This window comes from Salmonella sp. SAL00653 (genome assembly GCF_046552515.1).
Taxonomy (GTDB): domain Bacteria; phylum Pseudomonadota; class Gammaproteobacteria; order Enterobacterales; family Enterobacteriaceae; genus Salmonella; species Salmonella enterica.
In genome coordinates this window covers 1-230,686 of sequence record NZ_JBGDTY010000003.1, presented here as the reverse complement: position 1 = coordinate 230,686, position 230,686 = coordinate 1, and the positions used below count along the sequence as shown (strand labels likewise).

Below are 230,686 nucleotides of genomic sequence, written 5' to 3'. Positions count from 1 at the left end.
GCCAGGCACTACCTGCCAGTCGATACCACGGCGGGTTAACTCTTCGCCTTGCTCACGTACGGAGCCGTACAGCGAGACATCGCCCGTTTGCAAACGCACCACCGTTTTTCCCGCTTTCACGCCCGCGGCCATCAGCTCGATAATCTGCTCAAGATGCAGTTCGGCGCTGTCATAACGTTCTGCCTGCGCGGGGCAGTAATCCAGCAGTTCGGTATTGATCAGCGAACCGGCATAGATAACTACCTGCGCCTGTTGCAGCAGGCGGTAGCCTTTAAGCGTGATCAGCTCGCGATTGCCCGGCCCGGCGCCGACGAACCATACACAGCGTGGATCAAATGTCTCTGACATGGTTTTCTTCCTTCTGACAGGCGATAACAAAAACAGGATTGTTCGGTTTGAAATAGTGTCCCGCCCCCAGCGGCGTTAACGATGAAAGCTGAAGCTGTACACAGTCCATTCGACATGCGCCGATGTGGGCAAGATGCGCCAGCGCGCTATGAAGGTTTTCCTGCAAGATAAAGGTCATCACCAGACGGCCACCGGGATGCAGATGACCCATCGCCCAGTCAATCAGCGCCGTCAGATGCCCGCCGCTGCCGCCCATAAACACCGCATCGGCTTTCCCGGTTATGGTCATTGGCGCTTCGCCGGGGAGAATATCGATATTGCCGCAGGCAAAGCGCTGACGATTCTCATCAAGCAGCCGTAGCGCGGCAGGATTACGCTCGATAGCCGTCACCTGCAACGAAGGAAATTGCAGCGCCGCTTCAATTGAGACGCTTCCCGTTCCCGCCCCGACGTCAATCAGGTGACTGGCGCGGTGGAGCTCAAGTTTCGACAGCGCCAGCGCCCGTACCGCCTCTTTGGTCATTGGCACGTTCTCGCCGCGCAGAAAAAGCTCATCTTTCATCCAGGATCACCACTGCATTCATTTCATAGTCGGCGTTGACCGCACTGACGGGTAGCCAGTGGATCCGCTCATTTTCCATCGCCAGATTTTCACCAATCACCATTAAGCGATGCCCTTTGCCCCGCGCGACCAGTTCCCGCGCGATTTCTCGCGGCCCGCAGCGGGCATCCGTGACCATCGCCACTTTGCGATGGCTCGCCAACTGATCGAAGCTGACGCAACGACCGTGGCTACTGGTCAACCACATGTCATTCATATCAATTCCAGCCTGTGCGCACAGATACTGTACGGCGCTGATGCCAGGGATAATGCGAACCTGTTCGATACCAAAATGCGCCACCAGGCGTGTACCAATGCCATAAAACAGCGGATCGCCGGAGGCCAGCACCACGATCCCTTTATCCCGACGGGTGGCAATCCAAGACAACAACGCGCCAATATCCGCGCCCAGCGTAAATCGTTCGCCGCCAAACGCCGGAAACTGCGCCAAATGCCGTTTACCGCCTGCCAGCGCATCGGCGTGGTCTATCGCTTCCAGCGCCGCAGGGGTCATCAAATGCCGTCCGGCGGGCCCCATTCCCACGACCGTTAGCATTGCAGCTCCTTAGCAATCTCGTCGACGGGACGATTACTGCCGAGAATATGGTTATCAAAAGAAAACAGGATGGCGTCGCAGACAGGCGGCGTTTTGGTAAAACGCAGCATCTGCATGACTCGCAAACAAATACGCCTGGCAAGATGGTTATAGATATGCCCGAAGCCATATGCTTCAATGTGCTCCATTGCCGCTTCAGTGGTATCGCAATCGCCGACCAGGGTGAGTAACTCCAGCGGCGCGCCCAGTAAAGCTAAATGCGCGACCAGCGTTTCCATGCGCGCATCGGCAATATGGCTATGGGTATGAAAGATCCCGGCGGCAATTTTGATCAGTTTTCCAGGATGCCCCACCAGCACTATCTGGCAAAATCCCAGCCGTACCGCCTCTTCAATCATGTAGCCGACAAAATTGCTCATGGTGACGACCGCCTGTGTGTCGACGCCCATTTGTTCGCGAACAAACCGTTCGCCGTGGTTGCCCGGCACGAGTATCACCCGCGTTAATCCTGACGCCCGTTTGATCTCCAGTTCCAGCGATAGCGAGCGTTTCCAGCTTTCTTCCGACATCGGTGTCACAATGCCGGTAGTGCCAATAATGGAAATGCCGCCAAGAATGCCAAGCCGCGAGTTATACGTTTTTTGCGCCCGCGCTTCGCCTTCCGGGGCAAAAATCTCCACATCGGCCCCACGCGCTGGGCCTATCGCTTCGCGCACCGCAGATTCAATGGTATGACGCGGCGTACGATTGATGGCAGCGCTCCCGAGCGGTAGTCCAACCCCTTTACGCGTTACCGTACCAATACCTTCGCCGCCAGTGAGCGTAATCTCACCGCTGTCGTTGAGCGTAACGCGGGCAAAAATCAGCATTCCGTGCGTGGCATCCACATCATCGCCGCCATCTTTACGAATTGCGGCTATCGCCTGCTGGCCTTCAATGTGCGGCGACTCCACGTTCAGGCATAGCGTGACGCCCGACGGCGTGACGATGGAGACCTGATGAATCAGATGTTGACGCAATACCATCAGCGCGGCGACTTTTGCCGCCGCCGTCGCGCAGGAACCGGTGGTATATCCTTTACGTAACGCTTTACCGTGGTGCCAGACCGGCGCGTCAAAAGAAAGCTCGCTCATCAGGCCTCCCGGAGGTGATAGAGCAGCGCATTGACGATAGCGGCAGCCACGTTACTGCCGCCTTTACGCCCTAACGCGGCAACCGCGGGGAAATGGCTATGGGTGAGTGCCTCTTTGGACTCCGCCGCGCCGACAAAGCCTACCGGTACGCCCACCACGCCGCTCACCGTCACGTTATGTTCAAGCAAACGGAACAGGGCCGTCGGCGCATTACCGAAAACAAAGAGCTTGTTTTTCTCCTCCTCGGCGATAGCGATATCGACGGCGGCCATTGAACGGGTAATCCCCTGCGTTTTTGCGGCGCGCACCACGCGCGGCTCGCTGATATAACAGCGACACTCGCCGCCAAACGTCGCCAGTAATCTTTTATTAATGCCGGACAGCGCCATCGTGGTATCGGTATAAATAATGCACGGATGGCGTAACGCATCACAAAGCTGTTCCAGCGCATCGGCAGAGAACCACAAAATGTCCAGCCAGTCGAAATCGGCGGTGGTATGAATAACCCGCTTGATAATGGCCTCATGGAGCGGACTGGCGAAACGGTAATCAGGACGCGTTTCGCGAATAATGTCGCTAATAATGGTGAAACTGTTGGCCTCAATGGTTTGGGGCTGCTGGATATAATGCATACTGTCGTCCTCAGGCCAGGCCAGATAACCCGCACCGCGCCGCAATAAACAGCGCCAGGGTTGAAGCGACCCACATCAATCGAATCGTTCGGGAAATATCGTCCACGGAAATATCGCGCTGCGCGTCGCCTATCCAGGGCTTGTCCACACGCTCGCCAAAGTAGTTATTTGGGCCGCCGAGCTGGATACCTAAGGCGCCGGCCACACACGCTTCCGACCAGGCGCAATTTGGGCTACTGTGGTTATAACGGTCACGCCAGCCAATACGCAGCGCACGCCAACCACTCAGGCGACACAGTCCTGCCGCAATGCCCAGCAACAGCCAGCTCAGTCGGGCAGGAAGATAGTTCGCTACGTCGTCCATACGGGCGCTGACCATACCAATCGCCCGGTATTTTTCATGTTTGTAGCCCACCATTGAATCCAGGGTATTGACGGCTTTGTAGGCCATCGCCAGCGGCGCGCCGCCGAGAAAGAGGAAAAAGAGCGGCGCGATAATGCCGTCAACGGTGTTTTCTGCAACCGTTTCCACCACGGCGCGATTGATCTGCGCTGGCTGAAGTTGCGACGTATCGCGCCCGACGATCCAGGAGAGTTTTATTCGGCTTTCCGCAAGGTCGTTCTCCCGTAACGGTCGTTCAACCTCCTGTGCGGCGCGGGCCAGAGAGCGTCCGGCCAGCGTGGTAAAGATCATCCAGACTTCGACGCTCCAGCCAAACCAGGGGTGAATCCGCTGCGCCAGCGCCAGTACGCCCCATGCCACGCCCCAGGTCGCCCCGACAACCACAACCCACATTACGCCGCCGCCAATCCGCAGCGCTTTATCGCCGGGACAATAGCGACGCACAATACGCTGCACAAACGTGATTAAACGACCTATCCAGCGTACCGGATGGGGCCAGTGTTGAGGGTCGCCGATGATAAAATCCAGCACCCAGGCGATACACCAGGCAAGAATCATCATAATACGCGCCTCGCCGCCGCCAGCCAGTGCTGCAACATTTCCGGACGCTGGGCGAAATGGACGTGCAGATAGGTGGCAAACGTGTTGCCTGTCTGCCAGCCGCCAGTCCATTCCTGTAACACGCGGCCATCGCGAACCTTACGACAGGCCATAACGGCGGGTGTTTCGGGGATAAAATCTGAGTAGTGAAATTCATGGCCGCGCACTATCTCGCCAGGCACCGCCAATAGCGTTGGCTGCATAGCCTGCGCCTCACAGTAACCAAAGCGGGTAAGTCGCTTACCCATTTTGCTGTGACCGGGGATAATATTCGCCATCTGATGAATTTCCCCACCGCTATCCTCCAGAGTGCTCCCCAGATACATCAGACCGCCACACTCCGCGTAAATCGCCACGCCGCGCTGATGCGCCGCCCGCAAATGTTTTAACATCGCCGTATTTGCCGCCAGATCCGCGGCGTATAATTCAGGATATCCACCGCCCAGCCAGATCATCTGACAATCAGGCAATGCGCGGTCATGCAGTGGGCTAAAACGCACAATGTTAACGCCGGCACGCTCCAGCAAATCGATGTTATCGGGATAATAAAAGTTAAAGGCCTCATCATCCGCCAGAGCAAGCGTCAGCCCTGCCCCCGCTGTGTTATCGGGGCGCTCAGGCCACATTCCCGTCGGAAGCGCTGATAACACGCTCAGCGAGAGTAGCGCATCCACATCCACTGTTTGTTCCAGCGAGGCGGCAAAATCATGCCATGATTGCTGATTGACGAGGGATTCTCTGGCGGTAATCAACCCCAGGTGGCGTTCAGGTAATGCGACGCCGTCGCAAGGAGGGACATACCCCAGTACCGGCAGTGAGCAATAATGTTCAATGGCATTTTTGAGGAGCTGATAGTGGGCGTCGCTAGTGACGCGATTCACAATCACGCCCGCGAGGTTGAGGGTCGGGTCGAAGTGCTGAAATCCCATCACGATAGCCGCAAGCGACGTTGAAACAGCCTTGCCGTCCACCAGTAGGATGACCGGGCAACCAAGCTGTTTCGCCATTGCGGCTGTGCTGCAATAATTGGGGTCGACGCCATAGCCGTCATACAGCCCCATGACACCCTCGATGACGGCGATATCCGCCTGCCGCATTTGTTCGCAAAATAAGGCGTTGAGAACAGGAGGAGGAAGCATGAAACTGTCAAGATTACGGGACGCCACGCCACAGATAGCGGTATGCCAGCCGGTATCAAGGTAATCTGGCCCAACTTTAAACGGCTGTACGCGCAGCGCGCGTTTTTGCAGCAGCCTCAACAAACCAAGCGTCACCGTGGTTTTGCCGCAACCGCTTCCTGTGCCTGCAAGAATAAATGCGTGATGCCTTGCCGCCATTACCCTGATCCTGTTCAGGGTGGTAGGGGTATACAGGTACGCGCATGTTCAGTCTTTCGACTGTACGCGTCTTCGCAACCCACTTCCCACCGAAGTTGTTGGTTATCACCAACAGGCAGGTCTTCTGGCTTAGCGTCCTCCTCGCCCGTCCTTCCCAATCTTGCGATCAGTGGTCTTTACGGGGTCGTCAGCATCACAGCAGCGGGGGCTGCGGGGGATTTTCACCCCCTTCCCTACCACAAATGTGGCAAACCTGTTGGTTTACGTTATGGCTGTACTGCACACCCATAACGGCAATTAATAATGTGCTACGTTTTACATTTCTGTGAGCAATAGCCTGAGCGGTTGCTCATCTGACGTTAATCTACTCATCCTTACCGGTATATTGACGATAAAACGTATCGACAAAGCGTAATAAAACTTATCTTTCCTGACACTGTACTTCATCACAAAAATAAAAACTGGTGCAGTTTATGCCCTAAATTTTATTATTTTGTTGCGCTATGACAATTTATTGTTACACCAGATAAATTTTCTTTCTGAAATGATTAAGATACAAAAGACTATCAAAAATCGGCAATAGCAAAATATTGCTATTCATAACGATGGAGGATGAGAATTCTCATTTATCTGCTGGCGATAAGCCTGCGGCGTAACCTGATAGGTCTGGCGGAAGACTTTGCAAAAATAGCTGGTTTGCGAAAAGCCTAAATTACGCGCAATACTGGCAATACTCCAGTCACTATGGCAAAGCAATTCTCTGGCGCTAACCATTCTCTGGCGGTTTACCCACGCATTAAATCCGATTCCCTGATATTTCTTGAATAGCTTACTGAAGTAATAGGGGCTGAGATAGACATGTGAGGCGACATCCTCAAGACGAAGATCGTCGGACAAATGCGCATCAATATAGCGAAGCGCTTTTTTCATTTTACTGTCATGCGGAGTGGGACCACGAGTGGTTTTATTTGCCTCCGATTGCTGCGGATTGTCTTTGATAACCACGAAATTGAGCTGTTTTTTCAGGCAATTCTCAACAATCAGTTTAAGAAGATCGGAGGAAGCGATAACGCGTGAATAGTCCATCTCTGGCACATTCCGAAATTCATTCAAGAGCTCAGGGTCAGCCTGCCAGCGATCGTCAACATTAAGAATGTTTACCAGCTCCACGTCATTACTTAAACGAACCTGCCCGCATAAAACAAAGCCAACTAAATGCCCTGCGATTACCAGCGGAATAGAAAAATCCGTTAGACCGGCATGACAACGATAAATACAGGGTTGATCGGACTTCGATGCCTCCAGTCCCCCGCAGCGATCGCTCATACGACAACGTGTACTATGCTGGGGATGCTGCCGCATCAACTGACAAAACGGCGTGAAATTGAATAGCTCAGATATTTCATCACCATGAATATTGACAACCACAACCGCCAGACCGGTGGCTTGTGCAAAATCCTGTGCGATTTTATTAATGAGTTCTGAGTTCAGAGCGCTCGCAGAAATCATGATAAAACCCCTCAGTTAATTTATTGTTATAAACAAAACACATTATTTACATTCACTTTTTATTACCATTATCCTGGCCCTGATAAAAAGTACAATGACAATATCAAAAGTCTCCCATTGCTGGGAGACGTTTTGATCAGTTCGTGAAAGCAGATCACGAAATTATCTCACCTGTTTTTACGATACATGATTGCTGTGAATCTGGTTCGCATTTCCTTACAGTTCACAGCGGTTACAAGGTAAATTCTTACCAATAAAATAGCGATATATGGCTGCTCCGGCACAGGCGCCGATAACAGGCGCGACAATCGGCACGATAAAATAAGGGATCTCTCGCCCACCGCTCATCGCCATGTTCCCCCACCCCGCTAACCATGTGAACAGTTTGGGACCGAAATCACGCGCCGGGTTCATTGCAAAACCGGTAAGGGGTCCAGTAGACGCGCCGATAACGGCAACCAGTATCCCAATAAGCAAAGGCGCAAGCGGCCCTTTAGGAATGCCATTGCCATCATCCGTCAATGCCATGATCATGCCCATCAGAATCGACGTAATGACCACTTCCACCAACGCAGCCTGCCATACATTTAGCGCTGCGGCCGGATAGGTACTGAAAATGCTGGCTAATTGCAAACTTTCGACGCTACCGCGCACCATATGATGCGCAGTCTCAAATTCAGTAAAAAGGCTACTATAAAGCACATACGCCAGCAGAGCGCCGCCAAAAGCGCCGGCAAACTGGGCAATAATATAAGGCAATACTTTCTGTTTGGGGAAGCAGGCAAACAGCCACAGCGCAATCGTCACCGCAGGGTTAAGATGTCCGCCGGAGATTCCGGCAGTAAGGTAAACGGCCAGTGAAATTCCAAGCCCCCAAATAATGCAAATCTCCCATAATCCGAGGCTGGCGCCTGCGACTTTGAGCGCGCTCAAACAACCGATACCAAAAAACAAAAAGAGTCCGGTGCCTAAAAATTCCGCACCACATTGCGCCTTTAGAGAATCATTCATGTGACACCTTCTGAGCAAAGTTCGTGTCCTGGCCAGCGCAAGTTTCGGCTGGCGGTGGAGTACAGCTAACCTCACTATAAAAAGTGCCGCCTGTAAATTGTTGGCAACCTGCGGGCCTGCCTTCCGGAAAAATCGTGTTGCGATAGCAAAATTTTGCTTTTCCGATATTTTTATCAGCCCATCACACGGGAAATTTGAGCTATAAAATACGCCTGTTGAAATAATAAAATATTGCACAAGCCAACTTATCAATTTCGAATAAACATCACATTTTGCGTCTTTCGCCATATCAAATAAAAATACTCTCGTCACTAACAAAAATGTAAAAATGAAATAATAAAAACAAAATAATCATATAGACAATAATAAATTAAATATTGATTATCAATGAGTTATAAAAATAAAAGGCAATTTAGTCATATTGCTTTCTCATTATTTTCTGATGCTCAACAGCAAGTCAGCCATTCTTTTTCCTCGCATCTTCTTATAGTCCCAACTATCGGAACACTCCATGCGAGGTCTTTATGCAACAAGAAGCACTAGGAATGGTAGAAACCAAAGGCTTAACCGCAGCCATAGAGGCCGCTGATGCAATGGTTAAGTCAGCCAATGTGATGTTAGTGGGCTATGAAAAGATTGGCTCCGGGCTGGTAACCGTCATCGTGCGCGGCGATGTTGGCGCGGTCAAAGCGGCCACCGATGCAGGTGCCGCAGCCGCACGCAACGTGGGTGAAGTGAAAGCCGTACACGTCATCCCACGCCCTCACACCGATGTAGAAAAAATCTTACCGAAGGGAATTAGCCAATGAGCAGCAATGAGCTGGTGGAACAGATCATGGCGCAGGTGATTGCCCGTGTGGCAACGCCGGAACAACAGGCCATCCCTGGTCAACCCCAACCTATACGAGAGACGGCTATGGCAGAAAAAAGCTGCAGTTTAACGGAATTTGTCGGGACCGCCATTGGCGATACCCTGGGCCTGGTTATCGCCAACGTCGATACCGCCCTGCTGGACGCGATGAAGCTTGAGAAGCGCTATCGTTCCATCGGTATTCTCGGCGCCCGCACCGGCGCAGGCCCGCACATTATGGCGGCGGACGAAGCGGTGAAAGCCACCAACACCGAAGTGGTCAGCATTGAGCTGCCGCGCGATACCAAAGGCGGAGCGGGCCACGGTTCGCTGATTATTTTAGGCGGTAACGATGTATCCGACGTCAAGCGCGGTATCGAAGTCGCGCTGAAAGAGCTGGACCGCACCTTCGGTGATGTTTACGGCAACGAAGCCGGACATATCGAGCTGCAGTACACCGCTCGCGCCAGCTATGCGCTGGAAAAAGCGTTCGGCGCGCCGATTGGCCGCGCCTGCGGCATTATCGTCGGCGCTCCGGCTTCCGTCGGCGTACTGATGGCCGATACCGCGCTGAAGTCAGCCAACGTTGAAGTCGTGGCGTACAGCTCTCCGGCGCACGGCACCAGCTTTAGTAACGAATCTATTCTGGTGATTTCCGGCGACTCCGGCGCGGTCCGTCAGGCGGTGACCTCCGCCCGCGAAATCGGCAAAACCGTCCTTGCGACCCTCGGTTCTGAACCGAAAAACGATCGCCCGTCCTACATCTGATACCCACGAGGCTGATTCATGAGATCGAAAAGATTTGAAGCACTGGCGAAACGCCCTGTGAATCAGGACGGCTTTGTTAAGGAGTGGATCGAAGAAGGCTTTATCGCGATGGAAAGCCCGAACGACCCAAAACCGTCGATAAAAATCGTTAACGGCGCGGTAACCGAGCTGGACGGAAAACCGGTTAGCGAATTCGACCTGATCGACCACTTTATCGCCCGCTACGGCATCAACCTGAACCGCGCCGAAGAAGTGATGGCGATGGATTCGATCAAGCTGGCTAACATGCTGTGCGATCCGAACGTCAAGCGCAGCGAAATCGTCCCGCTAACCACCGCGATGACCCCGGCGAAAATTGTTGAAGTGGTTTCGCATATGAACGTGGTTGAGATGATGATGGCGATGCAGAAAATGCGCGCCCGCCGCACGCCATCTCAGCAGGCGCACGTCACCAACGTTAAAGACAACCCGGTGCAAATTGCCGCCGACGCCGCCGAAGGCGCATGGCGCGGGTTTGACGAACAAGAAACCACGGTTGCGGTAGCACGCTACGCGCCGTTCAACGCCATCGCGCTGTTGGTCGGCTCTCAGGTTGGTCGTCCGGGCGTACTGACGCAGTGCTCACTGGAAGAAGCCACCGAGCTGAAGCTCGGCATGCTGGGCCACACCTGCTACGCCGAAACCATCTCCGTTTACGGCACCGAGCCGGTCTTCACCGACGGTGACGATACACCATGGTCGAAGGGCTTCTTAGCCTCCTCCTACGCCTCTCGCGGCCTGAAAATGCGCTTCACCTCCGGCTCCGGCTCCGAAGTGCAGATGGGCTACGCCGAAGGCAAATCCATGCTGTATCTGGAAGCGCGCTGCATCTATATCACCAAAGCCGCGGGCGTTCAGGGGCTGCAAAACGGCTCCGTAAGCTGTATCGGCGTACCGTCTGCCGTGCCGTCAGGTATTCGTGCCGTGCTGGCGGAAAACCTGATCTGCTCGTCACTGGATCTGGAATGCGCCTCCAGTAACGACCAGACCTTCACCCACTCCGATATGCGTCGTACCGCGCGCCTGCTGATGCAGTTCCTGCCGGGTACCGACTTTATCTCCTCCGGTTATTCCGCGGTGCCGAACTACGACAACATGTTCGCCGGTTCCAACGAAGATGCGGAAGACTTTGACGACTACAACGTTATCCAGCGTGACCTGAAAGTGGACGGCGGTCTGCGCCCGGTTCGTGAAGAGGACGTTATCGCCATCCGTAACAAAGCCGCCCGCGCGCTGCAGGCCGTGTTTGCCGGAATGGGACTACCGCCGATTACCGATGAAGAAGTTGAAGCCGCGACCTATGCCCGCGGTTCGAAAGATATGCCGGAGCGTAACATCGTCGAAGACATCAAGTTCGCCCAGGAAATCATCAATAAAAACCGCAACGGTCTGGAAGTCGTTAAAGCGCTGGCGCAGGGCGGGTTTACCGACGTGGCCCAGGACATGCTCAACATCCAGAAAGCCAAGCTAACCGGCGACTATTTGCACACCTCCGCCATTATCGTCGGCGACGGACAAGTGCTCTCTGCGGTTAATGACGTCAATGACTATGCCGGTCCGGCAACAGGTTATCGCCTGCAGGGAGAACGCTGGGAAGAGATTAAAAACATCCCTGGCGCTCTTGATCCCAACGAGATTGATTAAGGGGTGAGAAATGGAAATTAATGAAAAATTGCTGCGCCAGATAATTGAAGACGTGCTCCGCGATATGAAGGGCAGCGATAAACCCGTCTCGTTTAATGCGCCTGCGGCATCCACAGCACCACAGACCGCTGCGCCTGCGGGCGACGGCTTTCTGACCGAAGTGGGCGAAGCTCGCCAGGGTACTCAGCAGGACGAAGTCATTATCGCCGTCGGCCCGGCATTTGGCCTGGCACAGACTGTTAATATCGTCGGCTTACCGCATAAGAGCATCCTGCGCGAAGTCATTGCCGGTATTGAAGAAGAAGGTATCAGGGCGCGCGTGATTCGCTGCTTTAAATCTTCCGACGTGGCGTTCGTCGCCGTTGAAGGTAACCGCCTGAGCGGCTCCGGCATTTCCATCGGCATCCAGTCGAAAGGCACTACGGTTATCCACCAGCAGGGACTACCGCCGCTCTCCAACCTGGAGCTGTTCCCGCAAGCACCGCTGCTGACGCTGGAAACCTACCGTCAGATTGGTAAAAACGCCGCCCGTTATGCGAAACGCGAATCACCGCAGCCGGTCCCTACGCTGAATGACCAGATGGCACGCCCGAAGTACCAGGCAAAGTCGGCCATTTTGCACATTAAAGAGACCAAGTACGTCGTGACGGGCAAAAACCCGCAGGAACTGCGCGTGGCGCTTTGATAAAGGATAACTCCATGAATACCGACGCAATTGAATCGATGGTTCGGGACGTATTGAGCCGCATGAACAGCCTGCAGGGCGATGCGCCAGCCGCGGCTTCGGCGGCAGGCGGCACGTCCCGCAGCGCAAAGGTCAGCGACTACCCGCTGGCGAACAAACACCCGGAATGGGTGAAAACCGCCACCAATAAAACGCTGGACGACTTTACGCTGGAAAACGTGCTGAGCAATAAAGTCACCGCTCAGGATATGCGTATTACCCCGGAAACCCTGCGCTTACAGGCGTCTATCGCCAAAGATGCGGGCCGCGACCGGCTGGCGATGAACTTTGAACGCGCCGCCGAACTGACCGCGGTACCGGACGATCGCATTCTTGAAATCTACAACGCCCTTCGCCCCTATCGCTCGACGAAAGAAGAGCTGATGGCTATCGCCGACGATCTCGAAAACCGCTATCAGGCGAAGATCTGCGCAGCTTTCGTTCGCGAAGCGGCAACGCTGTATGTCGAGCGTAAAAAACTCAAAGGCGACGATTAACTTTAGGGGTAGACAATGCGATATATAGCTGGCATTGACATCGGTAACTCATCAACGGAAGTCGCACTGGCGCGGCAAGATGAGACTGGCGCACTGACGATTACGCACAGCGCGCTGGCGGAAACCACCGGGATCAAAGGCACGTTGCGTAACGTGTTCGGCATTCAGGAAGCGCTCGCCCTCGTCGCAAAGCGCGCGGGGATCAATGTCAGCGATATTTCGCTCATCCGCATTAACGAAGCCACGCCGGTGATTGGCGATGTGGCGATGGAAACCATTACCGAAACCATCATCACCGAATCGACAATGATCGGCCATAACCCAAAAACACCGGGCGGAGTAGGCCTTGGTGTGGGTATCACGATTACGCCGGAGGAGCTGTTAACCCGCCCGGCGGACTCGTCCTATATTCTGGTGGTGTCATCGGCATTCGATTTTGCCGACATCGCCAATGTTATCAACGCCTCAATGCGTGCCGGATACCAGATTACCGGCGTCATTTTGCAGCGCGACGATGGCGTACTGGTCAGCAACCGGCTGGAAAAATCGCTGCCGATCGTTGACGAGGTTCTGTACATCGACCGCATTCCTCTGGGGATGCTGGCGGCGATTGAAGTCGCCGTGCCGGGGAAGGTTATCGAGACCCTCTCCAACCCTTACGGCATCGCCACCGTATTCAACCTCAACGCCGATGAGACGAAAAACATCGTCCCGATGGCGCGCGCGCTGATTGGCAACCGTTCCGCCGTGGTGGTTAAAACGCCATCCGGCGACGTCAAAGCGCGCGCAATACCCGCCGGTAACCTGGAGCTGCAGGCTCAGGGTCGTACCGTGCGCGTGGATGTTGCCGCCGGTGCCGAAGCTATCATGAAAGCGGTGGACGGCTGCGGCAAGCTCGACAACGTCACTGGCGAGGCCGGGACCAATATCGGCGGCATGCTGGAGCACGTACGCCAGACCATGGCCGACCTAACCAATAAGCCCAGCAGCGAGATTTTCATTCAGGATCTTCTGGCCGTTGACACCTCGGTTCCGGTGAGCGTCACCGGCGGTCTGGCCGGGGAGTTCTCACTGGAGCAGGCCGTCGGCATCGCCTCGATGGTGAAATCAGACCGTCTGCAGATGGCGATAATTGCCCGTGAAATTGAGCAGAAGCTTAATATCGACGTGCAGATCGGCGGCGCTGAGGCTGAAGCCGCCATTCTGGGCGCGCTGACCACGCCGGGTACCACCCGACCGCTGGCGATCCTTGACCTCGGCGCGGGCTCCACCGATGCCTCCATCATCAACCCTAAAGGCGAAATCATCGCCACTCACCTCGCCGGTGCAGGCGACATGGTGACGATGATTATTGCCCGCGAGCTGGGGCTGGAAGACCGCTATCTGGCGGAAGAGATCAAAAAATACCCGCTGGCGAAGGTCGAAAGCCTGTTCCACTTACGCCACGAGGACGGCAGCGTCCAGTTCTTCCCGACGCCGCTGCCTCCCGCCGTGTTCGCCCGCGTCTGCGTGGTGAAACCGGACGAACTGGTGCCGCTTCCCGGCGACTTAGCGCTGGAAAAAGTGCGCGCCATTCGCCGCAGCGCTAAAGAACGCGTCTTTGTCACCAACGCCCTGCGCGCGCTGCGTCAGGTCAGTCCAACCGGCAACATTCGCGATATTCCGTTCGTGGTGCTGGTCGGCGGCTCGTCGCTGGATTTCGAAGTTCCGCAGCTGGTCACCGATGCGCTGGCGCACTACCGCCTGGTCGCCGGGCGAGGAAATATTCGCGGCAGCGAAGGCCCAAGAAACGCGGTGGCCACCGGCCTGATTCTCTCCTGGCACAAGGAATTTGCATATGGACAGTAATCACAGCGCCCCGGCCATCGTCATTACCGTTATCAACGACTGCGCCAGCCTCTGGCACGAAGTGCTGCTGGGTATCGAAGAGGAAGGCATCCCTTTCCTGCTTCAGCGTCACCCGGCTGGAGATGTCGTTGACAGCGCCTGGCAGGCGGCGCGCAGCTCGCCGCTGCTGGTCGGCATCGCCTGCGATCGCCATACGCTGGTCGTACATTACAAGAATTTACCCGCATCGGCACCGCTTTTTACGCTGATGCATCATCAGGACAGTCAGGCCCAACGCAACACCGGTAATAACGCGGCACGGCTGGTCAAAGGGATCCCTTTTCGGGATCTCCATGCTTAATCACAGGAGAACGGCAGTATGAATAACGCACAGGGACTGGTTGAAACAAAAGGGCTGGTCGGCGCCATTGAAGCCGCCGACGCAATGGTGAAATCCGCCAACGTACAGCTGGTGGGCTACGAAAAAATTGGTTCTGGCCTGGTTACCGTCATGGTTCGCGGCGACGTCGGCGCGGTTAAAGCAGCCGTAGATGCAGGCAGCGCAGCGGCAAGCGTAGTGGGTGAAGTGAAATCCTGCCACGTTATCCCGCGTCCGCACAGTGATGTTGAGGCCATTTTACCGAAATCAGCCTAATCGATGGCGAATAAGGAGCACCGCGTGAAGCAATCACTGGGATTACTTGAAGTTTGTGGTCTGGCACTGGCTATCAGCTGCGCCGATATCATGGCGAAATCCGCTTCTATCACGCTGCTCGCTCTCGAAAAGACCAATGGTTCAGGCTGGATGGTGATTAAAATTACCGGTGATGTGGCCTCCGTGCAGGCGGCCATCACCACCGGTGCGCAATTTGCCGAACAGCGGAATGGTCTGGTGGCCCACAAGGTTATCGCCAGGCCCGGAGAAGGGATCCTGCTCGCAGAGACACCCTCCCCCTCCCTCATTGAACCTGAGCCTGAAGCGTCAGAGATAGCTGATGTCGTTTCTGAAGCGCCAGCCGAAGAGGCCCCGCAGGAATCAGAACTGGTCAGCTGCAATCTGTGTCTGGATCCAAAATGTCCGCGCCAGAAGGGCGAACCTCGTACGCTTTGCATTCATTCTGGCAAGCGAGGTGAAGCGTAATGGATAAAGAGCTTCTGCAATCAACGGTCAGTAAAGTTCTCGACGAGATGCGCCAGCGGCCTATTCCGCTGGGCGTCTCAAACCGTCATATCCACCTGTCCGCGCAGGATTATGAGCGGCTGTTTCCCGGCCATCCCATCAGCGAAAAAAAAGCGCTGCTGCAGCCGGGACAATACGCCGCGGAGCAAACCGTCACCCTGGTGGGACCGAAAGGGCAGCTCAAAAATGTGCGCCTGCTCGGCCCGCTGCGCTCGGTAAGCCAGGTGGAAATTTCGCGTACCGATGCGAGAACGCTGGGGATTGCCGCGCCGCTGAGAATGTCCGGCAACCTGAAGGGCACACCGGGCATCCGCCTGGTCAGCCCCTTTGCCGAACTGGAGCTACCTTCCGGGGTTATCGTCGCGCAGCGGCATATCCATATGTCGCCGCTTGATGCGCTGATCCTGCGGGTTTCCCACGGCGATAGGGTTTCAGTGGCGATTGAAGGTGACGATCGCGGGCTGATTTTCAACAACGTGGCGATTCGCGTTTCACCGGACATGCGCCTCGAAATGCACATTGATACCGATGAAGCCAACGCCGCTGGTGCCGATAACCCGCAGGCCTTTGCCCGGCTGGTAGGCCCGCGATGAACGGCGAAACCCTGCAGCGCATTGTCGAGGAGATTGTCTCCCGGCTGCAGCGCCGTGCCCAGAGCACGGCGACGCTGAGCGTTACGCAACTTCGCGATGCCGACTGTCCTGCACTGTTCTGTCAGCACGCGTCGCTACGCATCCTGCTCGTCGACCTGCCGCTGCTGGGTCAGCTTGCGGATGCAGAAACCGGCGATGCCGCCGCCCGGAAAATTCACGACGCGCTGGCGTTTGGCATCCGCGTACAGCTCAGCCTGCACAGCCAGCTGCTGCCGGTTATCCCGGTAAAAAAACTGGCTCGTCTGCCGCTGGTATTCACCGATGAGCACGGACTGCCGCTGGTTCTGCATGCGGGTTCGGTGCTGAGCTATCGCGATGTCGCGCTGCTAAGCCGGGGGCGTGTGGTTGTCCACCGCAAATGCATCGTGACCGCCATGGCGCGTGACGCGGCCAATGCGCGGAATATTCAATTAATTAAGCAGGAGTAAATCATGCATCTGGCACGAGTCACGGGCGCGGTTGTCTCCACGCAAAAATCACCTTCTTTGATTGGGAAAAAGCTGCTGCTGGTGCGTCGGGTCAGCGCCGATGGCGAACTCCCCGCCTCGCCTACCTCCGGCGATGAAGTGGCCGTGGACTCCGTCGGCGCAGGCGTCGGCGAACTGGTTTTGCTCAGCGGCGGCTCCAGCGCCAGGCACGTTTTTTCCGGGCCAAATGAGGCCATCGACCTCGCCGTTGTTGGCATTGTAGATACGCTTTCGCGTTAAGGGGCGGTTATGGCGATTTATACCCGAACAGGTGACGCTGGCACCACATCACTGTTTACCGGCCAGCGGGTGAGCAAAACCCACCCGCGGGTTGAAGCCTACGGCACGCTGGATGAGCTGAACGCCGCGCTGAGCCTGTGCGCCTGCGCCGCTGCGGATGAAAATCACCGCACCTTACTCGAGGCCATCCAGCAGCAACTTTTTTGGTTTAGCGCAGAGCTGGCCAGCGACAGCGAGCAGCCGTCGCCCAAACAGCGCTACATCAGCAGCGAAGAGATTTCGGCTCTGGAAGCCGCTATCGATCGGGCAATGGCCCGCGTCGAACCGCTGCACAGCTTTATTTTACCCGAACGCTGCGAAGCCGCGAGCCGCTTACATTTTGCCCGCACGCTGGCGCGCCGCGCCGAACGCCGTCTGGTTGAACTGGCAACTGAAGTCAACGTACGCCAGGTGCTGATGCGCTACATCAACCGCTTATCGGACTGCCTGTACGCCCTGGCCCGCGCGGAAGATAGCGATGCGCACCAGGCCAACATCATCCATGAAGTTAGCAAGCGCTATCTGGCTGCCAGCCAGCCGACCCGCAGCAAGGAGACAACACCCGTGGCCCTCTCATTCCACGATCTGCACCAGCTCACCCGCGCCGCCGTTGAACGCGCGCAGCAACTGCAGGTTCCGGTAGTCGTCAGCATCGTTGACGCGCACGGTACGGAAACTGTGACCTGGCGGATGCCGGACGCCCTGCTGGTCAGCAGCGAACTGGCGCCGAAAAAGGCCTGGACCGCAGTGGCAATGAAAACGGCGACCCATGAGCTGAGCGATGTTGTTCAGCCAGGCGCGGCGCTTTATGGCCTGGAAAGTCATTTACAGGGAAAAGTGGTCACCTTTGGCGGCGGTTACGCCCTGTGGCGCGACGGCATATTAATTGGGGGTCTTGGCATCAGCGGCGGCAGCGTTGAGCAGGACATGGACATAGCACAGACCGCCATCGCGGCTATTAACGTGGGAATTCATCAATGAATACTTCTGAACTCGAAACCCTGATTCGCACCATTCTTAGCGAGCAATTAACCACGCCGGCGCAAACGCCGGCCCAGCCTCAGGGCAAAGGGATTTTCCAGTCCGTGAGCGAGGCCATCGACGCCGCGCACCAGGCGTTCTTACGTTATCAGCAGTGCCCGCTAAAAACCCGCAGCGCCATTATCAGCGCGATACGTCAGGAGCTGACGCCGCTGCTGGCGACCCTGGCGGAAGAGAGCGCCAATGAAACGGGGATGGGCAACAAAGAAGATAAATTCCTCAAAAACAAGGCTGCGCTGGACAACACGCCGGGCGTAGAAGACCTCACCACCACCGCGCTGACCGGTGACGGCGGCATGGTACTCTTTGAATACTCGCCGTTTGGCGTCATCGGTTCAGTCGCCCCAAGCACCAACCCGACGGAAACCATCATCAATAACAGCATCAGCATGTTAGCTGCGGGCAACAGCGTCTACTTTAGCCCGCATCCGGGCGCGAAAAAGGTCTCTCTGAAGCTGATTAGCCTGATTGAAGAGATTGCCTTCCGCTGCTGCGGCATCCGCAATCTGGTGGTGACTGTAGCTGAACCCACCTTCGAAGCGACCCAGCAGATGATGGCCCACCCGCGAATCGCAGTACTGGCCATTACCGGCGGCCCGGGCATTGTGGCAATGGGCATGAAGAGCGGTAAGAAGGTGATTGGCGCTGGCGCGGGTAACCCGCCCTGCATCGTCGATGAAACAGCGGACCTGGTGAAAGCGGCGGAAGATATCATTAACGGCGCGTCATTCGATTACAACCTGCCCTGCATTGCCGAGAAGAGCCTGATCGTAGTGGAGAGCGTCGCCGAGCGTCTGGTGCAGCAAATGCAAACCTTCGGTGCGCTGCTGCTAAGCCCTGCCGATACCGACAAACTCCGCGCCGCCTGCCTGCCAGAAGGCCAGGCGAATAAAAAACTGGTCGGCAAGAGCCCATCGGCCATGCTGGAAGCCGCCGGGATCGCTGTCCCTGCAAAAGCACCGCGTCTGCTGATTGCGCTGGTTAACGCTGACGATCCGTGGGTCACCAGCGAACAGTTGATGCCGATGCTGCCGGTGGTAAAAGTCAGCGATTTCGATAGCGCGCTGGCGCTGGCCCTGAAGGTTGAAGAGGGGCTGCATCACACCGCCATTATGCACTCGCAGAACGTGTCGCGCCTGAACCTCGCGGCCCGCACCCTGCAAACCTCGATATTCGTCAAAAACGGCCCCTCTTATGCCGGGATCGGCGTCGGCGGCGAAGGCTTTACCACCTTTACTATTGCCACACCAACCGGTGAAGGGACCACGTCAGCGCGTACTTTTGCCCGCTCCCGGCGCTGCGTGCTGACCAACGGCTTTTCTATTCGCTAACCGAGGTCGCGATGAATACCTTCTCACTACAAACGCGGTTGTACAGCGGTCAGGGCAGCCTGGCGGTGCTCAAGCGCTTTACCAATAAGCACATCTGGATAATCTGCGATGGTTTTCTGGCGCGCTCTCCGCTGCTGGATACCCTGCGTAACGCGCTGCCCGCAGATAACCGCATCAGCGTATTTAGCGAGATAACGCCGGACCCCACCATCCACACAGTGGTTCAGGGCATTGCGCAAATGCAGGCTCTGCAACCGCAGGTGGTGATCGGTTTTGGCGGCGGCTCGGCAATGGACGCGGCGAAAGCGATTGTCTGGTTTAGCCAGCAAAGCGGCATCAATATCGAAACCTGCGTGGCGATCCCGACCACCAGCGGCACCGGTTCGGAAGTCACCAGCGCCTGCGTAATTAGCGACCCGGATAAAGGCATTAAGTATCCGCTGTTCAACAATGCGCTGTATCCGGATATGGCGATCCTTGACCCGGAGCTGGTGGTCAGCGTTCCGCCGCAGATTACCGCCAACACCGGTATGGACGTGCTGACCCACGCCCTGGAGGCTTGGGTGTCACCGCACGCCAGCGACTTTACCGACGCGCTGGCGGAAAAAGCCGCCAAACTGGTGCTCCAGTATCTGCCCACGGCGGTGGAAAAAGGCGACTGCGTGGCGACGCGCGGGAAAATGCATAACGCCTCAACGCTCGCCGGGATGGCCTTCAGCCAGGCGGGGCTGGGGCTTAACCACGCGATAGCCCACCAGCTCGGCGGACAGTTCCATCTGCCGCACGGGCTGGCCAATGCGCTGCTGCTCACGACGGTGATCCGCTTTAACGCGGGTGACCCGCGCGCCGCCAAACGCTACGCGCGGATGGCCAAAGCCTGCGGTTTTTGCCCGGCAGAAGCCAATGACGTTGCGGCGATCAATGCGCTGATTCAGCAAATCGAACTGCTTAAGCAACGCTGTGCCCTTCCCTCACTGGCCGTTGCGCTTAAAGAAGGAAGATCCGACTTTTCCGCACGTATTCCGGCGATGGTGCAGGCCGCGCTGGCGGATATCACGCTGCGCACCAACCCGCGCCCGGCCAGCGCCGAGGAAATTCGCGAGCTGCTGGAGGAACTGCTATGAGCGCCGCCATCAATAGCGTTGAAATGTCCCATAGCGCCGATGAAATTCGCGAGCGCGTCCGCGCAGCGGGCGTTGTCGGCGCGGGCGGAGCAGGTTTTCTCGCTCACGTCAAACTACAGGCGCAGGTAGAGATTTTTCTGGTGAACGCCGCCGAGTGTGAACCGATGCTCAAAGTTGACCAGCAACTGATGTGGCAGCAGGCCGCGCGTCTTGTTCGCGGCGTGCAGTACGCGATGACGGCAACCGGCGCGCGCGAAGGGGTGATAGCCCTGAAAGAAAAATACCGCCGGGCCATCGACGCGCTCACCCCGCAGCTGCCAGCCGGTATCCGCCTGCATATCCTGCCGGATGTTTATCCTGCGGGCGATGAGGTGCTGACTATCTGGATGGCAACCGGCCGCCGGGTCGCCCCGGCTGCGCTACCGGCCAGCGTCGGCGTGGTCGTCAATAACGTGCAAACGGTGCTGAATATTGCCCGGGCGGTCGAGCAGCAGTTTCCGGTCACTCGTCGCACGTTGACCGTGAACGGCGCGGTCGCCAGACCGTTGACCGTTACCGTTCCTGTCGGCATGTCACTGCATGAAGTGCTGGCGCTGGCGGGCGGCGCGACGGTCGACAACCCCGGTTTTATTAACGGCGGCCCGATGATGGGTGGCCTGATTACCTCTCTTGATAACCCGGTGACGAAAACTACCGGCGGCCTGCTGGTGCTCCCAAAAAGCCATCCGCTTATCCAGCGCAGGATGCAGGACGAGCGCACAGTGCTTTCCGTCGCGCGCACCGTCTGCGAACAGTGCCGACTCTGTACCGATCTCTGCCCACGACATCTGATCGGCCACGAACTCTCTCCGCACCTGCTGGTGCGGGCGGTGAACTTTCATCAGGCTGCCACGCCGCAACTGCTGCTGAGCGCCCTTACCTGCTCGGAATGCAACGTTTGCGAAAGCGTGGCCTGCCCGGTGGGGATCTCGCCGATGCGCATCAACCGCATGTTAAAACGCGAGTTGCGGGCGCAAAACCAGCGCTACGAAGGGCCGCTGAATCCGGCCGACGAAATGGCGAAATATCGCCTGGTGCCGGTGAAGCGGCTGATCGCCAAACTGGGACTAAGCCCCTGGTATCAGGAAGCTCCGCTGGTTGAAGAAGAGCCGTCAGTAAAAAAAGTCACTTTGCAACTGCGCCAGCATATTGGTGCCAGCGCGGTAGCGAACGTTGCGGTGGGAGAACGAGTGACACGCGGGCAATGCGTTGCCGATGTCCCGCCTGGCGCGCTCGGCGCCCCCATTCACGCCAGCATCGACGGCATTGTATCGACCATCAGCGAACAGGCCATCACGGTTGTAAGAGGTTAACCATGTCTCAGGCTATAGGAATTTTAGAACTCACCAGCATCGCCAAAGGCATGGAGCTTGGTGATGCCATGCTGAAAAGCGCCAACGTCGATCTACTGGTCAGCAAGACCATCTGCCCAGGTAAGTTTTTACTGATGCTGGGCGGCGATATCGGCGCTATCCAGCAGGCCATTGAAACCGGTACGTCGCAGGCCGGCGAGATGCTCGTCGACAGCCTGGTGCTGGCCAATATTTATCCCAGCGTACTTCCGGCCATCAGCGGCCTGAACAGCGTCGATTATCGCCTGCGATATCGCCACCAAATCCGGCGCTGTGGAGATTGGTTTTCTTGACCGCTTTACCGGCGCTGTGGTGCTGACCGGCGATGTTTCCGCCGTGGAATATGCCCTTAAGCAGGTGACGCGCACACTGGGCGAGATGATGCAGTTCACCACTTGCTCGATCACCCGGACGTAACGTCATGAAGCGTCTGATGTTTATCGGCCCCAGCCAGTGCGGCAAAACTTCGCTGACCCAAAGCCTGCGCGGCGAAGCGCTCCATTATAAGAAAACTCAGGCCATTGAATGGTCCCCGATGGCTATCGACACGCCGGGCGAGTACCTGGAAAACCGCTGCCTGTATAGCGCCCTGCTAACCAGCGCCTGCGAGGCCGACGTTATCGCCCTGGTGTTAAATGCCGACGCCCAGTGGTCGCCCTTTTCTCCGGGTTTTACCGCCCCGATGAACCGCCCGACGATTGGCCTTGTCACCAAAGCCGATCTCGCCGAGCCTCAGCATATTTCGCTGGTTGCGGAATGGCTTACGCAGGCTGGCGCACAGCAGATTTTTATTACCAGCGCGCTGAATAACTCGGGTCTCGACGCCGTGCTGGATTTTCTGAATTCGAAGGAACCTTTATGTCTTACAAAATAATGGCCATTAACGCCGGCAGCTCATCGTTAAAATTTCAGCTGCTGGAGATGCCGCAGGGCGACATGCTCTGCCAGGGACTGATTGAACGTATCGGTATGGCGGATGCGCAGGTGACAATTAAGACGCACAGCCAAAAATGGCAGGAAACCGTCCCCGTTGCCGATCATCGCGATGCGGTAACGCTGCTTCTGGAAAAGCTGCTGGGTTATCAAATCATTAACAGTCTGCGGGACATTGACGGGGTGGGCCATCGTGTGGCGCACGGCGGTGAGTTTTTTAAAGACTCGACGCTGGTCACGGATGAAACGTTAGCGCAAATCGAACGTCTTGCTGAACTGGCCCCGCTTCACAACCCGGTAAACGCGTTGGGTATTCACGTTTTTCGTCAACTGTTGCCTGATGCCCCTTCCGTAGCCGTGTTTGATACGGCATTTCACCAGACGCTGGATGAACCCACCTATATTTACCCGCTTCCCTGGCGTTATTACGCGGAACTGGGGATTCGCCGTTATGGCTTTCATGGCACCAGCCATAAGTATGTCAGCGGCGTTCTGGCAGAAAAGCTGGGCGTACCACTCAGCGCATTACGGGTGATTTGTTGTCATCTTGGAAACGGTAGCAGCATCTGCGCCATCAAGAACGGGCGTTCGGTCAATACGTCGATGGGCTTTACGCCGAAGTCAGGCGTGATGATGGGCACCCGTAGCGGAGATATTGATCCCTCTATTCTGCCGTGGATAGCCCAGCGCGAAAGCAAAACCCCGCAACAGTTGAATCAGTTATTAAATAATGAGTCAGGCTTGCTGGGCGTTTCTGGCGTGTCGTCTGATTACCGCGATGTCGAACAGGCAGCCAATACCGGTAACCGGCAGGCTAAACTCGCTCTCACTCTATTTGCCGAACGCATTCGCGCCACCATTGGCAGCTATATTATGCAAATGGGAGGACTGGATGCGCTGGTATTCACTGGGGGAATTGGCGAGAACTCAGCGCGAGCCAGATCGGCGGTTTGCCATAATTTGCAATTTTTGGGCTTAGCCGTTGATGAAGAGAAAAATCAACGTAATGCGACATTTATCCAGACGGAGAACGCCCTGGTGAAAGTCGCCGTCATCAACACCAACGAAGAGTTAATGATCGCACAAGACGTTATGCGCATTGCGCTACCGGCCACGGAAGGGCTTTGTGTACCAGCCTGAGAGGGTTATACGACGCATTGCGGCAAGTCATGGTAATAACGCTTTTACCATGACACTATGCGCGCACACTATTCGTACCTGAAAGGTGATAACGTGGCTGTTGCGCAATGCCCCGCCTCATGCGGAGAACTTATCCAGGGATGGATTCTGGGCAGTGAGAAACTGGTCTCCTGCCCCGTTGACTGGTACAGCACCGTAGCAGTCACGGCTGCGCCGCCGTTGGTAAACGAGCGCCCATTGTCGCGGGCGATGGTGGAGCGCGTTCTGGCGCACTGGCAGTATCCTGCGCACTGGAGTAACGAGATTCGCGTCGATGTGCGTTCGTCAATTCCCGTTGCCAAAGGCATGGCCAGCAGCACCGCAGATATTGCCGCTACGGCAGTGGCAACGGCGCATCATCTTGGCCATTCGCTGGATGAAACTACCCTTGCACAGCTTTGCGTCTCAATCGAACCCACTGATAGCACCGTTTTTCATCAGTTAACGCTGTTTGATCATAATAATGCGGCCACGCAAATCGCCTGCGAGCCACCGCCGCCAATCGATTTGCTGGTACTGGAAAGCCCGGTCACACTGCGCACGCAAGATTACCACCGTCTCCCTCGCCAGCAGAAATTAATAGCAAGTTCAGCAACCTTGCAGCAGGCCTGGAATCTGGTGCAGGAAGCCTGTATAACGCAAAATCCGCTCCGACTGGGTGAGGCGGCTACGCTTAGCGCTATCGCCAGCCAGACGCTGTTACCTAAGCCAGGATTTACCGCCCTGTTGTCGCTGGTCGAAGAGTGTGATTTATACGGATTGAACGTGGCACATAGCGGTAGCGTGGTGGGTCTGATGCTGGACCGGAAACGTCATGACATTGCGCGCCTGAAAGGTAAGCTGGCAGAGAAAAAACTTACCCGACACTGGCCAAAACAACATTTACTCAAGATGGTCACAGGCGGGGTCAAACTGCAGTGAGAGCCTGATATACGCTCCCACTGCCGTAGCGCATTATTCGGCTTTTACATCGGCGTGTTTCATTTCGCCCATCGCTTTCAGCTTTTTGGAAATGTCGCGACGCTCTTTGGAGATTTCGGCATTTTTAATGATGTAGTCATCAACGCGATCTTCATAGTCGCTTTTCATACTGGCGATGATACCCTGAATCGCCTCAACGCTCATACCTGGCTTGATGTAGTCGCTCAGGTTGTCCAGCAGCAGCACACGCTTCTGGTTGTCACGGATCTTCTTCTCAATGTCCTGAATTTCACGCTGCAGTTTATTTTTACGACGGAACAGACGAACAAACTCCAGCACGTCCTGGAAAGAAGGCTTGGTTGTTTCCATTTTTACACCCCTGATAATGTGAGATTCGGATTCGTTAAGCAACTGCTAGTGGATAAACATTACGTTTATCCCCGTCATACTTCAAGCCGCCAGAGGAAACACCGTTACGTCGCCGTCTGGGGAAACCTGAAGGTTCGGGGATAAAATCGTTGTCAGTAGCACTCATTTTATCCTTATATTAGTATCATACTCTTAATCTTTGCTGAATCGAAGCAGCAACAAATTCATTCGCCCCATCTGCTTTTTATTTGCGCAAAGCCCGGCAGATCAAGTGTGAAAGCAGTTCCAACTGTCGGGCCGTTTCCATACTTAGCCAAACATAGCCGTGGATGGGGGTTTCAGCCACCGCGTCGCCCTGCTGCTCGTTCATTAGCTGCCGCAACTCGGCAGCAATATCATTCAGTTTACCGGTGTTTGCCAGTACCGGCTGCGGGTTGCCTTCAAACAACGCGTGGGCGATCGTTAGCAAGGTTTGCTGCGTCATCTGCTGGGTTTCACGCAATGTGTGCGCGTTAAGCATCACAAAATGGCTGGCGCGCGTCGCCCAGTGGGCATTGATTTGTAATTCAAGCATACAAACCAGATTACGGTTGATGGTCTGAATGGCCTCGAAAATAGATTTTTGTATCCGGATTTCTTTACTGGCGGGCGTTATCAGCCCGCGCATTTTGACGACATCGTTCAGCAACCGTTGCAAATGTTTATCTAACCGGGGGCGCTCCAGCAAATTCGGCGACAGCGCTGCCTGATACACCCGATTATACGCCGTGACGCAATGCGCCAGTTGGATGCGCCAGTGCAAAAAGGCGCGCTGGGGCCAGATGCCGGTAAACAACATTGCCAGTAGCGACCCCAAAATCACATCCCCGCCACGCCATAATGCCGTATCCATATCACCAGCGGGGGCGCCGACAACAACGGCGAGCGTTATGCCTATCAGTAGCGCCTGATACGGTTTTTTCCCTAAGGCCAGCCAGCCGCACAAAAACATCGCTATCGCACACCACACCAGCATCAGCGGTAAGGAAAAGAGCTCCAGGCGTAGCGCCACCAGCCCTAACGCCGCGCCCAGGATCGTACCGCCTATGCGCTCAAAAGCACGAGGCACTACATTTCCCCAGAATGAGATGGGCCCCATAATCACCACTAACGTGATTAGCGGCCATGTGCCCTCGGGAATAGAAAACAGACGAACCAGCAGAAAGGTAAGAATGAACGCCAGGGCGATACGTATGCCATGCACGATGCGATAATGACGGTACAACCGTATTTCAAAAGGGCTTAATGACTTATCGGCACGCACGCTTGCGCTCCTTACGGGAATGGCAAAAAATGCATTGTACCTGCTTTATAGCAAAAATAGCGCACTGGCGGACGGAACACATTATCCGTCCGCTCTTTTCAGACAGGAAACCAGTCGATCACTTCCGCTGTACCGGAATATACATTTCAATATCCCAGTATCCATCTTCCATGCCGTTATTCAGATAGGTTTCAAAACAGGGCGCAGAGGCTATCTGATAAGCGCTATCCTGCTCGAGGACGTCAAAAAACCGTTCCCACGGCTTCGCAAAGTCACGGTCTTCCACTCGCGCGACAGCAGTGGCATATTCGCCGCCTTCAATGGCGGTCACGATTACGCCTTCGCTATTGTCCGGCAGGATGAAATTCTCTGCCACGGACACCACGGTATCGCAGCGGAGTTTTTCCGCAGGTACGACATCTGGATTGTCGTAATAGACGGCAATCCATTCAACTGGCACGATCCGCTGTCGATCCACCCACGTCATCAGTTGTTCAAAACCCTGCTTCACGGTGTGTTCCCATGGACTGACCATGTGGAAACCGGCTATCTTGCGTTTTTGTTCCTGCCTGATTTCGTAATCCATGCTGCCTCCGTCACTTCACTATACTGTATTAACATACAGTATAATTACAGCCTTTTACGGTCACAAGGACAGCGTGATCATTTTGTGAGCAACCTCGCAATCCCGCCCTTTTGACACCTCAAATGACGGTGAACGGTGTGTGACAACGGCTTACGCTTTATGCTGAAAATAGTCGCTCAGACGAGAGAACATACCGCCTTTACCCACCGATTCCAGAGTGACCAGCGGCCACTGAGCGATCAGTTTATCCCGATCGTAGAGCTCTATTTCACCTACCTGTTGATGAGCAGCGATTGGCGCCTCCAGCTCTTTTCTATCCAGCACATATTTTGCTTTGATATGCGGAATTTCCGCTTTAGGCAGCGCCATCCAGAAATCCTGTTCCGTACCCAGCGCAATCTTTTCTTTGTCTCCATACCAGATTCGCTCGCTGCCCACTTTTTTACCGCTGTGCAAAATCTGCACCGTCGCAAAGTTTTGCTGGCCCCACTGCAACAGTTTTCGCGCCTGTTCCTCACGACCTTTCGAACTTTTCGCTCCCATCACAACGGCAATAAGTCGGCGCTGCCCGTCCACCGCCGATGCGATAAGATTAAATCCCGCCCCCGATGTGTGTCCGGTTTTAAGCCCATCGATATGCATGGTCTTATCCCATAACAAGCCGTTGCGGTTCTGCTGTGTGATGCCGTTCCAGGTCAGGCTTTTCTCGCTGTACATGTGATAAAATTCAGGTTCGCCATGAATAATCGCCCGGGAGAGTACGGCCAGATCATACGCGGAGCTATGTTGTCCCGGCGCATCCAGACCGTGGACGGTTTCAAAATGGGTATCCTGCAAATTGAGTTTTTTCACATAGCTGTTCATCATCGCCACAAACTGCGGCTGCCCGCCCGCGATATAATCCGCCAGCGCCACACAGGCATCGTTACCGGAATCCACAATTAAGCCACGGCTTAAATCGCGTACCGACACGCGATCCCCTTCTTTTAAAAACATCAACGAGGAGCCGACAAACACCGGATTATCCTTCGCCCAGGCGTCGCGCCCAACGGTGACGATATCGTCAGGGCTGATACGATGACTATCGATGGCGCGATCGACGACGTAGCCCGTCATTAGCTTGGTAAGGCTGGCGGGATTACGTTGCTGGTGTTCATTACCGGCGGTAAGAACCTGTCCCGTAGTGTAATCCATCAACACCCAGGCGCCTGCATCAATGGCTGGCGGTTGGGGAGCAAAACTTACGGCATCGGCCGCAAGCGCAGGAGAAAGGTGCATCGCGAATAAAGAAGCGGCAATAAACAAACGGCGTTTCAACAGCATGTCCTCAGGATGGTCTCTATTTGCCGTTCTTTTTACGGAAGTTCAGTTAAACAAACATGGATAAATTGCAAGAAAATGTGACACAAGGCACATTTTCTTGCTGACATTATTTTATGGATACGCTCAGACGGCGGAATTATCCCCGCGCGGCGCGGTACGATGACGATGATAGCCGTCAACCATGCTACGGAAAATTTGTCCCGGCGTGTCGCCAAGAGTACACAGATAGAGATGCGCGCAAATAAACAGTAAGCCGATGATAGCAAGCGCCATATGCAGCACCAGCATCACAGGGCCCAGACCCGCAACCTGCGGATAGAGACACAGCAAACCGGTGATGATTAACAGCGGTACCAGCGCGTACATAATCGCCAGATATGCCAGTTGTTGCAGTGGATTGAACTTATTCTGCTCTGTTGCCGCGAACGGATGCGCTTCCCCTTTCATAATGCCAAAAAGGTAAAAACGCGTCTGGCGTATGCAGCGCGTTACCAGTCCGGAAAAATTTACCCGATAGTGACGCCCGTTACCTGTGGTGAGGTTGATCAGCACAAACCCGACCCAGAAAGCCAGTAAGGCAAAACCACACCAGGTATGCACTTGTACCATTAGCGCTACAGGGCCGAGAGAAAAATGACCAAATAAACCGCTTAACAGTAATAAAACAAACAGTAACGCATTTCCCCAATGCCAACGGCGAATCGCCAGCGAGTAGAGATAGTCACGATGCTCTTCGCCGCCCGCCGTTTTTGGCGCCAGCATCCGGCGCAATAACGCATGGATAACCAGCCCAACAAGCATGAGCAGCACCACGACGCCTGCGTAAATTAACCACAGCGGCCAATAATCTGGCGCATAATGTAGTTCCGCTCCCCAGATAGTATTCATGCTTTACCCTCCTGATGGATTTCTTTACGACGGTACAGACTGACCGCGCCGCTACGCGCTTCCTGCTGGCGATAGACCTCTTTCTGACCGACCCAGCGCTGGATCTCGCTCTCATCCAGTCTGCCGAATTTCAGCGCGTCCGTTGGGCAAACGGATACGCACGCCGGAGACTGGCCAGCCGCCAACCGCGTGTCGGCACAGAAGTTACACTTGTCGGCGACGCCGGTTTGCGGATTCAAATAGCGCACATGGAAAGGACACGCGGCAACACAATAATCGCAGCCAATACAGCGCGATTTATCCACCTGCACGATCCCGTTTTCATCACGATATGACGCTCCGGTAGGACAAACGCTGACACATGGCGCATTTTCACAGTGCTGACAGGAGACGCGGACAAATTGAAAATGGGTTAGTGCGTTGGATGCCTGTTCAGGGGCGCGAATTTGTACCTGTACGCGGCTAAATCCCTCCGGTACGTCATTAAGCACTTTGCAGGCAACGGTACACGCCTGGCAGCCGATACAACGTTTTTCATCATGCAGCATGACGTACTGATTCGTTAAATGATTCATGGTTCCCTCCTCCCTCATGCCCGGCTCAGCGTCACGCCTGCGGTATGCACTACCGTACCGGATACCGGACTCGTCACGTGCGGCAGTAAATTTCCGCAGTGGATACCGTGTGTCGTCGCCGCCGTTTTGGCCCCAGCTTTAGCGCCAAATCCCATATAGACAAAAAGCGTGTCCGGGCGGATACCGGGCGTCACCAGCGCCTTACCTTTCTCTTTACCCGTGGCATTTTCCAGCCAGATCTCATCGCCGGTCTTAATGCCTTTTTCTTGCGCCGTTTGCGGATGAACCCAGACCGCGTTATCCCACATTAGCTCGCTGAGTAAAGGTACGTACTGCGTCGCGCCATTGGTATGCACGGCCACCTTGCCCTGAATGAAGTAAAGCTCATTCTCTTTTTTCAGCGCAAAGTCACGAACGCGCGGAACGCCGTAGCCAGGGAGCAATTCCTCCAGGGTTGCGGAATAAAGTTCGATTTTGCCGGAGGGCGATTTGAAGCGAAGCTGTTCGCCATAGGTGTTGTCACTGTCCGTCGCGATAGCGCCGGGGTAACGCGCCGTAAACTGACGAACGGATTCTGGTTCGCGTAATAGCAGCGGAACGCCCCATTCGAGATACCCTTTCTGTCGCAGTTCCTTCGCTAAGGCATGGTCGCCGTTCAACTGATAGAGTTGGCGCGTCTGCATATCCTGCCACGGATAGTACTGCCCTAATCCCAACTGCTCGCCAAGTTCTTTCCAGATTTGCCAACTCGGACGCGCCTCGCCAATCGGCTCTACGACCTGTTGGCGCAGAGCGTAAGCCGGGTGCAGTCCCGACATATCGGATACCTCTTCGTCCCGTTCGAGATAGGTGCATTCCGGCAGCAGATAGTCGGCATATGCCGCGCTCTCGCTCAAATAGACATCGCAGCTGACCACCAGATCCAGTTGCTCAACGGTTTTTACCAGGTCCGAACGACAGGTGACGGTCTGGAAAGGATTATGCCGCGACATAATCCACGCCTTTATCGGGTAAGGCTTCTGGGTTAACACCGCGTCAATAATGCTTTGCACCACGCCGCCGCCAGCGGCGATATATTTAAACTGCGGTGCGACCAAATCGATGCGTTGCGCCGTCGGTTTCGGCATATTTTTAATGTTGAGTTTCGCCAGCGTTGGCGCGACCTTTTCTCCGGCCAGTTTATTGTAAACAGACGCGTTTTTTTTCTGATATAGCCCGCCTTCGCGCTCAATATTACCGAGCAGCACATTAAGCGTAAAAATCATACGCCGCATATCGATCTCTTCCTGCGAGAACGTCGCGCGATGACCAGGACTGACGATAGCGTGAGGCGCGCAGGCGGCCAGTTCGCGTGTCACCCGGACAATGACGTCGGCTGGGACATCGGCCTGCGCGGCGGCCCATTCCGGCGTCGTCTCTTTTACCGCCTGTACTAACTGTTCAAATCCGCTGGTATAACGCTCAACAAAAGACGCATCGTAGAGTTGTTCATCAATCATGACGTGGCACATCGCCAGCAGAACCGCTAAATCCCCCCGGGACGAATAGAGTGCCACTCATCCGCCTTGCTGGAAAATATCGACAGACGCGGATCGAAGCTCACCATTTTGGCCCCCTTCTCCTGCGCGGTCATTAACTCATGGGTATCGGCAACTTCAATCCCTTCATACAAATTGTGGCCAAACGAAACCAGATAGCGCGTGTTAGCGATATCCATCGCCAGATCGCCGCCCATCATCACTTTTGCCGCAATGGCTTTCCCGGCAGGGCACGTTGAGGCGTGCGTAAAGGTATTAGGCGAACCAAAGGCCGTAGCCAGATGGAAAAGATGGCTGGAAAGCGAGCCCGATTTGGAAGAGAAAGCCACGGTCTCGGGGCCATGCTGCGCTTTGATGGCATTCATTTTCGCCGCGATTTCCTGGTAAGCCTGTTGCCAGCTAATCACCTGCCATTCACCGTCGCCGCGTGGCCCGGTGCGTTTCATAGGTTTTACAATCCGTTGCGGGTCATTGACCAGGCTGACGCCGCTCCCGCCCCTGGCGCATATGCGCGTCCCCTGCTGCGGCGCAGAAGGATTGCCCTGGATGAAAACGGTCTTGTTATTGACTACCTGCGCCTGAATAGGGCAACGAAAGGAACACATTTCGCACAAGCTTGGTGTTAGCGTGGTTTTACCGCTAATGCCGGCAATCGGGTTGCGCGCCAGCGCCCCGGGCGGAAAAGCGCCCAGCGCGCAGGCAGAGCAGCCGATGCCCACCCCCTGCAAAAAAGAACGACGACTAATGCTCATATAACCTCCTGTTATTAGATATAGCTGAAGATTATATTTAATTTGTATTATGAAATGTCGGCTTCAATCACAATTTGAAATAGTTGTTAAAATGAACACGCCAACACGATAAGACCTTTTATTTTATAAATATTTTACATTTCCTGAACACGCACATGGACTGTCATTGAATAATCAGCAGATTACCAAACAACCCGCTGTTAATTATAAAAATGATACAATTCCAATAACACGTAATAATATTTAAAAGAAAACGATTATTTCCTGAAAAGCGATTTCACGCGCTTTACGCAGTTCTTTCTCATACGCGCCGGAACGTCCGCCGACGATATCCCGAATACCGGCGAAAACGTTGGTTGCGCATCGAAGCGGGTTTAGTTTTGCGCGCACACGGGCTTCGTTACCCGACCCGCTCTCTTATGCCTGGATTTTTCCGCAGATACGTCAGCGTCCCATAATATGGTGACATGATGACAGGATGGACACTTTCTGAAAGAAACCTGCCAGATAACATGGTGAATTGTGATCTCCATCGCCATACCGACATATGAAGCTTACTTTTAAGGCGTTAAAAATCCAGACCGTTTTTCCATAATGATGTTGATAAGGAATTCTAATGAAGATATCATCAGGCGCAATTAATTTTTCTACTATTCCTAACCAGGTTAAAAAATTAATTACCTCTATTCGTGAACATACGAAAAACGGGTTCGCCTCAAAAATAACCAGTGTTAAAAACACGCATGCTTCTTTAAATGAAAAAATTAAAACAGGAAAGAGCTCATCGATTGAGTTCGCGTTACCACAAAAAATAAAAGACTTCTTTCAGCCGAAAGATAAAAACACCTTAAACAAAACATTGATTACTGTTAAAAATATTAAAGATACAAATAATGCAGGTAAGATAAATATTTCAGCAGAAGATGTCTCAAAAATGAATGCAGCATTCATGCGTAAGCATATTGCAAATCAATCACGTGATTATAATTACAGAGTGACAGGTGCGGCCCCGCTCCCCGGTGGAGTCTCTGTATCAGCTAATAACAGGCCCACGGTTTCTGAAGGTAGAACACCACCAGTATCACCCTCCCTCTCACTTCAGGCTACGTCTTTCCCGTCATCACCTGCCGACTGGGCTAAGAAACTCACGGATGCAGTTTTACGGCAGAAAGCCGGAGAAACCCTTACGGCCGCAGATCGCGATTTTTCAAACGCAGATTTCCGTAATATTACATTCAGCAAAATATTGCCCCCAGCTTCATGGAGCGAGACGGCGATATTATTAAGGGGTTCAACTTTTCAAATTCAAAATTTACTTATTCTGATATATCTCATTTACATTTTGACGAATGCCGATTCACTTATTCGACACTGAGTGATGTAGTCTGCAGTAATACAAAATTTAGTAATTCAGACATGAATGAAGTGTTTCTACAGTATTCAATTACTACACAACAACAGCCCTCTTTTATTGATACAACATTAAAAAATACGCTTATACGTCACAAAGCCAACCTCTCTGGCGTTATTTTACATGAACCGGATAATTCATCACCTCCGTCAGTATCAAGGGGCGGAAATTTTATTCGTCTAGGTGATATCTGGCTGCAAATGCCACTCCTTTGGACTGAGAACGCTGTGGATGGATTTTTAAATCATGAGCACAATAATGGTAAAAGTATTCTGATGACCATTGACAGCCTGCCCGATAAATACAGTCAGGAAAAAGTCCGGGCAATGGAAGACCTGGTGAAGTCATTGCGGGGCGGCCGTTTAACAGAGGCAGGTATCCGGCCTGTTGAAAGTTCGCTGGTAAGCGTACTGGCCCACCCCCCCTATACGCAAAGCGCGCTTATCAGCGAGTGGATCAGGCCTGTTCAGGAACGTTTTTTTGCCCACCAGTGCCAGACCTATAATGACGTTCCCCTGCCGGCTCCTGACACATATTATCAGCAGCGCATACTGCCTGTGTTGCTGGATTCGTTTGACAGGAACAGCGCCGCCATGACCACTCACAGCGGACTCTTTAATCAGGTGATTTTACACTGTATGACAGGCGTGGACTGCACTGATGGCACCCGCCAGAAAGCTGCAGCGCTTTATGAACAGTATCTTGCGCACCCGGCGGTGTCTCCCCACATCCATAATGGACTCTTCGGCAATTATGACGGCAGCCCGGACTGGACAACCCGCGCCGCAGATAATTTCCTGCTGCTTTCCTCCCAGGATTCAGACACGGCGATGATGCTCTCCACTAACACGCTGTTAACAATGCTAAACCCCACTCCTGACACTGCATGGGACAACTTTTACCTGCTGCGAGCCGGAGAGAACGTTTCCACCGCGCAAATCTCTCCGGTAGAGTTATTCCGTCATGACTTTCCGGTGTTTCTCGCCGCATTTAATCAGCAGGCCACGCAGCGACGCTTTGGGGAGCTGATTGATATCATCCTCAGCACTGAAGAGCACGGGGAGCTGAACCAGCAGTTTATTGCCGCCACGAACCAGAAACATTCCACCGTGAAGTTGATTGATGATGCCTCAGTGTCGCGTCTGAACACCATTTTTGACCCCTTGCTTCCTGAAGGCAAACTCAGCCCGGCACACTACCAGCACATCCTCAGTGCTTATCACCTGACGGATGCCACCCCACAGAAGCAGGCGGAAACCCTGTTCTGTCTCAGTACCGCATTCGCACGCTATTCCTCCAGCGCTATTTTCGGCACTGAGCATGACTCTCCGCCGGCCCTGAGAGGCTATGCGGAGGCGCTGATGCAGAAAGCCTGGGAGCTGTCTCCGGCGATCTTCCCGTCCAGCGAACAGTTTACCGACTGGTCCGACCGTTTTCACGGCCTCCATGGCGCCTTTACCTGTACCAGCGTTGTGGCGGATAGTATGCAACGTCATGCCAGAAAATATTTCCCGAGTGTTCTGTCATCCATCCTGCCACTGGCCTGGGCCTAGTCCAGCCTCAACCCGCATGAAATTAAGGGACACAGCGTTGTGTCCCTCTGTACATAGACCCGTTTTAGTCCATGCATTTTTTGAGATCCCGGCCAGATTGCCCCTGGCCTAAATTCCATACAGTACTAAATCAGAATCAGTAATTTCAGATGGACCGGAATATGGTTTACCATAGAGGGAGCGTAGTTTAGTGTCGCTGATGGTCATTTTAGTATTTTGTACTCAATGATTTTAATGTTTATGTACTCACCATCGCATGTACGAACATTAGCAACAATATCAATTGGTGTACAAATACAATCAATCAACGACAAAATAAAAGAATAAAATATTTCATATACAGATAACATCAGGCGTGTACATCAAGTGACAGTTAAAAACGACAGCATACAGAGCACATTCCTCTTCCACGATTACGAAACCTTCGGTACGCATCCGGCCCTCGACAGACCTGCGCAATTCGCCGCGCTCCGTACGGATAACGACTTCAACGTTATTGGCGAGCCGGAGGTGTTTTATTGCAAACCCGCCGATGATTATCTACCGCAGCCCGGCGCGGTGCTGATTACCGGCATCACGCCGCAGGAAGCGCGTGAGAAAGGAGAAAACGAAGCCGCTTTCGCCAGACGCATTCATGCGCTGTTTACCGTTCCTAAAACCTGCGTTGTGGGCTACAACAATGTGCGCTTTGATGATGAAGTCACGCGCAATATTTTTTATCGCAACTTTTACGATCCCTATGCCTGGAGCTGGCAGCATGATAATTCACGTTGGGATCTATTGGATGTCATGCGCGCCTGTTATGCGCTGCGCCCGGAGGGAATTAACTGGCCGGAAAACGACGACGGCCTGCCCAGCTTTCGTCTGGAACATTTAACCCAGGCGAACGGGATCGAACACAGCAACGCGCATGATGCGATGGCGGATGTCTACGCCACTATTGCGATGGCGCAACTGGTGAAAACACGCCAGCCTCGACTGTTTGATTATCTTTATAGCCACCGCAGTAAACATAAACTGGCGGCGCTGATTGACGTTCCGCAGATGAAGCCGCTGGTGCATGTCTCCGGCATGTTTGGCGCGTGGCGCGGTAATACAAGCTGGGTCGCGCCGCTGGCGTGGCATCCTGAAAACCGTAACGCGGTGATCATGGTCGATTTAGCAGGCGATATTTCTCCTCTTCTTGAGCTGGACAGCGACACCCTTCGCGAGCGGCTTTATACGGCCAAAGCCGATCTTGGCGATCACGTCGCAGTGCCGGTAAAGCTGGTGCATATCAATAAATGTCCGGTACTGGCGCAGGCGAATACCTTGCGCCCGGAGGATGCCGACCGGCTGGGAATTAACCGCCAGCACTGCCTGGATAACCTGAAAGTGTTGCGTGAAAACCCGCAGGTCCGCGACAAAGTGGTGGCGATTTTCGCCGAAGCCGAACCTTTTGCCGCCTCGGATAACGTTGATGCCCAGCTCTATGATGGTTTTTTCAGCGATGCCGATCGCGCAGCCATGAAAATCGTACTCGAAACCGAGCCGCGTAACCTGCCCGCGCTGGACATTACCTTTGTCGATAAGCGCATTGAGAAGCTGCTGTTTAATTACCGCGCACGCAATTTTCCCGGTACGCTGGATGACGCAGAGCAGCAGCGCTGGCTGGAGCATCGCCGTCAGGTGCTGACGCCGGAGTTTTTACAACAGTATGCCAATGAATTGCAGATGCTTTCTCAGCAGTATGCGGAAGATAAAACGAAGCTGGGGCTGCTGAAATCACTGTGGCAGTACGCAACCGAGATTGTGTAATTGACCAATGCCTGACGGGCAGTGTTAATCCAGAGCGGATAAAGAGTGACGCCGCCATCCGGTAAACGTGCTGGATGACAAACAAAAAACCGGAGGCAGTGCCTCCGGTTTTACTATTGCCGATAATACGTGCGATTACGCGACGTCTTCGTACTGTGGAACCGGGTTGCGGAAGCTTTTAGTTACGCACGCCAGATAAATCAGCCCGATACCCGCCCAGATCAGGCCCAGTACCATTGAGCTCTCTTCCAGGTTAACCCACAACGCACCAACCGTGAGCGCGCCGCACATCGGCAGGAACAGATACTGGAAGTGATCTTTCAACGTTTTATTACGCTTCTCACGGATCCAGAACTGCGAAATCACCGACAGGTTAACAAAGGTAAACGCGACCAGCGCACCAAAGTTAATCAGCGCCGTCGCCATCACCAGGTCAAAATTAATCGCCAGCAGCGCGATCGCCCCGACCAGGATGATGTTCATCGCTGGCGTACGCCATTTCGGATGAACGTAACCGAAGAAGCTTTTCGGGAATACGCCGTCGCGCCCCATCACGTACATCAGGCGCGCTACGCCTGCATGCGCCGCCATACCGGAAGCCAGTACGGTGATAGTAGAGAAGATCAGCGCGCCCACCTGGAAGGTTTTACCCGCCACGTACAGCATGATTTCCGGCTGAGACGCATCCGGATCTTTAAAGCGAGAGATATCCGGGAAGTACAATTGCAGGAAATAGGTTGCAAAGATGAAGATCAGGCCGCCAATCAGCGCGGTCAGGAAAATCGCACGCGGGATCACGCGCTCAGCATCTTTGGTCTCTTCCGACAGGTTACTGATGCCGTCAAAGCCGGTAAAGGAGAAGCACAGGATCGTCGCTCCCGTAATCATCGGGATAACGTGCGCATCGCCGGACCAGAACGGACGGGTGCTCGCCAGCGTACCGGCGCCTTCGCCTTCAAATACGCCATAAACCACCATGCCCAGAATGACCGCAATCAGCACCACCTGTAGCACTACAATCACGGTGTTGAAGTTAGCGACCGATTTGAGGCTGCGCAGGTTAAAGGCCGTCATAAAGGCCACCAGCGCCACAACAAACACCCATGACGGAATGGAGGGCACCAGCGCTTCAAAATAAATTTTCGCCAACAGAATGTTGATCATCGGCGCGAACAGATAATCGAGCAGAGAAGACCAACCCACCATAAAGCCAACGGTCGGGCTGATGGATTTCTGGGCATAGGTATACGCCGAACCCGCGGAAGGGTAGCGACGCACCAGTTTCCCGTAGCTCAACGCCGTAAACAGAATCGCGATTAACGCGAATGCATACGCCGTCGGTACGTGACCGTCAGTGAGGCCTGAAACGATACCAAATGTATCGAACAGCGTCATCGGCTGCATATAGGCAAGACCCATCATTACAACCGGAACTAACGTAAGCGTTTTACGTAATTCCACGCGAGAGGTGTTTGGAGTAACGTTATGCGACATGGTCATTCTCCTTTACGGCGAATGCCGTCGCGTAAGCAAAAAATTGCCCCATTTTCTGGATTCCTCAGCGACAACAACTGTCGATTTTTAAGTAAGTATCTATCCGGTACGAAGCCCGGCCTCTTGGTATTGAATGATGTGTTTGAAGCAAAAAAATAACCGACGCGTATTAAAACGTCGGTTAGTGTCATTTTTTGCAAGCGGCGTATTCTGCCCTAAATTGAAGTGAAATGACAAGAGAATGCGAGCGCGTTCAAAAAATTATTTTTCATAAGCGATTGATTTTTAAACCGGCGATTTTGCATACACCCCAGCAATAGCATTATTTGCTAAAATTTCATCCCGCCACCAGCCGCTGGCCAGCCCGGCGGTCTGTTCATTCCAGCCAACCCACACCGGTTCATAGACGATTTGCGCTACAACTTTCTTCTCTATAAGCGCGCCGCTTTCCAAAAATCGCTGCGCCAGATAACGCGGTAAATAGCCGCATCCCAGGCCGCTAATTTGCAGCTCCAGCTTGGTTTTAAAATCAAACACGGTAATCGCTTCCTGAGCGTCGAGCAGTTCAGACCCTATTGATCGCGAGGAATGGACGCTATCGCCAACCACAATCGCGCGAAAACGTTTGATCGTCTGGCGGCTAAGCGGTTCCTCTTCATGAACCAGCGGATGATGCGGAGCGACAGCAAACACCAGTTCAAGATCGCCCAGTCTTGCAAAGCCAAAGCCGGTGTCAGGCGGCGGCGCGCGCATGGCGCCAACAATAATATCCGCCCTTCCCTGCGTCAGCGTCTCCCATGAACCGCCGAGAACGCCATTAACAAATTTAAGGCGCGTTACGCTGTGGCGTTGATAAAAAGCGTCGATAAGCGGGGCCAGAAGAGAAAAGGGAAAGGTATCATCCACACCGATGACCAGTTCGTTCTCCCAGCCTTCATGCAGTTTAATCGCCTGCTTTTCCAGCTCGCGAACGGTGTGCAGCACTTCACGGCCTTTTTCCAGTAGCATCTTACCGGTTCGCGTAAATCGCGCGCGATGCCCGCTACGGTCGAGCAGTTGGATATTAAGATCGTTTTCCAGCTTATGAACGGTATAACTGAGGGCGGACGGCGTTTTAAATAATTTTGCCGACGCCGCCGCGAAGCTGCCTTCTTTTTCTAACGCATCAAGAATAATCAGAACGTCCAGCAGTGGTTTCATACTCGTCCCCTTGCGCTATATGGCGACCACCTGCTGGACAGCGACTCACTCCATCGGCATCACCAGCGGATCGGGATATTGATATTCAAATCCCAGCTCATTACAAATCCGGCTACCGTCGATAATCTTCCCTTTGCCGTTGTCCGGTGCGTCACGAAAATGCGGCGGCGCCATTCCCAGCAAGCGCGTCATTTGCGGATAAAACACGTTGCGGGCTGGATGCGCCGGCGCACATATATTATAGATGTGCCCTCCTTTCGGCGCCTGTAGCAAGAGGGTAATTGCGCCAACCACGTCTTCAAGATGCACCAGATTGACCCCGTGTTGACCATCCGGCGCGGTTTTTCCGGCAAAGAAACGTCCGGGATGGCGTCCAGGCCCGACCAACCCCGCCAGCCGCAGAATATCTACTGACGTGCCCGGCAGATTATGCAGCCAATCTTCCAGTTCCTTCAGGGTACGCCCGCTGGCCGTGACCGGATTACGCGGCGTATTCTCTTTCACCACGCCTTGCGCATCGCCGTAAACAGACGTCGAACTGGTAAAAATAATACGCGGGATACGATAAGCCAGCGCGCTGTCGACCAGCTCCTGCATCGCCTGCAGATAAAAATCCTCTCCTGGACCGCTACGGCGCGCGGGCAGTGTTATCACCAGCGCATCGACATCCAGCAGAGCGTCAAGATCGTCCGCCTCACAGACCAGCTCCGGCTCCAGACGCAGCGGATAGCTTTCAATTCCACTCATACGGGCCGCTTCCACCCCGTCAAGGGTGGTTTTGCTGCCGGTAACCTGCCAGCCTCTCGCTGCCAGCGACATTGCCAGCGGCATGCCTAACCAACCTAAACCGACAATTGCGACCTTTTTCATCCATTTTCTCCTGACTTTAACGCCTTATACATAAGGCTACGCCAGCCCGCCGTGACTGACAATTCATACTATAAATGCGAAATGAAAAAAGCGCTTGCTTTAAGGCGTAAAAGTGGTTTAGGTTAAAAGGTATCAAATGAATAAGCATTCATCGGAATTTTTATGACACGCGTTCAATTTAAACACCACCATCATCCTGACTAGTCTTTCAGGCGATGTGTGCTGGAAGACATTCAGATCTTCCAGTGGTGCATGAACGCATGAGAAAGCCCCCGGAAGATCATCTTCCGGGGGCTTTTTTTTGGCGCGCGATACAGACCGGTTCAGACAGGATAAAGAGGAACGCAGAATGTTAGACAACACCCGCTTACGCATAGCTATTCAGAAATCAGGCCGTTTAAGCGATGATTCACGAGAATTGCTGGCCCGCTGCGGCATAAAAATTAATTTACACACTCAGCGCCTGATTGCGATGGCGGAAAACATGCCGATTGATATCCTGCGCGTGCGTGATGATGACATTCCGGGTCTGGTGATGGATGGCGTGGTCGATCTCGGCATTATCGGCGAGAACGTGCTGGAAGAAGAGCTACTCAACCGCCGCGCACAGGGCGAAGATCCACGCTATTTAACCCTGCGCCGTCTTGACTTCGGCGGCTGCCGTTTATCGCTGGCAACACCGGTTGACGAAGCCTGGGACGGCCCGGCCGCGCTGGACGGTAAACGTATCGCTACCTCATATCCGCACCTCCTCAAACGCTACCTCGACCAGAAAGGCGTCTCTTTTAAATCGTGTCTGTTAAATGGTTCTGTCGAAGTCGCGCCGCGCGCGGGGCTGGCCGACGCTATCTGCGATTTGGTCTCTACCGGCGCGACGCTTGAAGCTAACGGCCTGCGTGAAGTCGAAGTTATCTACCGCTCTAAAGCCTGTCTGATTCAGCGCGACGGTGAGATGGCACAGAGCAAGCAAGAGCTGATCGATAAATTGCTGACCCGTATTCAGGGCGTGATTCAGGCGCGCGAATCGAAATACATCATGATGCACGCGCCAAGTGAACGCCTGGAAGAGGTTATCGCCCTGCTGCCAGGCGCCGAAAGGCCGACAATTCTGCCGCTGGCGGGCGAGCAACAGCGCGTGGCGATGCACATGGTCAGCAGCGAAACGCTGTTCTGGGAAACCATGGAGAAACTGAAAGCGCTTGGCGCCAGCTCGATTCTGGTACTGCCGATCGAGAAGATGATGGAGTGATCTGACGCCTGATGGCGCTGCGCTTATCAGGCCTACGTAATGCGTTGTTATTTTGGGTTCTGTAGGCCGGATAAGGCGGAACCCTGTGATGGAGTATAGACCATGAGCTTCAATACCCTGATTAACTGGAACAGCTGTAGCCCTGAACAGCAGCGTGCGCTGCTGACGCGTCCGGCGATTTCCGCCTCTGACAGTATTACCCGGACGGTCAGCGATATTCTGGATAATGTAAAAACGCGCGGTGACGATGCCCTGCGTGAATACAGCGCTAAATTTGATAAAACAGAAGTGACAGCGCTACGCGTCACCCCTGAAGAGATCGCCGCCGCCGGCGCGCGTCTGAGCGACGAATTAAAACAGGCGATGGCCGCTGCCGTCAAAAATATTGAAACGTTCCATTCCGCGCAGACGCTACCGCCTGTAGATGTGGAAACCCAGCCAGGCGTACGTTGTCAGCAGGTTACGCGTCCCGTCGCGTCTGTCGGTCTTTATATTCCCGGCGGCTCGGCTCCGCTCTTCTCAACGGTGCTGATGCTGGCAACGCCGGCGCGCATTGCGGGATGTCAGAACGTGGTTCTGTGCTCGCCGCCGCCCATCGCTGATGAAATCCTCTATGCGGCACAACTGTGTGGCGTGCAGGAAATCTTTAACGTCGGCGGCGCGCAGGCGATTGCCGCTCTGGCCTTCGGCAGCGAGTCCGTACCGAAAGTGGATAAAATTTTTGGCCCCGGCAACGCCTTTGTAACCGAAGCCAAACGTCAGGTCAGCCAGCGTCTCGACGGCGCGGCTATCGATATGCCAGCCGGGCCGTCTGAAGTACTGGTGATCGCAGACAGCGGCGCAACACCGGATTTCGTCGCTTCTGACCTGCTCTCCCAGGCTGAGCACGGCCCGGATTCCCAGGTGATCCTGCTGACGCCTGATGCTGACATTGCCCGCAAGGTGGCGGAGGCGGTAGAACGTCAACTGGCGGAACTGCCGCGCGCGGACACCGCCCGGCAGGCCCTGAGCGCCAGTCGTCTGATTGTGACCAAAGATTTAGCGCAGTGCGTCGCCATCTCTAATCAGTATGGGCCGGAACACTTAATCATCCAGACGCGCAATGCGCGCGATTTGGTGGATGCGATTACCAGCGCAGGCTCGGTATTTCTCGGCGACTGGTCGCCGGAATCCGCCGGTGATTACGCTTCCGGAACCAACCATGTCTTACCGACCTATGGCTATACTGCTACCTGTTCCAGCCTTGGGTTAGCGGATTTCCAGAAACGGATGACCGTTCAGGAACTGTCGAAAGCGGGCTTTTCCGCTCTGGCATCAACCATTGAAACATTGGCGGCGGCAGAACGTCTGACCGCCCATAAAAATGCCGTGACCCTGCGCGTAAACGCCCTCAAGGAGCAAGCATGAGCACTGAAAACACTCTCAGCGTCGCTGACTTAGCCCGTGAAAATGTCCGCAACCTGGTACCGTATCAGTCCGCCCGCCGTCTGGGCGGTAACGGCGATGTCTGGCTGAACGCGAATGAATTCCCGACAGCGGTGGAGTTTCAGCTCACCCAACAAACGCTTAACCGCTACCCGGAATGCCAGCCAAAGGCCGTGATTGAAAACTACGCGCAATATGCTGGCGTAAAGCCGGAGCAGGTGCTGGTCAGCCGCGGCGCGGATGAAGGGATCGAGCTGGTGATCCGCGCCTTCTGTGAACCGGGGAAAGACGCCATTCTCTACTGTCCGCCCACTTACGGTATGTACAGCGTCAGCGCCGAAACCATTGGCGTAGAGCGCCGGACGGTTCCCGCGCTTGAAAACTGGCAGCTGGATCTACAGGGGATTTCCGACAACCTTGACGGCACAAAAGTGGTATTCGTTTGTAGCCCCAATAACCCCACCGGGCAACTTATCAACCCGCAGGATCTGCGCACGCTGCTGGAGTTGACACGCGGTAAAGCGATAGTCGTCGCCGACGAAGCTTATATTGAGTTTTGCCCACAGGCCACGCTGACAGGCTGGCTGGTTGAATATCCTCATCTGGTTATCCTGCGCACATTGTCGAAAGCTTTTGCGCTGGCGGGTCTGCGCTGCGGCTTTACGCTGGCTAATGAAGAGGTGATCAACCTGCTGTTAAAAGTGATCGCCCCTTATCCGCTTTCTACGCCAGTGGCGGATATCGCCGCCCAGGCGCTGAGCCCGCAGGGAATAAACGCAATGCGCGATCGCGTGGCGCAGACAGTGCAGGAACGTCAGTATCTGGTGAATGCCCTGCAACAGACCGCCTGCGTAGAACACGTCTTTGACTCTGAAACCAACTATATTCTGGCGCGGTTTACCGCCTCCAGCAACGTGTTTAAATCCTTATGGGATCAGGGCATTATCTTACGCGATCAGAATAAACAACCTTCTTTAAGCGGCTGCCTGCGGATTACGGTCGGCACCCGCCAGGAAAACCAGCGCGTCATTGACGCCTTACGTGCGGAGCCAGTATGAGTCAGAAGTATCTTTTCATCGACCGGGACGGAACCTTGATTTCCGAACCGCCAAGCGATTTTCAGGTAGACCGCTTTGATAAACTGGCCTTTGAGCCAGAGGTGATTCCCGTATTGCTGAAGCTGCAAAAAGCCGGTTTTAAGCTGGTGATGATCACTAACCAGGATGGACTTGGCACGCAAAGCTTCCCGCAGGCGGACTTCGACGGACCGCATAACCTGATGATGCAGATTTTCACCTCTCAGGGCGTATGCTTTGATGAGGTGCTGATCTGCCCTCACCTGCCCGCAGACGACTGCGACTGCCGCAAGCCCAAAGTGAAGCTGGTGGAGCGCTATCTTGCGGAACAAGCAATGGATAGCGCCAACAGCTATGTGATTGGCGATCGTGCGACCGATATCCAGCTCGCTGATAACATGGGCATTACTGGTTTACGCTATCACCGTGAAACGCTGAACTGGACGATGATTGGCGAACAGCTAACGAAACGCGATCGCTATGCACATGTGGTCCGCAACACCAAAGAGACACAGATTGATGTCAGCGTCTGTCTGGATCGCGAAGGCAACAGCAAGATTAATACCGGCGTCGGCTTCTTTGACCATATGCTCGATCAAATCGCCACCCACGGCGGCTTTCGCATGGAGATTGCCGTTAAGGGCGATCTCTATATCGACGATCACCACACGGTAGAAGATACCGGACTGGCGCTCGGTGAGGCATTAAAACTGGCACTCGGCGACAAGCGCGGTATCTGCCGTTTTGGCTTTGTACTACCGATGGATGAATGTCTGGCGCGCTGCGCGCTGGATATTTCCGGTCGTCCGCATCTGGAATATAAAGCTGAATTTACCTACCAGCGTGTGGGCGATTTGAGCACAGAGATGATTGAACACTTTTTCCGCTCACTCTCTTACACGATGGGCGTCACTCTGCATCTCAAGACTAAAGGTAAAAACGATCACCACCGTGTCGAAAGTTTGTTTAAAGCCTTTGGTCGGACGCTACGCCAGGCTATTCGCGTGGAGGGCGATACATTACCGTCCTCGAAAGGAGTGCTGTGATGAACGTCGTCATCCTTGACACCGGCTGCGCCAATTTAAGCTCGGTAAAATCCGCCGTGGCGCGCCACGGTTACACCCCAGTGGTCAGCCGCGAAGCGGAAATCGTATTACGCGCTGACAAACTCTTTCTGCCCGGCGTCGGCACGGCGCAGGCCGCTATGGATCAACTGCGCGAACGTGAACTGATCGACTTAATTAAAGCGTGTACTCAGCCGGTACTGGGTATCTGCTTAGGGATGCAACTGCTGGGTCGTCGCAGCGAAGAGACGCGCGGCGTGGATCTGCTGAACATTATCGAACAAGACGTGCCGAAAATGACCGACTTTGGTCTGCCGCTGCCGCACATGGGCTGGAATCGCGTGTATCCGCAGGCGGGCAACCGGCTGTTTCAGGGCATTGAAGATGGCGCCTATTTTTACTTTGTTCACAGCTACGCGATGCCGGTCAACCCGTGGACTATCGCCCAGTGCAATTACGGCGAGCCGTTTACCGCGGCGGTACAGAAAGATAATTTCTTCGGCGTACAGTTCCATCCGGAACGTTCGGGCGCGGCGGGCGCACAGTTGCTGAAAAACTTCCTGGAGATGTAATGATTATTCCGGCATTAGATTTAATTGACGGCACCGTGGTGCGTCTCCACCAGGGCGACTACGCCCGGCAGCGGGAGTACGGTAACGATCCCCTACCCCGTTTGCAGGATTACGCCGCCCAGGGCGCCGGGGTGCTGCATCTGGTAGATCTGACCGGCGCTAAAGATCCGGCTAAGCGACAGATACCGCTGATTAAAACCCTGGTCGCGGGCGTGAACGTGCCTGTTCAGGTCGGCGGCGGCGTGCGTACCGAAGAAGACGTTGCGGCATTACTGAAAGCTGGCGTTGCCCGTGTGGTCATCGGTTCAACGGCGGTGAAATCCCCTGACGTGGTGAAAGGCTGGTTTGAACGTTTTGGCGCGCAGGCGCTGGTACTGGCGCTGGACGTTCGCATAGACGAACACGGCAACAAGCAGGTGGCGGTTAGCGGCTGGCAGGAAAATTCCGGCGTCTCGCTGGAACAACTGGTGGAGACCTATCTCCCCGCCGGTCTGAAACATGTACTGTGTACCGATATTTCTCGCGACGGCACGCTGGCGGGCTCTAACGTGTCGCTGTATGAAGAGGTATGCGCCAGATATCCGCAGATCGCCTTTCAATCCTCCGGCGGTATTGGCAATATCGATGATATTGCCGCCCTGCGCGGCACCGGCGTGCGCGGCGTGATTGTCGGACGCGCGCTGTTGGAAGGGAAATTTACCGTTAAGGAGGCCATCCAATGCTGGCAAAACGTATAATTCCGTGTCTGGATGTTCGTGATGGTCAGGTGGTGAAAGGCGTACAGTTTCGCAACCATGAGATCATTGGCGATATCGTTCCGCTGGCCAAACGCTATGCCGACGAAGGCGCGGACGAACTGGTGTTCTATGACATTACCGCCTCCAGCGATGGTCGCGTAGTCGATAAAAGCTGGGTGGCGCGCGTTGCCGAGGTGATCGACATTCCGTTTTGTGTAGCGGGCGGCATCCGGTCAATTGACGACGCCGCCAAAATTCTTTCTTTCGGGGCGGATAAGATCTCTATCAACTCCCCGGCGCTGGCTGACCCAACGCTGATTACCCGTCTGGCTGACCGTTTTGGCGTACAGTGTATTGTCGTCGGGATTGATACCTGGTTTGACGACGCCACGGGGAAATACCATGTTAACCAGTATACCGGCAATGAAAACCGTACCCGCGTGACGCAGTGGGAGACGCTGGACTGGGTGCAAGAGGTACAACAGCGCGGCGCGGGGGAAATCGTCCTGAATATGATGAACCAGGACGGCGTGCGTAACGGTTACGATCTGACGCAGTTGAAAAAAGTCCGTGACGTTTGCCGCGTGCCGCTGATCGCCTCCGGCGGCGCGGGCACGATGGAACACTTCCTTGAGGCATTCCGTGATGCCGATGTCGACGGCGCGCTTGCCGCCTCCGTTTTTCACAAGCAAATCATCAATATTGGCGAATTAAAAGCGTACCTGGCAGGCCAGGGCGTGGAGATCAGGATATGTTAACAGAGCAACAACGCCGCGAGCTGGACTGGGAAAAAACCGATGGCCTGATGCCAGCCATCGTGCAACATGCGGTATCCGGCGAAGTATTGATGCTGGGCTATATGAACCAACAAGCGCTGGACAAAACCATTGAATCCGGCCATGTTACGTTCTTCTCACGCACGAAACAGCGTTTATGGACCAAAGGCGAAACCTCAGGCCATGTGCTGAATGTCGTCAGCATTGCGCCGGATTGCGACAACGATACACTGCTGGTGCTGGCAAACCCTGTCGGGCCGACCTGCCACAAAGGTACCAGCAGTTGCTTTGGCGACGCCAGCCATCAGTGGTTATTCCTGTATCAACTGGAGCAGCTACTGGCAGAGCGCAAAACCGCCGATCCGGCCAGCTCTTACACGGCGAAACTGTACGCCAGCGGTACCAAACGTATTGCGCAAAAAGTTGGCGAAGAAGGTGTAGAAACCGCGCTGGCGGCCACCGTCAATGATCGTTTTGAATTAACCAATGAAGCGTCTGATTTGATGTACCACCTGCTGGTGCTGTTGCAGGATCAGGATCTCAACCTCACCACCGTGATCGACAATCTTCGTAAGCGCCATCAATAAGCGTAAAAAAACCGGGCAATGCCCGGTTTTTTAATGAGAAATTTTACCTTTCGAAGCCGACCACCATCCGGCAAAGAAGCTTACAAGGCTTTTGGCTTATAGCTATGTAGCGCATTGCGCCCCAGCACAATCCCGGCGCCGATCATCCCGCCCAGCAACACAGCCAGCACGAGGGTAATGGCTGTTTTCGGGCTATCGCGACGGACCGGCAGCGTCGGCTTCATCACATAACGATAGACGTGCACCGTATCGGCAGTCACTTTCAGATTTTTAATGTCCAGCAGTGTCTGCTTCGTCTGGTAATAGGCCGGAGAAAAGACCAGTGGACGCGTCGCTTCGTTCTGTATCATCGATTTTAGCGCATCGCTCCCCAACAGGAACATCGTGTCCTGGGTAACATCCTGGGTTTGCTGAATCTGCGGCTGCGTGATTTTGGCCTCATCCGCATAGCGCAACGCTTCTTCGATTTGCTTAATACGCAGATCTTTTTGTTCCTGCGCCACAACTTCCTGCGTCTCAAGGGACTCCTGCAACGTTTTGGTTTGCAGCGTGATGTTATCTTTCAGGTCAACTTCCAGTTCCTTAGCAACCTCTTCATCCACCTGTTGGATATATTCCGCCAGCCGACGCTGCGCCCCTTCAGCGGTAGTACTCACATAAGAAACCGAGAGCGGCAGCGTCTGCCCCTTTACCGACTGTTCAATGGTGAGCTTTTCCCGCTCTTTCTGATTATCCAGCGCTTCCGATAATGCGGAAAACGCAGAACTAAAGCGGCTTATAAAATTCGCCTGCACTTCAGAGATTTTGGGGGCATTCCCGCCATACAAGACGTTGAGCGCGTTGGTATAGGTGGCAACCTGCGCGGCATCAGGTTGGGTAATAATCGCCGTGGATGTCCATTTTTCTTTGGCTATCATCAGGTAGCCTACGGCCAGCAAAATGGCGATAATAACGGCTACAATAATGGTCATCTTCCCACGCCATAACTGTAGCAATAACTCAATCAAATCAATCTGTTCCGGATCGTTCCCACGCCCGGAAGACGTATTACTATCCACTGTCATAGATACCCTAACTAAAAAAAGGATGAAGCTGGAGACAGTGTAGTCATAAAGCAAATATATGCCATAGGATTAATGATAAAAATCAGACATTATTTCCATATGGTCAATAAATCATCGGGACTCATCAGCCCCGATTGCCTTATTAATCACTACCGAAAAGATCGCGGGTATACACTTTTTCAGCAACATCCAAAAGCTCTGCCGCCATCCTGTTGGAAATAATGACATCCGCCTGCTGTTTAAAGCAGTACAAATCACGTTCAAGACGTGAGTTAAAGAAAGTATCTTCTTCCATTACCGGCTCATAGATGATGACCTCTACGCCTTTCGCTTTAATGCGCTTCATAATCCCCTGAATCGATGAGGCGCGGAAGTTATCGGAGCCACTCTTCATAATCAGGCGATAAATGCCCACCACTTTAGGCTTTCTGGCGAGGATAGCGTCGGCAATAAAATCTTTACGCGTACGGTTTGCTTCAACGATAGCGGAGATAATATTATTAGGCACCGATTGATAATTGGCCAGCAACTGTTTGGTATCTTTTGGCAAACAATATCCGCCATAACCAAAAGAGGGATTATTATAATGATTGCCAATACGCGGGTCGAGGCACACCCCTTCAATAATTTGTCGGGTATTTAATCCTAACGTTTCAGCATAGCTATCTAATTCATTAAAATAAGCGACTCGCATAGCGAGATAAGTATTGGCGAAAAGTTTAATAGCTTCCGCCTCAGTGGAGTCCGTAAACAGCGTTGGAATCTCCTGTTTAATAGCGCCTTCCTGGAGTAATGCGGCAAATTCTCTGGCGCGCTCAGACTGTTCCCCAATCACGATACGGGAGGGATAAAGGTTATCGTAAAGGGCTTTACCTTCACGTAAAAACTCCGGAGAGAAAATGATATTTTCTGTCGCAAACTTCTGACGCATTGCCGCCGTGAAGCCAACCGGCACCGTAGACTTAATAATCATCACTGCTGCGGGGTTGATGCTGATCACATCCTGAATGACCGATTCCACACTGGACGTATTAAAATAGTTAGTTTTGGGATCGTAATCCGTAGGCGTAGCAATGATGACGTAATCTGCATTCTGGTACGCATCAAACTTATCCAGCGTTGCCCTGAATCTGATGTTATCTTCCTTTAAAAATTGCTGAATTTCTTTATCAACAATCGGAGATATCCGATCATTTAACAGTTCAACACGGGAAGGAACAATGTCTAACGCCACCACATCATGATGTTGTGCAATAAGCAAACCATTAGACAAGCCAACATAACCCGTCCCGGATATCGTGATTTTCATTATTCGCTCTCAGAATTAACTTAATTATGAATCATGATGTATTTCGCATCCTGATAAGATATTAAAGTTTTAACGCCTGAGTATATAAAGTGCAACGCAGACGAAAACAATTCAGATTATCTTCATTACGATAAACACAGATTATTAAGTTAATATTAAGCAAAAGCGATAAATCAATAAGAATAGAGATAAAAAAAAGCCCGGTATTAAACCGGGCTTAAACATTTTTGCAGAAGTTATTCCAACCACTCGGTATGGAAAATGCCTTCTTTATCAGTACGTTTATAGGTGTGCGCACCAAAGTAGTCACGCTGCGCCTGAATTAAGTTAGCTGGCAGTACTGCGGCGCGATAGCTGTCATAGTAGGCCACTGCCGCAGAGAATGTCGGCACCGGAATGCCGTTCTGCACCGCGTAAGCCACGACATCTCGCAGCGCCTGCTGGTACTCATCAGCAATTTTCTTGAAGTAAGGCGCTAACAGCAAGTTAGCGATACCAGCGTTTTCTGCGTAAGCATCAGTGATCTTCTGCAGGAACTGAGCGCGAATGATACAGCCCGCACGGAAAATCTTAGCAATCTCGCCGTAGTTAAGATCCCAATGATATTCATCAGACGCGGCGCGTAGCTGCGAGAAGCCCTGCGCATAGGAGACGATCTTGCCAAGATACAGCGCGCGACGCACTTTCTCGATAAATTCCGCTTTGTCGCCTGCCGGTTGCGCTTTCGGCCCGGAGAGCACTTTAGATGCGGCAACACGTTGCGCTTTCAACGAAGAGATGTAACGCGCAAAGACAGATTCGGTAATCAGCGACAGCGGTTCGCCCAGATCCAGCGCGCTCTGGCTGGTCCATTTACCGGTCCCTTTGTTGGCGGCTTCATCAAGAATGACATCCACCAGGTAGTTTCCGTCTTCATCTTTTTTAGTGAAGATGTCTTTAGTGATGTCGATCAGATAACTGCTCAACTCGCCGTTATTCCACTCGGTAAAAGTGTTCGCCAACTCTTCATTGCTGAGGTTCAGGCCGCCTTTCAGCAGGGAGTAAGCTTCAGCGATAAGCTGCATATCGCCATATTCAATACCATTGTGGACCATCTTGACGTAGTGACCAGCACCATCGGCGCCGATATAGGTCACGCACGGTTCGCCATCTTCCGCCACAGCAGCAATCTTCGTCAGGATCGGCGCCACCAGTTCATAGGCATCTTTCTGACCGCCAGGCATGATAGATGGCCCTTTCAGCGCGCCCTCTTCACCACCGGAAACACCGGTACCGATAAAGTTAAAACCTTCCGCAGACAGCTCACGATTGCGACGGATTGTGTCCTGGAAGAAGGTGTTACCGCCATCAATAATGATATCGCCTTTTTCCAGATACGGTTTCAGCGAATCGATAGCTGCATCAGTACCTGCGCCCGCTTTCACCATTAACAGGATACGACGAGGCGTTTCGAGGGATTCAACAAACTCTTTCACCGTGTAATAAGGCACCAGCTTTTTGCCGGGATTCTCGGCAATCACTTCTTCGGTCTTTTCACGGGAGCGGTTGAAAACGGAGATGGTATAACCACGGCTTTCGATGTTGAGCGCGAGGTTGCGCCCCATCACTGCCATACCGACGACGCCGATCTGTTGCTTGGACATTACATACTCCTGTCAGGTGTGGAAGTTACATATATTTCACCATTATGTGCTACAAATTTTACAGCGTAAAGCATATTAAATACTTGTCCATTAATAGCACATTGTGGTTCGGCGGATATTTTCCCGCTTGGTTAACTTAAAATACCACGCGTAAAATTCTTTTAACAAAAGACCTAAAGTTAGCATCTGCATAAAAAACCGCAAAAACTATAATCATACTTACCAGCGATACAATAGTAAGCTTACTTATAAAGTCAAACCAGTTGGAAACTTTAAAGAAAATTATTTGTTCTCTTGTAAAATAAAAAACAGCCAAAATAACAAATGAGAATATTAAAGGTTTCAGTACAAATGACAAGTACTTTTTTAATGCATTAAATCTACCAAACATTTTACCATATAGATATAATGGCTTTGCAATTAATGTAATTAATACATTAGATATAATCGTGCCAATAATAATACCGGGAAGACCAATATAAAAAGCCAGGAGCGCGGAAAAAAATAAATTAACCACTCCCTCAAGCAAAGGATAATATACATCCCCAAAAAAACCAGTTGCGTTTTTAAAAATATCACAAGGAATTCTAATGACACTTATAAATACATTAACAAGCATTAATATAACAATACCATTACCTAGTATGAATTTTTCGCCTATCCAGCTGGTAATAAAGTCATTAACCAAAAAATACATATTCAAAGAAATGAAGGTAGCCAATGCTATAAATACTGTGTTAAATTGCTTTGCAATACTGGTAACTTCATCATCATTTTGATTGATTAAAAAATTACCCACACTAGCTGTAATAGCATTAACAAAACTGGACATAAGCACAGTCACAACCTGGAAGACCATCATATAACTTCCATAAATCGTGACGTAGCTTAAATTAAGAAATTTTGAAACTAGCAAATAATCAGTATTTAAAACTAACACACCACCAATCTTATGAAAAAACATGTTTTTTATTTTTATTTTTAATTCATTTTTTAATGTTGTTTTTTCATCATCGCTAATAGATTGTGGAACTACCTTAAAATGGATGTCGTTATTAATAATATTTTTAAATATAAAATACTGTACTATCACGCCAATAGTTTCAACGAGCAAATAGAGTAAGAAATTATGTGTGGTGACTAATAGCAATATTTGCAGCGCAATAATTAATATTTTCCCGCCACCCTGTATTTTACGGACTACTGAATATTGCTGATTTGCAGTTAATAGAGTTGAATGCTTTGCATAAGAATAAGTTAAAGATGTATTTATTACAAAAAATGCCCAATAAATAAAAACGTGACTTACTGCATTAACAGAATCGATGAAAAAGTAAATACCAAAGCCAATTACTATACCTATCAATAAAACTAAAAACGAGATATATCTATAGATTGTAGACAGCAATAAAGTTAAGTATTTTATTTTTGCATAATCCCCCTCACTCAGCGGCTTGTATAAAAGGCTTGCCGCAGCTACCCCTATGCCAAGCTCGGCGAGATTTAAATAAGCAGTCAGTTGTGTAAATAACAACATCACACCTGTTAAATCAGCGCCCATCTTAGAGACAAATATAGTTCGAAGATAAAATCCTAGCGCAATAAGAAAAAAAGTAATAAATAAATCAACTTTAAAGTTGTTAATCGCTTTTATAGTTCGCATTTTTACTTTCCGGATGTAAACTTAAAGTAAATAAATATTCGTGGGAAGTTACAGGATTACATCAATTATTATTAGCCCCATAATAATTAATATTACCAGGAAGGTAAAATAAATAATCATATCAATGATTATTTATACTGTCCGAAAAGAACATAGCGAAAGCCTTATATCTATTAGAAATGGAAACCAACAACAATCAAACACACTTAATATTTATTGGCTTTATACTACGAATTGGTTAGAGAATATCCGAAAAGTTAGCCCTCCATAAAGAAGGGCTGCTTTTTATGAATTGAGTAGCTGAAGAATTTCTTTCGTTCGCACTTCCATCAGCGGAATATCGCCGCGTGATTCCACATTCAGGCGCACCACCGGTTCGGTGTTCGACGAGCGCAGGTTGAAACGCCAGTCCGGGAATGACATGCTGAGGCCGTCCGTGCGGTCCACTGCCTGCGCCTCTTCCGCAAAGTGCGCTTCCACCCGCGCGATGGCCGCCGCCGGCTCCGCCAGCCTGCTGTTGATTTCCCCGCTCGCCGGGAACGCCGCCATCCGGTCGCGAACCAGCTCACCCAGCGACTGTCTCTTCAGGCACACCAGCTCCGCCACCAGCAGCCACGGGATCATCCCGCTGTCGCAGTAGGCAAAATCACGAAAATAGTGATGCGCGCTCATTTCCCCACCATAAATGGCATCCTCCGTACGCATCCGCTCCTTGATAAAGGCGTGCCCGGTTTTTGACATCACCGGCGTCCCGCCCGCCGCCGCCACCACTGCCTCCGTGTTCCAGGTCAGGCGCGGGTCGTGGATAATCTTCGCCCCCGGGTGTTTTTCCAGAAACGCTTCCGCCAGCAGCCCGACGATGTAGTACCCCTCGATAAACTGCCCTTTCTCATCGAACAGGAAGCAGCGGTCGAAGTCGCCGTCAAAGGCGATGCCCATGTCCGCCCCGTGTTCAATAACGGCCTTGCGGGTGTCGTCGCGACACTCCGGCAGCAACGGGTTGGGAATGCCGTTCGGGAAGGTGCCGTCCGGGGTGTTGTGGATTTTGATGAACTCCACCGGCGCGCCCAGCGCCTTCAGACGCGCTTCGATGGCGTCAATGACCGGCCCCGCCGCCCCATTGCCGGAATTCACCACCAGCTTCAGCGGGGTGAGATTGTTAACACTGATATAGCCGAGCAGGTGGTCGATGTAGGCGTCGCGCAGGCTGATTTGTCTGTAGCTGCCGCGCGCGGCCTCGTTCACCGGCGGGAAGTCGCCCGCTTCCGCCAGACGCTGAACGTCGCGCAGACCGGTGTCGCCGCTTATCGGGCGGGCGCCCTCGCGCACCAGCTTCATACCGTTGTAGTCCATCGGGTTATGGCTGGCGGTCACCTCAATACCGCCGTCCACGCCGAGGTGGAAGGTGGCGAAGTAAATCTCTTCGGTGCCGGACATACCGATATCCAGCACGTCGACGCCCGCGTCCTGTAACCCTTTCGCCAGCGCCAGCTTCAGCGCCTCGCTGGTCAGGCGCACGTCGCCGCCCAGCACGATGGTTTTCGGTTTTAAATATTCGCCGTAGGCGCGGCCAATCCGCCACGCGATATCTTCATTGAGCTCTTCGCCCAGCCTGCCGCGAATGTCGTAGGCCTTAAAACAAGTTAAATTATTCATTATTACGTTATTCCTTAATTACGACCATACTTATCTGAAAAACGAACAATATCATCCTCCCCTAAATATGCGCCGGATCTTACTTCAATAAGTTCAAGTGCAATTTTCCCTGGGTTTTCAAGGCAGTGCTTAACACCGACAGGAATATATACGGATTCATTTTCAGTTAAAATTTTCACTTCACCTTTTATGGTTATTTTTGCGGTACCTGCAACGATAATCCAGTGTTCCGCGCGATGATAATGTTGCTGCTCTGAAATTCCTTCTCCGGGTTTTACAGTGATTCTCTTTACCTGATAACGCTCACCGAAATCGATTGAATCGTATTTACCCCATGGTCTATAAACTTCCCGATGAGTTATATGCTCATGACGATTTTCTAATTTAATTTTCTCAACAATTTTCTTAACATCTTGAACACAGTTTGTGTTTGCAACTAAAACGGCATCTTTCGTTTGCACGACTATAAGATCTTTGACACCAACAGCGGTTACCAAACCCGTTTCTGCATGGAGATAGCAATTATCTGCATTGTGGCTTAATACATCGCCTTTAGTCACATTACCATTACTATCTTTATCACTTATCTCCCAAAGAGAAGACCACGAACCGACATCACTCCAACCCGCATTTAAAGGTACGACAACCGCGTCATTCGTCTTTTCCATCACTGCATAATCAATTGATTCATCCGGGCAAGCGCAAAATGAATCTTCATCCACTCGAATAAAATCGAGATCCGTAACAGCAGATTCCATCGCTAATGAGCAAGCTTTATAAATATCAGGGCGAAATTTTTTTAACTCTTCAATATATCGATCTGCCCTAAATAAAAACATACCGCTGTTCCAGTAATACTCACCAGAATCAAGATAACTCTGAGCCGTTTCTAGATTGGGTTTTTCGACAAATTCAGCCACCCTAAACGCCAAAGAACAATCATTTTCTGCAGAGAAAAGAGCTTGCCCACGCCGTATATAACCATAACCTGTCTCTGGCATGGTAGGTACAATACCAAACGTAACTAATTTTCCTGCTTCGGCATATTTTCTAGCGTCTTGTATAGTCTTACAAAACGTTTCTTCGTCCTTAATTATATGGTCAGCAGCCAATACTAACAGTAAAGCGTTTTTCTTAAGGCATTTTAAAGCTGCCAAGGCTACTGCAGGGGCCGTGTTACGTCCAACAGGTTCTAAAATTATATCGCCAGATGATTTAGATAATTCTTTAAGCTGTTCTGCAACAATAAACCTGTGCTGCTCATTACAAATAACAATAGGATCTGAAGCATTCAAATTATTAATTCGCGTAATTGTGGTCTGAAGCATACTTTGAGAGCCATCTAAACATAAAAACTGTTTAGGATATAACGTTCGAGAAAGTGGCCATAACCGACTTCCATTTCCCCCAGCCATAATTATTGGTGTAATCATTTTCCTGTTAACCTCTCAATATTTTTCACCAAAACTGATAAACGCGTTGACCAATTAAATTTCTCCGCAACAAAATTTCGCGCATTCTTAGCAATCATTTGATATACAGAATTTTCACTCAAAGTTTCTAACGACTTCAAGTACTCATCACTATTATCAGCAATTAATATCTCTTCACCAATATTTGCTTCTATACCCTCATAACCCATTCGGGATGTGATAGTTGGAAGTCCAAGAGCCATATATTCTAATATTTTATTTTGTACACCTGCACCAAACCGAACTGGGCAAATCCCGATATGTCCTATTTTAGCCGCATCAGCCATATTTGTAACGCTGCCACTCACCACAACATTTTCAAAACCTTGTAAATATAGTTTATCACTTTTGTTTATTTTACCTAAAATGTGGAAAATATATTGCTTACCGTTATTATTTTTATTTATTGATGGTAGAATATTTTTTACGAACCATTTCACTCCGTCAAAATTTTGGAATGAACACAAGTTCCCAATAAAAATAAGATTAATTATATTGGTATTTTCAATGGCTCTCTTTGTAAAAGGATAATCCTCAAGATCAACTCCATTATTACAAACCAAAATGTTATCATTCCTATTCCCAAAAAGGAATTTTTTGTCAACCTCTGATATTAACGATATGAGTGAATAGCGGCCATAAACTTCTTTTTCATATTTTAATAATCGCTCTTGTTCGATAGAGTAAATGATGCTTTTTAAAGAATTTTTCGGAGCTTCTTTTTTTATACGCGAATAATTTAAGGAAATTGCATCAGTCATTTCAAGAATATGCAAGCCAGGCTTATTTAAAGTGTAATCACCAACACGAATGAGATGAGAAAGAGTCAAATCATAATTCCCAATTATCTCATTAAGTTTATTTTCAAATTCAGTATTTTTATAATAAGCTATCTGAAGTGGTTTTCTACCAGGTAATGCTTTTAATACATTAAAATAACTTTTTATTTTAGGATGATAGATCCGGAAAATTTTATCAAAGACGTGATCATTTTTTACTATAAAATTTAAGTCTTCGATACTATCGCATAGACTTAGCAAATCTAATGTGTAGTATTTAGACAATTCCTTACAAATGCGATATATCCTTAACCTATCCCCTCCTACCACTGGATACGGAAATCGTGGGGTGAGGATGAGTATTTTACTTTTTTCCATATAAAAACTCGAGTTGGGATTTAAAAATTTCATGTTCTATCAATTGTCCATGGATATCTTTATACTTGCTAGCTAACACCGCTTTATATTGGATGTGAAAGTCATTTTGATTAGTATAAAGATATACATTTTCATCTTTTTGTTCCATAAAGGCTGATATTTGTGTACATAAAATCTTTTTATGGGACAACTTAGCCTCTGCTACAGCTCTTCCATAACCCTCATATTTCGAATGTGCCCAAATAAAGGTAGAGTTACAATAAAGACTTACAACATCATCAAGATCCAGGAAAGGAATAACTTCAATTTCACTTTGGACTCTATGGTCATCAATTATTTTTTTTACCCTCTCTATGGCATTTCCACAGCCTAATATTTTAAGCGGCAATCGTTCATCCTTGCTAATAGATGAATATAATTTCAAAGCACCATCGAGATCTTTATTATCACCCACCCCTGTTACCAATAATATATATCCAAGATCAAGAATCGTATTTTTTTTCGCAATTTCCTCGAAACGAAAAAATGTGTTTGGGAAATAATAGCCTTTACAATTTTTAAAGAGTTCAATGCTATCTATAACACGCTTAGTTGTTTTTGATATATATATATAATCGGCTTTTAATTGTGATGCTTTGAGCATACAATATGACACATATTTCGCGGATAAAGAATGGTTCTTTTTTCTTAAGCTTATTAGATCATGAATAATAACCACTGATTTACCCAAGTACGCGTCTATAATTGATGTACTATTATATGGATAGATATTAAATTTTGACTTTAATATAAGTCCAATAAGCGGAGTAAGTATTTGTTCATAGAATATGAATAAAAAATTATGTATAAAAGCAGGTAAAGGGTATAGGACTTTTGGACAAGTTAATTCACAGACTTGCATAGAGTCCTTTTTCATTTGAAGAACTAACTCTTCAGTATAAATTGGTATTCCTCTTTTTAAAACACCACTAAAATAATTATTTATTACTATCATTGTTTATTAGTCCTATATACAGTTGAGCGATCGACTGCCAATTTCTTTTTTCAGAGTACTCATAGGCACTATCATTAATTTTGGCAAAGCTATCTGTATTATTTATATAATATAAAACCTTACTCAAAAGATCATTTTTATCGTTCCCTAATACGGCAATATTTTCAAATTCAGACGAAAACTGCCCCCTTAGGGAAAATACTAATACTCGATTAATCATCGCAGCAAGGGCAGTACCTCTCCGTTCTGAGATGCCATCGGGATATGGTAATATAGCCATGTCAGTTTCAGCTAGCAGATTTGATATTTCGGCTGCTGATTTATTTAAAAGTAACTCGCACTTTTGTTCTGTACACTGTTCTATAATTAAATTGGCATAACTATTGTCAGCACTAGGAACATAACCAATCAAGGCAGAGCGGAATTTAATATTTTTCTTATTAAGTTCTTTAATAATCCAGATAAATTCTTCTATTCCCTTTCCTTTGGAAATTATACCAAAATGAACAAGATCAAATTTTTTTTCTTTCTTTTGGCAAGAAGGTATGTTAGATGCGATAGGAATTAGTCTTGTTTTTGCAGAATTAAATAATGTTTTTTCACCTATATTCTTCTCATACTGAGTTGTAAAGATTATATAATCAGCAAGCTTAAAAATTTTTAGGAAATATTGAGCTCTCTTTGATAAACTACTAAATTCGTGTAGCGTTATCGATGTTTTTAAGCCAACTAACTTAGCTAAGATAAATGCAACATGAGGTTTAAAAGCCGCAATTTTGTTTGTCGAAAATCCAATCGATGGATATTGAATATTAATAAGTTTGATAATTTTTCTATTAGAAACTATTTTATAGATTAATTCGAATAAGGATAGTTTGACAACGTTAACTGTATAATTCTTTTTAATTTCTTGGTTTAGATTATAAACATAATCACCTACTCCACATTTATCATCTGGATACGAACCCGTATATATTAATAACATTAGTAAATACCTTGACGCTGAATTTCTGAAAATACCGATATGTAAGGATAGAAAAGTTCAGGATAAGACCCTAGTATAGAGTAAACTTGATAGCCAAAATAAAAAATCACTATAAAAATCAGAGCAGGAATCCGTGTAAAAATTCCTACACGCACTAATACTGCAGGAATCAACAATATTTCGACTATAGTAAAATATATACTAATTACTGAGAACATGGCTGAGATCGGAGATAAAAATAAATATATGATAGTTCCAAATAAATATGTTTTTACCAAAAATAAATTTGCCTTATTATTTTTTATATCAAAAGATAATGTGTAAATAAAAATAGCAGAAATTACCACCCTTTTTAAAATTCCAGATATACTTATGGACCCATATTCTTGTGCATTTTGAGTATAAACAGTGAGTTTATAGCGAACAATTTCGACAGGAATTAGACTAATAACGGAAGAAATTATATCTGATAAATAATGTGACAAAGGCAATGATAGAATGGCACCAAGCACAAGTAATATTTTATATAAGTTTAAAGATAACTTATTGATTAAAAAAACAGATAAGGTAACTAAAGACGAGATATGAAATGTCGACGCACATAGAATAAGAATAAGCGATTGCACCTTTTTATTACTTTTATATTGGATTAAAGCGAAAAAAGATAACCCAATTGCAATAATTCTTCTTTCGGCCCCAAAAAAAGACCCCAGATAATAATAACTATAAAAAACACAAACAGACAGAATAGTTAATGATATATTTTTTTGTGTTTTCAGGCATCCCCAGAATATTAACGCGATAGGAATAATTGATGTAGTGAATAGAAACAATGTATAATTATCTGTCAAATATCTTATTAATTTGACGTATAATACATACCCGATTTCAAAGTCATGTCGATTCCCTGGACTCATGAAATCATCGTAATAGGGGAGCCAATCAGTACCAGTCTGCCAACGTAAAGAACAAAACGAGACAAGAAATAAAAAACTTAGCATCAAGGCGTAAATTTTTATATTTTTATTCTTAACAAATGAAAAGAACGGAAAAATTACAATAAAAATATAATATATCATGCTAAGTCTCTCAAATAAAAAATTATTCTTATTGTTTTCTAAAAATAATCTTTATAAATACGATATTATAATTATTCAGGACACGCTACCGCCCCTGGCTCATCAGCTACCAGTGCACTGCGTACATATCGACTTGTTACAGACCTCGCCCGGCAGGGCAAAGCTCACTAAAACTTAAACGCTAATTGTCTTATTAATTGCATCCGGAAACAAGGATTAATCTTATAAAATCAGCATTAAAATGCTCCAGATAACCCCTTGTTACTTAAGCCCTTTATACAAAACTAAAACGGCAGTCAACACTCGTTTCAGCCAACTTGCCGCTTCGAATGTTCACTGCCGTTATTATGTTTATCACCAACCATTTATCACGGTTGTTAATACTTATTCATGCAGAAGCTGCTCTATGCTCTTACGGAACTTCGCTCCTTCTTTCAGGTTGCGCAGCCCGTACTTCACAAATGCCTGCATGTAGCCCATTTTTTTACCGCAGTCATAGCTGTCACCCGTCATTAGCATCGCGTCAACCGACTGTTTTTTCGCCAACTCAGCAATGGCATCGGTGAGCTGGATGCGGCCCCAGGCGCCCGGTTCGGTTCTTTCCAGTTCCGCCCAGATGTCGGCTGAAAGCACATAACGGCCTACCGCCATCAAATCGGAATCCAGCGTCTGCGGCTGATCCGGTTTTTCGATAAACTCCACAATCCGGCTGACTTTGCCTTCATTATCCAGAGGTTCTTTCGTCTGGATAACGGAATACTCCGATAAATCACCTTTCATGCGCTTCGCCAGCACCTGGCTGCGACCCGTTTCATTGAAACGCGCCACCATCGCCGCAAGGTTATAGCGCAGCGGATCGGCGGTAGCATCATCAATAATAATATCCGGGAGTACCACAATGAAAGGGTTATCGCCCACGACCGGACGCGCGCACAGAATAGAATGCCCCAGTCCTAACGGCTGCGCCTGGCGAACGTTCATAATCGTCACGCCCGGTGGGCAGATAGATTGCACTTCCGCCAAAAGCTGACGCTTAACGCGCTGTCCAAGAAGTGATTCAAGTTCATAAGAGGTGTCGAAGTGGTTCTCAACGGCGTTTTTAGACGCGTGAGTCACCAGTACGATTTCTTTGATCCCTGCAGCCACAATCTCATCGACAATGTACTGAATCATTGGCTTGTCGACGATCGGTAGCATCTCTTTTGGGATTGCCTTGGTGGCAGGCAACATATGCATACCCAAACCCGCTACCGGTATAACTGCTTTCAAATTCATCATTGTTTCTTCCACCTGTAAAATGGTTGCTGAATTATAGCTCTTTAGCTTGTTTTCGCCAGCATGAATTACTCTGCTGCCAGGGATAATGATGGCACGCTTTACATTACGTCTTAGTCGGCACCATAACATTAAGTATGAACAACTTTTTCCCAGGAATTTTCGTAAAAATAGCGGTACTTACCCTCCCCGCTTCGGCAGCGAAAAATTCACTGCTTCGACATTCACGGTTTGGTGATTAATCCTGTCGATATCCACGGAACTCTGCCCGTTTTCATTGATGGCATGAACATTAGCGAGGGAAAGCAGCGTGTCCTGGCGGGCCATAAATTGACCACGGACATCTTTACGCAAATCGAAATGCATTTTTAACGCCGGGCCAATCGCTGAAGTTTGCATCACGTTGATATTACGCAGGAAGAGGTGCTGCGGTTGATTATGCAGTTCCAGCATAGCACGCGTCATCCGTACATTGGTGATGGCGACAAAAGAGGGGGTGTTGCCGGAGGAAATTTGAATGCCGCGTAATTTATAAGCAACCTGGCGATTATCCAACCGAATAGCGTTTAATTTAAAGTTTTGCGGAATTGACAGGTATTTTCCTTTAACGACGCCATAGCCGATGAGCATCCCGGCACTATTCGTCATATCAATATTATCAATGACGAAATTATCACAGCCATAAATTGCGATCGTTGCGTTATCAATACCCGCATTTTTACTGAAATCGGGCGTGATGTTTTTGGCTTTGACATTGCGAATGACGAAATGTTTGCCATTTTCTACGTGCACAAGCTGTCGGCAATCAGATCCGGTAATATTGGCCACCACAAAGTTTTTTACTGCCTGGTCTTCAGGATAACTGTTGTCATAGGTGCTACCCGCCAGCCCGATGCCGATCCCCCAGTTGATTTTGCCATTGGTACAATCAATGCGTTCGATGACATGATCGGAAATCAGGATATCGCGGTCGTGAATCGCGACATTCCACTCAATGGCGTCCCCCTGTAAATCGCTAAAGCGGCTATGCGTAATCCTCGCGCCGTCCATTTGGTTATGAAATCCCTGGCGGAGAATGGCGTAGTTGGCGTGGGTAACGGTGATGTCATCGATAATGAGATTACGCATCACCTGCGGTTCCTTACCACCGATGAAAATTTGCGCGACGGGGCCAAAGCCGCTCATCGCCACGCCTTTAATCACACAGTCCGACCCGCGAACATCCAGCGTCACATTGTGCAGACTGCCGCCCTGCTCCCCCACCACCTGACACCCGTCCTGCAAAATAAACCGTCCCCGGCCATTCCCACGCACCGCGCCCTGTACCCGCAGCGTTTTTCCCGCCGGAATCGTTATCGCCGCATTGATATTTTCACACACCCATCCTAGCGGTACGACCACGGTCTGTCCGTCGGCGAAGGCCTGTTTGAACGAGGCGATACCGTCATCCGCCGGATAATCCTTAATATCGACGGTCTCGCGAGGTTCACGCGCCTGTACCGGCAAGGCGCGCAGGAAAGGAAGAACAGCAAGCGCAGAACCTGCCGTCAGGAGGGTACGTCGGGAGAATTTAGTCGCGGGCATACCACCTCGTTTATATCGTTTGTAGCAGGCTGGCTAACTGGCGATTAATCGCCTGCTGGTTAAAATCTTGCGCCACTTTTTCACGGGCGCGCGTGATCACCGACTCCAGCGTGTCGTGGTCAATCCGGCTGAACTCAGCGAGTCGGGCCGCCAGCGCCTGCGCATCGTTTTCCGGCACCAGCCAGCCGGATTTGCCGGCCTCCACCAGTTCCGGAATACCGCTATGCACGGTAGATACCACGGGAATCCCTACCGCCATCGCCTCCATCAGCGCTACCGGAATACCTTCCATATCGCCATCCGTACCGGTAATCGACGGCAGCAAAAAAACATCGGCGTCATCCAGCATCGCCTTCACTTCATGGCTCGGTTTAAACCCCGGCATCTCAATGACATCCTCTAGCTGATACTGCTCGATGAGCGTGCGCAGCCGACGTTCCCACGGGCCAATCCCCAGAATGCGGTAGCGAAACGCCACGCCCTGTGCTTTCAGTTGCCGACAGGCTTCAATCGCCACATGCAGGCCTTTTTTCTCGGTCAGGCGCGCGACGGAAATCATCTCCAGCGGCATCCCTGGCGCTTTCACCGAACGATGGGAAAAACGCGTCATGTCGACGCCCATGCGCGAAACAGCAATCTTTTCCGGCGGACAGCCCATACTTTTCAGGCGACCGGCCCACAGTTCGCTGATGGGCAGCATCAGATCGCCACGACGAAACAACTGCTGATACTCCGGCGTGTAATGACTGAGCACTTCGCGGCTGGAAATATCAATCCCGTGGAAAATAGTCGCTATTTTGCCGCGAAGCACGCCCAGTTCGCGTAGTTTGGCCGCCGTCACGCCCGCCGGACCAAAGTGTGCGATAAACACATCCGCCACAAAAGGGTGGCTCACCTGCGCGCAAATCGCGGAAAGGATCAAATTGCGTGATTCATCGCCATAGCGGGTAAAATTGAGCGCTTTCCAGGTCGCCGCCCGATGCAGCCTCGGCAGCGTTTTACATGCCCGGTAGCGCAGTTTCGCCAGCCGTCCCTGGGGCTCATCCTGTAACCAGCGGGTTTTCGCCGCCAGGCCATACTTCTCCCAGGCGGCATGAGTATGTTGGGTATCGCCTTTTTGTAACGCGACAATCTCCACCTCATGGCCCATATCAATAAACGCAGTAATCTGATTCAGCACAAAGGTTTCCGATGAGAGTGGAAATTTCAGCAGAAAAAAGCTGACTTTCATTGTTCCTCCCGAATTCTGTCGAGAACGGATTTGATCATCGTGAACCCTTTCGCCCGCTCCTCGGTAACGGCGTTAGCCACTTTTGCCTTTAGCGCAGGCAATTGATTGAGCGTATCGGCCACCACGCTTTGTAATGAACCGTTCAGCAAGTGACGGATATCGATGGCCAATTCCGCCAGGCCTAGCTGCTGCATAATCCCGGCGGATTTATGTTCATAATTAATGGCGATGGCGGGTGTGCCAAAATTCATGGAGATAATGGCGGAATGCAGGCGCGTCCCGATGGTCAGTACGCAGGAGGCGAGGATCTTTCCGATTTCCACGTCATTGAGTTCGTCCATCGCGATATGGAAATGCTCTGAGTCGTTTACATACTTCGCCATCCGTAACGCAACCATCCGGTCATCGCGGTTATAGCGATCGATACTGGTGCAGGTTGACAGCGCCAGTACCTGATAACCGTCCGCAATCAGGCGATTCACGACCTGGGCAAATGCCTGCTCATAGGCCTGCTGAGTGGTGCCCAGGCGTTTATCAAACGGCTCCAGATCGCGCAACGTAATCGCGACGGTTTTGCGGCGCGCGGTGACGTCCAGCCAGTGCTGCACAGCATAACTGGCGACAAACTCGTCGTGACGGCGTTCGACTAACCAGGCGGTATCCACCCCCTGCTCCACTTTCCGGGTATCGATCTGCGCGGCGGTCATCAGATCGCGGCTGACGGTTTCACGCAGGATCAGCGCACTGGTGCGCCCAAAAACATAATTGGCGAGCTGGTTAAAGTCAGGGTTCTGGAAAGGGCCGACGCTATGTCCCACCATATAAATTGGTTTGTTCGCCATAAACGCGCACAGCGGATATTCAAAGTGAGTCAAACCATATAAGTCGACATAGTTTGAACCACCCACCTGAATGACGGCGTCATACTGCGCAATAAATTGCGCGAATTCGGCAAATTCCGGCGCGATAGCAAAATTACGCAGCGATCCTTCCTGGGCGACTTTAGACAATAAAATTTTATGCTGAAAACGACGGCGTAATACTTTTTTTACCCGACCGTTAAGCCCTGCCGCCGCCTGCTGTTTCTGGCTTAACTGATACAGCGGGTCGGCAATAATCGGGCGCCCCTGCAACCAGGCGGAACTCACCGGGAAACGACTCATTACATCCATTTCCGCCTCTGGCGCCTGTTGACGGATGGCATCAAGCAAACCGCGCATAATGGCGCTATCACCACGGTTGCCGCATGTGTGGTTGCCTAAAATTAATAATTTCATAAATAGCCTCTTATATCCCCGTCATCCGACACGTAATAACTTTTTCATTTTTGCACTGCCAACAAGCTGATTTTTAATTTCCATCACCAGCGCATTGCGTGAAAAAATAATCATTAAAATAAAACTCAAAATACCGACCATAACCTGTAGCGCGAATACCCCCGACAACGGTAAATAACCGTCGACCAGCTTTCCTGCGCCGTAGCTGGTAATAAATGTTGGCAATGAGAGATAAAACGGTAGCCACAGGCTGAGAATATACTGACGATAGCTGGAGCCGAGTACCGGTTTAATCATCACGAAATAGCTCAGAATGGTGTTGATGATTTGCACCACCAGGAACCCCAGCGTCACGCCAATCGCCCCCGCCAGATGGCCGCCAATGAGAATTGCCGGGATAAACAGAAACGTTTTAAAGACGTTGAACTTAAAGCTGATATCCACGCGCGCTTTCGCCATCAGCAGCGAACCAATCGGGTTGCCGACCGAGCGCAACAGCCCCACCACGCACAGCAATTGCAGGATCGGGATAATGCTGTTCCACTTCTCGCCAAACACTAACGGCACAAAATTGTTCGCCACTACCATCAGGCCCAACAGCGCGGGAAAATTGATAATTCCCACCACGGAAAGCAACTTATAGAAGTTGACGCGCAGCTTCTCAGTATCGTCCTGGATTTTGGCGAATGCCGGAAATAGCACGCGAGTAATGATGGGGTTAAGCTTCGCCGGCGGCACAACCGCCACGTTGTACGCGAGGTTATATCCCCCGGCGACGCTTGCGCCGAGAATTCTCGCCAGTACCAGCGTCGATAAATTCGTGTTGATGTAATTGACGATACTGTCCGCCGTCAGCCACGCGCCAAAACGCAGGTTCGTGGACACCGATGCCAGCGAAAAATGCAGCCCCGGACGGTAAATCTTGCGGCCAAAGTAACCAAAGAGCAGCGTCCGCACCGCGCTGTTCACCAGATAGCCGAGAATCGCGGTTAGCGCCAGCGGCCAGTAATGGGCGCTAATCACCGTAAAGGTGAACCCCGCCAGCACGGAGGTCGTTTCGATCATGCCGATCTTATTGAACTCCAGCTCTTTTTGCATCAGCGCGCGGAACTGCTGCCCGTGAGGGATCACGATAAACGCCAGCGACAACGTTTTGATTAACGGCGCGAGATCCGGATTATGCAAAACATGGGCAATCGCATCGCTCAGCCAAAAGACCACCGCAAATACCACAATCCCAAGCCCAACGTTTAGCCAGTAGAGCGTGGTCAGCTCCAGATGCCCAATCGTTTTACGCTGGATAATCGAGTTCGCGATGCCAAAGTCCGAGATCGTGTCGGCCAGCGCGATAATCACCAGCGAGACGGTCAACAGGCCAAACTGGTGGTTGTCGATGATCCGCGCCAGCACCGTCATCTGAATTAACCCCAGACCGATAATCACTATCGTGGCGATAGCCGACCATTTAGCGCCGCTGATCGTTTTTTGTCGTAAACTCATTCTTTTCTCCAGAACCTGTTCACAAGGCGTCATTGGCGCAGCCAGATTGAGCACTGCCCTGGTGCAATATGGCAAGTAAAATAGCCTTGTGGGTCAGGTTCTTAATACGCCGCTTTATTAACAAACCCTTTAAAAATCGTCAGAAAAACGATTTTGATATCGAACCAAATACTCCATTCGCGGATGTATTCCAGGTCGAATTCCACGCGTTTTTCCATTTTCTCCAGCGTATCGGTCTCACCGCGCCAGCCATTAATTTGCGCCCAGCCGGTGATGCCCGGCTTCATCTTGTGGCGTAGCATGTAACCTTCAATCAACTGACGATACTGTTCGTTATGCGCCACCGCGTGCGGGCGAGGACCGACGATGGACATCCCGCCAGTTAATACGTTGATAAACTGCGGCAATTCATCCAGCGAGGTACGACGCAAAAAGTTACCTACCCGGGTGACGCGCGGATCGTTTTGCGTCGCCTGGGTAACGACCTTATCGTTCTCCATCACCTTCATTGAGCGGAACTTCCAGACCTTGATCGGCTTGCCGTCCATCCCGTAGCGCGTCTGACGGAAAATCACCGGCCCGGGCGAGCTCAATTTGACCGCCAGCGCAATGCAGCACAGTACCGGTGAGATGAGCAGCAGAATCAGCGACGCCAGCACGATATCTTCTGCCCGTTTAAGCAGACGGTTAATCCCTGATAGCGGCGTGTCATACAGCGGAACGACCGGAACGCCGCTCATCTCCTCCACGCGCGAGTGGAGAATATTAAAGGTGAACACATCGGGAATAAGGATCACCGAGCAGGTGGTGTCGGCCAGCTCGCGCACCAGTTTTTTCACCATGGCGCCGTCGCTCATCGACATGGCGATATAAACATTGTGAATTCGCGAGGCTTTCGCATCGTCAATTAACTGCTCGAAGTTCCCGGCCCAGTCAGCAGAGACGCCGCCCGGTTTAGGATCGTGATAGACGCCCACCACCTCAAAACCCAGCCACGGCTCATTACGGAAGCTATCCAGCAACGCCTGGCCCGCAGGCAAATCTCCGGCGACGGCGACCCGGCGAGTGTTATAACCACGATTGCGTAGCCAGCCCGCGCCAAAACGAATAAATGAACGGCATAACACTAAGCCCAGGCTGGACAGCGCATACCAGGCCAGCCAGGTGGCAAGGCGGTTGTCAAAGTCATCATTAAACGCCACCAGACCGGCGCTGAAGATCAGGCTCAGCGTCCAGTTTTGCAGTAACAGCGTTAACTCTGTCGACATTTTGACGCCGCGCCAGGAGCGATAAAAATCGGTTATCCCGCCCAGCATTTGAAAAACAACCAGCGTAATCAGCGCCACCAACAGGTGCATGTACAGGAATGGCAGTCCACTGACTTCACAGATGAACCACAGCCCGCCAAACATGATGGTGATATCTGAAAAGCGTTGCACCATAGAGATTAACGATGCATTGGTTTTGGCTCGTTCGCGCTTTTTTAGATTTGTCATCGTTGTTCCTGTGATTGGCCCCTTACCCGCAGGCGGTAAGGAGCGATCTGACGTTACTGATTCAGCAGCGCCAGCAGAGTGCGTGTTCGCGCTTCCATCAGCGGAATATCGCCGCGTGATTCCACATTCAGGCGCACCACCGGTTCGGTGTTCGACGAGCGCAGGTTGAAACGCCAGTTGGCGAACGACATGCTGAGGCCGTCCGTGCGGTCCACTGCCTGCGCCTCTTCCGCAAAGTGCGCTTCCACCCGCGCGATGGCCGCCGCCGGCTCCGCCAGTCTGCTGTTGATTTCCCCGCTCGCCGGGAACGCCGCCATCCGGTCGCGAACCAGCTCACCCAGCGACTGCCCCTTCAGGCATACCAGCTCCGCCACCAGCAGCCACGGGATCATCCCGCTGTCGCAGTAGGCAAAATCACGGAAATAGTGATGCGCGCTCATTTCCCCGCCATAAATGGCATCCTCCGTACGCATCCGCTCCTTGATAAAGGCGTGCCCGGTTTTTGACATCACCGGCGTCCCGCCCGCCGCCGTCACCACTGCCTCCGTGTTCCAGGTCAGGCGCGGGTCGTGGATAATCTTCGCCCCCGGGTGTTTTTCCAGAAACGCTTCCGCCAGCAGCCCGACGATGTAGTACCCCTCGATAAACTGCCCTTTCTCATCGAACAGGAAGCAGCGGTCGAAGTCGCCGTCAAAGGCGATGCCCATGTCCGCCACGTGTTCAATAACGGCCTTGCGGGTGTCGTCGCGACACTCCGGCAGCAACGGGTTGGGAATGCCGTTCGGGAAGGTGCCGTCCGGGGTATTGTGGATTTTGATGAACTCCACCGGCGCGCCCAGCGCCTTCAGACGCGCTTCGATGGCGTCAATGACCGGCCCCGCCGCGCCGTTGCCGGAATTCACCACCAGCTTCAGCGGGGTGAGATTGTTAACGCTGATATACCCCAGCAGGTGGTCGATGTAGGCGTCGCGCAGGCTGATTTGTCTGTAGCTGCCGCGCGCGGCCTCGTTCACCGGCGGGAAGTCGCCCGCTTCCGCCAGACGCTGAACGTCGCGCAGACCGGTGTCGCCGCTTATCGGGCGGGCGCCCTCGCGCACCAGCTTCATACCGTTGTAGTCCATCGGATTATGGCTGGCGGTCACTTCAATACCGCCGTCCACGCCGAGGTGGAAGGTGGCGAAGTAAATCTCTTCGGTGCCGGACATACCGATATCCAGCACGTCGACGCCCGCGTCCTGTAACCCTTTCGCCAGCGCCAGCTTCAGCGCCTCGCTGGTCAGGCGCACGTCGCCGCCCAGCACGACGGTTTTCGGTTTTAAATATTCGCCGTAGGCGCGGCCAATCCGCCACGCGATATCTTCATTGAGCTCTTCGCCCAGCCTGCCGCGAATGTCGTAGGCCTTGAAACAGGTTAATTTTGTCATGTGCTTACCCTTCTTCAGGCAACAGTTAGCCCTGACCGTAAATAGCCAACATCGTTATTGTTATTCATTGCCGGATGGCGCGTTGCGCTTACCGGGCACCGTTGCAGGCGTCAGACCCGCCCGTAACGGTCCTCGAACCGCACCACGTCGTCCTCTTCGAGATACGAGCCGGAACGTACTTCAATTAAATCGAGCGGTATTTTTCCCGGATTTTCCAGGCAGTGGGTCGCCCCCAGCGGAATATAGATGGACTCGTTTTCACCGAGCAGCTTAACCTCGCCGTTGATGGTGACTCTGGCGGTCCCCGCCACCACCACCCAGTGCTCGGCGCGGTGATGGTGCATCTGCACCGACAGTCCTTCCCCCGGCTTGACGGTAATGCGCTTCACCTGATAGCGCTCGCCCGCGTCGATGGAGTCGTATTTGCCCCACGGACGGTAAACCTCGCGGTGCATGTGGTGCTCATGGCGTCCGTCGGCCTTGATCTTCTCCACCACCTTTTTCACGTCCTGCACCGCGTGGCGATCGGCAATCAGCACGGCGTCTTTGGTCTGCACCACCACCAGATCCTTCACACCGACGGTGGTCACCAGGCCGGATTCGGCGTAAACGTAGCTGTTTTCCGTTTTATGGCTGATGACGTCGCCGTGGTGGACATTTCCCTCCGGGGTGTGGGCGCTGATTTCCCACAGCGAGGACCACGAGCCGACATCGCTCCAGCCCGCGTCCATTGGCATCACCACCGCGTCCGCCGTTCGCTCCATCACCGCGTAGTCAATGGACTCTTCCGGACAGGCGAGGAAGGCCTCTTCATCCACACGAATGAAGTCAAGATCCGGATCGACGCCGCGCATCGCCTGTTCACAGGCGGCCAGAATATCGGGGCGGAACTTTTTCAGCTCTTCCAGATAGCGTCCGGCACGGAACAGAAACATGCCGCTGTTCCAGTAGTAATCGCCGCTGGCGACGTAGGCCTGAGCGGTTTCCAGCCCCGGCTTCTCAACGAACTGCGCCACCTCAAAAGCCACCGCATCCGTCGCGCCCGGCACGACATCACCACGCCGGATATAGCCATAGCCGGTTTCCGGCAGATCCGGCACGATACCGAAGGTCACCAGTTTGCCCGCGTCGGCATAGGGCATGGCGCCGCGCACCGCGTCGCGGAAGGCCTCTTCATTGGCGATCGCATGATCCGCCGCCAGTACCAGCATCAGCGGATCGCAGTCCGTATGCTGGCGCGTCGCCGCCAGCGCCGCCAGCGCAATCGCCGGCGCGGTATTGCGCCCGGCGGGCTCAAGAATAATGTTCTCCGTCAGCTTATTGAGCTGGCGGAGCTGTTCGGCAACGATAAAACGGTGCTGTTCGTTACAGATCACCACCGGGCTTTCGCACTCCACGCCGTTCAGACGGCAAATGGTGGTTTGCAGCATGGTGAGATCGCCTTTCAGGCACAGAAACTGTTTTGGATAAAGCACGCGAGAAAGCGGCCACAATCGGCTACCGGAGCCACCGGCCATCACAACCGGGTAAAGTTTTGTCTGACGCATTATCATCCCCGAATATCTGCAATAAATTGGCGTAGCACGTTCTCTTTATTGAGCGTGCGTTCGGCGTATTCACGTGCCGTCGTGTTGTTTTTCGGCATGGCGAGCGCCTGGCTAATCCCGTTGACCAGCGCGTCGGTCGACTCCGGTTCCACGCAAACGGCGATGCCCGGATAGCGCGCGCAAAGTTGTCCTAATTCGGTGTGCGGCTCAGCGGTAATCACCGCATTACCGCCGACCACCAGAATGTTAGTCAGCTTGGAGGGCAGTACCGCATCCGCTGCGCCGCGCTTTTGCACCACCAGATGGCAGTCGCCCATTTTCAGCAGCGCGGGTAAGGCGTCGTAAGGCTGCAGCGGGAGGAATTTAATATTTGGCAGGCCGCGTTCGCGGGCCATGTTCTCCAGCCGCGCCTTGCCGCCCCCCTGGCCGACAATCGCAAAAATCAACGGTCGATCGCGTAATCGTTCCGCGGCGTCAATTACCTTTTCCAGCCCTTGCTTTTCGCCGATATTGCCGGAATAGAGCACAATTTTTTTGCCCTCTGGCAAGCCAAGCTGCTGACGCAAAGCCGTCACGTCAGCGTCATTAACGTCCTGAAAGCGCGCCACTTCCGACCAGTTCGGAAAAAAGAGGATTTTTTCCGCCGCGACGCCCTTTTCCCGCGCTTTATTCATCATGGAGCGAGAGATGGTCGAAACATTATCAACGTTACGCAGCGCGCTGCGTTCAAAGGCCGTCGCTAACCGCGCTACGCTGCCGCGCTTGCCTTTTCCCGCCATTCCTAAGCCGAGCATGGCGTCCACTTCGTAATCCTGAATATGCAGTACGGTACGCGCGCCGGAGAGTGTCGCCAGCAGGCGCATTCCCGGCGTACAAAAGAGCGTCGGTACAACGCCGATAATCCGATCCGGCTTCCAGCGACGCTGCGCCATCAGTGGGAAAAAACTGCTCAATGCAAAGCTCCCCAGATGAAGCAGTCGTTTTAAGGTGGAGGGCTGTTTCGGCACATACAGCGGGCAGCGCCAGACGGTAGCCTCGCCCTCTTCCCGGCGATAGCGCCAGGCGGAATAGCGCTCGCCGACCTTCCACTGCGGGTAGTACGGCGGCGCAGTAATGACCCGCACCTCATGGCCTTCCCGCGCCATCCACGCCACCATTTCGCCGGTATATTTGCCGATACCGGTCAGTTCCGGCGAATAGTTAATGCCATAGACCAGGATCTTCATAAGCCCACCGCCGGCGCGTCAGGAAGGAAGTAGGCCCGACTGTTCTCATGAACATTGTCGCTTGCCAGAAGCTGTTCCGGCGTCAGCCAGCGGTAACTGCCATGCTGCGCGTCAGGCAGGCGTAAATCGCTCTCCGCCACGCGCAGACGAAAGCCGAGCACGATGTAGTGAGTTGAAAAATCCTCACCGGAAAAGTTGTCGTCATAGAAGTGCTGCCAGACGCCATAAAACGTCCCTGCTGCCAGCGGCAGACGCACGCCCAGTTCCGCCTGCGTCAGGCGTGCAAAGGCGACCTCCAGCGTTTCGTCTTTGCACACCCGCCCCCCAGGCACAAACCAGTAGCCCTGCGCCGGACGGTTGAGACGCTGGCCCAGTAAAATTTCCCCCTGGCCGTTTTCCACGATGAAATCGAGGGAGATGAGGGGCGTGGCCCGCACCACGGCGGCGAAATCTTCCTGACGTAAAAACATTGTCACCCCCGGAACCGTTGCTGATTCTCAAGGAACCACTGGTAAGTACCGGCAAGCCCTGCCTCCAGTGAAATTTCGTGATACCAGCCAAGCTGATGCAGGCGCGTGACGTCGAGCAATTTACGCGGCGTGCCGTCCGGCTTCGCGGCGTCGAACACCACCCGGCCCTGGTAACCCACCACCTTTGCGATAGTCTGCGCCAGTTCGCGGATAGTGCAGTCCACGCCAGTGCCGACGTTAATGTGCGACAGCATCGGGGCGGTGTTCTCCTGCCACACTTCGCGCGCCAGCTCCATCACGTGAATGCTGGCCGCCGCCATATCGTCAACGTGCAGAAATTCGCGCATCGGCGTGCCGCTGCCCCACACCACCACCTCCGGCGCATGGCTCTGCGCGGCCTCATGAAAGCGGCGCAGCAGCGCCGGGATCACATGTGAATTGTCCGGATGGAAATTGTCATGCGGGCCGTACAGGTTGGTTGGCATCATCGAACGGTAGTCGCGACCGTACTGCCGGTTGTAGGACTCGCACAGTTTAATCCCGGCGATCTTGGCGATGGCATACGGCTCGTTGGTCGGCTCCAGCGTCCCCTGCAGCAGCTCGCTTTCCGCCATCGGCTGCCTTGCCAGTTTCGGATAGATACAGGACGAACCGAGAAACAGCAGTTTGTTCACGTTGTGCAGGTGCGCGGCGTGAATAATGTTGCTCTCTATCATCATGTTTTCATAAATAAAATCCGCCGGATACGTGTTGTTGGCGACAATGCCGCCCACTTTCGCCGCCGCCAGATAAACCTGGTCGATACCCGCCCCGGCAAAGAACGCCTGTACCGCACGCCCGTCGAGCAGATCCAGCTCATCGCGGGTGCGCAGCACCAGCTCCACGTCGCCGCGCTGCGCAAGCTGCCGTACAATGGCGGAGCCCACCATCCCGCGATGGCCCGCCACAAAAATTCGTTGCTTATTCATTCTCAGGACTCCAGCGCGATGGCCACCTCGTAACCGTGAGATTTCAGCAGTGAGTGTTTTTTCGCGGCCTCCAGATCGTTCGCCACCATCTCGGAGACCATCTCCGACAGGGTGATTTCCGGTTTCCAGCCCAGTTTCTCATGCGCTTTGGACGGGTCGCCCAGCAGGGTTTCCACTTCCGCCGGACGGAAATAACGCGGATCAACGGCCACAATCACATCGCCCGGTTTCACGCCCGGCGCATCGTGTCCGGTAACGGATACCACAATCCCTTTCTCATTAATGCCTTCGCCTTCAAAGCGCAGTTTTATCCCCAGTTGCGCCGCCGCCAGCTCCACAAACTGGCGCACGGAATACTGCACGCCGGTGGCAATCACGAAATCTTCCGGCTGCTCCTGCTGTAACATCATCCACTGCATCCGCACGTAATCTTTCGCATGACCCCAGTCGCGCAGCGAGTCCATGTTGCCGAGATACAGGCAGGACTCCAGTCCCTGGGCGATATTGGCGATGGCGCGGGTGATCTTACGGGTGACGAAGGTTTCGCCGCGACGCGGGGACTCGTGGTTAAACAGAATGCCGTTACAGGCGTAAATACCGTAGGATTCACGGTAGTTAACGGTGATCCAGTAGGCGTACAGTTTCGCCACCGCATAGGGGGAACGCGGGTAGAACGGCGTGGTCTCTTTCTGCGGGATCTCCTGCACCAGCCCGTACAGTTCAGAGGTGGAGGCCTGGTAGAACCGCGTTTTCTTTTCAAGACCGAGGAAGCGGATCGCCTCCAGCAGGCGCAGCGTGCCCATCGCATCCACATCGGCGGTATATTCCGGCGACTCAAACGACACCGCCACATGGCTCATCGCGCCCAGGTTGTAGACCTCATCCGGCTGCACTTCCTGTAAAATGCGGGTCAGGTTGGAGGCGTCGGTCAGGTCGCCATAATGCAGATGAAATTTCGGGTTGCAGCTGTGCGGGTCCTGATAAATATGGTCCACGCGCTCGGTATTAAACGATGACGCGCGGCGCTTGATACCATGCACCTCATACCCTTTTTCCAGCAGAAATTCTGCCAGGTAAGACCCATCCTGTCCGGTTACGCCAGTAATGAGAGCGACTTTTGACATTTTCATTTCCTCAAATAGTCCCGTTAGGGAGTAACTTTCTGAACGCGCTGGCGCGTTACCACTGCGGGATTGCCCCGACAAATCGCATTTGCCGGTAATGATTTAAATACGCTGCTGCGCGCGCCGACGACGGTGCCATGACCTATCGTCACGCCGGGCGCGACAAAAACATCGGTCGCCAGCCAACATTTTTCGCCAATAACAATCGGCGCGGCGTTAATATCGAAATGGGCGCTGGTATAATCATGGCTACCGGTACACAAATACCCTTTTTGTGAAATGACCGCATGTGCGCCAATATTAATTTCACCCAACGTATATAACACAGCATCGTCGCCTACCCAGGCATAATCGCCGACGGTTAATTTCCACGGATAGGTAATTTTTACTGACGGTCGAATAACCACATTCTTTCCAATTTTGGCGCCAAACAGACGCAGCAAAAAGGCTCGCCAGCGATACAATATTTGCGGCGATCCGGCGAATAATGTCGCCTGTACCGCCCACCATAATTGTACTTTTAGCGCATTAGCGCCGCGGAACCCTTTCGGCACCGTAAAGCCGCTAAGATCCTGCATAATAACTCCCGGTGATTAGACTTTGTTATACCGCGCTTTTGTTTTACCCGTCGTTTTCAGACGTAATAAATAGGATAATTGCGCCCAAAATCCTGGCACACGTAATATTTTTCGCTGTACATTTTTTGCATCCTGACATAATTCCAGATTATTCGAGGTTGACACGCCGCCCATCGAAAATTCAGATACCAGTCCGTTAATTCGCCGAAAAGGATAGCCTGCTTTATAAAGACGGGCCGCCAGCGCATAATCTGAAGAGACATGATATTGCAGATCATAAGGATACTTTTTTAACGCTGCCGTCGGGAAAAATATCGCCTGATGGCTGGCTGGCAAACTATGGTAGATATAATACCCGGGTTTAGCCTTCCGGCGTATTTTATGCCCGCCGCCGAAATCCAGCAGCGCGTCGCCAATATATATCGCCTCGCCCTTTTGCCGCGCCAGTTGGCGGACAAACAGCGCGGCATCATCATGGAACGCATCCCCGGAATTAAGAAACAGGGTATAGCGCCCCTGCGCCAGCGCAATGCCTTTGTTCATGGCATCATAAATACCGCGATCCTTTTCACTGATAAAACGCAGGTTAAACTCACCGTGACGTTTTTGCAGAAATTCGCGCGTGCCGTCCTCCGAACCGCCATCCACTACGATCCATTCAAATGACAGACCCGGATCGCGCGCCAGATTGCGCAGCGAGCGCCAGGTTTTTACCACCCCTTCGTAATTGCGAAAGGCGACGGTAACGACGCTTAAAAACATGCCACCACCCCGTTATGAAATTTTTAACGCCTTGCGCAAAATGAACGGACAGACGATTAAAAAAGCATATTCCGGGCTAAATATTGAACCGGTAAAAAACAGTGACACCGGCGTAAAAAGATAGAGCTGTACCCGAAAATTGCGATTATCGCCAAACGCATTTAGCGCCATTTTTAAAACTTTCCCCATATACCACAGCGTCATTAGCACTGCGAACCAGGAAAAATAAATAATCAGTAGATACAATCCATTGTCTATGGTTTTCCCGACATCCGCACCGTTAAAGATTCCGAATGATGCAACATATTCATAAAGTGAGCCAAATCTGACTACACCATCAATATGGGTCAAGGAATATCCGACCATGACTAACGGGCCCACAATACGATAATAAGAAGATGAGCCTTCCGTCCCTAAATCGCCAAGTCGTGTCGCGATATAAGGAAATGCAATAATTACCCCAACCAAAAACAGGGTTAATGAGACCAGCGCCAGTGGAAGTTTTTTCTTTATCGCATCCTTATTCAAATATTGGAACGCCCACTCCAGAAGGTAAAACAGGATAAAGGTCATTACCCCTGAAAATGATCCTGATAATATTATCCCTGCCAGAATCATAGCATCGCTTTTCGGTGTTTTGATACCAAACTGTTTGATGCTCAGCCAAATTGAGATTAGTGCCAAAGCGAAAAATGCCGGTTCAAAATAAAGCGCAGTGGTACGCTTACCGCCAAATTTTATGAAGTTCAGTACGTAGCTATTACTGTAAATGAGATATTTCGAAATTCCTTCCATAATACTGCTGCCGCCGGTAAGGATAATTTGCGCCATCTCAACCGCGGCGAGCGCGACCACTATACCCACCACCAGATAAAAAAAACGCAAAATCTTTCGGTGGTTATGCGCGGAAATGGTTTTGAATCGGATACTCCAGACCATCCCGATAATGACCACAATATAGACAAACAGCATCGTGGATGTGACATATTTACCGGCATTCAGCGACTGGCCGAACAGGAAGTTAAATGCCGTAAGCCCCGCGCCGATGCCTAAGGCGATCATCAATTTTTTTACGCTAATGCGTTCCACAAATAACAGCAGCAACAGCGGTAAAAAAGTGACGATGGTAATGGGAAAGCTTTCCCCCAGTTGGGCAATCTTGACATTGACCAGTAGGTAGATCAGCGGCAGCAGTAGGTAGCTACAGATTCTGATAGAACGAGACATACTCCTCCAGCATCTGTTGACCGCTGTACGCGACGCGGCTACGCATACGAAAGGCGTCCAGCGTTGCGCCAAACACCGCCTGAGCAATCTCTGGCTTACGCCGCTGCGCCAGGCGCAGTACATCTGTAGCGGCAAAGGTCTGGCCGCCGGATTTCGCCAGCACCTCCTGCGCCGCCTCGCTGTGGGTAGCGAGCACCGGTACGCCGATCGAGAGCGCTTCACACAAGATCAGCGGATAGTTATCGACCCGCGAGCTAAAGACCAGCGCATCCATCTCATTGAGCGCGCTCATTAATTTACGCTTATCGGTTTCAAAACCGTGATTAACAACGTTTTGGCCGGTAAAAGGCGAAAATTTACCAAAGGTATGCAGTTCAATTTTTTCGCCCAGCGCCATCATGTCGTGTACCAGACGCTGGTCAGTTTTGCCGTCATAACGCAAGTCATGCGCCACAATGGCGATCCGCGGTTTGCCCGGATTCAGCGGCACAGGTGATAGCTGCGCGAGAATCGCCTCGGTCGCCAGATCGATACCGTTGTTAATAATCTGGCAGCGCCCCGCGCCATAAACGCTGTTAAAGGCCTCGGCCACGTGCTGGCTCGGCGAAATAAACTGGCAGCCCAGCTGCAGCATGTCCCGAAAGCGCTGACGTTTGCCGCCAATAAGCTGGTGCGCCCGATCCACCCTGACCGGCGGATAATTGCTTAGGGTCGGGCATTTTTGGCAGCCGTTTTTCCAGCCCTCGCAACCGTCGGTGAAGGCGCAACGCCCGGTAACGCTCCAGTGATCGTGCAGCGTCCAGACCAGCGTGACGTCTGGTTTTTGCGCTTTGACTTTTTCGCAAAACGTCACGATGTCCGCCAGGTTTAGCCAGTAACTGTGGAGAACATGAAAATGCAGCACCAGCGGGCCGGATGTCTGGATAACCGTGCGGTAAAGATTGTCGAGATTGCCAAACAGATCGCGATTCAGGAAACGAAACAGCGCGATATTAGCGATTGCCGTGCCGCGCGGCGTCTGTTTTATCACCTGCGGATAACGGTGGTGGCTGACGCTTTTTTTTCCGCCTTTGCCATAACCATAGACAAAACGCGACGTCAGCCCTTTTTGCAGCGCCCGCAGATGGAGATCCAACGCCACTCCCGCCGCGCCGCCTTCCGCCAGCCGTACATTAAATTGCAGAATATTCATGTGCTGACCTTCACCCGTGCTTTTTCTCCCACCACCAGCGCATGGTCCGGAATACTGTCAAGCACCACGCTACCCGCGCCAATCGTGACGTGATTACCGATAGTAATATCGCCAAGCAGGATGACATTCGCCCCCAGCTCAACGCCGTTACCAATCACCGGACAAGCCAGGCTGTCCGCGCCGCGATTGCCAATGGTGACGCCGTGGCGAATGGTAAAATCGTCGCCGGCGACGACATGTTTGTTGATCACTACCGCGTAACCATGATGGATAGTGAACCGCCGACCAATGGTCGCGGCGGCCTGGATTTCATACCCGAACAGGCATTCCGTGATCACGCGATACAGCACCAGCACCGGCGCGGCCCACAGATTATTCAGCACATTCTTTTTGCGCCAGACGGAACAAAAATGAGCGATACGGTAGGCCAGCACCATGCAACAGGGGCGTAAGCTCCAGCTATTCGCGCGTAAGTCTTCCAACATCGTTATCGCCCCCGCAGCCCGGCCGCCAGGCGTTTGCTGTTACGCACGGAGAGCAACGTCAGCAACGTGCGCCAGGTCATTCGCTTATTGCGAATTTGGTACAGGGTAAAAAGCTGGTATTTTTTGCTGGCGCGATCGAATTTATCTTTGTGCTTACGATAAAAATGGAAATAGCCGGAGAACTTTTTCGGCGAAGAGGTAATCTGCATCTCGCCGTGGTTGATATGTAAAATTTGCGTCGCCTCTTCGACTTTCCACGGTTCGCCATACTCCACCACCATGCGCAGAAAAATGTCGTAATCCTGCGCCGCCTTGAGTTCGGTATCGAACAAACTCGCTTTAAAACGCCAGGCCCAGGTAAAAACCTGATTGCCAATAATATTGCGCTTGTAGAACAAGCGGCGCGAATAAGGGGATTTCGGATACAGCGGCAGGCTGGCAGGCTGAGAGTAGACCTCGCCCTCGCACACATAGTCGTTGGCATACAAAAAGGCGTGCGTAGTCAACTGGTGTTTATGGGCCAGAAACACGCTCAGACGGTTTGGCGTCCATTCATCGTCATCATCAATACCGGTAATGTAGTGCCCTTGCGCCTGCATAATGGCCTGGTTGCGAACCGCGCAGGCGCCGGTATTCCTGGCGTTATGGGTATAACGGACGCGCGGGTCGTTCAGCTCCTCAACAAATTGTTGTAGCTGCTGATAAGATGAAGAGCAATCATCCACGATGATCATCTCCCAGTGACGGTAGTCCTGACGTAGTACTGATTTAATCGCCCGGATAGCCAACTGCTGCCTGTTCCAGGTTGGCATATAAATTGAGATCAGCGGATTGTCTGTTGTCATGCTTATTCCCCAGATAGTTTTGCCGCATGGCGCTACGCTTGTCCGGCCCACAGTCACAGGCCGCGCCATCCGGCACGCCTTATTTTTTATTTGGAATCTGACTGGTATTCATATTCGTAATAGCCATAATCCTGGTAGCCCGTCGCCCGGCGGAAAATGGAGTTGAGAATGACGCCTTTGACCTGAATGCCATTCTGGTCAAAACGGCTCAGACTGGTTTCCACCTCTTTTAAGGTGTTGACGGCATAACGCGCCACCATCAGCGTCGTCCCGACGTGACGACCCACAATCGCGGCGTCCGTCACGGCCAGAATCGGCGGCGTGTCGATTAATACCAGATCGTAGCGGCTGCTTGCCCAGGCGATCAGCTCGCCGAAGCGCTCGCTCATCAGCAATTCCGATGGATTAGGCGGTACCTGACCGCGCGGAATAAGATCAAAATTAGCGATCGCCGTGGGTTTCGCGCAGGAGGCTATCTCGCCTTTGCCCGCCAGAATGTCAGATAAGCCGTCCACGTTATTGGTGCCGAGCAGTTCATGGGTGTAGCCTTTGCGCATATCGCAGTCGATCAGTAATACCCGTTTATGCGTCTGGCTGATGACGGCCGCCAGGTTGGCGCAAACAAAGGTTTTGCCGATAGAGGGGCTGACGCCTGTGAGCATGAGTACATTATTTTGCGCCTGCATCATGGCGAAATGCAGGCTGGTGCGCAGGCTGCGAATCGCCTCAATCGCCAGATCGGTCGGATTGCCCACCGCCAGCAGTTGGCTCTGCTTGTAACGCTTAATTCCTTTAATGGTTTTGACGCTATCGCGCGCTTTTTGCCATTCCGACAGCGGAATACTGGCATAGACGCTGATCCCGTGCTCCTCCAGCGCCTGCGGGCTTTCGATACCGCGATTAAACAGCGAGCGCAGCAGCACGCCGACAATCGATAACATTAATCCCAGAATAATGCTGCCGAGAATAATCAACGCCTTTTTCGGCTTCAGCACGCCCGGCTGGGTAATCGCCGGGTCAACGATGCGCACGTCGCCAACGGTGCTGGCTTCGGTGATTTTCAGCTCCTGCTGTTTATTAAGCAGTTGCATATAAACCTGCTGGCCGGACTCCACATCACGGGTCAAACGCACAATCTCCTGCTGGGTTTTCGGCATTGCCGTCACCCGCCCGTTCAGTTTGGCTTTTTCATCTTCCAGCGCTTTACGTTTTTCCAGCAGGGTGCGGTAAGCCGGATGCGCTTTGGTAAAGAGCTTGGAAATTTCCGCCTCTTTAAACGTCAACTCATTCAACTGGGCGTCGATATTAACCATCGAATCGAGCACCGCCTTCGCCTCCAGCGGTAAATCCACCGAGTCTTTATCCTGGCGGAAAGCGTTTAGCTTGTTTTCCGCCACATCCAGACGGCTGCGGACTTCCGGCAGTTGTTTTGCCAGAAACGCCAGGCTCTTCCCCGCCTCTTCAGATTTTCGCGCAATATCCTGTTGCAGATAGTTACGGGTAATACTGTTGAGAATGTCGCGGATCTGGTCGCGATCCTCTCCCGTGAACGTCAGGCTCAGAACGCCGGTATCTTTGCCGGTTTCCGTTACGGTGAGGTTATTTTGCAGGTTATTAATCATGCCAAGCGTTGAGAATTTACTCACCGTAAATTCTGTATCAGGACGGGCGTCAATCGCCTCTACCCGCATCGTCACGCCGTCTTTATTGAGTGGCTGGCCCACAACGCCCTGCGCGCTAAATCCGCCGTCGCTAACCAACTGATAACGTTTGTCGCCCAGCACTTTGAGGGTGAAGATCTGTCCGCTCATCGTCTCTGGTCGGGTGAATGTCGTGACTTTCACCATTTCATTGTGACGTCCCATCAGCCGTTCCCACCCGGCGCCAAAGAGCGGAAAGGTGTTTTTGGTGACGGCAATATCCAGATCCAGATCGTCAACGGTCTTCCCCAGCACCAGGCGCGATCGAATGAGCTGAATTTCCGCATCGGAAGCCGGCGGCTTATTCGCTAATGCGCTGTTGATATCCTGTACCAGCGAATTACCGGCGTTTTGTTCAATCTGCACCAGCGCATCGGCGCTATAGATGGGTGTGGCGAAGAACGTATAAATTACCGCGCACAGCGCAAATATGGCCGTCGTCCCCAACACCCACCAACGCGCTTCAATCACCGTTCCGACCAGACGCCCGATATCGATTTCATCGCTACCCGTAACCGCCGCAGATTGTTTTACTTTTTCTGTCATGGTTTTCCCTGCTCTGCATTCAGTGCCTGCGCCCACTGGCGGGCAGACCTTTCCAGTAATGTGTACACCGCCTCAAACGCATCGCGGCTTTTGCGATACGGGTCCGGTATTTCACGCTCGCTGTCCCAGTGACCAAACAGCATTACCTTGCCGCGCATTTCCGGCGCAATGTCGCACAGGGCGGCGATGTGACGTTTCTCCATCGTCAGAATCAGGTCATATTCCCGGCACAGACGCGCGGAAATTTGCCTTGCGCAGTGATTTTCCAAAGACAGATCGTGGGCGCTCGCCACGCTCGCCGCCGCAGGATCGGCGCCTTTGCCGACCAGCGCGCCTAACCCGGCGGACGCTACCGTCAGCGAAGGATGAAAGCGCTTTAGCAAACGTTCTGCCGTCGGGGAACGGCAAACATTCCCCACACAGACCACTAAGATTTTGTTAAACATAACGATTACCAGGAATGAATGTCGCTGGCCGTATCCGTCATATAACGGACACCGCTAATGGTCGGCAGCAACTGATTGATCAGACGGTTCCAGCGAGCAACCGGCGCGGTCGTGACGTACACCACATCGTAAGGCTGAAGTCGAAATTCCGTCGCCATCACCAATGACGTGGCGTCAGACATATCAAGCTGGTAGATATTGGCGATCTTGCCGCCGCGTCCCCCCTCGCCTTTCAACGGACGAATCACAAAAATGCCGCTGGCGTTGGAGGTGGTCAGATCGATGCCTTCCGCATTGCCTAATGCTTCGGTGAGCGTCATGCCGCTGAAATCCATTTTGAGGGTGCTCTGTTTTTTCACTTCGCCCATGACAAAGACTTTCAGATCGTCATTGCGCGGCACATACAGAATGTCGCCAGGGTAGAGCAAGCGGTTCTGGCTAAGATCGCCATTTTGCATCAGCGCCTGTAGCGAAATGCGCTGTTCTTTGCCGTTGTGCGTCAACACGACGTTGCGCCAGTCCGCCATATCGGTCAGGCCGCCCGCAGCGTTAATCGCATCCAGGACGGTTAGCGGTACGTTAGTAATGGCCTGCTGACCGGATTTATTCACCTGGCCGGAGATATACGCTTTTTGCGAGCGGAAAGCGGCGATATTGACATCCACCTGTGGGTCCGCGATGTACTTCGCTAAACGCCCGGTAATATCGCTGCGAATCTCTGACAAAGTTTTACCGACGACGCTAACCTTGCCAATGTAGGGATAAAACATGGTGCCGTCCGGCTGTACCCAGTTGCCGGTATCGCTTGAGCTACGGTACTGGCCTGCTGGCGTGGTCAATTCCGGGTGATCCCAGACGGTGACATTCAGCACATCGCCAGGCCCGACGCGATACTGATAGCTGGCAATCTCCTGGTCCAGCGACATATTCGGTTGCGCGACATTGGGCCGCGGGCGTAATTGCTCAACCAGCCGTGGCGTCAGCGGATACACATTGACCATCCGGTCGAGATCAAAGTCAGCGTCTTGCTGTTTGATCACATCTTTCCCCATCGTAGACATATTGCTGCCCGGAAGTACTGTGCAACCACTTATCAAGCTGAGCGACGCCAATAATGGCATCAATTTCATTTTGGATTTCATCATTGATTATTTATCACTTTGGCAGAGTCATTATCCTGTGCAATTTAAATAGCGGCTTCGTCCGTGCACATTTACCTTGCAGTTAATGGCAGAGAAAATTAACTGGCATCATTCTGAAAAAAAATCAATTCATCCGCAGGCTATTGACAGAATAATAAAGGCTTATATTCAGGCTTTCAGGCACGCTACCGCCCCTGGCTTCTTAGCTACCAATACACTGATTATTCTAAATTTTCGCATTCCCCTCCGATTTTATCCTCGTTCAGATAAAAATCTTCAGCGAAATAAAGGTTACGTATTAATAGTTTTCTCGATGTCGTGACAGGATATTTAAGAGCGCTATCTTAATCCTGCAAGAATTGTTGCAGCTAACCTAATGACAGGCAAGGTAACAAACCCGCCATTCTATATTTTTAAGATTAATATTAAATGAATTAACAGATGATTTTAGGATTTTATTGATGTTGACAATATTTATTTACTCCACTCCACCTGCGATATTTCCTAAATATATTCTTGACATTATTTAGTTTCCGACAGAAACATTACGGCTATTTTAAAGTTATTTTATAGCCGCGTAACAAAGATAAATTGCTCTGCGGCATTGCATTTTTCCGCCGTATTATCCATGATCGAATTGTGACAATTGTCATATTACAGAAGGTATTGCTCTTACTATGGAATGGATTGCCGATCCGTCAATCTGGGCCGGACTGGTGACGTTAATCGTTATCGAACTTGTTCTCGGCATTGATAACCTGGTCTTTATTGCCATCCTCGCTGAAAAACTACCGCCGGGGCAGCGCGACCGCGCGCGCATTACCGGCCTGATACTGGCGATGATCATGCGCCTGCTGCTGCTGGCGTCAATCTCGTGGCTGGTCACCTTGACTAAGCCGCTCTTTAGCGTACAGGCGTTAAGCTTTAGCGCCCGCGATCTGATTATGCTGTTCGGCGGCTTCTTCCTGCTCTTTAAAGCCACCATGGAGCTCAACGAACGGCTGGAAGGGAAAGATAGCGCCAACCCTACCCAGCGTAAGGGGGCGAAATTCTGGGCGGTGGTCGCGCAAATTGTGGTGCTGGACGCTATCTTTTCTCTCGACTCCGTGATTACCGCCGTGGGGATGGTCGATCACCTGGCGGTCATGATGGCGGCAGTGGTAATCGCCATTAGCCTGATGCTGCTCGCCAGCAAGTCACTGACCCGATTTGTGAACAACCATCCCACCATTGTCATTTTGTGTCTTAGCTTCTTGCTAATGATCGGCTTTAGCCTGGTGGCGGAAGGGTTTGGTTTCCATATTCCGAAAGGGTATCTGTACGCGGCTATCGGCTTCTCGGTGATGATCGAGGCGCTCAACCAACTGGCTATTTTTAACCGCCGCCGTTTTCTTTCCGCTAACCATACGCTGCGCCAGCGCACAACGGAGGCCGTGATGCGGCTGATTAGCGGTAAAAAAGAGGATGCCGAACTGGATGCCGAAACCGCCGCGATGCTGGCAGACCATGACGACAGCCAGATTTTTAATCCGCAGGAGCGCAGGATGATTGAGCGGGTGCTGAATCTCAACCAGCGCACCGTAAGTAGCATCATGACGTCGCGTCATGATATCGAGCATATCGATCTCAACGCGCCGGAAGCGGAAATCCGCGCTCTGCTGGAAAAGAACCAGCATACGCGTCTGGTCGTGACGGGTGAAAATGAACAGGAAGATTTACTCGGCGTCGTCCACGTCATCGATCTGTTGCAACAATCGCTGCGCGGCGAACCGCTCAACCTGCGGGCGCTGATTCGCCAACCGCTGGTTTTCCCTGAAACATTGCCGCTGCTGCCTGCGCTGGAGCAGTTCCGTAACGCCAGAACCCATTTTGCCTTTGTCGTAGATGAGTTTGGCTCGGTTGAAGGTATTGTGACATTAAGCGATGTCATGGAGACTATTGCCGGTAATCTGCCGAATGAAGTCGAGGAAATTGACGCCCGCCACGATATTCAGAAGAACCCGGACGGTTCCTGGACAGCAAACGGTCATATGCCGCTGGAGGATTTGGTGCAGTACGTGCCGCTACCGCTGGATGAAAAACGGGAATACCATACGATTGCCGGATTATTGATGGAATATTTGCAGCGCATACCGCAAACCGGTGAAGAGGTTCAGGTGGGCGATTATTTGCTGAAAACATTGCAGGTAGAAAGCCATCGAGTGCAGAAAGTGCAGTTAATTCCGCTGCATAACGGCGAGCCAGACCAGGAGATGTAACGTCTGTTCGCCTGCCCTGGCCTGCTTACCAGGCAGGCCGGAGGCGCGTTAGCCTCGCCATCCGGCTCTGCCCTTTGGCCAAAAACTACAGCTTATTCAGCAGTTTCTTCACATCTTTACCGTTGCGGGTATCTTTATTGCGATCCGCCCAGTCATTGAGCCGACGCTTTGCCTCATCCTGTAAATGCTTACGCAATAACTGATCCACTTGCAGGGTATAGTTCAGCTCCTGCCACTTGCCATAGACGCGCAGCGGCACCGGCGTCTCTTTCAGGAAGGTGATCAGGTTGCTATCGCCGTTCCAGCCGCCCAGCACACGCAGATTAAATTGCGTATCACAGCTCTGCTTAACCAGGTCCAGCGTTCCGCTGCCGGTTAACGCCAGCATAGAAGATTGCCCGACCATGTCGTCGAGCGTCAGCGTGCCCTTATTTAGCGTCAGATCGGTCGTGAAGCGATCCAGTCGGGTCGCGTTGTCCATATTTTCCTGCGACTGCTGCGCGTCGCCGCCGCTTCGCTCTACGGCCTGCTGCACCAGTTGCTGGAAATTCATTCCTTCGAGGCGCGTATTGCTCATGTCAACATGCGCTTTTCCTTTCCAGCTGTGGCGAAATGCCTCCGCGTCAATATCCGCCCCGGAGAAATCGCCAACCAGCGACATCTTACCGGTCAGGCTAATCGGATAATTGAAGGCTTTCAGGATAGTCCCAATCTCAACATGGTTGAGGCGAGGGTGGAATTCGATGCGCGGACTGGCGGTGCGGGCGTCCAGCGTGCCGGGCAGCGACATCTCTCCGTCGGCCAGTTTCCCCTGCAACTCGGTGATATCCAGCAATCCGGCCTGATTAGACATCTTCGTCGAAACCTGGGTAAAGTCCATTCCCCGCCAGCGAACTGAATCCGCCTGTAAAGCAATCTCCGCCGTAAAGCTTTGCAGCCCCTGATAAGGCGGCGCACCAACACGCGACGCGATAACTGGCCTGGTCAGGGGGAGCGTATTTTGCCCCTGCGACACCGCGCCGCCCGTCTGTGCCACGGCGCTATGATGCGGCAACAGGTTGTCCAGATTAAGCTTGCTGGACCGGAGGTCAATTTGCCATTCCGGCTGGTCCGCCAGCGTTACCTGGACATGCCCGGTCAGAGAACTGTCATTCGCCGTTAAATTTAAGTGGTTAAATGAAAGACGTTTTTGCGCCTCCTGCCACTGCGCCTGCAATTGTCCCTGCCCCTCAATCCCCTGCGCCGGTAGATCCGCGCCCTGCAATTGCCAGCGCAGTTGCTCAATACCCGCGGTTAAATTATGCGGATAATCGGAAGCATCCACCGTTCCGCTAAACGATAAAGCAAGATCCCGCTGATCGCGGTTCACGCGTCCCGAAAAATCAAACGTGCCGCGATGCTCGGCATCTTGTTCCATATTCAGACGAATATCGCGCACCGTGACCTGGTCATCATTTTCATGCTGGAAAACCAGCACGCTGTCGGCAACGCGCAGGCTACGAATATCAAACGACCAGCCGCGATCTTCCGCTACGTCCGGCAAGGTATTATCTTTCGGCGCGACCGGCGCATCATCGCTGCGTACCGCTTCCGTTTGCGGCGTCAGTTGAATCACCCCGCCCTTCAGCATCACCTGCTTAACATGAAGCTGATGACTCAACAGCGGCCATAAAGCGACATCCAGGCGCATATTGTCAGCCCGCACCAGCGGTTCGCTGGCGCCTCGCGCCGTTAGCGTCATTCGCCCGGAAAGGATGCTGAGTTGCGGCCATACGTGCCAGCGCAGCGGCCCGTCCAGTTGCAACTGATATTCACTACGCGCGGCAACCTGCTGCACCATATAGGCGCGGAAATCATTCGGATTGACCAACAATACCAACGCAGAGAATCCGGCCACCAGCACGACCAGGAGAATCATCAGCGTCGTCAGAAATCGTCTCATGCTACCCTCAATGGACCGGCAGTATTGCGCCGAATGGCTCAGTCTTTATCAATCCGGCTGGCGACAGCGCCCTGCTGATCGCGATATTTGGCATCCTGACGGCGGTTATAAGGCCGCGCCGCCGGGCCGGACAGCGGCTCAAAGCTCAGCGCGCCGATGAGCATACCCGGACGCAACGCCAGCGGCAGCTTCCCGGAGTTGTAAAACTCAAGCACAATGCAGCCTGACCAGCCGGGATCGATACGGTGCGCCGTCACATGCACCATCAGCCCCAGACGCGCCAGCGAGGAACGGCCATCCAGCCAACCCACTAAATCCGGCGGCAGGGTAACGGATTCAAAGGTGACAGCCAGCGCCAACTCGCCCGGATGCAGATAAAATGCCTCGCCGTCCGGCAAAACGATTTCATCGCTCATCACGCGATCCAACGCCGCGCTGACCTCATCTTTCGGCCCGCTCAGATCGATAAACGCCGCCGTATGACCACGGAAGGTTCGAAATTTATTGCCAAGACGTACATCGACCGTCGCGCCGTTAATGCGCTCTACGGGAGGTCGCGGGGTGATAGACAAACGGCCTTCATCCAGCCAGGCTTCAATATCTCGGTCGCATAAACGCATGGCACTTTCTCCTTTCGCGCATCAAGCCCTTAAATCAAGCACATCAAGGGCTAACCAGGTTATCACTGAACGGTACACAATTCGCCAGATTTATTCAAAGAACTGGCTGATTTTCGCTTTCAGAATATCAATAGCGATGCGGTTTTTACCGCCGCGCGGCACGATAATATCCGCATATTGTTTGGAAGGCTCAATAAATTGCAGGAACATCGGACGCACCGTTTTCTGATATTGCGCCATCACCGAATCCATTGAGCGACCACGCTCGTTCACATCGCGTTTGATACGGCGCATCAAACAGATATCCAGCGGCGTATCGACAAAAATAGAGAAGTTCATCTCTTCACGCAAACGCGCGTCGGTCAGTAACAGAATACCTTCAAGAATAATCACTTTCTTCGGTTCTACGCGAACCGTTTCCTGCATACGGGTATGCTCAACATAACTGTATACCGGTAATTCAATCGCCGAACCGCGCTTGAGCGCCTGAAGATGCTGAAATAGCAGGCTGTGATCCATCGCATTCGGATGGTCATAGTTAGTTTTTACGCGTTCTTCCATCGACAGATGGCTTTGATCTTTGTAATAACTGTCTTCGGGAATAACGCCAATATGTTCGTCACCCACTTGTTCACGCAATTCGCGGTAAAGGGTACTGGCAATAAGACTCTTGCCGGAAGCCGATGCGCCAGCGATACCGATAATGACGCACTGATGAGACTGATCAGTCATAAATTTAGCGACCTGATTAACCTGGATGTAAGGAAGGGGGGCGCCGAAACGCCAAACGCGGCAATTATAGGGATTTCAGCAGCGCGATACCAGTCCGGCGCTATGCCACGGTGAATTTGTTGGAGGCGCATTCGACGTCGCGACGTAAAAGCGTTCAGTTTTAACGCGGGCAGCGGTTTTATCGACCCGTCTGGAGGAGGAATACGCCGGGAGCCACAATTTATATTCAGCCAGCGTATAAATCATTACGCGTTTATACTAGCATAATCACAGAGTAAACTGACGCGTCCGGTATTCCGCGACGTTACCGGCGATTCGGATAGAGTGGTAATGAGTAAACCATCCCAACATGTTTTCGTTACCGTCCCCCACCCGCTATTGCGTCTGGTCAGTTTAGGCCTGGTCGCGTTTGTCTTTACGCTCTTTTCGCTCGTATTATCGCGTGTCGGCACCCAACTCGCGCCGCTGTGGTTCCCCACCTCCATTATGATGGTCGCGTTTTACCGCCATGCGGGCCGTCTGTGGCCAGGGATCGCGGTCGCCTGCTCGCTCGGCAGCATCGGCGCCTCACTGACTTTATTTCCTGCCGCCTCGCTTAACTTTAGCTGGACGGCAATAAATATTATCGAGGCGGCCACTGGCGCGATACTGCTGCGAAAACTGCTCCCCAGCTACAACCCCTTACAAAATTTGAATGACTGGTTTCGTCTGGCTATCGGCAGCGCCGTGATTCCGCCGCTACTCGGCGGCCTGTTATTTTGGCTAATAGCGCCGGAAGCGGTCGCCTCGAAAGCGTTTCTGATTTGGGTATTATCGGAAGCCATCGGCGCGCTGACGCTGGTGCCGTTAGGTTTACTGTTTAAACCACACTATCTGTTGCGTCATCGCGACCCGCATCTGTTGCTGGAAACGCTATTGACGCTGGTCATTACGCTGGCGCTAAGCTGGCTCGCTATGCGCTATATTCCGTGGCCGTTTACGTGCGTTATCGTCCTGTTGATGTGGAGTGCGGTGCGCCTGCCGCGAATGGAGGCGTTTTTAATTTTTTTAGCTACCGTTATCGTGGTCTCGCTCATGCTGGCCAATGACCCCACGCTGCTCGCCACGCCGAAAACCGACGTGATGGTCAATATGCCGTGGCTGCCTTTTTTAATGATCCTGCTGCCTGCCAATATGATGACGATGGTGATGTACGCGTTTCGCACGGAGCGTAAACATATCACCGAGAGCGAATCCCGCTTTCGCAACGCGATGGAGTATTCCGCCATTGGTATGGCGCTGGTCGGTACGGAGGGTCAGTGGCTACAGGTCAATAAATCTCTGAGCCATTTTCTTGGCTATAGCCAGGATGAATTACGCACGATGACATTTCAGCAATTGACCTGGCCGGAAGACCTGAATAACGACCTTGAACAGCTAAACATGCTGGTGCGCGGCGACATCAACAGCTATTCCATGGAAAAACGCTACTACACCCGCAACGGCGATGTCGTCTGGGCGCTGCTGGCCGTCTCACTGGTTCGTCATAAAGACAATAAACCTCTCTATTTTATTGCTCAGATTGAAGACATTAACGATCTCAAGCAAAGCGAGCAGGAAAACCAGCGGTTGATGGAGCGTATTACACAGGCGAACGAGGCGCTGTTTCAGGAAAAAGAACGGTTGCACATCACGCTTGACTCTATCGGAGAAGCGGTGGTGTGTATTGATGTCGCGATGAATATCACCTTTATGAACCCGATCGCCGAGAAGATGAGCGGCTGGCGGCAAGAGGATGCTTTAGGCGCGCCATTATTAACGGTTCTGCGCATTACGTCAGGTGATAAGGGGCCGCTGCTGGAGGATATTTATCGCGCCGACAGGTCGCGATCGGACATGGAACAGGAGATAGTGCTCCATTGTCATAACGGCGGCAGCTACGATATTCATTACAGTATCACGCCGCTCAGTACGCTTGATGGCGATAAGATTGGTTCGGTTCTGGTTATCCAGGACGTTACCGAATCACGAAAAATGTTACGCCAGCTCAGCTACAGCGCAACGCATGACGCCCTCACCCAACTTGCCAACCGCGCCAGTTTTGAAAAACAGCTTCAACAGCGCCTGCAAACAATACAGGAATCGCCTCAACATCATGCGCTGGTGTTTATCGATCTGGACCGTTTTAAAGCGGTTAACGACAGCGCGGGACATGCCGCCGGCGATGCCTTATTGCGCGAGCTCGCGTCACTGATGCTCAGTATGCTTCGATCCGGCGATCTCCTGGCCCGTCTGGGTGGCGATGAGTTTGGCCTGTTGCTGCCGGATTGTAATAGTGACAGCGCGCGCTTTATCGCGACGCGGCTTATCAACGCCATTAATGAGTATCACTTTATGTGGGAAGGACGCCTGCATCGGATCGGCGCCAGCGCCGGGATCACAATGATAAATGAACATAACTGCCAGCCCACAGAGGTCGTGTCTCAGGCCGATATTGCCTGCTACGCCGCGAAAAATAGCGGTCGAGGCCGTCTGACCGTGTACGAACCGCAGCACGCATTAACCTCCTCAAAGGGAATGATGCCGCTGGAAGAACAGTGGCATATGATTAAAAATAACCACCTGCTGATGCTTGCCAGAAACGTCGCGCCGCCGCGTACGCCGGAGGCCACCAGCTTTTGGCTGGTCTCACTCAGGCTGTGGACCAGCGAAGGGGAAGTGATGGAAGAGCGCGCGTTCCGGGCAGGGTTAGCCGACTCCGCGCTGCATCACGCGCTTGACCGACGGGTATTCCATGAGTTTTTCCACCATGCGGCGACCGCCGTCGCCAGCAAGGGATTAAGCGTTGCGCTGCCGCTGTCCGCCGCGGGATTATACAGCGCGCCCCTTATTGATGAGCTGCTGGAACAACTGGAGCATAGTCCACTGCCGCCACGGTTATTACACCTGATTATCCCGGCTGACGTTATCGTTAAGCAGGCGCAGACCGCCGCTGCGACTCTGCGAAAACTGCGGCAACGCGGCTGCCAGGTGATTCTCAGCCATGTCGGGCGCGATTTACAGCTGTTTAATTTACTGCCCCTGCATATCGTCGATTATTTACTGCTGGATAGCGACCTTATCGCCAACGTTCATGAAAGTTTAATGGATGAAATGCTGACCTCGATCATCCAGGGACACGCCCAGCATCTGGACATCAAAACGCTCGCCGGGCCAGTACAAAACCCACAGGTGCTGGATACGCTCTCCCGTATTGGCGTGGATCTGATTTATGGCGACACTATCGCCGAAGCGCAACCGCTGGATTTATTACTGAATACCAGCTATTTCGCTATCCATTGACGGTTGCCAGCCGTGGGTATACCAGATATGCAGTAGCGCGTAGGAACGCCACGGTTTCCAGCGCTCCGCGTAGCGACGGATCTGCGCGGCCGTCATCCCGGCGAAGCGCTGTTTAATTAAGTAATCATCGGGTAAAAAGATATCTTTTGCCTGCCAACCGCGCAGGGCGAAATAGTTCGCCGTCCAGCGGCCAATTCCCGGAAACGTTTGTAAATTTTTAACGCTCTGCTCAATATCCGACGGCGCGGCGAGCGCCAGTTTTCCCGCCAGCGTCGCCTGCGCCAGATGAATCAGCGCTTCGGCGCGCCGCAGCGGCATCCCCAGAGCTTTAAGCGCCAGCGGATCCGCCAACGCCAGCGTTTCTGGACCGGGAAAACAGACATAATCGGGCGCATCCGGCAACGCCTCGCCATAGCGGCGCGCCACTTTCGCCGTCAACCTTGCCGCCATCGCGACACTCACCAGTTGCCCCAGTATCGCCCGCACGCCCTGTTCAAACGTATCAACCGATCCCGGTAAACGCAGCCCCGGTCTGTCCTCGCCCAGTGGCCCCAGCACGGCGGCAACCTGCGCGGGCTGGCAGTCAAGATCAAACAGACGCGAAACCTTCGCCAGACACGCCGGCGCGACGGGAAGTAATCCGGCGCTCACGCTAACCTGCACAGTGTGGGTGGGCAGATGGGGCCTCACGCTGACCAGTCCGCGATGCTCGCCCACCACCAGGCTGCGCGCATAAAAGCCCTCGCCTACTGTTTCCACGCCGTCCACCGCACGCGCGGCAAGAAAGCCCAACATCCACGACCAGTCGTAAGGCGGCTGCCAGCTCAGGGTAAACATACTTTTCTCCTTTATTTGACCTTTCAGCATAAACGCTAATCGCACGTAACGCCTTGCTTTCATATTCCAGTTGTCGCCGCGACGACATTTCGCTAAAGTCACGCCCCTTCTTCACTGGCATGGGGATTTTAAGGTGTTTATCGGATTTGATTACGGTACGGCAAACTGCTCGGTCGCCATTATGCGCGACGGGCATCCACAGTTGCTGACAATGGAGAATAACAGCGCATTACTGCCGTCTATGCTGTGCGCGCCGACGCGCGAAGCGGTGAGCGAGTGGCTGTATCGCCATCATGATGTGCCGGCAACGGACGAAGAAACCCAGGCGCTGCTACGCCGCGCGATACGCTACAACCGCGAGGAAGATATTGAGGTTGGCGCGCAAAGCGTACAGTTTGGTCTGGCGTCGCTGGCGCACTATATTGACGATCCCCAGGAGGTCTGGTTTGTCAAATCGCCGAAATCCTTTTTAGGCGCCAGCGGCCTGAAACCGCAGCAGGTCGCGCTGTTTGAAGATTTAGTCTGCACCATGATGGTACATATTCGTCATACGGCGCACAGCCAATTGCCGGAGGCCATTACCCAGGCGGTGATCGGTCGCCCGATCAACTTTCAGGGACTGGGCGGCGATGACGCGAACCGCCAGGCACAGGGTATTCTGGAGCGGGCGGCAAAACGCGCCGGTTTTCAGGATGTGGTATTCCAGTATGAACCGGTTGCGGCGGGCCTGGACTACGAAGCTACGCTGCGGGAAGAGAAGCGTGTGCTGGTCGTGGATATTGGCGGCGGCACCACCGACTGTTCCATGCTGCTGATGGGGCCGCAGTGGCGTCAGCGCGCCGATCGTGAAAACAGCCTGTTGGGGCACAGCGGTTGCCGCGTGGGCGGAAACGATCTGGATATCGCGCTGGCCTTTAAAAATCTGATGCCTTTGCTGGGCATGGGCGGCGAAACCGAAAAAGGCATCGCCCTGCCGGTGCTGCCGTGGTGGAACGCCGTCGCGATTAACGACGTCCCGGCGCAAAGCGATTTTTACAGTAGCGCGAATGGTCGTATGTTGAACGATTTGGTTCGCAACGCGCGTGAAGCAGACAAGGTCGCGTTGTTGCTCAAGGTCTGGCGTCAGCGGCTTAGCTACCGCCTGGTACGCTGCGCGGAAGAGAGCAAAATCGCCCTTTCCGGCCAGGCGGATGTTACGGCGAGGCTGCCATTTATCAGCGACGACCTGGCGGTCGCTATCAGCCAGCAAGGACTGGAAGCGGCGCTGGATCAACCGCTGGCGCGTATTCTGGAACAGGTGCGACTGGCGCTGGACAGCGCGCAGGAAAAACCGGATGTCATCTATCTGACCGGCGGCAGCGCCCGTTCGCCATTGATTAAAAAAGCGCTTTCCGAACAGCTACCGGGCATACCCGTCGCTGGCGGCGATGATTTCGGCTCCGTCACCGCAGGACTGGCGCGCTGGGCGGAGGTTGTTTTCCGCTAAGCGCCTCGCAAGCCCAGCGCTGATGGATTGACATTATTCTTGATGTGGCTTAACGTCAGGAGTGAGGGTAAGGGAGGATTCCTCCTCCCCCTGGTGTCTTAGTAAGCTGGTAGGCTAATCACTAAGAGTATCACCAGTATGATGACTACCTTCATCATAACCCTTTCCTTATTTTGGCCCCTTCCTCGGGAGGGGCTTTCCCGTTTCAGCGTCCTGCTGAAATCGGTGGCTTATCTTCATTGCCGTGCCGCCACTTTACCGCACTCCGGCGCGCTAACGATTTTCACCGATGAGAGTTGCGTAGCGCCTCGCAAAGCGGGTCGCCATTCAGAATAATCCCGACCCTGTTCCATAATTCCTCCATTTTTCTCCCTTCCCTGCTGACTACAATAGAGGAAGCAACATTCCGCAAAACGTTTCAGGATGAGAAACTTATACCGATGAAAGGCAGTAATACTTTCCGCTGGGCAATAGCGATTGGGGTTGTAGTGGCCGCCGCCGCATTCTGGTTCTGGCATAGCCGTAGCGAAAGCCCGACCGCCGCGCCGGGCGTCGCCGCGCAAGCGCCGCATACCGCCGCCGCAGGTCGCCGCGGTATGCGCGACGGCCCTCTGGCGCCGGTACAGGCCGCGACCGCGACCACGCAGGCCGTACCGCGCTATCTGAGCGGGCTGGGCACCGTGACCGCCGCGAATACCGTTACGGTGCGTAGCCGCGTGGATGGTCAACTCATCGCCCTGCACTTTCAGGAAGGTCAGCAGGTCAACGCAGGCGATCTGCTGGCGCAAATCGATCCCAGCCAGTTTAAGGTCGCCCTAGCGCAGGCTCAGGGACAGTTGGCGAAAGATAACGCTACGCTGGCGAATGCGCGTCGTGATCTGGCGCGCTATCAGCAACTGGCAAAAACCAATCTGGTTTCCCGTCAGGAACTGGATGCGCAACAGGCGCTGGTCAACGAAACCCAGGGAACCATTAAAGCGGATGAAGCCAATGTCGCCAGCGCGCAGTTACAGCTCGACTGGAGTCGTATCACGGCCCCGGTCTCGGGACGCGTGGGTCTGAAACAGGTGGATGTCGGCAACCAGATTTCCAGCAGCGATACCGCAGGTATTGTCGTCATTACGCAAACGCACCCGATTGATCTCATTTTTACTCTGCCGGAAAGCGATATCGCGACCGTGGTTCAGGCGCAGAAAGCGGGGAAAACGCTGGTCGTAGAAGCCTGGGATCGGACTAACTCGCACAAATTGAGCGAAGGTGTGTTGCTCAGTCTGGACAACCAGATTGATCCCACAACGGGAACGATCAAAATTAAAGCGCGCTTTACCAATCAGGACGATACGCTGTTCCCCAATCAATTTGTGAACGCCCGGATGCTGGTCGATACCGAACAAAATGCCGTTGTGGTGCCTGCCGCGGCGGTGCAAATGGGCAATGAGGGCCATTTTGTATGGGTGCTGAACGACGAAAATAACGTCAGCAAGAAGCGGGTAAAAATCGGTATTCAGGATAACCGAAACGTGGTGATCAGCGCAGGCTTGTCGGCAGGCGATCGCGTCGTTACCGATGGTATTGATCGGCTGACGGAAGGCGCAAAAGTCGAGGTCGTTGAGCCGCAAACCACCATGGCGGATGAAAAATCCCCTTCCCGCCATGAAGGTCAAAAAGGAGCGCGCGCCTGATGCAGGTATTACCTCCGGGCAGCACGGGCGGCCCCTCGCGTCTGTTTATTCTGCGCCCCGTGGCCACCACTCTGCTGATGGCGGCGATTTTACTCGCCGGGATTATCGGCTATCGCTTCCTGCCCGTCGCCGCTTTGCCGGAGGTCGACTACCCCACTATTCAGGTTGTTACGCTCTACCCTGGCGCCAGCCCGGATGTCATGACCTCCGCCGTCACCGCGCCGCTTGAGCGCCAGTTCGGCCAGATGTCAGGACTTAAGCAGATGTCGTCGCAAAGCTCCGGCGGCGCATCGGTGGTAACGCTACAGTTTCAGTTGACGCTGCCGCTGGACGTTGCCGAGCAGGAAGTACAGGCGGCGATTAACGCGGCCACCAATTTATTGCCTTCCGACCTGCCAAATCCGCCGATTTATAGCAAAGTCAATCCGGCGGACCCGCCGATTATGACGCTTGCCGTCACCTCAAACGCGATGCCGATGACCCAGGTAGAGGACATGGTAGAAACCCGCGTGGCGCAGAAGATCTCGCAGGTCTCCGGCGTCGGGCTGGTGACGCTTGCCGGCGGGCAGCGCCCTGCGGTACGCGTAAAACTGAATGCTCAGGCTGTCGCCGCGCTCGGTCTGACCAGCGAAACGGTCCGTACCGCAATTACCGGCGCCAACGTCAACTCGGCGAAAGGCAGTCTGGATGGCCCCGAACGGGCGGTGACGCTTTCTGCTAACGATCAGATGCAGTCTGCCGACGAATACCGCAGGCTTATCATCGCATATCAAAACGGCGCGCCGGTACGGTTGGGCGATGTCGCCACCGTCGAACAGGGGGCGGAAAATAGCTGGCTCGGCGCATGGGCGAATCAAGCGCCGGCTATCGTGATGAACGTTCAACGCCAGCCCGGCGCCAATATCATTGCGACAGCGGACAGCATTCGCCAGATGCTGCCCCAGCTTACCGAAAGCCTGCCGAAATCGGTGAAGGTCACGGTCCTGTCCGATCGCACCACCAATATTCGCGCTTCCGTGCGCGATACCCAGTTTGAACTGATGCTGGCGATCGCGCTGGTCGTCATGATTATCTATCTGTTTTTACGTAATATTCCCGCCACAATTATTCCCGGCGTCGCCGTACCGCTGTCGCTTATCGGCACCTTTGCGGTGATGGTGTTTTTGGATTTTTCCATTAATAACCTGACGCTGATGGCGCTCACTATCGCCACGGGTTTCGTGGTGGACGATGCGATTGTGGTGATCGAGAACATCTCGCGCTACATCGAAAAAGGAGAAAAACCGCTGGCGGCGGCGCTCAAAGGCGCGGGCGAAATCGGCTTTACCATTATTTCCCTCACCTTTTCACTGATTGCGGTGCTGATCCCGTTGCTCTTTATGGGCGATATTGTTGGTCGACTGTTCCGCGAATTTGCGGTGACGTTGGCGGTAGCGATTTTAATCTCCGCCGTCGTCTCTTTGACGCTCACGCCCATGATGTGCGCGCGTATGCTCAGCCAGCAGTCTCTGCGTAAACAAAACCGCTTTTCCCGCGCCTGCGAGCGGATGTTTGACCGCGTGATCGCCAGCTACGGACGCGGATTAGCGAAAGTGCTCAACCATCCGTGGCTTACATTGAGCGTGGCATTCGCCACGCTCCTGCTCAGCGTTATGCTGTGGATAGCCATCCCGAAAGGGTTCTTTCCGGTACAGGATAACGGCATTATCCAGGGGACGCTGCAGGCGCCGCAATCGTCATCGTATGCCAGTATGGCGCAACGTCAACGCCAGGTGGCGGAGCGGATATTACAGGACCCGGCGGTGCAAAGCCTGACGACTTTTGTTGGCGTAGACGGCGCTAACTCCACGCTCAATAGCGCGCGCCTGCAAATTAACCTCAAGCCGCTGGATGCGCGTGATGACCGCGTGCAGCAGGTGATCTCCCGGCTGCAAACCGCCGTGGCGACGATTCCCGGCGTGGCGCTGTATCTCCAGCCGACGCAGGATTTAACCATCGACACGCAGGTCAGCCGCACGCAGTATCAGTTTTCCCTGCAGGCCACGACGCTCGATGCGCTCAGCCACTGGGTGCCAAAACTGCAGAACGCGCTACAGTCGTTACCACAGCTTTCCGAGGTAAGCAGCGACTGGCAAGATCGAGGATTAGCGGCCTGGGTGAATGTCGACCGCGACAGCGCCAGCCGTCTGGGTATCAGCATGGCGGATGTGGATAACGCACTCTACAACGCGTTCGGACAACGCCTGATTTCAACGATTTATACCCAGGCGAACCAGTACCGCGTCGTGCTGGAACATAATACCGCCAGCACGCCGGGCCTGGCGGCGCTGGAGACGATTCGCCTGACGAGCCGCGACGGCGGCACCGTACCGCTCAGCGCGATTGCCCGCATTGAGCAGCGCTTCGCCCCGCTCTCCATCAATCATTTAGATCAGTTCCCGGTCACGACATTTTCGTTTAACGTGCCGGAGGGCTATTCGCTCGGCGATGCGGTGCAGGCGATTCTCGATACGGAAAAAACGCTCGCCCTGCCAGCGGATATTACAACGCAGTTTCAGGGCAGTACGCTCGCCTTCCAGGCGGCGCTGGGCAGCACCGTCTGGCTTATTGTCGCCGCCGTGGTGGCGATGTATATCGTGCTCGGCGTGCTGTATGAGAGTTTTATCCATCCGATCACGATTCTCTCAACGCTGCCTACGGCGGGCGTCGGCGCGCTGCTGGCGCTGATCATCGCCGGTAGCGAGCTCGATATTATCGCCATTATCGGCATTATTTTGCTGATCGGTATCGTGAAGAAAAACGCCATCATGATGATTGACTTCGCCCTCGCCGCTGAACGCGAACAGGGGATGAGTCCGCGCGACGCTATCTTCCAGGCCTGTTTGCTGCGTTTTCGACCGATTCTGATGACCACGCTGGCGGCGTTGCTCGGGGCATTGCCATTAATGTTGAGTACCGGCGTTGGCGCGGAATTACGTCGCCCGTTGGGGATCGCGATGGTGGGCGGCCTACTGGTCAGCCAGGTATTAACTCTGTTTACCACACCGGTGATTTATCTCCTGTTTGACCGCCTGTCGCTGTACGTGAAAAGTCGCTTTCCGCACCATAAAGAGGAGGCGTAGATGCGCTTTTTCGCCCTTTTCATCTACCGCCCGGTCGCCACCATTTTGATTGCCGCCGCCATTACGCTGTGCGGCATTCTGGGCTTTCGTCTGCTGCCGGTCGCCCCGCTGCCGCAGGTCGATTTCCCGGTGATTATGGTTAGCGCCTCGCTACCGGGCGCCTCGCCGGAAACCATGGCTTCGTCGGTGGCGACGCCGTTGGAACGCTCTTTGGGACGCATTGCAGGCGTCAATGAAATGACCTCCAGCAGCTCGCTCGGTAGTACGCGCATTATTCTCGAATTTAATTTCGATCGTGATATTAACGGCGCGGCGCGCGACGTGCAGGCCGCCATTAACGCCGCGCAAAGCTTATTGCCAGGCGGAATGCCCAGCCGCCCGACTTATCGCAAGGCCAACCCGTCCGACGCGCCGATTATGATTTTAACGCTCACCTCGGAGAGCTGGTCACAGGGCAAACTGTATGATTTCGCCTCTACCCAACTGGCGCAAACCATCGCGCAAATTGACGGCGTCGGCGATGTTGACGTCGGCGGCAGCTCCCTGCCCGCAGTACGTGTAGGCTTAAACCCGCAGGCGCTCTTTAACCAGGGCGTCTCGCTGGATGAGGTCCGCGAAGCGATCGACAGCGCCAACGTACGCCGACCGCAAGGCGCAATTGAAGATAGCGTCCACCGCTGGCAAATCCAGACCAACGACGAACTGAAAACCGCCGCCGAATATCAGCCGCTGATTATTCACTATAACAACGGCGCGGCGGTACGCCTGGGCGACGTCGCCAGCGTCACCGACTCGGTGCAGGATGTCCGTAACGCTGGGATGACGAACGCTAAACCCGCTATTTTGTTGATGATCCGCAAGCTGCCGGAGGCCAACATTATTCAGACGGTCGACGGCATCCGGGCAAAACTGCCGGAACTGCGGGCAATGATCCCCGCCGCTATCGATTTACAAATCGCCCAGGATCGTTCGCCGACGATTCGCGCGTCGCTGCAAGAGGTCGAAGAGACGCTGGCTATCTCTGTTGCGCTGGTGATCATGGTGGTGTTTTTATTCCTGCGTTCCGGGCGCGCCACGCTAATCCCCGCCGTCGCCGTTCCCGTTTCGCTCATCGGCACCTTCGCCGCCATGTATCTGTGCGGCTTCAGCCTCAACAATCTGTCGCTGATGGCGCTGACTATCGCGACCGGATTTGTCGTTGATGATGCCATTGTGGTGCTGGAAAATATCGCCCGCCATCTGGAGGCGGGAATGAAACCTTTGCAGGCGGCATTACAGGGTACGCGAGAAGTTGGGTTTACGGTCATCTCCATGAGTCTGTCGCTGGTGGCGGTATTTCTGCCGCTGCTGTTAATGGGCGGCCTGCCAGGACGATTATTACGGGAATTCGCCGTTACCCTCTCGGTGGCGATTGGCATTTCGCTGGTGGTCTCGCTCACACTGACGCCGATGATGTGCGGCTGGATGCTTAAATCAAGCAAACCGCGCACCCAACCGCGTAAACGGGGCGTTGGCCGTTTGCTGGTCGCCTTGCAACAGGGTTACGGCACGTCGTTAAAATGGGTGCTTAACCATACGCGTCTTGTCGGGGTGGTTTTTCTTGGCACCGTTGCGCTGAACATCTGGCTTTATATCGCCATCCCTAAAACATTCTTTCCGGAGCAGGACACCGGCGTGTTGATGGGCGGTATTCAGGCTGACCAAAGCATCTCTTTCCAGGCCATGCGCGGCAAGCTGCAGGATTTTATGAAAATTATTCGCGACGATCCGGCGGTGAATAATGTCACTGGTTTTACCGGCGGATCGAGGGTGAATAGCGGCATGATGTTTATTACGCTGAAGCCGCGCGGCGAGCGCAAAGAGACGGCGCAGCAAATCATTGATCGACTGCGGGTCAAACTGGCAAAAGAACCCGGCGCCAGGCTGTTTCTGATGGCGGTACAGGATATTCGCGTCGGCGGGCGGCAGGCTAACGCCAGTTACCAATATACGTTGCTGTCTGACTCTCTGGCGGCGCTGCGCGAGTGGGAGCCGAAAATACGCAAAGCGCTCTCGGCCCTGCCGCAACTGGCGGACGTAAACTCCGACCAGCAGGATAACGGCGCGGAGATGAACCTTATCTACGACCGCGACACCATGTCACGACTGGGCATTGATGTTCAGGCCGCAAACAGTCTGTTAAATAATGCTTTCGGCCAGCGGCAAATTTCCACCATTTATCAGCCGATGAACCAGTATAAAGTGGTGATGGAAGTCGATCCGCGCTATAGCCAGGATATCAGCGCGCTGGAGAAAATGTTTGTTATCAACCGCGACGGAAAAGCGATCCCCCTCTCTTATTTCGCCCAATGGCGGCCCGCCAATGCGCCGCTGTCGGTGAACCATCAGGGACTTTCCGCGGCGTCCACGATTGCCTTTAACCTGCCGACCGGCACATCGTTATCGCAGGCGACGGAGGCCATTAATCGCACCATGACGCAGCTTGGCGTCCCCCCGACGGTACGCGGCAGTTTTTCCGGAACGGCGCAAGTCTTCCAGCAGACCATGAATTCGCAGCTTATTTTGATAGTGGCGGCGATCGCTACCGTCTACATTGTGCTGGGGATACTGTACGAAAGCTACGTCCATCCGCTGACCATTCTCTCTACTCTGCCATCGGCGGGCGTTGGGGCGCTTCTGGCGCTGGAACTCTTCAATGCCCCTTTCAGCCTAATCGCCCTGATAGGGATCATGCTATTAATTGGCATTGTGAAGAAAAACGCCATTATGATGGTCGATTTTGCGCTTGAAGCGCAACGAAGCGGCGGCCTGACGCCGGCACAAGCCATTTTCCAGGCCTGCTTGTTACGCTTCCGTCCAATAATGATGACCACGCTGGCGGCGCTGTTCGGCGCACTGCCATTGGTGTTATCTGGCGGAGACGGTTCGGAATTACGGCAGCCGTTGGGGATAACCATTGTCGGCGGTTTGGTCATGAGCCAGCTCCTGACGCTCTATACCACGCCGGTGGTGTACCTCTTTTTCGATCGTCTGCGGCTGCGTTTTTCGCGTAAAAATAGCAAACCGGTAGTAGAAATATGACAGAACTTCCTGACAATACCCGCTGGCAACTCTGGATTGTGGCATTCGGCTTTTTTATGCAGTCGCTGGATACCACCATCGTCAACACTGCGCTGCCCTCCATGGCGAAAAGCCTGGGGGAAAGCCCGCTGCATATGCACATGGTAGTGGTGTCATATGTTCTTACCGTCGCCGTAATGCTCCCCGCCAGCGGCTGGCTGGCAGATAAAATCGGCGTGCGTAATATCTTCTTTGCCGCCATTGTGCTGTTCACGCTGGGTTCGCTGCTTTGCGCCCTTTCCGGCACGCTTAATCAACTGGTATTAGCGCGGGTTTTACAAGGCGTAGGCGGCGCGATGATGGTGCCGGTCGGACGCCTGACGGTCATGAAAATCGTGCCGCGCGCGCAATATATGGCGGCGATGACCTTCGTCACCCTACCGGGACAGATCGGGCCGTTACTCGGCCCCGCGCTGGGCGGGGTGCTGGTGGAATATGCTTCATGGCACTGGATCTTTCTGATCAATATCCCGGTGGGAATTGTCGGCGCTATGGCGACCTTTATGCTGATGCCAAACTACACCATAGAGACCCGGCGCTTTGATCTGCCGGGCTTCCTGCTGTTAGCTATCGGCATGGCGGTACTCACGCTGGCGCTGGACGGTAGTAAAAGCATGGGGATCTCGCCCTGGACATTAGCCGGACTTGCTGCGGGCGGCGCAGCAGCCATTCTGCTCTATCTCTTCCATGCCAAAAAAACTCAGGCGCGTTATTCAGCCTGCGATTGTTCCGCACGCCCACGTTTTCACTGGGGTTGCTGGGCAGTTTTGCCGGGCGTATCGGCAGCGGTATGCTGCCGTTTATGACGCCGGTCTTTTTGCAAATTGGTCTTGGTTTTTCACCGTTTCATGCCGGTTTGATGATGATCCCCATGGTGCTGGGCAGCATGGGAATGAAGCGGATTGTGGTGCAGATAGTTAACCGTTTTGGCTATCGTCGGGTTCTGGTGGCGACCACGCTCGGACTGGCATTGGTTAGCCTGTTGTTTATGTCGGTCGCGCTGCTCGGCTGGTATTATCTCCTGCCGCTGGTACTGCTTTTGCAGGGAATGGTGAACTCGGCGCGCTTTTCTTCCATGAATACCTTAACGCTAAAAGACCTTCCCGATACGCTGGCCAGCAGCGGCAATAGCTTATTATCGATGATTATGCAGCTCTCGATGAGTATTGGCGTCACTATTGCCGGAATGCTGCTGGGTATGTTTGGCCAACAGCATATCGGGATAGACAGTAGCGCCACACATCACGTCTTTATGTACACCTGGTTATGTATGGCGGTTATTATCGCGCTACCGGCGATAATTTTTGCCCGCGTGCCGAACGATACACAGCAAAACATGGTCATTTCACGGCGTAAAAGGAGCCTGTAATGAAAGTCTGGCGGCCCGGAATCACCGGCAAGCTGTTTCTGGCGATTTTCGCCACCTGCATCGTGCTGCTGATCAGTATGCATTGGGCCGTGCGCGTCAGTTTTGAACGCGGATTTATTGACTATATCAAACACGGCAACGAGCAGCGGCTACAAATGCTGGGCGATGCGCTGGGCGACCAGTACCAGCAACACGGCAACTGGCGTTTTTTACGCAACAACGATCGCTTCGTTTTCCAGATTCTGCGTTCATTTGAGCATGACAACGACCGGGATAAACCCGGCCCCGGTATGCCGCCGCACGGTTGGCGCACCCAGTTCTGGGTCGTCGATCAAAATGGCCGGGTGCTGGTCGGCCCACGCGGTCCGGTGCCGCATGACGGTACTCGCCGCCCCATTCTGGTCAATGGCGTCGAAGTCGGCGCGATTATCGCCTCGCCTGTCGAGCGGCTGACGCGCAATACGGATATTAATTTTGATATGCAGCAGCGGCGCGCCAGTTGGATGATCGTGGCGTTATCAACGTTGCTGGCCGCGCTGGCGACATTTTTGCTGGCGCGTGGCCTGCTCGCCCCGGTCAAACGGTTGGTCGAGGGTACGCACAGGCTGGCGGCGGGGGATTTTACCACGCGCGTGACCCCAACCAGCGCCGATGAGCTGGGAAAACTGGCGCAGGACTTTAACCAGCTTGCCAGCACGCTGGAAAAAAACCAGCAGATGCGCCGCGACTTTATGGCGGATATTTCCCACGAACTGCGCACGCCGCTGGCGGTATTGCGCGGCGAACTGGAAGCCATTCAGGATGGCGTTCGCCAGTTCACGCCAGAATCGGTTACCTCGCTACAGGCGGAAGTCGGTACGCTTACCAAACTGGTTGACGACCTGCATCAGCTGTCGTTGTCTGACGAGGGCGCGCTGGCTTATCAAAAAACGACCGTCGATCTTGTTCCCCTGTTGGAAGTCGCTGGCGGCGCGTTCAGAGAGCGCTTTACCAGCCGGGGGCTAACGCTACATTACGCGTTGCCGGATAGCATGACCGTCTTCGGCGACCCGGATCGCCTGATGCAACTGTTTAATAATCTGCTGGAAAACAGTCTGCGCTACACCGACAGCGGCGGCGGCCTGCATATTTCCGCCGAACAACGCGACAAATCATTATTCCTGACCTTTGCTGATTCTGCACCGGGCGTCAGCGATGAGCAGTTACAAAAGCTTTTTGACCGTTTTTACCGCACGGAAGTGTCCCGTAACCGCGCCAGCGGCGGTTCTGGACTGGGGCTGGCGATATGCGTCAATATTGTACACGCGCATAACGGTCATCTTCACGCCGCTCATTCGCCTTTTGGCGGGGTTAGCATTACAGTAGAGTTACCGCTGGATCGCGATTTACAGAGAGAAGTATGACTGAATTACCCATTGATGAAAACACGCCGCGCATTTTGATTGTTGAAGATGAACCCAAGCTGGGACAGCTGCTTATTGACTACTTACGCGCGGCGAGTTACGCCCCCACGCTCATCAATCACGGCGACAAGTTACTGCCGTATGTGCGTCAAACGCCGCCGGATCTGATCCTGCTGGATCTGATGCTGCCGGGTACCGATGGTCTGACGCTATGCCGGGAGATTCGCCGTTTTTCCGACATCCCCATTGTGATGGTCACGGCCAAAATCGAAGAGATCGACCGGCTGCTGGGGCTGGAAATCGGCGCCGATGATTATATCTGTAAGCCTTACAGCCCGCGCGAAGTCGTGGCCCGCGTGAAAACCATTTTGCGCCGCTGTAAACCGCAGCGCGAACTCCAGCAGCAGGATGCCGAAAGCCCGTTAATGATTGATGAAAGCCGCTTTCAGGCCTCATGGTGTGGTAAAGCGCTGGATTTAACCCCCGCTGAATTCCGCCTGCTAAAAACCTTATCGCTTGAACCGGGTAAAGTTTTTTCCCGCGAGCAGTTGCTAAACCACCTCTACGACGACTACCGTGTGGTGACCGACCGTACCATCGACAGCCATATTAAAAACCTGCGCCGCAAGCTGGAATCGCTGGATGCCGAACAGTCATTTATCCGCGCGGTCTACGGGGTGGGATATCGCTGGGAAGCGGATGCGTGTCGCCTGGTATAATGATTATTGGCATAACAATAACAAGGTCGTAAGACGATATTTTCCGCCAACGCTATTCTGGCGGAATTAACACACTGTCCTCTTTCCTTTGGCCGAGCGGTATCCCGAAAACCACGACGAACGCGATCGGGGACAATAAATTATTTGGCCGCTCTTTTTAGTTTACCGATATACTGTGAGTAGTTTTTTAAACTTATTGCGCATTAATTCATTAAGTGAATCTAAAAATACATAAACATAATACCAGCTTAATTATACATGGATTTTTATGACAGAAACGTCATCTCACCGCTATAAACCACGCAATATAATAAATGCGCCAAATGTAAAATCGTCTATTTTTTCCCGGAGCCAACAACGCGGCGACAGCGAAAATATCCAGCGCTGGTTAAGCAACCATTTTTATCGTTGGATCATCGGTGACTTTCCTCATGTTTATCCTGTGCGTTCCGTCGCCGATTATGCCGTTTATTTTAGCGCTGATGCAGAAATCCCCGCCTGGCTGGCGCCAAAGCTGGGTGGCGATGAGCGCTTTTACTACCTTAACGTTCAGCACCCGCAACTTGTGGCAATGGAAAGAGATTTAGTGGAATTTCTTTCGCGTCAGGAAGGAACGCGGCTGGAAACTAAACTGCAGCGCATCAACTGCTTTACCGTGCTGGCAATGCGCGAAGCGGAGCATCAAAAAATGCAGCGCCTGCGTGAACAAGGTTGGTATCCCTCCAACAGCGAGGCGCTAAAACCGGTGATGACGGTGAATAACGGTGTGCTGGTTGAACTTGATGCAACAAATCCCGGCCTGCGCAGTGAGATGGCGTATGAATCCTGGCATATGCAACACTGCGTCGGAGATTTTGATAATAAAGGTGCGCTTTCCGGCGGCTACGGCGATTACTACGCCCGGCAAATGGAACAACAAAAACTTCACCTGTTCAGCCTGCGCGACGGCAATAATATTCCCCACGTCACAATAAGCCTAGTGGTTGGTAATAACGGCCTGAGTATTGATCAGATTAAAGGTAAGCAAAATCGCTATCCTATTAAGAAATATGCTAACGATGTTTTATCTCTGTTACGCCATCTGCAACCACTTCCTGAGCGCCACGCTGATTGCGAAGGGATGGGAATAGTTTATGAATCGACGCCGGAATATTCAGGTTGGAAATTTATTACTCATATTCATGACCTCAATTTTCTGCTCAATGTGCTGCATGACAATTTTCATTTAATGGAGCACTTCCCTACGCCTCCGGTGGCTTTACAGTGGCTGCTGCTGCACAGCACCCCGGAGGCGCTGCGCTACCTTCAGGTTGTTGATCCTAACGTGGCGACGGCTGCGGAAATGCTGTTTCCGCAGCATGAATGGCACCCTACGCTTGCCGGGAAAAACACCAGTAGCGAACCTTTCGAAATTGAAAGCCTGACGCTACAAACCACGCGCTATCTTTCTGCAACCAGGGAGGAGCGCTAATGTTCTGGATTGTTCTTATTATTGCCGCCCTATTTTTTAGCTGGCGCAACTACAAAAAAAACAAACCGCTGATTGCGGCCCGTATCGCCGAGGAGAAAGAAAAAGATCGCCTGAAAGACCTGCGTCGCGATACCCGACGGCGGCAATGGGCGCTGGCGCTAGCTGATATCCTCGCCCGGCGCAACGGGCTACCGATCAAAGGCGTTGAGCTGCTCTTAAAACTTGACGATGACAAACGCCGCTATCTGGCGCAGCAGGTAAAAAAAGAGCTGGGCTTGAGCGAAAACCTCAACGGAGCGGCGTTACGCCACAAGGTCGAGGATATCTTACGCCGCTGGCCTGCGGGCATCGGCAGCTCGCCGCGCACGTTTTATCATCATCTGGCGGCCCAAGGCCAGGTCCGCGACGCGCTGGCTTTCGACTGCATGCGAACCGCCTTTCTGACCCGCTGTATCGCCGGGCTCGGCTGGTGTAACGAAAACGAGGCCTGGCTGGTGCTATTGCTCAACGCCCAGCGCGCTCAGGACTGTTTTGATTCCTGGGAGGATTACGCCACCGCCTACGTTCGTGCCCGCCGGGTATGGCTCACGCTACGTGACACGCCAACAGCGCTTGCCGGACGGGATTTACAGGAAGCCACCCATTATCTGCAAGACCCTGTCAGCCGCTGGCGACAACTGCCGTGGAATGAATTCAAAATTTTCGAGCCGATTTAAAGGACGCTTTATGGAACAGGATGATCGTCTGCTCAACGCTATGTTTGAGATGTGCAACCACAAAAATCCCCTCAATGACGGGCAACGCGAATGGCATATCGCCGGTATTCCCAGCCTGCTGCGCGAAGAACGCTATGACGAACTGGACGAACGCTACAACCAGGCGCTGACGGAGAGCTTTACCAGCCGCGAAGCGGAAAAGCGCTATTTCTTCGCCTGGAATCAAATGGACAACCCTTTTTACGATATGGACACGCTGGTTGAGGCTGGGCCGCAAGGATTAGCGCTGATCAAAAACTGGCAGCGCGCTCGTCCCCGCTCCACTCACGCCTGGCTTGCCGAGGCGCAATACTGGAATCACCGTGCGTGGCTTTACCGCAGCTATGGCTGGGCGAGAGAAACCACCCGAGCGATGTGGATCTGCGCCGCCGCCTGCAACGAACGGATTGTCATCGCCGCGCTCAATGCTATCGACTGTGAACCGCGCCAGTGGATGGCGGCGGCCCTGACCAGCACCAACTCAAAAGTCTTCGGCCAGCCTGACTGGCTGGTTGAGTTCCTCGTGGGCGCGGATGTTGCCGGGCAGCCATTAATGGAAGATCTGGCTGAATATCATCGCCATTCACCGCAGGAGGTGGACGCGCTGATGGCCCATTCCGGGCTGTCGTTTGCCGACGCGGTTTGCCCAAATTTGCCGCGCCCGTCCGTGCTGCCGGAGTGTGATGACGATGCCGGGCAAAAATACTGGCTCGCCGTCTGCCTGGCTATTTTCCCGACGGCATTTTACGTGCTGGATGAATATATCCCGTTTCGTATGCCGCGCTGGGGAGGGTCTCACGAGGAAATCCGCGAATTTCTGGAATCAAGCGTATGCGATCACCTTTCTGCCGCAGAACGTGAACATCTGGAGCTATTGATCTGGTGGGACGATCACCGCGATCTGCGCATCAAAGAGGTTGACTCCCCGGCAGAACAGGAACGTATTATCGCCAAAGCCGAAGAGATTAGCCTGCGAGCGCATATCCAGGAATCTCGCCACAACGCGCTGAAGTGGCTGCGGGTCTGCTATAGCGATCTGGACGATAATGACGCGCTCTGGCGAACCCTTCAGCGTTCGATCGTGGAAAAAGTTAAGTTCAACAATTACTTCTTTGATGACACTATAAAGTTCGCCCTGCGCGATTTTCCTGACACCTGGTGGATGTATAATTTTCTCTGCCAGAATGCGCAGCAAACGGAATTCGCAGTGCCGAAAATCCGCCGTGGCTACTTTCAGTACGCCGGGCTATTGGGTTTCGAAAAGGATGAGGCGCAAGGCCTCGCCTGGCTCGATAGCGTCGCCGACATTCAATATAACCATAGCTGGCGGGCGGCGATTAAAAATTTCGACTGGTTCGGGCTCCCGGAACATTTCGTGCCGCTGGCAGAGCTGGGCGCACAAAGAAATATACCCGCCGCGCTAAACTTGCTGGGCCTTGAACACAATAATGAAGAGAACAACGGCCTACTACCTTACGATCCTGCCATCGCGTTAGGGTATTTTCAGCGCGCGGCGGAGATTTTGCCCCGGCAGTTAGCGCTGCGCGAGAGCACCCCGTACAAATTAATAGATAACGGAGGCTATACCGACTATGAAAATGACCTGCAAAATATTCATTTCAGCATTGGCATCTGCAACCAGCGTCTGAGTAAACAAGAACCTGATACCGAAAAACGTTCCGCTTATGAAAAAGAACTGCTCGGTAATCTCTGGCTGGCGCATCAGTTCGGGCATAAAGAGGCCTGGGGCTTGTTCCTGCTGAATATTTTTGAAGTGAAGGATATTACGCTGGCGCATAAGCATCTGGAACTGGTGCAACAAGAGGCCAACAAAGGCACGCTACATGCTATGGTGACCCTATCGCGCCTGCACGGTAATAAACACGATCGAACGCTGTTTAATATGAAGCTAAGCGCACGCTGGGCACATTTTGCCTTCACGCTTTACCCGGATAATGAAATCGTTATGGACTGCCTGGACCACCTGCATTTCGATTCTTTCTGGAAACGCTTTCGTTTCGCCTGGTATACCGTCCGTATCCCGAATTCAGAGCTGCCGGGACAGGTCAACTCAATGGTGTAATGGAGTGATAATACAAAGAAAATCTCTATTTCTTTGCGCCCTGCTTCTACTCTGCGCCACCGCCAGGGCTGAAATTACGGAGCAGCAGATCGAGGCCGACTGCGCAAAAATTCCAGTTTTTGCCAGCCAGGGCGAACAGCTTTACAAGACCCAAAAGTATGCCAAAGCGCGCGACGCTTTTGAACAGCAGGCTGCATGGAGCGAAAGCTGCGCCCTTGACGACAGCGCCATCGCGACGGCCTACAACAACGTGGCGCTAACCTGGATACGCGAAGGCGAGTGGCGTAAAGCCCGCGCCTGGCTGATGCTAAGGCCGAATGATAGCAAGTCGATCTACAACCTGAAACTGATCAAAGATAAGCTATCGGCCCTGCCGCCACCGGTTTTTGCGGCGGGTGAATACTGGCGCTATGCCGGGCGCGCCTCCTGGAACGTGCTTAGCGTGAAGGCATTACCCACCCCATCGCGCTATCAGGTTAATTTTCAGGGTTACTGGTTCGGTTTAATGGGGATCTACTTCGGCCCCAATATCGGCGAGTTCTCCGCAACGGTAACGCTGGAAAACGATAAAACCATCGTGGCGCTTCGGGAAGGCGATGATATTCACTGCGACATTTCGCTGGCTTTTTCTTCTGAAACCATTGATGCCAGCACCGATACGTTTGTGGACTGCGGTTTTAGCGCAAATGTCCGCGCCGACGGGCACTATCTGCGCGTTGAATAAATCTGGCGCGGAAACTGAAATTTTATGATTAACCTGAGTTCAGTTGAAATTAACAATCTATTTATAATTCTCATAACGTTCCTCATTCTTTCCTGCTATCCATATTACCTCAACACCTCCATTACAATTATTAATGTCGTAAGCATGGTATATTTAACGCTCGCTTCTTTTTTTTACCCTGTGATACTTCATTTCTGGATATCAATTTGAACCGACCATTTTCCATTTGATATTGTTCCTTTATATAAATCTGAGGCGCCTGATCTTTAAACTTTATAGTTACAAGATGACCATCTTTGCTGTCTTCATACCACCTATATATAAAATAACTATCAATGCTTATTGTGTAATCCTGGCGGATGACAAAATCAGAAAAACGCACGATATCTTCATAAGCAAAAAAGCTACTAAGCAATAAAGCATCCACCAGGTTTCCTTTTGCATCGTAACTATTTATTTGCACATTAAGCAATGACGTATCAGACTCTCCAATTTTATTATAAATTATCAATTTGTAAATATTACCATCATGTCCAAAGTACCCTAATTCATAATAACGGACACCATCACCAATATACGGAGAAAGAAAATTCTCACCTTTTACCGGCACCTTAATTTCCTGTTGATTAAATAAGTTAGTTTTCTCTTTATATTCACCTGGTAATTTTAACTCCATTACATTATCATCGGAATTAATATCCTTATAATAACAAGCCAATTGCGAAAACTGCGTGGAATCAACAGAGAGAACCAATTCTTTACTCTTTTGATTATTACAACCAACACTTGTTAAAATAATGCCAAACAATATGGCCGAACGCAGTAAACTTAAAGAAAAAGTTAATCTATAACTATTCATAGTCGGCATTAACATTGGATTATATGTTGAAAATTATATAATAAAATATTGTCATCATGCATTATTGTATTTTTCAATTAAAAAACTCATGATATGATTGCTAAATAAGCGTCAATTATTAAGATGTGCAGATGACGGTGTTGATACCAATTTTTAGCGTTTTTGCTGTATCGCGCACGTCAGCACCATTAAAGGCCATATCAACAATGTGTTCTTTGACGCCGGGCTTACGGGCTTCACAGGTATAAGACAACTGGAAAACGCGTCTACATGACCGGCAACGAAAGCGCTCGTGCCGGGAAGAACTATGACCATGACGATAAATTTCATCTGAATGACAACAGTAACCATAGAAAACCTAAAATAACAGTACATTACCATAAACTCTATCGATTGAAGGCATTACCCCTGCATCCTCCACAAAACGTTGCCCCGGAGGATGGAGTCGTTTACAAAACACCACATTATTCACACTTTATTCTTTCTGTACTATTTAAAGAACTTCCAAACTCATAAAAATCGTTCATATTAGTGATATAATCATGATAATTATCATCATTTAATTCACGTTCCTTCTGCATAACCAACGAAAACAATTCGCTGTCAGACTTAACATCATAGCAACCATGAACTGACATCACAGATAACAAATATATAATTGTCATTTTTTCAAAAGAGCTATTTGTGGTGGAAAGTTTGTCTCTCAATAGAGGAATAGCCTTCGATCCCATAGGGGCAATACCATCAGCCATCCATAATGGATATGGTCTTTTAGCACGTGTACCATAATAATAAAAATCATACCTTTTATCTAAAGGCAATCCCTTCATATACACCAAAACATCCTGGATAGAGTGCCCGTTGAGGGTACTCCTGACATATTCAGGAATAGAAGACTGGCAAGCTGTTATCGCCGCAACGAATGATATGACCATAATTATAGAGAAAAATTTTTTTGACATAAATTATCACCTGCATCAGTTATTTTTTTCATATCAGATTTTATTCCCTGTCGCATAGGAATCCTTTTCAAAACCAATATTTCAAAGTCAGAAAAAATGCACGGCACGATAAGAACATTAGCTGGTATCTGACAATCAATCACTATCACTAAATTTGCGTCATTACCGGATTCTACATATTTAAATAAATACCATCATGATTTCCCAAAATTCCTCCAAGCCAGAGCATGTTCCTTAGATTTTACTCCCAACAACCCCTCTATTTCCCCCCATAAATGTTGATTGGCGTCTGTCGATGTAACTATTGCCTCAACAAGACCTGTTGCTATGGCAGTGGCTAATTCATCATTATCTGAAGCCATCCCATCTTCAATATATTTAAAAAATAACTCTTTTTTAACACAATCAAGTTCAGAAAATATCGCTACCAAAGACTTACCAATCTGCGAAAATAGCATAATCAACGGTGACTCATCAGGAATCCAATACTCATTAACGGACACAATTGTTTCTGATATAGAGTCCGAAAAAGAACTAAATTTATCCACATAGTCAGCAATAATTTTATCCATTACTCTCCCCTTAAAGCTCGCTGTAAATCTTTCAATATATTCTCTGCCGCCGACCTTCTCACCAGTAGACAATTCATAAAGCACAGCATCCGCAGTGCTTCTGCAAATAGTCCCATTTTAGTTCAATGCATTTTTTGAGAGCCCGGCCAGATTGACCCTGGTTGAGTTATATCCATTTCTTATTTGGACCAACATCCCCCCCAATGCTCTACTTTTCCATCAGAATATGGTCACAGTGGCAAAGGTGGAGTTTTCTCTCCGGCTCATGGTGTGGCTCCAGTTGCCCCGTCATCTGCTCCGGCGTCAGCCCGTCCCTCTTGACCAATATTAACATAACTCATTGATAATAAAAACATTTACCTCATAGCTAATTCTTTAATTTTTCCAGTTCTTGTAGCTTGTTTTGAGCACCTATATCACCATTTTTTGAAGCCAATCCCATCCAATAAATAGCTTTGTCCAAATCATAATACTTTGAAAAGGCTGGATTTGTATTGGATAAATAAATACCATAATTATATTGAGCTATGATATTTCCTTGAGATGCAGATATCTCCAAATACCTTAATTGTTCGTCAATGTTATTTATGGTGAAGCAATAATATTGATATAATCGAAATGATGCTTCCGAGTCTCCATCTTTCGATTTGTTTTCAAGCTCGAATTTTTGCTCATCCGTTAGATTATAGATGGTGGAAGTGGATTCCGACCTCCATTTATTATCGTCTTTAGACTTAGCCATTTTGCCACCAAATGTGTAAAATGATACTATTAACATTATAAATATAATAACAAATCGCATTTATTTCCTCATCATATAAATTTATTTTATATCGCCTGGTTTCTGAAGCGTTCCAGTGGTCGTTGATACGGGTTTAATCCCCCCATAAGCCCTATCGGATCCTGTATGATATTCCTCCTTTGCAGCAAATAATACCATCGACATCAGTTGTAATCTCGACACCAGATAATTTTATATCTCATTAGCAATAGCACAGATAGACTATTATTCACAAACATTTTCTTTTATTTTTTTTATCGATTCATTAATTTTGTCTATAATACGTTCATCTCTAAATTCATTTAATAGTTCATTTAGAATAGGAAGTAATTCTTTACTCCCGGCATTCCCGGCTGCAATAATAATTTCATCAAAAATCACACCTTTCTTAAGTTCTTTAATTATGGTTTCCAGAACACGTTCATCCTTTCTCTCTGCCAGACCTGATATAACCTCAATTCTTATATCATCATTCGTATCCAATAACATCCCCACAAACTCCTCTCTGATATCCTCGGTGTCATATTGATTGAAATTTATAGAAAATGCAGCCCAATTCTTCACGTCGCTATTATTATCACGAAGTAAACATAGCAATAAAGGTATTGTCGAGTTATCATTAATATTTGATAGTGCTGCTGCAATTGCACATCGAACATTTGCCGATTTATCATGAATTACTTTAGTGCATAAATTAATAAATTTCTTTTCGAAATGTTTGTCTTTTTTACAAAAATACCCTAACGCATTGATAATAGAGGCTCTTATCAAGACTGATTTATTGAGTTGGAACATGTTTTCTAAAAAACAAAAAGATTTTCGCAGTTTCTCATATGACATGGTCATTTGACTTAAAATAGTAACTCCAATTTTCTTTTTATAGTTATCCCTGGAATGACAAAGATTCATGGATAAATTAAAAACATCGTCTTCACTTAATATTTGCAGGCAAAATATAGCAGCTTTTCTTTTTAAGGTGTCATTATCATACAAAATAGGAGTGAGTTGTTCTATGGTGTAGTTTTTATACTTTTCATATAGAAAAATCTCTCTTCTTTCTTTTTTTTGTTTGTATTTTTCAATAACTTTCATAACGATTATCACTTGGTAATTTTATCTTTGGATTGCCGTGAATGTTTGCATCCCCATGCCTTCATGGTGTACTTGTCTCCAGTGCAGTAAATCTACATCTGCAATTAACTCTTCGAGCATCTCACATCGGCCAGGTTTCTTACCTGTACTTTGCCCTCGCTCACTTATTAATGAATCAACCAGCTTCTGTATTCCTGTGTTAGCTTGATTAGGCGCGGGTGAGTATGAACGGCAGCGGGCCGGGCGGCGTGAAGTCGATCTCACCCGGCAGCACCTTCGCCCCCGGCAGCGGGTTTATCGGCTCGCCGGACGTCATTCCACCCGGACATACCGAACACGCCACGCCTGTCGGCGCGCCTCTCAGCACTCCCGCTGAACCCTGGACTATCGGGCCGCCTTTTGCTGTCATATCATTCTGGCGCGCCGCTGGTTTTCCGCTCACATTCCACTCCTTTCATTATTTTTAATTATAAGCTCATATAACCATATCGATTGCAGAAAATAGTCACCTGTATTGCCAGTAGCTATTTTTACGTGTTAATTTTAACTTTTGCTTATTTCTTTCAAATTCACCAATCAACCAACCACCTTGTAATATTTCCCCATCGAACCTACCTCTGTCATAAGTATTTGTTGGCAGATTGAATGAGATATTATTTCCACTAACATTTAATGGAACAATTACTGGAATTGATGGCTCCCCCTCGCTATACTGAAACATAGCCCAGTAACCTTTATTTGAGTATCCAATTATAATTTCCGTACCTAATACATCTCCCGTTATCTTATGAAAGGAAAGATCAGTATATATACCCGTTATTGGCCATTCTCTCTCCCCACTCTCAACCCTCTGTTATTTTAGTTCTTCCAGTCTTAATAACTCAGTTTTAGCCTCAGTATGACCATGCGCTGCTGCCAATTTCATCCAATAAATTGCCTTGTTTAAATCATAATATTTTGAATATGGGCCATTTTTACATGATAGAAATATTCCATAAGCATATTCGGCCATAATATTATTATGGGATGCTGCTATTGCTAAGTAGCGCATTTGTTCATCAGCGTCATAATTAGAGAATGAATAATACTTATACAACCGAAAGGCTGCCTCAGCGTCTCCGTTTATAGATTTAGTTTCAAGTTTCGACCTCTCATCATCACTCAAATAATAAATCGAATGAGTAGACTCTCCACTATATTTACCTGCTTTTTTTTTCATTATCAGAATTATACATTCCTCCTCCACATGCCTGACAAAAAAAGATATAGAGACTAAACAGTATAACTGCTTGTGTTTTTTTATAATTGTACATCATTTCTTTATCTCTGAGGGCTTCTCAACTCACTTTTAACAGATGAGATCTCGTTACCATCGGGACCAAATGTCACCCAATTCCCCCTATCTTTCTCATCAAGTACAGTAGGATGTCCACGAGTCCATGGCTGAGAATCAGTTGGTGCTGTTAATACACTATCCATTTGAGGAATACCAGAATTATCATTTTCCCACCATACACTCCAAAGAGTATCCGGCCCAGTCACATTCACGTTAAGCTCTTTCGCCAACTGGCTAGCAAAAGATCCTTCTCCACCTTTAGCTGTATTGCAAGAAATCAACTTAATCGGTTTGCCTTTTCTATAATTCCGATCTTTCCTGATCATGTCCGCCAATTTTTTCACATCTACAGGGTTACCTGAAGCATCTTCAACATATAAAGGACTGCCATGTACTCCAACAGTGAAAACCCCGGGAATTGTAATATGATCGGCTATATCATGAATATATTGATTTTCAGGGAATAAATTTATATTGACTAACCCCAGAGGATCTATATTTACGACCGGATTGAGCGGGTAAGTATAAGGATTTAATCCCCCGGACAGCCCTATCGAATCCTGCGTAATATATCTTCCCTGCCCCGGATTATAGTAACGGTGCCGGTTATAATACAGCCCCGACTCCTTATCATATTGCTGCCCCGGCAGCCGTATCACCTGCTCCAGGTACACCGGGTTTTCCTCACCCGACAGGTTTCCCCACTCACCATATTTCCGCACGTCGACAAATTTATCTTAAATATCAGATCAGTCATGCCTATAGATTGTGTACCATGCGAAACATCGAGCCAACCTATCTGGAATATATGGAAAATGATCTTTTACCCATTTTTCTATATTTTTTTCCTCTGATATTTCAGCCGCACCACTCCATATTGTGATAAAATCATCCTTAAACTCATCTCCAGAATAAAAAACAAACGCCTCATCGGCACCATATGTTTCTATATAGACGATTGAACTATTTTGCTCTTTAAAAAATTCAAGTATATTTAATCGTTCTGTTTTTAGTTGCCTTTTGATATTATTTTGCAAAGAATCTCTTTGTGCAGCACTCAATTTATCAGACATATTAGTACATGGTGTTTTTGCAAATGAAAAACCACAAGCCAGGCAAAATACTAACGTACATTTAAGTATATTTATTCTTATCCATCTCATTATCTCACATCCCCAAATTTCATATTCACCCGATTTTATTATTTCAAAAAAGCTCTTGACATTTCCCCTTCTTATCCTGCAATCATCCTCGTTCATCGCCACATCCAAACGCCAATGCAATTTATTTTCCACATCCCAATGGCTTCTCATCGCATTAGCAAATTTTTCTGCTGTTAAATCTTCTGAACATATATAATATCTCACCCAACATTTCAGGTTCTTTCTTTCCGCTACGTTTCTCTGAACGAAAAGATACCGTCACACATAGTTTTTTAACCCCTCATTCAAATGTAAAATCAATTAGCTCATCCGGAACATCACTGACAATATGAGTCACATGTTATTTAACATTCAATGAGAAATATATCTCTTTGTAATCTTTAAATGAGGGTGAATCCCCTACGCCCATAAAAATGAACATTATTTTTGTTGGTGGTAATGCCACCTCTGCCTGAAGGCACTGATCTATCAGGGAAAGATCATAACAACCATAACTCAAACATTAATTTATGAATTTAGTAATAACGCAACATTGATCTGTAAAATCCAGCACTGACTTGTATTTAAAAAGTTGTATTTAACGTGATAAATATACGACCCTTGGTTATTTTATTCTTTATCCCGGTGTGTACAAAAATATACTTTCATACTCTCGTCATGATGCTGAAGGTTAAATTTAATTCATTTTAAAAGGCTAAAACCAGGATGAAGATCTACCTCGTCACCAAATCAATTTGCCACCACCACCTATATAACTCCGGCCTGGATATGGAAGTATAAACATGTCATCACATTTTTCCCTGGAACACCCCCAGTATATCGTTTCCTTACCATCGGACCATTCTGCCGTGGCAGCAGCATTAATAGAAAAATGCCACTTTTTCTTATTATAAATCAACTCACCCGTTATTTCACAAGGAAACCAGAGCCAAAATCCAGTCATGGTATCACTCATTTCCTTATATTTATCACTTAACAAAAATATTTTTTCTATCTGACTTGCATTTAAAACCCATTTATTGCATAAGTTTCTATCCCCAGGCTCTTTATTATAAGGACTCATATAATGGGACTGATTTATTTTTAATATCTTCATATCAGCAAAACAATAACTCACAGAGGATAAAAATAGAATCACAAAAATAATCACATTATTCGCTTTCATATTAACACTCTATCCAGGTCGAACGCATACCTTTGTCGTTTAGTCGAGCGGCGGCGGGCATATAGTTTTCCTCATTATATATTGATGTAATTTTGTATCATTGCAATTATAATATTAAAGTTACCTTGCTCAGTTTAGTAAAAAAGCAGAATATGTTTGACGTCAATATTATCCAACGCTTCTATGAAGAAGTACAAATCCAAAATAACAGTTTGCACTTGCTTTTTGATTAAATAATGAGAAACTTTTACCTGACTTGTTCTTCGCCTAATTACTACAAATCCGTGAGTTTGTACTCGATTTTACATTATTGTCGATAGTCAGGAATTATTGATATACAATTCAGTAAATTTGACAAATTCGTTTCAGAATGACCTTGCTTTTATGTGAACTTCATTCATTTTTCAAGCCGTCTCATATAATGTTTTCATGCAGATTTTCTTGTCATACACATTGAAAACATATAACAAAAATATGTTCACGACATATCCAATTAATATTTCATACCATCATTAACTTCATCATCATAATTTATGAAATATAGAATTATTTTAGTGTAATACGTTTGAGTGGCAACCACTTACCAGGCTGAGAATATGAAAACATTTTTCCTTTTATATAATATGCTTTTCCTTTATTGCTTATCTCAAATTGCGGTGATGGATATGGACATGCATTTTCCTCGTCGCCGTTATAGTATAATGCCAAAACACCAGAATTGATTTTTAAAGAGTAGTCACCAATGCATGTTATCCCCGCATGCCAGGTTGTCATGGATAAAGAAGCACGATTATTTTTACTATCTATCTTTAAATTATATTGTAAAAAAACCTGACTCCCATCATTTAACTGCTCGCCAAGTTCCTCGACTCTAAAGTTACCATCCCATTGAGTTTGAGTAATCGCAAAAGAATTTGCGCACCATAAGCAAGGAAAAATAAATAGATATTTTATAAAATCGCTCATACCACTAACCCCTGATTTAATATGTAGAAGGTATCAATTCAGTATTCAGCATTGTCACACTATACACAAAATCACTCAAGTTGCATCAAGGCGGCAATGATTTGCTATTGCGCAATGCGTAAAAAACATCAAGAAAAATATATTTTCATAATAAAATCTACTAATAAGTAGATTAAATGGATTCCATCTTATCAATACGTATTTATCATTTTCTGTTCAACTTCAACCTGATTTCCTCTTAATACTGAGTATCGTCTGCGATCGTTAATTCTACCTCTGATGATATCTCGTTAAAAAATAACGCTACCGCCATACCCTGGTTTACAAACCTGCACCCCCTAAGATTACTCTCTTATCTGCATTAAGAATATCATTGTGTTTTTTTTCGGAATATATAAAGATTCCCCATAGTGGATACATAACGTGAGCCAGATTAGTCAAAGACGGGATCACTGACGCTATAATAAGTCAAATGACCTTTTGTATTTTCTTTAATGCATGTTGCCGAGGTGATTTCACCTTTATTTTTTAGTGAATTAGTTTCATATTCAGGAAATGCTTTATTTAAATTCTGAATATTGAGGGGGTGCCATAACATCCTGATAGCAGAAAGATATAAATAAGCAGCTATTTACCCTGATTAAACATATATGCCTCACGCACTACAATCTTCCGTGACCAAATCCAGCAGCGTTAAACTCCACCCTTTGCCCAAGCCATGAAGTTCGCTCAGATGAAAAATCAAACCATCACCCCATTTTTTCGGCACTGCCACCACTCGCTCTGATTGCAGCTCAAGCCGCCTGGCGTTTGCTATACGGGTATCCGACGCCTGATCTCCACTATCCGCTCCATTCACCATGCTAAACGTCAGCAGCGCATTATTAGTACCGGTATAGCTGACAAAAAAACCGGCGTGATCCCATCCCTTTTCACAAACGTACTCAGCCTCCGTGTGGTGATCAAATTCGTTATCCACAGGAATATGCTCTGAAAACCAACCTACCTGCCCCAACAGGTAGTTAAAACCGGGTATCGGCTTATTAATATCAAAACTTTTCATCCACTTATAATCAACCCCAGCCCCAATTCGGTACAGCACATACATCCCAACTTTTTTATCAATCAGGGCATTAATTTTCGCGTTGTCTCGCTGCTGAAAAGCGATAATCACCTGTCTTGCCGTCTCTTCAAACGACGGAGCGGCACAAACGGGATGCGCGACCATTCCCAGCAGACTCAACGCGATGGCCGTGCGGCTCATTTTCATCATTGGCTCTCCATTAACATCCGGTGTTCTATTAGCGCCAATATACTCTCGCAATATTTACTCGGCCTGTCCGTAAGCGTACAATGCCCGCCCTTAAAGTGAGGACTCTCCTCAAGCCGCCTCATCAGGTGAGGCGGATCTGACCTGTCATCAGAACGAGAAAATGATGTTTAAACCAGAACTTCTTTCGCCGGCGGGAACGCTGAAAAATATGCGTTACGCTTTCGCTTACGGTGCCGATGCCGTCTATGCGGGCCAACCACGCTACTCTTTACGCGTGCGTAATAACGAATTCAATCACGAAAATTTGCAGCTTGGCATCAATGAAGCCCACGCGCTCGGAAAAAAATTCTACGTGGTGGTGAACATCGCCCCGCATAACGCCAAGCTCAAAACCTTTATCCGTGACCTGAAACCCGTCGTCGAGATGGGCCCGGATGCGCTGATCATGTCCGATCCAGGGTTGATTATGCTGGTACGCGAGCACTTCCCGGCAATGCCGATTCACCTGTCGGTACAGGCTAACGCCGTAAACTGGGCGACGGTAAAATTCTGGCAGCAGATGGGGCTGACCCGCGTGATTCTCTCCCGCGAGCTGTCGCTGGAAGAGATTGAGGAAATTCGCCAGCAGGTGCCGGATATGGAAATAGAAATTTTCGTCCACGGCGCGCTATGCATGGCCTATTCCGGTCGCTGCCTGCTTTCCGGCTACATCAATAAACGCGATCCGAACCAGGGCACCTGCACCAATGCCTGCCGTTGGGAATATAACGTGCAGGAAGGAAAAGAAGACGTTGTCGGCAACATCGTGCATAAGCATGAACCGATTCCTGTACAGAACGTTGAGCCGACGCTCGGTATCGGCGCGCCGACGGATAAAGTGTTTATGATAGAAGAGGCCCAAAGACCGGGCGAATACATGACCGCGTTCGAAGACGAGCATGGCACCTATATCATGAACTCAAAAGATTTGCGCGCTATCGCCCACGTGGAGCGCCTGACGAAAATGGGCGTCCACTCGCTGAAAATCGAAGGCCGCACCAAATCCTTTTATTACTGCGCCCGTACCGCCCAGGTCTACCGTAAGGCCATCGACGACGCCGCCGCGGGTAAACCCTTCGACCCTACGCTGCTGGAAACGCTGGAAGGTCTGGCTCATCGCGGCTATACCGAAGGTTTCCTGCGTCGCCATACGCACGACGATTACCAGAATTACGAGTACGGGTACTCCGTTTCCGAACGCCAGCAATTTGTCGGCGAGTTCACCGGTGAGCGTAAAGGCCAACTGGCGGCCGTGGCGGTGAAGAATAAATTCTCCGTTGGCGATAGTCTGGAGCTGATGACACCGCAGGGAAATATCAATTTCACCCTGGAACAGATGGAGAACGCCAAAGGAGACGCTATGCCGGTGGCACCCGGCGATGGCTATACCGTCTGGATGCCCGTCCCGCAGGACGTTACGCTGGATTACGCACTATTGATGCGTAATTTCTCAGGCGAATCAACGCGTAACCCCCATGGTAAGTAGTTAATTGCGGTTATTTTTTCATGGCGGGAAGATTCTTAGAAATTGATCACATACCGCTTCGCTCAATGCGGGTATTATTCAACGCGCTGAAAAACATAACCCATAAATGCTAGCTGTACCAGGAACCACCTCCTTGGCCTGCGTAATCTCCCTTACGCAGGCTTATTTTTTGCGTATAATCAATAAAAAAGTGGTACTTCCCGCCACATCCGAAAATTGACCACACTAACCAAAGCGCAAATGGGCGCTTAGGTTTAGAGACCTCCCCTATTCATGGCCAGCCAGCAAGTCACAATCCTCCCTGCATCTGGTCAGACTCAGGACTTAGCATTCTGACTTTTACGTTTAACATCAGTGAATTAAATCAATAACTGCTTTGTGAGAACTTACACAAAAAGTTTCCAGATTATTAAATTAAGGTTAAAAACTGATAATTTAAGCGTGTAAAAATATGGCACGTTTTAATGCCGCTTTTACAAGGATTAAAATAATGTTTTCCCGGATTAGAGGTTTGATTTCATGTCAAAGTAATACTCAAACCATCGCACCTACGCTCAGTCCACCTTCATCAGGCCATGTAAGTTTTGCTGGGATTGATTATCCTCTATTGCCACCAGATCACCAAATCCCCTTCCCACCGTCACGTATAATCGGTATCCAGAGTTATTCCTTTATCCTGTAAAATGTGATACAGATTCTCCATTGATCTAATAACTACCTCAATTTCACATTCAAGTTTCTCTACAGAACTTTCATTTAGTGAGAAGTTGAGAGCCAATAATAATGATTGTGAGTTATTATCATAACACAAATGTGGTCCATTATTCTCTGCAAACCATAAATTAGCATTGAGAAATTCAAAAGCAAGATTATTATTATCCGGAGGTCTTCCGCAAAAACCGTATATCATTATATACTCACTGTTAGTGCTTGTTAGTAAGATACGGTAACGGTTATCTATAATAAATGAGCATAATCTGTTTTCGTCAAAGACAATTGAATCGGTATTTAATTTTAGTGAAAACTGTCTTAATAAGCGATCGGCTCTTGAATACATAACACCCCATACTCTATCTAAAGCGTTCCTATATAAGTCATAAGCCTCTGGTCTGGACGATTAACACCCCGTGTCATCGTCGGAATTCGTCTTTTCCCTATGACTTGCTGTGTTTGCTCATTTATGGCCAGGCTGGCCGGGTTCTGATGCCATTTGCGCTAAGGTATAGTCCGGCGCATATTCCCATCATACCAATTCCCCCCATGCCAAACGATGCGCCTAAAACCGTCAGGGCGGTAGTATATGCAGTACCACTACTGACACTGGCGACAGCCCCTGAGCATACCCCACTGAAAACACCTGTAAACAATGCCGTGGTTCCCAGGCACATTAAACATCTGGGTTTATTGCCATAAGCGTTAAAATCAACGATTTCAGCTACCGGTTTTTCGTCATTACACCGTTCAGAAGGAGCGAGCAATGGCGTTTGCGCATTCACGCCTGAAGTGACATTCATATAAACCTCTTCATGCACATGCCTGTTTATGTTTATGAGAAAAGCGATACATCAGGCAACGGTACGACTATAGGACACCGCGCTAAGCCATCATCTAAATAAGTTTTATTTGATATATAGTAGCGTGCTTCTAATAGTGCGCCGTGTTTCTGCTAAAGAGTCTAAAGAACATTTCGATTTTATGCTATTAAAAAGTATGTTTGGTAATAAATATCAGGTTTTTATCTGATATTATAGTGTTTGAAATTAATACTGATAACTGACGTATGTTCGTCTTGTTAATTCTCCGTTTCGTTATCAAAGGCGCTATATCGGAAAGCGTCTGACTACCCCTTGTGATTTCCTTGCACTCTCACAAGCACTACTCAATGCGCATACCGGCATCTCTCTTGTCGCCATTTGCCTTAAACCATGCTTAGCTTACCGCTGCGTACAGCAGGAAGAAAAACGGTAAAGCAATAAGTGCGCAACATTTCAATTTTCATCCTGTTCTGACCTCGCTTTTTCATTTCTGCTATACACTTTCTGGAGATTGTTGTTCAACCTATTAAGGCATAACGGATGGCTAACTTTCCCGCCAGCTTACTGATCCTCAATGGCAAAAGCGCTGATAACCAGCCGCTACGTGAGGCCATTACTCTACTTCGCGACGAAGGTATACAGATTCACGTTCGGGTAACCTGGGAAAAAGGCGACGCGCAGCGTTACGTTGATGAAGCCCGTAGACTGGGCGTTGAAACGGTGATTGCCGGCGGCGGAGACGGTACCATTAATGAAGTGTCGACCGCGCTCATCCAGATCCGCGACGGCGTAGCCCCTGCACTGGGCCTTTTGCCGCTCGGCACCGCCAACGATTTTGCCACCAGCGCCGGTATTCCTGAAGCGCTGGACAAAGCGCTGAAACTGGCGATTGCCGGAAACGCGATGGAAATTGATATGGCCATGGTCAATGATAAAACCTGTTTTATCAATATGGCGACGGGCGGTTTTGGCACCCGCATTACCACCGAAACGCCGGAAAAACTTAAAGCCGCATTGGGCGGCGTCTCCTATCTTATCCACGGTCTGATGAGAATGGATACGCTGACCCCTGATCGCTGCGAAATACGTGGCGAAAACTTTCACTGGCAGGGCGATGCGCTGGTGATCGGCATTGGCAATGGTCGTCAGGCTGGCGGCGGGCAGCAATTATGTCCCACCGCGCTGATTAACGACGGACTGTTACAGCTACGGATTTTTACCGGCGAAGAGCTGTTGCCGGCGCTGTTTTCCACGCTCACGCAGTCAGATGACAATCCGAATATTATTGACGGCGCCTCAGCGTGGTTTGATATTCATGCACCGCATGAAATCACGTTTAATCTGGATGGCGAACCACTCAGCGGGCAAGAATTTCATATTGAGGTGCTGCCTGGCGCATTACGCTGTCGGCTGCCGCCGGACTGCCCGTTGCTACGTTAATAACACCTGTCGCTGGCCGGATGCGCTCACATCCGGCTTTTCTTCGTTGAACTCAGGCGATGGTGACTTTGCTATCCAGATAGACATCTTGTACGGCGTTAATCAACTTCACGCCATCAGCCATCGATTTCTTAAAGGCTTTACGTCCCAGAATTAGCCCCATTCCACCGGCTCGTTTGTTGATCACCGCGGTACGAACCGCGTCGCCGAGGTCAGTGTCGCCGCCGTCCGCGCCGCCGGAGTTGATAAGCCCGGCGCGTCCCATATAGCAGTTCGCCAACTGGTAACGTACCAAATCGATCGGGTTATCGCTGGTCAGTTTGCTGTACACGCGGTCATCGGTATAGCCGAAGTTGACTGCTTTATAACCGCCATTATTCTCGGCCATTTTCTGTTTCACAATATCCGCGCCAATCGTAGCGGCCAGATGGTTGGCTTGCCCCGTCAGGTCAGCGGATACATGGTAATCAACGCCGTCTTTTTTAAAGGAAGAATTACGCAGGTAAGCCCACAATACGGTCACCATACCCAGCTCATGCGCACGCTCAAAAGCTGCGGAGATCTCTTCAATCTGGCGACGAGACTGTTCCGAACCGAAATAGATCGTCGCGCCTACCGCCACAGCGCCCATGTTGAACGCCTGCTCAACGCTAGCGTACAGGGTCTGATCGTACTCTGTCGGATAGCTCAATGTTTCGTTGTGATTCAGTTTGACCAAAAACGGAATACGGTGCGCATAGCGCCGTGAAACCGAGGCCAGTACGCCGTAGGTAGAGGCCACGCAGTTACAGCCGGCCTCAATCGCCAATTCAACAATGTTTTTTGGGTCAAAGTAGCGCGGGTTGGCCGCAAAAGAGGCGCCGGCGGAGTGCTCCACCCCCTGATCGACGGGCAGTATCGAAAGGTATCCTGTTCCCGCCAGGCGACCAGTATTATAGAGCGTCTGCATATTACGCAGAACGGCTGGTGGACGATTATTGTCAATCATCACCCGGTCAACGTAATCCTTGCCGGGTAGATAAAGCTGATCGGAAGGAATGGTCATACAACGATGCTGTAAAAGGCTGTCGGCGTCTTTGCCAAGCAACTGCGCAATATCAGTCATAGCTATGCTCCCGTAAGTTCCGATAGGGTATCGGAAGGTGAATAGTCCTGTCCCGCAGATTGCGGGTCGCAATAAGCCTGGTACTGACCGACCATTTTTGCCAACTTTAGCGCATTTTTTCGGCGCTATCTGCTGACTCGATTCACGTCCGAAAAAGTGTTAGATCGGTCAAAATTAATGCTCAATGGTATTTAAAAGGTATTATTAAATGGTATTGTCATGGCGTACCTTACCTGTCATGAAGGATTCAAAAATGAAAACGACCTTTAAACTGTCGTTCATGATGTTCGTGGAGTGGTTTATCTGGGGCGCCTGGTTCGTCCCCCTGTGGCTATGGCTAAATAAAAGCGGGTTTTCCGCCGGTGAAATAGGCTGGTCTTATGCCTGTACCGCCATTGCGGCGATCCTGTCGCCGATTCTGGTCGGCTCCGTTACCGACCGTTTTTTCTCGGCGCAAAAAGTCCTGGCGGTACTGATGTTTGCAGGCGCCGTGCTGATGTATTTCGCGGCGCAGCAAACCACCTTTGCCGGATTCTTTCCGCTGCTTCTGGCCTATTCATTGACCTATATGCCGACCATCGCGCTGACAAACAGCATTGCCTTCGCTAACGTACCGGACGTTGAACGCGATTTTCCACGCATTCGCGTTATGGGAACCATTGGGTGGATAGCCTCCGGCCTCGCCTGTGGATTCCTGCCGCAAATGTTAGGCTATAACGATATTTCCCCCACCAACACTCCACTGCTCATAACCGCCGCAAGTTCAGCGTTGCTGGGCGTATTTGCGTTCTGTCTGCCAGACACGCCGCCAAAAAGCACCGGCAAGATGGATATTAAAGTGATGCTGGGGCTGGATGCGCTGGTCCTGCTGCGCGATAAAAACTTTCTCGTTTTCTTCTTCTGTTCCTTCCTGTTTGCGATGCCGCTGGCCTTCTACTACATCTTCGCTAACGGCTACCTGACAGAAGTGGGAATGAAGAACGCCACCGGCTGGATGACGCTCGGCCAGTTCTCTGAAATCTTCTTTATGCTGGCTCTGCCCTTTTTCACTAAGCGCTTTGGTATTAAAAAGGTGTTATTGCTTGGTCTTATTACCGCCGCGATCCGCTACGGCTTTTTTGTCTATGGCGGCGCGGAGACGTACTTCACTTACGCCCTGCTGTTCCTCGGTATTTTGCTGCACGGCGTAAGTTACGATTTCTACTACGTCACCGCCTACATTTATGTCGATAAAAAAGCTCCGGTTCATATGCGTACCGCTGCGCAAGGGCTTATCACCCTCTGCTGTCAGGGATTCGGCAGCCTGCTGGGCTATCGTCTCGGCGGCGTGATGATGGAAAAAATGTTTGCTTATCCGCAACCGGTTAACGGTCTGACATTCAACTGGGCGGGCATGTGGACGTTTGGCGCAGTGATGATTGCCGTCATCGCGCTACTGTTTATGATTTTCTTTCGCGAATCGGACAAAGAGATCACTGCTATTGACGATCGCGATATTGCGTTGACACAAGGGGAAGTAAAATGAAAGCAGAACGTATTCTCGGTGCTCTTTACGGGCAAGCGTTAGGGGATGCGATGGGAATGCCCTCTGAGCTGTGGCCGAGAACGCGCGTCAAAGCGCATTTCGGCTGGATTGACCGCTTTCTGCCCGGGCCAAAAGAGAATAATGCCGCCTGCTATTTTAACCGCGCGGAGTTTACGGATGATACCGCAATGGCGCTCTGCCTGGCCGACGCGCTACTCGAATGCGAAGGCAACATTGATCCCGAGATTATTGGGCGTAACATCCTCGCCTGGGCGGAACGCTTTGATGCGTTCAATAAAAATGTACTCGGCCCGACGTCAAAAATTGCGCTGAACGCGATTCGCGACGGCAAACCCATCGCGGCGCTGGAAAACAACGGCGTGACTAACGGCGCGGCCATGCGCGTTTCGCCGTTGGGCTGCCTGTTGCCGCCAACTAACCTGACAGCCTTTATAGCAGAAGTAGCGTTAGCCTCCAGCCCGACGCATAAATCCGATCTGGCGGTGGCTGGCGCCGTGGTTGTCGCCTGGGCCGTCTCGCGAGCGGTTAACGGCGACACGTGGCAAAGTATTGCCGACTCGCTCCCCGCCGTCGCCCATCAGGCGCAGACAGCGCGTATTACCACGTTTAGCGCCTCGCTATCGGCACGTCTGGAACTGGCGCTAAACATTGTCCGCCACGCCGACGGCGTCGAATCTGCCAGCGAACAGCTCTATCAGATCATCGGCGCGGGAACCAGCACCATTGAATCGGTTCCCTGCGCTATCGCCATGGTGGAGCTGGCGAATACCGATCCTAACCGCTGTGCCGTGCTGTGCGCTAACCTCGGCGGCGATACCGACACTATCGGCGCGATGGCTACCGCCATTTGCGGCGCGTTGCACGGGGTAAGCGCCATTAACCCCCAGTTAAAGCAAACGCTGGACGAGGTTAATCAGCTGGATTTTGCGCGCTATGCCGTTGCGCTGGCGAGTTATCGTCAACGGCGGGAGGCACTATGAACGGCGCACGGTTGCTGACATTATTACCGACCCTGCATACCCGGCGTCCGCTCACCGTTATCGGCGCGGCAGTAATCGATATCATTGCCGACGCCTGGACGTTGCCGCGTCGCGGAGGCGATCTTGAACTGCAACAACAAAGCGTCAATGTCGGCGGCTGTGCGCTGAATATTGCCGTGGCGTTGAAACGGCTGGGGATTGACGCCAGCAATGCGCTGCCGCTGGGCCAGGGCGTGTGGGCGGAGAGGATTCGCCGCCGTCTGGCAAAAGAGGGATTATCCAGCGTGATTGACGCGGTTGAAGGAGATAACGGCTGGTGTCTGGCGTTAGTCGAACCGGATGGCGAACGCACGTTTATGTCTTTTAGCGGCGTGGAAAACCAGTGGAATGCGGACTGGCTGTCGCAGCTCAGGACACCGCGGGGCAGTCTTGTCTACCTGTCCGGCTATCAACTGGCCTCGTCCTGTGGCGAGCCACTGATCCAGTGGCTGGAAACCGTCGACGATGTCACGCCTTTTATCGATTTTGGCCCACGAATCGGTGATATTACAGACGATGTAATGGCGCGCATTATGGCCTGCCGACCCATCGTCTCCCTCAATCGCCAGGAAGCCATCATCGCTGCGGAACGCGCCGGGCTTGCGACCGATACGCGCACTTTCGGCGAAGCATGGGTAAACCGCTTTTCCGCGCCGCTGGTGGTGCGCCACGATAAAGACGGAGCGTGGTATTTTAGCGCGCAATCTTCCGGCGTTGTGCCAGCGTTTCCGGCAACCGTGGTGGATACCATCGGCGCAGGCGACAGCCATGCTGGCGGCGTGCTGGCAGGACTGGCGTCAGGCTGGCCGCTCGCGGATGCCGTACTGCTGGGAAATGCGGTGGCAAGCTGGGTGGTCGGGCATCGCGGCGGCGACTGCGCGCCCACGCGCGAGGCGCTACTCCTCGCACACAAAAACGTATAGGTCGCTACGACAATAACTGATGCTGTATTCAATAGGCCGCTGCTGCTGATCGAGCGCCACCTGCTTAATCACCAGCACCGGCACTTTACCATCCATTTGAATATGCGACTGAAACTCATCATCCGGCATCCGGGCGCTAACGCGAGATCGGGTACGCTGAGGGTAAATGTGCTGGCGACGAAAATAGTCATACAACGAAATGCCAATCGCGTCGACATCATGAATCAGATGCGCGGGCACCCAGGACTCTTCAATCGATACCGCGTCCTCATCAACATAACGAATGCGTTTGAGTAAAAAGACGTCGCTGCCTGCGGGGATCGCCAGATGCTGCGCGACCTCATCCGGACAACTTACCACGCGTTTGTTAACCCATAGCGTATCCGGTTTTTTGCCGCGCAAGACAACCTGCTGAGAAAATCCCCGCGCCTCTTTCAGGGAATATTCAAAGATATTATTGATTTGCGTACCGTAGCCGCGGGCGCGCGTGACGACACCCTCTTCTTCCAGCGCCTGCATCGCTTTTCGTACCGTGATGCGCGAAACGCCAGTAAGCTGGCTGAGATCGCGTTCGCCAGGCAAAATATTACCGTGCTCAAGAATACCGCTGCGCACGGCATCCTTTACCGTCTGGGCGAATTTCATGTATAGCGGCGTATTATCCGCCGCTGAAATTCGTTCATTCAGTTGCGCGATGAGCCGGGTATGCGCTTGTTCCATTTATCTTTCCTGAAGACGGGTCTGTAGGCAGTATACTACCACCACGCGTGGAAATGATGTACCGGACCAATGCCCTTCCCCACTTCCAGCGTGTCCGCCTGCGCCAACGCCGCCGAAAGCCATGCCTTCGCCTCGTTTACCGTCTCTCCCCAACTGCGATGACGGGGCCGTAACGCCGCCAGCGCCGCCGACAGCGTACAGCCCGTCCCATGCGTATTTTTGGTGTTCACACGCGGCGCGCTAAAACGTTGCTCGCCCTCACGGGTAAAGAGCCAGTCCGGGCTTTACGCATCCTCTAAATGCCCGCCTTTCATTAATACCGCTTCACACCCCATCGCCAGTAACGCCCGCCCCTGCGCCAGCATCTCCTGTTCCGTACGCGCATGGGGCGCATCCAGCAACGCTGCGGCTTCCGGCAAATTCGGCGTAATCAGCGATACCTGCGGCAACAGCCGGACGCGTAATGTTTCTATCGCAGAGGGCGAGAGCAGCGGATCGCCGCTTTTCGCCAGCATCACCGTATCCAGCACCACATTACGTACATGATGGCGCTGTAGTCGTTCCGCCACGGCCTCGACAATATCGGTTTCCGCCAGCATCCCGATTTTTGTGGTATCAATGCGCACATCGCTGAACACGGAATCAAGTTGAGCGGCGACAAAGTCCGGCTCTATCCGGTACACCGACTGTACGCCACAGGTATTTTGCGCCACCAGCGCGGTGATGACCGAACAGCCATATGCGCCCAACGCGGAAAAGGTCTTGAGATCCGCCTGGATACCGGCCCCGCCGCTGGGATCGGTACCGGCAATCGTCAGCGCGTTAATTCTCTTCATTGGCCGCCTCCACATCCAGATGATAGAGCGCATCAAGAAAAGCCGGGATGAAGCTGCCCGGTCCTTCGCTACGCTCTGCCGCGGCCTGTCCAGCCAGTTTCATCCAGCAGCAGGCCGATGCAACATTGTCCAGCGCGGCGCCCGGTAACGCGCAGCTGGCGGCGACGACCGCCGACAACGCGCAGCCGGTGCCTACAATGCGAGTCATTAACGGATCGCCGCCGGGAATGCTCAGCGTGCGCTGACCGTTAGTGACGTAATCTATCTCTCCGGTAACCACAACGATGCAGTCTATCTGATGCGCCAGCGCCTGCGCCGCAGGCAGTGCGGCCAACGCCGCCTCGGTGGTATCTACGCCGCGTCCGCCCAGCGCCATGCCGGATAACGCCAGGATTTCCGAGGCGTTGCCGCGTATTGCCGCCGGGCGCAGGGACAAGAGATCCAGGCAAAATCGCCGACGAAATTCCAGCGCGCCCACCGCGACAGGATCAAGCGTCCACGGCGTTTTGGCATCATAAGCGCTTTCTACCGCCGCACGCATCGCGTCAGCGCGTGAGGCAGTTAATGTTCCGACATTAACCAGCAAGGCGTTGGCGATGGCGGCAAACGGTCTGGCCTCGACAGGATCAATCACCATGGCGGGTGAAGCGCCCAGCGCCAGCAGCGTATTGGCGGTAAACGTTTGTACGACGTCATTCGTCATACAGTGCGTAAGCGGGGAGAGCGCGCGAAAGTGTTTTAACGTATGCGCCGCAAGCGTGCGGCAGTGCAGGTCAGGCTGCATGGTTCAGCTCCTGCCCGCGTGAAGAAGGGACACGAGCAGTGTCAGACTTCCCTACGCTGGCATTATCCAGATCAGGTGGTACGGGTATTTCTCAGCCTTCACAAAGAAGGGCACCCCGAGTCGTCAAGCCCCACCGTGTTAAGCGGGGTTTCGCTATTAAGCATACTGTCTGTGCCAGACAATGTAAATTTACAGTCAGCCGCGGACGATAATTTCAGCGTTATCAGATAGTTCTCAAAACCTATTCGGTTCTGGCAAACTTGCTGGCGGATATGTTGCTGCACGACGCTTTCGTTTACACTTTTTACGAAAAGGGGCGTGAGATAACAAAATAGCGCTTGTCAGATACGCCACCAGCAGAAATGATACACACGATGTTAACTGACCCGCATATGTGGAGGGTAAAAGTATGAAAAGTAAGTTGCTGCCTTGCGCGCTGTTGCTTGCAACCAGTTTTGCATGGGCCGCCCCCGCGACAACGGGCATTGATCAATATGAGTTAAAAAGCTTTATCGCCGACTTCACCCACTTCAAGCCCGGCGATACCGTTCCGCAGATGTACCGCACCGATGAGTATAATATTAAACAGTGGAAATTACGTAATCTGCCCGCGCCAGATGCCGGTACTCACTGGACCTATATGGGCGGCGCGTATGTACTGATTAACGATACCGATGGAAAAATCATCAAAGCCTATGATGGCGAGATTTTTTATCATCGATAAAAAAAGCCCCCTCATCCAGAGGGGGAAATACAGCCCCATGTTACTTTTTTATTAGCCCTTAATCACTCTATCCCCTTCAAACTTCCTTTTTGTTGACTGCCTTCACTACCCGATTCGCTCTGGATCCCGCCCTTTTGAAACTACCGCATACCACATTAAAATTTATTGCAGAAAGATTGTCATCCCGGTCACTTATTATTGTAAGTGACCGGGAGTTCATTCACCTATCGCGCCATATATCTTAAATATTTCTCATATATATTAATCGTATTTCACATAGATCAGCGCAGTCGCTTTTAGATCGCCTGGCTTTATATTGTCTCGGTCATAAACATAATAACTGGCGATAATAGGGATTGTTATCATATCACTGTTGAGCGGCGTGCCTACTTGATCCACTTTCCATAACGTTGAAGCATTACCCTGCTCTGCTGTATTTGAAATATTCACCGTTTTTCCACCACTCTCCAGTATAAATCCGACGCCATTATTCACAGCACCACGCAACACAGAATAGCTATCTGGTATTAAATCACTGCTGGAGAGATAAACCGTCATTTTACGCGATGTTTGTTTAGCATTACCAAAAAGATTATCACACTGGAGTCGAATATTATCCGCGGCATTTTTGTTGCTGACCTTGCCTGTGTTATATAATTCAGAAAGCGCAATATTCGGTAGCGTGATCGTCAGATCTTCAGGTTTGCAGGTTGTCTGCTTGCGATCGTAGGACACAAACAGATCAAATGAATATAACCCTGCACCTCTAAGATAACTATTATAATCTGCGGCACAGGCATTCCAGCCTCTTCCTGCTAGCAGGCACCCTAAAAACCGCAAACCGGCCGTAAACTGAGTTGCAGAAGAAGCGCTTGTTATTGATACCACCCCGTTGATTAGGACACTGTTCCCACTACCGGCAGAAATATTTACATTCGCCCCAGAGGAAGCGGGTTCAACCGTTACCGTATAGCCCGTTGTAAACGGCATTGTGAGAGTATTATTATCTGCCCAGGCGATTTTTAACTTCAGTTTTACTGTATCATTGTATAATCCCACGATGATATCGGAAGGATCCATACGCGTTATCTTATAAGTCCCTGAACAAGTTGTATCGTTAAAATTATGGCTATAAGTTGCGGACTGATTAGGGTTAATCGTAAAATCCTCACGAATAATTAAATTATCCTGATAAGTAATTTCTCCCGTACAGGCTGCGTATGTTTCAGGTAAAATCAATAACATCACGATAAAAAGAAAGAGTTTCATTTCACCACCTCACCACTACCGACAAATATAAACTTTACTTTCATCAACCGTTTTACCAAAGGTGATTGAACATGAAAGCCCCTGCTCTTTATCTACTGGTACACTGACTTCGGGCGGAATATCATTCGTTCGAATAAATAGCTGACTACCTTGTCCAACAATGCCCACATTATGACCATGATGATCTACTACATCATAACCAAAAATAAGAGGCGAGCCATCAGGACGCTGCGCTTTAATAAACCATGGTTTACGCTGGTCGGTATCAAAATTCACTAGCACGACGGCCCCTCGGTACGGGGCGGCAACTTTACGGTTACCGCGTAATTCCGCTTCACTGCTACTTTGCGACACATCAAGCATAAGATGGTTTTCGCGATATGGCGTAAGGTTGTCATAAACCACCGTTCCTTTTTTATTGGTGGTCCGATATTTTTGGCCGTTAACGTAGGCTCCTTCAAGTCCCGGAGCCTGCATAGTCGCAAAGGTATCTGAAAGCCGGCTGGATAAATTCAACCCGCCACTCCAGGCTACAACCCCACCGGAAATACTTCCGCCGGTCTGAGTATAATTGGACGACTGGCTGTAACTACCATTAAGCGTTGCAACGGGCGTATTCCAGGTTAAATTCGTCCCCGCAGTGGTCTCACTATCGTGTCGCTGATGACTAACATTCACGCCGTAATTAAATTGATCGCGACTGCCTGCCGTACCGGTTAAACCAATATTGTTTGAGGTAAATCCATCATCATCAAAGGTCGTCGAGTTCGACACATTCAGATGACGCCGCGGGGTAGTAATACCGTCCCCCCAGTCAAAGGGAATTGAAATAAACAGGTTAAAACGTTTATCTTCATTATGATCCTCGTCGTAAGTCTGACTGGCGGATAACGTATAATTAATTTTCTGGAACGTATTGGAATAGCTTATTTGATAATCTTTACTGGTGCCGCTACGTCCCCAGTAATCACGCCATAATGCACTCAGTGATACTGCGCCCCATCCTTCTGGCAAGGATTGGCTCACATTAGCTGAAAACGTATTTTTACGCCCAAAATCGTTTTGATAATAATCAGCAATATCGTATACATCATTCTTATCGCGACGATAGTTATTTTTATTATTGGCCCAGACATGATCGTTAAATGTGCGGTAATCCTGTGATGAATACCGATACGCAGCCAGACCAAACCGAGTTAATGTTTGGGTCAGGTATTTATTATAAGCAATCTGATAACTCTGACCATCAAATACATCGCCATTATCCTGTTTACTGTGCGATCGCGTAGCGTCAAGCGAAATGGCGCCAATCCGGGTATTCCACCCCGTGCCGAGGGTAAACGCATTATAATGGTTCGATAGCATCGTACCGCCATAAAGCGTCAACAGGTTATTAAGGCCATACTGATAACTGATTTGTGTAAAATCGGCCTGATTATCGGCGCCTTCAATATGACTACGGCCAGCGGAAAAATCATACTTAGAGACGCCAGGCTGCAACATGTTCGGTACGGAAGCGTAAGGCACCAGCCAGGTATTTATCGAACCATCCGCCTCACGCACGGTGACATCAAGATCCGCGCCACCGCCCGCGAGTTGCAGATCCGCAATGGAAAAGGGGCCAGGAGGAACCTCTTTCTGATAAACAACGAATCCGTTCTGTTCGATGGTTACCAAAGCGTTAGTCTGTGCAATCCCCTGCACCAACGGCGTAAAATTCTGTTTCGAGTTTGGCAACATTTGCATATCGCGGAACAGGCGAACGCCGGTAAATCTCACAGAATCAAAAATCTCTGACGAGGTATACTGATCCCCGGCGCGTAATGTGCCGAGGAGCTCAGCGATACCGCGCTCCAGATACAATGTGTTGCTTTTCCACTCACCGCTGCTGCCATCGGTTTTATTAAATGTGGTATCCGCATGCGCTTGCCAGCCCAACAGATTGAAACCGCTATTGAACCGAACGTAAGTACTTTCACTACTGCCAGAATTCTTATAGTCACTGTAATACTGGCTGGCATAGTAAGAAGTATAAAATGCATTGATGCCGCGATCCCAGTTTTCAGGCAATACATAACCCGCCTCGACCTCATTTACATAGGCCTGGGGAACGCTCAAATCCAGCCGAAAAACTCCAATATTAAAAGTATAGCCACCGCTTCTCACGACATCTTTTAACGCAATACAATCCGTTGCTCCCTGCGGTTGCAGACCATCGCTTATCACTCCAATATTTTTCAACAACTCAGTTGAAATACACGTGCTACCGGGTTCATCGGCAACAATGATATCGTATTTACCTCGCCATTGATTGTTGACATAAATATCCAGTTCGTACTGTCCCGGAATTGGCTTATTCTCATCCAGATGGAAATTTGTTATTTTTTGATCTCTCATTCCCCCCACCATAAAATGGGTATCAAACGTTTCCGTCGCGATAGCCTGCGTTTGCCAGGTAAACAGAGTCAATAAAACAAGCGAAGCGATGGGCGTCATCCTTAGCATGATGAACTCCTGTTTATTTTACATTGATTTTGCTACTAATATAGTTACCATTATCATCAATAATTGTTACTTCATACTGGCTTGTTGACGCATATTTCATGTTAATATTTTGCGTCGATAGCGGTGGCAGCATGATAGTTTGATCATTAATCTTAGTATTTCCTGCTTTTACATCCGTCACGGTAATCCAGTTTGCAGTATCATTTTTCATGATGACAGTTTTATTACTGCGAAATAAACCAATCCGCTGAAAACTGTCTTTGGTTACGGCGGCAATTCGACTGGGGCGCCATATTAATTTTATTCGATTCTGCATTGTGAATTTAAGCACATTTTTACCGGCGTTTTCCTGGCTGTTTGGTGGAATATCAAGCACATTCAGATAAAACAGACTTTCTTTGTTGTCCGGTAAGCTATTAGGCATTTTCTTGATTTTGATCTGCTGACCAGACTCAGCGGCAACGCGCGCCACTGGCGGCGTCAGCATAAATGGCACCTGAATTTTTTCTGGCGGTAATGAAGTGTTACCGTCATCAATCCAGGACTGTACCAGCGAAGCTTGCTCGCCCTGATTCACCAATTGTACAACGACTTCTTTCTTCTCTGCCGGGTAAATCACACGCGTACCATAAATAACAATACCAGCATGCGCAGGCAAAATTATGGCAGATAATAATACTGCAGATAATATTTTCATATTTACACGGCCTTGCTTATAAAAAACCGGCGACGAACGCCGCCGGTTGAATAAATTAGTCAGTAACAACCGTTAAAGTCAGTGTTGAGCTAACATCACCAGAAGCAACATCACCGTCTAAACGCGCATAGCGTGCTAAAAAAGTCAGGTCGTATTCACCGCTGCTATTTGGAGCTAGTGTCACCCCCGTCTCTGGATCAATCTGATTATCCGTACTTCCGTAGTAAACCGCAAAACCGACACCTTTGGCAGACCCGTTATTAAATGTGATATCGTGGCTGTCAAATTGCGTTGAAGAGAAGGTAATACGCGGCGCTACACCCTGTTGACATTTTATTTTCAACGGCATCTGAGTTTGATTAGTTACTGCGTCATAAATCTGACCCGGGGTTAAATTAATTATTTTATCCGCACCAATTTCATTCAGTCTAATTTCAGCGGTGTTCGTACCCAAAAATTGACAGGTAGTACCAACCACCTTTCCGTTAATATTCAGAACGCCTGAATCATACTCATCAGCAGCAAAAACCCCAGCGCTCATAAATACAGCAGACAATACAGAAGCAGCAATAAGTGAACGTTTCATAATCTCTTCCTTAATGAAGTAATTTCTATTTGTTAAGAGTTATTAACCCTTGCAAAGAAAATTCTCATAGACAGGAGGTTATCGCAATGTAAACACGATGTTTTGTTGATTTAAAACAATTTACATATTGCAATATAATTGCAACAAATAATCATTGCTTATCATTATTTTGTAAACTTATTAATTTCCGAAATTTACTGCCCTTAAATATAAATACAACAAATAAAAAAGCCCATATCATTGATATCAATGATATGGGCCTGCGGAATTAATAAGAATTAGTCGTAATGATTAACAACAATCTGTCGGGTGCTATCACCAGGCACCGTGTATAGCTGCGTTGTCACACCTCTCATCGGCGTAGCGGCGGGTGTTTGCAGAGTTGAAACGTGGATAGTGTTGCCGCAACGCTGCTGCAACTGTGCGTTTACCACTTCTGTACTGCACGTTGGCGCGGTCACTTTTCCACTGATGGTTAATGTTGCGGTGTCGGAGGCAAAAACAGGTACGCTTATCCCATAAGCCGAAACTATAATTCCCATCAGCAAATATTTTTTCATAGTGAGTAATTGTTCCTCTGGTGAACGTCAAACAGTATGCAGGCCGTCCTGATGAGCAGTATGAACGTATCGATACCTTAAAACCAATTGAAAAAATAAATCAGTAGGATAAGTATGATCAATTCAAATAATGTTTTTGCCGATTATTTCAGATAAACACCTGTCTGTTTAAGCAGGAATTAACAATGCGGGGGCTATTATTTTATTAATACATTCACTGCATCAATATATATTAATGCAGTGAATGTCATATTCTCTTTGGAATACGTCAGGAGGATTACACCGCGCGGAAGGCGATTTCACCCGGAATCACTTCACCCTGCCAGTAAAGCTGTGCCGCAACGCGATCGGCCAGTTCGCGATAGATCGCGGTAAACTCGCTCTCCGGACGGCTAACCACCGTCGGCGTACCACGATCGAGATCTTCGCGCAGACTAATATGCAGCGGCATCTGACCCAGAAGCTGAGTATGGTATTTTTCCGCCAGCTTCTGCGCGCCGCCCGTGCCGAAGATCGGTTCGTGATGGCCGCAGTTGCTACAAATATGCATACTCATATTTTCCACAATGCCGAGCACCGGCACTTCCACCTTCTCGAACATCACGATACCTTTTTTGGCGTCGATTAGCGCGATATCCTGCGGCGTAGTCACCACCACCGCGCCAGTAACAGGAATGTTCTGCGCCAGCGTTAGCTGAATATCCCCGGTTCCCGGCGGCATATCCAGTACCAGATAATCCAGATCCGGCCACAGCGTCTCCTGCAACATCTGCATCAGCGCCTTACTGGCCATTGGGCCGCGCCATACCATCGCGTTATCGTCAGTCACCAGATAGCCGATCGAGTTGGTCGCCAGGCCGTGAGACATAATCGGCGCCATATGCGTACCGTCTGGCGATGTCGGGCGCTGATCTTCTGCGCCAAGCATGGTTGGGATCGACGGACCGTAAATATCGGCATCGAGAACCCCGACCTTTGCGCCTTCAGCCGCTAACGCCAGCGCCAGGTTTACCGCCGTGGACGATTTACCCACCCCGCCTTTACCGGAGCTCACGGCAATGATGTTTTTCACGCCATTAATGCCAGGCTGATTTTTGACGCGTTTCAGCGTCGCAATGTTGTACGACAGTTTCCAGTCGATCGCTTTTGCGCCCGTAATACGTAACAGATCGGCGCTGCATTGCTCTTTTAAGACCTCAAACGCGCTGTTCCAGACGAACGGCATGACCAGCTCAACGTGCAGCGTATCATCCATCCAGGCGACGTGGTGCAACGCCTTAAGCGTGGTGAGGTTATGCTTCAGGGTTGGGTGCTGAAAATTCGCCAGCGTCCCGGCGACCATCGCTCGCAGGGTATCTGGTGATTTGGCCTGGGATTGTTCGTTCATCCCGACTCCTTTTGTAGTTCTGAAAAGTACGATTGTAACTTTGTAGTTTACTCCAGCGGTAACAATTATTCATTTACGGATAAATGCCCTTATCGATTGGCGCAGTAATTACCATTTTGGTACTATCAAAGCCCTTTTTTACAACAGAAGAAGTAATACCCACTATGACTCAAGTCGCGAAGAAAATTCTGGTAACGTGCGCGCTGCCGTACGCCAACGGCTCTATCCACCTCGGCCATATGCTGGAGCACATCCAAGCTGATGTCTGGGTCCGTTACCAGCGAATGCGCGGCCATGAGGTTAACTTCATCTGTGCCGATGACGCTCATGGCACGCCGATCATGCTGAAAGCGCAGCAGCTTGGTATTACGCCGGAGCAAATGATCGGTGAAATGAGCCAGGAGCACCAGACCGATTTCGCCGGTTTTAATATTAGCTACGACAACTATCACTCAACGCACAGCGACGAGAATCGCGAGCTGTCCGAGCTGATTTATACGCGCCTGAAAGAGAACGGTTTTATTAAGAACCGCACCATCTCTCAACTCTACGATCCGGAAAAAGGCATGTTCCTGCCGGACCGATTTGTGAAAGGCACCTGCCCGAAATGTAAATCCGCAGACCAGTACGGCGATAACTGTGAAGTGTGCGGCGCGACCTACAGCCCGACCGAACTTATCGAACCGAAATCCGTGGTGTCCGGCGCGACGCCGGTAATGCGTGACTCCGAGCACTTTTTCTTTGACCTGCCGTCATTCAGCGAAATGTTGCAGGCGTGGACCCGCAGCGGCGCGCTGCAGGAGCAGGTGGCGAACAAAATGCAGGAGTGGTTTGAATCCGGCCTGCAACAGTGGGACATTTCCCGCGACGCGCCGTATTTTGGTTTCGAAATCCCGAACGCGCCGGGCAAATATTTCTACGTCTGGCTGGACGCGCCGATTGGCTATATGGGCTCCTTCAAAAATCTGTGCGATAAGCGCGGTGACACGACCAGTTTTGATGAGTACTGGAAAAAAGACTCCGATGCCGAGCTGTACCACTTTATCGGCAAAGATATCGTCTATTTCCACAGCCTGTTCTGGCCTGCCATGCTGGAAGGCAGCCACTTCCGTAAGCCGACCAACCTGTTCGTTCACGGTTACGTGACGGTGAACGGCGCGAAGATGTCTAAGTCTCGCGGCACCTTTATTAAGGCCAGCACCTGGCTGAAACACTTTGACGCCGACAGCCTGCGCTACTACTACACCGCGAAGCTTTCTTCACGCATTGATGACATCGACCTGAACCTGGAAGACTTTGTCCAGCGCGTCAATGCCGATATCGTCAATAAAGTAGTCAACCTGGCCTCGCGTAACGCCGGTTTTATCAATAAGCGTTTCGACGGCGTGCTGGCGGCTGAACTGGCCGATCCGCAATTGTACAAAACCTTTACTGACGCCGCTGCGGTGATTGGCGAAGCATGGGAAAGCCGTGAATTCGGCAAAGCTATCCGTGAGATTATGGCGCTGGCCGACGTCGCTAACCGTTATGTTGACGAGCAAGCGCCGTGGGTGGTGGCTAAACAGGAAGGCCGCGACGCTGACCTGCAGGCCATTTGCTCGATGGGCATCAACCTGTTCCGCGTGCTGATGACGTATCTGAAACCGGTACTGCCGACGCTTTCTGAACGCGTTGAAGCCTTCCTGAACAGCGAACTGAACTGGGATGCCATCGAACAGCCGCTGCTCAGTCACAAGGTCAACACCTTTAAGGCGCTCTACAATCGCATCGACATGAAGCAAGTTGAAGCGCTGGTTGAAGCGTCTAAAGAAGAGGTGAAAGCCGCAGCCGCGCCGGTTACCGGCCCGTTAGCCGACTTCCCGATTCAGGAAACCATCACCTTTGACGATTTCGCCAAAATTGACCTGCGCGTAGCATTGATTGAAAACGCTGAGTTCGTGGAAGGCTCCGACAAATTGCTGCGTCTGACGCTGGATCTGGGCGGCGAGAAGCGTAACGTCTTCTCCGGCATTCGTTCCGCCTACCCGGACCCGCAGGCGCTGATCGGCCGCCAGACGGTAATGGTCGCCAACCTCGCGCCGCGCAAAATGCGCTTTGGCGTCTCCGAGGGAATGGTGATGGCCGCAGGCCCTGGCGGGAAAGATATCTTCCTGTTAAGCCCTGATGACGGCGCGAAGCCTGGCCAGCAGGTGAAATAAGCAACAAGCCGGAGCATGCTCCGGCTTTTTTAACCGCTTAATCCTGACTGGCATATCGCCTCCTCCGCGCGTTTTAACTTTTTCCTTAATAAGCAATAGCGCTAAGACTCCATATCCGGACTGCTAAATAACGACTAAAAGTCATATTCTATCTCTCCCTGATACATTGCTATTACTGGGTTAAATTAATTCATTGAAATTATTTTAAAAACCCAATCATTATATAAAATGGAGTTTTAGATGAAAATTTCTGGCAAGTTATTGTCCGCGGCTTTGGCTTCCGTACTGGTGTTCTCTCTTGCTGGCTGTGGCGATAAAGAAGAATCAAAGACCTTTAACGCAAACCTGGCGGGGACAGAAATTTCAATTACCTACACCTATAAAGGTGACAAAATCATTAAGCAGACGTCTGAAAGTAAAATCAGCTATGCCACTGTAGGCGCTAAAACGAAAGAAGATGCCGCCAAAATTCTCGATCCGCTGAGCGCGAAATATAAAAATATCGCCGGAGTGGAAGAAAAATTAACCTATGAAGATACCTATGCCCAGGAAAACGTCTCTGTGGATATGGAAAAAGTGGACTTTAAAGCGTTACAGCAAATCTCAGGGACAATGGTGTCCGGCGATACCAGCAAAGGTATCAGCATGAAACAAACCCAGACGCTGCTGGAAGCTGCTGGTTTTAAAGAAGCGAAATAACTGGCAGGCATAATGTATTGCATCGACTGGTAAAGTCGCTCAGGGCGCTGCTTCGGCAGCGTCTTTTCTTTATGAATTCCGAAAAAAGACAGCCTCGCTGTAAGTCCCCTCGCCAAAGCCTATAATCCCTGAATTCCTGGCCACACCAATACTTAACGACAAGGAATTGTTATGCAGGTTCTACGTCTTATGGCACTGCCACTATTCGCGCTCTCTCTATCGGTTAGCATAACTGGCTGCGATCAGAAAAACGATACTCTCCAGGGAAAGCAAAATAACATGACAGCGTTTATCAAGAAGATAGCCGCTAGCAAAGAGTCAGAGGAAACACAACGCTATGTAGGTAATCTCAACGGTATTGAAATCAAGTTAACCTATTACTACAAAGGGGATATCGTTTTACGTCAAATATCTGAACATAAACTACTATAAGACCCTGAAAGCCAATAATAAAGAAGAAGCACAAAAAATGCTGAGTCAAGTCGGCGAAGCTTATCAGGGTATGCCGGGTTTGACTGAACGAATCGACTATTATGATAGCTATGCTACGGAATATGTGGATATTGATTTTACCCAGGCAAAAATAAGCGACCTCTGTAAATTGCCAGGATCATCAATTGACAACTGTTCCGCGTACTATCTGTCAATGATTCGCTCGCAGAAACTGTTGGAAGAGAGCGGGTATCATAGAATCAATTAGTATAATAATGCGTTTTCCCGGTCAGACAGGACGCTGCCGGGAACAATACCGCAGAATTACTTCGCCGCGTGTTCACGGGCCGCCAGACCGCGCAGAAAATAACGCATAAACTGATCGCCGCATTCGCGGAAGTTCTTATGGTCCGGCGCGCGCATCATCGCGGTGATCTCTGGCATTGAGACACGAAACAACTGACCGGTAAGTATCGCCAGGATATCATCTGTTTTTAGCGAAAAGGCAATACGCAGCTTTTTCAGCACAATATTGTTGTTGATACGACGTTCCGCCGTCAATGCAGGCGCCGCCTCATCTTTGCCGCGTTTTTCATAAATGAGGCCATTGAGAAATGAGGACAACACGATATCCGGGCAACGCTGAAACCCCTCTTCCTCTTCTTTGCGCAACCAGATTGCTATCTGCTCCGGCGTAGCATCAACGTTACCCAGCGCCAGGATACGCGCCAGATCGGTATTATTAGCTTTTAAAATGTAGCGCACGCTACGCAGAATATCGTTACTCAGCATGAGGCCTTCGGTCGTTTCTATGGCAAAACGATATTCTAACAGTCTTTTACAGGCCAATCGCCTCTTTTAAACTTTTCAGATAGCGACGGCTTACCGGCACCGTCAGGCCGTTGCGTAAAATCAGCTCTGCCTGCCCATTATCCTCCAGCCGAATTTCCTGCAAATGGGCCATATTCAACAGAAACTGACGATGACAACGCAGTAGCGGCGTCCGGCTTTCCAGCGTGCGCAGCGTCAGCTCGGTAAACCCCTCTTTCCCTTCACTGCTGGTCACATAAACGCCGCTCATACGGCTACTGACAAAGGCGACATCATCCATTTGCAACAAATAGATCCGGCTGTGTCCGGTACAGGGGATGAATTTAAGCGCCTGCTGGTTTTCCGGCAACAACGAAACATCCTGTTTACTGCGCTCCTGACGCAGACGATGTAACGTTTTTTCCAGCCGTTTCTCCTCTATCGGCTTGAGCAGATAATCAAAAGCGTGTTCTTCAAAGGCTTTGATGGCGTATTCGTCAAACGCGGTTAAAAAAACGATATACGGGCGGTGTTCCGGATCAAGCATTCCTACCATCTCCAGTCCACTGATACGCGGCATCTGAATATCCAGAAACAGCACATCAGGTCGCAACTTATGTACCGCGCCAATCGCTTCTACCGCGTTCGCGCACTCTCCCACAATCTCAATGTCATCCTGCCCCTGGAGCAAAATCCGCAGATTTTCCCGCGCTAACGGCTCATCATCCACAATCAGCACTTTAATCATGCGTCCTCCTCCAGTGGAAGTCGTAATGTAATTCGGGTAAAACAGTCCGGCTCGCAAGCCACGCTAATACCATAATCATCGCCAAAGTGTTCGCGCAGACGTTTATCAACCAGACTCATCCCCAGCCCGCTACTGCCGGCGGAAGGCTGATACAGTCCCGCATTATCCTCAATATCTAACATCAAATGCTGCCCTTCGCGCCGGGCGCGAATAGCGACGTTGCCGGTATCAAGCAGTTGCGACGTGCCATGTTTAATGGCGTTCTCAACAATCGGCTGTAATGTAAACGCAGGCAATTTCTGACGTGAAAGCGTCGATGGAACATCAAGCTGTACCTGCAGACGCGACTGAAAACGCGCTTTTTCAATTTGCAGATAAGTGTTTACGTGTTCAATTTCATCCGCCAGCGTGACGATTTCCGACGGGCGTTTTAAATTTTTGCGAAAAAAGGTCGACAAGTACTGCACCAGTTGGCTGGCCTGTTCGCTGTCGCGGCGAATCACCGCTTTAATGGTATTGAGCGCGTTAAACAGAAAATGCGGGTTCACCTGCGCGTGCAACAGCTTGATCTCTGACTGCGTCAGCAACGCCTTCTGCCGTTCATACTGCCCGGCCAGGATCTGCGCGGATAAAAGCTGCGCAATACCCTCTCCCAGGGTGCGGTTAATTGAGCTGAACAGTCGGTTTTTCGCTTCGTACAATTTAATGGTGCCCATGACTCGCTGATTTTCGCCACGCAGCGGGATCACCAGCGTCGAACCGAGTTTACACTGCGGGTGTAGCGAACAGCGGTACGGCACTTCGTTGCCATCGGCATAAACCACCTCTCCGGTCTCAATTGCTTTCAGCGTATAACCTGATGAAATGGGTTTGCCCGGTAGATGGTGATCGTCGCCAATACCAGTAAAAGCCAGCAGTTTTTCACGATCGGTGATGGCGACGGCGCCAATATCCAGCTCCTGATATAACACCTGCGCCACCTTCATACTGTTCACTTCGTTAAATCCCTGACGCAGAATCCCCTCCGTTGACGCGGCGACCTTCAGCGCGGTAGCAGAAAATGCCGAAGTATATTTTTCGAACATGGCGCGCTTATCGAGCAAAATACGCATGAACAGCGCGGCACCAACGGTATTCGTCACCATCATCGGCGCGGCAATATTACTGACCAGATGCAGGGCATCGTTAAACGGCCTGGCTATCAATAAAATAATCAGCATCTGCACCAGTTCGGCAACACACGTAATTGCTCCCGCCGTCAACGGGCTAAACACTTTGTCCGGGCGTCCGCGACGTATGAGAACGCTGTGTACCAACCCGCCCAGCAGCCCTTCGACGATGGTGGAAATCATACAGCTCAGCGCCGTCATGCCGCCCATAGAATACCGATGTAACCCACCGGTCAGACCGACCAGCCCGCCGACGACCGGCCCGCCGAGTAGGCCGCCCATCACCGCGCCAATCGCGCGGGTATTGGCAATTGAATCTTCGATATGCAGCCCAAAATAAGTGCCCATAATGCAGAAGATAGAAAACGTGACGTAACACAGAAGCTTGTGCGGCAGACGAACCGTGACCTGCATAAGCGGGATGAACAGGCGCGTTTTACTCATTAGCCACGCAATGACCAGAAACACGCACATCTGCTGAAGCAGCAGCAACACCAGATTAAACTCGTACATACCCGCAAACCACACTTCAATTAAAAGCGCGTAACATACATTGAGTACGATTAACTTTCTTTGAACTGTTGCATAAAAATATGAATTCGTGAATACGATCACTTAAACGCCGCGCCGCAACCCGCTACTTCGCGTTTTAATGCATAAAAAACAGGCAAAACTTCCTGGTTCCTAAAAGAGCGTCTAAAGTTAAACCGGGACCTCGCGAGCAAGGGTGAAACGATGGCGCTTTACACAATTGGTGAAGTGGCTTTGCTTTGTGATATCAATCCTGTCACGTTGCGCGCGTGGCAGAGACGTTATGGACTTTTAAAACCACAGCGAACGGATGGCGGTCATCGTCTGTTTAACGATGCCGATATCGACAGAATCCGCGAAATCAAGCGCTGGATAGATAACGGCGTCCAGGTCAGCAAAGTCAAAGTGCTGCTCAGTAGCGACAGTAGCGAACAACCTAACGGCTGGCGCGAACAGCAGGAGATCCTGCTGCACTATCTGCAAAGCAGTAATCTGCACAGTTTACGGTTATGGGTCAAAGAACGCGGTCAGGATTATCCAGCCCAAACATTGACCACTAACCTGTTCGTCCCGCTGCGGCGACGATTACAGTGCCAACAACCCGCCCTTCAGGCGCTGCTCGGCATTCTTGACGGTATCCTGATCAACTATATTGCGCTCTGCCTGGCGTCTGCGCGTAAGAAACAGGGAAAAGATGCGTTGGTGATCGGCTGGAATATCCATGATACCACCCGCCTGTGGCTGGAAGGTTGGGTCGCCAGCCAACAGGGATGGCGAATCGACGTGTTGGCGCATTCGCTTAGCCAGTTCCGCCCGGAACTGTTTGACGGCAAGACGTTACTGGTATGGTGCGGAGAAAACCAGACGCTGGCGCAGCAGCAGCAACTCCTGGCATGGCGCGCCCAGGGACGCGACATTCATCCCCTTGGCGTTTAAACAGCAGCTAACAAATTCGCTTTAATGTATACTCCTTTTATTAACATAAGGAGTACATAATGCGCGTAGCGAAAATCGGGGTGATCGCCCTTTTCCTGCTGATGGCTATTGGCGGTATCGGCGGCGTGATGCTGGCAGGTTACAGTTTTATTTTGCGTGCCGGGTAAGCGCGCGCGTCAGCCTTTCAAACAGGCGATCGATAATGATCGCCGCCAGCGCCACCAGCAGCGCCCCCTGGATAACATAGGCCGTATTAAAGCCGCTAAGCCCGATAATGATCGGCGTGCCTAACGTACTGGCCCCCACCGTTGAAGCGATGGTCGCCGTACCAATATTGATAATCATCGAGGTTCGGATGCCCGCCAGAATCACCGGCGCGGCCAGCGGCAGCTCAACCTGATACAACTGTTGGCGACGGCTCATTCCCATACCGCTGGCAACGCTCATCACACTGGCAGGCACCGCGCCCAGCCCGGCCAGGGTCGCCTGCAGGATGGGAAACACCCCATACAGGATCAAGGCGATAATGGCCGGTTGCTGACCAAAACCCATGACGGGTACCGCGATCGCCAGTACCGCGACCGGCGGAAAGGTCTGCCCGACGGCGGCGATAGTCTCCACCAGGGGACGAAACTCCTTCCCACTTTCTCGCGTGACCGCAATCCCTGCGCCGACGCCCACCCCGACGGCAAACAGACTTGAGATGCCCACCAACCAGAAATGGGCGAGCGCGAGGGCGGCAAAACTCTCCTGTTGGTAGACCGGGCGCGGTAAATCGGGAAACAGCGCGGCGAAGAACGGCTGGCTATAAGGCAATCCAAACAGCAGAAGCAAGAACAGAACAATAAGCCAGAGAAGCGGATCACACAGTCGTTTCACGGGGGGACGTCTCCGAAAGCAGATCGCGGAAATGGAGCGTACCGCAGGGCTCGCCCTGCTGATTCGCCACCGGCAGGACGTCGCACCGGCGGGCGACAAACATCGATAGCGCATCGCGTAGCGTCATCTCTTCCACCAGCGCGTCGCCGCTGAGCTGTTCATGCCGACGTACATAATCGCCTACGCTACGTAACGAAAGCAGCCTTACGCCCAGCTCGCTGCGGCCAAAAAACGCCTGCACGAAATCATTTTCCGGCGAGGTCAGCATAGAAAGCGGCGATCCCTGTTGGATAACGTGGCCCCCGTCCATCAGCACCAGATGGTCGGCGAGGCGTAGCGCCTCGTCGATGTCGTGCGTCACCAGTACGATGGTGCGTCCCAGTAGCTGATGAATGCGGGTCATCTCCTGCTGCAATGCGCCGCGCGTTACCGGATCAAGCGCGCCGAAAGGCTCGTCCATCAGCAATACCTGCGGATCGGCAGCCAGCGCCCGCGCAACGCCGACCCGCTGCTGTTGCCCGCCGGAAAGCTGATGCGGATAACGATCGCGTAGCGCGCTTTCCAGACCCAATAATGCCATCAGTTCATCAATACGATCGTTAATCCGCGTACGCGACCACTTTTGTAGTTGCGGTACGGTGGCGATATTTTGCGCCACCGTCCAGTGGGGAAAAAGACCGATAGACTGAATGGCATAGCCCATGCGACGGCGCAGTTCAAGCACCGGCAGGCTGCGGATCTCTTCCCCGGCAAAACGGATCGTTCCGCTATCATGCTCTACCAGCCGGTTAATCATCTTCAGAGTGGTCGATTTTCCCGAACCGGAGGTGCCAATTAACACCGAAAAGCTGCCTTCGCTAAAGTGCAAATTGAGGTCGCTAACAGCCTGTTGATCGCCGAAGGTTTTACTGACATGGTTAAATTCAATCATCGGTTGCTCCCTTCAAAAACGCGATCCATAAATCAAACAGCGCGTCGATCACTACCGCCAGCGCAATCACCGGAATGACGCCCAACAGGACTAAATCAATGGCGCTGCTCAATAGCCCCTGAAACACCAGCGCGCCGAAACCTCCCGCGCCAATCAGCGCGGCGACGACGGCCATTCCCACTGTCTGAACCATTACTACCCGCAGGCTACGTAAAAAGACCGGCAGCGCCAGCGGCAGTTGCACATGCCTGAAGCGCTGGCCGCTACTCATTCCCATTGCTCTTGCGCTCTCCAGCACATCGCGCGGCACCTGATTGAGCCCGGCGACCACGCCGCGCACCAGCGGCAATAACGCATAGAGCACCAGCGCTATCAGTGCAGGCGTCATGCCGGTTCCCGCGACGCCGAATTCGGCAAGCCACGGAAACTGTTTCACCAGCCCGGCCAACGGCGCAATCAGCAGGCCAAACAGCGCGACGGAAGGGATAGTCTGGATCACATTCAGCACGGTAAACACCGGCCCCTGGCGTGAGGCGGAAAAATAACACCAGACGCCCAACGGTAGTCCGATCGCCAGCGCTGGCAGCACCGTGCCCGCCAGTAACATCAAATGTTGCACCAGCGCGGCATCGAAAACATCCTGGCGGTTGGTATACTCTTTCAGAAGCGAGAGGTTGTCGAACGTGCCTGAAAACAGCAGCGCCAGCGGGACAATGACAATTTGCGCGTGCAGCAACCAGCGCCACAGCGGCCCAACGGTAATACGGCGGATCGCATCGCTACAGGCCAGCAGCATCAGACCGAGGCCCAGCCACAATCCACTTCCCAGACTGGTACGCGCCAGCGGGCTGCCCTCCTGCGCCAACTGGGTCGCCGCCCTGCCGACTCCCCACAGCATGACAATAAAAAGCGTCTGCGCCATCATCAGCGTCAGTACGCTACCGCGTTTACCGGGTACAAAGCACAGCGTAAACAGCGCGCATCCCGCGCCAGTCAGCATCCAGATGGTCGCCGGCCAGATCTCCCATAACTGGCGCCCCTCGCCGCTCACCAGACGATTCGGGGCGTAATTAATGAAAGGCAGCGCGACAGCAAGCAAGGTCAGAACAACCAACAGCAACAGCACACGATTAACCGTGATTTTTTTGGCAGCATCACTCACAGATTACTTCACCCACCCTTTTTGTCGGAGGTAATCTGCGGCGACTTTTTTCGCATCCAGCCCTTCTACGGCGATTCTGGCGTTCAACTGTTGCAGCGTTTTCTCATCAAGGCTGGCGAAAACGGGCTGCAGCCAGTCGGCTATCTGCGGATAGGCCTGTAACACCGATTCACGCACAACCGGCGCGGGGGCATAGATAGGCTGGACGCCTTTCGGGTCGCTCAGGGTTTGCAGACCCAGCGCGGCGACCGGGCCGTCGGTGCCATACGCCATCGCGGCGTTAACGCCGGATGTTTGTTGCGCGGCGGCTTTGATCGTGACCGCCGTATCGCCGCCCGCCAGCGACAAGAGCTGGTTCTGATTCAAGGTAAAATCATAGGCTTTTTCAAATGCCGGCAGCGCATCCGCCCGTTCGATAAATTCCGCAGACGCCGCCAGTTTAAAAGTGCCGCCCTCTTTCAGATAACGGCTGAGATCGGCAAGCGAGGAGAGTTTATTTTTTTCCGCGATGTCCTGGCGTACCGCGATGGTCCAGGTGTTGTTGGCCGGCGCAGGCGTCAACCAGACCAGCTTATTCTGCTCCGCATCCAGTTTTTTGACTTTCTCAAAGCCTTGCTTTGCATTTTTCCATGCCGGATCGTTTTCATCTTTAAAAAAGAACGCCCCGTTACCGGTGTATTCCGGATAGATATCCAGCTCTCCGGCGGTAATCGCGCCACGAACGACTGGCGTCGTCCCGAGCTGAATTTTATTGACCGTTTTAACGCCGTGGCTTTCCAGTACCTGCAAAATCATGTTGCCGAGCAGCGCGCCTTCGGTATCAATCTTTGACCCGACCGTCACGGGCGATGCCGCCTGTAGAGGTAAACTCACCGTCGCCAGCAACGCCAGCGAACTTACCCATAGCTTTGAGATCGTCATGATGCTTTCCTCATCCTTTTACGGCCTTTTTCAGAGACTTGAGAAAAAAGCATAGTTGAAAAGTCTGCGTTTAACCTGGGATTTTCCGCCAGTTTAAGTGACGTGGCAGGCAATAAAAGGGGGGACAGGAAAAGTCATTGCCAGACAGGGCGCAGCTATCGCGCCCTGTTGACGGCAGGCTTACAGTAGCTCGAACGATCCTTGTTTAACGCGAGCGGAATCCACGCCGATAAAGACGTTGAACTTGCCGGGTTCCGCGTCATATTTCATCTGCTGATTCCAGAACTTCAACGCCTCGATATCAATCGGGAAACTCACGGTTTTACTTTCGCCGGGCTTGAGGGTGATTTTTTCAAAGCCTTTTAATTGCTTCACCGGGCGGCTCATCGACGCCGTGACATCCTGTAAGTACATCTGGATGACCGTAGCCCCTTCGCGTTTACCGGTGTTCGTGACCTCTACGCTGGCCGTGACTTTGCCGTCGCGTTGCATTGTCGGTGAGGAGAGCGTGACGTCAGACACCGTAAATGTGGTGTAGCTCAGACCGTAACCAAACGGATAGAGCGGGCCATTCGCTTCGTCAAAATAACGTGAGGTGTATTTGTTTGGCTTTTCAGGATTATACGGGCGTCCCGTATTGAGATGGCTGTAATAGACCGGAATTTGTCCCACCGAACGCGGGAAGGAGATCGGCAGTTTGCCTGACGGGTTGTAATCGCCAAACAGCACATCGGCAATGGCGTTGCCGCCTTCCGTCCCGGCAAACCAGGTCTCCAGAATCGCATCGGCCTGTTGATCTTCTTTTACCAGCGCCAGCGGTCTGCCGTTCATTAATACCAGTACCAGCGGCTTACCGGTGGCTTTCAGAGCGGTGATTAAGTCGCGCTGACTCTGCGGAATGGTGATATTGGTACGGCTGGAGGCTTCATGCGCCATCCCCTGCGACTCGCCTACCACCGCGACCACCACATCGGCCTGTTTCGCCGCCTGCACCGCCTCATCAATCATCGCCTGCGGTGAGCGCGGATCGATTTTCACCGCCTCTTCATACAGGTTTAAGAAATCGACGATATCTTTATCGTTAGTGATATTCGCCCCTTTGGCATGGAGGATCTTCGCCCCGTCGCCGACGGCATTTTGAATACCCGCCAGCACCGTCACCGACTGATTCGCGACCCCAGCAGCAGACCAGCTTCCCATTACATCACGTTGACTGTCGGCCAGCGGCCCAACAACGGCAATGGCGCCCGATTTTTTCAGCGGCAGCGTTTCCAGCCGGTTTTTCAGCAGTACCACACTTTCCCGCGCCACTTCCCGCGCCTCTTTACGATGCAGGCGGCTTTCGGCATTGGTGTCCACCGGGTCGCTCTCTTTCGGCCCCAGATGGCTATAGGGGTCGTTAAACAATCCCATGTCATATTTTACGTTGAGCACATGGCGCGTCGCGTCGTCCAGTTCCGCCATCGTCACTTTGCCCGACTTAATCAGACCCGGCAGATATTTGCTGTAATACTCATCCGCCATGCTCATATCCACCCCTGCCTTTAGCGCCACGCGCACCGCATCTTCCGGGTCGGCCGCGGTGCCGTGTTTAATCAGTTCTTTAATAGCGCCGTGGTCGGAAACGGTAATTCCCTTAAAGCCCCACTCATCGCGCAGGACATCTTTCAATAACCAGGAATCTGACGTCGCAGGCGTGCCGTTCAGCGAATTCAGCGCTACCATCACCGCGCCGCTCCCCGCATCCAGCCCCGCTTTGTACGGCGGCATGTAATCATTAAACAGACGCTGGGAACTCATATCCACGGTGTTGTATTCTTTACCGCCTTCAACGGCGCCATAGGCGGCAAAATGTTTCACGCTGGTCATCACCGAGTAGCGATCCGCCGGACTTTTGCCCTGCATCGCTTTCACCATGGTTTCGCCCATGATGGAGGTTAAATATGTATCTTCGCCAAAGCCTTCGGAGGCGCGTCCCCAACGCGGATCGCGGGAGACATCCACCATCGGCGCCCAGGTCATATTCAGACCGTCGTCCGCCGCTTCATACGCCGATACGCGTCCTACGGTTCTTACCGCATCCTGATTAAAAGAAGAAGCCAGACCGAGGCTTATCGGGAAGACGGTTCGCTGGCCGTGTACCACGTCATAGGCAAAAAAGAGAGGAATTTTCAGGCGGCTCAATGCCATCACCTGATCCTGCATTTGACGGATATCCTGGCGGGTGACGGTATTGAAAATCGCCCCTACCTGCCCGTCTTTGATCATCTCGCGAATCGCTTCTTTCGGGTTATCAGGGCCGACGCTAATCAGACGTAACTGACCAATTTTTTCATCGACAGTCATTTTCTTGAGTAAATCGGTGACGAACGCGTCGCGCGCTTCGGGCGTCAGCGGGTGATTGCCAAACAGGTTTTCCGCCAATGCTGGCTGCATCGCCAGACTCACAGCAACACCTACTGAACATAACCATTTCATGTTGAGTCTCTCTTTATCTTTATCCCGACGAGGCGGTAAAAACAGAATAAAAACCGCAGTTTGCCATAAGCCTAAACGCGAGAGGAGAAGAAAGCGAAGGTTATTCTCCTAATTTTCCGCACAGTCGAATACACAACCGCCAGCAAATGGTATCAAGGCGGCAAATGAATACCACCAACACAGAAACAATTTGAATGAGAAAGCGTATTGTCATACAAAGCGCTATGCTTAACGCTGATATTTTGTCCCACCACAAGGAGTGGAGAATGTCTTCCATAACAATGACTGATAATAAAACGTTCCTGAATGAGCTGGCCCGCCTGGTAGGCCATTCTCACCTGCTGACAGACCCCGCCAAAACCGCCCGCTATCGCAAGGGTTTCCGTTCCGGTCAGGGCGACGCGCTGGCCGTTGTTTTCCCGGGTTCATTACTGGAACTGTGGCGTGTGCTCAACGCCTGCGTTAACGCTGACAAAATTATTCTGATGCAGGCCGCCAACACCGGTCTGACGGAAGGCTCCACGCCGAACGGCAACGACTACGATCGCGATATTGTGATTATCAGCACCCAGCGGCTGGATAAGCTGCACTTACTGGATAACGGCCAACAGGTTCTGGCCTGGCCCGGTACGACGCTCTATGTGCTGGAAAAAGCGCTTAAACCGCTGGGCCGTGAACCGCACTCGGTGATTGGTTCGTCGTGTATCGGCGCGTCGGTCATCGGCGGCATCTGTAATAACTCCGGCGGCTCGCTGGTGCAGCGCGGCCCGGCCTATACCGAGATGTCGCTCTTTGCCCGTATTGACGAGCAAGGCAAACTGCAACTGGTCAATCATCTGGGTATCGATCTTGGGCATACCCCGGAGCAGATCCTGAGCAAGCTGGATGATGAACGGATTAAAGATGAGGATGTGCGTCACGATGGTCGTCATGCGCACGATCACGACTATGTGACGCGGGTACGAGATATCAACGCCGATACGCCCGCCCGCTATAACGCCGACCCGGACCGTTTGTTTGAATCTTCCGGCTGCGCCGGGAAACTGGCGGTTTTTGCCGTTCGCCTTGATACCTTTGCAGCGGAAAAAAATCAGCAGGTTTTTTATATCGGCACCAATCAGCCCGCGGTACTGACTGAAATCCGTCGGCATATTCTGGCGAACTTCGTCAATCTGCCAGTGGCGGGAGAATATATGCATCGCGATATCTACGATATTGCGGAGCAGTACGGTAAAGATACCTTTCTGATGATCGATAAACTCGGCACCGACAAGATTCCGTTCTTTTTCACGCTAAAAGGCCGAACCGATGCGATGCTGGAAAAAGTAAAATTTTTCCGTCCGCATTTCACCGACCGCGCGATGCAGAAATTCGGCCACCTGTTTCCCAGCCATCTGCCGCCGCGAATGAAAAACTGGCGCGATAAATATGAGCATCATCTGCTGTTAAAAATGGCGGGAGACGGCGTCGCAGAAGCGCAACGCTGGCTGAATGAATTTTTTAAATCCGCTGAGGGCGGTTTCTTCACCTGTACGCCGGAAGAAGGCAGCAAAGCCTTCCTGCACCGCTTCGCCGCTGCTGGCGCAGCGATTCGTTATCAGGCCGTACACGCTGATGAAGTGGAAGATATCCTGGCGCTGGATATCGCCCTGCGCCGCAACGATACCGACTGGTTCGAGCATCTGCCGCCGGAAATCGACAGCCAACTGGTACATAAACTCTATTACGGTCACTTTATGTGCCACGTTTTTCATCAGGACTATATCGTGAAGAAAGGCGTCGACGTCCATGCGCTGAAAGCGCAAATGCTGGAGCTGTTGCAGGCGCGCGGGGCACAATACCCGGCGGAGCACAACGTTGGACATCTGTATAAAGCGCCGGAAACGCTGACGCGTTTTTATCGGCAAAATGACCCGACCAACAGTATGAACCCCGGTATCGGCAAAACGAGTAAGCGGAAATTCTGGCAGGAAAATACGCCCGACGAAACGCATTAACACCGTGCGGTTTACCGTGAAGCCCGGCGGCGCGATGCCTGCCGGGCCTGCGGCGACTTAATCGTTCTGTGCGGTTTGCGCTCCGGCACTGGCGCTGGCTGCCGCCATTTGCGCGGCTTTTTGCTTTTTATAGCTCAGCGCGGCAGCCGGAACGGGCATGACTTTACCGGTTTCAATCCATGTACGCAGGCGGCTGGCGTCCGCAAAGTGGGTATATTTGCCGAACGCGTCCATGACCACCAGCGCGACCGGTTTGTTATTGATTACGGTACGCATCACCAGGCAATGCCCCGCCGCATTGGTAAATCCGGTTTTCGTTAACTGGATATTCCAGTTATCACGGTAGACCAAATGGTTGGTATTGCGAAACGGCAGCGTATACGCCGGATGCGAGAATGTCGCCATGTCTTCGCGCGTGGTGCTTAGCTGGCCAATCAGCGGGTATTGCTTCGTGGCAATCAGCAATTTTGTTAAATCCCGCGCGGTCGAGACGTTATGAATCGACAGCCCCGTCGGCTCAACGAAGCGGGTATGCGTCATGCCCAGCGCTTTCGCCTTCGCATTCATTGCTTTAATAAACGCGTTATAACCGCCAGGATAATAGTGCGCCAGGCTTGCCGCCGCACAGTTTTCGGATGACATCAACGCCAGCAGCAACATATTTTTGCGGCTAATTTCGCTGTTCAGGCGCACGCGGGAGTAAACCCCTTTCATTTCCGGCGTCTGGCTGATATCGACCTTCAGTATTTCATCCAGCGGCAATCGCGCGTCGAGCACGACCATCGCTGTCATTAATTTGGTTATCGAGGCAATCGGACGCACCAGATCCGGGTGGTTCGAATAGATCACTTTATTGGTGTTGAGATCAACAATCATTGCGCTACCGGAGGCAATCTCAGGTTGAGACGCCGCGGTTGTCGCTGCCGTTTTCGCCACAGCCTGCGGGGCAAAAGGAACGGCCAACATCAGAGCAAGGCTCAGGAATGAAGCTCGGAATTTCAGCATGATGAGATTTCTGATAATGATTCACGCGCGTCGTAACGCACACCGCCTGAGCTAAGATTATACTCAAGCTAGCAGTGGCATCATAGCGGCACGCCAGCGTTGCCGCTACAGAAGAATCGTCAGCAAATGCTGCATTGCTGGCTTTTGCGCCAGCCCTTTTTCGCATCAGAACAGGCGGTAGCCGTATCCCCACAGGATCACGGTAATCGCCAGTAGCACCTCCAGGACCAGCACGCCGATAGCGAGCGTCGAACTGGAGAAGCTTAATCCTTCCTCTCTATTAATGTTAAGGAAAGTCGGAATACCCAAATACAGCAAATAGCCGGTGTAAAAGAGCGCGACAGCGCCGACCAGTGCGCATAGCCATACCAGGGGATAGAGCGCCACCAGACCACTTAAAAACAGCGGCGTTGCGACATAGCCGGCAAAAACCATACAGCGCGCAAGCGATGGCCGTTGCGGATAGTTTCGCGCCATCCACCAGATGACGCGTCCCATCACCGCGACGCCCGCCAGCATCACGCCGTAGAACAAGACCGCCAGCGCAAAAGCGGTAAACAGCGAGAGTTGTAACACGTTGCCGTCGCCAAAATTCCAGCCGATTTGCGTCGTGCCGATAAAGGCGCAGACGACGGGAATCGCCGCCATCAGCAAAACATGGTGCGTATAGTGATGCGAAACGGTTTCGTTTTCGCTTTTGATCACCTACATTTCCCGATCGGGATGGGAAAAAAGCCCCCATACATGGTTCATACTGCCCCCTTCTGCTGCCTCAGATGCCAGTATGTTCAAGTATAATTCAGTTTCTGGTTATTTTATGAGCAATGGCAAAATAGTCTCCGGCAAAACGTCGGCTTTGCCTCGCACGCCTCTTGCCAGGGTGTATGCTTAATGCCGGAGGTGGTTTACGCATGGATATCAACACGCTTATTACGCATTATGGCTATGCGGCGCTGGTTATCGGCAGTATGGCCGAAGGTGAAACCGTTACCCTGTTGGGGGGCGTCGCGGCGCATCAGGGATTACTCAAGTTTCCGCTGGTGGCGGCGGCTGTCGCGCTGGGAGGGATGATGGGCGATCAGCTACTTTACCTGTTAGGACGATGCTATGGCGGGAAGATCCTGCGTCGTTTCCCGCGTTATCATATGAAGATTCGTCGCGCGCAGAAAATGATCCAACGCCATCCGTATCTGTTTGTGATCGGCACGCGTTTTATGTATGGCTTCCGGGTGGTTGGCCCGTTGCTGATTGGCGCCAGCCGCCTGCCGCCTAAAATTTTTCTGCCGCTGAATATTGTAGGCGCGCTGATCTGGGCGCTGCTGTTTACCACGCTGGGATATCTTGGCGGCGAGGTGATCGCGCCATGGCTGCACGACCTCGATCAGCATCTCAGGCACGGAGTCTGGCTGATTCTGGCCATCGTCCTGGTGGTGGGCGTGCGCTGGTGGCTGAAAAGACGCGGCAAAGCGGAGGCCCGTTAAACCCGATGGTATCCGGATGGCCTAACGCCGCCATCCGGCCCCGGCGTTTATTTTGCGTTGAATTGCGGATTCGCCAGCATAAACCCGCCGTCGACAATCAGCGACTGACCGGTGGTATAGCTTGCGCCTTCCGAACACAGCCAGGCGACGAGGCTGGCTATTTCATGCGTAGAACCCGGTCGGGCGATAGGGATCGAGGGTTCCGATCCCGGCTCAATGTCGCTGTCATCCATATCATTCATCGGCGTGGCGATAGCGCCTGGCGCGACGGCGTTGACCAAAATATGATGCTCAATCAGTTCCAGCGCCATGGATTTAGTCAATCCGCCCAGCGCATGTTTCGCCGCGGTATAGGCGCTGGCTTGCGGAAGCGGCGTATGCTCATGGACGGAGGTGATGTTGATAATGCGCCCTCCCTCTCCTTGTTTAATCATATGCCGGGCGGCGATCTGCGCGCAGAGAAACGCGCCATCGACGTCCACGGTAAAAATTTGCCGCCACTGCGTAAACGGCATATCAATAAACGCGGATTTGGTCATCGCCCCGGCATTATTGACCAGCACGTCAACGCGCCCCAGGCGCTGAATAAGATATTCAATGGCCTGCGCGCCCTCGGGCAACTGGCTCAGGTCAAGATGAATGGTCTCAGCCCGCACACCAAATTGCGCCGCTTTTTTCGCCGTTTCCTGCGCGCCGCGTTCATCGGAATGCCAGGTGATACCAATATCAAAACCGTTTTGTGCTAATAACAACGCACACGCTTTGCCAATTCCCGAATCTGATGCCGTTACAATTGCGACTTTGGTCATATTCCTCTCCGGATGATTCATACACAGCCTAAGTATAGGAACCCTGTCTGAATCATCCGGAAAAATCAGGAATGATAACCGCCGCCCAGCGCGCTGGTAAGCTGAATAGAGGCATCCAGCCACTGGCCCTGCAACAGCAAGCCGTTACACTGCTCGCGCAGTGCCGGGATTTTGGTCTCGCTCACGCGGGAACCCGCAATAATACCGGCATTAAAGCGCGCTTGCGCCAGACCGACCACACGCTGCGAGTCATGCTCAATCTGCTGCTGATGCTGATTTTTCTGCGCCAGCGTCTCTACCTGACTGGCGGCGCGCGCCACATCATTAACCGCATCTACCACCGCTTTGTTGTAGTTGGCGATAGAAAGGTTGCTTTGCGCTTTGGCGATATCGAGGTTGGCATTCAGCCTGCCGCTGTCGAAAATCGGCAGCGTCAGCCCGCCGGTAATGCCATATTGCTGTGCGGAATGGCGGAACAGATCGCTCAGATGTAACGCATCCTGCTGTAAAAAAGCCATCAGATTGATATCGGGATAAAACGCGGCCTTCGCGGCGTCAATGCTGCTCAACGAGGATTCAATGTACCAGTGCGCGGCCTGTAGATCCGCCCGGCGCGCCAGCAACGAATACCCCAGTTGCGACGGTAACTGGCTTTCAACGGCGGGGAGACTCACCTGACGCAGCTTGAGCGCCGCCGATTGCGTATTGGTTAACGCGCTGAGCCGCGCTTCAATAACCTTCATTTTACCGTTAACGTCATTCAACTGCTGCTGGGTTTTGCTGGCGTCGATATCGGTCTCGACCCCTTCAACAGAAGAAGTAATACCGTGTTGATACAGCTCCCGGTTTACCGCCACCACGTTTTGCTGCTCATGCTCGATTTGCATCAGCACATTTTTCAGCGCTGCCTGTGTTTGCCACTCCCAGTAGAGTCGCGCCACGCCGCTTGCCAGCAATTGTCGGGTCTGCTCCTGCTCCGCTTCGCGCGCTTTGACCGCCCCGATCCGCGCAGTAACTTCAGCGCGGTTTTTCCCCCATAAATCCAGATCCCAGCCCGCCGTCAGGCCGAATGTACCGTTGGTATACCACGGCCCGGTCGTTCCCGCCGCGGGGTCGGTAATCGCGAATGGCCCCATCAGCCCTTCCGCGGACATTCGCTGGCGCTCAATGTCGGCAGAAAAGTCGAGCTGCGGGCCGTCCTGCGCCTCAACCGCTTTCGCCTGCGCTTCCGCCAGTTGAATACGCTGTTCAGCCACCTGCATATCCGGCGAATGCTGTATGGCATTATCGATCAGCGCGTCAAGCTGCGCATCGTGATACGCCTTCCACCACTGGCTATCCGGCCAACCGTTTTTCAATGCCGCCGGCAGGCTGGAATCAACATGAGAAGAGGGCGTCTGCTGGGTCAGCGACTGGCGGGTATCGTGCATGGGGGCGCAACCCGCCAGCAAAATAAAAAGCGGTAAGCTCGCTGTCGCGGCAAGGAAAGAATTACGATTCATGGAGGTGTTCTGATAAAAAAAGGTGCGCAGAGAGTACGTCTTACGGCGATCTATTTTTTAGTTACGCGTGGCAATACATCATCAGACAACAAAAGACATATTTTGAAATTTATATGATTAGCAAATAATTTCATCTGATACATTTTTTGATGTAATACTTCAATGAAAAGTCCCACTAACCCGTTCATAAATGAACGATTTTGCTGCAATACGCGCCAGCAGCCTTCATGAGTTAAACGTCGCCGCGCCCAACAAAGCAGCAGATGGCTTAATACTTTCCTATACTTTGTTTGTATTTACCAATAAAGGGACAAACAATGAAAATTCTTCTATGGGCAATCTTAATTATTTTTCTGATTGGGCTGTTGGTGGTAACGGGCGTGTTTAAGATGATTTTCTGATTCCTGCGCCGGGCAGCGATAGTATCTGCCCGGCACACGTTCTGGACGCTGTAGAGATTAGATTTTAATAGCCTGAATCGCCCGCGCAATCTCGGATGAACGGTTTAACGCCCGAATCGACTGAAAGAGTTCCGTCGCCTCAATATATTCCTTACGCAAATATCCCAACCACTGTTTAATACGCGCGACATGGTATAAACCGGTATCGCCCTGCTTTTCCAGTCGGGTATATTTTTGTAATAACGTTACCACTTCCGGCCACGGCATACGCGGCTCGTTATACTTCACCACCCGACTCAGGTTAGGAATATTTAACGCCCCACGGCCGATCATCACCGCATCGCAGCCGCTGGTCGCCATACATGCCTGCGCGCTCTGCCAGTCCCAGATTTCGCCATTCGCGATAACCGGAATAGTCAAACGCTGGCGTATTTCGCCGATCGCCTGCCAGTCGATATGCTCGGCGCGGTAGCCCTGCGCTTTGGTACGACCATGCACCACCAGTTCACTGGCGCCGGCCTGCTGCACCGCATCGGCGATTTCAAATTTTCTATCGCCGCTATCCCAGCCGAGATGCACTTTTACCGTCACCGGCAGATGCGACGGTACCGCGGCCCGCATCGCTTTCGCGCCCTGATAGATGAGTTCGGGATCTTTGAGCAATGTCGCACCGCCGCCGCTGCCGTTCACCACTTTTGACGGACAGCCGCAGTTCAGGTCCACGCCATATGATCCCAACGCCGTCGCCCGCGCGGCGTTTTCCGCCAGCCACTGCGGATGCTGGCCCAGAAGCTGAATACGCACCGGCGTGCCGGACGGCGTGCGGCTGGCGTGATGCAACTCCGGGCAGATGCGATGAAACACTTTTACCGGCAGCAGCTGATCCACCACGCGCACAAATTCGGTGATGCAGAGATCGTAATCATTCACTTCGGTCAGCAGCTCGCGCACTAACGCGTCGAGCACGCCTTCCATCGGCGCCAGTAAAACACGCATATCGGTATCCACAGCAAAAAAAGAGGCGCTATCATAACGCCTCTCTGCGATGAGCAAAACTTTTTGCCGGGTGGCGGCGCAAACGCCACGCTACGTCACGTAAAGTGCTCAACGCGGCTCAAGACAGTTATCTTCTTTCCAGCCGTACAGCCATTCGATACCGCGATAAAACGCCTCCTGCGATTTCCCTTTCCACAACAGATTACGCACCTGACGCTCCACCCCGGCGGCGTGATAGAGACGCCCCATCTCGCGGGTAGACCAGACGATACGCGCCGTGCGGGGAATACGCACCGACTCATACAGCGCAAATGCCTGCTGCGCGTCGCCGTCGCAGCGTTCCAGCGCTTTGCCTAGCGTGACGGCGTCTTCCAGCGCCATACAGGCGCCCTGGGCCATATATTGCGCCACCGGATGCGCGGCGTCGCCCACCAGAGTGATACGCTCGGTTCCCCATTTTGCGACCGGCTCGCGATCGGCGGTCGACCAGCGGCGCCAGGAGGTCGGCTTATCCAGCATCTGGCGCGGGCGGGGATGAATGCCGGCAAAATAAGAGAGCACCTCTTCTTTACTGCCGTCTTTCACGCCCCACTCTTCTTGCTGGCGGCTGTGGAATGTCACCACCAGATTGTACTGTTGACCTCCGCGTAGCGGATAATGGACCAGGTGACAATGCGGGACTGCCCACAGCACCGGTGCGTTAATACGTAAATCGTCCGGCATATCGTCGCAATCAATCACCGCCCGATAAACTACATGCCCCGTTACGCGCGGCGCATCGCCGAGTAAACTTTGCCGCACGACCGATTTAACGCCGTCGCAGCCCACGAGAATATCCGCCGTCCAGCTATTTCCCTGCTCATCAAACACCGTAACGTCATCCGGCGTCTGGCGGATATCGACAATATGGGTCGAGGTACGATACTCCACGCCAGGGTGCGTCAGCACCGCTTCCCATACCGTTGCATGAATATCTACCCGGTGAATTACCGCATACGGCCCGCCAAAATGGTCGCGGAACGCCTGTCCGGTTTCAATGCATACCACTTCTTCGGCATTCACGGCATCCATCATGGTAATGTGATCGGTAAACACCGCACGCTGGCGGGCAACATCGCCCACACCGAGACTATCCAGCGCCGAAAAAGCGTTCGGCCCAAGCTGAATACCCGCGCCAATCTCGCCAATTTCGTGCGCTTTTTCCAACAGCATGACTTTTATTCCCTGGCGCGCCAGCGACAGCGCGGTCGCCGCGCCGCCGATTCCGCCACCTACAATAATTGCGCTTGTCACGTGAGTCATGGTCATTCTCCTTTTCAGGCCGGGATTTTATCTTGTTGATTTTCCGGCGCGGCGGCAATAAACGCCGGTAGCTGTACGCAGGCGTCATAAACGGCTTTACAGCGCGGATAGCCTGATAAATCGCAGCCCATCCTGAGCGCATTCGCCCACTGAGGAATCAGGCAGCAGTCCGCAAGGCCTGGCGCGTCGCCCACGCAGAATCGTCCGGACTGACTTTTACGCAATAGCTGCTCTACCGCGCTTAACCCTTGCTGTATCCAGTGGGCGTACCAGCGTTTTTTATCCTCTTCGCTAACCTTCAGCTCATCGGTCAGGTAGCGCAACACGCGCATGTTATTGATTGGGTGTATATCGCAGGCGATAGCGTAGACAATTTCCAGCGCCTGGCTGCGCGCCGGGTCGCTCGTCGGCAGCAGCGGCGTTTGCGGAAAATGTCGGTCCAGCCAGTCGACGATGGCCAGCGATTGCCCCAACGATTCGCCGTCATCAGTGACCAGCGTCGGCACCAGGCCTACCGGATTCATCCGTCGGTAGGCCAGCGCATTCTGCTGGCCGATACGAATATTGACGCCCACCGTCTGGTAATCAATCCCCTTTAACGCCAGCGCAATACGTACACGATAAGACGCCGAACTATTAAAGAAACTGTACAGCTTCATCGTTCACCTCAGACAATTTTCACAGCAATCGGCGTCAGACCTTCTACGTTCCCGGTGATAACATCCCCTTTCACCACGGCGCCCACCCCCTCTGGCGTACCGGTGAAAATCAAATCACCTGGCTGCAATTCAAAAAAGCCGGACAAATAGCTGATGGTTTCATTCACCGACCAAATCAGGTGACGAATATCGCTGCGTTGATGGTCTTCGCCGTTAACCTGTAGCCAAATAGGGGCGTTATCCACATTATGCGTTTCAGCGGCTTTGTGTAATGGCGCAATGGGCGCGGAGAGATCGAACGCTTTGCCGATTTCCCACGGGCGTCCCATCTGACGCATTTCCATCTGACGATCGCGACGCGTCATGTCCAGGCCGGTGGCGTATCCCCAGACATATTCATGGGCTTTTTCGAGCGGAATATCGCTCCCCTTTTTACCAATCGCCACCACCAGCTCAATTTCATAATGGTAGTTATCGGTCTGCGCCGGATACGGCAGTTCCAGGGTATCCCCCGCCGCTACCGGGACGACAGCGTCCGCTGGTTTACAAAAGAAGAACGGCGGTTCGCGATCGGGATCAAAGCCCATTTCACGGGCATGGGCGGCATAGTTGCGACCCACGCAGTAAACGCGACGTACCGGAAACTGCTCATCACTGCCCGCCACGGGTACTGTTACCGGGGCCTGCGGCTGGAATACATATTTGGTCATGTTCTCTCTCCCTAATTAATAACGTGCTTCGCGAAACAGCCCCAGGGCTTCCTGAACCGGCTTGTCCGAAAAGCTGAATAACACCGTGTCTTCGCTGCTGCGAAACGACACCTCATGCCAGGTCGGCGCCACAAAAATGTCTTTTGCGGAAAAATGAAAAGTTTCGTTGCCGATAGTGACCTGCCCTGCCCCTTCAACGACGTGGTAGATAGTGCTGTCGGTGCTCCGAGCCACACGCGAGGCAAAGCCTTTTGGCAGCAGTTGCAGGAACGCGCCCATCGACGGCATTGGATAACCGCCGGTGACGGGATTAACGTAACGCAGCTTGTAGCCTTCCCACTCATCCGGATCGCCCATACGGGTCAGATCGTGCAACGCCTCGCGACTGCGGTCGTAACGGTAGTTGAAAATCGGCGACGAGTTCCCGCGCTGGTGGCGCAGCGGCAGCATATTCGCTGCATAGCGCGGCAGATAATCGCCCTCTTTTCGCGTCACCGGCTGCTGATCTTCAGGATAGTCTTCCGCAAAACCACAGCCCAGGAGATTGACTAACGGCAGATCCAGACCATCCAGCCATACCACCGGCTCTGATCCCGGATTACCATGATCGTGCCAGCGCCACTGCGGCGTCAGGATAAAATCGCCGGTATGCATTGGCGTGCGCTCGCCGTCCACCGCGGTAAATGCGCCTTTACCTTCGACGATAAAACGCAGCGCCGACTGGTTATGGCGATGACTCGGCGCGACTTCGCCGGGCAGGATCAGCTGTAAACCAGCGTATAAGGTCGCCGTGATCGACGACTGACCGCGCAATGCCGGATTTTCCAGCACCAGCACCCGGCGGATCGCCTCTTTCGCGCCAATGACATTGCCGCTTTCCATCAGTAGCGGACGAATTTCCTGATAATTCCAGTAGGCCGGCGCGCAGTTGGCGTTTGGCGTCTGCGGTACCAGGTGATGTAACGATTCCCACAGCGGCGTCAGATTCTGCCCGGAAATATGTTGGTAATACTGTTGACGGCTATCTTTTACGTTCTGATTTATTTCAGACATGGAGATTCTCCTTATTCGTTTACGACGCTGGCACGCGGCAGGTCGTCAGGTACAGAAATCGAAAGGCGGACAACCACCGTCAGCAGGGTAAGCATTACCGCGCTGATAGCCGCCGGAATAGCAATGACAAAAAACAACGTATCGAAAGAGAAATTGAGGGCCATCATCATGCCGCCGGAGAGCGAACCGACAATCGCCCCGCAGCGTCCAATGGCGTTCGACCAGCTCACGCCCGTCGCCCGGCTTTGGGTGGGGTACAGCGTCGCCGTCAGAGCATTAAGCCCGACCTGGGAACCGCTAATACCGATGCCGGTACCAAAAATCGCCAGCGCCATCAGCCAAAGGCCGTTTTCGCTCAGGCCTATCATGACAATGCAAACTGCGCCCAGCGCATAGCTCACCGCCAGTACCCGGAACGGGTTAAGCCGGTCCATCAACACGCCGAGTAACAGCGCGCCAAGCGTGCCGCCAACCTGGAATGCGGCAGTCCCCCACGACGCCTGTTGCAGATCAATACCGCGATGGTTAAGTAACGTCGGCATCCAGCTGGAAAGCAGATAGATAATGAGCAGGCTCATAAAGAACACCACCCATAACATCAGGGTAATGACAAGCTGTCGCCCGGCAAAAAGCTGGCGAATACTGCCTTTGGCGATGGCTGCCGTCTCATGCAGAAAGAATTGCGTATCGAGATAGCGCTCGCCGGTAATGGCGCTGACCGTCCGGGCGACAACGGCTTGCGGTAGTTGGCGGCGTACCTGCCAGCGGGGAGATTCCGGCAGCGCGAACAGCAGGCCGAAAAACAGCATCAAAGGCAAGATGCCGCCTAGCGCCAGAATTCCGTGCCAGCCAATCAGCGGCACCAGTTGCGCGCTCACAATCCCGCCCGTCGCCGACCCCAGGGTAAAACCGCAGAACATCAGCGTGACCAGCGCTCCGCGTCGACGAGCGGGAAGGTATTCCGACGTCATGGTGATGGTATTTGGCATCGCTCCGCCCAGTCCCAGACCGGTTAAGAAGCGCAGCAACACCAGGGTTTCTATATCCGGCGAGAAAGCGGAAAGCAGGCTCAATGCGCCGAATAGCGCCACGCAAAGCTCAATGACCCGCTTGCGGCCAAAGCGATCCGCCAGCGGCCCGCATAGCAGCGCGCCGGCCGTAAGCCCCAGCAGCCCTGCGCCAAACAGCGGCGCAAGTTCGCTGGCGCTTAGCTGCCAGTGAGTACGAATATCCGGGGCGATGAAGCCAATCGCGGCGGTGTCGAAACCGTCGAGCATAACCACCAGAAAACAGCAGATGATAACGCGCCACTGCATTTTGCCGACGGGCGCGGCATCAATAAGGGCTTGTAGATCACGTCGTTGAGTCATAGCTAATGCCTCAGTGCAGGGAGATAGATGTTGTTTTTATGTTTGCTATGTTACGAGTTTGTAGAGTGAGCGATAAAATGTACAATGGCTTTTCAGGCAGAGACATAACCTGGAGGTTATAGCGAATGGCGAACTGGGCGCAGAAATTGAAATTACATCACCTGCAAACGCTGGTTGCGCTGGGCGAACAGGGCAACCTGACGCACGTCGCCCGGATGATGAATATCTCCCAGCCGGCGCTATCGAAGTGGCTATCTCAACTCGAAGATGAGATAGGCATCACGCTTTTTGAGCGCCACAGTAAAGGACTACGCCCCTCGGAAGGCGGTAAATTACTGCTCCAGCACGCCCAGCGCCTAATTAACGATCTGGAGCGTTCACAGTATGAAATCGCCCGTTTCAAGCAGGGCGGTCTGGTTGGCAGTCTGAAGATCGGCTGTTCGCCCGTGGCGACTGACTGCGTATCACAGGCGATTCTGAGCCTGCTTAACGAAATGCCGACGCTGCATCTGAATATTGAAGAGAAGGTAATGACGCCGCTGCTGCACGATTTGCTTGCCGGTCAGGTGGATGTGGTGGTAGGGCGTGTCGGCGGCCGCGCCCTGCAACTGCCGCTTAATTATCAGGTACTTTATACCGAGCCGGTCTGCTTTGTGGCGCGTCCGCACCATCCGCTGGCCGCGCGAGCGCAGATCGCCTGGAGCGATCTGGCACACTGGCGGTGGATAGTCTGGCCAACCGGCACCCCTATTCGCATCAGTATTGATAACGCCCTCGTCGATAATGGCGTCATGCTCCCGGAAAACACCATTGAATCGGCGTCAATGAACGTCAGCACCAATTTGCTGCAAAGCAGCGATATGATCTCTATTCTTTCTTTACGGCTGGCGCAACGCTATGCCAGCCAGGGGCAACTGGCGATTTTAAACTTGCCAAAAATTGAGCAAAAAGGCAGCGTAGGGATGTTCTGGCGTAAGAATGAGACGCCGTCTTTGGCCCTGAGTCGCTTTTTGTATTTTTTAGCCCAGGTTTAACGCCGCCGACCAGGGGCATTGCCCGATGTTCCTGCTGTCTATACCCACTATGCTAAGAATTCATGATGTGATCGGTAGCACGTTTTAACGTTTAATTGTATGATGAATCCATCTCATCAAGGGCTTTAAACATGAGTAAGTCACTGAATATTATCTGGCAATATATACGCGCTTTTGTATTGATTTATGCCTGTTTGTACGCAGGCATTTTTCTTGCATCACTGCTTCCTATCACTATTCCCGGCAGCATTATCGGGATGTTAATTCTGTTTGTGTTGCTGGCGCTGCAAATTCTGCCGGCAAAGTGGGTTAACCCCGGCTGCTATGTGCTGATTCGTTATATGGCGTTGCTGTTTGTGCCGATTGGCGTCGGGGTCATGCAATATTTTGATTTACTGCGCGCGCAATTCGGCCCGGTGGTGGTCTCTTGCGCTATCAGTACGCTGGTCGTTTTTGTGGTCGTAAGCTGGAGTTCACATCTGATACACGGTGAGCGTAAAGTGGTTGGGCAGAAGGGAACGAAAAAATGATGACATATATCTGGTGGTCGTTACCGCTGACGCTGGCGGTATTTTTCGCCGCCCGCAGACTGGCGGCGCATTTTAAAATGCCGTTGCTGAATCCGCTGCTGGTGGCAATGGTAGTCATTATTCCTTTTCTGTTGCTGACCGGTATTCCCTACGAGCACTACTTCAAAGGCAGCGAAGTACTTAACGATCTGCTGCAACCGGCGGTGGTGGCGCTGGCCTATCCCCTTTATGAACAGTTGCACCAGATTCGCGCGCGTTGGAAATCCATTATTAGCATCTGTTTTGTCGGCAGTCTGGTAGCGATGATTACCGGAACATCCGTTGCCTTGCTGATGGGCGCAACGCCTGAAATCGCGGCATCGGTACTGCCTAAATCCGTGACTACGCCTATCGCGATGGCGGTGGGCGGCAGCATCGGCGGCATCCCCGCGATCAGCGCGGTATGCGTAATTTTTGTCGGTATTCTGGGCGCGGTGTTTGGCCACACGCTGTTAAACGCGATGCACATCCGTACTAAAGCCGCACGCGGGCTGGCAATGGGGACCGCCTCACATGCGCTCGGTACTGCGCGCTGCGCCGAGCTGGATTACCAGGAAGGCGCGTTTAGCTCCCTGGCGCTGGTAATCTGCGGCATTATTACCTCGCTGGTAGCGCCCTTTTTGTTTCCGCTCATTCTGGCGGTAATGCGCTAACGACGGGACAAAAGACCGGGTTAAAATTTGCGATACGTCGCGCATTTTTCATTGAAGTTTCACAAGTTGCATAAGCAATGAGATTTAGATCACATATTAAGACATAGCAGGCCCGTAAACTACGGTTCCATTACATTGTTATGAGGCAACGCCATGCATCCACGTTTTCAAACTGCTTTTGCCCAGCTTGCGGATAATTTGCAATCAGCGCTGGCCCCTATCCTGGCGGACCACCATTTTCCCGCCATGCTGACCGCAGAGCAGGTCTCGACGCTTAAAAATACGGCGGGACTGGACGAAGACGCTCTGGCTTTCGCACTGTTACCTCTGGCGGCGGCCTGCGCCCGTACCGATTTGTCCCATTTTAACGTCGGCGCGATTGCGCGCGGCGTTAGCGGCAACTGGTATTTCGGCGCAAATATGGAGTTCCTGGGCGCCACCATGCAACAAACTGTGCATGCTGAACAAAGCGCGATTAGCCACGCCTGGCTACGCGGCGAAAAAGGGCTCGCCGCCGTCACCGTTAACTACACCCCTTGCGGCCACTGTCGCCAGTTTATGAACGAGCTGAACAGCGGTCTGGATCTGCGCATTCATCTGCCGGGCCGCGCGCCGCATACGTTACGCGATTATCTGCCTGACGCTTTCGGGCCAAAAGATCTGGAGATCAAAACGCTGCTGATGGACGAGCAGGATCATGGCTTTACGTTAACGGGCGATACGCTAACGCAAGCGGCGATAACGGCAGCCAATAAGAGCCATATGCCTTATAGCCACTCACCGAGCGGCGTGGCGCTGGAATGTAAAGATGGCCGTATTTTCACCGGCAGCTATGCGGAAAACGCCGCCTTTAACCCTACGCTTCCCCCGCTGCAAGGCGCGCTAAACCTGCTGAGTCTCAATGGCTATGACTATGCGGATATTCAGCGCGCGATTCTGGCGGAAAAAGGCGATGCAGCATTAATTCAATGGGATGCCACCGCCGCAACGCTGAAAGCGTTAGGTTGCCATAATATTGACCGCGTCCTTCTCGGCTAAGCAAATGTGCCGGATAGCGACGCACTGGCGTCTTATCCGGCCTGACTCTCCTCTCCCGCGACTCGATACAAGGGAAATCATGCTGAAAATCTCCGCAATCAGACGGCGGTTTCTTGCGCTACGTCTTCGGGTACAGTAGCCTGATCGTACTTTCATCCTGGTATCGAGTTTCCTGCATGTTAAAGCGCGTGTTTTACAGCCTGTTGGTCCTGGTAGGCTTGCTGCTGTTGACGGTGCTTGGCCTCGATCGGTGGATGAGCTGGAAAACAGCGCCCTATATCTATGACGAGCTACAGGATCTCCCCTACCGCCAGGTTGGCGTCGTGTTAGGGACAGCCAAATACTATCGCAAGGGTGTCATTAATCAGTACTATCGTTATCGTATCCAGGGCGCGTTAAACGCTTACAATAGCGGTAAAGTCAATTACCTGCTGCTCAGCGGCGACAATGCCCTGCAAAGCTATAACGAACCGATGACCATGCGCAAAGACCTTATCGCGGCGGGCGTCGATCCTGCGGACATTGTGCTTGATTACGCTGGCTTCCGTACGCTTGACTCCATTGTGCGTACCCGCAAAGTGTTTGATACCAACGACTTTATTATCATCACTCAGCGCTTCCACTGCGAACGCGCCTTGTTTATTGCGCTGCATATGGGCATTCAGGCGCAGTGTTACGCGGTACCTTCGCCCAAAAATATGCTGACAGTGCGCCTGCGCGAATTTGGCGCCCGCTTTAGCGCGCTGGCGGATCTCTATATTTTTAAACGCGAACCGCGTTTTTTAGGCCCGCTGGTACCTATTCCCACGCAGCATCAGGTGCCGAATGACGCCCAGGGGTATCCGGCCGTTACGCCGGAACAATTGCTTGAACTGGAAAAGAAAAAAGGGAAATGATCATGGATGTACAGACGATATTTGTCATATTAGCCTTTCTGCTACTCCCGCTTTTTTGCTTCCGTGAGGCCTGGAAAGGCTGGCGAACCGGCGCGGTAGATAAAGTTGTCAAAAATGCGCGAAAACCGGTTTATGTCTATCGCCATGCCGATCCCGTACAATATTGGTCTTATCTTTTTCTTTATACCGGTTGCGGTTTTTTATTTACTGGAATGATTATTTATCTTCTTTTTTATCGTTAATCTATTTATTATCCCTTTAAAATTGAGAATAGTTATTATTATGATATAAGGAACAAATGCTGTTTTGCATTCTGGTTTCATTTTTTTGTGAATTCTTTCACAGAATCCCCTTCTTTCAATGCTTAGGCTGGCGGTAGATTTTAGATCATTAAAACGCGTTATTTGCGTTTCGCCTTAATTTATTCAAGCATTAAGGAAGATTATATGCCGCAACAAAATTATCTGGATGAACTCACGCCTGGTTTTACGCCATTACTGGCAATAAAAGAGGCTTCACGTTGTTTATTATGTCACGATGCGCCCTGTAGTCAGGATTGCCCGGCGCAAACCGATCCGGGGAAATTTATTCGTTCTATTTACTTTCGCAATTTTAAAGGCGCAGCGGAAACTATCCGGGAAAATAATGCGCTTGGTGCTGTCTGCGCCAGAGTCTGTCCGACGGAAAAATTATGCCAGCGCGGATGTACACGTTCCGGAATAGATAAACCTATTGATATTGCACGCCTGCAACGTTTTATTACCGATTTTGAACAGCAGACTGCCATGCAGATTTATCAGCCCGGGAGTAAAACACGCGGGAAAGTCGCGATTATTGGCGCGGGTCCGGCAGGTTTGCAGGCAAGCGTGACGCTCACACATTTAGGCTATGACGTCACCATTTACGAAAAACAGCCGCAGCCCGGCGGATGGCTGCGTCACGGCATCCCGGCATTTCGTCTGCCGCAAAGCGTACTCGATCAGGAAATTGCCCGCATTGTAGAAATGGGCGTCAATATTAAATGTAATTGTGACGTGGGCGGGTCGCTATCGCTTGCGCAACTCAAAGCCGAATATCGCGCCGTGCTGATGACCGTCGGGATGTCCTGTGGCTCTGATTTACCGTTATTTGAGCAAGCCAGTCACGTAGAGATTGCCGTTGATTTTTTACAGCGCGCCCGTCAGGCCGACGGCGATATTAGCGTTCCGCGTAGTGCATTAATTATTGGCGGCGGCGACGTAGCGATGGATGTCGCCAGTACGTTAAAAATTCTCGGCTGCCCTTCCGTCACCTGCGTGGCGCGGGAAGAATTAGCCCAATTTCCCGCCAGCGAAAAAGAATTTACCAGCACTCAGGCATTAGGCGTATCAATTATTGATGGCTTTACGCCTGTCGCCGTCAGCGGAAATAAAGTGACCTTCCACCATGTACGCCACTCAGGAGAACTGACGCTGGAAGCGGAAAATATTATTTTGGCCGTGGGGCAGCACGCGCGACTGGATACCTTTGCGGAGATAAAAGCGCAGCATAATATTATCGACACGCATAATTATCAAACCGACGACCCGGCGATCTTTGCCGCTGGCGATATTGTTAAAGGTGATAAGACCGTCGTTTATGCGGTAAAAACCGGAAAAGAAGCCGCTCAGGCCATTCATCATTATTTAGAGGAGGCCTGCTCATGTTAACAAAAGATTTGTCTGTTACCTTTTGCGGCGTTAAGTTTCCCAATCCGTTTTGTCTTTCTTCTTCTCCGGTAGGCAATTGTTATGAGATGTGCGCCAAAGCCTATGATACCGGCTGGGGCGGGATCGTTTTTAAAACCATTGGTTTTTTTATTGCCAACGAAGTCTCTCCACGTTTTGATCACCTGACGAAAGAAGATACCGGTTTTATTGGTTTCAAAAACATGGAGCAAATTGCTGAGCATCCGCTGGAAGAGAATCTGGCCGCCATTCGACGGCTAAAACAGGATTATCCGGATAAGGTGCTGATTGCTTCCATCATGGGGGAAAATGAGCAGCAGTGGCAGGAACTGGCGCGTCTGGTTGAAGAAGCCGGCGCGGATATGATTGAGTGTAACTTCTCTTGCCCGCAGATGACCTCGCACGCCATGGGAAGCGATGTAGGGCAAAGCCCGGAACTGGTTGAAAAATACTGCCGCGCCGTAAAACGCGGTTCATCTTTGCCAATGCTGGCGAAAATGACGCCGAATATTGGCGATATGTGTGAAGTCGCGCTGGCCGCCAAACGCGGCGGGGCCGACGGTATCGCCACCATCAACACCGTGAAATCCATTACTAACATCGACCTGAACCGCAAAATCGGGATGCCGGTGGTTAACGGTAAATCCAGTATCTCCGGTTATTCAGGAAAAGCGGTGAAACCCATTGCGCTGCGTTTTATCCAGCAGTTGCGAATGCACCCTGAGCTGCGCGATTTCCCGATTAGCGGTATCGGCGGCATTGAAACCTGGGAAGACGCTGCCGAATTTCTGCTGCTGGGCGCGGCGACCCTACAGGTGACGACAGGCATTATGCAATACGGTTACCGCATTGTAGAAGATATGGCGAGCGGCCTCAGCCACTATCTGGCCGATCAGGGATTTGCCTCATTACAGGAGATGATCGGGCTGGCGAATGGCAATATTATCCCGGCGGAAGACCTGGATCGCAGCTATATCGTCTATCCGCGGATTAATCAGGAGAAATGCGTCGGCTGCGGACGTTGCTATATCTCCTGCTATGACGGCGGTCATCAGGCGATGGAGTGGGATGAACACAGCCGCACGCCGCATTGCAATACGGAAAAATGCGTCGGTTGTCTGCTGTGCGGTCATGTCTGCCCGGTCGCCTGTATTGATTTAGGCGAGGTCAAATTTAAAAAAGGCGAAAAAGAGCACGCGTTAACGCTGTAGCTCGCGGTATGAAGCCCGGCGCGCAGTTTCGCTGCGCCGGGTTATCTGATAAGCAAGGCAATAGGTCTGGATAACTACTTCTTACGCGCGTATTTCAGCGAGTCCAGCGCCACGGCGAAAATGATAATGCCGCCTTTGATAATGTACTGCCAGTACGGGTTTACCCCGATATAGGTCAGGCCGTAGTTGATGACGGTAAAGATAATGACGCCGGTCACCACGCCGAAGACCGTACCCACTCCGCCGCTAAACGATACGCCCCCGACCACGCACGCGGCAATCGCATCCAGTTCATACATAAAGCCGAGGTTATTGGTGGCAGAACCAATACGCCCTGCTTCCAGTAAGCCGCCGAAGGCATAAAACACGCCGGAGAGCGCATAAATCATCAGCAGGTTCAGCGCCACGTTTACGCCAGAAACTTTCGCCGCTTCCGGGTTGCCGCCAATAGCAAAAATGTTTTTACCAAAGCGGGTCTTATTCCACAGCACCCAGACAAACGCTACCGCAATCAGAGCGTAAAAGGTGATGTAGGAGAGCCGGAAACTGCCCATCGCCACAAAGCCCTGCGCAAAGGTGGAAAAGCCGCTGTCAAAGCCGGAAATGGGCGAAGCGCCGACAAAGTCATAGTAAAGGGAGTTGATCCCATAAACGATAATCATCGTGCCAAGCGTGGTAATAAACGGCGTCACGTTCAGGTAAGCAATGATGATGCCGTTCACCAGGCCAATCACCGCGCCAATCGCGCAGACAATCAGGATGACCAGCGCAATCGGCATGGTCGCCATTTCCGGAAACACTTTGTTGGCGTTTTCCATTGATTGCAGTAATGTTGCCGCCACAACCGCCGCCAGCCCTACCTGACGCCCCGCCGACAGGTCTGTCCCCTGGGTGACGATGAGTCCCGCCACGCCCAGCGCGATAATAATACGTACCGAAGATTGCGTCAGAATATTACTTAAATTCAGCAAACTTAAAAAAGTCGGGTCCTGGAAAATAATAATCGCCAGCAGCACTAAAAGAACGACGTAAATTCCGCCCTCTTTCAGCCAGGTCAAAAAGCTTTTCTTGTTTAACGCACTCATAAGGAGCCCCTGATCTTAAAGGTGCAAAGAAGCAAGACGCAAAATTTCGTTTTGCGTTGTTGTTTTAGTATCGACAATGCCGGAAACGAGACCGTTACTCATCACCAGGATACGATCGGTAATCCCTAACAGCTCCGGCATTTCAGAAGAGATAATGATGATCCCCTTGCCTTTTTTCGCCAGTTCCGCAATAAGCTGATAAATTTCAAATTTTGCGCCGACATCAATGCCGCGGGTCGGTTCGTCCAGCATTAATATTTCCGGCTGCGTTAATAGCCAGCGACCAATGATCACCTTTTGCTGATTGCCGCCGGAAAGTGAACCAATTTGCGTGCGATGCCCCGGCGTTTTTACCCGCATGGAATCAATGACCCATTGGGTGTCGCTTTTCATCCGGGAATTATCCAGTAACCCCACTTTATTTTTATAATTACGGATATTCGAAATTAATGAGTTAAATCCGATATCCAGATAGGCGTAAATTCCGGTGGAACGACGCTCTTCCGTCACCAGCGCAAAACCGTGGTTAATCGCTTCGTTCGCAGTGTGATTATTAATTTTCTTGCCATGTAAAGTGATTGTCCCGGACGACTTCTCACGAATGCCAAACAGCGCTTCGACGATATCGGTACGCTTTGCCCCAACCAGACCGGCAATGCCCAGAATTTCGCCCTTGTGCAAATCAAAGGAGACATCGCGAATGGAAGGCTGGCGCAGCGAGGTCAGGTTACGTACTCCAGAATCACGTCGCCCGGCTTATTTTCTTTATCCGGGAAGCGCTGGTTCAGGGAACGCCCGACCATCATCGCAATGATCTTATCCATATCCAGCCCTTCCAGCGGCTGGGTGGCAATCCACTGACCGTCGCGCAAGATAGTAATTTCATCGCACAATTGAAAAATTTCTTCCATTTTATGCGAGATATAAACAATGCCGCAGCCGCGTTCTTTCAGCTTGCGAATAATGGTGAACAGATGATTAACCTCTTTCTCAGTTAGCGATGAGGTCGGTTCATCCATAATAACGATCTTAGCGTTATAGGAAAACGCCTTCGCAATTTCGATCATCTGCATTTGCGAAACGGATAACGTTCCTACGCGCGCGCGGGTCAATATCGATATCCAGCTCATCAAATATCGCATTGGTATCCTGGTACATTTTATCCTGGTCGACAAACATACCTTTGGTGGGATAACGTCCCAGCCACATGTTATCCATGACCGAACGTTGTAATACCAGGTTTAACTCCTGGTGTACCATCGAAATCCCATTCTCCAGCGCTTCTTTCGCCGAATGGAAGTCCACTTCTTTTCCCTGAAATACAATGCTGCCGGAATCTTTTTGGTAAATACCGAAAAGACATTTTAATAATGTTGATTTGCCTGCGCCGTTTTCGCCCATTAATGCATGAATAGAGTGCGGACGAACGTTTAAGTTGACATTATCAAGCGCTTTCACGCCGGGAAATGATTTGTTAATGCCACGCATTTCCAACAAATATTCACCCGACGACGGAGAAATCGTGCTGCCCATAATGATACCCTGTCGGCCTTTTTAATTATGACTATCCGCGCCGGATGGCAAAAGAAATACGTTATCCGGTCTGCGGCGCGTCACCCTTCCACGGTTTCAGGGCGCAACAAAATTGCGCCCACAGACGGAAAAGTTATTTTTGGGTAAATTCGCTCAGATTGTCTTTGTCCACGCCGACATAAGGCACGCGCACGATTTTGTTCTCAATCTTCCAGGTGGTGCCGTCAGCCGCGCCCTTGCCTTCGGCGAGGTTTTTCGCCAGATCGAATGTCGCTTTCGCCTGATTGTTGGCGTCATTCAGTACCGTACCGGCCATCGCGCCCGACTTCACCAGCGCCAGAGCTTCCGGTAACGCATCGACGCCAAAGACCGGAACCGACGATTTATTATGCGCTTTCAGCGCCTCTACCGCGCCCATCGCCATCGCATCGTTATTCGCGATAACCACTTCAATCTTGTTAGCGTTCGGGCCAGATAGCCAGGCATCCATCTTATCTTTTGCCTGCGCGGTATCCCACATGGCGGTGTCTAACGCCAGTTGCTCGGTCTGAATACCTTTATCATTTAACTCTTTCACCACATACGTCGTACGGGCTTCAGCATCCGGGTGCCCCGGCTCGCCTTTCAGCAGAACATACTGAATTTTACCGTCTTTATTCAGATCCCAACCCTGATTCGCCTGCCAGTGTTTGGCAATCAAGTCGCCCTGAATCACACCGGATTCTTTAGAGTCAGTCCCGACATAATACGCCTTGTCATAGCTGTCCAGCGCTTTGCGGGAAGGCTCTTTGTTAAAGAACACCACCGGCACATTTTGCCCGCGCGCTTTCTCAATCACCGTACCAGCGGCTGCCGGGTCGACCAGGTTAATCGCCAGAGCTTTAACCCCTTTCGCCAATAAAACGTCAATTTGATCATTCTGTTTGGACTGATCGTTTTGCGAGTCATTCATCAGTAGCTGAACATCCGGCGCGGATTTGCCATCTTTTTCAATAGCCTTACGCACCACGGACATAAAGTTATCGTCATATTTATAAATCGTCACGCCAATACGAGTATCAGCCGCGTGCGCGTGCGCGCCGAATAACAGACTTGCCATCACGGCAGAAAGGGTCAGTACCTTCTTATTCATGGTAGCTCCGGTTTTATTATGTAGGGTATAGCGTAAAAAAATGCCCGGCTGTTCAGCACATTAACGCGTGTTACTGAACGCCGAAGCGTATTTAGAGCCTATCTCACCAGGCGTTATTGGCGCAGCCAGTTTGGACACGGACAGCGCGCAAAAACCGGAGCGTACACGTAGTACGTGAGGTTTGACTCGCTACGCTCGCCCTTCGAGCCGCCGCTAGCGGCGTTCAAAACGCTAACGCGTTTTGGCGAGCACTGCCCAGGTCCAAAATGGCAAGTAAAATAGCCCTAATGGGATAGGCTCTTATTCAACTCTTTATTTTTGTCCGGTAGTCGCGGGATATTGTGATAACGGTTTTTATAAGCGAAATACCCCAGCAAAACTGACAACTAATTGTTACACATTAGTTACAGTGCGACAAACGTTGTCATCATAGCTATCACAATGTTAATAAACTGTGAATTTACTCACAGATTGAAAACGGTTACATGCGGGGCGTAATCAGTTAGTGATCAGTACCGCATTCTGTCGCCACGCCACCGAATGGCGCCGCACCAAGGTCGGCATAAAGCAGTGCGTCGCCGTGATATCCAGCGTGCCTGCAGCCCCCTGTAACGCCAGCTCGGTCGCGATTTTCGCCATAGAAGCAATAGGATAGCGCACGGTAGTCAACTGAGGATCGGTATAACGAGCAATAGGGATATCGTCGAAACCGATGACAGACAGATGCAAGGGAATGGCGATGCCGTTATCTTTTAACGCCGTCAGCGCGCCCGCCGCCATGTTATCGTTATAGGCAAATACCGCCGTCAGTTGCAGATTGCGTCCCAGCAACTCAACCATTGCCGACTCGCCGCCCTGCATGTCCGGCGTGCCGGTGCCTATCCAGCTCTCCGACGCAGCAATCCCCTGCTCTTGCAGCGCGTGTAACCACCCTTCTCTGCGCATCGCGTCATCTTCAATACGGTGGCTGGAGGCCAGGTAGCCGATGCGTTGATGTCCATTATTCAGCAACATTCGGGTAGCCATTCTGGCGCCGCTCACATTGTCGAGACAAACACAACGATGCGCATAACCCGGCACGATACGGTTAATCAGCACCATACCGGGGATCTGATCCATAAAGTCGCTCAGCTCGCGATCGGTTAAGGCTTTTGAGTGAACAATCAATGCGTTACAACGCTGACGGATCAAGACTTCAATCGCATGGCGCTCTTTTTCCGCCTCATGATAACTGTTGCCAATGAGAACATATTTCTGGTGCTGCTGCGCGACCAGATCTACGGCTTTCACCAGAGCGCCGAAAAAGGCATCGGAAACATCCATGACCACGACGCCGATGGTATCGCTCACCTGGGTGGCCAGCGCTTGCGCATTCGCATTTGGCCGATATCCCAGCAGGGTGACGGCCTGCATAACGGCGTCACGGGTGTCGGGACTGACCAACGCGCTGTTATTCAGTACGCGGGAAACGGTCGCTACAAACACGCCAGCCTGGCGCGCTACATCACGAATGGTGATCATATTCACTGCCCTGTTTGAGTTCAAAAATGCTCACAAATGCCCCGTTAGCAGGCGGCTATTTTGTCAGCACCCTGCCCAGGGCTGCGTGAGAAACATCACAGGGATGGAAACGGTTACAGCCATTTTGTTAATGAATGTGATCCAGATCGTTATCTGAGCGATCCTGACGCGCGCAACGTGAGTTGACGCCATAACCACTCGACCGGTCCCTGTCGCCAGAAACGTAGCCAGATGACGGAAAAGAGAAGGTTTATTGCCCATACCGGAACGACAAAGAACAAGAGTTCCAGCCGATTGAATTCCATAAATAAGCCAAACTGATAAAACAGCGTGGTACAGATGATCGTCTGCAGCAGATAATTGGTCAGCGCCATTCGCCCTACGCAGGCAATGGCAAGCGTCAGTCTGCATCGGCTAAGCTGCGGCCAGAAGCCAAACATCAGCGCGGCATAGCCCAGCGTTTGCAACGGCGCGCTCAGTTCGCGCGGCGCCTGCAATAAGAAGGCGCACCAGCGGTACGCCCAGTCCAGCCGCCATTGTAAGATGACCGCAGGCAGGTTGATCATTAGCCCTAACGCCACCAGCAGAGCCCCGGTACGGCGATAGTGCCGCAGACTGTACTGACCTTTCAGCCAGCCGCTACGCATTAGCGCGGCGCCCAGCAGCATCATACCCGCCAGTTGCCAGCCATACTGCGCGCCGAGCGCCAGTAAACTATTCGACAGCATCTCTGCCCGGTTGCTGATAGCCTCCATGCCGCCATTCAGCTTCCAGTATTTTTCATACAATATTGCCGACGCATCCGGCGTCCAGGCGCGGCTGGTTTCGCTACTCGATACCACGCCCAGCAGCAGTAGCACGCCAATCCCGACCAGATAAAGGAGTATGCCAGTATTGAACAGGCTTTTTACCGAAGGCGCGTCGCGTACCTGTCGCCAGCAAATTAACCCGACCAGACCGTAGGCCAGCAGAATGTCGCCGTCCCAAAAGAATAACGCATGGATAAAACCTAACAGTACCAATAGCGTTAAGCGCGACTGAATCCACTGTTTACCACGCGGAAGCAGCATTTGTAGCCCCGCGCCAAACAACAACGCGAACAGAGTAAGAAACTTAGCCTGCGCCACAATATCGAGAATCGCCCAGGACCAGGCGTCTTCGGGAACGATCGCGCCGTACCAGGCGGGATTGAGATAAGCCGCCTTCGGCAATCCAAAGGCGCTAATGTTAAGAAGCAGGATACCGAGGATAGCGACGCCACGTACAAAATCCAGCGTGACATTACGTTCCATCGTCTCCGCCTTAATCATGGATGATGGCGAACGGCACGCAGAAACTCCTGGCGCGTATTCTGGCTGGACTTAAACAATCCGCCCAGCGACGTCGTCGTCGTGGCGCTGGTTGCGTCACGAATACCGCGCGCTTTCACGCAGTAATGCACCGCATCAATCGATACCGCTACATTATTGGTGCCGAGCAAGGTTTGCAGCACCGTCAGAATTTGTTGGGTCAAACGTTCCTGAACCTGCGGACGCTGGGCGAAGAATTGCACGATGCGGTTAATTTTCGACAGGCCGATCACGGAATCTTTGGGGATATACGCGACGGTCGCTTTGCCATCAATGGTCACAAAGTGATGTTCACAGGTGCTGGTCAGCGTGATATCGCGGACGGTGACCATTTCATCCACCTTCATTTTATTTTCAATGAGGGTAATTTTCGGGAAATTAGCATAGTCGAGGCCGGCGAAAATCTCGTCAACGTACATCTTAGCGATACGATGCGGCGTTTCCATCAGACTGTCATCGCTCAAATCGAGATTCAGCAACTGCATAATCTCAGTCATATGCCCTGCGATAAGGCTTTTTCGCGTTTCATTATCCAGTTCATCCATAGGCGGGCGCAGCGGCGTTTCCAGCCCCCGGGCAACCAGCGCGTCATGAACCAGGGCCGCTTCTTTACTGAGTGATGGCATTAATCGTGTTCTCCTGCAGGTGTGGCGCCTCTGCCCTGCATGGGGCAAAGTTTGTCAATATTGTGACAGTGCGATTATTGTGCGTGAGGTGGCGCACATAATCCAGTATTCACGCCCATAATTGTTGAAATTGTCGCTGCCTTTCATGACATCTTTTCCGGTGCGAGAATGCTGGCAGGACAAAGGGCATATTTGTTAACGCAACGTTATTTAAATGATGTAGCATGTTTATGTATTACGGAAGTGAAAGTTACTCACAACGCGGTGAATAATCTGTATTATGAAGAATCTGCATACCTTATCAGGTTCACCATAAAAGGAGCCCCCGCATGGAAATGCTCGAAGAGCACCGATGTTTTGGCGGCTGGCAGCAGCGCTGGCGTCATCATGCCGCCACGCTAAACTGCGCCATGACATTCAGCATTTTTCTTCCGCCGACTCAGGATAATGAACCGCCTCCGGTACTGTACTGGTTGTCCGGGTTGACCTGCAATGATGAGAATTTTACCACCAAAGCAGGCGCGCAGCGTATCGCAGCAGAACTGGACATTGTATTGGTGATGCCGGATACCAGTCCACGCGGTGAACAGGTCGCCGACGATAGCGGATACGATTTAGGCCACGGCGCCGGGTTTTATCTCAATGCCACACAGCCGCCCTGGGCCAGCCATTATCGCATGTACGATTACCTGCGCGATGAACTTCCGGCGCTTATCCAGACACAGTTTAACGTCAGCGACCGTTGCGCCATCAGCGGGCACTCGATGGGCGGCCACGGCGCATTAATCATGGCGCTGAAAAATCCGGGTAAATACACCAGCGTCTCTGCTTTTGCGCCTATCGTCAACCCCAGCCGCGTGCCGTGGGGAATCAAAGCGCTTACCGCTTATCTCGGCGAAGATGAATCAGCCTGGACTGATTGGGATAGCTGCGAATTAATGCTGGCCAGCCAGCCGCAGGACGCCATTCCTGTGCTCATCGATCAGGGCGACAGCGATCAATTCCTCGCCGATCAGCTTCAGCCCGCCGTACTGGCGGAAGCCGCGCGGCAAACCGCCTGGCCGATGACGCTACGAATCCAGCCTGGCTACGATCATAGCTATTATTTTATTGCGTCCTTCATCGAGGACCATCTGCGCTTTCATGCCCGGTATTTACGGGACGAGCGTGAGACGTCACCAACATAATGAATTTTCCAGCGCCGCGCTGTAATTCACCTCCTCCGACTGCGGCGCGGAAGATTTATTATTTAAATCCGCGGCCTGCTGGCGTACCTGAAGGCGGCCGCTGCCCTCTCCGCCTTCATAACTTTCGTGAAAATTACGCAGCTCGGATTCAAACAGCACCGCATCAAGATTATGCAACTTATCCAGCGCCCGCAGGAGAGAAATTAACGTATCAAGATTGAGCCCTCCCCCCTTCTCGATACGCTTGATGGTGGCAATGCCAACGTGCGCGCGATCGGCAAGCTGCTGCTGGGTCATCGAAAGAGACAGACGCGTCTCCTTTAAGCGGGCGCACAACGACAGGATAATCTCGTCGTTATTCATCGTATTGTATTTCACGCTGTTACCCTCTCTTGCGCGGCTGAATTTTCCCCAGCGAACCATGATACGTTTCACGGTATTTAGCGCTCATGTCTTTACCGGTCTCGTACATCGCAGCAATGATCTCATCGAGCGAAATACAGGGTTCGCTTACGCGACTCATCGCCATCGTCGCCGCGTTTATCGCTTTCACGGCAGAGATGGCATTTCTCTCTATGCAGGGAATTTGTACCTGCCCGCCCAGCGGATCGCAGGTCAATCCCAGATGATGTTCCATGGCAATTTCAGCGGCGCTCAGCGTTTGCTCCACGGATGCGCCCATCAGTTCAGCCAGGCCCGCCGCCGCCATTGAGCACGCCACGCCGATTTCCCCCTGACAGCCCACTTCAGATCCCAGAATAGAGGCGTTTTGTTTAAACAATATCGCGATAGCGGCGGCGGCCAGGAAGAAACGGGTCAGAGCACCGGGCTCCAGCGGCGTGACAAATTTATCATACCAGCAGAGCGCTGCCGGAATGATGCCGCACGCGCCATTGGTTGGCGCGGTAACAATCTGTCCGCCGCTGGCATTTTCTTCGCTTACCGCAATCGCGAAGGCATTGACCCAGTTCAGCGCGGTTAAAAAATCGCTGGCGGAGCGGTTAGCCTGTAACGTCTTATGTAACGCACAGGCGCGCCGCGGTACCTGATAGGGGCCGGGTAATACCCCCTCAGTATGCAGGCCGCGATAAACCGCCTGCTGCATCACGTCCCATATTTGCGCCAGATAATTCTGCAACGTCTGTGGCGAGTGGCGGCACAGCTCATTTTTCATCATCAGCGCCGCCACGGACAGGCCGTTACGCCGACACAGCGCCAGCAACTGCGCGGCATGACTAAATTCAAAGGGCGACACTGTACGCAAAGGAAGCGATGGCGTCAGCGGCTCGCCATGTTTGCGGACCTGCCCGGCGCCGGTCGAAAACCAGGTCTCTTCATACACCGTGAAATAATCATCTCTGGCGCGAAACGTCATGGCATAAGGATGGCCTGGATGCGCCTGGTGATTGGCGATAATCTTGACTTTTATCGTGATTCCGCCCGCGTCGGAGAGCGGGAGTTCGATTTTGTTTTCATTTTCCGCACGCTTAATCACCGCCATATGCGAACGGAGATCGACATTCTCCGGCTGGCAACCCAGTAGCCCAAGATAAAGGGCGGTATCCACATTGTGGCACTTGCGGCTTAACGATAACGCGCCATACAGCTCGATTTCAATTTCCCGAATTAGCGGCAACGTCTCTTGTTCTCTGAGCAATGAAATAAAGTGACAGGCGGCGCGCATCGGCCCTACGGTACGTGAGCTGGATGGACCTATTACTATTTTGAATATATCAAGGCAACTCTCCATCGTTATACCAATCCTTTCAGTGTCATTCGCGTTCAGTAATAAATAACATCCTCGCACAGTTGGCATATCAAAAGTGATACCTTTTGTGTCTGAACTTTACCTGGTATCAAAAACAACGCTTTTTTAGCCCTTTTCTGGCTGTGATATCTGTGATAGCACGAGATTCCACGCCGCAAAAGAGCCATTATAATACCCGTAAATTAAGGGAGTTATCATATGAGCATTATTTATTTTATTACTACACAGGATATCGATACGTTTCAGAAGAAATTACAGGAAACGTTATTTAATGCCGTCACCATGCCGTTTCCGCTATTATTTGATAAACGTTATGCCGCGCTTATCAATACCGCTTATTTAAAGCTTACGCTGCCAGCGGAACGTCTGACGCCTGAATTTTATCGCTATTTACGCGAACTCTCATTGCAATGGCAGTTTGATTTTTTTATTAAGCCGCAGCCACTGCCTGCTAACGGTATTATCGCGTTTGATATGGACTCGACATTTATTGCGGAAGAAGGCGTGGATGAAATTGCCCGCGAGCTTGGCATGTCGACGCAAATCACCGCCATTACCCAACAGGCGATGGAGGGCAAGCTTGATTTTAACGCCAGTTTTACCCGACGTATTGGAATGTTGAAAGGCACACCGAAAGCAGTGCTGAACGCCGTATGCGATCGCATGACCCTTTCGCCAGACCTGTTAACTATTCTGCCAGTCATCAAGGCCAAAGGATTTAAAACCGCGATTATCTCCGGGGGACTGGATATATTCACCCAGCGTCTAAAAGCGCGGTATCAACTGGATTATGCCTTTTCGAATACGGTTGAAATACGCGATAACGTTCTGACGGATAACATTACCTTGCCGATTATGAACGCCGCAAACAAAAAACAGACGCTGGTTGACCTGGCTGCCCGGTTAAATATTGCCACGGAGAATATTATTGCCTGCGGCGATGGCGCCAACGATCTGCCGATGTTAGAACATGCTGGCACCGGTATTGCCTGGAAAGCGAAGCCGGTTGTGCGGGAAAAAATCCACCATCAGATTAATTATCACGGTTTCGAATTGCTTCTTTTTCTTATTGAAGATGAATTATAACGCGACTCACCTCGCCGGAAGGGAATTTTAAAATGAGTATAAAAACATTTATTTTCAGCCAGCCCGATAAGCCGATTGAAAAAGAGAAAAAAGAGATAGACCAGACCTATAAAAAATTTCGTTTTGAGATTATCGCCTCGGTCTTTATCTCTTATGCCGTCTTTTATCTTACCCGTAAAAACTTCTCCGCCGCGATGCCGGCCATGCTGACGGAAACGTCGCTGACCGCAGAAGACTTCGCCATTATGTCTTCTATTTTTTACATTCTTTATGGCGCGATGAAGTTTGTCGGCGGGATGCTGGTCGATAAAATTAACCCGAAAGCCATGACCGGCCCGGTGCTGATTGGCGTGGGGATTGTAAATATTCTGTTCGGTTTTTCCGATAGCGTGGCAGCATTCTACGTACTGTACAGCCTCAACGCGATATTACAGGGCACCAGCTTTCCGCCGATGGCGAAAATTATGGCCTCGTGGTTTTCGAAAAACGAACGGGGGCGCTGGTGGGCTATCGTTGAAGCGGCGCACAATATCGGCGGCAGCCTCGCGCCGCTGCTGACCAGTTTTGCTATCGCCTTTAGCGGTAGCTGGAAAATGGGGTTTTATGTTCCCGGCGCCATTTCGCTGCTGATGGGGATAGTGGCGCTATTTACCATTAAAGATCGTCCCGGTACGTTAGGTTTGCCCAACGTGGGGCAGTGGCGTAACGACCCGACGGAACTGGCCCAGGTCAAGGCCAGCCCGGTCAACCTGAGCTTCTGGCAGATTTTTGTGAAATATATCCTGACCAATCCACTGGTATGGATCATTATTATCGGTGATATGTCGGTTTATATTGCGCGCACCATCCTTAACGACTGGCCGCAGATTTACTATTCGCAGGTTCACGGCTGGAGCCTGATAAAAGCGAACTCGATTATTTCCTGGTTTGAGGCGGGCGGACTGGCGGGTGGGTTGCTGGCAGGCTACTTGTCTGACTTTATGTTCAAAAGTAACCGCTGGATGACCGGATTAATCTTCGCGTTAGCGCTGTGCATATGCATCGTGCTGGTGCCGCTGGTTCAGGATACCTCTTACACCCTCACCGCGATTCTGTTCACCATCATGGGCTTCGCCTTATACGGACCGCATATGCTTTTTGCCGTCGGCTGTCTGGATGTGACCCATAAGGATGCGGCGGGATCGATTACCGGCTTTCGGGGATTGTTCAGCTATGTCGGCGCGGCAATGGCCGGTGTGCCGGTAATTATGGTGAAAAATAGCTGGGCGTGGTCGGGCGTTTATATCTATGCGTTAATCGCCATTCTGCTAACGACTCTGTCGCTGGCGCTGCTCTCCAGGCTGCATCGGTTATAACATTCTGGCGACAGCGGCAAAACGCGGCTGTCGCCAGTCTCTGTCAGAAACGGTAATCCACCGCCATAAAGTAACGACGTCCGTCTTCGGTATAACCGTAGTCGTCGCGTTTGAGATCTTTATCGCCCACGTTCAGAACGCCCGCACGCAGTTTAACGTTTTTCGTCGCCTGCCATGCCGCGCCGGTATCCCAGACCACGTACCCGCCCGGCGTTTTCGCCGTTGCGCTGTCGGCCCGCTTACGTCCGGTATAATTCCCTGATACGTAGAATGACCAGTCTTCAAGCTGCGCCGGTTTCCAGTCAAGCGTACCGTTCGCGGTGTGGAACGGCAGATCGGAAAGCGGCTTGTTCCCGCCATTACTGACATCGCGTCCGTCGTTATAGGTGTAATTCAACGACAGTTTCCACGCCTCGTTAAACGGAACTTTCAACTCGGTTTCCACACCCTGAATACGTGCTTTATTCACGTTGTAATAACGGAAGACCGGAACGCGCTGTCCCCGACTGTTGGTTTCGAAGCCGACAAAGTTGGAATAGCCGGGCGCGGCGTTAACGTCAGGGGTACGGCTAATGCTGATGCGATTGTCCACATCGTTACGGAACGTGGTAACGCTCGCTTCCACGCCCTCCAGTATGCCTTCTTCGCCCCGGTAATAAAGGCCGAGCTCCCAGCTTTCACTGGTTTCAGGTTTCAGATCCGGGCTACCGACAATACGGCATCCGCCACGGCAGGAGTTGGTCGCCCAGTCCGGGCTTAATTGCAATAGCGACGGCGCTTTAAAGGCCGTGGCCCACCCACCTTTCACCGTCAGGGTATCCGTTGCGTTATAGACCAGATAAGCACGCGGGCTCCAGTGATCGCCATAGGTTTCATGGTCATCCATACGAATACCGGTGGTCAGCGCCAGCGGTTCGAAGATGCGCCACTCATCTTCAAGGAACAGAGCATACTGGCTGGCGGAGGTTTTAGTACTGGAACCGCCGGTCAGGTTCACCGCATCGCTCAGTTTATCGTGACGCCATTCGCCGCCGAAGGTGAGGAACTGGTTGACAGACGCTAACGGCAGAACGTATTTCCCGTCAATCGAATTGCTTTCTGACGTGATAGGGCTACTGTTGCCGGGGTTTTTGTTTTCCACCTTTTCGCCGTAGAACTTGAGCTCGCTATTGCCGAGATCCCAACGACCGTTATGGCTCAACGCATAGTTTTGCCGTTCCAGACGGTTTTTATCCAGCGAGTCGGAGTCCCGGTCCTGGCGATCAAAACCGTAGCCTGCGGTAACGTCATGATTTTCGTTTGGTGTCCAGGCAAACTCGACATTTCCATCCCGGCTGGTAAATCCTTCAATGCGCGGCGTTTCACCCGTAGCGGTGGTGGCGGAACTCTGCTGCTCGTCTTTTTCGCGTTTCGCCAGGCTACCGTAGGCTTTCATTCCCAGCACGCCGTCGATCAGCGGACCGCTGGTAAAGAACTGACCGTTATAAGTATCGCCACGGTCGCGATGTTCCTGAATAGTGGAGTCAACCGTGACGCTGCCGTGCCATTTCTGACCAATTTTTTTGGTGATAATGTTGACCACGCCGCCCAGCGCATCGGAACCATACAGCGAGGACATGGGGCCACGCACCACTTCAATGCATTCGATAGCGTCAACCGGTATCCAGTTCAGATCAAAATCATTATGGCGGAAGACCGCGTTACGGGAGTTAACGCGCTTACCGTCGATCAGGATCAGCGTATAACTGCTGTCCAGACCACGAATACTCACGCCTTTACGGTTATCCCCTTCGTTAGTGAGCTGTACGCCCGGTACCTCTTTCAGGACATCTTTCAGGTTTTGCACGGGCCTGCGCTGTAAATCTTGCTGGGTAATGACGCTGATACTTGCTGGCGCATCTTTTAGATTTTGTTCGATGGCGGACGCGGTAACGACCATGGTTTCACCATCATCCGTTGCCGCGGCAACCGGCCAAGCCAACGTAACTGCGGACATACAAAGCCCTACCCGAACGAAAGGGTTAAACCTAAACATTCCATTTCTCCATGAGGTAAATACGACAAAAAAATCGGTTATCGCTCACAACGCATTACGTTTCGCCTGCGATAACGGTTATCACGGCGAACTCTTTTTATGCAGGCGAGTCGGGCTCATGAGTGACGGTCGCGCCCGAATCTTCATCCTTTCTGATTTCGAGCGTAACGATAAAGCAAACAATAATAATTATCAATTTAATTGTTAATAATTATGTCATTTGAACCAATCATAAAGAAAAAACAAAAAACCCTCTCGAATGAGAGGGTTAGAAGGGTCAGGTTCAGGCTGTCCGTGCCGGATAGCGGCATAAAGCCTATCCGGCCTATGACGAGAATACCGCGTTACTTTTTAACGCGTTCCGGGAAGTGCATTTCGCTATAGCGCACGAAATGCGTACCTTTTATCAGCTTGTAGCCGAACCAGATAAGCAGGAACAGCGGAATACCGATATAGGTCGCCGCGACGCCGCCCCAGTCGATGGTATCTTTCAGGAACGCTTCATAGTTCTGCCCCAACGTAATAATCAGGCACAGTACAAAGGCGAAAATCGGCCCCAGCGGGAAGAACCCGGAACGGTACGGCAAATCATTCACATCATACCCTTGTAACACGTAACCGCGACGGAAGCGATAATGGCTAATGGCAATCCCCAGCCAGGCGATGAAGCCCGTCATACCGGAGGTGTTCAACAGCCACAGATAGACCGTCTGGTTGCCGAACATTGAGGTCAAAAAGCAAAGACCGGCAATCACGGTGGTGGCATAAAGCGCATTGCGCGGTACGCCGCCGCGGGACAATTTCGCAAAAATACGCGGGGCCTTACCGTCACAGGCCAGGGTGTAGAGCATACGGGTCGAGGCATACATCCCGGAGTTACCCGCAGACAGTACCGCCGTCAGGATAACCGCATTCATTATCGCCGCCGCAGACAACAAGCCCGCATGCTGGAACACTAAGGTAAACGGACTGACGCTAATGTCTTTGACGTCGTTACGCAGCAGATTTGGATCGGTATAAGGAATGATTAGGCTGATAATCAAAATCGCGAAAACATAAAACAGCAGAATACGCCAGAATACCTGACGCACCGCGCGCGGAATATTCTTCTCCGGGTTTTCAGATTCCCCGGCGGCAATACCAATCAGCTCGGTTCCCTGGAAAGAGAAGCCCACGATCATCGCGACGCCAATCATTGCCGCAAAACCGCCAGCGAAAGGCGCATCGCCCGTCGTCCAGTTGCTCCAGCCGACCGGCTCGACACCTTTAAAGATGCCGATAATCATCGCTACGCCAACGATGATGAAGATAATAACGGTCGCGACTTTAATTAACGAGAACCAGTACTCCGCCTCGCCAAAACCGCGTACAGAAATGTAGTTCAGCAAAAAAATGACGCAGAGGAATAGCGCGCTCCAGATCCAGCCCGGCGTGTCCGGGAACCACCAGCCCATCACCAATTGCGCGGCAACCAGGTCAACAGCGATAGTCACCGCCCAGTTGTACCAGTAGTTCCAGCCCAGCGCGAAACCAAAGCCTTCTTCCACATAGTTCTGACCATATGTCGCAAACGAGCCAGATACTGGCATATAGGCCGCCAGCTCGCCAAGACTGGTCATCAGGAAGTAGACCATCAAACCAATCAGAATATAAGAAAACAGCGCGCCGCCTGGCCCCGCCTGAGAAATTGTCGCACCAGATGCAACGAAAAGACCTGTCCCGATGGAGCCGCCAATGGCAATCATCGTCAGGTGACGCGCCTTTAATTCGCGACGTAGCGCGGGCGCTTCTGTGGTTTTAGTTTTGGAACCCATGTGAAAATGCTATCCATCCAAAAAATGAGGCGCGATTGTAACAGACGAAATACTATCCTTCCGACACAAATGCGCGGTTATAAGAGACCTTCATGACCGGCCACGGATTATAAGTAAAGCAGAGAATAACGTATACGTAAGCGGATACTAAAAATGGCGATGCCGCCCGGGCAGCCCTCCTCTTCACCTTTATTCACAGTAACTCAAAAAACGCTGCAACGCGTTAGAAAGATGTTTCTGCCGATGATGAACACGCCACAACGTGCGCACCAGGCGCGGTAACGGCACCGCGACTTCGCCCAGGGTTCCCGCCTGGAGTTGTTCAGCAATCACCCGGCGCGATAAACAGCTTATCCCCAGTCCATGACGCACCGCATGTTTGATCGCTTCTGAATTCCCCAACTCCATCGCCATATGAAAGCGCGGCAAATGCGACAACAGCAAATAATCGACAATTTCCCGCGTACCGGAACCGCGCTCGCGTAAAATCCATGGGGATGCCGCAAGCTGTTCCAGCGTCACCGGCCCCTGCGTCAGCGGCGAGGACGGCGCGGCAAAGACCACCAGCTCATCTTCCAGCCACGGCTCAGAGATAATCTCTGTACTGTGACACGGCCCTTCAATCAGGCCGATATCAACCCGAAAATCCAGCACCGCGTTAATCACGTCCTGGCTGTTTCCCACGCTGAGTTCCAGCGGCAAGGCCGGATAATGCTGGCGATAGCTGGCAATCATGGCGGGTAAAATGTAATTGCCGATGGTGCTACTGGCATAAACCCGTATCGCGCCGTTATCTTCACGAAATAGCTGCTCAATTTCTACCGCTTGCTCCAGCAATGCCAGCGCGCGCGGGTATAACAAGCGCCCGTGTTCGTTGACCACCAGCCGTTTCCCCACCCGATCAAACAACTGTACGCCGAGCTGACCTTCCAGATCGGTGAGCGCGGCGCTAACGGCAGACTGCGATAATGACAGCATGACCGACGCCTGGGTTGTTGAACCGCTTTTCAGTACTTCAGCAAACACTTCAAGTTGTCGTAGCGTAATATGCATAGTCGTATCCCACCGATAGCGTTTCACTTACCACTTATAAAGATTAATTATAAATATATAATCAATTTTATTTTTAAACCAGATCACCGTAACCTTATTGTCCATATACAGGAGAAGGTTATGACAGAACTCACCTTGCAGAATCATCGTCGTACAATGTGGCATTTTATACCGGGGCTCGCTCTGAGCGCCGTCATTACAGGAGTCGCCCTGTGGGGCGGCGCTATCCCTGCCGTTGCAGGCGCGGGGTTCAGCGCCCTGACCCTGGCTATCCTGCTGGGTATGGTTATCGGGAATACCGTCTATCCACAAATATGGAAACAATGCGACGGCGGCGTGCTGTTTGCAAAACAACATTTACTGCGTTTAGGGATTATCCTTTACGGCTTCCGCCTTACCTTTTCACAAATCGCCGATGTGGGTATTAGCGGTATTGTGATTGACGTATTAACGCTTTCCAGCACGTTCATGCTGGCCTGCTTCTTAGGCCAAAAAGTCTTTGGTCTGGACAGGCACACCAGCTGGCTGATTGGCGCCGGTAGCAGTATCTGCGGCGCGGCGGCGGTACTGGCGACAGAACCGGTGGTAAAAGCGGAAGCCAGTAAGGTTACTGTAGCCGTCGCGACTGTCGTTATTTTCGGCACCATCGCTATTTTCCTTTACCCGGCAATGTATCCGCTGCTGGCGCACTGGTTCAGCCCGGAAACTTACGGCATCTATATCGGCTCAACCATGCATGAAGTCGCGCAAGTGGTCGCAGCGGGTCATGCCGTTAGCCCGGATGCGGAAAATGCGGCAGTTATCGCTAAGATGCTGCGTGTCATGATGCTGGCGCCGTTCCTGATCATTCTGGCGGCACGCGTTAAACAGCTTTCACCGGCGACCGGCGCGGAAAAAAGCAAAATTACCATTCCGTGGTTTGCTATTTTCTTCATCGTAGTGGCGATCTTCAACTCTTTCCACCTGCTGCCGAAAGCCGTGGTGGATATGCTGGTGACGCTGGACACAGTGCTGCTGGCGATGGCGATGGCGGCATTGGGTCTGACCACTCACGTTAGCGCATTGAAAAAAGCGGGGGCGAAACCGCTGCTGATGGCGCTGGCACTATTCGCCTGGCTGATTATTGGCGGTGGCGCCATTAACGTCCTAATCCATAGCCTTATCGCATAAATTATTACGTTTCACGCCTGTTAACCCGTTATCATAGCGTTCGTAATGAACCGTTAGCGGGTTTAACAGGAGTCTTTTATGAAATACATCGGAGCGCACGTCAGCGCTGCTGGCGGTCTGGCTAACGCCCCTGCCCGCGCGGCTGAAATTGTCGCAACGGCCTTTGCGCTTTTCACAAAAAACCAGCGTCAGTGGCGTGCCGCCCCCCTTACTCCCCAGGTCATTGATGACTTTAAAATCGCCTGTGAAAAGTATCATTTCTCGGCGGCGCAAATTCTTCCCCACGATAGTTACCTGATTAATCTGGGCCATCCGGTCAGTGAAGCGCTGGAAAAATCACGCGATGCCTTTCTCGATGAAATGCAGCGCTGTGAACAACTCGGCTTAACCTTGCTTAATTTTCATCCCGGTAGCCATCTGATGCAGATTGCACAGGAGGATTGCCTGGCGCGGATCGCGGAATCCATCAATATTGCCCTCGCGCAGACCGAGGGCGTTACGGCGGTTATCGAAAATACAGCCGGTCAGGGCAGTAATCTGGGGTTTGAGTTTGAGCAGTTAGCCGCCATCATCGACGGCGTGGAAGATAAGTCGCGCGTTGGCGTCTGTATCGATACCTGCCATGCCTTTGCCGCCGGATACGATCTGCGTACGCCAGAGGCGTGCGAAAAAACATTCGCCGAATTCGGGAAAATTGTCGGATTTCAGTATTTGCGCGGAATGCACCTGAACGACGCCAAAAGCGCCTTCGGTAGCCGCGTTGACCGCCATCACAGTCTGGGTGAAGGCAATATCGGCCACGATGCGTTTCGTTGGATTATGCAGGATGGGCATTTTGACGGTATTCCGCTGATACTGGAGACCATCAATCCTGATATCTGGGCGGAAGAGATTGCGTGGTTAAAAGCCCAGCAAATTGCCGAAGCGATGGCCTGACGCTCAATGTTCTTCAGGCAATAAAAAAGGCAGAGCGCGCTCTGCCTTTTTTAGCGTGTTTCTCTTATGCCGCTTTTGCCGTGACTTCCGTCTCCGGACGTTTCAGGACGGCATAAGCCAGCCCTGCCACCAGCGTACCGGCCACAATTGCCAGCAGGTATCCCAATACCGGCGTAATTGCGCCTGGGATAAGCAGAACAAACAGACCGCCATGCGGCGCCATCAATTTTGCGCCTACCGCCATAGAAATGGCCCCGGTCAACGCGCCGCCAACGATACAGCACGGCAGTACACGCATCGGGTCGCGTGCCGCAAACGGAATAGCGCCTTCAGTGATAAAGCACAGCCCCAGCACCAACGCCGCTTTACCGCCCTCCTGCTGCGCTTTGTCGAACTTACGGCGCGCCACTATCGTCGCCAGACCCAGCGCTAACGGCGGTACCATACCTGCGGCCATGATCGCCGCCATCGGCGCGTAAGTTTGCGTACTCAGCAGACCAACACCAAACGCATACGCCGCTTTGTTCACCGGGCCACCCATGTCGGTACACATCATCCCGCCGAGAATCGCGCCCAGCAGCACCGCGTTTGCCGTCCCCATGGTTTGCAGCCAGTGGGTGAGCCCTTCCAGAATCCCGGCAACCGGTTTACCAATCAGGTAAATCATCGCCAGCCCCACCACCAGACTGGAAATTAACGGGATGATCAGGATTGGCTTCAGCGCTTCCATACTTTGCGGAAGTTTCAGTTTGGTACTGATAAGCTTCGCCATATACCCGGCAAGGAAGCCGGCAATGATCCCGCCGATAAAACCGGAACCGGTGCTAACCGCCAGCATACCGCCAATCAGACCTGGCGTAAGGCCTGGGCGATCCGCGATGGAGAAAGCGATATAACCCGCCAGTACCGGCACCATCAGCGCAAACGCCGAACCGCCGCCAATCTGCATCAGCGCCGCCGCCAGCGTGTCCGGCACCTTAAAGGCTTCAATACCAAAGGCGAAGGAAAGTGCAATACACAGTCCCCCGGCAACCACCATAGGCAGCATGTAAGAAACGCCCGTCAACAGATGCCGGTATGCTCCAGCGCTCTCTTTCTTCCCTTCGGTCGCCGCTTGCGATGCCTTACCCGCCGGTTGATACGGCGTCGCTTCCGCTACGGCTTTATCCAGCTCCTGCGCCGTCTTTTTCAGCGCCAGGCCGGTCGACGTGCGGTACATCGGGAGACCGGCAAACTTCGCCAGATCCACTTCGATATCCGCCGCCACAATCACTAAATCCGCTTCCGCCACCTCTTCCGGGGTGATGGCATTGCCGGCCCCCACGGAGCCGCGCGTTTCGACTTTTACCCACCAGCCGCGTTTTTTCGCTTCTGTTTCAATGGCTTCAGCCGCCATAAAAGTATGAGCGACGCCGGTCGGGCAGGCCGTTACCGCGACCACGCGTTTCGGACCGCCGCTCGCCGCAGGAGCAGCCGCAGCAGGGGCGCTGTAAGGGGTCGCATGGCTTTTGGCTTCACTCAGAAACAGTTCCGGATGCGCGACGGCGCGACCAATATCCCCCAGCCAAACCTTTTTGCCGTTCAGAGCATTGTCGTGCGGCAGAGATTCGCCCAGCACGATCGCCAGCTCAGCATCATTCGGATTGTCGATAATTTCCAGATTTGCTTTATGCGCCGCCGCTCCAAGCAGGGTTTTCGCCATGTAAGCGCGAGCCTGGCCGAGATTAGCGTCAATTATCAGCAGCGTTTTCATTATGCCTCTCCTGCTGTCAGTTAAACGGTTGTAAGTCGACACGCGCCATCATTGCGGCCAACTGAGGACGATCGGTAATACCCACATTGCTCTGGCTGACCGCCAGCGCGGCAACCGCCGTCGCCAGACGCAGCGTATGTTCGCTGGACTCGCGCATCAGCAGGCCGTAAATCAATCCGCCAACCATGGAATCGCCTGCGCCGACGGTACTTACCACGTCCACTGCCGGTGGTTTAGCGATCCATTCTCCTGAGGCGTTAACCCACAGCGCGCCTTCCGCCCCCAGCGAAATCACCACATGAGCGATACCCTGTTCGCGTAACGCGTGCGCCGCATCAATCACATCTTTCATTTCCGGGAGCTTACGACCCGCCCAAATTTCCAGTTCGCGGCGATTCGGTTTCACCAGCCACGGCGCAGCTTTAAGACCGGCGACTAACGCTTCACGGCTACTATCAAAGATAATGCATGGACACTGGCTGCGCAGACGCGTCATCCAGTCGGTGAACGCTTCCGGACTCACGCCAGCCGGTAAGCTACCGCTGACGCAGACCATATCGAACTGACCCAGCCAGCTCAGGGAGTCGTTAACAAAGCGTTCCCAGTCTGCGGGAGTCACGTCAAAGCCGGAAAAGTTGAAGTCGGTCACTTCGCCATCTTTTTCCGTCAGCTTCACGTTGATGCGGGTCCGGCCCTGAACCACCTGAAAGCGGTTAGCGATGCCCAGTTCGCTGAATAATTGCTGAAAACCGTCCTGGTTATCTTTACCGAGAAAACCGCCGACGGTGACGTCGATGCCTAAGTCTTTCAGCACTTTGGCAACGTTAATGCCTTTGCCCGCCGCGTGCAGACCCGTGGTTTTCACCAGGTTCACTTCGCCGCGTTCGATTTCAGGGCAAAACCCAACCAGATCGTAAGCCGGATTAAGGGTAATGGTGGCAACACGCCTGCTCATTATGCGCCCTCCCCGAGACCGGCGGCGATCGCATCGCCAATCGCTTTCAGCGCCTGTTCAGCATCTTCACCCTGCGCGGTAAAGCGCAGACGATGGCCTTTCTTCACGCCTAACGCCACCACTTTCATCAGACTACGTCCGTTTGCCGGTTTGCCGGTTCCATCAAGGTTTGTCACGGTAATTTCACTGTTAAATTGTTTAATCGTATTCACCAGCATGGTGCCCGGACGGGCATGGAGACCATGCTCATTACGCACTACAAATTCCGCGCTCAGTACGTCATCCGTCAGCGCATCATCACTGGTCAGCAACGCCAGCAGCGTCGCGGCGTCAGCGCTCAGCAGACGATCGGCTTTATTGTTCAGCAACAGGTCGCCGAGGCGTTTTAGCACGGCAATCGGCTGCTCATCGTTCATCGCGACAGTGACTAATAAGGCTGCTTTTTCACCCTCTACGTCAAACGCCTGGGTCGCACGGCTTACCGCAACAGCGCTGCGCAAATTGCCTTCCGCGCTGTCGTTCAGCCAGATGCCTTGTCCCAGATTCATCGGACTATCGTTAATCGTTTTTGCGACGAACGCCGCATCAACCGCTCCCGCCTCTTTCAGACGCGCCGCATTTAGCGCCTGCAATGTGACCAGCGAGCTGGCGATGACATCCAGCGTCATCGTCTCGTTATCAAGTTTTAATTGTTCACTTTGCTTCTCGCCCATCAGCAATGCGCGCAGCTCTTCCGCCGTTGTCGCGGATTTCAGCTGTTCAGCCACGGAGTCATCGCTTAGCACATGCGTCAGCTGACGCAGCAGGCCGAGGTGTTCGTCCGAACTGGCGGCAATACCAATCGCCACGTAGGCGACCTGGCCTTCTCCCCAGGTAACGCCCTGCGGGAATTGAAAGACCTGGACGCCGGTTTTCAGCACCTGATCGCGCGTGTCTGTTGTGCCATGGGGAATCGCAATACCATTGCCAAGAAAGGTCGAGGTTTGCTGTTCGCGCGCCAGCATACCGTCAACATAGCCGCCCGCCACATTCCCCGCCTGCGCTAACGCGGCGGCGATTTGCCGAATGGCCTCTTCTTTATTTCCGGCCTGCTCGCCCGGATGAATGTCCTGAACCGATAACTGGAACATGTGTCTCCTCTCCTGCTGAATTGAAACGATTCAGCCACTATGAGAAAAAAAGCGCCAATCTGAGTTATCAAAAAAACCAGATCGCGCTGAAACGTTTCAAGAAGTCTGGATCTTTCTGCTTCAGCACGCAAGAAAAGTTACCGGTTTTGTAGTAATTTTTTGAGGTGAAGCACATTTTTTCTCCAACAGACCCTCAATAGCTGACGCATAAAAGGCTTCAGCTTTTTTCTTTCAGCTTGCGTCAGCACGCCCTGGTAACAAACTGGAATGCTATTTTGATTTTTCGTGTCGATTTTGATTCAGACGCCTGTTTATTTTCTGACGGGCAGCGTAAACTCCGCCTCTCTTCACACCACTGATATAGAAACATGCACAACAGTCCCGCCGCCGCTGCGCCTAAATCGTTTGACCTGACGTCTACCGCCTTTTTGATCGTCGCTTTTCTCACCGGTATTGCCGGTGCGTTACAGACGCCGACGCTCAGTATTTTTCTGACGGATGAGGTTCACGCCCGCCCCGGCATGGTGGGATTCTTTTTTACCGGCAGCGCGGTTATCGGCATTATCGTGAGCCAGTTTCTGGCGGGTCGCTCAGATAAAAAAGGCGATCGCAAAAAACTGATCGTTTTCTGTTGCGTGCTGGGCATGTTGGCCTGCGTGTTGTTTGCCTGGAACCGCAACTACTTTATTTTGCTGTTCATCGGCGTCTTTCTCAGTAGCTTCGGCTCTACCGCCAACCCGCAGATGTTTGCGCTGGCCCGTGAACATGCCGATCGTACAGGTCGTGAAGCGGTGATGTTCAGCTCAATCCTCCGCGCCCAGGTCTCATTGGCCTGGGTCATTGGGCCGCCGCTGGCCTATGCGCTGGCGATGGGTTTTAGCTTTACGGTGATGTATTTGAGCGCGGCGGTAGCTTTTATCGTCTGCGGCGTCATGGTGTGGTTCTTTTTACCGTCAATGCGCAAAGATGCGCCGCTGGCAACCGGCACGCTGGAAGCACCGCGTCGTAATCGCCGCGATACGCTGTTGCTGTTTGTCATCTGTACGTTAATGTGGGGAACTAACAGCCTGTATATCATTAATATGCCGCTGTTTATCATCAATGAGCTGCATCTTCCGGAAAAACTTGCAGGCGTGATGATGGGCACCGCCGCCGGGCTGGAGATTCCCACAATGCTGATTGCAGGTTACTTCGCCAAACGGCTGGGAAAACGCCTGTTAATGTGCATCGCCGTTGTCGCCGGACTGTGCTTTTATGCGGGTATGTTGCTGGCGCACGCGCCGGCGACGTTGCTCGGCTTGCAGTTGCTGAACGCGATTTACATCGGCATTCTTGGCGGGATTGGCATGCTCTATTTTCAGGATCTCATGCCAGGCCAGGCGGGTTCAGCCACCACGCTGTATACCAATACCATTCGCGTCGGCTGGATCATTGCCGGTTCGCTGGCAGGAATCGCCGCAGAAATCTGGAATTATCATGCGGTCTTCTGGTTTGCGTTAGTCATGATTGTCGCCACCATGTTCTGCCTGGCGCGTATTAAAGATGTTTAACTTGCAAGCCTGATACTTTTACTCTTCGACACATTTCAGCGCAGAGTTTATCACTGCGCAATGTTCATGCGCGGTCATTCATTGTCTTTTTCTCAATACGATATTCTGTAAGCGCCCTCCTACATAAAAGACCGGTTATTGAGAAAATTACGCCCATCAGCCCGCAAAGGACCAACACCAGCCGCATCTTATATTTTGGTGTTACAGCAACATCTATCACTTCAATGTTAGCATTATTTTTAACCGCCTCCGACAACAATGATAGCTTTGCATATGTTTCCGTTTGCAACATATTTTTATGCACACTATAACGTTTAATGTCACCATCATCGATATACCATGCTGCCATTTTATCGACACTATTTTTCAGGGTGGAAATAATATTATTGACCCTTTCTTCCCTCCCCTGCGCCTTAAAAAGAACAAGCTGTTTTTTCGCGTCAAAACTTATTTTATTTTTATAGTTCGCAGGCAAGAAACGGCTAAACTGGTTAAGGATAACCGTTGTTTTACATTGAATATCATTAGTATAGCCACATAACGCATAGGTAGCAGGCGTATCCAGATTAGGTTTGATCGTAATACTCACAACCTTTGTATCATGCTGCACGCTCACAAAAACATAGCCAATGGCGACAAAAATAAAGGTAGCGATCACGATACTTAGCCATTTTCTTATAAGGAATAAGGAAACGTCGACTAAATCAATTTCACTATTTTCTCCCCGCATTTCACATCCCTCTTAAAACGCTAATAGTCAACCCGAATACTGAAATAACAAAAAGCAACACCAGCGTAAAAATAAACGCCCTGGCTGCGAACGTATATTTCTTCATAAGATAAAACCCACACATAAGAATTCGAGTATTTTAAAGGAAAATAACAACACATTCACACTGGTTATATCGATCGGTAAATACATCAATTATAGATATAAACTATCAAATTCATTATATCGATCGTTATAAATAATTAAAATCGATCAAAATCCCTCTTTTTAATAGATAAAAGCTATCATATAAATAAAATTGATCGTTTTTGTTTTATGTGACGGTTTATTCGGTACACGTTCAGGCACCAACGGGGTTGAGCGGCGACATCTACCGCTTCAGAAGCCACGAAATAAGGGAAGCATGTATTACGCTATTTAATGGTAAAAGGAGGTAATTTGAGGCGCAGCTTTTGCAGACTATTTCGGGATATAACGTAAGCCCCTGCACGTTTATCAAAAACGGCTTAGCTCATGGTAAGGTTTTCTGCTCGAGTTCCAGCAAATAAATAATGGCCTCTTCCCGGGTCGTTAAACACATGTCCCCTGTCGGTTGCAAACCAGAGCACACTTTTGGGCGTAAAGGCGAGCCAAAGATAAGGCACAAGTTATCTTCCGAAAGCTGCACGCATCTGGTATTCATCGGCTTGCCATACGGCATTCCGGGTATCGGCGACGAAATTGAAGGCGCAATACAGCAAGCGCCACAGCCGCTACGACAGTCCATGCTCAGCCCTCTATTTATAACCAAATGAAAGATAACAGAATTTGTCCAAAGAAAAATCCAGATTTAAAATGTGGACGTCATCATGATCAGGCCTGCCCTCAGACATTCCGAAGACAAGGCTGGAAACAGAAGGGACAACACAGCACACTTCCCCCCTCCGGGCGACATGCCATCGCGTATTCTCGTTGAACGCGGAGCGGAAAGCGGGCGAACAGTATCACCTTTTTTGCACCAGCAAAAGTGACAATTCCACTTGCCTGGACGGCCCGCCGCGAGTAGTTTTACGCGATATTTTAGATAATCTCTACAACAGGATCTCCTCGATGCCAAGAGCGAACGAAATCAAAAAAGGTATGGTACTGAACTACAACGGAAAATTGCTGATTGTGAAAGATATCGACATTCAGTCGCCTACCGCCCGTGGCGCCGCCACACTGTATAAAATGCGTTTTTCCGATGTCCGCACCGGTCTGAAAGTGGAAGAACGTTTCAAAGGCGACGATATCGTTGATACCGTCACCCTGAGCCGTCGCGGCGTTGACTTTTCTTATGTCGATGGAAACGAATATGTGTTCATGGATAAAGAAGACTATACGCCGTATACCTTCACCAAAGATCAGATTGAAGAAGAGTTGCTGTTTATGCCTGAAGGCGGAATGCCGGATATGCAGGTTCTGACCTGGGACGGCCAACTGCTGGTGCTAGAGCTTCCGCAGACCGTGGATCTGGAAATCGTCGAAACCGCGCCGGGTATTAAGGGAGCGTCCGCCAGCGCACGTAACAAACCTGCGACATTAAGCACCGGTCTGGTGATTCAGGTTCCCGAATACCTGAGCGCAGGTGAGAAAATCCGCATTCATATCGAAGAGCGCCGTTATATGGGGCGCGCGGATTAAGTTTCACATTTTTCGGCTGCGCCCCAGGGCGCAGTCTGCCCCTTTTATTTATTGACTGTTCTGCGCCCGGAAAGAGAAACGTTAAAAATTTAACATTTTCTGCTCTTAAGATGGCAGAAGCACGACTTCGTCAACTCAGCCCTTCTCTTTTTCACGTTTATTCGCCAGGATTATTAAAGTTGTTATGTTGTATCAATATTCTGGAGCTGACGTGACCAAAACCAATCTTATTACTGGATTTCTCGGTAGCGGAAAAACCACCTCTATCCTTCATTTATTAGCTCATAAAGATCCGGCTGAAAAATGGGCCGTCCTGGTCAATGAATTTGGCGAAGTGGGTATTGACGGCGCGCTGCTTGCCGACAGCGGCGCACTGCTAAAAGAGATCCCCGGCGGCTGCATGTGCTGCGTCAATGGATTGCCTATACAGGTGGGGCTCAACACGCTGCTGCGCCAGGGCAAACCTGACCGGTTGCTGATTGAACCAACCGGACTGGGACACCCAAAACAGATTCTGGATTTATTAACTGCGCCAGTTTATGAGCCGTGGATTGATTTACGCGCCACGCTCTGCATCCTTGACCCTCGCCTGCTACTGGACCAACAGAGCGTCGCCAATGAAAATTTCCGCGATCAGCTCGCCTCAGCCGATATTATCATCGCCAATAAGACCGATCGCGCCACGGCGCAGAGCGATGCCGCCCTGCAACAGTGGTGGCGACAGTACGGCGGCGATCGTCAACTGATTCATGCCGAACATGGACAGATAGACGGTAAGCTTCTTGATTTACCACGACAAAATCTGGCGGAACTGCCGGCCAGCGCCGCGCATTCTCACACTCATACCAGTAAAAAAGGACTCGCCGCGCTAAATCTGCCCGCCCAGCAGCGCTGGCGACGCAGCCTCAATAGCGGACAGGGTCATCAGGCCTGCGGCTGGATTTTCGATGCCGATACCGTGTTTGACACCATTGGCCTACTCGAATGGGCGCGTCTGGCGCCGGTGGGCCGGGTGAAAGGCGTTATGCGCATACAAGAGGGGCTGGTACGCATCAATCGCCAGGGCGATGACCTGCACATCGAAACACAGAGTGTCGCGCCGCCGGATAGCCGGGTTGAACTTATCTCAAACACAGAAACCGACTGGAATACGTTACAGACGGCCTTGTTGAAGCTTCGTTTAGCGACGCACGCGTAAGGTTGCCACCGTTTAAAAACTATGGCGAAATGACGATGAAAACCCGCTATTCCTTGATAATTCTGCTTAATGCCGCCGGTCTGGCGCTGTTTTTGTCATGGTATCTTCCCGTCAATCACGGTTTCTGGTTCACCATTGATTCCGGCATATTCCACTTCTTTAACCAGAAACTGGTGGAAAGCCACGCGTTCCTCTGGTGGGTCGCTATTACCAATAATCGGGCGTTTGACGGCTGTTCGCTGCTGGCGATGGGCGGACTGATGCTCAGTTTATGGCTAAAAGAAGACGCGTCGGGCCGGCGGCGCATTGTGATAATCGGATTGGTCATGCTGCTAACAGCGGTGGTGCTTAACCAACTCGGTCAGGCGCTGATCCCCGTCAAGCGCGCCAGCCCAACGCTCTCTTTTGAGCATATTTATCGCGTCAGCGAGTTGCTGCACATCCCGACAAAAGACGCGTCAAAAGACAGTTTCCCAGGCGATCACGGTATGATGCTGCTGATATTTTCCGCCTTTATGCTGCGTTATTTCGGCAAAACGGCGGGGATTATCGCCCTTATTATATTTGTGGTTTTCGCGTTTCCGCGCGTTATGATTGGCGCTCACTGGTTCACCGATATTGTGGTCGGGTCGCTCACGGTTATTTTGATTGGCCTCCCCTGGTGGCTGATGACCCCGCTCAGCGACCGGGCGATAGCGCTTTTTGAGAATTATCTCCCGGGCGGAAATAAACAAATTTTAAACAAATAACCTATGTAATTAACATTACCTTCAGCGATAGTTTTACATCGTTGAAGGTAATTTATGATGATATTCCCCCAGCCCATCATTTTTCGGTCATATTATTCCTCTGCAAAATGAACGGGTTGCCCGATTTTTAAACGATTTGCGCTTAATTTGACCCGTGCTGATAGTTCACTTTTCGTATCATAAATTCTTATAAAAAATCACGCGAAATCGCTCGCAATGACAGCAACAATCGGGTAATCTCAAACTCGTTTTGCCTCGCCAGATAATTATTCTCATTGCGAATAAATTTGTGCGTTCCGCCACAGATTTGTGCACAAAGAATTGTCTCAAGCTGTGCAGGTGATTAGTCTCATCACGTTTGGCATTTTTATAACGATATTTATCGTTAAGGACTTCAAGGGAAAACAAACAACATGGTCAAATCTCAACCGATTTTGAGATATATTTTGCGCGGGATTCCTGCGATTGCAGTTGCGGTTCTGCTTTCTGCTTGTAGCACAACCACCAATACCGCAAAGAATATGCATTCTGAGACGCATGCTGTGGGCAATAGCGATAGCTCTTCACTGCAAGCCTCTCAGGATGAATTTGAAAATATGGTGCGTAACCTCGACGTTAAGTCGCGGATTATGGATCAGTATGCTGACTGGAAAGGCGTGCGTTACCGCTTGGGCGGCAGCACTAAGAAAGGCGTCGACTGTTCCAGCTTTGTACAGCGCACCTTCCGTGAACAGTTTGGTTTAGAGCTTCCGCGTTCAACCTATGAACAGCAGGAAATGGGCAAAGCGGTTTCACGCAATAACCTGCGTACGGGCGATCTGGTTCTGTTCCGCGCCGGCTCCACTGGTCGTCATGTCGGTATTTATATCGGCAATAACCAGTTTGTCCATGCGTCTACCAGTAGCGGCGTCATTATCTCCAGTATGAACGAACCGTACTGGAAAAAACGCTACAATGAAGCGCGTCGAGTTCTGAGCCGCAGTTAATCTTCATCAGGCAGCACCTCCCTTGGCTTACCTGATGAGACGACATAAAAAGCACTGCTTCGGCAGTGCTTTTGCTTATTATCCCTTCTGAACCCGTTTTGCCGAATGGCGACGTGTCGCCTCTTATCCAGCCTATAACACACGAATGTAGGTCTGATAAACATAGCGCCATCAGACATTCAGGTCGTTTCCCCCAACGGCTACTGCGACAATACGCTTTCCTGCACATCACGAAAAGCATGACTATCCGGGGTAATCCAGGCTATAGTCTTATAAATCAACCAGTTTAACCGGCATCCGCCTTTTCAGGTCACACCAGGAATTATGCTTACACGCGACTCCTCTTCCGGTCGGAAAATCCTGCTTACCTGTATCATTACGGGGATAGCGGCAGCATTACTTATTGGTAGCCTGCAATTTTTCCTGTCGTGGCATAAACGGGATGTTAAATACAATACGCTCCTTTCTGATGTACAACATTACCTGGCCAGCTATTTCGCCGACCTGAAAGCCACCACCGATATTCTTCAGCCGTTGACGATCAACACCTGTCAGCAGGTTGGCGCAGAACTCACCTCAAGAGCCGCTTTTAGCCTTAATGTCCGCGCCTTCTTATTGATTAAAGATAAAAAAGTGTTCTGCTCTTCCGCCACTGGCGCCATGAATATGCCGCTTCAGCAACTGGTACCGGATATAGATATCCGCAAAGACGTTGCTATGGCGATTCTGCCCGGCACGCCAATGATGCCCAACAAACCGACAATGGTGATTTGGTATCGAAACCCATTATTAAATGACAGCGGCGTATTCACATCGCTGAATATTAACCTGACGCCCTACTTACTCTATACCACGCGCCAGGACGATTTTAACGGCATCGCGCTGATTGTCGGCAATACCGCGCTGTCGACCTTTTCTTCGCGTCTGCTGACCGTCGCGGAGCTGCCGGGCACGCCATCACGACAGGCAACTATCAACGGCCTGCCGCTTAAAATACAGCTTTATGCCGATAGCTGGACCTACAATGACTTGTGGTATGCGTTGATGCTGGGCTGCATTAGCGGCATCGTAGCAGGGTTTATCTGTTACTTTATCTATGCCCTCCGGACGCGACCAGGCAAAGAGATTTTAACGGCGATCAAACACGAGCAGTTTTATGTGGTTTATCAGCCCGTCGTCGATACTCGTACGCTGAGCGTCACCGGACTTGAAGTCTTACTGCGCTGGCGTCACCCTACGGCAGGAGAGATTCCGCCGGATGCCTTTATCCACTATGCCGAAGCGCAGCAACTTATCGTACCGTTAACGCAGCATCTGTTCGAGCTGATCGCCCGCGACGCGCCCACGTTACAGAAGGTGATGCCCGTCGGTGCCAAATTTGGCATTAACATCGCGCCGGAACATCTGCACAGCGACAGTTTTAAAGAGGATATGCACCGGCTCAAGGACGCCCTGCCCGCGCACCATTTTCATATCGTGCTGGAAATCACTGAACGCGATATGCTCCAGCAGTATGAAGCGGCCAAACTGTTCGAATGGCTGCATTCCGCCGGGTTTGAAATCGCTATAGATGATTTCGGTACAGGCCATAGCGCCCTGATTTATCTGGAGCGATTTACTTTAGATTATCTGAAAATCGATCGCGGTTTTATCCAGGCGATCGGCACGGAAACCGTCACGTCTCCGGTTCTGGATACCGTGCTGACGCTCTCCAGACGCCTGAATATGCTGACGGTGGCCGAGGGCGTTGAAACGCCGGAGCAGGCCCGTTGGCTACGCGATCACGGTGTTAATTACTTGCAGGGGTACTGGATTAGCCGTCCTTTACCCCTAAAAGATTTCGTGCTGTGGATGTCGGCGCCTTCCGTGCCTGAATGGTAGTCCCCTTACGGTTTTAACGGATTCACATCAGACGCAACGTCACTTATTATTCAGCGAAACGCCTGCCGGTTTGCAGCGGGCAATACGATAAGGAAACCGCCTTCAGATGATTGCGCGCGTAATGCTTCTGCTTGTCGCACTGGTTAGCGCTGGCGCCCAGGCCCAGGAAATCAAAGAAAGCTACGCTTTCGCCGTACTCGGCGAACCTAAGTATGCTTTTAACTTTGATCACTTTGATTATGTGAATCCTGCTGCGCCGAAAGGCGGTCAGATGACGCTTTCCGCCATTGGTACGTTCGATAATTTCAATCGCTATTCGCTGCGCGGCAATCCCGGCGTACGTACCGAAGCCCTTTACGATACGCTTTTTACCACTTCGGATGATGAACCCGGAAGCTATTACCCGCTGATTGCCGCCCATGCCCGCTATGCCGCCGACTATTCCTGGGTGGAAATCTCGATTAACCCCCGCGCTCGTTTTCACGATGGCACGCCCATTACCGCCCGCGATGTGGCCTTTACCTTTCATAAGTTTATGACCGAAGGCGTACCGCAGTTCCGTCTGGTCTATAAAGGTACTACCGTGAAGGCGATTGCGCCTTTAACCGTGCGAATTGAGCTGGCGAAGCCTGGTAAAGAAGACATGCTTAGTCTGTTTTCATTACCGATCATGCCCGAAAAATTTTGGAAAAATCACAAACTTAGCGATCCGCTTTCAACGCCGCCCTTAGCCAGCGGGCCATACCGGATTACTCAGTGGAAAATGGGCCAGTACATTGTCTATTCACGCGTCAAAAACTACTGGGCGGCTAATCTGCCGGTCAATCGTGGACGTTTTAACCTCGACACTATCCGCTACGATTACTACCTTGATGACAATGTCGCTTTCGAGGCGTTTAAAGCGGGCGCATTTGATCTACGGCTGGAAAACGACGCTAAAAACTGGGCTACGCGCTACATAGGTAAAAATTTCGATAATCATTACATCATTAAAGAAGAGCAGAAAAACGAGTCGGCGCAGGACACACGCTGGCTGGCCTTTAATATTCAGCGCCCGGTATTTAAAGACCGGCGGGTACGTGAAGCTGTCACCCTGGCCTTCGATTTTGAGTGGATGAATAAAGCGCTGTTCTATAATGCCTGGAGCCGAACCAACAGTTACTTCCAGAATACCGAGTACGCCGCCAGAAATTACCCTGACGCCGATGAACTGGTATTACTCGCGCCGATGAAAAAAGATCTTCCTCCTGAAGTCTTCACTCAGATCTATCAGCCGCCGGTCTCTAACGGCGACGGCTACGATCGCGAAAATCTTCTTAAAGCTGACGCCTTGTTGACGCAGGCCGGATGGGTGATCAACGGACAGCAACGGGTCAATAGCATCACCGGTAAGCCTCTGACGTTTGAACTTCTCCTTCCTGCCAGCAGTAATAGCCAGTGGGTTCTGCCCTTCCAGCATAATCTTCAGCGTCTGGGCATTACGATGACTATCCGTCAGGTTGATAATTCTCAGCTCACCAACCGGATGCGCAGCCGCGACTATGACATGATGCCGAGGCTATGGCGGGCGATGCCCTGGCCCAGCTCCGATCTACAAATCTCATGGGCGTCGGAATACATTGACTCCAGTTATAACGCTCCCGGCGTCCAAAGCCCGGTGGTGGATAAACTGATCGCGCAAATTATCGCAGCGCAGGGTGATAAAGCGAAACTGGTGCCGCTGGGACGGGCGCTGGATCGCGTGCTGACCTGGAACTATTACATGCTGCCGATGTGGTATATGGCGCAAGACAGGCTCGCCTGGTGGGATAAATTCTCCCATCCGGCGATTCGCCCGGTATATACCATCGGGTTAGATACCTGGTGGTATGATGTCAACAAAGCCGCCAAACTACCGGCAGCCAGGAGGTAGTAAGAATCAATGGGCGCCTATCTTATCCGCCGTCTGTTACTGGTGATCCCCACGCTATGGGCCATTATTACCATTAACTTTTTTATCGTGCAGATCGCTCCCGGCGGCCCTGTCGATCAGGCGATTGCCGCGATTGAATTTGGCCAGGGCGGCGCGTTGCCCGGCGCCAGCGGCGAAGGCGTTCGCGCCAGTCATGCGCAAACCGGCGTCGGCAATATCAGCGACAGCCATTATCGCGGCGGCCGGGGACTCGATCCGGAGGTGATCGCGGAGATCACCCATCGCTACGGCTTCGACAAACCGCTGCATGAGCGTTATTTCAAGATGCTACGGGATTATCTCTCTTTTGACTTCGGCGACAGTCTGTTTCGCAGCGCATCCGTACTAACGCTGATCAAAGATAGTCTTCCCGTCTCCATTACTCTGGGATTATGGAGCACGCTGATTATTTATCTGGTGTCTATCCCGCTGGGGATCCGCAAAGCCGTCCATAACGGCAGCCGCTTTGATGTATGGAGCAGCGCGTTTATCATTATCGGTTATGCGATCCCCGCCTTTCTGTTCGCTATTCTATTAATCGTCTTTTTTGCCGGCGGCAGCTACTACGATATCTTTCCGCTACGTGGCCTGGTCTCCGCCAACTTTGACACGTTACCGTGGTACCAGAAAATCACCGATTATTTGTGGCACATTACGCTACCGGTGTTGGCGACCGTCATCGGCGGTTTTGCCGCCCTGACGATGCTGACGAAAAATTCGTTTCTCGACGAGGTGCGTAAACAGTATGTCGTTACCGCTCGCGCTAAAGGCGTGAGTGAAAAAAACATTCTCTGGAAACATGTTTTTCGTAACGCCATGCTGCTGGTGATCGCCGGGTTTCCCGCCACTTTTATCAGTATGTTTTTCACCGGCTCGCTGCTAATTGAAGTCATGTTCTCGCTCAACGGCCTGGGGCTGCTGGGTTATGAAGCAACCGTTTCGCGCGACTATCCGGTGATGTTCGGTACGCTTTATATCTTTACCCTGATTGGCTTATTACTGAATATCCTGAGCGATATCAGCTATACGCTGGTCGATCCACGCATTGATTTTGAGGGACGATAATGCCGCGATTAAGCCCGGTCAATCAGGCCCGCTGGGCGCGTTTCCGCCATAATCGCCGGGGCTACTGGTCACTATGGATTTTCCTGGTCGTGTTCAGCCTGAGCTTATGCGCGGAACTGATTGCTAACGATAAGCCATTGCTGGTGCGCTATGAAGGCCAGTGGTATTTTCCGCTGGTAAAAAATTACAGCGAGCGCGATTTCGGCGGCCCGCTGGCGACAACGGCGGATTATCAGGACCCCTGGCTACAACGGCAGCTTGAGAATCGGGGCTGGGTGTTGTGGGCCCCCGTACGCTTTGGTGCCAATACCATTAATTTTGCCACCACGCAGCCTTTCCCCTCCCCGCCTTCGGCGAAAAACTGGCTGGGCACCGATGCGAATGGCGGCGACGTTTTCGCCCGCATCCTGTACGGCACCCGCATTTCTATTTTATTCGGCCTGATGTTAACGATTTGCTCCAGCGTCATGGGCGTACTGGCGGGCGCGCTACAGGGCTATTATGGCGGCAAAGTCGATTTATGGGGACAACGTCTCATCGAAGTCTGGTCGGGGATGCCGACCCTGTTTCTGATTATTTTACTTTCCAGCGTAGTGCAGCCTAACTTCTGGTGGTTGCTGGCCATAACCGTACTGTTTGGCTGGATGAGTCTGGTGGGCGTAGTGCGCGCCGAGTTTTTACGGACCCGCAATTTTGACTATATCCGCGCCGCGCAGGCGCTTGGCGTCAGCGATCGGGACATTATCCTGCGCCATATGTTGCCTAATGCGATGGTCGCTACCCTGACATTTTTACCGTTCATTTTATGTAGCTCCATCACCACCCTGACGTCGCTGGATTTTCTGGGATTCGGTCTGCCGCTTGGCTCCCCTTCTCTCGGCGAACTTCTTTTACAGGGGAAAAACAACTTACAGGCTCCCTGGCTGGGGATCGCCGCCTTTCTGTCTGTCGCCATTCTGCTATCGCTGCTGATTTTTATCGGCGAAGCGGTACGCGACGCCTTTGATCCTGCTAAGGCGGTATAAGATGACATCTCCATTGCTTGCGATTGAAAATTTATCGGTAGGTTTCCGTCAGCAACAGCACGTGCGTCCTGTCGTTAACGCCATTTCGTTACAGGTGAACGCCGGGGAAACGCTGGCGCTGGTCGGCGAGTCCGGGTCAGGAAAAAGCGTGACGGCGCTTTCCATTCTGCGTCTTTTGCCTACCCCTCCCGCCGTCTACCTCTCCGGCGATATTCGCTTTCACGGCGAATCATTGCTTCATGCCAGCGAGCAGACGCTACGCGGCGTACGCGGCAATAAAATCGCCATGATTTTTCAGGAACCGATGGTTTCACTTAACCCGCTGCATACGCTGGAAAAACAGCTCTATGAAGTGCTGTCGCTCCACCGGGGAATGCGTCGGGAGGCGGCAAGAGCGGAGATGATCGGTTGTCTGGATCGGGTCGGTATCCGCCAGGCGAGCCAGCGTCTGCGCGATTATCCGCATCAGCTTTCCGGCGGCGAACGCCAGCGCGTCATGATAGCCATGGCGCTGTTAACACGGCCGGAATTACTGATCGCCGATGAGCCGACCACCGCCCTCGACGTCTCCGTACAGGCGCAGATTTTATCTCTACTGCGGGAACTCCAGCGCGAGCTCAATATGGGATTGCTGTTTATCACCCATAACCTCAGCATTGTAAAAAAACTGGCGGATTCGGTGGCGGTAATGCAACACGGCAAGTGCGTAGAGAACCAACGCGCCGACACGCTGCTCTCCGCGCCGACCCATCCGTACACGCAAAAACTACTCAACAGCGAACCCACAGGCGATCCGGTTCCGCTCCCCGCCGGGCAGACGCCGTTGCTGGAGGTGGACAGGCTGCGCGTCGCCTTCCCGATCCGCAAAGGCATTCTGAAGCGCGTCGTGGATCATAATGTGGTGGTTAACAATATCAGTTTCACCCTGCATCCAGGCGAAACGCTGGGTCTGGTCGGCGAGTCAGGATCGGGAAAAAGTACCACCGGTCTGGCGCTGTTACGGCTTATCCGCTCCGAAGGCCGCATCGTGTTTGACGGTCAATCGCTGGATACGTTAAACCGCCGCCAGCTTTTACCTGTTCGCCACCGTATCCAGGTCGTATTCCAGGACCCAAACTCATCGCTAAACCCGCGTTTAAACGTGTTGCAAATTATCGAAGAAGGCCTGCGCGTCCACCAGCCTACGCTTTCAGGCGCGCAGCGCGAACAGCAGGTGAAAGCGGTCATGATGGAAGTCGGCCTGGACCCGGAAACGCGGCATCGTTATCCCGCTGAGTTTTCCGGCGGCCAGCGTCAACGTATCGCCGTCGCCAGGGTGCTGATTTTAAAACCGTCGCTTATTATTCTGGATGAACCAACCTCATCGCTGGATAAAACCGTTCAGGCGCAGATTCTTGCCCTCCTGAAATCGCTACAGCAAAAGCACCGTCTGGCCTATATCTTCATTAGCCACGATCTGCATGTAGTACGCGCGCTGTGCCATCAGGTTATCGTGCTGCGGCAGGGGGAGGTGGTTGAACAGGGGCAATGCGAGCGCGTGTTTACCGCACCGCAACAAGCGTATACGCGTCAGCTACTCGCGTTAAGCTGACGCCTAAAAAGGATTATTGCTAGAAAAAGGTTCCGCTATCGCCACGCCGAAATTTTTCAGCCGACAGGTGGCGGCAAACTCATCCTGACGATTAACGAACAGGCACGGTTCCCCTTCGCACTCCAGCACGGAGCAAGGAACTTCAATATCGCTTAGCGCCTGGCTGAGCTTATGCATCACTGACCACGCGCTATCGCCTGCCGGACTCAACAGTTTAAGCGCCACCAGACTATTCTCGGTGCTCTGCCCGTTTTGCGAAATCGGTTCAACCTTTGCCCCCGCAAAACCCGCCGACCAGCGATAGTTTTGCGGCAGACGGTGAACAATTGAGAGCTGTAATGTATTCACTTTCTTTCCCCGGAAGCACAATTACTTCACAATTTACTTACATTTATATTAACACATCATTGACAACCCGTCCTTAAACAGATTGCTAACGCCCTTCTCTCCGTCAGTGGCTCTACAGCAAGCGGGAGTTAAAATAGTTTTACCGACGCGGAGATAGCGGCGGGCTATATGTACCCGTTTCTGCGATCTAACTCAACCTTTTTAACTACAATGATGTGACTTTTTACATAAATGGATTTTACATAAAATAAACATAAAGGAGGAAAATGAGGAATTGGTAATTGATATACATCAACTATGAAAGCCGTTTGGCTTTGCCATCGTGTAGCGGATAGCGTCCCCCAACGCCGCCTGCGCATTCTTCGGCGCCATTGAGGGACAGCGCGCCCGTCACCGTTTTTTGGGACGGCTGGCGTAGAGATAAAACAGAATGGAACAGGCGGCGCAAAGCGCAATCGACCAGATCATCGGCCACGCACTGGTAAAGGTAGCCAGCGACAGCAACGCGCCGACGATAGCGCCAATACCAAAGCGGAAAGTGCCCGCCAACGAAGACGCCGTTCCGGCCATATGCGGAAACTCATCCAAAATGACCGCCATCGCATTGGACGAAACCATCGACACACAGCCGACAAACGCCGCAACGCCGACCACCAGCGCCCAGAATCCAATGCCCATCAGCGCGCTGAAAACCATCCACACCGCCATCGCAAACTGAATCCATAGCCCGGCCCGAAACATGTTTAGCGCCCCTACCCGTCTGACAAAACGGCTGTTGATAATCGTCATCACAAACAGAAATACGATGTTCAACGCGAAGTAGTAGCCGAAATCCTGCGGCGGAACATGATTAATTTCGATATAGACAAACGGCCCCGCGCTCAAAAAAGAGAACATACCGGCAAAACTAAACCCGCTCGCCAGCATATAGCTCAGTACGCGTTTGTGGCGAAACAACGCAGCAAAGTTACCTATTGTGGTACGAATATGAAAAGGCTGACGCCGCTCAACGGGCAACGTCTCTTTAATCAGAGCAAAGATCATGACTGACGCCAGAATCGCCGCAATGGCCAGTATCCAGAAGATATAGTGCCAGCTTAACCATACCAACACCCAGCCGCCAACAATGGGCGCCATTAACGGCGCTATCGTAGTGACCAGCATGACAAATGACATCATGCGCGAAAACTCTTCCTTTGGATAAATATCCCGCATCAGCGCATTGATGACGACGCTTGCCGCCGCGGCCGCCAAACCGTGAAAGAAACGCATCACGATCAGTTGATCGATAGTCTGCGCCAACGCACAGGCGACCGCCGCAGCGGCAAATACCAGCGTCCCGCCCAGGATGACCGGCTTACGCCCGAGGCTATCCGCCATCGGTCCATAGATAAGCTGACCCAGCGCAAACCCCAGAATATAGGTGCTGAGCGTCATCTGCGCGCTACCGGCAGGCACGCCGAATTGCGCAGAAATCACCGGCAGCGCTGGAAGATACATATCAATCGACAGCGGCATTAACATGGCCAACAGGCCAAGGATAAAGACAATGGCAAAGGAAGAGTGCTGCCGGGTGGTCACATCGAACTCCTGAATTTAACGAGATAGTTAGCCGACGCTGGCGATTTCTTCTTCAGTCAACGGGCGGTACTCGCCAGGAGCCAGATTCTCATCCAGCGTAATGGCGCCAATCCGTTCGCGGTGCAGTTCCACAACGCGATTGCCTACTGCGGCAAACATCCGCTTCACCTGATGATAACGGCCTTCGCTGATGGTCAAACGGACCTGCACAGGCGTTATCACCTCCAGCGTAGCGGGTTTAGTGAGATCTTTTTCATTATGCAACTGCACGCCTTTCGCAAATTGCGCTGCCGTATCGTCGGCCACCGGCGACTCCAGGGTCACCAGATAGGTTTTTTCACAGTGATGGCGCGGCGACGTAATGCGGTGCGACCACTGACCGTCATCTGTCATTAACACCAGACCGGTAGTATCGATATCCAGACGTCCTGCGGCATGCAGCTTATACGCCACCGGCTCATCCAGGAAATACAGCACCGTTGGATGATCGGGATCATCGGTTGAACAAACGTATCCCTGCGGCTTGTTAAGCATAAAATAGCGTGGCCCGTGTTGCTGCGCTAAGGGATTGCCGTCATACGCAACCGCATGTTCCGGGAGCAGTTTGAAGGCCGCATTTTTAATGATGTCGCCATCGACGGTAACGCGGTTACCACGAATTTCACGCCCGGCAATAGCGCGGCTGACGCCAAGCTGCTGAGCGATAAATTTATCAAGTCGCATGTGTGTGATTTAGCCTGTAATAATACGGAAATCGGGCATTCTACCCGAAAAAAGGGAATTGCTATCCGCTCAGTATAGCGGGCTAACTATATCCCTCAAGGGAAATGATTCATGGCATACTATTCCCGGAACCGTTTAACGTAGTGAGACCATGATTTTTACACTCCGCCCCTACCAGCAAGAAGCCGTAGACGCCACGCTCAGCCACTTTCGCCGCCACCGTACGCCCGCCGTGATTGTTCTGCCGACCGGCGCAGGTAAAAGCCTGGTGATCGCCGAACTGGCGCGCGTCGCCCGCGGACGGGTACTGGTGCTGGCGCATGTGAAAGAGCTGGTCGCGCAGAACCACGCCAAATATTGCGCGCTGGGGCTGGAAGCGGATATTTTCGCCGCCGGACTCAAACGTAAAGAGAGTCAGGGCAAAGTCGTGTTCGGCAGCGTACAGTCGGTGGCGCGTAATCTTGACGCCTTCCAGGAGGAGTTTTCGCTGTTGATTGTCGATGAATGCCACCGCATCGGTGACGATGAAGACAGTCAGTATCAGCAAATCCTCACTCACCTGAGTAAAGTTAATCCTCACTTACGTCTGCTTGGGCTCACCGCCACGCCCTTCCGCCTCGGAAAAGGCTGGATTTATCAATTTCATTATCACGGTATGGTGCGCGGCAACGACAACGCTCTGTTTCGCGACTGTATTTATGAACTGCCGCTGCGCTATATGATTAAACACGGCTATCTGACGCCGCCTGAGCGGCTTGATATGCCAGTGGTCCAATACGATTTCAGCCGCCTGCAGGCCCAAAGCAATGGGCTGTTCAGCGAAGCCGACCTGAACCGCGAGCTGAAAAAGCAGCAGCGGATTACGCCGCACATCATCAGCCAGATTATGGAATTTGCGCAAACGCGCAAAGGCGTGATGATTTTCGCCGCCACGGTCGAACATGCGAAAGAGATTGTCGGTCTGCTTCCGGCGGACGACGCGGCGCTGATTACCGGCGATACGCCAGGGCCCGAGCGCGACGCGCTGATTGATAATTTCAAGGCGCAGCGTTTTCGCTATCTGGTTAACGTCTCGGTGCTGACCACCGGCTTTGACGCCCCACACGTTGATCTCATCGCGATTCTACGTCCCACGGAGTCAGTTAGTCTTTACCAACAAATTGTCGGGCGTGGTCTGCGCCTTGCGCCGGGAAAGACCGATTGCCTGATTCTTGATTACGCAGGCAACCCGCACGACCTGTATGCCCCGGAGGTCGGTAGCCCGAAGGGAAAAAGCGATAACGTCCCTGTCCAGGTATTTTGCCCGGCCTGCGGCTTTGCCAACACCTTCTGGGGGAAAACCACTGCCGACGGCACGCTGATTGAACACTTTGGCCGTCGCTGCCAGGGCTGGTTTGAGGATGACGACGGCCATCGCGAGCAGTGCGATTTTCGCTTTCGCTTCAAAAACTGCCCGCAGTGTAATGCCGAAAACGATATTGCCGCCCGACGCTGCCGGGAATGTGACGCTATTCTGGTCGACCCGGACGATATGTTAAAAGCGGCGCTCAGGCTCAAGGATGCGTTAGTCCTGCGCTGTAGCGGAATGACGATGCAGCATGGGCAGGATGAGAAAGGCGAATGGCTGAAAATCACTTACTATGACGAGGACGGCGCGGATGTCAGTGAGCGCTTCCGCTTGCACACGCCCGCCCAGCGTACCGCTTTCGAACAGCTATTTATTCGCCCGCATACCCGCACGCCCGGCGTTCCTTTACGCTGGATCACGGCGGCGGATATTGTCGCGCAGCAGGCGCTGTTGCGGCATCCCGATTTTGTGGTCGCGCGGATGAAAGGCCAGTACTGGCAGGTGCGTGAAAAAGTGTTCGACTATGAAGGCCGCTTCCGCCGAGCGCACGAATTACGTGGTTAATTGTACTTTTCATTGATGTAACGGCGATTTGAGTATAGAATCCCGCCCGCCTTTGCATACGCAAAGCAGATCACTTACCTGTTGCTGGGTCGCCTGTAGCAGGAATTATTAAAGAGAGATTTAAATGTTTACTATCAACGCAGAAGTACGTAAAGAGCAGGGTAAGGGTGCGAGCCGCCGCCTGCGCGCCGCTAACAAGTTCCCGGCAATCATCTACGGCGGTTCTGAAGCCCCGATTGCTATCGAACTGGACCACGACCAGGTGATGAACATGCAAGCTAAAGCTGAATTCTACAGCGAAGTTCTGACCCTCGTTGTTGACGGTAAAGAAGTAAAAGTTAAAGCTCAGGCTGTACAGCGTCACGCTTACAAACCGAAGCTGACTCACATCGACTTCGTTCGCGCGTAATCGCCTGGAAGTTGAAGAAAAACCCCGCCCCGGCGGGGTTTTTTTATGCGTTTAATTGAATTTGACGACATGCAGAGCAACGAGAACCCACTTTGCTTTTCTGCTTTCTTACACCTCGCCACATTCAATTAGCGCCTCCCCTAATCGAGGATCTGTAGTTTCCGACGCGGTATTCATACCTTTAAGCCGATTGAATAATGCCCGTTGACGAACGCTGGCACTTTCCGGTTTCCATGGCAAAATTCGTATTGGTATCGTTTGTCCGTCATTCAACGCATCAAATACCTTTTCATTGGTCAGTAAGTCGCCGCAGCTCCATGTCTTGCTATCAAACTGAAAATCAAATAAGACATGGAGCTCCAGTTCATCTACACGCACTTGACGCTTTGCATTATCGATGCGTATTTCCACCTTCTCTTTATGCGTCAAAGTGGCATCAAGATTGAGTCCATACCGTTTCAACTGCCCCTTGTCGTAATAGTAACGTATGCTGGACCAGGTTGATTTAAAAGCAAACCCAGTAATGAATAAACCACTTAACAAGAACAGCGGGCATATGAACAAGCTCAGTAACCAGTTGGCACCATAAGTATAAAACAGTACCAACGATAGAACGGTGAACACCATGCCGAGCACCAACATCATCAAAAATGCGACAATGTGCGCATACAAAACCTGCCGAAATAAACTGAAATTAACAGGCGGCTTCTGTCGTATTCCTTTACTCACTACGGCGTCCTTTTATGTCGTATGCCTTTATTTCCCGCCCGACGTGCGTCGCTGCAACTGATCGCGCAAATTCGGCGGCGTCCCTTTGATAGTCAGGGTATCGGTCGCCGGGTCCCAGAAAATCCGCTCGCCCAGTAGCATCGCATCAAAGTTAATCGTTAACCCGCCGCCGCTGCCGGCATATTTGGTTAACTGGCGTAGCGTACTGCGATCTGCCGGGAAGCTCTCTTCCAGCTCATAGCCTTTTTCGGCGGTAAATTCGCTGAAGCTGACTTCACTGACGCCGGAAAGCTCTTTAGACAGCGATTCCAGCTCAATCTCTTCCCCGGCTTGTAATTGCTCATTGCAGTAGCTGTACACCTGCTGGCGCACGTTCTGACGTTCCGCTTTATCCAACTGCGCTTCTGCGGTGAAATCATCCACTGCCTGCAACAGGCCGCGATTCTGCGCTTTGGCGTTCAACCCTTCGCTGGCGCCGAGGAAATCCATAAAGAAGTCAGCGACCTTGCGCCCTACCCGACCTTTGAGAAACGTCAGGTAGCGGGTCGATTGCGGATTAGTTTCCCACTCGGTAAGATCGATACGCGCCACGATATCCGCATGGTTAATATCAAGATAATGCGTCGGGTTAATGTCCAGATTTTCATTGACCCGCATACTGCTCAGGTTGTTCAGTACCGTAACCAGCAGATACTCCACCGCCAGGTAGCGATAATGGCAGAACAATACAATGCCGCCGTCCGCAAAGGGGTATTTCGCCAGTTCGTCACGCAGGCGTCCGGTCGCCGCCCGGCTAAAGGCAAGAAAATCTTCTTCCCCCTGACGTTGCAACCGCAGCGCTTGCGCCAGTTCACTCTCTTCATTAAACAGGCCATACGCCTTATTCTTGGCGCTATAGACCCGATGCAGTTCAGCCACCATCTCGACAACGGTGGTTGTCGGCTCCAGCAATGAATCGCGCAAGACCAGCTCAAGATTTTGCTCATCGCGCTTGATAAGCTGGTGCAGGGCAATCTGGTTGATATCCAGACTCATGATAAACTCTCCTTTAAGACCGGGCGGTATTCAACCACCGCCTGCCGAAAGACGCAAGCAATCGCCCTGTCATTTCAGGCGTTATCCGTAACGCGAATGATTTAGGGGATAAAAATGCAGAAAAAAAACTGTTGCTACGGTAATATGTTGCCCTTTCATGAACAAACAGATTTTGATTTATGCCACAACTCTCCCGCTATAGTGATGAACATGTTGAACAACTGCTGAGCGAACTGCTCAGTGTACTGGAAAAACATAAGGCGCCGACCGATCTTTCCCTGATGGTGCTGGGAAATATGGTCACCAACCTTATCAACACCAGCGTGGCGCCGGCTCAACGCCAGGCGATTGCGAACTCTTTTGCCCGCGCCTTGCAGTCTTCGATTAGCGAAGACAACGCGCACTAAAAAGCCGACTCCGGAGAAACAAGCAACAGGTATGGTAACTCATCGTCAGCGCTACCGTGAAAAAGTCTCCCAGATGGTTAGCTGGGGGCACTGGTTCGCTCTGTTCAATATACTGTTGGCTACGTTGCTCGGCAGCCGTTACCTGTTTGTCGCCGACTGGCCGACAACGCTTGCGGGTCGCATATACTCCTACCTGAGCATTGTCGGGCACTTTAGCTTTCTGGTGTTCGCCAGCTATTTGCTTATTCTTTTTCCGCTCACGTTTATCGTGATGTCCCAGCGGCTGATGCGGTTTATATCAGCCATTCTGGCGACCGCGGGTATGACGTTGTTGCTTATCGACAGCGAAGTCTTTACCCGTTTTCACCTGCATCTTAATCCCATTGTCTGGGAGCTGGTCATCAACCCTGACCAGAACGAAATGGCGCGCGACTGGCAGCTTATGTTTATTAGCGTGCCGGTTATCTTATTGATTGAGATGCTATTTGCGACATGGAGTTGGCAAAAGCTGCGCAGTCTCACGCGCCGTCGCCATTTCGCAAGGCCGCTTGCGGCATTCTTTTTCGTCTCCTTTATCGCATCGCATCTTATCTACATCTGGGCAGATGCTAATTTTTACCGGCCGATTACCATGCAGCGGGCAAACCTGCCGCTCTCTTATCCGATGACGGCGCGACGTTTTCTTGAAAAACACGGTCTGCTGGATGCGCAGGAATATCAGCGCCGTCTGGTAGAGCAAGGCAATCCGGAAGCGGTCTCCGTACAGTACCCGCTCAGCAATTTGCACTATCGCGATATGGGCACCGGTCAGAATGTGCTGCTCATTACCGTAGACGGCCTTAACTATTCTCGCTTTGAGAAGCAGATGCCGGAGCTGGCTACATTTGCCGAGCAAAACATCGACTTCACCCGTCATATGAGTTCAGGGAATACCACTGATAACGGTATTTTCGGCCTGTTCTATGGCATATCGCCAGGCTATATGGATGGCGTGTTATCCACCAGAACCCCTGCGGCGCTCATTACCGCCTTGAATCAGCAAGGCTACCAACTGGGACTGTTTTCTTCAGATGGCTTCGCCAGCCCGCTTTATCGTCAGGCATTACTGTCCGATTTCTCGATGCCGGCAGCGCAAACGCAGTCTGATGCACAAACGGCCAGCCAGTGGATAGACTGGCTTGGGCGCTACGCACAGGAAGATAACCGCTGGTTCTCATGGATATCGTTTAACGGTACTAACATTGATGACAGTAACCAGAAAAATTTTGTTAAGCGTTACGCCAGTGCCGCCAGCGACGTGGATGCGCAAATCAATCGGGTTCTGAACGCGCTGCGAGAGGCCGGTAAATTCGACAATACTGTCGTGATCATTACCGCAGGACGCGGCATACCGTTGACGCCGGAAGAAAATCGCTTCGACTGGTCGCAAGGTCATCTGCAAGTACCGCTGGTGATCCACTGGCCGGGGACGCCTGCGCAGCGTATTAATGTGCTTACCGATCATACCGATGTGATGACCACGTTGATGCAACGCCTGTTACATGTCAGCACGCCAGCGAACGAATATTCACAGGGCCAGGACATCTTTACCGTTCCACGTCGCCATAACTGGGTAACGGCGGCAGACGGCAGTACGCTGGCAATCACGACGCCGCAAATGACCCTGGTGCTCAATAATAACGGTCATTATCAGACCTATGACTTACACGGCGAGAAGATCAAAGATCAGAAGCCGCAGCTCAGTCTGCTGCTGCAAGTGCTAACAGAAGAGAAACGTTTTATCGCTAACTGATTAATTATAAATCAGTTAGCACCGTTTCCCCTTGCATTCGCGTTGGAAAGAGGTAGTATTAGCACCCACAAGTCGGCACGTAGCGCAGCCTGGTAGCGCACCGTCATGGGGTGTCGGGGGTCGGAGGTTCAAATCCTCTCGTGCCGACCAAAATTCCCCTTAAAAGCCAGCCTGCCAGGGCTGGTTTTTTTATATATCCAATTTGCAAATGGTGAAATGATGGTGAAATAGCTATCGAAGGTCACTGCAAATTGACTTCAAGCTCCCTCCAACGCGAAAAGTTGAACAGATGACTTAAATACATTGATTAGTCATCCTTAACCAGTAGAATCCGCCACGACTGGTAACTATTCAATACACGCACTATCGAACGATCGCCAGTTTGCCGCAGCCCGTTCTTGCATACAATGTGGCTGCGGCACACCATCACATCAGAAATTTGAAAATCAGGGTAAACCTGTCACTTAACCTGAAGCGGGTGGTGTATCGGGATGACAGTATGTTTCTCTTCATAGCCCACTGTTGCTGGATACCCTCCCCGGCAAAGTACAGCTTTCCCCTGCCCTTCTTTGCATTCAGGTGATCCAGTACTTCCATCGGCTTCTCGCTACCGGCGCGCGGCGCGTTATCATCGAAAAAGTTGCGCCGCGCCCTGACTGAAGAAGTCTCCCCTATTTCACCTGTACATCATCCGTACTGTCTGATGTTGTTCGTCCGGGAATATCTTTGTCGCACCGCACCTCATTCACCTGGTGCATCAGTTACGACGCCACTGAACGTTCAGATAGCTCCCCAGCATCTCCTCCACAAGAGGTCGCAGGCCATCCAAAAATGTCTTTTTCGCGCTCTCCATCGCTCTTGCTCCGATAGTGCGCTCTGCATCGGTATTACCGACCAGCCCAGACGGTCTCAGCTCTGTGTCAGACAGCATCCGGTACGTTTCCTCATAATCCGATATTTGCTTTTCACGAAGCGCGTTAACGCGTTCCGGCGCTTTGCGCTCCAGCACTCTGTGTAACGGCCCCCACTGCAGTATCCACTCCCTGAACTCGCTTTTTTCAGCGGCTTTCACCTGAAGCTCCGCGTCCTGAAGGTCTGTAACCTTCACGCCGGATACGTCAAAGAAACGCATTTCTGACGTCACGCTGGTCAGCCCGAGTGATTTCTTCAGCTTATTCTGATACGCCAGCCAGACCTCAATTTCATCAACGAGAGCCAGCGTTCTGACCTTTTCCCGGCAATCTGTTCCAGTTTTCCCAGACGGAACATCTCACGCCCCGTGGCAACCAGCGCCGCGAGATCGTTATCGTATTGCCCTTTTTCTGCATTATGTACCAGCTGTACGTTCTTCATCTGGTGCAAAAAAAATGTGACCCGGTCCTCGCAGCTTGAGGTTGCCTCTGTTGCCATAGCAAAGGTGTTTGCTCTCAACGCCTCATCTTCAGCCAGTTGTGCCAGCCAGGACGATATCTGTGCCTTAAACCCCGCGTCCTTTATGAAGTTTTCCGTCTCACTCAGTCTGTCCAGGAAGAGGCTGAAGGCGTCGGCGTTATCTTCCTGTCCGAACATATGCCATCTGTCTGCAGGAGCCGGTTCCCCCTCCCGGGCAGGCACCAGCCAGTCAGCGGCCGCCAGGCGCAGTGCCCGAGTTTCCCGGGGGGCGGAGGCTCCCGCCATATCGAATCGTATTATGGGGCCTGAATAGCCAGGCGCGCTGGTGATCTCCCGCAGCGCCTGCAAAGTACGTTCAGACAGTGGGTTCCCTTCCAGATTTACGGTTGTCTCTGAAGACAGATGAATGAGACTTTCCGGCAGGCGGGTCAGCTGGTTACGATAGACCGACAGCGACAGTAGTCCTGACGGCAGCATCGGCAGGCTGGTCAGCCGGTTACCAGATACCATCAGCTCCTTCAGTTCTGACGGCAGCACCGGCAGACTGGTCAGCCGGTTACCAGATACAATCAGCTCCTTCAGTCCTGACGGCAACGCCGGCAGGCTGGTCAGCCGATTATTATAGGCCCACAGCTTATATAATTCTGACGGCAGCGTCGGCAGGCTGGCCAGTTGGTTATCAGATACCGACAGCTCCTGTAGCCCTGACGGCAACGTCGGCAGGCTGGTCAGCTGGTTATTATAGGCCCACAGCTTACATAATTCTGACGGCAGCGCCGGCAGGCTGGCCAGTTGGTTATCAGATACCGACAGCTCCTGTAGCCCTGGCGGCAACACCGGCAGGCTGGTCAGCTGGTTATTATAGGCCCACAGCTTACATAGTCCTGACGGCAGCGCCGGCAGGCTGGTCAGATTATTATCAGGAATAACCAGTGTGGTAATATGCGCGGGTAAACAGTCTGGCAAGGTGGTAAGACCTGATTCTCCCACGTTAAGCACTGCATTGCCATTATTCAGGCAGGCACGCATTTTCTGTACCGCTGCTGCACGGCCGCGTGACTCTTCTGCGGGTGCAGCCCTTCTCCACGCTGACCAGACAACATCATACTCTGCTGGCGTCTGTGGAGCCGTTGTGGCAGGGAGGAAGGATGTCCTGAATGTCCCGGATGCCCCTTCCGCGTGTCCTGTGCCCTCCTCACCCTGTGCTGTGTCCAGGGTGAGGCGATGGGTTTCACTGTACCCCTGGCAATTTACGGTATAGTTCCCGACATCATCAAGGGTGACTGACAACATCTCCTGACTGTCTTCATCCAGAATACAGAAGTAGTTTTCCCCGTGCAGGCCGGAATGAATGTTTTCCTCCCATCCGTCATACGCGAGCGTCCTGAGCAGTTCAAATCTGCTGACCACATCCTCCCGCGTCGTTCCGGCCGGCGGGTGACAAATCGCCCAGATGCACTCCAGCGCTTCAGTCTGGTGCGTTGAGCAAAAAAATTCCTTCATTTTTTCCCAGGAACTCATTTCAGGGGGGGTATCAGACCAGGCAATACGATAAATGCGACGGTTACTGATGGTGGCGGGAAGACATCCGCTTCCAATATGAAAGGGCATAACAAAAAACCTTTATAAATTTACATATAGTATCTGTCCGGCAGACATCATCTCTTCCTGGTCTTAATTTCACAATAAGGTTATCGGCGGATTCATGGTCGTCCTGCCATGGCGGGCTTCAGAAGGTGCAGAAGAAAAATCCGTTATGATGACCGGATGGCGGGACTGTCATTTTACAGCTAAAGTGTCGATTTTTCAGGGTCGCTTTCCACGATGACCAGATCATCCGGTATCAACGCCCGGGCGTTCAATTTTCGATTCTGCCTGCCTGCGCAGCTCTTCCGGCGAATAAACCCTTTGAACGACTTTACTGTCTTTAAACTGCCAGCAGCATGAAATATCAGCGCGACGGTTTTCATCCGTATCAGGCAACTCTGCAACGCTCTGGCCAGCAGGCCACAGCCCGGAAACATCATGCGTAATACACGTAATAACATCGTTATCGTCGTAGGTAATTTTCAGCGTGTCTGCTGAAAATAATTGCTGGCACCCATACCAGTCCTGACCATCCTCTGATTTAAGATACGCCGCATCGGCGAATAATGTGTCATCTGGTTCCGGTGCATACGGAATGAAATTTTTAATATTTAAAAACTGTTTGTTCTTTTTATTTTTTTCCGCTGTCATAATTATTCCTTCTTATATACTTGGGGCTGTCACCCACGTATCACCAACCAGATACTGAATGGGACGTTGTCACCCGAATAGTCATCGCGCCACGCACTCCCATTACCTCAATCACTGCGCCAGCGAGACAGATATTACCGCAGCCAGTATCCGTGATGATTTTGTTATAAGCGTAAGACCAGGAGCCACGACACATCCAGTAAGGGTGATTGAATGCGCCCTGAGACTCCAGCCAGACGATAAACTCCGCCGTCGTCCACGGATTATCATCACAGCCGATAGTAACTGCGCCATCAAACGCTCGCGCGGCACCGATACGACGCACAAACAAATCCTTGTCCGGAATATCGCCGCCATTCTGTGATTTTTGTAATGCATCGGCGGCACGACTTATGGTTTCTCGCAAACCAACGTATTCGATAAGACCGTCAACGCTTTTTCCTGACAGCGCCGTCAGGGTTTCGTCCAGCGGCTGCTTGCCCGCCAGTTTATTCAGTACCGTGGTGGCAAAGTTCGGATCATTTCCCAACACGTCAGCCAGTTCCTGCAGGGTGTCCAGTGGCTCCAGTACGGAACCAACCAGCGCGGCAATCAGTTTGCGGACAAACTCCGCGTTTGTTGTCTGAAGCCCTTTAGCATCGCCTGGCGGCGTCGGTGTGGTCGGCGTTCCAGTGAATGCCGGGCTGTCCAGCGGCGCTTTGGTCCGTACCTCACCCATAACGGTTTTTACCGCCTTTGGTGTGGCCGCCAGCGCTTCGCTGTCACTGTCCGTGGCACTGCTTAATTTAACGATACCTTTTTTCGTCAGGCTTGCATCTTCCAGGGAAATCACGTCTGCGATATCCTCGGCCCGTTTCGCGGCCTCTTCGGCTCTGGTTGCCGATTCTCCGGCTGCAGCTCTGCTTTGCGCTGCCAGTGATGCGATGGTATCAGATGCGGCGGCGTGGGTGGATGCCTACGATGCTGATGACGAGGCGGCTGCCGCCGTTCTGGCTGTGTCAGCCGACGCCGCGCTGGCTGATGCCTCCCCGGCTTTTGTGGTCGCCGTACCTGCGCTGCTCTCCGCAGATGCTGCGGATGAAGCTGCCGACCAAAATTCCCCTTGAAAACCAGCCTGTCAGGGCTGGTTTTTTTATGCCTACAATTAAAAAGTTAGCTGATGCCAGAGACGTTATTTTGCATGAACTGATTTTGCATGAACTGATTGGACATCTTTCCTGTGCAGTGGTCACAGTAAAGTCAATGCAGGCAACTAACGTAAACCATGTTTGTACTAAAACAGAAAAAGCGCATCTACACCCTATACTGGAAAAAATGTTTGCAGTGGCAGGTAAATGAGTAAGCAATCTGTCGCAGCAATAATAAAACGTTCTGGTAAGGTAAACGGCCTACCACGCCTTTGTCGCTAACAATTAGCCTCCCTGTCGCCATAGGGTCGATAACGATCGGCTATTCACAACACGTTTTGTAGACAACGTACGGTGATTAATTACTCCTTCAGCCAGCAACTCGCTAATTGTTATTCAACTTCAGAAATTATAACTAATTGAAGCACCTACAAAATTATGCCCTGAATTTTTATCCGTAAGTGATCCATTCGAGAAATGCCGGATATAAGCTTCTGTAGAAAAAGCCCCAAAGTTCCAGCCAAGAAACGCTTTTTCTCCAAAGGTAAATGCAGAATTGACACGCATATCATCTCGCGACTTAGATTTTATATAAGCCCCCAGACCAATACCGGTATAGATACCAGCGAAATGAACCAGCGCCACATCCTTCGAGATACCCAATACGCCCTGGTTATATTTATTGCAGGGAACGCTGCCAGAATGTTTACTGCAATCATCGCTACCCTTAGCCTTAAATCCTCCTAACTCCAGATTATTTCTTGCCTGTAAAAAGAAAAAATCGCTGGGTTCACTGTATGTCAGAAAAGCCGTATATAAGTGCTCAACCCCTCCTCTTCTTATACTTTCTCCCGCAGCAAAAGAGATCTGATGCTTGTTGCCCTTGCCAAAAAAAACATTATCATTAGCAGAACATGCGAATGCACAAGGTAATAATAGATATATAAATATTCTCTTCATATACACTCCACCACCATTTCAATGTCAATAGTTATTTTTAACCGGCTAACATATTTAAAATTTTCTACGCCACGCTTACGCTCACAGAAACGGCTGATATAGCATCCACACTACGTTCTCCCCTTGAGTCGCCCCAACGGGTGCTCAAAACGCCGCGAGTGTTGTTCAGGCACATCCAGGATAAGTTATAAGTGAATGACACTCATTTCTGACCACATTTTCATTTATGATAAGAATATCGTCAGAATCTCTTTATCGCATAAAAATACCTCTGCTATTGACTTAATATTTAATTTAACAGATGTCGCGGTTCATTCGTTCTGCTCAGATGTATTTCATTGACATTAATAAAACCATAAATAAATTCAGTTAAAATAATTTGTTAATAATGACAAGCTTTAGACGCTATGACTTTTAATAAGGAATTTCCTGCCAGTAAAGATAGTCTGGACTTACGGGTGCAAGGGCGCAGCAACATATGCCACACTTCTGTTATGTCACATTGTCCGAAAGAAGCGTCCAGACCAGTATTCAACTTCAGGGAGTATTCTGTTTTCTCTCACAACGGGTTGTTTTATCCTTTCTATCGTTCAGCTAATTACTCGCCTGTCACAGGTTTTACTACTTACCCATGCACTAATTAGGGTAAAATTTACGCGCTTGACAATGTGGCAAATCTGGACGATTTCCGCGCTGAAAACAATAATCATTCTAATAAAACTCAGGAGATACAGCATGCCTGAAGTAACACCTTTTCAGGTGCTTATTGTGGACGACCATCCACTTATGCGGCGAGGTATTCGTCAATTACTGGAACTGGACCCGGCTTTTCATGTCGTTGCCGAAGCGGGTGACGGGGCGAGTGCGATCGATCTGGCGAATCGCATTGAGCCCGATCTGATCCTGCTGGATCTGAATATGAAAGGTCTGAGCGGGTTAGATACCCTGAACGCGCTACGCCGGGATGGTGTGACGGCGCAAATTATTATTCTTACCGTCTCGGATTCCGCCAGCGACATCTACGCGCTGATCGACGCCGGCGCCGACGGTTATCTGCTCAAAGATAGCGATCCGGAAGTGCTGCTGGAGGCCATTCGCAAAGGCGCTAACGGCGGTAAAGTCTTTAGCGATCGGGTCAATGAATATCTGCGTGAGCGCGAACGGTTTGGCGCGCAGGAAGATCCCTTTAGTATCCTGACCGAACGAGAGTTAGATGTCTTGCATGAGCTGGCGCAGGGGCTTTCTAACAAACAGATTGCGTCAGTACTGAATATTTCTGAGCAGACGGTTAAGGTGCACATTCGTAATCTACTTCGCAAGCTAAACGTGCGCTCACGCGTCGCGGCGACCATTCTATTTTTACAAACACGCGGAATGCAGTAACAAGCCAGGCCCGATGGCGCCACGCCACCGGGCCGTCAGGGCATTATTTCTCCTGCGCCAGCCGGATACTGCGCTCTATCACCGCCCGCCGGGCGTCACCCGCCGGCAGCAGCTTCAGCATCATCTCCCAGGCCGCCACCGCCTCGCCAAAGCGCTGCTGCTCAAAGGCGTTAAACGCATACAGGCTTAACACCCGAATATCCGTGTGGTCGCGGCTCACCAGCTGACGCAGCAGCTCCCCGCCGCAGCGGTTATCCTCCGGGTCGGACGAGCGCGTCAGCGCCTCCGCGTAGCCCAGCGCCGCATCGCGGTTTTTCGGGTCCA

201 protein-coding genes, 1 tRNA gene, 19 pseudogenes, 2 riboswitches and 1 other annotated feature (1 of these 224 cut by a window edge) are annotated in these 230,686 nt (G+C 51.7%); of the genes and pseudogenes, 90 read left to right on the top strand and 131 right to left on the bottom strand.

The genetic code is table 11. From position 1 onward, the window contains the following. The 9 genes from ACLJRU_RS05730 to pduF form a co-directional block, all read right to left on the bottom strand. A protein-coding gene (locus tag ACLJRU_RS05730; RefSeq protein ID WP_000004877.1) for a cobalt-precorrin-4 methyltransferase crosses the window boundary here: on the bottom strand, positions 1-348 show its start. 426 nt of this gene lie to the left of the window's left edge; the window shows 348 of its 774 coding nt (coding positions 1-348); the start codon lies at positions 346-348; the stop codon falls past the left edge of the window. Then, on the bottom strand, positions 332-910 hold the full coding sequence (locus ACLJRU_RS05725) for a decarboxylating cobalt-precorrin-6B (C(15))-methyltransferase (protein ID WP_000650985.1): 579 nt from the start codon (positions 908-910) through the stop codon (positions 332-334). The genes ACLJRU_RS05730 and ACLJRU_RS05725 overlap by 17 nt, the downstream gene beginning before the upstream one ends. After that, positions 900-1,505 (bottom strand): cobalt-precorrin-7 (C(5))-methyltransferase, encoded by a 606-nt coding sequence (locus ACLJRU_RS05720; protein WP_000958844.1) that lies wholly within the window; start codon positions 1,503-1,505, stop codon positions 900-902. Before ACLJRU_RS05720 ends, ACLJRU_RS05725 begins: the two co-directional genes overlap by 11 nt. Then, complete coding sequence (cbiD, locus tag ACLJRU_RS05715) at positions 1,499-2,638, bottom strand: cobalt-precorrin-5B (C(1))-methyltransferase CbiD (protein WP_001292914.1); 1,140 nt, start codon at positions 2,636-2,638, stop codon at positions 1,499-1,501. Before cbiD ends, ACLJRU_RS05720 begins: the two co-directional genes overlap by 7 nt. After that, a complete protein-coding gene (locus ACLJRU_RS05710; RefSeq protein ID WP_000558989.1) occupies positions 2,638-3,270 on the bottom strand; it encodes a cobalt-precorrin-8 methylmutase in 633 nt (210 codons plus the stop codon). The genes cbiD and ACLJRU_RS05710 overlap by 1 nt, the downstream gene beginning before the upstream one ends. A 10-nt stretch (positions 3,271-3,280) precedes the next feature. Continuing rightward, complete coding sequence (cbiB, locus tag ACLJRU_RS05705) at positions 3,281-4,234, bottom strand: adenosylcobinamide-phosphate synthase CbiB (protein WP_187790673.1); 954 nt, start codon at positions 4,232-4,234, stop codon at positions 3,281-3,283. Beyond that, positions 4,231-5,610: a cobyrinate a,c-diamide synthase gene (locus ACLJRU_RS05700; RefSeq protein ID WP_001540333.1), complete on the bottom strand. Its 1,380-nt coding sequence runs from the start codon at positions 5,608-5,610 to the stop codon at positions 4,231-4,233. Before ACLJRU_RS05700 ends, cbiB begins: the two co-directional genes overlap by 4 nt. Before the next feature lie 96 nt (positions 5,611-5,706). Further along, positions 5,707-5,882: riboswitch (cobalamin riboswitch) on the bottom strand. 325 nt (positions 5,883-6,207) lie between these two features. Then, positions 6,208-7,119, bottom strand: coding sequence for a transcriptional regulator PocR (gene pocR, locus ACLJRU_RS05695; RefSeq protein ID WP_001540335.1), 912 nt, complete (start codon positions 7,117-7,119; stop codon positions 6,208-6,210). A 216-nt stretch (positions 7,120-7,335) separates the two neighbouring features. Next, positions 7,336-8,130 (bottom strand): propanediol diffusion facilitator PduF, encoded by a 795-nt coding sequence (pduF, locus tag ACLJRU_RS05690; protein WP_001000023.1) that lies wholly within the window; start codon positions 8,128-8,130, stop codon positions 7,336-7,338. Positions 8,131-8,654: 524 nt separating this feature from the next. Between pduF and pduA the strand changes: the two genes are divergently transcribed. From pduA to pduX, 21 genes and pseudogenes are all read left to right on the top strand, one after another. Next, complete coding sequence (gene pduA / locus ACLJRU_RS05685; protein WP_001183618.1) at positions 8,655-8,939, top strand: propanediol utilization microcompartment protein PduA; 285 nt, start codon at positions 8,655-8,657, stop codon at positions 8,937-8,939. Beyond that, positions 8,936-9,748 (top strand): propanediol utilization microcompartment protein PduB, encoded by an 813-nt coding sequence (gene pduB / locus ACLJRU_RS05680; RefSeq protein ID WP_000097498.1) that lies wholly within the window; start codon positions 8,936-8,938, stop codon positions 9,746-9,748. Before pduA ends, pduB begins: the two co-directional genes overlap by 4 nt. An 18-nt stretch (positions 9,749-9,766) precedes the next feature. After that, a complete protein-coding gene (pduC, locus tag ACLJRU_RS05675) occupies positions 9,767-11,431 on the top strand; it encodes a propanediol dehydratase large subunit PduC (RefSeq protein WP_023235040.1) in 1,665 nt (554 codons plus the stop codon). A 10-nt stretch (positions 11,432-11,441) separates the two neighbouring features. Continuing rightward, positions 11,442-12,116 carry a propanediol dehydratase medium subunit PduD gene (gene pduD, locus ACLJRU_RS05670; protein WP_000405049.1) on the top strand — a complete coding sequence of 225 codons (675 nt, stop codon included), beginning with the start codon at positions 11,442-11,444 and terminating at the stop codon, positions 12,114-12,116. A 14-nt stretch (positions 12,117-12,130) separates the two neighbouring features. Then, entirely contained in the window at positions 12,131-12,652 is a 522-nt protein-coding gene (pduE, locus tag ACLJRU_RS05665) for a propanediol dehydratase small subunit PduE (RefSeq protein ID WP_001090606.1), read from the top strand. Positions 12,653-12,667: 15 nt separating this feature from the next. Beyond that, positions 12,668-14,500: a propanediol dehydratase reactivase alpha subunit PduG gene (pduG, locus tag ACLJRU_RS05660; protein WP_038394007.1), complete on the top strand. Its 1,833-nt coding sequence runs from the start codon at positions 12,668-12,670 to the stop codon at positions 14,498-14,500. Beyond that, a complete protein-coding gene (pduH, locus tag ACLJRU_RS05655; protein ID WP_000377977.1) occupies positions 14,490-14,840 on the top strand; it encodes a propanediol dehydratase reactivase beta subunit PduH in 351 nt (116 codons plus the stop codon). Before pduG ends, pduH begins: the two co-directional genes overlap by 11 nt. An 18-nt stretch (positions 14,841-14,858) precedes the next feature. Then, positions 14,859-15,134 carry a propanediol utilization microcompartment protein PduJ gene (gene pduJ / locus ACLJRU_RS05650; protein ID WP_001057868.1) on the top strand — a complete coding sequence of 92 codons (276 nt, stop codon included), beginning with the start codon at positions 14,859-14,861 and terminating at the stop codon, positions 15,132-15,134. Between the two features lie 3 nt (positions 15,135-15,137). Continuing rightward, on the top strand, positions 15,138-15,620 hold the full coding sequence (pduK, locus tag ACLJRU_RS05645) for a propanediol utilization microcompartment protein PduK (protein WP_077916186.1): 483 nt from the start codon (positions 15,138-15,140) through the stop codon (positions 15,618-15,620). Beyond that, positions 15,620-16,252 (top strand): phosphate propanoyltransferase, encoded by a 633-nt coding sequence (locus tag ACLJRU_RS05640; protein WP_001540344.1) that lies wholly within the window; start codon positions 15,620-15,622, stop codon positions 16,250-16,252. Before pduK ends, ACLJRU_RS05640 begins: the two co-directional genes overlap by 1 nt. Then, positions 16,249-16,740, top strand: a complete 492-nt coding sequence (pduM, locus tag ACLJRU_RS05635) for a propanediol utilization microcompartment protein PduM (RefSeq protein ID WP_001012968.1) — start codon at positions 16,249-16,251, stop codon at positions 16,738-16,740. Before ACLJRU_RS05640 ends, pduM begins: the two co-directional genes overlap by 4 nt. A 3-nt stretch (positions 16,741-16,743) precedes the next feature. Beyond that, the gene (pduN, locus tag ACLJRU_RS05630; RefSeq protein WP_000549825.1) at positions 16,744-17,019 is read left to right on the top strand and encodes a propanediol utilization microcompartment protein PduN; all 276 of its coding nucleotides are present in this window, start codon (positions 16,744-16,746) and stop codon (positions 17,017-17,019) included. A 9-nt stretch (positions 17,020-17,028) separates the two neighbouring features. Further along, the gene (pduO, locus tag ACLJRU_RS05625) at positions 17,029-18,039 is read left to right on the top strand and encodes a two-domain cob(I)yrinic acid a,c-diamide adenosyltransferase PduO (RefSeq protein ID WP_023235042.1); all 1,011 of its coding nucleotides are present in this window, start codon (positions 17,029-17,031) and stop codon (positions 18,037-18,039) included. Then, positions 18,036-19,430 (top strand): CoA-acylating propionaldehyde dehydrogenase PduP, encoded by a 1,395-nt coding sequence (pduP, locus tag ACLJRU_RS05620; protein ID WP_001097663.1) that lies wholly within the window; start codon positions 18,036-18,038, stop codon positions 19,428-19,430. Before pduO ends, pduP begins: the two co-directional genes overlap by 4 nt. A gap of 11 nt (positions 19,431-19,441) precedes the next feature. Beyond that, on the top strand, positions 19,442-20,554 hold the full coding sequence (gene pduQ / locus ACLJRU_RS05615; RefSeq protein WP_001091462.1) for a 1-propanol dehydrogenase PduQ: 1,113 nt from the start codon (positions 19,442-19,444) through the stop codon (positions 20,552-20,554). Then, positions 20,551-21,906 (top strand): cobalamin reductase PduS, encoded by a 1,356-nt coding sequence (gene pduS, locus ACLJRU_RS05610; RefSeq protein WP_023235043.1) that lies wholly within the window; start codon positions 20,551-20,553, stop codon positions 21,904-21,906. The genes pduQ and pduS overlap by 4 nt, the downstream gene beginning before the upstream one ends. A gap of 2 nt (positions 21,907-21,908) precedes the next feature. Continuing rightward, positions 21,909-22,190, top strand: a pseudogene (pduT, locus tag ACLJRU_RS05605) (propanediol utilization microcompartment protein PduT); the annotation flags it as partial. Further along, a pseudogene (pduU, locus tag ACLJRU_RS05600) lies at positions 22,177-22,362 on the top strand (propanediol utilization microcompartment protein PduU); the annotation flags it as partial. The pseudogenes pduT and pduU, both read left to right, overlap by 14 nt. Positions 22,363-22,366: 4 nt before the next feature. Continuing rightward, complete coding sequence (gene pduV, locus ACLJRU_RS05595; RefSeq protein ID WP_000826274.1) at positions 22,367-22,819, top strand: propanediol utilization protein PduV; 453 nt, start codon at positions 22,367-22,369, stop codon at positions 22,817-22,819. Then, positions 22,804-24,018, top strand: coding sequence for a propanediol utilization propionate kinase PduW (gene pduW, locus ACLJRU_RS05590; RefSeq protein WP_001540352.1), 1,215 nt, complete (start codon positions 22,804-22,806; stop codon positions 24,016-24,018). The genes pduV and pduW overlap by 16 nt, the downstream gene beginning before the upstream one ends. A 93-nt stretch (positions 24,019-24,111) precedes the next feature. Beyond that, a complete protein-coding gene (pduX, locus tag ACLJRU_RS05585; RefSeq protein WP_001518728.1) occupies positions 24,112-24,978 on the top strand; it encodes an L-threonine kinase PduX in 867 nt (288 codons plus the stop codon). A gap of 33 nt (positions 24,979-25,011) precedes the next feature. Here pduX and ACLJRU_RS05580 read toward each other — a convergent pair whose 3' ends face one another. From ACLJRU_RS05580 to ACLJRU_RS05545, 8 genes and pseudogenes are all read right to left on the bottom strand, one after another. After that, positions 25,012-25,347 carry a DUF496 family protein gene (locus ACLJRU_RS05580; RefSeq protein WP_000450405.1) on the bottom strand — a complete coding sequence of 112 codons (336 nt, stop codon included), beginning with the start codon at positions 25,345-25,347 and terminating at the stop codon, positions 25,012-25,014. A gap of 244 nt (positions 25,348-25,591) precedes the next feature. Beyond that, positions 25,592-26,650 carry an FUSC family protein gene (locus ACLJRU_RS05575; RefSeq protein ID WP_001200853.1) on the bottom strand — a complete coding sequence of 353 codons (1,059 nt, stop codon included), beginning with the start codon at positions 26,648-26,650 and terminating at the stop codon, positions 25,592-25,594. Positions 26,651-26,768: 118 nt separating this feature from the next. Further along, positions 26,769-27,236 carry a DNA gyrase inhibitor SbmC gene (gene sbmC, locus ACLJRU_RS05570; protein WP_023235044.1) on the bottom strand — a complete coding sequence of 156 codons (468 nt, stop codon included), beginning with the start codon at positions 27,234-27,236 and terminating at the stop codon, positions 26,769-26,771. A 150-nt stretch (positions 27,237-27,386) separates the two neighbouring features. Further along, positions 27,387-28,559, bottom strand: coding sequence for a serine-type D-Ala-D-Ala carboxypeptidase DacD (dacD, locus tag ACLJRU_RS05565; RefSeq protein WP_000925042.1), 1,173 nt, complete (start codon positions 28,557-28,559; stop codon positions 27,387-27,389). 123 nt (positions 28,560-28,682) lie between these two features. Continuing rightward, on the bottom strand, positions 28,683-29,447 hold the full coding sequence (phsC, locus tag ACLJRU_RS05560; protein WP_001092554.1) for a thiosulfate reductase cytochrome B subunit: 765 nt from the start codon (positions 29,445-29,447) through the stop codon (positions 28,683-28,685). Next, positions 29,444-30,022 (bottom strand): thiosulfate reductase electron transport protein PhsB, encoded by a 579-nt coding sequence (phsB, locus tag ACLJRU_RS05555; RefSeq protein WP_001016235.1) that lies wholly within the window; start codon positions 30,020-30,022, stop codon positions 29,444-29,446. The genes phsC and phsB overlap by 4 nt, the downstream gene beginning before the upstream one ends. Before the next feature lie 14 nt (positions 30,023-30,036). After that, a pseudogene (gene phsA / locus ACLJRU_RS05550) lies at positions 30,037-32,312 on the bottom strand (thiosulfate reductase PhsA). Positions 32,313-32,570: 258 nt separating this feature from the next. Then, positions 32,571-32,666 (bottom strand): annotated as a pseudogene (locus ACLJRU_RS05545) (heavy metal-binding domain-containing protein); the annotation flags it as partial. Positions 32,667-32,928: 262 nt separating this feature from the next. On the opposite strand from ACLJRU_RS05545, the pseudogene sopA reads away from it, so the two are divergent. Further along, positions 32,929-35,276, top strand: a pseudogene (sopA, locus tag ACLJRU_RS05540) (SPI-1 type III secretion system effector HECT-type E3 ubiquitin transferase SopA). Between the two features lie 129 nt (positions 35,277-35,405). Here sopA and ACLJRU_RS05535 read toward each other — a convergent pair. Next, positions 35,406-35,483, bottom strand: a pseudogene (locus ACLJRU_RS05535) (hypothetical protein); the annotation flags it as partial. A 159-nt stretch (positions 35,484-35,642) separates the two neighbouring features. On the opposite strand from ACLJRU_RS05535, the gene sbcB reads away from it, so the two are divergent. Then, positions 35,643-37,073 (top strand): exodeoxyribonuclease I, encoded by a 1,431-nt coding sequence (sbcB, locus tag ACLJRU_RS05530; RefSeq protein ID WP_000216702.1) that lies wholly within the window; start codon positions 35,643-35,645, stop codon positions 37,071-37,073. A 135-nt stretch (positions 37,074-37,208) separates the two neighbouring features. Here the strand turns inward: sbcB and plaP are convergent, their stop codons facing one another. The 4 genes from plaP to ACLJRU_RS05510 all read right to left on the bottom strand — a co-directional run bounded on the left by plaP (position 37,209) and on the right by ACLJRU_RS05510 (position 40,637). Next, positions 37,209-38,567 (bottom strand): putrescine/proton symporter PlaP, encoded by a 1,359-nt coding sequence (plaP, locus tag ACLJRU_RS05525; protein ID WP_001519005.1) that lies wholly within the window; start codon positions 38,565-38,567, stop codon positions 37,209-37,211. Next, positions 38,557-38,619 carry a membrane protein YoeI gene (yoeI, locus tag ACLJRU_RS05520; RefSeq protein WP_096335044.1) on the bottom strand — a complete coding sequence of 21 codons (63 nt, stop codon included), beginning with the start codon at positions 38,617-38,619 and terminating at the stop codon, positions 38,557-38,559. The genes plaP and yoeI overlap by 11 nt, the downstream gene beginning before the upstream one ends. 233 nt (positions 38,620-38,852) lie before the next feature. Next, the gene (locus tag ACLJRU_RS05515; RefSeq protein WP_000803316.1) at positions 38,853-39,767 is read right to left on the bottom strand and encodes a LysR family transcriptional regulator; all 915 of its coding nucleotides are present in this window, start codon (positions 39,765-39,767) and stop codon (positions 38,853-38,855) included. A gap of 45 nt (positions 39,768-39,812) precedes the next feature. After that, the gene (locus tag ACLJRU_RS05510) at positions 39,813-40,637 is read right to left on the bottom strand and encodes an SDR family oxidoreductase (RefSeq protein WP_000754712.1); all 825 of its coding nucleotides are present in this window, start codon (positions 40,635-40,637) and stop codon (positions 39,813-39,815) included. Positions 40,638-40,816: 179 nt separating this feature from the next. Further along, positions 40,817-40,940 (top strand) — a sequence feature (His leader region). 46 nt (positions 40,941-40,986) lie between these two features. Here ACLJRU_RS05510 and hisG point away from each other — a divergent pair. The 8 genes from hisG (at position 40,987) to hisIE (ending at position 48,123) form a co-directional block, all read left to right on the top strand. Then, entirely contained in the window at positions 40,987-41,886 is a 900-nt protein-coding gene (gene hisG, locus ACLJRU_RS05505) for an ATP phosphoribosyltransferase (protein ID WP_000886603.1), read from the top strand. Between the two features lie 102 nt (positions 41,887-41,988). Continuing rightward, positions 41,989-43,293 carry a histidinol dehydrogenase gene (gene hisD / locus ACLJRU_RS05500; protein ID WP_000009632.1) on the top strand — a complete coding sequence of 435 codons (1,305 nt, stop codon included), beginning with the start codon at positions 41,989-41,991 and terminating at the stop codon, positions 43,291-43,293. Then, positions 43,290-44,369, top strand: coding sequence for a histidinol-phosphate transaminase (gene hisC / locus ACLJRU_RS05495; protein WP_000102714.1), 1,080 nt, complete (start codon positions 43,290-43,292; stop codon positions 44,367-44,369). Before hisD ends, hisC begins: the two co-directional genes overlap by 4 nt. Then, positions 44,366-45,433, top strand: a complete 1,068-nt coding sequence (gene hisB, locus ACLJRU_RS05490) for a bifunctional histidinol-phosphatase/imidazoleglycerol-phosphate dehydratase HisB (protein WP_001540361.1) — start codon at positions 44,366-44,368, stop codon at positions 45,431-45,433. The genes hisC and hisB overlap by 4 nt, the downstream gene beginning before the upstream one ends. Continuing rightward, positions 45,433-46,023: an imidazole glycerol phosphate synthase subunit HisH gene (hisH, locus tag ACLJRU_RS05485; RefSeq protein ID WP_001103591.1), complete on the top strand. Its 591-nt coding sequence runs from the start codon at positions 45,433-45,435 to the stop codon at positions 46,021-46,023. The genes hisB and hisH overlap by 1 nt, the downstream gene beginning before the upstream one ends. Continuing rightward, on the top strand, positions 46,023-46,760 hold the full coding sequence (hisA, locus tag ACLJRU_RS05480) for a 1-(5-phosphoribosyl)-5-[(5-phosphoribosylamino)methylideneamino]imidazole-4-carboxamide isomerase (RefSeq protein ID WP_187790674.1): 738 nt from the start codon (positions 46,023-46,025) through the stop codon (positions 46,758-46,760). Before hisH ends, hisA begins: the two co-directional genes overlap by 1 nt. Next, positions 46,742-47,518: an imidazole glycerol phosphate synthase subunit HisF gene (hisF, locus tag ACLJRU_RS05475; protein WP_000880128.1), complete on the top strand. Its 777-nt coding sequence runs from the start codon at positions 46,742-46,744 to the stop codon at positions 47,516-47,518. The genes hisA and hisF overlap by 19 nt, the downstream gene beginning before the upstream one ends. Beyond that, entirely contained in the window at positions 47,512-48,123 is a 612-nt protein-coding gene (hisIE, locus tag ACLJRU_RS05470) for a bifunctional phosphoribosyl-AMP cyclohydrolase/phosphoribosyl-ATP diphosphatase HisIE (RefSeq protein ID WP_000954852.1), read from the top strand. Before hisF ends, hisIE begins: the two co-directional genes overlap by 7 nt. Positions 48,124-48,203: 80 nt before the next feature. Here hisIE and wzzB read toward each other — a convergent pair whose 3' ends face one another. The 31 genes from wzzB to ACLJRU_RS05315 form a co-directional block, all read right to left on the bottom strand. Beyond that, the gene (gene wzzB / locus ACLJRU_RS05465; RefSeq protein ID WP_023235045.1) at positions 48,204-49,187 is read right to left on the bottom strand and encodes an LPS O-antigen chain length determinant protein WzzB; all 984 of its coding nucleotides are present in this window, start codon (positions 49,185-49,187) and stop codon (positions 48,204-48,206) included. Positions 49,188-49,329: 142 nt separating this feature from the next. Continuing rightward, positions 49,330-50,496, bottom strand: a complete 1,167-nt coding sequence (gene ugd, locus ACLJRU_RS05460; protein ID WP_000704826.1) for a UDP-glucose 6-dehydrogenase — start codon at positions 50,494-50,496, stop codon at positions 49,330-49,332. A gap of 236 nt (positions 50,497-50,732) precedes the next feature. Continuing rightward, entirely contained in the window at positions 50,733-52,139 is a 1,407-nt protein-coding gene (gndA, locus tag ACLJRU_RS05455; protein ID WP_023235046.1) for an NADP-dependent phosphogluconate dehydrogenase, read from the bottom strand. 136 nt (positions 52,140-52,275) lie between these two features. Continuing rightward, positions 52,276-53,802, bottom strand: coding sequence for a hypothetical protein (locus ACLJRU_RS05450; protein WP_001540366.1), 1,527 nt, complete (start codon positions 53,800-53,802; stop codon positions 52,276-52,278). 285 nt (positions 53,803-54,087) lie between these two features. Beyond that, entirely contained in the window at positions 54,088-55,458 is a 1,371-nt protein-coding gene (gene cpsG / locus ACLJRU_RS05445) for a colanic acid biosynthesis phosphomannomutase CpsG (protein ID WP_023235047.1), read from the bottom strand. A gap of 14 nt (positions 55,459-55,472) precedes the next feature. Continuing rightward, a complete protein-coding gene (locus ACLJRU_RS05440; RefSeq protein WP_000632420.1) occupies positions 55,473-56,891 on the bottom strand; it encodes a mannose-1-phosphate guanylyltransferase/mannose-6-phosphate isomerase in 1,419 nt (472 codons plus the stop codon). Further along, on the bottom strand, positions 56,888-58,087 hold the full coding sequence (locus tag ACLJRU_RS05435; RefSeq protein ID WP_023235049.1) for a glycosyltransferase: 1,200 nt from the start codon (positions 58,085-58,087) through the stop codon (positions 56,888-56,890). The genes ACLJRU_RS05440 and ACLJRU_RS05435 overlap by 4 nt, the downstream gene beginning before the upstream one ends. Next, a complete protein-coding gene (locus tag ACLJRU_RS05430; RefSeq protein ID WP_001536394.1) occupies positions 58,074-59,081 on the bottom strand; it encodes a glycosyltransferase in 1,008 nt (335 codons plus the stop codon). Before ACLJRU_RS05430 ends, ACLJRU_RS05435 begins: the two co-directional genes overlap by 14 nt. Continuing rightward, on the bottom strand, positions 59,065-60,066 hold the full coding sequence (locus tag ACLJRU_RS05425; protein ID WP_000924686.1) for a glycosyltransferase family 1 protein: 1,002 nt from the start codon (positions 60,064-60,066) through the stop codon (positions 59,065-59,067). The genes ACLJRU_RS05430 and ACLJRU_RS05425 overlap by 17 nt, the downstream gene beginning before the upstream one ends. Next, positions 60,066-61,067 carry an EpsG family protein gene (locus tag ACLJRU_RS05420; protein WP_109177088.1) on the bottom strand — a complete coding sequence of 334 codons (1,002 nt, stop codon included), beginning with the start codon at positions 61,065-61,067 and terminating at the stop codon, positions 60,066-60,068. The genes ACLJRU_RS05425 and ACLJRU_RS05420 overlap by 1 nt, the downstream gene beginning before the upstream one ends. 462 nt (positions 61,068-61,529) lie before the next feature. Continuing rightward, positions 61,530-62,423 carry a GalU regulator GalF gene (gene galF / locus ACLJRU_RS05415; RefSeq protein WP_410957180.1) on the bottom strand — a complete coding sequence of 298 codons (894 nt, stop codon included), beginning with the start codon at positions 62,421-62,423 and terminating at the stop codon, positions 61,530-61,532. Between the two features lie 177 nt (positions 62,424-62,600). Then, positions 62,601-64,004, bottom strand: coding sequence for a colanic acid biosynthesis protein WcaM (gene wcaM, locus ACLJRU_RS05410; protein ID WP_023235050.1), 1,404 nt, complete (start codon positions 64,002-64,004; stop codon positions 62,601-62,603). 10 nt (positions 64,005-64,014) lie between these two features. Further along, positions 64,015-65,235: a colanic acid biosynthesis glycosyltransferase WcaL gene (gene wcaL, locus ACLJRU_RS05405; protein WP_038394011.1), complete on the bottom strand. Its 1,221-nt coding sequence runs from the start codon at positions 65,233-65,235 to the stop codon at positions 64,015-64,017. Next, positions 65,232-66,512, bottom strand: coding sequence for a colanic acid biosynthesis pyruvyl transferase WcaK (gene wcaK / locus ACLJRU_RS05400; RefSeq protein ID WP_000770902.1), 1,281 nt, complete (start codon positions 66,510-66,512; stop codon positions 65,232-65,234). The genes wcaL and wcaK overlap by 4 nt, the downstream gene beginning before the upstream one ends. A gap of 21 nt (positions 66,513-66,533) precedes the next feature. Further along, complete coding sequence (gene wzxC, locus ACLJRU_RS05395) at positions 66,534-68,012, bottom strand: colanic acid undecaprenyl disphosphate flippase WzxC (RefSeq protein ID WP_000058682.1); 1,479 nt, start codon at positions 68,010-68,012, stop codon at positions 66,534-66,536. Between the two features lie 101 nt (positions 68,013-68,113). Next, positions 68,114-69,508 (bottom strand): undecaprenyl-phosphate glucose phosphotransferase, encoded by a 1,395-nt coding sequence (gene wcaJ / locus ACLJRU_RS05390; protein WP_000183155.1) that lies wholly within the window; start codon positions 69,506-69,508, stop codon positions 68,114-68,116. 53 nt (positions 69,509-69,561) lie between these two features. Beyond that, positions 69,562-70,932 (bottom strand): colanic acid biosynthesis phosphomannomutase CpsG, encoded by a 1,371-nt coding sequence (cpsG, locus tag ACLJRU_RS05385; protein WP_001540374.1) that lies wholly within the window; start codon positions 70,930-70,932, stop codon positions 69,562-69,564. A 110-nt stretch (positions 70,933-71,042) separates the two neighbouring features. Beyond that, positions 71,043-72,485: a mannose-1-phosphate guanyltransferase gene (gene cpsB, locus ACLJRU_RS05380; protein WP_000605946.1), complete on the bottom strand. Its 1,443-nt coding sequence runs from the start codon at positions 72,483-72,485 to the stop codon at positions 71,043-71,045. Continuing rightward, complete coding sequence (gene wcaI, locus ACLJRU_RS05375; protein WP_001540376.1) at positions 72,482-73,705, bottom strand: colanic acid biosynthesis fucosyltransferase WcaI; 1,224 nt, start codon at positions 73,703-73,705, stop codon at positions 72,482-72,484. Before wcaI ends, cpsB begins: the two co-directional genes overlap by 4 nt. Continuing rightward, the gene (locus ACLJRU_RS05370; RefSeq protein WP_001521534.1) at positions 73,702-74,175 is read right to left on the bottom strand and encodes a GDP-mannose mannosyl hydrolase; all 474 of its coding nucleotides are present in this window, start codon (positions 74,173-74,175) and stop codon (positions 73,702-73,704) included. The genes wcaI and ACLJRU_RS05370 overlap by 4 nt, the downstream gene beginning before the upstream one ends. 2 nt (positions 74,176-74,177) lie before the next feature. Then, entirely contained in the window at positions 74,178-75,143 is a 966-nt protein-coding gene (locus ACLJRU_RS05365) for a GDP-L-fucose synthase family protein (protein WP_001540378.1), read from the bottom strand. A gap of 2 nt (positions 75,144-75,145) precedes the next feature. Further along, positions 75,146-76,267, bottom strand: coding sequence for a GDP-mannose 4,6-dehydratase (gmd, locus tag ACLJRU_RS05360; RefSeq protein ID WP_000048160.1), 1,122 nt, complete (start codon positions 76,265-76,267; stop codon positions 75,146-75,148). Between the two features lie 23 nt (positions 76,268-76,290). Then, positions 76,291-76,845, bottom strand: a complete 555-nt coding sequence (gene wcaF / locus ACLJRU_RS05355; protein WP_001153603.1) for a colanic acid biosynthesis acetyltransferase WcaF — start codon at positions 76,843-76,845, stop codon at positions 76,291-76,293. 15 nt (positions 76,846-76,860) lie between these two features. Beyond that, positions 76,861-77,607, bottom strand: a complete 747-nt coding sequence (wcaE, locus tag ACLJRU_RS05350; RefSeq protein WP_000480129.1) for a colanic acid biosynthesis glycosyltransferase WcaE — start codon at positions 77,605-77,607, stop codon at positions 76,861-76,863. A gap of 12 nt (positions 77,608-77,619) precedes the next feature. Beyond that, entirely contained in the window at positions 77,620-78,834 is a 1,215-nt protein-coding gene (wcaD, locus tag ACLJRU_RS05345) for a colanic acid polymerase WcaD (protein ID WP_000091392.1), read from the bottom strand. After that, positions 78,809-80,026 carry a colanic acid biosynthesis glycosyltransferase WcaC gene (wcaC, locus tag ACLJRU_RS05340; protein ID WP_001023836.1) on the bottom strand — a complete coding sequence of 406 codons (1,218 nt, stop codon included), beginning with the start codon at positions 80,024-80,026 and terminating at the stop codon, positions 78,809-78,811. Before wcaC ends, wcaD begins: the two co-directional genes overlap by 26 nt. After that, on the bottom strand, positions 80,023-80,511 hold the full coding sequence (wcaB, locus tag ACLJRU_RS05335; protein WP_000888725.1) for a colanic acid biosynthesis acetyltransferase WcaB: 489 nt from the start codon (positions 80,509-80,511) through the stop codon (positions 80,023-80,025). The genes wcaC and wcaB overlap by 4 nt, the downstream gene beginning before the upstream one ends. A 2-nt stretch (positions 80,512-80,513) precedes the next feature. Continuing rightward, positions 80,514-81,356 (bottom strand): colanic acid biosynthesis glycosyltransferase WcaA, encoded by an 843-nt coding sequence (wcaA, locus tag ACLJRU_RS05330; protein ID WP_000205696.1) that lies wholly within the window; start codon positions 81,354-81,356, stop codon positions 80,514-80,516. Positions 81,357-81,442: 86 nt separating this feature from the next. Next, positions 81,443-83,602, bottom strand: a complete 2,160-nt coding sequence (gene wzc / locus ACLJRU_RS05325) for a tyrosine-protein kinase Wzc (RefSeq protein ID WP_000137225.1) — start codon at positions 83,600-83,602, stop codon at positions 81,443-81,445. Then, positions 83,599-84,048: a low molecular weight protein-tyrosine-phosphatase Wzb gene (gene wzb / locus ACLJRU_RS05320; RefSeq protein WP_000482224.1), complete on the bottom strand. Its 450-nt coding sequence runs from the start codon at positions 84,046-84,048 to the stop codon at positions 83,599-83,601. The genes wzc and wzb overlap by 4 nt, the downstream gene beginning before the upstream one ends. Positions 84,049-84,053: 5 nt before the next feature. Further along, complete coding sequence (locus ACLJRU_RS05315; protein WP_000978077.1) at positions 84,054-85,193, bottom strand: polysaccharide export protein; 1,140 nt, start codon at positions 85,191-85,193, stop codon at positions 84,054-84,056. Positions 85,194-85,867: 674 nt separating this feature from the next. Between ACLJRU_RS05315 and ACLJRU_RS05310 the strand changes: the two genes are divergently transcribed. Continuing rightward, positions 85,868-87,448, top strand: a complete 1,581-nt coding sequence (locus ACLJRU_RS05310; protein ID WP_000454723.1) for a TerC family protein — start codon at positions 85,868-85,870, stop codon at positions 87,446-87,448. A gap of 85 nt (positions 87,449-87,533) precedes the next feature. Here ACLJRU_RS05310 and asmA read toward each other — a convergent pair whose 3' ends face one another. The 3 genes from asmA to udk all read right to left on the bottom strand — a co-directional run bounded on the left by asmA (position 87,534) and on the right by udk (position 90,742). Then, a complete protein-coding gene (gene asmA, locus ACLJRU_RS05305; protein WP_001252254.1) occupies positions 87,534-89,390 on the bottom strand; it encodes an outer membrane assembly protein AsmA in 1,857 nt (618 codons plus the stop codon). 38 nt (positions 89,391-89,428) lie between these two features. Beyond that, the gene (dcd, locus tag ACLJRU_RS05300) at positions 89,429-90,010 is read right to left on the bottom strand and encodes a dCTP deaminase (RefSeq protein WP_001234783.1); all 582 of its coding nucleotides are present in this window, start codon (positions 90,008-90,010) and stop codon (positions 89,429-89,431) included. A gap of 90 nt (positions 90,011-90,100) precedes the next feature. Further along, positions 90,101-90,742 (bottom strand): uridine kinase, encoded by a 642-nt coding sequence (gene udk / locus ACLJRU_RS05295; protein WP_000132082.1) that lies wholly within the window; start codon positions 90,740-90,742, stop codon positions 90,101-90,103. Positions 90,743-91,072: 330 nt separating this feature from the next. Here udk and ACLJRU_RS05290 point away from each other — a divergent pair, with 330 nt between their 5' ends. Continuing rightward, entirely contained in the window at positions 91,073-94,063 is a 2,991-nt protein-coding gene (locus ACLJRU_RS05290) for an MASE1 domain-containing protein (protein ID WP_001540386.1), read from the top strand. Here ACLJRU_RS05290 and alkA read toward each other — a convergent pair. After that, positions 94,031-94,900, bottom strand: coding sequence for a DNA-3-methyladenine glycosylase 2 (gene alkA / locus ACLJRU_RS05285; protein ID WP_000494715.1), 870 nt, complete (start codon positions 94,898-94,900; stop codon positions 94,031-94,033). The genes ACLJRU_RS05290 and alkA overlap by 33 nt on opposite strands. A 133-nt stretch (positions 94,901-95,033) precedes the next feature. Between alkA and yegD the strand changes: the two genes are divergently transcribed. After that, entirely contained in the window at positions 95,034-96,386 is a 1,353-nt protein-coding gene (gene yegD / locus ACLJRU_RS05280; RefSeq protein ID WP_001540387.1) for a molecular chaperone, read from the top strand. A 98-nt stretch (positions 96,387-96,484) separates the two neighbouring features. Here yegD and ACLJRU_RS05275 read toward each other — a convergent pair whose 3' ends face one another. Beyond that, on the bottom strand, positions 96,485-96,544 hold the full coding sequence (locus ACLJRU_RS05275) for a type I toxin-antitoxin system Ibs family toxin (protein WP_105887528.1): 60 nt from the start codon (positions 96,542-96,544) through the stop codon (positions 96,485-96,487). Between the two features lie 282 nt (positions 96,545-96,826). On the opposite strand from ACLJRU_RS05275, the gene mdtA reads away from it, so the two are divergent. From mdtA to ACLJRU_RS05225, 10 genes and pseudogenes are all read left to right on the top strand, one after another. Next, positions 96,827-98,068, top strand: coding sequence for a multidrug efflux RND transporter subunit MdtA (gene mdtA, locus ACLJRU_RS05270; RefSeq protein ID WP_000678815.1), 1,242 nt, complete (start codon positions 96,827-96,829; stop codon positions 98,066-98,068). Beyond that, positions 98,068-101,190, top strand: a complete 3,123-nt coding sequence (gene mdtB / locus ACLJRU_RS05265; protein ID WP_023235051.1) for a multidrug efflux RND transporter permease subunit MdtB — start codon at positions 98,068-98,070, stop codon at positions 101,188-101,190. Before mdtA ends, mdtB begins: the two co-directional genes overlap by 1 nt. Further along, positions 101,191-104,271: a multidrug efflux RND transporter permease subunit MdtC gene (gene mdtC, locus ACLJRU_RS05260; RefSeq protein ID WP_001540390.1), complete on the top strand. Its 3,081-nt coding sequence runs from the start codon at positions 101,191-101,193 to the stop codon at positions 104,269-104,271. Then, positions 104,268-105,679, top strand: a pseudogene (locus tag ACLJRU_RS05255) (MFS transporter). Before mdtC ends, ACLJRU_RS05255 begins: the two are co-directional and overlap by 4 nt. Then, entirely contained in the window at positions 105,679-107,082 is a 1,404-nt protein-coding gene (gene baeS / locus ACLJRU_RS05250; RefSeq protein ID WP_000870081.1) for a two-component system sensor histidine kinase BaeS, read from the top strand. Before ACLJRU_RS05255 ends, baeS begins: the two are co-directional and overlap by 1 nt. Beyond that, positions 107,079-107,801 (top strand): two-component system response regulator BaeR, encoded by a 723-nt coding sequence (baeR, locus tag ACLJRU_RS05245; RefSeq protein ID WP_000137843.1) that lies wholly within the window; start codon positions 107,079-107,081, stop codon positions 107,799-107,801. The genes baeS and baeR overlap by 4 nt, the downstream gene beginning before the upstream one ends. A gap of 268 nt (positions 107,802-108,069) precedes the next feature. Further along, a complete protein-coding gene (locus ACLJRU_RS05240; protein WP_001540392.1) occupies positions 108,070-109,272 on the top strand; it encodes a hypothetical protein in 1,203 nt (400 codons plus the stop codon). Then, on the top strand, positions 109,272-109,988 hold the full coding sequence (locus tag ACLJRU_RS05235; RefSeq protein ID WP_000498579.1) for a DUF1266 domain-containing protein: 717 nt from the start codon (positions 109,272-109,274) through the stop codon (positions 109,986-109,988). The genes ACLJRU_RS05240 and ACLJRU_RS05235 overlap by 1 nt, the downstream gene beginning before the upstream one ends. A gap of 10 nt (positions 109,989-109,998) precedes the next feature. Then, the gene (locus ACLJRU_RS05230; RefSeq protein WP_023235054.1) at positions 109,999-112,110 is read left to right on the top strand and encodes a DUF4034 domain-containing protein; all 2,112 of its coding nucleotides are present in this window, start codon (positions 109,999-110,001) and stop codon (positions 112,108-112,110) included. Positions 112,111-112,114: 4 nt separating this feature from the next. After that, the gene (locus ACLJRU_RS05225; protein ID WP_023235055.1) at positions 112,115-112,834 is read left to right on the top strand and encodes a tetratricopeptide repeat protein; all 720 of its coding nucleotides are present in this window, start codon (positions 112,115-112,117) and stop codon (positions 112,832-112,834) included. A gap of 130 nt (positions 112,835-112,964) precedes the next feature. On the opposite strand, the gene ACLJRU_RS05220 is transcribed toward ACLJRU_RS05225, so the two are convergent. The 15 genes and pseudogenes from ACLJRU_RS05220 to ACLJRU_RS05150 all read right to left on the bottom strand — a co-directional run bounded on the left by ACLJRU_RS05220 (position 112,965) and on the right by ACLJRU_RS05150 (position 123,003). Next, positions 112,965-113,702, bottom strand: coding sequence for a hypothetical protein (locus tag ACLJRU_RS05220; protein WP_024131326.1), 738 nt, complete (start codon positions 113,700-113,702; stop codon positions 112,965-112,967). A gap of 115 nt (positions 113,703-113,817) precedes the next feature. After that, a pseudogene (locus ACLJRU_RS05215) lies at positions 113,818-114,018 on the bottom strand (IS1-like element transposase); the annotation flags it as partial. A gap of 139 nt (positions 114,019-114,157) precedes the next feature. Then, a complete protein-coding gene (locus ACLJRU_RS05210) occupies positions 114,158-114,655 on the bottom strand; it encodes a hypothetical protein (protein WP_000037400.1) in 498 nt (165 codons plus the stop codon). A gap of 194 nt (positions 114,656-114,849) precedes the next feature. Then, positions 114,850-115,227 carry a hypothetical protein gene (locus ACLJRU_RS05205; protein WP_000357799.1) on the bottom strand — a complete coding sequence of 126 codons (378 nt, stop codon included), beginning with the start codon at positions 115,225-115,227 and terminating at the stop codon, positions 114,850-114,852. Between the two features lie 367 nt (positions 115,228-115,594). Further along, a complete protein-coding gene (locus ACLJRU_RS05200; protein ID WP_001540397.1) occupies positions 115,595-116,029 on the bottom strand; it encodes a sel1 repeat family protein in 435 nt (144 codons plus the stop codon). Between the two features lie 204 nt (positions 116,030-116,233). After that, positions 116,234-117,100, bottom strand: a complete 867-nt coding sequence (locus tag ACLJRU_RS05195; RefSeq protein WP_000864149.1) for a HEAT repeat domain-containing protein — start codon at positions 117,098-117,100, stop codon at positions 116,234-116,236. 21 nt (positions 117,101-117,121) lie between these two features. After that, on the bottom strand, positions 117,122-117,364 hold the full coding sequence (locus ACLJRU_RS05190; protein WP_071787772.1) for a polymorphic toxin type 34 domain-containing protein: 243 nt from the start codon (positions 117,362-117,364) through the stop codon (positions 117,122-117,124). Beyond that, positions 117,315-117,542: pseudogene (locus tag ACLJRU_RS05185) on the bottom strand (type IV secretion protein Rhs); the annotation flags it as partial. The pseudogene ACLJRU_RS05185 and the gene ACLJRU_RS05190, both read right to left, overlap by 50 nt. A 63-nt stretch (positions 117,543-117,605) precedes the next feature. Continuing rightward, positions 117,606-117,821 carry a hypothetical protein gene (locus tag ACLJRU_RS05180; protein ID WP_174565076.1) on the bottom strand — a complete coding sequence of 72 codons (216 nt, stop codon included), beginning with the start codon at positions 117,819-117,821 and terminating at the stop codon, positions 117,606-117,608. A 132-nt stretch (positions 117,822-117,953) separates the two neighbouring features. After that, entirely contained in the window at positions 117,954-118,319 is a 366-nt protein-coding gene (locus ACLJRU_RS05175; RefSeq protein WP_001540399.1) for a hypothetical protein, read from the bottom strand. A 101-nt stretch (positions 118,320-118,420) separates the two neighbouring features. Then, a pseudogene (locus ACLJRU_RS05170) lies at positions 118,421-119,152 on the bottom strand (RHS repeat-associated core domain-containing protein); the annotation flags it as partial. A gap of 402 nt (positions 119,153-119,554) precedes the next feature. Then, positions 119,555-119,930, bottom strand: a pseudogene (locus ACLJRU_RS05165) (ISAs1 family transposase); the annotation flags it as partial. A gap of 390 nt (positions 119,931-120,320) precedes the next feature. After that, positions 120,321-120,764 carry a hypothetical protein gene (locus tag ACLJRU_RS05160; RefSeq protein ID WP_000646714.1) on the bottom strand — a complete coding sequence of 148 codons (444 nt, stop codon included), beginning with the start codon at positions 120,762-120,764 and terminating at the stop codon, positions 120,321-120,323. A gap of 546 nt (positions 120,765-121,310) precedes the next feature. Continuing rightward, entirely contained in the window at positions 121,311-121,730 is a 420-nt protein-coding gene (locus ACLJRU_RS05155) for a hypothetical protein (RefSeq protein WP_001279045.1), read from the bottom strand. A gap of 655 nt (positions 121,731-122,385) precedes the next feature. Then, positions 122,386-123,003, bottom strand: coding sequence for a hypothetical protein (locus ACLJRU_RS05150; RefSeq protein ID WP_000977168.1), 618 nt, complete (start codon positions 123,001-123,003; stop codon positions 122,386-122,388). Positions 123,004-123,166: 163 nt separating this feature from the next. Here ACLJRU_RS05150 and yegQ point away from each other — a divergent pair, with 163 nt between their 5' ends. Both yegQ and ACLJRU_RS05140 read left to right on the top strand, forming a co-directional pair. After that, entirely contained in the window at positions 123,167-124,528 is a 1,362-nt protein-coding gene (gene yegQ / locus ACLJRU_RS05145) for a tRNA 5-hydroxyuridine modification protein YegQ (RefSeq protein WP_001540403.1), read from the top strand. A gap of 451 nt (positions 124,529-124,979) precedes the next feature. Continuing rightward, positions 124,980-125,159: pseudogene (locus ACLJRU_RS05140) on the top strand (non-LEE encoded effector protein NleB); the annotation flags it as partial. Between the two features lie 9 nt (positions 125,160-125,168). On the opposite strand, the gene ACLJRU_RS05135 reads toward ACLJRU_RS05140, so the two are convergent. Further along, on the bottom strand, positions 125,169-125,585 hold the full coding sequence (locus ACLJRU_RS05135; RefSeq protein ID WP_001540404.1) for a CesT family type III secretion system chaperone: 417 nt from the start codon (positions 125,583-125,585) through the stop codon (positions 125,169-125,171). A 121-nt stretch (positions 125,586-125,706) separates the two neighbouring features. Then, positions 125,707-126,042, bottom strand: a complete 336-nt coding sequence (gene steD, locus ACLJRU_RS05130) for a type III secretion system effector SteD (protein ID WP_001540406.1) — start codon at positions 126,040-126,042, stop codon at positions 125,707-125,709. Between the two features lie 561 nt (positions 126,043-126,603). Between steD and yegS the strand changes: the two genes are divergently transcribed. Further along, the gene (gene yegS / locus ACLJRU_RS05125) at positions 126,604-127,503 is read left to right on the top strand and encodes a lipid kinase YegS (protein ID WP_001273389.1); all 900 of its coding nucleotides are present in this window, start codon (positions 126,604-126,606) and stop codon (positions 127,501-127,503) included. 52 nt (positions 127,504-127,555) lie between these two features. On the opposite strand, the gene fbaB is transcribed toward yegS, so the two are convergent. Further along, positions 127,556-128,608, bottom strand: a complete 1,053-nt coding sequence (fbaB, locus tag ACLJRU_RS05120) for a class I fructose-bisphosphate aldolase (protein WP_000129590.1) — start codon at positions 128,606-128,608, stop codon at positions 127,556-127,558. A gap of 253 nt (positions 128,609-128,861) precedes the next feature. On the opposite strand from fbaB, the gene ACLJRU_RS05115 reads away from it, so the two are divergent. The 3 genes from ACLJRU_RS05115 to ACLJRU_RS05105 are packed head-to-tail and all read left to right on the top strand — an operon-like array spanning position 128,862 to position 132,096. Continuing rightward, positions 128,862-130,133, top strand: coding sequence for a nucleoside permease (locus ACLJRU_RS05115; RefSeq protein WP_001540408.1), 1,272 nt, complete (start codon positions 128,862-128,864; stop codon positions 130,131-130,133). Then, a complete protein-coding gene (locus ACLJRU_RS05110; protein WP_000642793.1) occupies positions 130,130-131,134 on the top strand; it encodes an ADP-ribosylglycohydrolase family protein in 1,005 nt (334 codons plus the stop codon). Before ACLJRU_RS05115 ends, ACLJRU_RS05110 begins: the two co-directional genes overlap by 4 nt. Beyond that, a complete protein-coding gene (locus ACLJRU_RS05105) occupies positions 131,131-132,096 on the top strand; it encodes a PfkB family carbohydrate kinase (protein WP_001012671.1) in 966 nt (321 codons plus the stop codon). The genes ACLJRU_RS05110 and ACLJRU_RS05105 overlap by 4 nt, the downstream gene beginning before the upstream one ends. Here the strand turns inward: ACLJRU_RS05105 and ACLJRU_RS05100 are convergent. The 3 genes and pseudogenes from ACLJRU_RS05100 to thiM all read right to left on the bottom strand — a co-directional run bounded on the left by ACLJRU_RS05100 (position 132,070) and on the right by thiM (position 134,436). After that, positions 132,070-132,816 carry a GntR family transcriptional regulator gene (locus ACLJRU_RS05100; protein ID WP_000434062.1) on the bottom strand — a complete coding sequence of 249 codons (747 nt, stop codon included), beginning with the start codon at positions 132,814-132,816 and terminating at the stop codon, positions 132,070-132,072. The genes ACLJRU_RS05105 and ACLJRU_RS05100 overlap by 27 nt on opposite strands. A gap of 35 nt (positions 132,817-132,851) precedes the next feature. Further along, positions 132,852-133,652 (bottom strand): annotated as a pseudogene (gene thiD, locus ACLJRU_RS05095) (bifunctional hydroxymethylpyrimidine kinase/phosphomethylpyrimidine kinase). Continuing rightward, complete coding sequence (thiM, locus tag ACLJRU_RS05090) at positions 133,639-134,436, bottom strand: hydroxyethylthiazole kinase (protein WP_001540411.1); 798 nt, start codon at positions 134,434-134,436, stop codon at positions 133,639-133,641. Before thiM ends, thiD begins: the two are co-directional and overlap by 14 nt. A 31-nt stretch (positions 134,437-134,467) precedes the next feature. Continuing rightward, positions 134,468-134,564: riboswitch (TPP riboswitch) on the bottom strand. A gap of 281 nt (positions 134,565-134,845) precedes the next feature. On the opposite strand from thiM, the gene rcnB reads away from it, so the two are divergent. Further along, positions 134,846-135,160 carry a Ni(II)/Co(II) efflux transporter accessory subunit RcnB gene (gene rcnB, locus ACLJRU_RS05085; RefSeq protein WP_000837534.1) on the top strand — a complete coding sequence of 105 codons (315 nt, stop codon included), beginning with the start codon at positions 134,846-134,848 and terminating at the stop codon, positions 135,158-135,160. 261 nt (positions 135,161-135,421) lie between these two features. Here the strand turns inward: rcnB and ACLJRU_RS05080 are convergent, their stop codons facing one another. The 6 genes from ACLJRU_RS05080 to apbC all read right to left on the bottom strand — a co-directional run bounded on the left by ACLJRU_RS05080 (position 135,422) and on the right by apbC (position 142,164). Next, positions 135,422-136,429, bottom strand: coding sequence for a putative fimbrial-like adhesin protein (locus tag ACLJRU_RS05080; RefSeq protein ID WP_000765279.1), 1,008 nt, complete (start codon positions 136,427-136,429; stop codon positions 135,422-135,424). Positions 136,430-136,444: 15 nt separating this feature from the next. Beyond that, positions 136,445-138,934, bottom strand: a complete 2,490-nt coding sequence (locus tag ACLJRU_RS05075) for a fimbrial biogenesis outer membrane usher protein (RefSeq protein WP_023235693.1) — start codon at positions 138,932-138,934, stop codon at positions 136,445-136,447. Between the two features lie 13 nt (positions 138,935-138,947). Continuing rightward, a complete protein-coding gene (gene stcB / locus ACLJRU_RS05070) occupies positions 138,948-139,631 on the bottom strand; it encodes a fimbrial biogenesis chaperone StcB (protein WP_023235061.1) in 684 nt (227 codons plus the stop codon). A gap of 55 nt (positions 139,632-139,686) precedes the next feature. Next, on the bottom strand, positions 139,687-140,217 hold the full coding sequence (yehD, locus tag ACLJRU_RS05065) for a fimbrial protein YehD (protein ID WP_000830693.1): 531 nt from the start codon (positions 140,215-140,217) through the stop codon (positions 139,687-139,689). A gap of 278 nt (positions 140,218-140,495) precedes the next feature. After that, positions 140,496-140,777, bottom strand: a complete 282-nt coding sequence (locus ACLJRU_RS05060; protein ID WP_000760404.1) for a YehE family protein — start codon at positions 140,775-140,777, stop codon at positions 140,496-140,498. A gap of 277 nt (positions 140,778-141,054) precedes the next feature. Then, positions 141,055-142,164, bottom strand: a complete 1,110-nt coding sequence (gene apbC, locus ACLJRU_RS05055; protein WP_001005424.1) for an iron-sulfur cluster carrier protein ApbC — start codon at positions 142,162-142,164, stop codon at positions 141,055-141,057. Between the two features lie 164 nt (positions 142,165-142,328). Between apbC and metG the strand changes: the two genes are divergently transcribed. The 3 genes and pseudogenes from metG (at position 142,329) to ACLJRU_RS05040 (ending at position 145,761) form a co-directional block, all read left to right on the top strand. Continuing rightward, entirely contained in the window at positions 142,329-144,362 is a 2,034-nt protein-coding gene (gene metG, locus ACLJRU_RS05050) for a methionine--tRNA ligase (protein ID WP_000195340.1), read from the top strand. 240 nt (positions 144,363-144,602) lie between these two features. Further along, positions 144,603-145,061 (top strand): YehR family lipoprotein, encoded by a 459-nt coding sequence (locus ACLJRU_RS05045; RefSeq protein WP_000703137.1) that lies wholly within the window; start codon positions 144,603-144,605, stop codon positions 145,059-145,061. A gap of 171 nt (positions 145,062-145,232) precedes the next feature. Then, positions 145,233-145,761 (top strand): annotated as a pseudogene (locus ACLJRU_RS05040) (YehR family lipoprotein). Positions 145,762-145,817: 56 nt separating this feature from the next. On the opposite strand, the gene ACLJRU_RS05035 reads toward ACLJRU_RS05040, so the two are convergent. From ACLJRU_RS05035 to ACLJRU_RS05025, 3 genes are read right to left on the bottom strand one after another with little or no spacing between them, the layout of a single operon-like run. Beyond that, positions 145,818-146,285 (bottom strand): DUF1456 family protein, encoded by a 468-nt coding sequence (locus ACLJRU_RS05035; RefSeq protein WP_000950413.1) that lies wholly within the window; start codon positions 146,283-146,285, stop codon positions 145,818-145,820. A gap of 46 nt (positions 146,286-146,331) precedes the next feature. After that, positions 146,332-147,051 (bottom strand): two-component system response regulator BtsR, encoded by a 720-nt coding sequence (gene btsR, locus ACLJRU_RS05030; RefSeq protein ID WP_023235062.1) that lies wholly within the window; start codon positions 147,049-147,051, stop codon positions 146,332-146,334. Continuing rightward, positions 147,048-148,733 carry a sensor histidine kinase gene (locus ACLJRU_RS05025; protein ID WP_023235063.1) on the bottom strand — a complete coding sequence of 562 codons (1,686 nt, stop codon included), beginning with the start codon at positions 148,731-148,733 and terminating at the stop codon, positions 147,048-147,050. Before ACLJRU_RS05025 ends, btsR begins: the two co-directional genes overlap by 4 nt. 222 nt (positions 148,734-148,955) lie before the next feature. On the opposite strand from ACLJRU_RS05025, the gene mlrA reads away from it, so the two are divergent. Next, positions 148,956-149,687 carry an HTH-type transcriptional regulator MlrA gene (mlrA, locus tag ACLJRU_RS05020; RefSeq protein WP_001240418.1) on the top strand — a complete coding sequence of 244 codons (732 nt, stop codon included), beginning with the start codon at positions 148,956-148,958 and terminating at the stop codon, positions 149,685-149,687. A 59-nt stretch (positions 149,688-149,746) separates the two neighbouring features. After that, the gene (locus ACLJRU_RS05015) at positions 149,747-149,854 is read left to right on the top strand and encodes a protein YohO (protein WP_001261696.1); all 108 of its coding nucleotides are present in this window, start codon (positions 149,747-149,749) and stop codon (positions 149,852-149,854) included. Here ACLJRU_RS05015 and ACLJRU_RS05010 read toward each other — a convergent pair. The 5 genes from ACLJRU_RS05010 to bglX all read right to left on the bottom strand — a co-directional run bounded on the left by ACLJRU_RS05010 (position 149,835) and on the right by bglX (position 156,058). Further along, on the bottom strand, positions 149,835-150,566 hold the full coding sequence (locus ACLJRU_RS05010; RefSeq protein ID WP_023235064.1) for an ABC transporter permease: 732 nt from the start codon (positions 150,564-150,566) through the stop codon (positions 149,835-149,837). The genes ACLJRU_RS05015 and ACLJRU_RS05010 overlap by 20 nt on opposite strands. Beyond that, a complete protein-coding gene (locus ACLJRU_RS05005) occupies positions 150,550-151,497 on the bottom strand; it encodes an ABC transporter ATP-binding protein (RefSeq protein WP_000569173.1) in 948 nt (315 codons plus the stop codon). Before ACLJRU_RS05005 ends, ACLJRU_RS05010 begins: the two co-directional genes overlap by 17 nt. Next, entirely contained in the window at positions 151,490-152,659 is a 1,170-nt protein-coding gene (locus ACLJRU_RS05000) for an ABC transporter permease (RefSeq protein WP_001278120.1), read from the bottom strand. The genes ACLJRU_RS05005 and ACLJRU_RS05000 overlap by 8 nt, the downstream gene beginning before the upstream one ends. Positions 152,660-152,662: 3 nt before the next feature. Further along, on the bottom strand, positions 152,663-153,580 hold the full coding sequence (locus tag ACLJRU_RS04995; protein ID WP_000155876.1) for an ABC transporter substrate-binding protein: 918 nt from the start codon (positions 153,578-153,580) through the stop codon (positions 152,663-152,665). Positions 153,581-153,760: 180 nt separating this feature from the next. Continuing rightward, complete coding sequence (gene bglX / locus ACLJRU_RS04990) at positions 153,761-156,058, bottom strand: beta-glucosidase BglX (RefSeq protein ID WP_001540422.1); 2,298 nt, start codon at positions 156,056-156,058, stop codon at positions 153,761-153,763. Between the two features lie 266 nt (positions 156,059-156,324). Between bglX and dld the strand changes: the two genes are divergently transcribed. After that, positions 156,325-158,055, top strand: coding sequence for a D-lactate dehydrogenase (dld, locus tag ACLJRU_RS04985; protein WP_001540423.1), 1,731 nt, complete (start codon positions 156,325-156,327; stop codon positions 158,053-158,055). A 57-nt stretch (positions 158,056-158,112) separates the two neighbouring features. On the opposite strand, the gene pbpG is transcribed toward dld, so the two are convergent. Further along, on the bottom strand, positions 158,113-159,060 hold the full coding sequence (gene pbpG / locus ACLJRU_RS04980) for a D-alanyl-D-alanine endopeptidase (RefSeq protein WP_187790652.1): 948 nt from the start codon (positions 159,058-159,060) through the stop codon (positions 158,113-158,115). Between the two features lie 165 nt (positions 159,061-159,225). Next, positions 159,226-159,765, bottom strand: coding sequence for a Yip1 family protein (locus ACLJRU_RS04975; protein ID WP_001540428.1), 540 nt, complete (start codon positions 159,763-159,765; stop codon positions 159,226-159,228). Between the two features lie 206 nt (positions 159,766-159,971). Here ACLJRU_RS04975 and ACLJRU_RS04970 point away from each other — a divergent pair, with 206 nt between their 5' ends. Beyond that, positions 159,972-160,541 carry a DedA family protein gene (locus ACLJRU_RS04970; protein ID WP_001535296.1) on the top strand — a complete coding sequence of 190 codons (570 nt, stop codon included), beginning with the start codon at positions 159,972-159,974 and terminating at the stop codon, positions 160,539-160,541. A 47-nt stretch (positions 160,542-160,588) separates the two neighbouring features. On the opposite strand, the gene ACLJRU_RS04965 is transcribed toward ACLJRU_RS04970, so the two are convergent. Together ACLJRU_RS04965 and mdtQ are read right to left on the bottom strand one after the other, a co-directional pair. Continuing rightward, positions 160,589-161,350: an SDR family oxidoreductase gene (locus ACLJRU_RS04965; protein ID WP_000169615.1), complete on the bottom strand. Its 762-nt coding sequence runs from the start codon at positions 161,348-161,350 to the stop codon at positions 160,589-160,591. A gap of 65 nt (positions 161,351-161,415) precedes the next feature. Further along, positions 161,416-162,852 carry a multidrug resistance outer membrane protein MdtQ gene (gene mdtQ / locus ACLJRU_RS04960; RefSeq protein WP_038394013.1) on the bottom strand — a complete coding sequence of 479 codons (1,437 nt, stop codon included), beginning with the start codon at positions 162,850-162,852 and terminating at the stop codon, positions 161,416-161,418. A gap of 317 nt (positions 162,853-163,169) precedes the next feature. Between mdtQ and yohP the strand changes: the two genes are divergently transcribed. Next, positions 163,170-163,253, top strand: a complete 84-nt coding sequence (gene yohP, locus ACLJRU_RS04955; protein WP_000698460.1) for a small membrane protein YohP — start codon at positions 163,170-163,172, stop codon at positions 163,251-163,253. Between the two features lie 57 nt (positions 163,254-163,310). On the opposite strand, the gene dusC is transcribed toward yohP, so the two are convergent. The 6 genes from dusC to ACLJRU_RS04925 form a co-directional block, all read right to left on the bottom strand. Continuing rightward, entirely contained in the window at positions 163,311-164,249 is a 939-nt protein-coding gene (gene dusC / locus ACLJRU_RS04950) for a tRNA dihydrouridine(16) synthase DusC (protein WP_023235066.1), read from the bottom strand. A 108-nt stretch (positions 164,250-164,357) separates the two neighbouring features. Further along, a complete protein-coding gene (locus tag ACLJRU_RS04945) occupies positions 164,358-165,551 on the bottom strand; it encodes a 3-hydroxybenzoate 6-monooxygenase (protein WP_000150104.1) in 1,194 nt (397 codons plus the stop codon). A 14-nt stretch (positions 165,552-165,565) separates the two neighbouring features. Further along, complete coding sequence (gene maiA / locus ACLJRU_RS04940; RefSeq protein WP_000781183.1) at positions 165,566-166,210, bottom strand: maleylacetoacetate isomerase; 645 nt, start codon at positions 166,208-166,210, stop codon at positions 165,566-165,568. An 8-nt stretch (positions 166,211-166,218) separates the two neighbouring features. Next, positions 166,219-166,920 (bottom strand): fumarylacetoacetate hydrolase family protein, encoded by a 702-nt coding sequence (locus ACLJRU_RS04935; protein WP_000170621.1) that lies wholly within the window; start codon positions 166,918-166,920, stop codon positions 166,219-166,221. Positions 166,921-166,935: 15 nt separating this feature from the next. Further along, positions 166,936-167,973, bottom strand: a complete 1,038-nt coding sequence (gene gtdA, locus ACLJRU_RS04930; RefSeq protein WP_001289857.1) for a gentisate 1,2-dioxygenase — start codon at positions 167,971-167,973, stop codon at positions 166,936-166,938. Between the two features lie 11 nt (positions 167,974-167,984). Then, positions 167,985-169,343: an MFS transporter gene (locus ACLJRU_RS04925; protein WP_038394014.1), complete on the bottom strand. Its 1,359-nt coding sequence runs from the start codon at positions 169,341-169,343 to the stop codon at positions 167,985-167,987. Positions 169,344-169,468: 125 nt separating this feature from the next. Here ACLJRU_RS04925 and ACLJRU_RS04920 point away from each other — a divergent pair, with 125 nt between their 5' ends. The 8 genes from ACLJRU_RS04920 to preA all read left to right on the top strand — a co-directional run bounded on the left by ACLJRU_RS04920 (position 169,469) and on the right by preA (position 176,450). After that, complete coding sequence (locus tag ACLJRU_RS04920; RefSeq protein ID WP_000024658.1) at positions 169,469-170,377, top strand: LysR substrate-binding domain-containing protein; 909 nt, start codon at positions 169,469-169,471, stop codon at positions 170,375-170,377. Between the two features lie 131 nt (positions 170,378-170,508). After that, on the top strand, positions 170,509-170,907 hold the full coding sequence (locus tag ACLJRU_RS04915) for a CidA/LrgA family protein (RefSeq protein WP_000045719.1): 399 nt from the start codon (positions 170,509-170,511) through the stop codon (positions 170,905-170,907). After that, positions 170,904-171,599, top strand: coding sequence for a CidB/LrgB family autolysis modulator (locus ACLJRU_RS04910; protein WP_000989296.1), 696 nt, complete (start codon positions 170,904-170,906; stop codon positions 171,597-171,599). Before ACLJRU_RS04915 ends, ACLJRU_RS04910 begins: the two co-directional genes overlap by 4 nt. A 153-nt stretch (positions 171,600-171,752) precedes the next feature. Further along, a complete protein-coding gene (gene cdd, locus ACLJRU_RS04905) occupies positions 171,753-172,637 on the top strand; it encodes a cytidine deaminase (RefSeq protein ID WP_000553526.1) in 885 nt (294 codons plus the stop codon). A gap of 176 nt (positions 172,638-172,813) precedes the next feature. Further along, positions 172,814-173,533 carry an outer membrane permeability protein SanA gene (gene sanA, locus ACLJRU_RS04900; protein WP_000920081.1) on the top strand — a complete coding sequence of 240 codons (720 nt, stop codon included), beginning with the start codon at positions 172,814-172,816 and terminating at the stop codon, positions 173,531-173,533. Further along, positions 173,530-173,775 (top strand): DUF2542 family protein, encoded by a 246-nt coding sequence (locus ACLJRU_RS04895; RefSeq protein ID WP_000605187.1) that lies wholly within the window; start codon positions 173,530-173,532, stop codon positions 173,773-173,775. Before sanA ends, ACLJRU_RS04895 begins: the two co-directional genes overlap by 4 nt. Before the next feature lie 204 nt (positions 173,776-173,979). Then, complete coding sequence (locus tag ACLJRU_RS04890) at positions 173,980-175,221, top strand: NAD(P)-dependent oxidoreductase (RefSeq protein ID WP_001136420.1); 1,242 nt, start codon at positions 173,980-173,982, stop codon at positions 175,219-175,221. Beyond that, a complete protein-coding gene (preA, locus tag ACLJRU_RS04885) occupies positions 175,215-176,450 on the top strand; it encodes an NAD-dependent dihydropyrimidine dehydrogenase subunit PreA (RefSeq protein ID WP_000956095.1) in 1,236 nt (411 codons plus the stop codon). Before ACLJRU_RS04890 ends, preA begins: the two co-directional genes overlap by 7 nt. Before the next feature lie 74 nt (positions 176,451-176,524). Here preA and mglC read toward each other — a convergent pair whose 3' ends face one another. The 6 genes and pseudogenes from mglC to folE all read right to left on the bottom strand — a co-directional run bounded on the left by mglC (position 176,525) and on the right by folE (position 183,696). After that, positions 176,525-177,535, bottom strand: a complete 1,011-nt coding sequence (gene mglC / locus ACLJRU_RS04880) for a galactose/methyl galactoside ABC transporter permease MglC (protein ID WP_001275101.1) — start codon at positions 177,533-177,535, stop codon at positions 176,525-176,527. Between the two features lie 15 nt (positions 177,536-177,550). Next, a pseudogene (gene mglA, locus ACLJRU_RS04875) lies at positions 177,551-179,068 on the bottom strand (galactose/methyl galactoside ABC transporter ATP-binding protein MglA). A 133-nt stretch (positions 179,069-179,201) separates the two neighbouring features. Then, a complete protein-coding gene (mglB, locus tag ACLJRU_RS04870) occupies positions 179,202-180,200 on the bottom strand; it encodes a galactose/glucose ABC transporter substrate-binding protein MglB (protein WP_001036945.1) in 999 nt (332 codons plus the stop codon). 498 nt (positions 180,201-180,698) lie between these two features. Next, entirely contained in the window at positions 180,699-181,721 is a 1,023-nt protein-coding gene (galS, locus tag ACLJRU_RS04865; protein ID WP_023235067.1) for an HTH-type transcriptional regulator GalS, read from the bottom strand. Positions 181,722-181,870: 149 nt separating this feature from the next. Further along, positions 181,871-183,013 (bottom strand): DUF418 domain-containing protein YeiB, encoded by a 1,143-nt coding sequence (gene yeiB, locus ACLJRU_RS04860; RefSeq protein ID WP_038394015.1) that lies wholly within the window; start codon positions 183,011-183,013, stop codon positions 181,871-181,873. A 14-nt stretch (positions 183,014-183,027) separates the two neighbouring features. After that, the gene (folE, locus tag ACLJRU_RS04855; RefSeq protein ID WP_001540445.1) at positions 183,028-183,696 is read right to left on the bottom strand and encodes a GTP cyclohydrolase I FolE; all 669 of its coding nucleotides are present in this window, start codon (positions 183,694-183,696) and stop codon (positions 183,028-183,030) included. A 329-nt stretch (positions 183,697-184,025) separates the two neighbouring features. Here folE and fghA point away from each other — a divergent pair, with 329 nt between their 5' ends. Then, complete coding sequence (fghA, locus tag ACLJRU_RS04850) at positions 184,026-184,883, top strand: S-formylglutathione hydrolase (protein ID WP_023235068.1); 858 nt, start codon at positions 184,026-184,028, stop codon at positions 184,881-184,883. Here the strand turns inward: fghA and ACLJRU_RS04845 are convergent. Together ACLJRU_RS04845 and ACLJRU_RS04840 are read right to left on the bottom strand one after the other, a co-directional pair. Further along, positions 184,872-185,261 (bottom strand): helix-turn-helix domain-containing protein, encoded by a 390-nt coding sequence (locus tag ACLJRU_RS04845; protein WP_000876817.1) that lies wholly within the window; start codon positions 185,259-185,261, stop codon positions 184,872-184,874. The two genes, fghA and ACLJRU_RS04845, sit on opposite strands and share 12 nt — an antisense overlap. Before the next feature lie 4 nt (positions 185,262-185,265). Next, positions 185,266-186,633, bottom strand: coding sequence for an L-serine ammonia-lyase (locus tag ACLJRU_RS04840; RefSeq protein WP_001540449.1), 1,368 nt, complete (start codon positions 186,631-186,633; stop codon positions 185,266-185,268). Between the two features lie 216 nt (positions 186,634-186,849). Here ACLJRU_RS04840 and serB point away from each other — a divergent pair, with 216 nt between their 5' ends. Then, the gene (serB, locus tag ACLJRU_RS04835; RefSeq protein ID WP_023235069.1) at positions 186,850-187,737 is read left to right on the top strand and encodes a phosphoserine phosphatase SerB; all 888 of its coding nucleotides are present in this window, start codon (positions 186,850-186,852) and stop codon (positions 187,735-187,737) included. Between the two features lie 32 nt (positions 187,738-187,769). Continuing rightward, positions 187,770-189,092 (top strand): MFS transporter, encoded by a 1,323-nt coding sequence (locus tag ACLJRU_RS04830; protein ID WP_001540451.1) that lies wholly within the window; start codon positions 187,770-187,772, stop codon positions 189,090-189,092. A 43-nt stretch (positions 189,093-189,135) separates the two neighbouring features. Here ACLJRU_RS04830 and cirA read toward each other — a convergent pair whose 3' ends face one another. The 3 genes from cirA to yieE all read right to left on the bottom strand — a co-directional run bounded on the left by cirA (position 189,136) and on the right by yieE (position 193,994). Further along, positions 189,136-191,127, bottom strand: coding sequence for a catecholate siderophore receptor CirA (cirA, locus tag ACLJRU_RS04825; RefSeq protein ID WP_038394016.1), 1,992 nt, complete (start codon positions 191,125-191,127; stop codon positions 189,136-189,138). Between the two features lie 344 nt (positions 191,128-191,471). Next, on the bottom strand, positions 191,472-192,941 hold the full coding sequence (gene lysP / locus ACLJRU_RS04820; protein ID WP_000535000.1) for a lysine-specific permease: 1,470 nt from the start codon (positions 192,939-192,941) through the stop codon (positions 191,472-191,474). 189 nt (positions 192,942-193,130) lie between these two features. Continuing rightward, positions 193,131-193,994 (bottom strand): DNA-binding transcriptional regulator YeiE, encoded by an 864-nt coding sequence (yieE, locus tag ACLJRU_RS04815; protein ID WP_000548319.1) that lies wholly within the window; start codon positions 193,992-193,994, stop codon positions 193,131-193,133. A gap of 120 nt (positions 193,995-194,114) precedes the next feature. On the opposite strand from yieE, the gene ACLJRU_RS04810 reads away from it, so the two are divergent. Both ACLJRU_RS04810 and nfo read left to right on the top strand, forming a co-directional pair. Beyond that, positions 194,115-195,164: a YeiH family protein gene (locus ACLJRU_RS04810; RefSeq protein WP_000137966.1), complete on the top strand. Its 1,050-nt coding sequence runs from the start codon at positions 194,115-194,117 to the stop codon at positions 195,162-195,164. 78 nt (positions 195,165-195,242) lie between these two features. Then, the gene (nfo, locus tag ACLJRU_RS04805) at positions 195,243-196,100 is read left to right on the top strand and encodes a deoxyribonuclease IV (RefSeq protein ID WP_023235071.1); all 858 of its coding nucleotides are present in this window, start codon (positions 195,243-195,245) and stop codon (positions 196,098-196,100) included. A 64-nt stretch (positions 196,101-196,164) separates the two neighbouring features. Here the strand turns inward: nfo and fruA are convergent, their stop codons facing one another. From fruA to fruB, 3 genes are read right to left on the bottom strand one after another with little or no spacing between them, the layout of a single operon-like run. Beyond that, entirely contained in the window at positions 196,165-197,853 is a 1,689-nt protein-coding gene (gene fruA / locus ACLJRU_RS04800; protein WP_023235072.1) for a PTS fructose transporter subunit IIBC, read from the bottom strand. A 16-nt stretch (positions 197,854-197,869) separates the two neighbouring features. Next, complete coding sequence (gene fruK, locus ACLJRU_RS04795) at positions 197,870-198,808, bottom strand: 1-phosphofructokinase (RefSeq protein ID WP_000091249.1); 939 nt, start codon at positions 198,806-198,808, stop codon at positions 197,870-197,872. After that, the gene (gene fruB, locus ACLJRU_RS04790) at positions 198,808-199,938 is read right to left on the bottom strand and encodes a fused PTS fructose transporter subunit IIA/HPr protein (protein WP_000487287.1); all 1,131 of its coding nucleotides are present in this window, start codon (positions 199,936-199,938) and stop codon (positions 198,808-198,810) included. Before fruB ends, fruK begins: the two co-directional genes overlap by 1 nt. Positions 199,939-200,306: 368 nt before the next feature. Here fruB and setB point away from each other — a divergent pair, with 368 nt between their 5' ends. Further along, a complete protein-coding gene (gene setB / locus ACLJRU_RS04785; RefSeq protein WP_000551934.1) occupies positions 200,307-201,488 on the top strand; it encodes a sugar efflux transporter SetB in 1,182 nt (393 codons plus the stop codon). A gap of 64 nt (positions 201,489-201,552) precedes the next feature. On the opposite strand, the gene ACLJRU_RS04780 is transcribed toward setB, so the two are convergent. The 3 genes from ACLJRU_RS04780 to ACLJRU_RS04770 form a co-directional block, all read right to left on the bottom strand. Then, the gene (locus ACLJRU_RS04780) at positions 201,553-202,218 is read right to left on the bottom strand and encodes a GNVR domain-containing protein (RefSeq protein WP_001213889.1); all 666 of its coding nucleotides are present in this window, start codon (positions 202,216-202,218) and stop codon (positions 201,553-201,555) included. Between the two features lies 1 nt (position 202,219). Further along, complete coding sequence (locus ACLJRU_RS04775; protein WP_001540455.1) at positions 202,220-202,342, bottom strand: membrane protein; 123 nt, start codon at positions 202,340-202,342, stop codon at positions 202,220-202,222. Between the two features lie 387 nt (positions 202,343-202,729). Continuing rightward, the gene (locus ACLJRU_RS04770) at positions 202,730-202,984 is read right to left on the bottom strand and encodes a YkgJ family cysteine cluster protein (protein WP_010989043.1); all 255 of its coding nucleotides are present in this window, start codon (positions 202,982-202,984) and stop codon (positions 202,730-202,732) included. A gap of 323 nt (positions 202,985-203,307) precedes the next feature. Between ACLJRU_RS04770 and yeiP the strand changes: the two genes are divergently transcribed. The 9 genes from yeiP to yejF all read left to right on the top strand — a co-directional run bounded on the left by yeiP (position 203,308) and on the right by yejF (position 214,326). Next, positions 203,308-203,880: an elongation factor P-like protein YeiP gene (gene yeiP / locus ACLJRU_RS04765; RefSeq protein ID WP_001540456.1), complete on the top strand. Its 573-nt coding sequence runs from the start codon at positions 203,308-203,310 to the stop codon at positions 203,878-203,880. A gap of 211 nt (positions 203,881-204,091) precedes the next feature. Next, complete coding sequence (locus ACLJRU_RS04760) at positions 204,092-205,078, top strand: CobW family GTP-binding protein (protein WP_024148659.1); 987 nt, start codon at positions 204,092-204,094, stop codon at positions 205,076-205,078. A 29-nt stretch (positions 205,079-205,107) separates the two neighbouring features. Further along, positions 205,108-205,827 (top strand): phosphatase PAP2 family protein, encoded by a 720-nt coding sequence (locus ACLJRU_RS04755; protein WP_000178097.1) that lies wholly within the window; start codon positions 205,108-205,110, stop codon positions 205,825-205,827. Between the two features lie 413 nt (positions 205,828-206,240). Next, positions 206,241-206,813, top strand: a complete 573-nt coding sequence (gene mepS, locus ACLJRU_RS04750; protein WP_000241015.1) for a bifunctional murein DD-endopeptidase/murein LD-carboxypeptidase — start codon at positions 206,241-206,243, stop codon at positions 206,811-206,813. 324 nt (positions 206,814-207,137) lie between these two features. Then, on the top strand, positions 207,138-208,694 hold the full coding sequence (locus ACLJRU_RS04745) for a cyclic di-GMP phosphodiesterase (protein ID WP_000957749.1): 1,557 nt from the start codon (positions 207,138-207,140) through the stop codon (positions 208,692-208,694). A 106-nt stretch (positions 208,695-208,800) separates the two neighbouring features. Then, positions 208,801-210,606 (top strand): extracellular solute-binding protein, encoded by a 1,806-nt coding sequence (locus ACLJRU_RS04740; RefSeq protein ID WP_001540463.1) that lies wholly within the window; start codon positions 208,801-208,803, stop codon positions 210,604-210,606. Between the two features lie 9 nt (positions 210,607-210,615). Beyond that, positions 210,616-211,710 carry a microcin C ABC transporter permease YejB gene (locus tag ACLJRU_RS04735; protein WP_000501623.1) on the top strand — a complete coding sequence of 365 codons (1,095 nt, stop codon included), beginning with the start codon at positions 210,616-210,618 and terminating at the stop codon, positions 211,708-211,710. Then, positions 211,710-212,735: an ABC transporter permease gene (locus tag ACLJRU_RS04730; protein ID WP_001137761.1), complete on the top strand. Its 1,026-nt coding sequence runs from the start codon at positions 211,710-211,712 to the stop codon at positions 212,733-212,735. Before ACLJRU_RS04735 ends, ACLJRU_RS04730 begins: the two co-directional genes overlap by 1 nt. 1 nt (position 212,736) lies before the next feature. Then, on the top strand, positions 212,737-214,326 hold the full coding sequence (gene yejF / locus ACLJRU_RS04725; protein WP_001540465.1) for a microcin C ABC transporter ATP-binding protein YejF: 1,590 nt from the start codon (positions 212,737-212,739) through the stop codon (positions 214,324-214,326). Between the two features lie 3 nt (positions 214,327-214,329). Here yejF and ACLJRU_RS04720 read toward each other — a convergent pair whose 3' ends face one another. The 3 genes from ACLJRU_RS04720 to rsuA all read right to left on the bottom strand — a co-directional run bounded on the left by ACLJRU_RS04720 (position 214,330) and on the right by rsuA (position 216,978). Further along, complete coding sequence (locus ACLJRU_RS04720) at positions 214,330-214,674, bottom strand: YejG family protein (protein WP_001540466.1); 345 nt, start codon at positions 214,672-214,674, stop codon at positions 214,330-214,332. A gap of 390 nt (positions 214,675-215,064) precedes the next feature. Beyond that, a complete protein-coding gene (locus ACLJRU_RS04715; protein ID WP_000213349.1) occupies positions 215,065-216,255 on the bottom strand; it encodes a Bcr/CflA family multidrug efflux MFS transporter in 1,191 nt (396 codons plus the stop codon). A gap of 27 nt (positions 216,256-216,282) precedes the next feature. Then, positions 216,283-216,978, bottom strand: coding sequence for a 16S rRNA pseudouridine(516) synthase RsuA (gene rsuA / locus ACLJRU_RS04710; RefSeq protein WP_001234836.1), 696 nt, complete (start codon positions 216,976-216,978; stop codon positions 216,283-216,285). 151 nt (positions 216,979-217,129) lie between these two features. On the opposite strand from rsuA, the gene ACLJRU_RS04705 reads away from it, so the two are divergent. Continuing rightward, entirely contained in the window at positions 217,130-218,890 is a 1,761-nt protein-coding gene (locus tag ACLJRU_RS04705) for a DEAD/DEAH box helicase (RefSeq protein ID WP_000578121.1), read from the top strand. Between the two features lie 124 nt (positions 218,891-219,014). Beyond that, a complete protein-coding gene (rplY, locus tag ACLJRU_RS04700) occupies positions 219,015-219,299 on the top strand; it encodes a 50S ribosomal protein L25 (RefSeq protein WP_000494192.1) in 285 nt (94 codons plus the stop codon). 108 nt (positions 219,300-219,407) lie between these two features. On the opposite strand, the gene ACLJRU_RS04695 is transcribed toward rplY, so the two are convergent. Together ACLJRU_RS04695 and yejK are read right to left on the bottom strand one after the other, a co-directional pair. Next, entirely contained in the window at positions 219,408-220,028 is a 621-nt protein-coding gene (locus tag ACLJRU_RS04695) for a hypothetical protein (RefSeq protein WP_000033432.1), read from the bottom strand. 27 nt (positions 220,029-220,055) lie between these two features. After that, entirely contained in the window at positions 220,056-221,063 is a 1,008-nt protein-coding gene (gene yejK / locus ACLJRU_RS04690) for a nucleoid-associated protein YejK (RefSeq protein ID WP_000050806.1), read from the bottom strand. A gap of 179 nt (positions 221,064-221,242) precedes the next feature. Here yejK and ACLJRU_RS04685 point away from each other — a divergent pair, with 179 nt between their 5' ends. From ACLJRU_RS04685 to ACLJRU_RS04675, 3 genes are all read left to right on the top strand, one after another. Then, positions 221,243-221,470 (top strand): YejL family protein, encoded by a 228-nt coding sequence (locus ACLJRU_RS04685; RefSeq protein WP_001135904.1) that lies wholly within the window; start codon positions 221,243-221,245, stop codon positions 221,468-221,470. Positions 221,471-221,501: 31 nt separating this feature from the next. Further along, positions 221,502-223,262, top strand: a complete 1,761-nt coding sequence (gene yejM / locus ACLJRU_RS04680) for an LPS biosynthesis-modulating metalloenzyme YejM (RefSeq protein ID WP_000256140.1) — start codon at positions 221,502-221,504, stop codon at positions 223,260-223,262. 73 nt (positions 223,263-223,335) lie between these two features. Next, positions 223,336-223,412: transfer RNA gene (locus ACLJRU_RS04675), tRNA-Pro, on the top strand. A 276-nt stretch (positions 223,413-223,688) separates the two neighbouring features. On the opposite strand, the pseudogene ACLJRU_RS04670 reads toward ACLJRU_RS04675, so the two are convergent. The 4 pseudogenes from ACLJRU_RS04670 to ACLJRU_RS04655 all read right to left on the bottom strand — a co-directional run. After that, positions 223,689-223,932: pseudogene (locus ACLJRU_RS04670) on the bottom strand (DUF4113 domain-containing protein); the annotation flags it as partial. Between the two features lie 87 nt (positions 223,933-224,019). Next, positions 224,020-226,265: pseudogene (locus ACLJRU_RS04665) on the bottom strand (NEL-type E3 ubiquitin ligase domain-containing protein). A 252-nt stretch (positions 226,266-226,517) separates the two neighbouring features. Then, positions 226,518-226,892: pseudogene (locus ACLJRU_RS04660) on the bottom strand (tail fiber assembly protein); the annotation flags it as partial. 307 nt (positions 226,893-227,199) lie between these two features. Continuing rightward, positions 227,200-227,880 (bottom strand): annotated as a pseudogene (locus ACLJRU_RS04655) (phage tail protein); the annotation flags it as partial. Between ACLJRU_RS04655 and ACLJRU_RS04650 the strand changes: the two are divergent. Together ACLJRU_RS04650 and ACLJRU_RS04645 are read left to right on the top strand one after the other, a co-directional pair. After that, positions 227,816-227,998 (top strand): hypothetical protein, encoded by a 183-nt coding sequence (locus tag ACLJRU_RS04650; RefSeq protein ID WP_001540475.1) that lies wholly within the window; start codon positions 227,816-227,818, stop codon positions 227,996-227,998. The pseudogene ACLJRU_RS04655 and the gene ACLJRU_RS04650 overlap by 65 nt on opposite strands. A 28-nt stretch (positions 227,999-228,026) precedes the next feature. Then, a complete protein-coding gene (locus tag ACLJRU_RS04645; protein ID WP_001653202.1) occupies positions 228,027-228,230 on the top strand; it encodes a virulence protein MsgA in 204 nt (67 codons plus the stop codon). A gap of 191 nt (positions 228,231-228,421) precedes the next feature. On the opposite strand, the gene pagL is transcribed toward ACLJRU_RS04645, so the two are convergent. Continuing rightward, positions 228,422-228,985, bottom strand: coding sequence for a lipid A 3-O-deacylase PagL (gene pagL, locus ACLJRU_RS04640; protein ID WP_000281877.1), 564 nt, complete (start codon positions 228,983-228,985; stop codon positions 228,422-228,424). 729 nt (positions 228,986-229,714) lie between these two features. Here pagL and narP point away from each other — a divergent pair. Continuing rightward, entirely contained in the window at positions 229,715-230,362 is a 648-nt protein-coding gene (narP, locus tag ACLJRU_RS04635) for a nitrate/nitrite response regulator protein NarP (protein ID WP_001115498.1), read from the top strand. Between the two features lie 43 nt (positions 230,363-230,405). On the opposite strand, the gene ACLJRU_RS04630 is transcribed toward narP, so the two are convergent. Then, positions 230,406-230,686: tetratricopeptide repeat protein (locus tag ACLJRU_RS04630; protein WP_410957109.1), on the bottom strand; the 281-nt coding region annotated here is incomplete at its 5' end.

What these genes read in the sequence shown, in the direction of transcription:
- ACLJRU_RS05725 (WP_000650985.1), bottom strand. Translation starts at nt 910, where the DNA reads ATGAAAGATGAGCTTTTTCTGCGCGGCGAGAACGTGCCAATGACCAAA.
- ACLJRU_RS05720 (WP_000958844.1), bottom strand. Translation starts at nt 1,505, where the DNA reads ATGCTAACGGTCGTGGGAATGGGGCCCGCCGGACGGCATTTGATGACC.
- cbiD (WP_001292914.1), bottom strand. Translation starts at nt 2,638, where the DNA reads ATGAGCGAGCTTTCTTTTGACGCGCCGGTCTGGCACCACGGTAAAGCG.
- ACLJRU_RS05710 (WP_000558989.1), bottom strand. Translation starts at nt 3,270, where the DNA reads ATGCATTATATCCAGCAGCCCCAAACCATTGAGGCCAACAGTTTCACC.
- cbiB (WP_187790673.1), bottom strand. Translation starts at nt 4,234, where the DNA reads ATGATGATTCTTGCCTGGTGTATCGCCTGGGTGCTGGATTTTATCATC.
- ACLJRU_RS05700 (WP_001540333.1), bottom strand. Translation starts at nt 5,610, where the DNA reads ATGGCGGCAAGGCATCACGCATTTATTCTTGCAGGCACAGGAAGCGGT.
- pocR (WP_001540335.1), bottom strand. Translation starts at nt 7,119, where the DNA reads ATGATTTCTGCGAGCGCTCTGAACTCAGAACTCATTAATAAAATCGCA.
- pduF (WP_001000023.1), bottom strand. Translation starts at nt 8,130, where the DNA reads ATGAATGATTCTCTAAAGGCGCAATGTGGTGCGGAATTTTTAGGCACC.
- pduA (WP_001183618.1), top strand. Translation starts at nt 8,655, where the DNA reads ATGCAACAAGAAGCACTAGGAATGGTAGAAACCAAAGGCTTAACCGCA.
- pduB (WP_000097498.1), top strand. Translation starts at nt 8,936, where the DNA reads ATGAGCAGCAATGAGCTGGTGGAACAGATCATGGCGCAGGTGATTGCC.
- pduC (WP_023235040.1), top strand. Translation starts at nt 9,767, where the DNA reads ATGAGATCGAAAAGATTTGAAGCACTGGCGAAACGCCCTGTGAATCAG.
- pduD (WP_000405049.1), top strand. Translation starts at nt 11,442, where the DNA reads ATGGAAATTAATGAAAAATTGCTGCGCCAGATAATTGAAGACGTGCTC.
- pduE (WP_001090606.1), top strand. Translation starts at nt 12,131, where the DNA reads ATGAATACCGACGCAATTGAATCGATGGTTCGGGACGTATTGAGCCGC.
- pduG (WP_038394007.1), top strand. Translation starts at nt 12,668, where the DNA reads ATGCGATATATAGCTGGCATTGACATCGGTAACTCATCAACGGAAGTC.
- pduH (WP_000377977.1), top strand. Translation starts at nt 14,490, where the DNA reads ATGGACAGTAATCACAGCGCCCCGGCCATCGTCATTACCGTTATCAAC.
- pduJ (WP_001057868.1), top strand. Translation starts at nt 14,859, where the DNA reads ATGAATAACGCACAGGGACTGGTTGAAACAAAAGGGCTGGTCGGCGCC.
- pduK (WP_077916186.1), top strand. Translation starts at nt 15,138, where the DNA reads ATGGCGAATAAGGAGCACCGCGTGAAGCAATCACTGGGATTACTTGAA.
- ACLJRU_RS05640 (WP_001540344.1), top strand. Translation starts at nt 15,620, where the DNA reads ATGGATAAAGAGCTTCTGCAATCAACGGTCAGTAAAGTTCTCGACGAG.
- pduM (WP_001012968.1), top strand. Translation starts at nt 16,249, where the DNA reads ATGAACGGCGAAACCCTGCAGCGCATTGTCGAGGAGATTGTCTCCCGG.
- pduN (WP_000549825.1), top strand. Translation starts at nt 16,744, where the DNA reads ATGCATCTGGCACGAGTCACGGGCGCGGTTGTCTCCACGCAAAAATCA.
- pduO (WP_023235042.1), top strand. Translation starts at nt 17,029, where the DNA reads ATGGCGATTTATACCCGAACAGGTGACGCTGGCACCACATCACTGTTT.
- pduP (WP_001097663.1), top strand. Translation starts at nt 18,036, where the DNA reads ATGAATACTTCTGAACTCGAAACCCTGATTCGCACCATTCTTAGCGAG.
- pduQ (WP_001091462.1), top strand. Translation starts at nt 19,442, where the DNA reads ATGAATACCTTCTCACTACAAACGCGGTTGTACAGCGGTCAGGGCAGC.
- pduS (WP_023235043.1), top strand. Translation starts at nt 20,551, where the DNA reads ATGAGCGCCGCCATCAATAGCGTTGAAATGTCCCATAGCGCCGATGAA.
- pduV (WP_000826274.1), top strand. Translation starts at nt 22,367, where the DNA reads ATGAAGCGTCTGATGTTTATCGGCCCCAGCCAGTGCGGCAAAACTTCG.
- pduW (WP_001540352.1), top strand. Translation starts at nt 22,804, where the DNA reads ATGTCTTACAAAATAATGGCCATTAACGCCGGCAGCTCATCGTTAAAA.
- ACLJRU_RS05580 (WP_000450405.1), bottom strand. Translation starts at nt 25,347, where the DNA reads ATGGAAACAACCAAGCCTTCTTTCCAGGACGTGCTGGAGTTTGTTCGT.
- sbmC (WP_023235044.1), bottom strand. Translation starts at nt 27,236, where the DNA reads ATGGATTACGAAATCAGGCAGGAACAAAAACGCAAGATAGCCGGTTTC.
- dacD (WP_000925042.1), bottom strand. Translation starts at nt 28,559, where the DNA reads ATGCTGTTGAAACGCCGTTTGTTTATTGCCGCTTCTTTATTCGCGATG.
- phsC (WP_001092554.1), bottom strand. Translation starts at nt 29,447, where the DNA reads ATGAATACTATCTGGGGAGCGGAACTACATTATGCGCCAGATTATTGG.
- phsB (WP_001016235.1), bottom strand. Translation starts at nt 30,022, where the DNA reads ATGAATCATTTAACGAATCAGTACGTCATGCTGCATGATGAAAAACGT.
- plaP (WP_001519005.1), bottom strand. Translation starts at nt 38,567, where the DNA reads ATGTCGCATAACGTTACTCCAAACACCTCTCGCGTGGAATTACGTAAA.
- ACLJRU_RS05515 (WP_000803316.1), bottom strand. Translation starts at nt 39,767, where the DNA reads ATGAAACCACTGCTGGACGTTCTGATTATTCTTGATGCGTTAGAAAAA.
- ACLJRU_RS05510 (WP_000754712.1), bottom strand. Translation starts at nt 40,637, where the DNA reads ATGAAAAAGGTCGCAATTGTCGGTTTAGGTTGGTTAGGCATGCCGCTG.
- hisG (WP_000886603.1), top strand. Translation starts at nt 40,987, where the DNA reads ATGTTAGACAACACCCGCTTACGCATAGCTATTCAGAAATCAGGCCGT.
- hisD (WP_000009632.1), top strand. Translation starts at nt 41,989, where the DNA reads ATGAGCTTCAATACCCTGATTAACTGGAACAGCTGTAGCCCTGAACAG.
- hisC (WP_000102714.1), top strand. Translation starts at nt 43,290, where the DNA reads ATGAGCACTGAAAACACTCTCAGCGTCGCTGACTTAGCCCGTGAAAAT.
- hisB (WP_001540361.1), top strand. Translation starts at nt 44,366, where the DNA reads ATGAGTCAGAAGTATCTTTTCATCGACCGGGACGGAACCTTGATTTCC.
- hisH (WP_001103591.1), top strand. Translation starts at nt 45,433, where the DNA reads ATGAACGTCGTCATCCTTGACACCGGCTGCGCCAATTTAAGCTCGGTA.
- hisA (WP_187790674.1), top strand. Translation starts at nt 46,023, where the DNA reads ATGATTATTCCGGCATTAGATTTAATTGACGGCACCGTGGTGCGTCTC.
- hisF (WP_000880128.1), top strand. Translation starts at nt 46,742, where the DNA reads ATGCTGGCAAAACGTATAATTCCGTGTCTGGATGTTCGTGATGGTCAG.
- hisIE (WP_000954852.1), top strand. Translation starts at nt 47,512, where the DNA reads ATGTTAACAGAGCAACAACGCCGCGAGCTGGACTGGGAAAAAACCGAT.
- wzzB (WP_023235045.1), bottom strand. Translation starts at nt 49,187, where the DNA reads ATGACAGTGGATAGTAATACGTCTTCCGGGCGTGGGAACGATCCGGAA.
- ugd (WP_000704826.1), bottom strand. Translation starts at nt 50,496, where the DNA reads ATGAAAATCACGATATCCGGGACGGGTTATGTTGGCTTGTCTAATGGT.
- gndA (WP_023235046.1), bottom strand. Translation starts at nt 52,139, where the DNA reads ATGTCCAAGCAACAGATCGGCGTCGTCGGTATGGCAGTGATGGGGCGC.
- ACLJRU_RS05450 (WP_001540366.1), bottom strand. Translation starts at nt 53,802, where the DNA reads ATGCGAACTATAAAAGCGATTAACAACTTTAAAGTTGATTTATTTATT.
- cpsG (WP_023235047.1), bottom strand. Translation starts at nt 55,458, where the DNA reads ATGAATAATTTAACTTGTTTTAAGGCCTACGACATTCGCGGCAGGCTG.
- ACLJRU_RS05440 (WP_000632420.1), bottom strand. Translation starts at nt 56,891, where the DNA reads ATGATTACACCAATAATTATGGCTGGGGGAAATGGAAGTCGGTTATGG.
- ACLJRU_RS05435 (WP_023235049.1), bottom strand. Translation starts at nt 58,087, where the DNA reads ATGGAAAAAAGTAAAATACTCATCCTCACCCCACGATTTCCGTATCCA.
- ACLJRU_RS05430 (WP_001536394.1), bottom strand. Translation starts at nt 59,081, where the DNA reads ATGATAGTAATAAATAATTATTTTAGTGGTGTTTTAAAAAGAGGAATA.
- ACLJRU_RS05425 (WP_000924686.1), bottom strand. Translation starts at nt 60,066, where the DNA reads ATGTTATTAATATATACGGGTTCGTATCCAGATGATAAATGTGGAGTA.
- ACLJRU_RS05420 (WP_109177088.1), bottom strand. Translation starts at nt 61,067, where the DNA reads ATGCTAAGTTTTTTATTTCTTGTCTCGTTTTGTTCTTTACGTTGGCAG.
- galF (WP_410957180.1), bottom strand. Translation starts at nt 62,423, where the DNA reads ATGATGAATTTGAAAGCAGTTATACCGGTAGCGGGTTTGGGTATGCAT.
- wcaM (WP_023235050.1), bottom strand. Translation starts at nt 64,004, where the DNA reads ATGCCCGCGACTAAATTCTCCCGACGTACCCTCCTGACGGCAGGTTCT.
- wcaL (WP_038394011.1), bottom strand. Translation starts at nt 65,235, where the DNA reads ATGAAAGTCAGCTTTTTTCTGCTGAAATTTCCACTCTCATCGGAAACC.
- wcaK (WP_000770902.1), bottom strand. Translation starts at nt 66,512, where the DNA reads ATGAAATTATTAATTTTAGGCAACCACACATGCGGCAACCGTGGTGAT.
- wzxC (WP_000058682.1), bottom strand. Translation starts at nt 68,012, where the DNA reads ATGAGTTTACGACAAAAAACGATCAGCGGCGCTAAATGGTCGGCTATC.
- wcaJ (WP_000183155.1), bottom strand. Translation starts at nt 69,508, where the DNA reads ATGACAAATCTAAAAAAGCGCGAACGAGCCAAAACCAATGCATCGTTA.
- cpsG (WP_001540374.1), bottom strand. Translation starts at nt 70,932, where the DNA reads ATGACAAAATTAACCTGTTTCAAGGCCTACGACATTCGCGGCAGGCTG.
- cpsB (WP_000605946.1), bottom strand. Translation starts at nt 72,485, where the DNA reads ATGATAATGCGTCAGACAAAACTTTACCCGGTTGTGATGGCCGGTGGC.
- wcaI (WP_001540376.1), bottom strand. Translation starts at nt 73,705, where the DNA reads ATGAAGATCCTGGTCTATGGCATTAACTATTCGCCGGAACTGACCGGT.
- ACLJRU_RS05370 (WP_001521534.1), bottom strand. Translation starts at nt 74,175, where the DNA reads ATGTTTTTACGTCAGGAAGATTTCGCCGCCGTGGTGCGGGCCACGCCC.
- ACLJRU_RS05365 (WP_001540378.1), bottom strand. Translation starts at nt 75,143, where the DNA reads ATGAATAAGCAACGAATTTTTGTGGCGGGCCATCGCGGGATGGTGGGC.
- gmd (WP_000048160.1), bottom strand. Translation starts at nt 76,267, where the DNA reads ATGTCAAAAGTCGCTCTCATTACTGGCGTAACCGGACAGGATGGGTCT.
- wcaF (WP_001153603.1), bottom strand. Translation starts at nt 76,845, where the DNA reads ATGCAGGATCTTAGCGGCTTTACGGTGCCGAAAGGGTTCCGCGGCGCT.
- wcaE (WP_000480129.1), bottom strand. Translation starts at nt 77,607, where the DNA reads ATGTTTTTAAGCGTCGTTACCGTCGCCTTTCGCAATTACGAAGGGGTG.
- wcaD (WP_000091392.1), bottom strand. Translation starts at nt 78,834, where the DNA reads ATGTCTCGTTCTATCAGAATCTGTAGCTACCTACTGCTGCCGCTGATC.
- wcaC (WP_001023836.1), bottom strand. Translation starts at nt 80,026, where the DNA reads ATGAATATTCTGCAATTTAATGTACGGCTGGCGGAAGGCGGCGCGGCG.
- wcaB (WP_000888725.1), bottom strand. Translation starts at nt 80,511, where the DNA reads ATGTTGGAAGACTTACGCGCGAATAGCTGGAGCTTACGCCCCTGTTGC.
- wcaA (WP_000205696.1), bottom strand. Translation starts at nt 81,356, where the DNA reads ATGACAACAGACAATCCGCTGATCTCAATTTATATGCCAACCTGGAAC.
- wzc (WP_000137225.1), bottom strand. Translation starts at nt 83,602, where the DNA reads ATGACAGAAAAAGTAAAACAATCTGCGGCGGTTACGGGTAGCGATGAA.
- wzb (WP_000482224.1), bottom strand. Translation starts at nt 84,048, where the DNA reads ATGTTTAACAAAATCTTAGTGGTCTGTGTGGGGAATGTTTGCCGTTCC.
- ACLJRU_RS05315 (WP_000978077.1), bottom strand. Translation starts at nt 85,193, where the DNA reads ATGATGAAATCCAAAATGAAATTGATGCCATTATTGGCGTCGCTCAGC.
- ACLJRU_RS05310 (WP_000454723.1), top strand. Translation starts at nt 85,868, where the DNA reads ATGGAATGGATTGCCGATCCGTCAATCTGGGCCGGACTGGTGACGTTA.
- asmA (WP_001252254.1), bottom strand. Translation starts at nt 89,390, where the DNA reads ATGAGACGATTTCTGACGACGCTGATGATTCTCCTGGTCGTGCTGGTG.
- dcd (WP_001234783.1), bottom strand. Translation starts at nt 90,010, where the DNA reads ATGCGTTTATGCGACCGAGATATTGAAGCCTGGCTGGATGAAGGCCGT.
- udk (WP_000132082.1), bottom strand. Translation starts at nt 90,742, where the DNA reads ATGACTGATCAGTCTCATCAGTGCGTCATTATCGGTATCGCTGGCGCA.
- ACLJRU_RS05290 (WP_001540386.1), top strand. Translation starts at nt 91,073, where the DNA reads ATGAGTAAACCATCCCAACATGTTTTCGTTACCGTCCCCCACCCGCTA.
- alkA (WP_000494715.1), bottom strand. Translation starts at nt 94,900, where the DNA reads ATGTTTACCCTGAGCTGGCAGCCGCCTTACGACTGGTCGTGGATGTTG.
- mdtA (WP_000678815.1), top strand. Translation starts at nt 96,827, where the DNA reads ATGAAAGGCAGTAATACTTTCCGCTGGGCAATAGCGATTGGGGTTGTA.
- mdtB (WP_023235051.1), top strand. Translation starts at nt 98,068, where the DNA reads ATGCAGGTATTACCTCCGGGCAGCACGGGCGGCCCCTCGCGTCTGTTT.
- mdtC (WP_001540390.1), top strand. Translation starts at nt 101,191, where the DNA reads ATGCGCTTTTTCGCCCTTTTCATCTACCGCCCGGTCGCCACCATTTTG.
- baeS (WP_000870081.1), top strand. Translation starts at nt 105,679, where the DNA reads ATGAAAGTCTGGCGGCCCGGAATCACCGGCAAGCTGTTTCTGGCGATT.
- baeR (WP_000137843.1), top strand. Translation starts at nt 107,079, where the DNA reads ATGACTGAATTACCCATTGATGAAAACACGCCGCGCATTTTGATTGTT.
- ACLJRU_RS05240 (WP_001540392.1), top strand. Translation starts at nt 108,070, where the DNA reads ATGACAGAAACGTCATCTCACCGCTATAAACCACGCAATATAATAAAT.
- ACLJRU_RS05235 (WP_000498579.1), top strand. Translation starts at nt 109,272, where the DNA reads ATGTTCTGGATTGTTCTTATTATTGCCGCCCTATTTTTTAGCTGGCGC.
- ACLJRU_RS05230 (WP_023235054.1), top strand. Translation starts at nt 109,999, where the DNA reads ATGGAACAGGATGATCGTCTGCTCAACGCTATGTTTGAGATGTGCAAC.
- ACLJRU_RS05220 (WP_024131326.1), bottom strand. Translation starts at nt 113,702, where the DNA reads ATGCCGACTATGAATAGTTATAGATTAACTTTTTCTTTAAGTTTACTG.
- ACLJRU_RS05210 (WP_000037400.1), bottom strand. Translation starts at nt 114,655, where the DNA reads ATGTCAAAAAAATTTTTCTCTATAATTATGGTCATATCATTCGTTGCG.
- ACLJRU_RS05205 (WP_000357799.1), bottom strand. Translation starts at nt 115,227, where the DNA reads ATGGATAAAATTATTGCTGACTATGTGGATAAATTTAGTTCTTTTTCG.
- ACLJRU_RS05200 (WP_001540397.1), bottom strand. Translation starts at nt 116,029, where the DNA reads ATGCGATTTGTTATTATATTTATAATGTTAATAGTATCATTTTACACA.
- ACLJRU_RS05195 (WP_000864149.1), bottom strand. Translation starts at nt 117,100, where the DNA reads ATGAAAGTTATTGAAAAATACAAACAAAAAAAAGAAAGAAGAGAGATT.
- ACLJRU_RS05180 (WP_174565076.1), bottom strand. Translation starts at nt 117,821, where the DNA reads ATGTTTCAGTATAGCGAGGGGGAGCCATCAATTCCAGTAATTGTTCCA.
- ACLJRU_RS05175 (WP_001540399.1), bottom strand. Translation starts at nt 118,319, where the DNA reads ATGAAAAAAAAAGCAGGTAAATATAGTGGAGAGTCTACTCATTCGATT.
- ACLJRU_RS05160 (WP_000646714.1), bottom strand. Translation starts at nt 120,764, where the DNA reads ATGAAAGCGAATAATGTGATTATTTTTGTGATTCTATTTTTATCCTCT.
- ACLJRU_RS05155 (WP_001279045.1), bottom strand. Translation starts at nt 121,730, where the DNA reads ATGAGCGATTTTATAAAATATCTATTTATTTTTCCTTGCTTATGGTGC.
- ACLJRU_RS05150 (WP_000977168.1), bottom strand. Translation starts at nt 123,003, where the DNA reads ATGATGAAAATGAGCCGCACGGCCATCGCGTTGAGTCTGCTGGGAATG.
- yegQ (WP_001540403.1), top strand. Translation starts at nt 123,167, where the DNA reads ATGTTTAAACCAGAACTTCTTTCGCCGGCGGGAACGCTGAAAAATATG.
- ACLJRU_RS05135 (WP_001540404.1), bottom strand. Translation starts at nt 125,585, where the DNA reads ATGTATTCAAGAGCCGATCGCTTATTAAGACAGTTTTCACTAAAATTA.
- steD (WP_001540406.1), bottom strand. Translation starts at nt 126,042, where the DNA reads ATGAATGTCACTTCAGGCGTGAATGCGCAAACGCCATTGCTCGCTCCT.
- yegS (WP_001273389.1), top strand. Translation starts at nt 126,604, where the DNA reads ATGGCTAACTTTCCCGCCAGCTTACTGATCCTCAATGGCAAAAGCGCT.
- fbaB (WP_000129590.1), bottom strand. Translation starts at nt 128,608, where the DNA reads ATGACTGATATTGCGCAGTTGCTTGGCAAAGACGCCGACAGCCTTTTA.
- ACLJRU_RS05115 (WP_001540408.1), top strand. Translation starts at nt 128,862, where the DNA reads ATGAAAACGACCTTTAAACTGTCGTTCATGATGTTCGTGGAGTGGTTT.
- ACLJRU_RS05110 (WP_000642793.1), top strand. Translation starts at nt 130,130, where the DNA reads ATGAAAGCAGAACGTATTCTCGGTGCTCTTTACGGGCAAGCGTTAGGG.
- ACLJRU_RS05105 (WP_001012671.1), top strand. Translation starts at nt 131,131, where the DNA reads ATGAACGGCGCACGGTTGCTGACATTATTACCGACCCTGCATACCCGG.
- ACLJRU_RS05100 (WP_000434062.1), bottom strand. Translation starts at nt 132,816, where the DNA reads ATGGAACAAGCGCATACCCGGCTCATCGCGCAACTGAATGAACGAATT.
- thiM (WP_001540411.1), bottom strand. Translation starts at nt 134,436, where the DNA reads ATGCAGCCTGACCTGCACTGCCGCACGCTTGCGGCGCATACGTTAAAA.
- rcnB (WP_000837534.1), top strand. Translation starts at nt 134,846, where the DNA reads ATGAAAAGTAAGTTGCTGCCTTGCGCGCTGTTGCTTGCAACCAGTTTT.
- ACLJRU_RS05080 (WP_000765279.1), bottom strand. Translation starts at nt 136,429, where the DNA reads ATGAAACTCTTTCTTTTTATCGTGATGTTATTGATTTTACCTGAAACA.
- ACLJRU_RS05075 (WP_023235693.1), bottom strand. Translation starts at nt 138,934, where the DNA reads ATGCTAAGGATGACGCCCATCGCTTCGCTTGTTTTATTGACTCTGTTT.
- stcB (WP_023235061.1), bottom strand. Translation starts at nt 139,631, where the DNA reads ATGAAAATATTATCTGCAGTATTATTATCTGCCATAATTTTGCCTGCG.
- yehD (WP_000830693.1), bottom strand. Translation starts at nt 140,217, where the DNA reads ATGAAACGTTCACTTATTGCTGCTTCTGTATTGTCTGCTGTATTTATG.
- ACLJRU_RS05060 (WP_000760404.1), bottom strand. Translation starts at nt 140,777, where the DNA reads ATGAAAAAATATTTGCTGATGGGAATTATAGTTTCGGCTTATGGGATA.
- apbC (WP_001005424.1), bottom strand. Translation starts at nt 142,164, where the DNA reads ATGAACGAACAATCCCAGGCCAAATCACCAGATACCCTGCGAGCGATG.
- metG (WP_000195340.1), top strand. Translation starts at nt 142,329, where the DNA reads ATGACTCAAGTCGCGAAGAAAATTCTGGTAACGTGCGCGCTGCCGTAC.
- ACLJRU_RS05045 (WP_000703137.1), top strand. Translation starts at nt 144,603, where the DNA reads ATGAAAATTTCTGGCAAGTTATTGTCCGCGGCTTTGGCTTCCGTACTG.
- ACLJRU_RS05035 (WP_000950413.1), bottom strand. Translation starts at nt 146,285, where the DNA reads ATGCTGAGTAACGATATTCTGCGTAGCGTGCGCTACATTTTAAAAGCT.
- btsR (WP_023235062.1), bottom strand. Translation starts at nt 147,051, where the DNA reads ATGATTAAAGTGCTGATTGTGGATGATGAGCCGTTAGCGCGGGAAAAT.
- ACLJRU_RS05025 (WP_023235063.1), bottom strand. Translation starts at nt 148,733, where the DNA reads ATGTACGAGTTTAATCTGGTGTTGCTGCTGCTTCAGCAGATGTGCGTG.
- mlrA (WP_001240418.1), top strand. Translation starts at nt 148,956, where the DNA reads ATGGCGCTTTACACAATTGGTGAAGTGGCTTTGCTTTGTGATATCAAT.
- ACLJRU_RS05015 (WP_001261696.1), top strand. Translation starts at nt 149,747, where the DNA reads ATGCGCGTAGCGAAAATCGGGGTGATCGCCCTTTTCCTGCTGATGGCT.
- ACLJRU_RS05005 (WP_000569173.1), bottom strand. Translation starts at nt 151,497, where the DNA reads ATGATTGAATTTAACCATGTCAGTAAAACCTTCGGCGATCAACAGGCT.
- ACLJRU_RS04995 (WP_000155876.1), bottom strand. Translation starts at nt 153,580, where the DNA reads ATGACGATCTCAAAGCTATGGGTAAGTTCGCTGGCGTTGCTGGCGACG.
- bglX (WP_001540422.1), bottom strand. Translation starts at nt 156,058, where the DNA reads ATGAAATGGTTATGTTCAGTAGGTGTTGCTGTGAGTCTGGCGATGCAG.
- dld (WP_001540423.1), top strand. Translation starts at nt 156,325, where the DNA reads ATGTCTTCCATAACAATGACTGATAATAAAACGTTCCTGAATGAGCTG.
- pbpG (WP_187790652.1), bottom strand. Translation starts at nt 159,060, where the DNA reads ATGCTGAAATTCCGAGCTTCATTCCTGAGCCTTGCTCTGATGTTGGCC.
- ACLJRU_RS04970 (WP_001535296.1), top strand. Translation starts at nt 159,972, where the DNA reads ATGGATATCAACACGCTTATTACGCATTATGGCTATGCGGCGCTGGTT.
- ACLJRU_RS04965 (WP_000169615.1), bottom strand. Translation starts at nt 161,350, where the DNA reads ATGACCAAAGTCGCAATTGTAACGGCATCAGATTCGGGAATTGGCAAA.
- mdtQ (WP_038394013.1), bottom strand. Translation starts at nt 162,852, where the DNA reads ATGAATCGTAATTCTTTCCTTGCCGCGACAGCGAGCTTACCGCTTTTT.
- yohP (WP_000698460.1), top strand. Translation starts at nt 163,170, where the DNA reads ATGAAAATTCTTCTATGGGCAATCTTAATTATTTTTCTGATTGGGCTG.
- dusC (WP_023235066.1), bottom strand. Translation starts at nt 164,249, where the DNA reads ATGCGTGTTTTACTGGCGCCGATGGAAGGCGTGCTCGACGCGTTAGTG.
- ACLJRU_RS04945 (WP_000150104.1), bottom strand. Translation starts at nt 165,551, where the DNA reads ATGACTCACGTGACAAGCGCAATTATTGTAGGTGGCGGAATCGGCGGC.
- maiA (WP_000781183.1), bottom strand. Translation starts at nt 166,210, where the DNA reads ATGAAGCTGTACAGTTTCTTTAATAGTTCGGCGTCTTATCGTGTACGT.
- ACLJRU_RS04935 (WP_000170621.1), bottom strand. Translation starts at nt 166,920, where the DNA reads ATGACCAAATATGTATTCCAGCCGCAGGCCCCGGTAACAGTACCCGTG.
- gtdA (WP_001289857.1), bottom strand. Translation starts at nt 167,973, where the DNA reads ATGTCTGAAATAAATCAGAACGTAAAAGATAGCCGTCAACAGTATTAC.
- ACLJRU_RS04925 (WP_038394014.1), bottom strand. Translation starts at nt 169,343, where the DNA reads ATGACTCAACGACGTGATCTACAAGCCCTTATTGATGCCGCGCCCGTC.
- ACLJRU_RS04920 (WP_000024658.1), top strand. Translation starts at nt 169,469, where the DNA reads ATGGCGAACTGGGCGCAGAAATTGAAATTACATCACCTGCAAACGCTG.
- ACLJRU_RS04915 (WP_000045719.1), top strand. Translation starts at nt 170,509, where the DNA reads ATGAGTAAGTCACTGAATATTATCTGGCAATATATACGCGCTTTTGTA.
- ACLJRU_RS04910 (WP_000989296.1), top strand. Translation starts at nt 170,904, where the DNA reads ATGATGACATATATCTGGTGGTCGTTACCGCTGACGCTGGCGGTATTT.
- cdd (WP_000553526.1), top strand. Translation starts at nt 171,753, where the DNA reads ATGCATCCACGTTTTCAAACTGCTTTTGCCCAGCTTGCGGATAATTTG.
- sanA (WP_000920081.1), top strand. Translation starts at nt 172,814, where the DNA reads ATGTTAAAGCGCGTGTTTTACAGCCTGTTGGTCCTGGTAGGCTTGCTG.
- ACLJRU_RS04895 (WP_000605187.1), top strand. Translation starts at nt 173,530, where the DNA reads ATGATCATGGATGTACAGACGATATTTGTCATATTAGCCTTTCTGCTA.
- ACLJRU_RS04890 (WP_001136420.1), top strand. Translation starts at nt 173,980, where the DNA reads ATGCCGCAACAAAATTATCTGGATGAACTCACGCCTGGTTTTACGCCA.
- preA (WP_000956095.1), top strand. Translation starts at nt 175,215, where the DNA reads ATGTTAACAAAAGATTTGTCTGTTACCTTTTGCGGCGTTAAGTTTCCC.
- mglC (WP_001275101.1), bottom strand. Translation starts at nt 177,535, where the DNA reads ATGAGTGCGTTAAACAAGAAAAGCTTTTTGACCTGGCTGAAAGAGGGC.
- mglB (WP_001036945.1), bottom strand. Translation starts at nt 180,200, where the DNA reads ATGAATAAGAAGGTACTGACCCTTTCTGCCGTGATGGCAAGTCTGTTA.
- galS (WP_023235067.1), bottom strand. Translation starts at nt 181,721, where the DNA reads ATGATCACCATTCGTGATGTAGCGCGCCAGGCTGGCGTGTTTGTAGCG.
- yeiB (WP_038394015.1), bottom strand. Translation starts at nt 183,013, where the DNA reads ATGGAACGTAATGTCACGCTGGATTTTGTACGTGGCGTCGCTATCCTC.
- folE (WP_001540445.1), bottom strand. Translation starts at nt 183,696, where the DNA reads ATGCCATCACTCAGTAAAGAAGCGGCCCTGGTTCATGACGCGCTGGTT.
- fghA (WP_023235068.1), top strand. Translation starts at nt 184,026, where the DNA reads ATGGAAATGCTCGAAGAGCACCGATGTTTTGGCGGCTGGCAGCAGCGC.
- ACLJRU_RS04840 (WP_001540449.1), bottom strand. Translation starts at nt 186,633, where the DNA reads ATGGAGAGTTGCCTTGATATATTCAAAATAGTAATAGGTCCATCCAGC.
- serB (WP_023235069.1), top strand. Translation starts at nt 186,850, where the DNA reads ATGAGCATTATTTATTTTATTACTACACAGGATATCGATACGTTTCAG.
- ACLJRU_RS04830 (WP_001540451.1), top strand. Translation starts at nt 187,770, where the DNA reads ATGAGTATAAAAACATTTATTTTCAGCCAGCCCGATAAGCCGATTGAA.
- cirA (WP_038394016.1), bottom strand. Translation starts at nt 191,127, where the DNA reads ATGTTTAGGTTTAACCCTTTCGTTCGGGTAGGGCTTTGTATGTCCGCA.
- lysP (WP_000535000.1), bottom strand. Translation starts at nt 192,941, where the DNA reads ATGGGTTCCAAAACTAAAACCACAGAAGCGCCCGCGCTACGTCGCGAA.
- yieE (WP_000548319.1), bottom strand. Translation starts at nt 193,994, where the DNA reads ATGCATATTACGCTACGACAACTTGAAGTGTTTGCTGAAGTACTGAAA.
- ACLJRU_RS04810 (WP_000137966.1), top strand. Translation starts at nt 194,115, where the DNA reads ATGACAGAACTCACCTTGCAGAATCATCGTCGTACAATGTGGCATTTT.
- nfo (WP_023235071.1), top strand. Translation starts at nt 195,243, where the DNA reads ATGAAATACATCGGAGCGCACGTCAGCGCTGCTGGCGGTCTGGCTAAC.
- fruA (WP_023235072.1), bottom strand. Translation starts at nt 197,853, where the DNA reads ATGAAAACGCTGCTGATAATTGACGCTAATCTCGGCCAGGCTCGCGCT.
- fruK (WP_000091249.1), bottom strand. Translation starts at nt 198,808, where the DNA reads ATGAGCAGGCGTGTTGCCACCATTACCCTTAATCCGGCTTACGATCTG.
- fruB (WP_000487287.1), bottom strand. Translation starts at nt 199,938, where the DNA reads ATGTTCCAGTTATCGGTTCAGGACATTCATCCGGGCGAGCAGGCCGGA.
- setB (WP_000551934.1), top strand. Translation starts at nt 200,307, where the DNA reads ATGCACAACAGTCCCGCCGCCGCTGCGCCTAAATCGTTTGACCTGACG.
- ACLJRU_RS04780 (WP_001213889.1), bottom strand. Translation starts at nt 202,218, where the DNA reads ATGCGGGGAGAAAATAGTGAAATTGATTTAGTCGACGTTTCCTTATTC.
- ACLJRU_RS04775 (WP_001540455.1), bottom strand. Translation starts at nt 202,342, where the DNA reads ATGTGTGGGTTTTATCTTATGAAGAAATATACGTTCGCAGCCAGGGCG.
- ACLJRU_RS04770 (WP_010989043.1), bottom strand. Translation starts at nt 202,984, where the DNA reads ATGGACTGTCGTAGCGGCTGTGGCGCTTGCTGTATTGCGCCTTCAATT.
- yeiP (WP_001540456.1), top strand. Translation starts at nt 203,308, where the DNA reads ATGCCAAGAGCGAACGAAATCAAAAAAGGTATGGTACTGAACTACAAC.
- ACLJRU_RS04755 (WP_000178097.1), top strand. Translation starts at nt 205,108, where the DNA reads ATGACGATGAAAACCCGCTATTCCTTGATAATTCTGCTTAATGCCGCC.
- mepS (WP_000241015.1), top strand. Translation starts at nt 206,241, where the DNA reads ATGGTCAAATCTCAACCGATTTTGAGATATATTTTGCGCGGGATTCCT.
- ACLJRU_RS04745 (WP_000957749.1), top strand. Translation starts at nt 207,138, where the DNA reads ATGCTTACACGCGACTCCTCTTCCGGTCGGAAAATCCTGCTTACCTGT.
- ACLJRU_RS04740 (WP_001540463.1), top strand. Translation starts at nt 208,801, where the DNA reads ATGATTGCGCGCGTAATGCTTCTGCTTGTCGCACTGGTTAGCGCTGGC.
- ACLJRU_RS04735 (WP_000501623.1), top strand. Translation starts at nt 210,616, where the DNA reads ATGGGCGCCTATCTTATCCGCCGTCTGTTACTGGTGATCCCCACGCTA.
- ACLJRU_RS04730 (WP_001137761.1), top strand. Translation starts at nt 211,710, where the DNA reads ATGCCGCGATTAAGCCCGGTCAATCAGGCCCGCTGGGCGCGTTTCCGC.
- yejF (WP_001540465.1), top strand. Translation starts at nt 212,737, where the DNA reads ATGACATCTCCATTGCTTGCGATTGAAAATTTATCGGTAGGTTTCCGT.
- rsuA (WP_001234836.1), bottom strand. Translation starts at nt 216,978, where the DNA reads ATGCGACTTGATAAATTTATCGCTCAGCAGCTTGGCGTCAGCCGCGCT.
- ACLJRU_RS04705 (WP_000578121.1), top strand. Translation starts at nt 217,130, where the DNA reads ATGATTTTTACACTCCGCCCCTACCAGCAAGAAGCCGTAGACGCCACG.
- rplY (WP_000494192.1), top strand. Translation starts at nt 219,015, where the DNA reads ATGTTTACTATCAACGCAGAAGTACGTAAAGAGCAGGGTAAGGGTGCG.
- yejK (WP_000050806.1), bottom strand. Translation starts at nt 221,063, where the DNA reads ATGAGTCTGGATATCAACCAGATTGCCCTGCACCAGCTTATCAAGCGC.
- ACLJRU_RS04685 (WP_001135904.1), top strand. Translation starts at nt 221,243, where the DNA reads ATGCCACAACTCTCCCGCTATAGTGATGAACATGTTGAACAACTGCTG.
- yejM (WP_000256140.1), top strand. Translation starts at nt 221,502, where the DNA reads ATGGTAACTCATCGTCAGCGCTACCGTGAAAAAGTCTCCCAGATGGTT.
- ACLJRU_RS04650 (WP_001540475.1), top strand. Translation starts at nt 227,816, where the DNA reads ATGGTATCAGATGCGGCGGCGTGGGTGGATGCCTACGATGCTGATGAC.
- ACLJRU_RS04645 (WP_001653202.1), top strand. Translation starts at nt 228,027, where the DNA reads ATGCCTACAATTAAAAAGTTAGCTGATGCCAGAGACGTTATTTTGCAT.
- narP (WP_001115498.1), top strand. Translation starts at nt 229,715, where the DNA reads ATGCCTGAAGTAACACCTTTTCAGGTGCTTATTGTGGACGACCATCCA.